The 224,414-nt window shown below is 69.3% G+C and carries 217 protein-coding genes, 1 tRNA gene and 1 riboswitch (1 of these 219 only partly in view); of the genes, 117 read left to right on the top strand and 101 right to left on the bottom strand.

The window, feature by feature from the left end; translation table 11 throughout:
• From ACZ6O0_RS13790 to ACZ6O0_RS13775, 4 genes are all read left to right on the top strand, one after another.
• On the top strand, positions 1 to 401 hold the final stretch of the coding sequence (locus ACZ6O0_RS13790) for a sugar-binding transcriptional regulator (RefSeq protein ID WP_465765199.1). It extends 559 nt beyond the left edge of the window; only the last 401 of its 960 coding nucleotides appear in the window; its start codon lies off the left edge, out of view; it ends in the stop codon at positions 399 to 401.
• Positions 402 to 407: 6 nt separating this feature from the next.
• A complete protein-coding gene (locus ACZ6O0_RS13785) occupies positions 408 to 1,202 on the top strand; it encodes a phosphotransferase (RefSeq protein ID WP_465765198.1) in 795 nt (264 codons plus the stop codon).
• Between the two features lie 47 nt (positions 1,203 to 1,249).
• Entirely contained in the window at positions 1,250 to 1,849 is a 600-nt protein-coding gene (locus tag ACZ6O0_RS13780) for a uridine kinase family protein (protein ID WP_465765197.1), read from the top strand.
• Between the two features lie 87 nt (positions 1,850 to 1,936).
• Entirely contained in the window at positions 1,937 to 2,602 is a 666-nt protein-coding gene (locus ACZ6O0_RS13775) for a hypothetical protein (RefSeq protein ID WP_465765196.1), read from the top strand.
• A 1-nt stretch (position 2,603) separates the two neighbouring features.
• Here the strand turns inward: ACZ6O0_RS13775 and ACZ6O0_RS13770 are convergent, their stop codons facing one another.
• The 6 genes from ACZ6O0_RS13770 to ACZ6O0_RS13745 all read right to left on the bottom strand — a co-directional run bounded on the left by ACZ6O0_RS13770 (position 2,604) and on the right by ACZ6O0_RS13745 (position 9,478).
• On the bottom strand, positions 2,604 to 3,881 hold the full coding sequence (locus tag ACZ6O0_RS13770) for a thymidine phosphorylase (RefSeq protein WP_465765195.1): 1,278 nt from the start codon (positions 3,879 to 3,881) through the stop codon (positions 2,604 to 2,606).
• Positions 3,878 to 4,291, bottom strand: a complete 414-nt coding sequence (locus ACZ6O0_RS13765; protein ID WP_465765194.1) for a cytidine deaminase — start codon at positions 4,289 to 4,291, stop codon at positions 3,878 to 3,880. Before ACZ6O0_RS13765 ends, ACZ6O0_RS13770 begins: the two co-directional genes overlap by 4 nt.
• Positions 4,266 to 5,549: an ABC transporter permease gene (locus tag ACZ6O0_RS13760; protein ID WP_465765193.1), complete on the bottom strand. Its 1,284-nt coding sequence runs from the start codon at positions 5,547 to 5,549 to the stop codon at positions 4,266 to 4,268. Before ACZ6O0_RS13760 ends, ACZ6O0_RS13765 begins: the two co-directional genes overlap by 26 nt.
• Positions 5,546 to 6,751: an ABC transporter permease gene (locus tag ACZ6O0_RS13755; protein WP_465765192.1), complete on the bottom strand. Its 1,206-nt coding sequence runs from the start codon at positions 6,749 to 6,751 to the stop codon at positions 5,546 to 5,548. Before ACZ6O0_RS13755 ends, ACZ6O0_RS13760 begins: the two co-directional genes overlap by 4 nt.
• The gene (locus tag ACZ6O0_RS13750) at positions 6,752 to 8,302 is read right to left on the bottom strand and encodes an ABC transporter ATP-binding protein (RefSeq protein ID WP_465765191.1); all 1,551 of its coding nucleotides are present in this window, start codon (positions 8,300 to 8,302) and stop codon (positions 6,752 to 6,754) included.
• 87 nt (positions 8,303 to 8,389) lie between these two features.
• Entirely contained in the window at positions 8,390 to 9,478 is a 1,089-nt protein-coding gene (locus tag ACZ6O0_RS13745; RefSeq protein ID WP_465765190.1) for a BMP family lipoprotein, read from the bottom strand.
• 299 nt (positions 9,479 to 9,777) lie between these two features.
• On the opposite strand from ACZ6O0_RS13745, the gene ACZ6O0_RS13740 reads away from it, so the two are divergent.
• Positions 9,778 to 10,959 (top strand): amidohydrolase, encoded by a 1,182-nt coding sequence (locus ACZ6O0_RS13740; RefSeq protein WP_465765189.1) that lies wholly within the window; start codon positions 9,778 to 9,780, stop codon positions 10,957 to 10,959.
• Here ACZ6O0_RS13740 and ACZ6O0_RS13735 read toward each other — a convergent pair whose 3' ends face one another.
• The gene (locus ACZ6O0_RS13735; RefSeq protein WP_465765188.1) at positions 10,960 to 12,540 is read right to left on the bottom strand and encodes an acyl-CoA mutase large subunit family protein; all 1,581 of its coding nucleotides are present in this window, start codon (positions 12,538 to 12,540) and stop codon (positions 10,960 to 10,962) included.
• Between the two features lie 166 nt (positions 12,541 to 12,706).
• Between ACZ6O0_RS13735 and ACZ6O0_RS13730 the strand changes: the two genes are divergently transcribed.
• The 4 genes from ACZ6O0_RS13730 to ACZ6O0_RS13715 all read left to right on the top strand — a co-directional run bounded on the left by ACZ6O0_RS13730 (position 12,707) and on the right by ACZ6O0_RS13715 (position 19,591).
• Positions 12,707 to 14,074, top strand: a complete 1,368-nt coding sequence (locus ACZ6O0_RS13730; protein WP_465765187.1) for a hypothetical protein — start codon at positions 12,707 to 12,709, stop codon at positions 14,072 to 14,074.
• Positions 14,075 to 14,201: 127 nt separating this feature from the next.
• Positions 14,202 to 15,344, top strand: coding sequence for a glycosyltransferase family 4 protein (locus tag ACZ6O0_RS13725; protein WP_465765186.1), 1,143 nt, complete (start codon positions 14,202 to 14,204; stop codon positions 15,342 to 15,344).
• Positions 15,341 to 16,447: a glycosyltransferase gene (locus tag ACZ6O0_RS13720; protein WP_465765185.1), complete on the top strand. Its 1,107-nt coding sequence runs from the start codon at positions 15,341 to 15,343 to the stop codon at positions 16,445 to 16,447. Before ACZ6O0_RS13725 ends, ACZ6O0_RS13720 begins: the two co-directional genes overlap by 4 nt.
• 108 nt (positions 16,448 to 16,555) lie before the next feature.
• Complete coding sequence (locus tag ACZ6O0_RS13715) at positions 16,556 to 19,591, top strand: choice-of-anchor D domain-containing protein (RefSeq protein ID WP_465765184.1); 3,036 nt, start codon at positions 16,556 to 16,558, stop codon at positions 19,589 to 19,591.
• 41 nt (positions 19,592 to 19,632) lie between these two features.
• On the opposite strand, the gene ACZ6O0_RS13710 is transcribed toward ACZ6O0_RS13715, so the two are convergent.
• Positions 19,633 to 20,448 (bottom strand): MBL fold metallo-hydrolase, encoded by an 816-nt coding sequence (locus ACZ6O0_RS13710; protein ID WP_465765183.1) that lies wholly within the window; start codon positions 20,446 to 20,448, stop codon positions 19,633 to 19,635.
• A gap of 138 nt (positions 20,449 to 20,586) precedes the next feature.
• Between ACZ6O0_RS13710 and sdhC the strand changes: the two genes are divergently transcribed.
• From sdhC to ACZ6O0_RS13685, 5 genes are all read left to right on the top strand, one after another.
• A complete protein-coding gene (gene sdhC / locus ACZ6O0_RS13705) occupies positions 20,587 to 20,964 on the top strand; it encodes a succinate dehydrogenase, cytochrome b556 subunit (RefSeq protein WP_465765182.1) in 378 nt (125 codons plus the stop codon).
• Position 20,965: 1 nt separating this feature from the next.
• Positions 20,966 to 21,421, top strand: a complete 456-nt coding sequence (locus tag ACZ6O0_RS13700; RefSeq protein ID WP_465765181.1) for a succinate dehydrogenase hydrophobic membrane anchor subunit — start codon at positions 20,966 to 20,968, stop codon at positions 21,419 to 21,421.
• Between the two features lie 7 nt (positions 21,422 to 21,428).
• Entirely contained in the window at positions 21,429 to 23,171 is a 1,743-nt protein-coding gene (gene sdhA / locus ACZ6O0_RS13695; RefSeq protein ID WP_465765180.1) for a succinate dehydrogenase flavoprotein subunit, read from the top strand.
• On the top strand, positions 23,171 to 23,875 hold the full coding sequence (locus tag ACZ6O0_RS13690; RefSeq protein WP_465765179.1) for a succinate dehydrogenase iron-sulfur subunit: 705 nt from the start codon (positions 23,171 to 23,173) through the stop codon (positions 23,873 to 23,875). The genes sdhA and ACZ6O0_RS13690 overlap by 1 nt, the downstream gene beginning before the upstream one ends.
• A gap of 92 nt (positions 23,876 to 23,967) precedes the next feature.
• On the top strand, positions 23,968 to 25,122 hold the full coding sequence (locus ACZ6O0_RS13685) for a sialidase family protein (protein ID WP_465765178.1): 1,155 nt from the start codon (positions 23,968 to 23,970) through the stop codon (positions 25,120 to 25,122).
• A 10-nt stretch (positions 25,123 to 25,132) separates the two neighbouring features.
• Here ACZ6O0_RS13685 and ACZ6O0_RS13680 read toward each other — a convergent pair whose 3' ends face one another.
• Together ACZ6O0_RS13680 and ACZ6O0_RS13675 are read right to left on the bottom strand one after the other, a co-directional pair.
• Entirely contained in the window at positions 25,133 to 25,564 is a 432-nt protein-coding gene (locus tag ACZ6O0_RS13680; RefSeq protein WP_465765177.1) for a DUF2000 family protein, read from the bottom strand.
• Positions 25,565 to 25,619: 55 nt separating this feature from the next.
• Positions 25,620 to 26,450, bottom strand: a complete 831-nt coding sequence (locus ACZ6O0_RS13675) for a M55 family metallopeptidase (RefSeq protein WP_465765176.1) — start codon at positions 26,448 to 26,450, stop codon at positions 25,620 to 25,622.
• 11 nt (positions 26,451 to 26,461) lie between these two features.
• On the opposite strand from ACZ6O0_RS13675, the gene ACZ6O0_RS13670 reads away from it, so the two are divergent.
• Complete coding sequence (locus ACZ6O0_RS13670; protein WP_465765175.1) at positions 26,462 to 27,265, top strand: helix-turn-helix transcriptional regulator; 804 nt, start codon at positions 26,462 to 26,464, stop codon at positions 27,263 to 27,265.
• Here the strand turns inward: ACZ6O0_RS13670 and ACZ6O0_RS13665 are convergent.
• The 8 genes from ACZ6O0_RS13665 to ACZ6O0_RS13630 all read right to left on the bottom strand — a co-directional run bounded on the left by ACZ6O0_RS13665 (position 27,237) and on the right by ACZ6O0_RS13630 (position 37,120).
• Entirely contained in the window at positions 27,237 to 27,473 is a 237-nt protein-coding gene (locus ACZ6O0_RS13665) for an SCO4848 family membrane protein (RefSeq protein ID WP_465765174.1), read from the bottom strand. The two genes, ACZ6O0_RS13670 and ACZ6O0_RS13665, sit on opposite strands and share 29 nt — an antisense overlap.
• 141 nt (positions 27,474 to 27,614) lie before the next feature.
• The gene (locus ACZ6O0_RS13660) at positions 27,615 to 30,371 is read right to left on the bottom strand and encodes an AAA family ATPase (protein WP_465765173.1); all 2,757 of its coding nucleotides are present in this window, start codon (positions 30,369 to 30,371) and stop codon (positions 27,615 to 27,617) included.
• Between the two features lie 238 nt (positions 30,372 to 30,609).
• Positions 30,610 to 32,142: an amino acid permease gene (locus ACZ6O0_RS13655; protein ID WP_465765172.1), complete on the bottom strand. Its 1,533-nt coding sequence runs from the start codon at positions 32,140 to 32,142 to the stop codon at positions 30,610 to 30,612.
• A 73-nt stretch (positions 32,143 to 32,215) separates the two neighbouring features.
• The gene (locus ACZ6O0_RS13650) at positions 32,216 to 32,935 is read right to left on the bottom strand and encodes a FadR/GntR family transcriptional regulator (protein WP_465765171.1); all 720 of its coding nucleotides are present in this window, start codon (positions 32,933 to 32,935) and stop codon (positions 32,216 to 32,218) included.
• 9 nt (positions 32,936 to 32,944) lie between these two features.
• Entirely contained in the window at positions 32,945 to 33,724 is a 780-nt protein-coding gene (locus ACZ6O0_RS13645; protein ID WP_465765170.1) for a 3-oxoacyl-ACP reductase, read from the bottom strand.
• Positions 33,725 to 35,071, bottom strand: coding sequence for an aldehyde dehydrogenase family protein (locus ACZ6O0_RS13640; protein ID WP_465765169.1), 1,347 nt, complete (start codon positions 35,069 to 35,071; stop codon positions 33,725 to 33,727).
• Positions 35,068 to 35,781, bottom strand: a complete 714-nt coding sequence (locus ACZ6O0_RS13635) for a gamma-glutamyl-gamma-aminobutyrate hydrolase family protein (protein ID WP_465765168.1) — start codon at positions 35,779 to 35,781, stop codon at positions 35,068 to 35,070. The genes ACZ6O0_RS13640 and ACZ6O0_RS13635 overlap by 4 nt, the downstream gene beginning before the upstream one ends.
• Positions 35,762 to 37,120, bottom strand: coding sequence for a glutamine synthetase family protein (locus tag ACZ6O0_RS13630; protein WP_465765167.1), 1,359 nt, complete (start codon positions 37,118 to 37,120; stop codon positions 35,762 to 35,764). The genes ACZ6O0_RS13635 and ACZ6O0_RS13630 overlap by 20 nt, the downstream gene beginning before the upstream one ends.
• Positions 37,121 to 37,314: 194 nt before the next feature.
• Between ACZ6O0_RS13630 and ACZ6O0_RS13625 the strand changes: the two genes are divergently transcribed.
• Positions 37,315 to 38,256 (top strand): zinc metalloprotease, encoded by a 942-nt coding sequence (locus ACZ6O0_RS13625; protein WP_465765166.1) that lies wholly within the window; start codon positions 37,315 to 37,317, stop codon positions 38,254 to 38,256.
• 68 nt (positions 38,257 to 38,324) lie between these two features.
• The gene (locus ACZ6O0_RS13620) at positions 38,325 to 39,458 is read left to right on the top strand and encodes a D-alanyl-D-alanine carboxypeptidase family protein (protein ID WP_465765165.1); all 1,134 of its coding nucleotides are present in this window, start codon (positions 38,325 to 38,327) and stop codon (positions 39,456 to 39,458) included.
• Positions 39,459 to 39,480: 22 nt separating this feature from the next.
• Here ACZ6O0_RS13620 and ACZ6O0_RS13615 read toward each other — a convergent pair whose 3' ends face one another.
• Genes ACZ6O0_RS13615 through trpS form a run of 3 tightly spaced genes read right to left on the bottom strand, consistent with a single transcriptional unit; the run spans position 39,481 to position 42,159 of the window.
• Positions 39,481 to 40,548 carry a YihY/virulence factor BrkB family protein gene (locus tag ACZ6O0_RS13615; protein WP_465765164.1) on the bottom strand — a complete coding sequence of 356 codons (1,068 nt, stop codon included), beginning with the start codon at positions 40,546 to 40,548 and terminating at the stop codon, positions 39,481 to 39,483.
• Positions 40,549 to 40,576: 28 nt separating this feature from the next.
• Positions 40,577 to 41,089, bottom strand: a complete 513-nt coding sequence (locus tag ACZ6O0_RS13610) for a 2'-5' RNA ligase family protein (RefSeq protein ID WP_465765163.1) — start codon at positions 41,087 to 41,089, stop codon at positions 40,577 to 40,579.
• An 8-nt stretch (positions 41,090 to 41,097) separates the two neighbouring features.
• Complete coding sequence (gene trpS, locus ACZ6O0_RS13605; protein ID WP_465765162.1) at positions 41,098 to 42,159, bottom strand: tryptophan--tRNA ligase; 1,062 nt, start codon at positions 42,157 to 42,159, stop codon at positions 41,098 to 41,100.
• 72 nt (positions 42,160 to 42,231) lie between these two features.
• Between trpS and ACZ6O0_RS13600 the strand changes: the two genes are divergently transcribed.
• Positions 42,232 to 42,798 (top strand): alpha/beta fold hydrolase, encoded by a 567-nt coding sequence (locus tag ACZ6O0_RS13600; RefSeq protein WP_465765161.1) that lies wholly within the window; start codon positions 42,232 to 42,234, stop codon positions 42,796 to 42,798.
• Here the strand turns inward: ACZ6O0_RS13600 and ACZ6O0_RS13595 are convergent.
• From ACZ6O0_RS13595 to ACZ6O0_RS13570, 6 genes are all read right to left on the bottom strand, one after another.
• Positions 42,772 to 43,173 (bottom strand): hypothetical protein, encoded by a 402-nt coding sequence (locus ACZ6O0_RS13595; RefSeq protein WP_465765160.1) that lies wholly within the window; start codon positions 43,171 to 43,173, stop codon positions 42,772 to 42,774. The genes ACZ6O0_RS13600 and ACZ6O0_RS13595 overlap by 27 nt on opposite strands.
• Before the next feature lie 101 nt (positions 43,174 to 43,274).
• On the bottom strand, positions 43,275 to 44,624 hold the full coding sequence (ngcE, locus tag ACZ6O0_RS13590; RefSeq protein ID WP_465765159.1) for an N-acetylglucosamine/diacetylchitobiose ABC transporter substrate-binding protein: 1,350 nt from the start codon (positions 44,622 to 44,624) through the stop codon (positions 43,275 to 43,277).
• A 23-nt stretch (positions 44,625 to 44,647) separates the two neighbouring features.
• Positions 44,648 to 45,541, bottom strand: a complete 894-nt coding sequence (locus ACZ6O0_RS13585) for a carbohydrate ABC transporter permease (protein WP_465765158.1) — start codon at positions 45,539 to 45,541, stop codon at positions 44,648 to 44,650.
• Entirely contained in the window at positions 45,538 to 46,533 is a 996-nt protein-coding gene (locus ACZ6O0_RS13580) for a carbohydrate ABC transporter permease (protein ID WP_465765157.1), read from the bottom strand. Before ACZ6O0_RS13580 ends, ACZ6O0_RS13585 begins: the two co-directional genes overlap by 4 nt.
• 2 nt (positions 46,534 to 46,535) lie before the next feature.
• Entirely contained in the window at positions 46,536 to 47,954 is a 1,419-nt protein-coding gene (ngcE, locus tag ACZ6O0_RS13575) for an N-acetylglucosamine/diacetylchitobiose ABC transporter substrate-binding protein (RefSeq protein ID WP_465765156.1), read from the bottom strand.
• Positions 47,955 to 47,978: 24 nt separating this feature from the next.
• Positions 47,979 to 48,770, bottom strand: coding sequence for a sugar isomerase domain-containing protein (locus tag ACZ6O0_RS13570; protein WP_465765155.1), 792 nt, complete (start codon positions 48,768 to 48,770; stop codon positions 47,979 to 47,981).
• 257 nt (positions 48,771 to 49,027) lie between these two features.
• Between ACZ6O0_RS13570 and ACZ6O0_RS13565 the strand changes: the two genes are divergently transcribed.
• Positions 49,028 to 50,020: an N-acetylglucosamine kinase gene (locus ACZ6O0_RS13565; RefSeq protein ID WP_465765154.1), complete on the top strand. Its 993-nt coding sequence runs from the start codon at positions 49,028 to 49,030 to the stop codon at positions 50,018 to 50,020.
• On the opposite strand, the gene ACZ6O0_RS13560 is transcribed toward ACZ6O0_RS13565, so the two are convergent.
• Positions 50,006 to 50,389, bottom strand: a complete 384-nt coding sequence (locus ACZ6O0_RS13560; protein WP_465765153.1) for a YciI family protein — start codon at positions 50,387 to 50,389, stop codon at positions 50,006 to 50,008. The two genes, ACZ6O0_RS13565 and ACZ6O0_RS13560, sit on opposite strands and share 15 nt — an antisense overlap.
• 169 nt (positions 50,390 to 50,558) lie before the next feature.
• On the opposite strand from ACZ6O0_RS13560, the gene ACZ6O0_RS13555 reads away from it, so the two are divergent.
• The 3 genes from ACZ6O0_RS13555 to ACZ6O0_RS13545 all read left to right on the top strand — a co-directional run bounded on the left by ACZ6O0_RS13555 (position 50,559) and on the right by ACZ6O0_RS13545 (position 53,424).
• A complete protein-coding gene (locus tag ACZ6O0_RS13555) occupies positions 50,559 to 51,401 on the top strand; it encodes an alpha/beta fold hydrolase (RefSeq protein WP_465765152.1) in 843 nt (280 codons plus the stop codon).
• Between the two features lie 163 nt (positions 51,402 to 51,564).
• Positions 51,565 to 52,158 (top strand): helix-turn-helix domain-containing protein, encoded by a 594-nt coding sequence (locus ACZ6O0_RS13550; protein WP_465765151.1) that lies wholly within the window; start codon positions 51,565 to 51,567, stop codon positions 52,156 to 52,158.
• Positions 52,159 to 52,161: 3 nt separating this feature from the next.
• The gene (locus tag ACZ6O0_RS13545) at positions 52,162 to 53,424 is read left to right on the top strand and encodes an MFS transporter (RefSeq protein WP_465765150.1); all 1,263 of its coding nucleotides are present in this window, start codon (positions 52,162 to 52,164) and stop codon (positions 53,422 to 53,424) included.
• On the opposite strand, the gene ACZ6O0_RS13540 is transcribed toward ACZ6O0_RS13545, so the two are convergent.
• Positions 53,366 to 54,694: a hemolysin family protein gene (locus tag ACZ6O0_RS13540; RefSeq protein ID WP_465765149.1), complete on the bottom strand. Its 1,329-nt coding sequence runs from the start codon at positions 54,692 to 54,694 to the stop codon at positions 53,366 to 53,368. The two genes, ACZ6O0_RS13545 and ACZ6O0_RS13540, sit on opposite strands and share 59 nt — an antisense overlap.
• Before the next feature lie 168 nt (positions 54,695 to 54,862).
• Here ACZ6O0_RS13540 and galT point away from each other — a divergent pair, with 168 nt between their 5' ends.
• On the top strand, positions 54,863 to 55,909 hold the full coding sequence (galT, locus tag ACZ6O0_RS13535) for a galactose-1-phosphate uridylyltransferase (RefSeq protein ID WP_465765148.1): 1,047 nt from the start codon (positions 54,863 to 54,865) through the stop codon (positions 55,907 to 55,909).
• The gene (galK, locus tag ACZ6O0_RS13530; RefSeq protein ID WP_465765147.1) at positions 55,906 to 57,036 is read left to right on the top strand and encodes a galactokinase; all 1,131 of its coding nucleotides are present in this window, start codon (positions 55,906 to 55,908) and stop codon (positions 57,034 to 57,036) included. Before galT ends, galK begins: the two co-directional genes overlap by 4 nt.
• On the opposite strand, the gene ACZ6O0_RS13525 is transcribed toward galK, so the two are convergent.
• The gene (locus ACZ6O0_RS13525) at positions 57,033 to 57,845 is read right to left on the bottom strand and encodes a DeoR/GlpR family DNA-binding transcription regulator (protein ID WP_465765146.1); all 813 of its coding nucleotides are present in this window, start codon (positions 57,843 to 57,845) and stop codon (positions 57,033 to 57,035) included. The two genes, galK and ACZ6O0_RS13525, sit on opposite strands and share 4 nt — an antisense overlap.
• Before the next feature lie 79 nt (positions 57,846 to 57,924).
• Between ACZ6O0_RS13525 and ACZ6O0_RS13520 the strand changes: the two genes are divergently transcribed.
• The 6 genes from ACZ6O0_RS13520 to ACZ6O0_RS13495 all read left to right on the top strand — a co-directional run bounded on the left by ACZ6O0_RS13520 (position 57,925) and on the right by ACZ6O0_RS13495 (position 64,149).
• A complete protein-coding gene (locus tag ACZ6O0_RS13520; RefSeq protein ID WP_465765145.1) occupies positions 57,925 to 59,052 on the top strand; it encodes a GNAT family N-acetyltransferase in 1,128 nt (375 codons plus the stop codon).
• A gap of 136 nt (positions 59,053 to 59,188) precedes the next feature.
• The gene (locus tag ACZ6O0_RS13515; RefSeq protein ID WP_465765144.1) at positions 59,189 to 59,851 is read left to right on the top strand and encodes a GNAT family N-acetyltransferase; all 663 of its coding nucleotides are present in this window, start codon (positions 59,189 to 59,191) and stop codon (positions 59,849 to 59,851) included.
• Positions 59,852 to 59,946: 95 nt separating this feature from the next.
• Positions 59,947 to 60,750, top strand: a complete 804-nt coding sequence (locus ACZ6O0_RS13510; RefSeq protein WP_465765143.1) for a CAP domain-containing protein — start codon at positions 59,947 to 59,949, stop codon at positions 60,748 to 60,750.
• A gap of 182 nt (positions 60,751 to 60,932) precedes the next feature.
• On the top strand, positions 60,933 to 61,889 hold the full coding sequence (locus tag ACZ6O0_RS13505; RefSeq protein ID WP_465765142.1) for a CAP domain-containing protein: 957 nt from the start codon (positions 60,933 to 60,935) through the stop codon (positions 61,887 to 61,889).
• Between the two features lie 197 nt (positions 61,890 to 62,086).
• A complete protein-coding gene (locus ACZ6O0_RS13500; RefSeq protein WP_465765141.1) occupies positions 62,087 to 63,811 on the top strand; it encodes a hypothetical protein in 1,725 nt (574 codons plus the stop codon).
• Between the two features lie 77 nt (positions 63,812 to 63,888).
• Positions 63,889 to 64,149, top strand: coding sequence for a hypothetical protein (locus ACZ6O0_RS13495; protein WP_465765140.1), 261 nt, complete (start codon positions 63,889 to 63,891; stop codon positions 64,147 to 64,149).
• Here ACZ6O0_RS13495 and ACZ6O0_RS13490 read toward each other — a convergent pair.
• Positions 64,144 to 65,085 (bottom strand): GlxA family transcriptional regulator, encoded by a 942-nt coding sequence (locus tag ACZ6O0_RS13490; protein ID WP_465765139.1) that lies wholly within the window; start codon positions 65,083 to 65,085, stop codon positions 64,144 to 64,146. The two genes, ACZ6O0_RS13495 and ACZ6O0_RS13490, sit on opposite strands and share 6 nt — an antisense overlap.
• Between ACZ6O0_RS13490 and ACZ6O0_RS13485 the strand changes: the two genes are divergently transcribed.
• A complete protein-coding gene (locus ACZ6O0_RS13485) occupies positions 65,084 to 65,929 on the top strand; it encodes an MBL fold metallo-hydrolase (RefSeq protein ID WP_465765138.1) in 846 nt (281 codons plus the stop codon). The two genes, ACZ6O0_RS13490 and ACZ6O0_RS13485, sit on opposite strands and share 2 nt — an antisense overlap.
• Positions 65,930 to 66,033: 104 nt before the next feature.
• Here the strand turns inward: ACZ6O0_RS13485 and ACZ6O0_RS13480 are convergent, their stop codons facing one another.
• The gene (locus ACZ6O0_RS13480) at positions 66,034 to 66,891 is read right to left on the bottom strand and encodes an MOSC domain-containing protein (protein ID WP_465765137.1); all 858 of its coding nucleotides are present in this window, start codon (positions 66,889 to 66,891) and stop codon (positions 66,034 to 66,036) included.
• Positions 66,892 to 66,944: 53 nt separating this feature from the next.
• Between ACZ6O0_RS13480 and ACZ6O0_RS13475 the strand changes: the two genes are divergently transcribed.
• Positions 66,945 to 67,475 (top strand): helix-turn-helix transcriptional regulator, encoded by a 531-nt coding sequence (locus tag ACZ6O0_RS13475; RefSeq protein WP_465765136.1) that lies wholly within the window; start codon positions 66,945 to 66,947, stop codon positions 67,473 to 67,475.
• Here ACZ6O0_RS13475 and ACZ6O0_RS13470 read toward each other — a convergent pair.
• Together ACZ6O0_RS13470 and ACZ6O0_RS13465 are read right to left on the bottom strand one after the other, a co-directional pair.
• Entirely contained in the window at positions 67,438 to 68,244 is an 807-nt protein-coding gene (locus ACZ6O0_RS13470; protein WP_465765135.1) for a spermidine synthase, read from the bottom strand. The two genes, ACZ6O0_RS13475 and ACZ6O0_RS13470, sit on opposite strands and share 38 nt — an antisense overlap.
• A 16-nt stretch (positions 68,245 to 68,260) precedes the next feature.
• The gene (locus ACZ6O0_RS13465) at positions 68,261 to 69,367 is read right to left on the bottom strand and encodes a glycerophosphodiester phosphodiesterase (protein ID WP_465765134.1); all 1,107 of its coding nucleotides are present in this window, start codon (positions 69,365 to 69,367) and stop codon (positions 68,261 to 68,263) included.
• A 192-nt stretch (positions 69,368 to 69,559) separates the two neighbouring features.
• Between ACZ6O0_RS13465 and ACZ6O0_RS13460 the strand changes: the two genes are divergently transcribed.
• The gene (locus tag ACZ6O0_RS13460; RefSeq protein ID WP_465765133.1) at positions 69,560 to 70,552 is read left to right on the top strand and encodes a malate dehydrogenase; all 993 of its coding nucleotides are present in this window, start codon (positions 69,560 to 69,562) and stop codon (positions 70,550 to 70,552) included.
• A 77-nt stretch (positions 70,553 to 70,629) separates the two neighbouring features.
• Here the strand turns inward: ACZ6O0_RS13460 and ACZ6O0_RS13455 are convergent, their stop codons facing one another.
• The 3 genes from ACZ6O0_RS13455 to ACZ6O0_RS13445 all read right to left on the bottom strand — a co-directional run bounded on the left by ACZ6O0_RS13455 (position 70,630) and on the right by ACZ6O0_RS13445 (position 75,307).
• A complete protein-coding gene (locus ACZ6O0_RS13455) occupies positions 70,630 to 73,974 on the bottom strand; it encodes a S8 family peptidase (protein WP_465765132.1) in 3,345 nt (1,114 codons plus the stop codon).
• A gap of 162 nt (positions 73,975 to 74,136) precedes the next feature.
• Positions 74,137 to 74,853: a transporter substrate-binding domain-containing protein gene (locus tag ACZ6O0_RS13450; RefSeq protein ID WP_465765131.1), complete on the bottom strand. Its 717-nt coding sequence runs from the start codon at positions 74,851 to 74,853 to the stop codon at positions 74,137 to 74,139.
• A gap of 10 nt (positions 74,854 to 74,863) precedes the next feature.
• A complete protein-coding gene (locus tag ACZ6O0_RS13445; RefSeq protein ID WP_465765130.1) occupies positions 74,864 to 75,307 on the bottom strand; it encodes a GNAT family N-acetyltransferase in 444 nt (147 codons plus the stop codon).
• A gap of 97 nt (positions 75,308 to 75,404) precedes the next feature.
• Between ACZ6O0_RS13445 and ACZ6O0_RS13440 the strand changes: the two genes are divergently transcribed.
• Together ACZ6O0_RS13440 and ACZ6O0_RS13435 are read left to right on the top strand one after the other, a co-directional pair.
• Positions 75,405 to 76,673: a glycoside hydrolase family 18 protein gene (locus ACZ6O0_RS13440; protein WP_465765129.1), complete on the top strand. Its 1,269-nt coding sequence runs from the start codon at positions 75,405 to 75,407 to the stop codon at positions 76,671 to 76,673.
• Positions 76,674 to 77,309, top strand: coding sequence for a phosphotransferase (locus ACZ6O0_RS13435; protein WP_465765128.1), 636 nt, complete (start codon positions 76,674 to 76,676; stop codon positions 77,307 to 77,309). It abuts the gene before it with no gap.
• On the opposite strand, the gene ACZ6O0_RS13430 is transcribed toward ACZ6O0_RS13435, so the two are convergent.
• Positions 77,276 to 78,229, bottom strand: a complete 954-nt coding sequence (locus ACZ6O0_RS13430) for a helix-turn-helix domain-containing protein (RefSeq protein ID WP_465765127.1) — start codon at positions 78,227 to 78,229, stop codon at positions 77,276 to 77,278. The genes ACZ6O0_RS13435 and ACZ6O0_RS13430 overlap by 34 nt on opposite strands.
• Positions 78,230 to 78,300: 71 nt before the next feature.
• Between ACZ6O0_RS13430 and ACZ6O0_RS13425 the strand changes: the two genes are divergently transcribed.
• Positions 78,301 to 78,612 (top strand): cupin domain-containing protein, encoded by a 312-nt coding sequence (locus ACZ6O0_RS13425; RefSeq protein ID WP_465765126.1) that lies wholly within the window; start codon positions 78,301 to 78,303, stop codon positions 78,610 to 78,612.
• Here ACZ6O0_RS13425 and ACZ6O0_RS13420 read toward each other — a convergent pair.
• Positions 78,609 to 79,595: a pirin family protein gene (locus tag ACZ6O0_RS13420; protein ID WP_465765125.1), complete on the bottom strand. Its 987-nt coding sequence runs from the start codon at positions 79,593 to 79,595 to the stop codon at positions 78,609 to 78,611. The two genes, ACZ6O0_RS13425 and ACZ6O0_RS13420, sit on opposite strands and share 4 nt — an antisense overlap.
• Positions 79,596 to 79,715: 120 nt before the next feature.
• On the opposite strand from ACZ6O0_RS13420, the gene ACZ6O0_RS13415 reads away from it, so the two are divergent.
• The 3 genes from ACZ6O0_RS13415 (at position 79,716) to ACZ6O0_RS13405 (ending at position 83,050) form a co-directional block, all read left to right on the top strand.
• Positions 79,716 to 81,743: a glycosyltransferase family 39 protein gene (locus tag ACZ6O0_RS13415; RefSeq protein ID WP_465765124.1), complete on the top strand. Its 2,028-nt coding sequence runs from the start codon at positions 79,716 to 79,718 to the stop codon at positions 81,741 to 81,743.
• 82 nt (positions 81,744 to 81,825) lie between these two features.
• Positions 81,826 to 82,680: a bifunctional methylenetetrahydrofolate dehydrogenase/methenyltetrahydrofolate cyclohydrolase gene (locus ACZ6O0_RS13410; protein ID WP_465765123.1), complete on the top strand. Its 855-nt coding sequence runs from the start codon at positions 81,826 to 81,828 to the stop codon at positions 82,678 to 82,680.
• 100 nt (positions 82,681 to 82,780) lie between these two features.
• Positions 82,781 to 83,050 carry a DUF3017 domain-containing protein gene (locus ACZ6O0_RS13405; protein ID WP_465765122.1) on the top strand — a complete coding sequence of 90 codons (270 nt, stop codon included), beginning with the start codon at positions 82,781 to 82,783 and terminating at the stop codon, positions 83,048 to 83,050.
• Positions 83,051 to 83,645: 595 nt separating this feature from the next.
• On the opposite strand, the gene purH is transcribed toward ACZ6O0_RS13405, so the two are convergent.
• From purH to ACZ6O0_RS13390, 3 genes are read right to left on the bottom strand one after another with little or no spacing between them, the layout of a single operon-like run.
• Positions 83,646 to 85,205 carry a bifunctional phosphoribosylaminoimidazolecarboxamide formyltransferase/IMP cyclohydrolase gene (purH, locus tag ACZ6O0_RS13400; protein ID WP_465765121.1) on the bottom strand — a complete coding sequence of 520 codons (1,560 nt, stop codon included), beginning with the start codon at positions 85,203 to 85,205 and terminating at the stop codon, positions 83,646 to 83,648.
• Positions 85,202 to 85,834: a phosphoribosylglycinamide formyltransferase gene (gene purN, locus ACZ6O0_RS13395; protein WP_465765120.1), complete on the bottom strand. Its 633-nt coding sequence runs from the start codon at positions 85,832 to 85,834 to the stop codon at positions 85,202 to 85,204. Before purN ends, purH begins: the two co-directional genes overlap by 4 nt.
• Before the next feature lie 10 nt (positions 85,835 to 85,844).
• The gene (locus ACZ6O0_RS13390; protein ID WP_465765119.1) at positions 85,845 to 87,104 is read right to left on the bottom strand and encodes a cell division protein PerM; all 1,260 of its coding nucleotides are present in this window, start codon (positions 87,102 to 87,104) and stop codon (positions 85,845 to 85,847) included.
• Positions 87,105 to 87,279: 175 nt separating this feature from the next.
• Here ACZ6O0_RS13390 and ACZ6O0_RS13385 point away from each other — a divergent pair, with 175 nt between their 5' ends.
• Positions 87,280 to 88,614, top strand: coding sequence for a hypothetical protein (locus ACZ6O0_RS13385; protein WP_465765118.1), 1,335 nt, complete (start codon positions 87,280 to 87,282; stop codon positions 88,612 to 88,614).
• 58 nt (positions 88,615 to 88,672) lie between these two features.
• Here the strand turns inward: ACZ6O0_RS13385 and sucD are convergent, their stop codons facing one another.
• Positions 88,673 to 89,563: a succinate--CoA ligase subunit alpha gene (gene sucD, locus ACZ6O0_RS13380; protein WP_465765117.1), complete on the bottom strand. Its 891-nt coding sequence runs from the start codon at positions 89,561 to 89,563 to the stop codon at positions 88,673 to 88,675.
• A gap of 14 nt (positions 89,564 to 89,577) precedes the next feature.
• Entirely contained in the window at positions 89,578 to 90,750 is a 1,173-nt protein-coding gene (sucC, locus tag ACZ6O0_RS13375; protein WP_465765116.1) for an ADP-forming succinate--CoA ligase subunit beta, read from the bottom strand.
• Between the two features lie 128 nt (positions 90,751 to 90,878).
• Here sucC and ACZ6O0_RS13370 point away from each other — a divergent pair, with 128 nt between their 5' ends.
• Entirely contained in the window at positions 90,879 to 92,522 is a 1,644-nt protein-coding gene (locus tag ACZ6O0_RS13370; protein ID WP_465765115.1) for a glycoside hydrolase family 13 protein, read from the top strand.
• A 43-nt stretch (positions 92,523 to 92,565) separates the two neighbouring features.
• On the opposite strand, the gene ACZ6O0_RS13365 is transcribed toward ACZ6O0_RS13370, so the two are convergent.
• The 5 genes from ACZ6O0_RS13365 to ACZ6O0_RS13345 form a co-directional block, all read right to left on the bottom strand.
• On the bottom strand, positions 92,566 to 92,757 hold the full coding sequence (locus ACZ6O0_RS13365) for a hypothetical protein (RefSeq protein WP_465765114.1): 192 nt from the start codon (positions 92,755 to 92,757) through the stop codon (positions 92,566 to 92,568).
• On the bottom strand, positions 92,754 to 93,632 hold the full coding sequence (locus ACZ6O0_RS13360) for a carbohydrate ABC transporter permease (protein ID WP_465765113.1): 879 nt from the start codon (positions 93,630 to 93,632) through the stop codon (positions 92,754 to 92,756). The genes ACZ6O0_RS13365 and ACZ6O0_RS13360 overlap by 4 nt, the downstream gene beginning before the upstream one ends.
• A complete protein-coding gene (locus ACZ6O0_RS13355) occupies positions 93,629 to 94,702 on the bottom strand; it encodes a carbohydrate ABC transporter permease (protein WP_465765112.1) in 1,074 nt (357 codons plus the stop codon). Before ACZ6O0_RS13355 ends, ACZ6O0_RS13360 begins: the two co-directional genes overlap by 4 nt.
• A 94-nt stretch (positions 94,703 to 94,796) precedes the next feature.
• Positions 94,797 to 96,113, bottom strand: coding sequence for an ABC transporter substrate-binding protein (locus tag ACZ6O0_RS13350; protein ID WP_465765111.1), 1,317 nt, complete (start codon positions 96,111 to 96,113; stop codon positions 94,797 to 94,799).
• 360 nt (positions 96,114 to 96,473) lie between these two features.
• Entirely contained in the window at positions 96,474 to 96,893 is a 420-nt protein-coding gene (locus tag ACZ6O0_RS13345) for a cobalamin B12-binding domain-containing protein (protein ID WP_465765110.1), read from the bottom strand.
• Positions 96,894 to 97,025: 132 nt separating this feature from the next.
• On the opposite strand from ACZ6O0_RS13345, the gene ACZ6O0_RS13340 reads away from it, so the two are divergent.
• The 4 genes from ACZ6O0_RS13340 to ACZ6O0_RS13325 all read left to right on the top strand — a co-directional run bounded on the left by ACZ6O0_RS13340 (position 97,026) and on the right by ACZ6O0_RS13325 (position 100,537).
• On the top strand, positions 97,026 to 97,877 hold the full coding sequence (locus ACZ6O0_RS13340) for an esterase/lipase family protein (RefSeq protein ID WP_465765109.1): 852 nt from the start codon (positions 97,026 to 97,028) through the stop codon (positions 97,875 to 97,877).
• Positions 97,878 to 98,104: 227 nt separating this feature from the next.
• On the top strand, positions 98,105 to 99,007 hold the full coding sequence (locus ACZ6O0_RS13335; RefSeq protein ID WP_465765108.1) for a M23 family metallopeptidase: 903 nt from the start codon (positions 98,105 to 98,107) through the stop codon (positions 99,005 to 99,007).
• A 19-nt stretch (positions 99,008 to 99,026) separates the two neighbouring features.
• Complete coding sequence (locus ACZ6O0_RS13330; protein WP_465765107.1) at positions 99,027 to 99,242, top strand: DUF6886 family protein; 216 nt, start codon at positions 99,027 to 99,029, stop codon at positions 99,240 to 99,242.
• The gene (locus ACZ6O0_RS13325) at positions 99,206 to 100,537 is read left to right on the top strand and encodes a lanthionine synthetase LanC family protein (protein WP_465765106.1); all 1,332 of its coding nucleotides are present in this window, start codon (positions 99,206 to 99,208) and stop codon (positions 100,535 to 100,537) included. The genes ACZ6O0_RS13330 and ACZ6O0_RS13325 overlap by 37 nt, the downstream gene beginning before the upstream one ends.
• On the opposite strand, the gene ACZ6O0_RS13320 is transcribed toward ACZ6O0_RS13325, so the two are convergent.
• The 4 genes from ACZ6O0_RS13320 to pcrA all read right to left on the bottom strand — a co-directional run bounded on the left by ACZ6O0_RS13320 (position 100,527) and on the right by pcrA (position 105,292).
• A complete protein-coding gene (locus ACZ6O0_RS13320; RefSeq protein WP_465765105.1) occupies positions 100,527 to 101,507 on the bottom strand; it encodes an NAD(P)-dependent alcohol dehydrogenase in 981 nt (326 codons plus the stop codon). The genes ACZ6O0_RS13325 and ACZ6O0_RS13320 overlap by 11 nt on opposite strands.
• A gap of 67 nt (positions 101,508 to 101,574) precedes the next feature.
• Positions 101,575 to 102,270 (bottom strand): TetR/AcrR family transcriptional regulator, encoded by a 696-nt coding sequence (locus tag ACZ6O0_RS13315; RefSeq protein WP_465765104.1) that lies wholly within the window; start codon positions 102,268 to 102,270, stop codon positions 101,575 to 101,577.
• 44 nt (positions 102,271 to 102,314) lie between these two features.
• A complete protein-coding gene (locus ACZ6O0_RS13310) occupies positions 102,315 to 102,878 on the bottom strand; it encodes a hypothetical protein (protein ID WP_465765103.1) in 564 nt (187 codons plus the stop codon).
• 95 nt (positions 102,879 to 102,973) lie between these two features.
• Positions 102,974 to 105,292 (bottom strand): DNA helicase PcrA, encoded by a 2,319-nt coding sequence (pcrA, locus tag ACZ6O0_RS13305; protein WP_465765102.1) that lies wholly within the window; start codon positions 105,290 to 105,292, stop codon positions 102,974 to 102,976.
• A gap of 81 nt (positions 105,293 to 105,373) precedes the next feature.
• Here pcrA and ACZ6O0_RS13300 point away from each other — a divergent pair, with 81 nt between their 5' ends.
• A complete protein-coding gene (locus tag ACZ6O0_RS13300) occupies positions 105,374 to 106,000 on the top strand; it encodes a class I SAM-dependent methyltransferase (protein ID WP_465765101.1) in 627 nt (208 codons plus the stop codon).
• On the top strand, positions 105,997 to 106,893 hold the full coding sequence (locus tag ACZ6O0_RS13295; protein ID WP_465765100.1) for an alpha/beta hydrolase: 897 nt from the start codon (positions 105,997 to 105,999) through the stop codon (positions 106,891 to 106,893). Before ACZ6O0_RS13300 ends, ACZ6O0_RS13295 begins: the two co-directional genes overlap by 4 nt.
• Here ACZ6O0_RS13295 and ACZ6O0_RS13290 read toward each other — a convergent pair.
• Complete coding sequence (locus ACZ6O0_RS13290) at positions 106,874 to 107,251, bottom strand: hypothetical protein (RefSeq protein WP_465765099.1); 378 nt, start codon at positions 107,249 to 107,251, stop codon at positions 106,874 to 106,876. The two genes, ACZ6O0_RS13295 and ACZ6O0_RS13290, sit on opposite strands and share 20 nt — an antisense overlap.
• Positions 107,252 to 107,349: 98 nt before the next feature.
• Here ACZ6O0_RS13290 and ACZ6O0_RS13285 point away from each other — a divergent pair, with 98 nt between their 5' ends.
• Positions 107,350 to 107,946 carry a ClpP family protease gene (locus tag ACZ6O0_RS13285; RefSeq protein WP_465765098.1) on the top strand — a complete coding sequence of 199 codons (597 nt, stop codon included), beginning with the start codon at positions 107,350 to 107,352 and terminating at the stop codon, positions 107,944 to 107,946.
• Positions 107,947 to 108,022: 76 nt separating this feature from the next.
• A complete protein-coding gene (locus ACZ6O0_RS13280) occupies positions 108,023 to 108,631 on the top strand; it encodes a ClpP family protease (protein ID WP_465765097.1) in 609 nt (202 codons plus the stop codon).
• On the opposite strand, the gene ACZ6O0_RS13275 is transcribed toward ACZ6O0_RS13280, so the two are convergent.
• The gene (locus tag ACZ6O0_RS13275) at positions 108,632 to 109,720 is read right to left on the bottom strand and encodes a serine hydrolase domain-containing protein (protein WP_465765096.1); all 1,089 of its coding nucleotides are present in this window, start codon (positions 109,718 to 109,720) and stop codon (positions 108,632 to 108,634) included.
• A 56-nt stretch (positions 109,721 to 109,776) separates the two neighbouring features.
• On the opposite strand from ACZ6O0_RS13275, the gene ACZ6O0_RS13270 reads away from it, so the two are divergent.
• Both ACZ6O0_RS13270 and ACZ6O0_RS13265 read left to right on the top strand, forming a co-directional pair.
• A complete protein-coding gene (locus ACZ6O0_RS13270; RefSeq protein WP_465765095.1) occupies positions 109,777 to 110,505 on the top strand; it encodes a PIG-L deacetylase family protein in 729 nt (242 codons plus the stop codon).
• A 41-nt stretch (positions 110,506 to 110,546) separates the two neighbouring features.
• Positions 110,547 to 111,281, top strand: coding sequence for an alpha/beta fold hydrolase (locus ACZ6O0_RS13265; protein WP_465765094.1), 735 nt, complete (start codon positions 110,547 to 110,549; stop codon positions 111,279 to 111,281).
• Here the strand turns inward: ACZ6O0_RS13265 and ACZ6O0_RS13260 are convergent.
• A complete protein-coding gene (locus tag ACZ6O0_RS13260; RefSeq protein ID WP_465765093.1) occupies positions 111,278 to 112,600 on the bottom strand; it encodes a C1 family peptidase in 1,323 nt (440 codons plus the stop codon). The genes ACZ6O0_RS13265 and ACZ6O0_RS13260 overlap by 4 nt on opposite strands.
• 139 nt (positions 112,601 to 112,739) lie before the next feature.
• Between ACZ6O0_RS13260 and rpsR the strand changes: the two genes are divergently transcribed.
• Positions 112,740 to 112,982, top strand: coding sequence for a 30S ribosomal protein S18 (gene rpsR / locus ACZ6O0_RS13255; protein ID WP_465765092.1), 243 nt, complete (start codon positions 112,740 to 112,742; stop codon positions 112,980 to 112,982).
• A gap of 79 nt (positions 112,983 to 113,061) precedes the next feature.
• Entirely contained in the window at positions 113,062 to 113,850 is a 789-nt protein-coding gene (locus ACZ6O0_RS13250) for an IclR family transcriptional regulator (RefSeq protein WP_465765091.1), read from the top strand.
• 4 nt (positions 113,851 to 113,854) lie between these two features.
• On the opposite strand, the gene ACZ6O0_RS13245 is transcribed toward ACZ6O0_RS13250, so the two are convergent.
• Both ACZ6O0_RS13245 and ACZ6O0_RS13240 read right to left on the bottom strand, forming a co-directional pair.
• On the bottom strand, positions 113,855 to 114,496 hold the full coding sequence (locus ACZ6O0_RS13245; RefSeq protein WP_465765090.1) for a response regulator: 642 nt from the start codon (positions 114,494 to 114,496) through the stop codon (positions 113,855 to 113,857).
• On the bottom strand, positions 114,493 to 116,112 hold the full coding sequence (locus ACZ6O0_RS13240; protein WP_465765089.1) for an ATP-binding protein: 1,620 nt from the start codon (positions 116,110 to 116,112) through the stop codon (positions 114,493 to 114,495). Before ACZ6O0_RS13240 ends, ACZ6O0_RS13245 begins: the two co-directional genes overlap by 4 nt.
• 195 nt (positions 116,113 to 116,307) lie before the next feature.
• Here ACZ6O0_RS13240 and ACZ6O0_RS13235 point away from each other — a divergent pair, with 195 nt between their 5' ends.
• The 10 genes from ACZ6O0_RS13235 to ACZ6O0_RS13190 all read left to right on the top strand — a co-directional run bounded on the left by ACZ6O0_RS13235 (position 116,308) and on the right by ACZ6O0_RS13190 (position 126,923).
• Positions 116,308 to 117,654 carry a PspC domain-containing protein gene (locus ACZ6O0_RS13235; protein ID WP_465765088.1) on the top strand — a complete coding sequence of 449 codons (1,347 nt, stop codon included), beginning with the start codon at positions 116,308 to 116,310 and terminating at the stop codon, positions 117,652 to 117,654.
• Positions 117,651 to 117,842 carry a hypothetical protein gene (locus tag ACZ6O0_RS13230; RefSeq protein WP_465765087.1) on the top strand — a complete coding sequence of 64 codons (192 nt, stop codon included), beginning with the start codon at positions 117,651 to 117,653 and terminating at the stop codon, positions 117,840 to 117,842. The genes ACZ6O0_RS13235 and ACZ6O0_RS13230 overlap by 4 nt, the downstream gene beginning before the upstream one ends.
• Before the next feature lie 180 nt (positions 117,843 to 118,022).
• Entirely contained in the window at positions 118,023 to 118,223 is a 201-nt protein-coding gene (locus ACZ6O0_RS13225) for a cold-shock protein (protein ID WP_396386221.1), read from the top strand.
• Positions 118,224 to 118,321: 98 nt separating this feature from the next.
• Positions 118,322 to 119,476, top strand: coding sequence for an L-histidine N(alpha)-methyltransferase (locus ACZ6O0_RS13220; protein WP_465765086.1), 1,155 nt, complete (start codon positions 118,322 to 118,324; stop codon positions 119,474 to 119,476).
• A 19-nt stretch (positions 119,477 to 119,495) separates the two neighbouring features.
• Positions 119,496 to 120,209: a hypothetical protein gene (locus tag ACZ6O0_RS13215; RefSeq protein WP_465765085.1), complete on the top strand. Its 714-nt coding sequence runs from the start codon at positions 119,496 to 119,498 to the stop codon at positions 120,207 to 120,209.
• 74 nt (positions 120,210 to 120,283) lie between these two features.
• A complete protein-coding gene (locus tag ACZ6O0_RS13210) occupies positions 120,284 to 122,329 on the top strand; it encodes a ligand-binding sensor domain-containing protein (RefSeq protein WP_465765084.1) in 2,046 nt (681 codons plus the stop codon).
• Positions 122,330 to 122,420: 91 nt separating this feature from the next.
• Positions 122,421 to 123,689 (top strand): extracellular solute-binding protein, encoded by a 1,269-nt coding sequence (locus ACZ6O0_RS13205; protein ID WP_465765083.1) that lies wholly within the window; start codon positions 122,421 to 122,423, stop codon positions 123,687 to 123,689.
• A gap of 155 nt (positions 123,690 to 123,844) precedes the next feature.
• The gene (locus ACZ6O0_RS13200; RefSeq protein ID WP_465765082.1) at positions 123,845 to 124,660 is read left to right on the top strand and encodes a carbohydrate ABC transporter permease; all 816 of its coding nucleotides are present in this window, start codon (positions 123,845 to 123,847) and stop codon (positions 124,658 to 124,660) included.
• Complete coding sequence (locus ACZ6O0_RS13195) at positions 124,660 to 125,532, top strand: carbohydrate ABC transporter permease (protein ID WP_465765081.1); 873 nt, start codon at positions 124,660 to 124,662, stop codon at positions 125,530 to 125,532. Before ACZ6O0_RS13200 ends, ACZ6O0_RS13195 begins: the two co-directional genes overlap by 1 nt.
• 56 nt (positions 125,533 to 125,588) lie before the next feature.
• Positions 125,589 to 126,923, top strand: a complete 1,335-nt coding sequence (locus ACZ6O0_RS13190) for a hypothetical protein (RefSeq protein WP_465765080.1) — start codon at positions 125,589 to 125,591, stop codon at positions 126,921 to 126,923.
• Here ACZ6O0_RS13190 and ACZ6O0_RS13185 read toward each other — a convergent pair.
• Positions 126,886 to 128,346, bottom strand: coding sequence for a DUF2252 domain-containing protein (locus ACZ6O0_RS13185; RefSeq protein ID WP_465765079.1), 1,461 nt, complete (start codon positions 128,344 to 128,346; stop codon positions 126,886 to 126,888). The genes ACZ6O0_RS13190 and ACZ6O0_RS13185 overlap by 38 nt on opposite strands.
• 153 nt (positions 128,347 to 128,499) lie before the next feature.
• On the opposite strand from ACZ6O0_RS13185, the gene ACZ6O0_RS13180 reads away from it, so the two are divergent.
• Positions 128,500 to 129,042 (top strand): potassium channel family protein, encoded by a 543-nt coding sequence (locus ACZ6O0_RS13180; RefSeq protein WP_465765078.1) that lies wholly within the window; start codon positions 128,500 to 128,502, stop codon positions 129,040 to 129,042.
• Here the strand turns inward: ACZ6O0_RS13180 and ACZ6O0_RS13175 are convergent.
• The 7 genes from ACZ6O0_RS13175 to ACZ6O0_RS13145 are packed head-to-tail and all read right to left on the bottom strand — an operon-like array spanning position 129,030 to position 134,838.
• A complete protein-coding gene (locus ACZ6O0_RS13175; RefSeq protein WP_465765077.1) occupies positions 129,030 to 129,518 on the bottom strand; it encodes a DUF7144 family membrane protein in 489 nt (162 codons plus the stop codon). The two genes, ACZ6O0_RS13180 and ACZ6O0_RS13175, sit on opposite strands and share 13 nt — an antisense overlap.
• A gap of 9 nt (positions 129,519 to 129,527) precedes the next feature.
• Positions 129,528 to 130,010: an RDD family protein gene (locus tag ACZ6O0_RS13170; RefSeq protein ID WP_465765076.1), complete on the bottom strand. Its 483-nt coding sequence runs from the start codon at positions 130,008 to 130,010 to the stop codon at positions 129,528 to 129,530.
• On the bottom strand, positions 130,007 to 130,801 hold the full coding sequence (locus ACZ6O0_RS13165) for a hypothetical protein (RefSeq protein ID WP_465765075.1): 795 nt from the start codon (positions 130,799 to 130,801) through the stop codon (positions 130,007 to 130,009). Before ACZ6O0_RS13165 ends, ACZ6O0_RS13170 begins: the two co-directional genes overlap by 4 nt.
• A gap of 24 nt (positions 130,802 to 130,825) precedes the next feature.
• Positions 130,826 to 131,680 carry a YhjD/YihY/BrkB family envelope integrity protein gene (locus ACZ6O0_RS13160; protein ID WP_465765074.1) on the bottom strand — a complete coding sequence of 285 codons (855 nt, stop codon included), beginning with the start codon at positions 131,678 to 131,680 and terminating at the stop codon, positions 130,826 to 130,828.
• The gene (locus ACZ6O0_RS13155; protein WP_465765073.1) at positions 131,677 to 132,765 is read right to left on the bottom strand and encodes a hypothetical protein; all 1,089 of its coding nucleotides are present in this window, start codon (positions 132,763 to 132,765) and stop codon (positions 131,677 to 131,679) included. The genes ACZ6O0_RS13160 and ACZ6O0_RS13155 overlap by 4 nt, the downstream gene beginning before the upstream one ends.
• Before the next feature lie 36 nt (positions 132,766 to 132,801).
• A complete protein-coding gene (locus tag ACZ6O0_RS13150; RefSeq protein WP_465765072.1) occupies positions 132,802 to 134,415 on the bottom strand; it encodes a phospholipase D family protein in 1,614 nt (537 codons plus the stop codon).
• A gap of 12 nt (positions 134,416 to 134,427) precedes the next feature.
• Positions 134,428 to 134,838 (bottom strand): DUF7144 family membrane protein, encoded by a 411-nt coding sequence (locus tag ACZ6O0_RS13145; RefSeq protein ID WP_465765071.1) that lies wholly within the window; start codon positions 134,836 to 134,838, stop codon positions 134,428 to 134,430.
• Positions 134,839 to 135,030: 192 nt separating this feature from the next.
• Here ACZ6O0_RS13145 and ACZ6O0_RS13140 point away from each other — a divergent pair, with 192 nt between their 5' ends.
• Complete coding sequence (locus tag ACZ6O0_RS13140) at positions 135,031 to 136,224, top strand: AI-2E family transporter (protein WP_465765070.1); 1,194 nt, start codon at positions 135,031 to 135,033, stop codon at positions 136,222 to 136,224.
• Here ACZ6O0_RS13140 and ACZ6O0_RS13135 read toward each other — a convergent pair.
• Entirely contained in the window at positions 136,217 to 137,185 is a 969-nt protein-coding gene (locus ACZ6O0_RS13135) for an LLM class flavin-dependent oxidoreductase (protein WP_465765069.1), read from the bottom strand. The genes ACZ6O0_RS13140 and ACZ6O0_RS13135 overlap by 8 nt on opposite strands.
• Positions 137,186 to 137,281: 96 nt before the next feature.
• Between ACZ6O0_RS13135 and ACZ6O0_RS13130 the strand changes: the two genes are divergently transcribed.
• The 3 genes from ACZ6O0_RS13130 to ACZ6O0_RS13120 all read left to right on the top strand — a co-directional run bounded on the left by ACZ6O0_RS13130 (position 137,282) and on the right by ACZ6O0_RS13120 (position 140,818).
• Positions 137,282 to 138,400: a mandelate racemase/muconate lactonizing enzyme family protein gene (locus ACZ6O0_RS13130; RefSeq protein WP_465765068.1), complete on the top strand. Its 1,119-nt coding sequence runs from the start codon at positions 137,282 to 137,284 to the stop codon at positions 138,398 to 138,400.
• Positions 138,401 to 138,412: 12 nt separating this feature from the next.
• Positions 138,413 to 139,363, top strand: a complete 951-nt coding sequence (locus tag ACZ6O0_RS13125; protein ID WP_465765067.1) for a dihydrodipicolinate synthase family protein — start codon at positions 138,413 to 138,415, stop codon at positions 139,361 to 139,363.
• Positions 139,364 to 139,594: 231 nt separating this feature from the next.
• Entirely contained in the window at positions 139,595 to 140,818 is a 1,224-nt protein-coding gene (locus tag ACZ6O0_RS13120; protein WP_465765066.1) for a hypothetical protein, read from the top strand.
• A gap of 644 nt (positions 140,819 to 141,462) precedes the next feature.
• Here ACZ6O0_RS13120 and ACZ6O0_RS13115 read toward each other — a convergent pair.
• The 6 genes from ACZ6O0_RS13115 to ACZ6O0_RS13090 all read right to left on the bottom strand — a co-directional run bounded on the left by ACZ6O0_RS13115 (position 141,463) and on the right by ACZ6O0_RS13090 (position 146,933).
• Positions 141,463 to 142,479, bottom strand: a complete 1,017-nt coding sequence (locus tag ACZ6O0_RS13115; protein ID WP_465765065.1) for a zinc-dependent alcohol dehydrogenase family protein — start codon at positions 142,477 to 142,479, stop codon at positions 141,463 to 141,465.
• A gap of 9 nt (positions 142,480 to 142,488) precedes the next feature.
• Positions 142,489 to 142,869, bottom strand: a complete 381-nt coding sequence (locus tag ACZ6O0_RS13110) for a VOC family protein (RefSeq protein ID WP_465765064.1) — start codon at positions 142,867 to 142,869, stop codon at positions 142,489 to 142,491.
• 72 nt (positions 142,870 to 142,941) lie between these two features.
• The gene (locus ACZ6O0_RS13105) at positions 142,942 to 143,217 is read right to left on the bottom strand and encodes a ubiquitin-like small modifier protein 1 (protein WP_465765063.1); all 276 of its coding nucleotides are present in this window, start codon (positions 143,215 to 143,217) and stop codon (positions 142,942 to 142,944) included.
• A complete protein-coding gene (gene thrC, locus ACZ6O0_RS13100; RefSeq protein WP_465765062.1) occupies positions 143,214 to 144,476 on the bottom strand; it encodes a threonine synthase in 1,263 nt (420 codons plus the stop codon). The genes ACZ6O0_RS13105 and thrC overlap by 4 nt, the downstream gene beginning before the upstream one ends.
• 13 nt (positions 144,477 to 144,489) lie before the next feature.
• A riboswitch (SAM riboswitch) is annotated at positions 144,490 to 144,632 on the bottom strand.
• An 83-nt stretch (positions 144,633 to 144,715) separates the two neighbouring features.
• Positions 144,716 to 145,963, bottom strand: coding sequence for a cation:proton antiporter (locus ACZ6O0_RS13095; RefSeq protein WP_465765061.1), 1,248 nt, complete (start codon positions 145,961 to 145,963; stop codon positions 144,716 to 144,718).
• A 22-nt stretch (positions 145,964 to 145,985) separates the two neighbouring features.
• Entirely contained in the window at positions 145,986 to 146,933 is a 948-nt protein-coding gene (locus ACZ6O0_RS13090) for a DNA-3-methyladenine glycosylase family protein (RefSeq protein WP_465765060.1), read from the bottom strand.
• A 72-nt stretch (positions 146,934 to 147,005) separates the two neighbouring features.
• Between ACZ6O0_RS13090 and ACZ6O0_RS13085 the strand changes: the two genes are divergently transcribed.
• Complete coding sequence (locus ACZ6O0_RS13085; RefSeq protein ID WP_465765059.1) at positions 147,006 to 147,446, top strand: hypothetical protein; 441 nt, start codon at positions 147,006 to 147,008, stop codon at positions 147,444 to 147,446.
• On the opposite strand, the gene otsB is transcribed toward ACZ6O0_RS13085, so the two are convergent.
• The 3 genes from otsB to ACZ6O0_RS13070 all read right to left on the bottom strand — a co-directional run bounded on the left by otsB (position 147,412) and on the right by ACZ6O0_RS13070 (position 149,338).
• On the bottom strand, positions 147,412 to 148,245 hold the full coding sequence (otsB, locus tag ACZ6O0_RS13080; RefSeq protein WP_465765058.1) for a trehalose-phosphatase: 834 nt from the start codon (positions 148,243 to 148,245) through the stop codon (positions 147,412 to 147,414). The genes ACZ6O0_RS13085 and otsB overlap by 35 nt on opposite strands.
• Complete coding sequence (locus tag ACZ6O0_RS13075) at positions 148,242 to 148,904, bottom strand: LytR C-terminal domain-containing protein (RefSeq protein WP_465765057.1); 663 nt, start codon at positions 148,902 to 148,904, stop codon at positions 148,242 to 148,244. The genes otsB and ACZ6O0_RS13075 overlap by 4 nt, the downstream gene beginning before the upstream one ends.
• 125 nt (positions 148,905 to 149,029) lie before the next feature.
• A complete protein-coding gene (locus ACZ6O0_RS13070) occupies positions 149,030 to 149,338 on the bottom strand; it encodes a DUF3263 domain-containing protein (protein ID WP_359938456.1) in 309 nt (102 codons plus the stop codon).
• A 181-nt stretch (positions 149,339 to 149,519) separates the two neighbouring features.
• On the opposite strand from ACZ6O0_RS13070, the gene ACZ6O0_RS13065 reads away from it, so the two are divergent.
• The 9 genes from ACZ6O0_RS13065 (at position 149,520) to ACZ6O0_RS13025 (ending at position 161,111) form a co-directional block, all read left to right on the top strand.
• On the top strand, positions 149,520 to 150,923 hold the full coding sequence (locus tag ACZ6O0_RS13065) for an amidase (protein WP_465765056.1): 1,404 nt from the start codon (positions 149,520 to 149,522) through the stop codon (positions 150,921 to 150,923).
• On the top strand, positions 150,914 to 151,915 hold the full coding sequence (locus ACZ6O0_RS13060; RefSeq protein WP_465765055.1) for a Gfo/Idh/MocA family protein: 1,002 nt from the start codon (positions 150,914 to 150,916) through the stop codon (positions 151,913 to 151,915). Before ACZ6O0_RS13065 ends, ACZ6O0_RS13060 begins: the two co-directional genes overlap by 10 nt.
• Before the next feature lie 6 nt (positions 151,916 to 151,921).
• Complete coding sequence (locus ACZ6O0_RS13055; RefSeq protein WP_465765054.1) at positions 151,922 to 153,319, top strand: alpha,alpha-trehalose-phosphate synthase (UDP-forming); 1,398 nt, start codon at positions 151,922 to 151,924, stop codon at positions 153,317 to 153,319.
• Positions 153,306 to 154,727 carry an FGGY family carbohydrate kinase gene (locus tag ACZ6O0_RS13050; RefSeq protein ID WP_465765053.1) on the top strand — a complete coding sequence of 474 codons (1,422 nt, stop codon included), beginning with the start codon at positions 153,306 to 153,308 and terminating at the stop codon, positions 154,725 to 154,727. Before ACZ6O0_RS13055 ends, ACZ6O0_RS13050 begins: the two co-directional genes overlap by 14 nt.
• Before the next feature lie 76 nt (positions 154,728 to 154,803).
• Positions 154,804 to 156,108, top strand: a complete 1,305-nt coding sequence (locus ACZ6O0_RS13045; protein WP_465765052.1) for a sensor histidine kinase — start codon at positions 154,804 to 154,806, stop codon at positions 156,106 to 156,108.
• Entirely contained in the window at positions 156,011 to 156,709 is a 699-nt protein-coding gene (locus ACZ6O0_RS13040; protein ID WP_465765051.1) for a response regulator transcription factor, read from the top strand. Before ACZ6O0_RS13045 ends, ACZ6O0_RS13040 begins: the two co-directional genes overlap by 98 nt.
• 85 nt (positions 156,710 to 156,794) lie before the next feature.
• Entirely contained in the window at positions 156,795 to 158,993 is a 2,199-nt protein-coding gene (locus ACZ6O0_RS13035) for an MMPL family transporter (protein ID WP_465765050.1), read from the top strand.
• Between the two features lie 106 nt (positions 158,994 to 159,099).
• Positions 159,100 to 159,522: an aspartate 1-decarboxylase gene (panD, locus tag ACZ6O0_RS13030; RefSeq protein ID WP_465765049.1), complete on the top strand. Its 423-nt coding sequence runs from the start codon at positions 159,100 to 159,102 to the stop codon at positions 159,520 to 159,522.
• 41 nt (positions 159,523 to 159,563) lie between these two features.
• Positions 159,564 to 161,111 carry an aminopeptidase P family protein gene (locus tag ACZ6O0_RS13025; RefSeq protein ID WP_465765048.1) on the top strand — a complete coding sequence of 516 codons (1,548 nt, stop codon included), beginning with the start codon at positions 159,564 to 159,566 and terminating at the stop codon, positions 161,109 to 161,111.
• A 265-nt stretch (positions 161,112 to 161,376) separates the two neighbouring features.
• On the opposite strand, the gene ACZ6O0_RS13020 is transcribed toward ACZ6O0_RS13025, so the two are convergent.
• Positions 161,377 to 161,868, bottom strand: coding sequence for a pyridoxamine 5'-phosphate oxidase family protein (locus ACZ6O0_RS13020; protein WP_465765047.1), 492 nt, complete (start codon positions 161,866 to 161,868; stop codon positions 161,377 to 161,379).
• Positions 161,869 to 162,084: 216 nt separating this feature from the next.
• Positions 162,085 to 164,040: a M13 family metallopeptidase gene (locus tag ACZ6O0_RS13015; protein WP_465765046.1), complete on the bottom strand. Its 1,956-nt coding sequence runs from the start codon at positions 164,038 to 164,040 to the stop codon at positions 162,085 to 162,087.
• Between the two features lie 129 nt (positions 164,041 to 164,169).
• Between ACZ6O0_RS13015 and ACZ6O0_RS13010 the strand changes: the two genes are divergently transcribed.
• Complete coding sequence (locus tag ACZ6O0_RS13010) at positions 164,170 to 165,105, top strand: SMP-30/gluconolactonase/LRE family protein (RefSeq protein ID WP_465765045.1); 936 nt, start codon at positions 164,170 to 164,172, stop codon at positions 165,103 to 165,105.
• A 50-nt stretch (positions 165,106 to 165,155) separates the two neighbouring features.
• Entirely contained in the window at positions 165,156 to 166,178 is a 1,023-nt protein-coding gene (locus tag ACZ6O0_RS13005; protein ID WP_465765044.1) for an SMP-30/gluconolactonase/LRE family protein, read from the top strand.
• 3 nt (positions 166,179 to 166,181) lie between these two features.
• Here the strand turns inward: ACZ6O0_RS13005 and ACZ6O0_RS13000 are convergent, their stop codons facing one another.
• Entirely contained in the window at positions 166,182 to 166,475 is a 294-nt protein-coding gene (locus ACZ6O0_RS13000; protein WP_360362924.1) for an HU family DNA-binding protein, read from the bottom strand.
• Positions 166,476 to 166,604: 129 nt separating this feature from the next.
• Positions 166,605 to 167,384, bottom strand: coding sequence for a phytanoyl-CoA dioxygenase family protein (locus tag ACZ6O0_RS12995; protein ID WP_465765043.1), 780 nt, complete (start codon positions 167,382 to 167,384; stop codon positions 166,605 to 166,607).
• Between the two features lie 71 nt (positions 167,385 to 167,455).
• Here ACZ6O0_RS12995 and ACZ6O0_RS12990 point away from each other — a divergent pair, with 71 nt between their 5' ends.
• The 15 genes from ACZ6O0_RS12990 (at position 167,456) to ACZ6O0_RS12920 (ending at position 182,785) form a co-directional block, all read left to right on the top strand.
• Positions 167,456 to 168,259, top strand: coding sequence for a helix-turn-helix domain-containing protein (locus ACZ6O0_RS12990; protein ID WP_465765042.1), 804 nt, complete (start codon positions 167,456 to 167,458; stop codon positions 168,257 to 168,259).
• A gap of 84 nt (positions 168,260 to 168,343) precedes the next feature.
• Positions 168,344 to 169,366: an LCP family protein gene (locus tag ACZ6O0_RS12985; RefSeq protein WP_465765041.1), complete on the top strand. Its 1,023-nt coding sequence runs from the start codon at positions 168,344 to 168,346 to the stop codon at positions 169,364 to 169,366.
• Positions 169,367 to 169,414: 48 nt separating this feature from the next.
• Positions 169,415 to 169,978 (top strand): DUF1990 family protein, encoded by a 564-nt coding sequence (locus tag ACZ6O0_RS12980; RefSeq protein WP_465765040.1) that lies wholly within the window; start codon positions 169,415 to 169,417, stop codon positions 169,976 to 169,978.
• Positions 169,979 to 170,118: 140 nt separating this feature from the next.
• Entirely contained in the window at positions 170,119 to 170,796 is a 678-nt protein-coding gene (locus ACZ6O0_RS12975) for a uracil-DNA glycosylase (RefSeq protein WP_465765039.1), read from the top strand.
• A gap of 191 nt (positions 170,797 to 170,987) precedes the next feature.
• Positions 170,988 to 171,689, top strand: coding sequence for a DUF969 domain-containing protein (locus ACZ6O0_RS12970; protein ID WP_465765038.1), 702 nt, complete (start codon positions 170,988 to 170,990; stop codon positions 171,687 to 171,689).
• On the top strand, positions 171,686 to 172,657 hold the full coding sequence (locus ACZ6O0_RS12965; protein WP_465765037.1) for a DUF979 domain-containing protein: 972 nt from the start codon (positions 171,686 to 171,688) through the stop codon (positions 172,655 to 172,657). Before ACZ6O0_RS12970 ends, ACZ6O0_RS12965 begins: the two co-directional genes overlap by 4 nt.
• Positions 172,658 to 172,667: 10 nt before the next feature.
• The gene (locus ACZ6O0_RS12960; protein ID WP_465765036.1) at positions 172,668 to 173,645 is read left to right on the top strand and encodes a DUF2891 domain-containing protein; all 978 of its coding nucleotides are present in this window, start codon (positions 172,668 to 172,670) and stop codon (positions 173,643 to 173,645) included.
• Positions 173,646 to 173,853: 208 nt separating this feature from the next.
• Positions 173,854 to 175,041, top strand: a complete 1,188-nt coding sequence (locus tag ACZ6O0_RS12955; protein ID WP_465765035.1) for an ROK family transcriptional regulator — start codon at positions 173,854 to 173,856, stop codon at positions 175,039 to 175,041.
• Positions 175,042 to 175,050: 9 nt separating this feature from the next.
• The gene (locus ACZ6O0_RS12950) at positions 175,051 to 176,304 is read left to right on the top strand and encodes a 6-phospho-beta-glucosidase (RefSeq protein WP_465765034.1); all 1,254 of its coding nucleotides are present in this window, start codon (positions 175,051 to 175,053) and stop codon (positions 176,302 to 176,304) included.
• Positions 176,295 to 177,299, top strand: coding sequence for an N-acetylglucosamine kinase (locus ACZ6O0_RS12945; protein WP_465765033.1), 1,005 nt, complete (start codon positions 176,295 to 176,297; stop codon positions 177,297 to 177,299). Before ACZ6O0_RS12950 ends, ACZ6O0_RS12945 begins: the two co-directional genes overlap by 10 nt.
• A 42-nt stretch (positions 177,300 to 177,341) precedes the next feature.
• On the top strand, positions 177,342 to 177,869 hold the full coding sequence (locus ACZ6O0_RS12940; RefSeq protein WP_465765032.1) for a hypothetical protein: 528 nt from the start codon (positions 177,342 to 177,344) through the stop codon (positions 177,867 to 177,869).
• 411 nt (positions 177,870 to 178,280) lie between these two features.
• Positions 178,281 to 179,729, top strand: coding sequence for a GntP family permease (locus tag ACZ6O0_RS12935; protein ID WP_465765031.1), 1,449 nt, complete (start codon positions 178,281 to 178,283; stop codon positions 179,727 to 179,729).
• A 43-nt stretch (positions 179,730 to 179,772) separates the two neighbouring features.
• On the top strand, positions 179,773 to 181,023 hold the full coding sequence (locus ACZ6O0_RS12930) for a CaiB/BaiF CoA transferase family protein (protein WP_465765030.1): 1,251 nt from the start codon (positions 179,773 to 179,775) through the stop codon (positions 181,021 to 181,023).
• Positions 181,020 to 181,925, top strand: coding sequence for a beta/alpha barrel domain-containing protein (locus tag ACZ6O0_RS12925; RefSeq protein WP_465765029.1), 906 nt, complete (start codon positions 181,020 to 181,022; stop codon positions 181,923 to 181,925). The genes ACZ6O0_RS12930 and ACZ6O0_RS12925 overlap by 4 nt, the downstream gene beginning before the upstream one ends.
• A gap of 62 nt (positions 181,926 to 181,987) precedes the next feature.
• Positions 181,988 to 182,785, top strand: a complete 798-nt coding sequence (locus tag ACZ6O0_RS12920) for an IclR family transcriptional regulator (protein WP_465765028.1) — start codon at positions 181,988 to 181,990, stop codon at positions 182,783 to 182,785.
• Between the two features lie 51 nt (positions 182,786 to 182,836).
• Here ACZ6O0_RS12920 and ACZ6O0_RS12915 read toward each other — a convergent pair whose 3' ends face one another.
• Positions 182,837 to 183,655, bottom strand: a complete 819-nt coding sequence (locus ACZ6O0_RS12915; protein WP_465765027.1) for a mechanosensitive ion channel family protein — start codon at positions 183,653 to 183,655, stop codon at positions 182,837 to 182,839.
• Between the two features lie 234 nt (positions 183,656 to 183,889).
• Between ACZ6O0_RS12915 and ACZ6O0_RS12910 the strand changes: the two genes are divergently transcribed.
• Complete coding sequence (locus ACZ6O0_RS12910; protein ID WP_465765026.1) at positions 183,890 to 184,345, top strand: GNAT family N-acetyltransferase; 456 nt, start codon at positions 183,890 to 183,892, stop codon at positions 184,343 to 184,345.
• Here the strand turns inward: ACZ6O0_RS12910 and ACZ6O0_RS12905 are convergent.
• The 3 genes from ACZ6O0_RS12905 to ACZ6O0_RS12895 are packed head-to-tail and all read right to left on the bottom strand — an operon-like array spanning position 184,338 to position 187,864.
• Positions 184,338 to 185,252 carry a neutral zinc metallopeptidase gene (locus tag ACZ6O0_RS12905; protein WP_465765025.1) on the bottom strand — a complete coding sequence of 305 codons (915 nt, stop codon included), beginning with the start codon at positions 185,250 to 185,252 and terminating at the stop codon, positions 184,338 to 184,340. The two genes, ACZ6O0_RS12910 and ACZ6O0_RS12905, sit on opposite strands and share 8 nt — an antisense overlap.
• Entirely contained in the window at positions 185,252 to 186,586 is a 1,335-nt protein-coding gene (locus ACZ6O0_RS12900; RefSeq protein WP_465765024.1) for a neutral zinc metallopeptidase, read from the bottom strand. Before ACZ6O0_RS12900 ends, ACZ6O0_RS12905 begins: the two co-directional genes overlap by 1 nt.
• A gap of 24 nt (positions 186,587 to 186,610) precedes the next feature.
• Positions 186,611 to 187,864 carry a neutral zinc metallopeptidase gene (locus tag ACZ6O0_RS12895; RefSeq protein ID WP_465765023.1) on the bottom strand — a complete coding sequence of 418 codons (1,254 nt, stop codon included), beginning with the start codon at positions 187,862 to 187,864 and terminating at the stop codon, positions 186,611 to 186,613.
• 173 nt (positions 187,865 to 188,037) lie between these two features.
• On the opposite strand from ACZ6O0_RS12895, the gene ACZ6O0_RS12890 reads away from it, so the two are divergent.
• Together ACZ6O0_RS12890 and ACZ6O0_RS12885 are read left to right on the top strand one after the other, a co-directional pair.
• On the top strand, positions 188,038 to 188,775 hold the full coding sequence (locus tag ACZ6O0_RS12890; protein WP_465765022.1) for an SAM-dependent methyltransferase: 738 nt from the start codon (positions 188,038 to 188,040) through the stop codon (positions 188,773 to 188,775).
• Positions 188,776 to 188,818: 43 nt separating this feature from the next.
• A complete protein-coding gene (locus tag ACZ6O0_RS12885) occupies positions 188,819 to 189,241 on the top strand; it encodes a hypothetical protein (RefSeq protein WP_465765021.1) in 423 nt (140 codons plus the stop codon).
• Position 189,242: 1 nt separating this feature from the next.
• Here ACZ6O0_RS12885 and ACZ6O0_RS12880 read toward each other — a convergent pair whose 3' ends face one another.
• Positions 189,243 to 189,737 (bottom strand): class E sortase, encoded by a 495-nt coding sequence (locus ACZ6O0_RS12880; RefSeq protein WP_465765020.1) that lies wholly within the window; start codon positions 189,735 to 189,737, stop codon positions 189,243 to 189,245.
• Here ACZ6O0_RS12880 and ACZ6O0_RS12875 point away from each other — a divergent pair.
• Positions 189,730 to 189,972 carry a hypothetical protein gene (locus ACZ6O0_RS12875; protein WP_465765019.1) on the top strand — a complete coding sequence of 81 codons (243 nt, stop codon included), beginning with the start codon at positions 189,730 to 189,732 and terminating at the stop codon, positions 189,970 to 189,972. The genes ACZ6O0_RS12880 and ACZ6O0_RS12875 overlap by 8 nt on opposite strands.
• A gap of 30 nt (positions 189,973 to 190,002) precedes the next feature.
• Here the strand turns inward: ACZ6O0_RS12875 and ACZ6O0_RS12870 are convergent, their stop codons facing one another.
• The 9 genes from ACZ6O0_RS12870 to ACZ6O0_RS12830 form a co-directional block, all read right to left on the bottom strand.
• On the bottom strand, positions 190,003 to 190,560 hold the full coding sequence (locus tag ACZ6O0_RS12870) for an MOSC domain-containing protein (protein WP_465765018.1): 558 nt from the start codon (positions 190,558 to 190,560) through the stop codon (positions 190,003 to 190,005).
• Positions 190,551 to 191,285, bottom strand: a complete 735-nt coding sequence (locus ACZ6O0_RS12865; RefSeq protein WP_465765017.1) for a phosphotransferase — start codon at positions 191,283 to 191,285, stop codon at positions 190,551 to 190,553. Before ACZ6O0_RS12865 ends, ACZ6O0_RS12870 begins: the two co-directional genes overlap by 10 nt.
• Complete coding sequence (locus ACZ6O0_RS12860) at positions 191,282 to 192,289, bottom strand: LacI family DNA-binding transcriptional regulator (RefSeq protein WP_465765016.1); 1,008 nt, start codon at positions 192,287 to 192,289, stop codon at positions 191,282 to 191,284. Before ACZ6O0_RS12860 ends, ACZ6O0_RS12865 begins: the two co-directional genes overlap by 4 nt.
• A gap of 23 nt (positions 192,290 to 192,312) precedes the next feature.
• Positions 192,313 to 193,188, bottom strand: coding sequence for a carbohydrate ABC transporter permease (locus ACZ6O0_RS12855; protein ID WP_465765015.1), 876 nt, complete (start codon positions 193,186 to 193,188; stop codon positions 192,313 to 192,315).
• Positions 193,185 to 194,147 (bottom strand): ABC transporter permease, encoded by a 963-nt coding sequence (locus ACZ6O0_RS12850; RefSeq protein ID WP_465765014.1) that lies wholly within the window; start codon positions 194,145 to 194,147, stop codon positions 193,185 to 193,187. Before ACZ6O0_RS12850 ends, ACZ6O0_RS12855 begins: the two co-directional genes overlap by 4 nt.
• Before the next feature lie 3 nt (positions 194,148 to 194,150).
• On the bottom strand, positions 194,151 to 195,773 hold the full coding sequence (locus ACZ6O0_RS12845; RefSeq protein ID WP_465765013.1) for a substrate-binding domain-containing protein: 1,623 nt from the start codon (positions 195,771 to 195,773) through the stop codon (positions 194,151 to 194,153).
• A 163-nt stretch (positions 195,774 to 195,936) separates the two neighbouring features.
• Positions 195,937 to 196,776: a COG1361 family protein gene (locus ACZ6O0_RS12840; RefSeq protein WP_465765012.1), complete on the bottom strand. Its 840-nt coding sequence runs from the start codon at positions 196,774 to 196,776 to the stop codon at positions 195,937 to 195,939.
• 143 nt (positions 196,777 to 196,919) lie between these two features.
• Positions 196,920 to 199,478 carry a tetratricopeptide repeat protein gene (locus tag ACZ6O0_RS12835; RefSeq protein WP_465765011.1) on the bottom strand — a complete coding sequence of 853 codons (2,559 nt, stop codon included), beginning with the start codon at positions 199,476 to 199,478 and terminating at the stop codon, positions 196,920 to 196,922.
• A gap of 45 nt (positions 199,479 to 199,523) precedes the next feature.
• A complete protein-coding gene (locus tag ACZ6O0_RS12830) occupies positions 199,524 to 200,075 on the bottom strand; it encodes a UTRA domain-containing protein (RefSeq protein WP_465765010.1) in 552 nt (183 codons plus the stop codon).
• Between the two features lie 52 nt (positions 200,076 to 200,127).
• Between ACZ6O0_RS12830 and ACZ6O0_RS12825 the strand changes: the two genes are divergently transcribed.
• On the top strand, positions 200,128 to 200,451 hold the full coding sequence (locus tag ACZ6O0_RS12825) for a hypothetical protein (RefSeq protein WP_465765009.1): 324 nt from the start codon (positions 200,128 to 200,130) through the stop codon (positions 200,449 to 200,451).
• Here the strand turns inward: ACZ6O0_RS12825 and ACZ6O0_RS12820 are convergent.
• Entirely contained in the window at positions 200,444 to 201,223 is a 780-nt protein-coding gene (locus ACZ6O0_RS12820) for an ANTAR domain-containing protein (RefSeq protein ID WP_465765008.1), read from the bottom strand. The genes ACZ6O0_RS12825 and ACZ6O0_RS12820 overlap by 8 nt on opposite strands.
• Positions 201,224 to 201,359: 136 nt before the next feature.
• Here ACZ6O0_RS12820 and ACZ6O0_RS12815 point away from each other — a divergent pair, with 136 nt between their 5' ends.
• Both ACZ6O0_RS12815 and ACZ6O0_RS12810 read left to right on the top strand, forming a co-directional pair.
• Entirely contained in the window at positions 201,360 to 202,592 is a 1,233-nt protein-coding gene (locus ACZ6O0_RS12815) for an MFS transporter (protein WP_465765007.1), read from the top strand.
• Positions 202,589 to 203,056 carry a winged helix-turn-helix transcriptional regulator gene (locus ACZ6O0_RS12810; RefSeq protein WP_465765006.1) on the top strand — a complete coding sequence of 156 codons (468 nt, stop codon included), beginning with the start codon at positions 202,589 to 202,591 and terminating at the stop codon, positions 203,054 to 203,056. Before ACZ6O0_RS12815 ends, ACZ6O0_RS12810 begins: the two co-directional genes overlap by 4 nt.
• A gap of 31 nt (positions 203,057 to 203,087) precedes the next feature.
• Here ACZ6O0_RS12810 and ACZ6O0_RS12805 read toward each other — a convergent pair whose 3' ends face one another.
• Positions 203,088 to 203,774 carry a GntR family transcriptional regulator gene (locus ACZ6O0_RS12805; protein WP_465765005.1) on the bottom strand — a complete coding sequence of 229 codons (687 nt, stop codon included), beginning with the start codon at positions 203,772 to 203,774 and terminating at the stop codon, positions 203,088 to 203,090.
• A 218-nt stretch (positions 203,775 to 203,992) separates the two neighbouring features.
• On the opposite strand from ACZ6O0_RS12805, the gene ACZ6O0_RS12800 reads away from it, so the two are divergent.
• The 8 genes from ACZ6O0_RS12800 to ACZ6O0_RS12765 all read left to right on the top strand — a co-directional run bounded on the left by ACZ6O0_RS12800 (position 203,993) and on the right by ACZ6O0_RS12765 (position 211,609).
• Positions 203,993 to 205,711, top strand: coding sequence for a GH39 family glycosyl hydrolase (locus tag ACZ6O0_RS12800; RefSeq protein WP_465765004.1), 1,719 nt, complete (start codon positions 203,993 to 203,995; stop codon positions 205,709 to 205,711).
• Between the two features lie 5 nt (positions 205,712 to 205,716).
• The gene (locus tag ACZ6O0_RS12795; protein ID WP_465765003.1) at positions 205,717 to 206,541 is read left to right on the top strand and encodes an aldo/keto reductase; all 825 of its coding nucleotides are present in this window, start codon (positions 205,717 to 205,719) and stop codon (positions 206,539 to 206,541) included.
• Positions 206,542 to 206,548: 7 nt separating this feature from the next.
• Entirely contained in the window at positions 206,549 to 207,532 is a 984-nt protein-coding gene (locus tag ACZ6O0_RS12790; RefSeq protein WP_465765002.1) for a carbohydrate ABC transporter permease, read from the top strand.
• Entirely contained in the window at positions 207,529 to 208,401 is an 873-nt protein-coding gene (locus ACZ6O0_RS12785; RefSeq protein WP_465765001.1) for a carbohydrate ABC transporter permease, read from the top strand. Before ACZ6O0_RS12790 ends, ACZ6O0_RS12785 begins: the two co-directional genes overlap by 4 nt.
• A 25-nt stretch (positions 208,402 to 208,426) precedes the next feature.
• Positions 208,427 to 209,872, top strand: coding sequence for an ABC transporter substrate-binding protein (locus tag ACZ6O0_RS12780; RefSeq protein WP_465765000.1), 1,446 nt, complete (start codon positions 208,427 to 208,429; stop codon positions 209,870 to 209,872).
• Entirely contained in the window at positions 209,869 to 210,621 is a 753-nt protein-coding gene (locus ACZ6O0_RS12775) for an SDR family NAD(P)-dependent oxidoreductase (protein ID WP_465764999.1), read from the top strand. The genes ACZ6O0_RS12780 and ACZ6O0_RS12775 overlap by 4 nt, the downstream gene beginning before the upstream one ends.
• Positions 210,622 to 210,811: 190 nt before the next feature.
• Positions 210,812 to 211,075: a hypothetical protein gene (locus ACZ6O0_RS12770; RefSeq protein WP_465764998.1), complete on the top strand. Its 264-nt coding sequence runs from the start codon at positions 210,812 to 210,814 to the stop codon at positions 211,073 to 211,075.
• A 90-nt stretch (positions 211,076 to 211,165) separates the two neighbouring features.
• The gene (locus tag ACZ6O0_RS12765; protein ID WP_465765596.1) at positions 211,166 to 211,609 is read left to right on the top strand and encodes a GNAT family N-acetyltransferase; all 444 of its coding nucleotides are present in this window, start codon (positions 211,166 to 211,168) and stop codon (positions 211,607 to 211,609) included.
• Between the two features lie 481 nt (positions 211,610 to 212,090).
• On the opposite strand, the gene ACZ6O0_RS12760 is transcribed toward ACZ6O0_RS12765, so the two are convergent.
• Positions 212,091 to 212,163: transfer RNA gene (locus tag ACZ6O0_RS12760), tRNA-Thr, on the bottom strand.
• 30 nt (positions 212,164 to 212,193) lie between these two features.
• Between ACZ6O0_RS12760 and ACZ6O0_RS12755 the strand changes: the two genes are divergently transcribed.
• On the top strand, positions 212,194 to 213,402 hold the full coding sequence (locus tag ACZ6O0_RS12755) for an MFS transporter (protein ID WP_465764997.1): 1,209 nt from the start codon (positions 212,194 to 212,196) through the stop codon (positions 213,400 to 213,402).
• On the opposite strand, the gene ACZ6O0_RS12750 is transcribed toward ACZ6O0_RS12755, so the two are convergent.
• Positions 213,332 to 214,525, bottom strand: a complete 1,194-nt coding sequence (locus tag ACZ6O0_RS12750) for an MFS transporter (RefSeq protein WP_465764996.1) — start codon at positions 214,523 to 214,525, stop codon at positions 213,332 to 213,334. The genes ACZ6O0_RS12755 and ACZ6O0_RS12750 overlap by 71 nt on opposite strands.
• A gap of 58 nt (positions 214,526 to 214,583) precedes the next feature.
• Between ACZ6O0_RS12750 and ACZ6O0_RS12745 the strand changes: the two genes are divergently transcribed.
• Complete coding sequence (locus tag ACZ6O0_RS12745; RefSeq protein ID WP_465764995.1) at positions 214,584 to 215,960, top strand: pyridoxal phosphate-dependent decarboxylase family protein; 1,377 nt, start codon at positions 214,584 to 214,586, stop codon at positions 215,958 to 215,960.
• On the opposite strand, the gene ACZ6O0_RS12740 is transcribed toward ACZ6O0_RS12745, so the two are convergent.
• Positions 215,946 to 216,542, bottom strand: coding sequence for a TetR/AcrR family transcriptional regulator (locus ACZ6O0_RS12740; RefSeq protein ID WP_465764994.1), 597 nt, complete (start codon positions 216,540 to 216,542; stop codon positions 215,946 to 215,948). The two genes, ACZ6O0_RS12745 and ACZ6O0_RS12740, sit on opposite strands and share 15 nt — an antisense overlap.
• 95 nt (positions 216,543 to 216,637) lie before the next feature.
• Between ACZ6O0_RS12740 and ACZ6O0_RS12735 the strand changes: the two genes are divergently transcribed.
• Entirely contained in the window at positions 216,638 to 216,934 is a 297-nt protein-coding gene (locus ACZ6O0_RS12735) for a DUF4287 domain-containing protein (RefSeq protein ID WP_465764993.1), read from the top strand.
• On the opposite strand, the gene ACZ6O0_RS12730 is transcribed toward ACZ6O0_RS12735, so the two are convergent.
• Positions 216,924 to 217,733, bottom strand: coding sequence for an amino acid-binding protein (locus ACZ6O0_RS12730; protein WP_465764992.1), 810 nt, complete (start codon positions 217,731 to 217,733; stop codon positions 216,924 to 216,926). The genes ACZ6O0_RS12735 and ACZ6O0_RS12730 overlap by 11 nt on opposite strands.
• 73 nt (positions 217,734 to 217,806) lie before the next feature.
• On the opposite strand from ACZ6O0_RS12730, the gene ACZ6O0_RS12725 reads away from it, so the two are divergent.
• Together ACZ6O0_RS12725 and ACZ6O0_RS12720 are read left to right on the top strand one after the other, a co-directional pair.
• Positions 217,807 to 218,547, top strand: a complete 741-nt coding sequence (locus tag ACZ6O0_RS12725; protein ID WP_465764991.1) for a TrmH family RNA methyltransferase — start codon at positions 217,807 to 217,809, stop codon at positions 218,545 to 218,547.
• A gap of 59 nt (positions 218,548 to 218,606) precedes the next feature.
• Positions 218,607 to 218,753 carry a hypothetical protein gene (locus tag ACZ6O0_RS12720; protein ID WP_465764990.1) on the top strand — a complete coding sequence of 49 codons (147 nt, stop codon included), beginning with the start codon at positions 218,607 to 218,609 and terminating at the stop codon, positions 218,751 to 218,753.
• A gap of 65 nt (positions 218,754 to 218,818) precedes the next feature.
• Here the strand turns inward: ACZ6O0_RS12720 and ACZ6O0_RS12715 are convergent, their stop codons facing one another.
• The gene (locus ACZ6O0_RS12715) at positions 218,819 to 219,724 is read right to left on the bottom strand and encodes a GIY-YIG nuclease family protein (protein ID WP_465764989.1); all 906 of its coding nucleotides are present in this window, start codon (positions 219,722 to 219,724) and stop codon (positions 218,819 to 218,821) included.
• 195 nt (positions 219,725 to 219,919) lie between these two features.
• On the opposite strand from ACZ6O0_RS12715, the gene ACZ6O0_RS12710 reads away from it, so the two are divergent.
• Together ACZ6O0_RS12710 and ACZ6O0_RS12705 are read left to right on the top strand one after the other, a co-directional pair.
• Positions 219,920 to 222,922 (top strand): ricin-type beta-trefoil lectin domain protein, encoded by a 3,003-nt coding sequence (locus tag ACZ6O0_RS12710; RefSeq protein ID WP_465764988.1) that lies wholly within the window; start codon positions 219,920 to 219,922, stop codon positions 222,920 to 222,922.
• Between the two features lie 65 nt (positions 222,923 to 222,987).
• Positions 222,988 to 224,115, top strand: a complete 1,128-nt coding sequence (locus tag ACZ6O0_RS12705; RefSeq protein WP_465764987.1) for a serine hydrolase domain-containing protein — start codon at positions 222,988 to 222,990, stop codon at positions 224,113 to 224,115.
• Positions 224,116 to 224,414: the final 299 nt, after the last annotated feature.

Genomic DNA, 224,414 nt, shown 5'->3' with positions numbered 1-224,414 from the left:
CCGCCCGCGCGCTGCGGCAGCAGCCGGAGGTGGCGGCGGCGATCGGCCACTTCGACTCGGTCACGAAGGCCGTGGTCGGGCTCGGGTCGTGGGCGGCCGGACAGTCCACGCTGTACGACGCGATGGACGAGAAGGCCTGTGATCAGCTCGAGAAGCGCGGCGTCGTCGCGGATATCTCCGGGGTCTTCGTGGACGCGGCCGGCGAGCCGGTGCAGAGCCGGGTGACCGATCGGGTGATCGCGATCAACGCCGAGCAGATGGACAAGATCGACGAGGTGATCGCGATTCCGTACGGCCTGGCCAAGGTCGGCGCGGTCCGGGCGGCGGTCCGCAGCGGCCTGGTGAACGGGATCGTTACCCACTCACCCCTGGCGAAGGCGCTCCTCGACGAGACACACTGACCGGCGATGCCCTCCGAGGTCGAGACCCTGCTGCTCGGCGGTACCGCGAACCGCGGGTTGGTCGTGCGGGTCGGCGATACCGTCCGCCGGCCGTTGCGCGCCAGCAGCACCGCCACGCACGCGCTGCTCCTGCACCTGGAGCAGGCCGGGTTCGATGGCGCGCCGAGGCTGCTGGGCATCGACTCGCAGGGGCGCGAGGTGCTGTCGTACCTGGCCGGTGAGACGGTCACCGCGCCGTACCCGGCCTGGTCGATGACGGACGAGGCGCTCGACAGCGTCGCCGTACTGCTGCGCTCGTACCACGACGCGGTCGCGGACTTCACGCCGTCCGGGCTGGAGTGGGCCGAGCCCGTGCCATCGGCGTACGTGACCGGGCTGATCAGCCACAACGACCCGAACCTCGACAACGTCGTGTTCCGGGACGGCGTCGCGGTCGCGCTGATCGACTTCGACCTGGCCGGCCCGGGATCGGTGCTGTGGGACATCGCCACCGCCGTCCGGCTCTGGGCTCCGCTGCGCCCGGACCCCGACATCGCCGACGTACGTCGTGGTCGCACACTCAGCCGCCTCCGCCGCTTCGCCGACGCCTACGGCCTGACCGAGCCGGACCGCCTCCGCCTGGTCGACGCCGCCGCCGACAACCACATCTGGTGCATGGACTACGTCCGCCGCGGCGCCGAAACCGGCCACCCGTGGTTCCACCAACGCTGGACCACCGGCGAAGCAGAACTCACCGACCGGACCAACCACTGGTTCACGACCCACGCCGACGCCCTCCGGCAGGCCCTCCTCGCACCCTGACGACCCGGGCTTGGGTGGAAGCGGTGGGGATGACGGAGAATGCTCGGGTGCGTTCACGGGTGGTGTTGCTGGCGGGGCCGTCGGGGGCCGGGAAGTCGCGGCTGGCCGAGCTGGTGGGGCTGCCGGTGGTGCGGCTGGACGACTTCTACCGCGACGGCGACGACGACGCGATGCCGCGATCGCCGCTCGGGATCGTGGACTGGGACGACCCGCGCTCGTGGGACGGCGACCGGGCCGTGGCGGCGCTCGAGCAGTTGTGTACGACGGGTTCCGCCGAACTGCCGATCTACGACATCGCCGCCGACGGCACGGTCGGTCACCGGCCGGTCACCACCGACGACTCCCCGCTGATCGTTGCCGAAGGCATCTTCGCCGACCAGATCACCGGCGCGCTCCGGGACCGGGGCCTGCTCGCCGCCGCGATCTGCGTGCGGCACCACCGCCTGGTCACGTTCGTCCGGCGGTTCCAGCGCGACCTGCGGGAGCGGCGCAAACCCCCGCTGACGCTGCTCCGTCGCGGCTTGCTCCTGCTCCGCGACGATCCGCAGGTGGTTCGCCGCTGCGTCGAGGCCGGCTGCGAACCCCTGCACCCCAAGGCCGCCCGCCGCCGCATAGAGACCCTTCTCACGCAGGCCAGATCTGGTTAGTTAGCTTGGTGTTAACTTTTCTCTGATGGCATCTGGTCCGGAGCCATCTGTGGCTCTCGGGGGCGAGTGGCCGGACGGAGAAGAACCGTGAAGCGGACTGCGCCAGGCGTCGCCGCTGTAATCAGCCTGCTGTTGCTCGGCGCGAGCGCCTGCGGGAACGACACCGGCGCCTCGGCCGGCACCCTGCAGGCCCCCGCCGCGAAGAAGTCCGCGCTGGCGGGCCCCGCCGACAAGACCTTGCCGAAGGGCTCGTTGGCCGGCCTGGCTGTGCTTCCCCGCGGCTACATCGCCGACACGCAGGACTCCACCGGACCGTTCACCGCGACCGCCTTCCTGAACAGCTGGTCCGCCGAGCCCGCGACCGACCGGGCGTTGCTGCTCAACGCGAGCTTCGTCGAGGGCTACCGGGCGACCCGGCTCAGCCCGGACCGGAAGAAGCGCTTCACACTCCAGCTGTTCAAGGCCGGCTCCGTGGCCAAGGCGAAGACCCTGCAGCAGGGCTTCTGGAGCCAGGACACCCACGAGCGGTCGTTCGGCGTGCCGGGCGCCCTCAGCGACGCCCAGGTCCAGTACGACGGCGGCGCGGGTCAGAACGTCGCCATCGCCGAGGTCAGCTTCGTCGTCGGGGCCCTGGTCGCCGAGCTCAGCGTCCGCGAGACCGGTGCCCTCGGCACCAACCTCGAGCCCGACACCGGTCTGCTCACCGGCCTGGCCAAGCAGCAGCGAGCCCGCCTCACCGCCACTTCCAGCTGAGTCAGGCCGTGATGCGGTCGATCACCAGCGGCCCGGGCTCGTAGGACGTCGAGACGCCCACAGCGTCAGTCAGGGCCTCGAGCGCGCGTTCGATCCGCGACGGGTCGTCGGTGTGCAGGGTGAGCAGCGGCGCGCCCTCCTGCACCTGGTCGCCCGGCTTGGCGTGCAGCTCCACACCCGCGACCGCTGACACCGGGTCCTCCTTACGCGCCCGGCCGGCACCCAGCCGCCACGCGGCCACACCCACGGCCAGGGCGTCCAGTTTCGACAGCACCCCGGAGGCCCGAGCCGGTACGACGTGTTGCTCGGGAGCGACCGGGAGCTCGGCGGACGGGTCACCGCCCTGGGCAGCGATCATCGTCCGCCAGACGTCCATCGCCGTACCGTCGCGAAGCTTCTCGGCCGGGTCCACTCCGGTGACGCCCGCCACGGCGAGCATCTCGGTGGCCAGGGCAACGGTCAGCTCGACCACGTCGGCGGGACCACCGCCGGCCAGGACCTCGACGGACTCACGGACCTCCAGCGCGTTCCCGGCGGTCAGGCCGAGCGGGACGGACATGTCGGTGAGCAGGGCCACCGTCTTCACCCCGGCGTCGGTGCCCAGGGCAACCATGGTCTCGGCGAGCTCGCGCGCGTCGGCCAGGTCCTTCATGAACGCGCCCGTACCGACCTTCACGTCGAGCACCAGCGCGCCGGTACCCTCGGCGATCTTCTTGCTCATGATCGAGCTGGCGATCAGCGGGACCGCCTCGACCGTGCCGGTCACATCCCGGAGCGCGTAGAGCTTCTTGTCGGCCGGCGCGAGCCCGTCGCCGGCCGCGCAGATCACCGCTCCGACGTCCTCCAGCTGACGCATCAGCTCGTCGTTCGAGAGCGCCGCGCGCCACCCCGGGATCGACTCCAGCTTGTCCAGCGTGCCGCCGGTGTGACCGAGACCCCGACCCGACAGCTGCGGTACGGCGACCCCGCACGCGGCCACCAAAGGGGCCAACGGCAACGTGATCTTGTCGCCGACACCGCCGGTCGAGTGCTTGTCGGCCGTCGGTCGGGACAGCTTGCCGAAGTTCATCCGCTCGCCGGACGCGATCATCGCCGCGGTCCAGCGGGCGATCTCGCGCCGGTTCATCCCGTTCAGCAGGATCGCCATCGCCAGCGCCGACATCTGCTCGTCGGCGACGTCGCCCTTGGTGTACGCGTCGATGACCCAGTCGATCTGGCCGTCGCTCAACTCGCCCTGGTCCCGCTTGGTACGGATCACGTCGACGGCGTCGAAGCTCACTTGTCCTCCAGAAACTCGGGCCCGAACGCGTCAGGCAACAGCTCGCGCAGCGGCCGGCCGCCGGTCGGGGTCTCGATCAGCAGTCCCGGCCCGCCGTTCTCGTGCAACAGTTGCCGGCACCGCCCGCACGGGGTCAGCAAGTGCTCGTGGTGATCGACGCAGGTGAACGCGACCAGCCGTCCCCCACCGGTCCGGTGCAGGTCCGACACCAGGCCACACTCGGCGCACAGCGTGAGCCCGTAGGACGCGTTCTCCACGTTGCACCCGGCAACGATCCGCCCGTCGTCGACCAGCGCCGCCGCGCCCACGGCGTACCCGGAGTACGGCGCGTAGGCGCGGCGCATCATGTCGACGGCCACCGCGCGCAGCGCCGGCCAGTCGACCTCACTCGGTGACGTAGGGCTCACCATCGGCCTTCGGGGCTCTGACCCGTCCGACGAGGCCGGCGACCGCGATGATCGTGGCCAGGTACGGCGCCATCAGCAGGAGCTCGCCCGGGATCGGGGTCTGGATGATCTGCAGCTGGGACTGCAACTGGGTGGCGAAACCGAAGAACAGCGCGGCGACCATCGCGCCGATCGGGTGCCAGCGGCCCATGATCAGTGCGGCCAGCGCGATGAACCCGTTGCCGGCGGTCATCTCCTTGCTGAAGGACCCGGCGTACCCGACCGTGAAGAAGGCGCCGCCGAGGCCGGCCAGGACGCCGCCCCACAGGACCGCTGAGTACCGGACCCGCTTGACCCTGATACCGACCGTGTCGGCCGCTTTCGGGTGCTCGCCGACCGCGCGGACCCGCAGGCCCCACCGGGTCTGGAACAGGACGAACGTGACGACCGCGACCGCGATATAGGTCAGGTAGACCAGCACCGTCTGGCGGAACAGGATCGGCCCGATGAACGGGATGTCGCCCAGCAGCGGGATCTTCACCGCCGACAGCACGGTCGGCGTGTTCAGCCTCTCCGCGTCGCTCTGCAGGAACTGGTCGAACAGGAAGCCGGTGATGCCGGTCGCGAAGACCACCAGCACGACACCGAGGACGACCTGGTTGACCAGGTACTTGATCGAGAACACCGCGAGCAGCGCCGCCATCAGGACCCCGGTGACCGCGGCCGCGATCAGCGCCGCCGTCGCGCTCCCGGTCGTACTGGCGACCACCGCCGCGGTGAACGCGCCGACCAGGAACTGGCCCTCGATCGCGATGTTGATGACACCGGCGCGCTCGCACAGCACGCCGGAGAGCGCGCCGAGGATCAGCGGGGTGGCGAAGTTCAGCGTGCCCTGGAACTGGTTGGCCAGCGGGAAGGTCTTGCCCGCGGCCGCCCAGCACAGGAACGAGCCGATGAAGCAGATCCCGAGCAGGGCGGCCAGGTAGCCGGAGTACGACTGCGGGACCCGGCGCAGCAGATACGCCCCCGCGGCGATCACGCCGAAGATGCCGAGCACCAGCGCGGTGAACTGCGCGGGGACGCCGAGCAGGTTGTTCTGCAGGTCGCCGGAGACCAGCTGGAACGTCGCCTTGCCGCCGTTGGTGAAGATCGCCAGGCCGAGGCCGATCAGGGCGAACACCAGCATCACACCGCCGACCCGCAACCGGCGGGTCCGGTCGGCCGGAGCCTCGATCGCGGCCGGCGCCGGCACACGAACAGTGTCGGCAGTCGTCTCGCTCATCCGTTCCAGCCTTTCGCGAGGACGGGACCTGTTCCACGTTCCTTCGGCAGGAACCGGAAGATCGAACGCACCAGTGCCGGAGCCGCGACGAACAGCACGATCAGCGCCTGCAGGACGGTGGTCAGCGTCAACGGCGTCTGGGTGATCAGCTGCATCTGCAGACCGCCCGCGTTCAGCGCGCCGAACAGCAGACCGGCCAGCACCGTGCCGAGCGGCGTCCCGCGGCCGAGCAGCGCGACCGTGATCGCGTCGAACCCGACCGAGGCGGCCACGCCGTCGGTCAGTGGAAGGTCGGTTCCGAGCACCTGCTGGGTGCCGGCCAGGCCGGCGAGCGCACCGGCCACGACCATCGCGATGATGTACGCGCGGCCGACCGACATGCCCGCGGTCCGCGAGGCATCGGCGTTCGCACCGACGGCGCGCAGTTCGAAGCCGATCGTGGACCGGTTCAGCAGCCACCAGACGAAGACCGCGGCGAGCAGCGAGAGGATGAACCCCCCGTGCAGCCGGGTGTCGCCGAACTGCGGGTACTGCGCGTTCGCGTCGACGACCGGCGAGATCGGGTCGGTCCGCCCGGGCCGCCGGAAGGCCGTGGTCGTGAGCAACCACGACAGCAGGTAGATGGCGACGTAGTTGAGCATGATCGTGACGATCACCTCGTGCGCGCCGGTCCGGGCCTTGAGCAGTCCGACCACACCGCCCCAGACCGCACCACCGATCAGGCCGGCGAGGATCGCGACCAGCAGGTGGAGCACCGGCGGCAGGTGCCAGGCGAACCCGACGTACGCGGCCAGGATGGCGCCCATGATCAGCTGGCCCTGGGCACCGATGTTGAACAGGCCGGTGCGGAACGCGAGCGATACGGCCAGGCCGCCGCAGATCAGTGGGGTTGCCTGGGTCAACGATTCGGTGATCGCGGTGACCGAGCCGAACGCGCCGAGGGCGAGCGCCTTGTAGGCCTCACCGACGGCACTCGCCGCGGCGGAGATGGTGTCCATCGGCGCGGCGCCGAAGTACCCCATGGCGGCCTTCACCTGCTCGTCGCTGACGATGATCAGGATCGCGCCGACCACCAGGGCCAGCACGATCGCGCTCAGCGAGACCAGGCCCTGGACCGCCCACGACGGCAGGCCGGAGCCCCGCGGTTCCTTGGCCGGGGCGGGCGCGGCCGGCGCCGGCTCGACCGGAGTTTCTGTGCTCATCTAGATGGTTCCCAACGTGGTCGGGTTCTCGATCGCGACATCGTGCGCCTCGGACCTGGAGGCGCCGGCCATCATCAGGCCCAGTTCGTCGCGCGGGGTGTCTGCCGGGACGACGCCGACGACCTTGCCGCGGTACATCACCGCGACCCGGTCGGTCAGGGCCGCGATCTCGTCCAGCTCGGTGGACACGATCAGGACCGCGGTGCCGTTGTCGCGCTCCTCGACGATCCGGCTGTGCAGGAACTCGATCGAGCCGACGTCGACACCGCGGGTCGGCTGCGAGGCGACCAGCAGCTTCAGCGGCCGGGACAGCTCGCGGGCCAGCACCACCTTCTGCTGGTTGCCGCCGGACAGCGACGACACCGGCAGGTCGATGCCCTGGGTGCGGATGTCGAACTCCTCCACCCGGGCGGTCGCGTTCTTGTCGATCTCGTCGGTCCGCAGCGCCAGCCCGGTGCCGAACGGTGCCTTCCGGAACAGGTCGAGGACCAGGTTCTCGGCGACCGTGAACGAGCCGACGAAGCCGTCGTGGGCGCGGTCCTCCGGGACGTACCCGATGCCGGCGTCCAGCCGGTGCCGCGTCGACGTCCCGGTCAGGTCGTTGCCGTCGAGCGAGATCTTGCCGGCCGCGATCGGCGTCAGCCCGAGCAGCGCCTCGGCGAGCTCGGTCTGGCCGTTGCCCTGGACACCGGCCACCGCGAGGATCTCGCCGGCCCGGACCTCGAGGTCGACGTTGTCGACGGCGGTGAACCCACGCTCGTCGATCACGGTCAGGCCTTCGACCCGCAGGACGACGTCCTTCGGCTCGGCCGGCGTCTTGTCGACGACCAGGTCGACCGCGCGGCCGACCATCAGCTCGGCGAGCTCCTCCTCGCTGGCGGTGGGCTCGGCGTCGCCGACCACCTTGCCGCGGCGGATCACGGTGATCTTGTCCGCGATCGCCTTGACCTCTTTGAGCTTGTGGGTGATGAAGACGATCGACGTGCCGTTCTCCTTGAGCTGGCGCATCACGCCGATCAGCTCGTCGATCTCGGCCGGGGTGAGCACCGCGGTCGGCTCGTCCAGGATCAGCACACTGGCGTCGTTGGTGAGCGCCTTGATGATCTCCACCCGCTGCTGCACGCCGACCGGGATGTCCTCCACCAGCGCCTCGGGGTCGACCTCGAAGCCGTACCGGTCGGACAGCTCGGTGACCAGGGCGTGCGCCTTCTTGCGGTCCAGCACGCCGCCGGGGTGGACGTTCTCCCGGCCGAGCATGATGTTCTCGGCGACGGTGAACACCGGGACCAGCATGAAGTGCTGGTGGACCATGCCGATGCCGTGCTTGATCGCGTCGCTCGGCGAGGTGATCTGCACCTTCTCGCCGTCGATCACGATCTCGCCCGAGTCGGGCTGCAGCAGCCCGTAGAGCATGTTCATCAACGTGCTCTTGCCGGCCCCGTTCTCACCGAGCAGGCAGTGGATCTCACCCGGCTCGATCACCAGGTCGATGTGGTCGTTGGCGACCAGCGAGCCGAAGCTCTTGGTCAGGCCGGACAGCTCGAGATGCATGCGGACAGCCTTCCCTCTCAGACGGAGAGCCAGGAAGGCGCGACCTGTAGGTCTGCCTTCCTGGCTCGCACCGTACTACGCGATGTGTCAGGACGCCGTCGGCTGTGCCTTCGACTGGACGGTGATCTTGCCGCTGATGATGTCGGCCTTGATCTGGTCCAGCTCCTTCTTGGTGTCGGCCGAGACCTTGCTGTCGAAGTCGTGGAACGGGGCGAGCGACGTACCGCCGTTCTCCAGCGTGCCGGTGAACTGGGTGTTGTCGAACTTGTTGTCGACGACCGAGATGATCGCGTCCTTGACCGCGACGTCCATGCCCTTCTGCACGCTCGACATCAGCACCGAGCAGTACTCAGCCGCGCTCACGCAGCCGTCGGTGTCGACCCAGATCGCGTTGACCTTGCCGTTGCTGGCCTTCGCCGCCTGCAGGCCGCCCAGACCGGCCGGGCCGGCCACCGGGAAGATGACGTCGGCGCCCTGGGTGATCAGGTTCTGCGCGTTGGTCTGGCCCTTGGCCTTGTCCTCGAAGTCGTTGGTGAACAGACCGGTCTGCTTGGCGTCGTCCCAGCCGAGCACCTGGACGTTCTTGCCCTTCTGCGTGTTGTAGTACTTCACGCCCTCGGCGAAGCCGTCCATGAAGATGGTCACCGTCGGGATCTTGATGCCGCCGAAGGTGCCGACCTTGCCGGTCTGGCTCATCGCCGCGGCCAGGTAACCGGCCTGGAAGCTGGACTGCGCCGTGTTGAAGAGCAGCGGCTTCAGGTTCGGGATCTCGCCGACCTTCTTGGTATCCGGAGCCGAGTCGACGATCGCGAACTTGATGTCCGGGTTGGCCTTGGCCGCCTTCTCGGTGGCGTCCTCGAGTTTGAAGCCGACGGCCACGATGACGTTGCACTTGGCGTTGACCATCGCGGTCATGTTGGTCGGATAGTCGTTGTCGGACTTCGACTCCGCCTTGACCTCGGTCAGGCCCTTCTCCTTGACGGCGTCCTGCAGCCCCTTGTACGAGGTCTGGTTGAACGACTTGTCGTCGAAGCCTCCGGAGTCGGAGACCATGCAGGCCTTGAAGTCCTTGTTGGCGCTGCCGCCTGCGTTGTCCTCGGTCGGCTTGCTGCCACAGGCGGCGACGGCGAGCGTCAGTACGCCCACGATCGCCGTTCCCCGCACGTACTTCTTCACCGGACGTCTCCTTCGTCGACCAGATGTCTTCTGCCCGGCACGCCTACCCCCACGTGCCGCATCCGCAGACTATAGGGCGCGGTCCGTCATTCTTTGAACGTCAAGAGGGCCTCGATACCGGAAAGTGACCGGCACTTTCGTCACATTTCGACAACTCCTCCGGTCTGGTCACACCCTGCACCGCGGGGATCACTGTCAGCACTCTCCGTGGTTTCACTTACCGTCCGTGATCATCACGCTGAGTCACCATCGGGAGTGTGCCGGAACCGGCGGTGGTTGCGGGATGAAACAATCGCGGGATGAGTCATCAGTTGCTGGTCGCGGACGTCCTGGCCCGGGTCGAGGAGGTCCGCGAGGAGACGGTCGAGGTACGGCGCGACCTGCACGCGCACCCGGAGCTCGGCTGGCACGAGGTCCGTACGACGGAAGTCGTCGAGCGGAGACTGGTCGAGGCCGGGCTGTCGCCGCGGGTGCTGCCGACCGGGACCGGGCTCATCTGTGACATCGGCTCCGGCGACACCTGCGTCGCACTGCGGGCCGACATCGACGCGCTGCCGGTGCCGGACGCGGTCGAGGCGCCGTGGCGGTCGACCATCGACGGAGTCGCGCACGCGTGCGGTCACGACGTACACACGTCTGCCCTGCTCGGCGCGGGTCTCGTGCTGGCCGGGATGGCGCGCGACGGGCAGCTGGACCGCCGGGTGCGGCTGATCTTCCAGCCGGCCGAGGAGGTGATGCCGGGCGGAGCCCTCGGCGTCATCGCGGCCGGCGGACTCGACGGGGTCCGCCGTATTTATGGGCTGCACTGCGACCCGCGCCTGCAGGTCGGCCAGATCGGCCTGCGCACCGGCGCCCTGACCGCGGCCGCCGACCGGATCCTGGTCCGGCTGACCGGGCCCGGCGGTCATACGTCCCGCCCGCACCTGACCGGCGACCTGGTCTACGCGCTCGCGACCCTGGTCACCGAGCTCCCGGCCGCACTCTCCCGGCGTGTCGACCCGCGCGCCGGCATGTCCCTCGTCTGGGGCCGCATCACGTCCGGCTCGGCCGCCAACGCGATCCCCGCCCGCGGCGAGGCCGAAGGCACCCTCCGCTGCCTCGACGCCAACGTCTGGCGCTTCGCCGCCGAGCTCATCCCCACCCTGGCGTCCCAGCTCGTCGCGCCGTACGGCCTCGAGGTCGACACCGAGGTCACCCACGGCGTCCCCCCGGTGATGAACGACGCCACGGCGATCGACGTCCTCCACAACGCCGTCCACCAGACCCTCGGCGCCGGCGCCATCGCCCCCACCGACCAGTCCCTCGGTGGCGAGGACTTCGCCTGGTACCTCGAACACGTCCCCGGCGCCATGGCCCGCCTGGGCGTCCGCCCACCCACCCTCGAAACCGCCGCCGACCTCCACACCCCCGGCTTCGACCCCTCCGAAGAATCCATCTCCCTCGGCACCACAGTCCTCACCTCGACCGCCCTCCTGGACTGATCAGAAGGTGTCGGCGGGGACGTAGACGCCCCAGACTTCGCGGAGGGTGTCGCTGACTTCGCCTACGGTGGCTTGGGCTTTGAGGGCCTGTTTCATGGGGTAGAGGCAGTTGTCGGTGCCTTCGGCAGCCTTCTTCAGGGCGGCCAGGGCCTCGTCGACGGCGGACTGGTCCCGGGTGGCTCGGAGGGTGGCCAGGCGGTCCACCTGCTGGGCTTCGATGGCGGGGTCCACGCGGAGGGGTTCGTACGGCTCTTCGGCGGAGATCTTGAACTTGTTCATACCGACGACTACCCGCTCGGCCGAGTCGATCTCTTGGGCGATGCGGTAGGCGGAGCGCTCGATCTCCTGTTTCTGGAAGCCCTTCTCGATGGCGGCGACGGCGCCGCCGTACTCCTCGACCTGGTTCATGAGTTCGACGGTGGCCGACTCGACCTCGTCGGTGAGGGACTCGACCACGTACGAGCCGGCGAAGGGATCGACCGTCGCGGTCACGTCGGTCTCGTAGGCGAGGACCTGTTGGGTGCGGAGGGCGAGGCGGGCGGCCTTCTCGGTGGGGAGCGCGATCGCCTCGTCGTAGGAGTTCGTGTGCAGCGACTGCGTGCCACCCAGGACGGCGGCCAGGCCCTGGATCGCGACCCGGACGAGGTTGACCTCGGGCTGCTGCGCGGTGAGCTGGACGCCGGCCGTCTGGGTGTGGAACCGCAGCATCAGCGACTTCGGATTCTTGGCACCGAACTCATCCCGCATCACCCGCGCCCAGATCCGCCGTGCCGCCCGGAACTTGGCAACCTCCTCGAGCAACGTCGTCCGGGCGACGAAGAAGAACGACAGCCGCGGCGCGAACTCGTCCACGTCCAGCCCGGACGCGACCGCGGCCCGGACGTACTCGATGCCGTTCGCCAGCGTGAACGCGATCTCCTGCGCGGGCGTCGCCCCGGCCTCGGCCATGTGGTAGCCGGAGATCGAGATCGTGTTCCAGCGCGGCAGCTCCGCCTGGCAGTACGCGAAGATGTCGCTGATCAGCCGCAGCGACTCCTTCGGCGGATAGATGTACGTGCCGCGGGCGATGTACTCCTTGAGTACGTCGTTCTGGATCGTGCCGGTGAGCTTGTCACCGGAGACCCCCTGCTCCTCCGCGACCAGTTGGTACAGCAGGAGCAGCACCGAGCCCGGCGCGTTGATCGTCATCGAGGTGGACACCTGGTCCAGCGGGATCTTGTCGAACAGCACCCGCATGTCGTCGATCGAGTCGATCGCCACCCCGACCTTGCCGACCTCGCCGTGCGCGATCGGGGCGTCGGAGTCGTAGCCCATCTGGGTGGGCAGGTCGAACGCGACCGACAGGCCCATGGTGCCGTGGTCGATCAGCTGGTGGTACCGCTGGTTCGACTCCGCGGCCGTCCCGAACCCGGCGTACTGGCGCATGGTCCAGGGCCGCTGGGTGTACATCGTCGGGTACACGCCGCGGGTGAACGGGAACTTCCCCGGCTCACCCAGCTTCTCGTCCGGCGAGAACCCGTCCAGTGCCTCGGCCCCGTACACCGGCGCGAACTCGAACCCCGACTCGCTGCGATGACTCATCCTCCCACCGTAGGCCGAACCACACCCCCACTGGTATGCACCAGCCCACGCGGCGACTGTGTGCTCCAGCACAACCCGGAAACGGCTTTGCGGGCGTGGTGGGATTCCTTCTAGCCTGGGGCCGCTTCGGGGGAAGAGGTTTCCGCCTACGAACTCGGAGTTCTTGATGCGCGCGCGTGGACTGGCCCTCGGGGGCCTGGCTCTGATCATCTCGGCGTCGGTCGGCGTAGTGGTCGCCGCACCGAGCTCGGCCGACGAGCCGGTGCTGGAGAAGAGTGTCGGCACCCAGTTGCCGGTGCAGGACCTCCGCGCCATGGAGCTCGACGAAGCGCGTGGCCGGCTGTACATCGCCCAGGGCGCCGGCAGCACCCTCCCGCTCGTGGTCACCGACCTGGACGGCGTGCTGCAGACGAAGCTGACGGGGGTGACCGGCGCCTCCGATGTGGTTCTCAGCCACGACCACCAGCAGCTCCTGGTGACCCAGGACTACGACCGCGTGACCGCGCTGGACGCCGACACATTGGTGCCTTCGGCAACGTACGACGCTCCCAAGGGCGCCTGCGTCTACAGTGCCGAACCGGCCGGGGACAAGATCGTCGCCGCCTTCCTGGACTGTGGTCTCGGCACGTCCGGCCTGCTGATCTGGTCCGCGCCGGGGACCGCCGCGACGGTGTACACCGACGGCCCGAATTACCACCCGATCATCGCCGGCGCGGCGAACGGGCTGCTCGTCGCCGGCGACACCGGGTACTCACCGGTCACGACGTACGTCATCGACGTCTCGGGCGCCACGCCGACCATCGTCAGCCGGCGCGACAACACCGGCTCGAACCTGATCGACTACGCCATCAGCCCGGACGGCACCGAGGTCGTCGAGACCGTCGGCAACCCGTACGAGCACCACTCGTACAAGCTCCCCGACCTGTCCGACGCCACGGTGTACCCGAGCGGCGTCTACCCGGCCGACGCTTCCTGGTCCGGCGACAGCTCGACGGTCGCCGTCGGCCGCTCCAGCACCGGCTCCAACGACGCTGACGTGCTGTTCTACGCCAAGGGCAACACGACCCCGACGTACGCCGTCGACTTCCGCCGCAGCGACGAACTCTGGCAGGGCACCCTGCTGCTCAACTCCACCGGCACCCGGGCCTGGGCGGTCACGTACGACGACACCTATCAGAACGTCCAGCTCCTGCACTCCTTCGGCCCGGCCCACCCGCCGAAGGCGCCGGTCACCGACCTCCACGTCACGGCACGCGCCGGCTCCGGCAAGGCCAAGTCCACCGCGTACGTCACGGTGACCTGGACCTCGCCGTACTCGCGTCCCGGAAGCTCCACCAACCAGCAGTTCCTGCAGGTCTACGCCACGCCGGCCGGCTCGACCGCCCGCGCCATCGGCAACCCCGAGATGACCTCGGCGGGCACTTTCACGGCCACCTACGCCCTCCCGCGCGGAACCACCACGTTCACCGCGCACTACAAGGACTTCGAGAACTGGTACCCGGAGGCAACCGTCACCACGACGCTCACCCGCTGACCGCGCTGTTCACGGGGCCCTCACCGAACACCTCCGGACGGCTACCTGAAGGACACTTGACGTCCCCGGAGCCGTCGACAGGGCATCGACGCGGCGTCACGAAGGTGTCGCCGAGGGTTCACGCGCGGTGGGGAACCTTCGAGATGTGCGCATCGTGATGGTGGCTGAGACCTTCCTGCCGCAGATCAATGGCGTGGCGAACACGGCTCGCCACGTCGCCGATCGGCTGCGTGCTCGCGGGCACGAGCTGCTGATCATTGCCCCCGGCCCCGGCCCGGACAGTTACGGCGACGTCGCGGTGATCCGCGCCCGCAGCTTCCGGACGCCCGGCTACAAGGAGTTCCCGGTCGGCCTGCCCGATCCCTCGATCGAGCGGGCGATGGCCGACTTCGAGCCGGACCTGGTGCACGTCGCCTCGCCGTTCATCATCGGCGCCTACGGGCTGCGCGCCGCGCGCCGGCTCGGGCTGCCCACGGTGGCGATCTTCCAGACCGACATCGCCGGGTTCGCCCGCCAGTACCCCTGGTTCGCCGCCGCGGACCGCGGGATCTGGCGGTGGGTACGGCGTACGCACTCGCGGGCCGATCGCACGCTCGCACCGTCGACCGCGTCCGTGGAGGCCCTCGTCCAGGGCGGCGTACCCCGGGTTCACCTGTGGGGGCGCGGCGTGAACCTCGATCTGTTCGATCCCCAGCACCGCAACGAGAGCTGGCGCCGGGAGATCTCTCCGGACGGCAAGCCGATCGTCGGGTACGTCGGCCGCCTGGCCGCGGAGAAGAAGGTCCGCCGGCTCGCCGATCTGACCGACCTGGGCTGCCGGATCGTCATCGTCGGTGACGGGCCGGACCGCGCGTCGCTGGAGCACACGTTGCCGGAAGCAACCTTTCTGGGGATGCGCCGGGGCGCCGACCTGGCCTCGATCTTCGCCGGCCTGGATGTCTTCGTTCACACCGGGGAACACGAGACCTTCTGCCAGACGATCCAGGAGGCGCAGGCCTCCGGTGTCGCGACCGTCGGCCCGGCCGCGGGCGGCCCGCTCGACCTGATCCACCCGGGCGAGAACGGTCTGCTGTTCGAGCCGGGGCAACCCGGATCGCTGCGGCAGGCGGTCAAGACCCTGCTCGATCACCCGACGGCCCGGGCCCGGATGGCCGCCGGCGGCCTGGCCCGTGTGCAGTCCCGAACCTGGCCGGCGGTGGTCGACGACCTGGTCGACCGGCACTACGCCGAGGTCCTGCGCGAGGCAGCGGCCGTCCGGCGGGTCGCATGACCCAGCTGCGGATCGCTCAGCTGGCGAACTTCGTCGGGCCCACGTCGGGTGGGATGCGGACCGCGATCGAGCATGTCGGTCAGGGGTACGTCGAAGCCGGCGCGGAGCGGATCGTGATCACGCCGGGCGAACGGGACGTGGTGATCGAGACCGAGTTCGGCACGGTGGTCCGGATGAAGGCCCCGAAGGTCGGCGGCGGGTACCGGCTGATCACCGATCCCTGGAAGGTGATCGAGACCCTCGAGCGCTTCCGGCCCACGACCGTGGAGATCTCGGACAAGTCGACGTTGTTGCCGGTGGCCCGCTGGGCGCGCCGGAACGACATCGGCTCGATCCTCTTCAGCCACGAACGCCTCGACGCGATGCTGTCGCTGCGCACCGGCCGCCAGCTCGGCGTCGCGGCCGGAGTAGGAGCGCTCTACAAACTTCTCAGCCGGACGTACGACGCCGTCGTGGTGACGTCTCGCTACGCGGCGGCCGAGTTCGACGAGGTGACCACGCCGCTGGTCCGGATCCCGCTCGGCGTCGACCTGGACACGTTCCACCCGTCGCTCGCCGAGCCGGTGGACGACGGCGTACTCAAGCTGGTGCACGCCGGCCGCTTGTCGCGCGAGAAGAGCCCGCACCTCGCGGTCGCCACCGCCGCCGAGCTGTACCGCCGGGGTGTGAACCTGCGGATGGACGTGTACGGCACCGGCCCGCACCTCGACGAACTCCTCGAGATCGCCGGCTCCGCGCCGGTGACCTTCCACGGGTACGTCGACGGCCGCCGCACGCTGGCCACCCACCTGGCCGAGGCCGACATCGCCCTGTCCGTGTGTCCAGGCGAGACCTTCGGCCTCGCCGTACTGGAAGCCCTGGCCGCAGGCACTCCGGTCGTCACCGCGAACACCGGCGGCGCCCGCGAACTCGTCGACGAAACCTGCGGCCGCTGGGCCCCGGCCAACCCGGGCGCCCTGGCGAACGCCGTACTCGCCCTCGCCCAGCTCCCCGGCCGCAGAGCCGCGGCCCGTCGCCGGGCCGAGCTCTACGACTGGGACTCCTGCATCCGCCACCTGCTCGCCCTCCACACCCGCCTCGCCGAGGGCCGCCTCGCGGCGTGATTGCACAAAGCTGCAACAGACTTGCGGTCTGGTCCGTTTCCCGATAGTTCTTTGCCTTTCGCCGGTGCGGTCTCGGGGTGCGCCGGAGTCCCCTGCCCTGGAGATTCAATGCGCCGCGCCCGCAAACCCGCCCTGTTCCGTGCTGCCCTGGCCGCCGCCCTCGCGGCCATCACGATCCCCTTCATCGCCCACGCCGCCTTCGGCGAGGAAGCAGTCACGACCCCCACCGCCCAGGTCTTCCCGACCCGTCAGGGCATCGGCGTCACCTGGGACCCGGTCGACGCGTCCGCCTATCGCGTGGAACGCAAACAAGCTGCCGACTGGCAGGACATCAGCGGCACCCTGACCTCGTCGACGACCACCTGGATCGACGAGACGATCCCCGCCGGCACGACGGCCGACTACCGCGTCGTCGCCACCACCGACTCCGACCCGGTCACCAGCCCCGAGGTCGAAGCCACGCGCGTCGCCGAGGCACCGGCGGTCGGCGACATCGACGTACTGGCCCTCGACGCCAACCGCGGCGGATCCACCACCTGGCTGGAGAACGAGATCGGGAGCCCGGTCACGGCCTCCGCGCCCACCGACGGATCCCGGATGCTGACAGCCGGTTCGCTGAAGGTGACGATGCCGGCCTTCGTCGCCGGTCCCGGGTACTACGACCTGCGGTCCCAGACCGCGGTGACGCTCACCCAAGGCGAACGCAGCTGCACTTCCGCCGCCACGCTCCGCGTCACGGCCGTCACCTACACACCGGACCGGCAACTCGAGACCTTCGCCGCCTCACTGGCCGCCGGAACGTGCGAGGGCGCCGTCGCGGTCGCGTGGTACGAGATCCGCTACCACAGCGCGCTCGGGTACCAGGCGCTGTCCGTCACGCCGGAGCGGTACGACTTCGGCAAGGTCAGGTACGGCGAGGCCGCGAGGGCGGCGTTCACCATCAAGAACACAGGCATCGATCCGGTCCAGATCTCCGGTTTCTCGGTCGCCAAGGCAGGGGTGACCTGGCGAATGGATCCAGAAGCCCCGGACGACTGCGCGCAGTCGTTGCCGCCCGCGGCGACGTGCACAGCGACTGTGCGGTACATGCCCGGGGTGACCGGCCCGGACTCGACCACCATGACCGTCTTCGACTCCACCTCCTTGGGCCAGCACAGCGTGACACTGAGTGGTTACGGAATCAATGTCGCCCAGGCGCAGAACGTGACCGTGCGGTCGACGTACAACGGCAACACGGTCGGATGGCGGTCGTTGCAGACCGCAGGTGGTACGGCGGTCCGCGGCTACAACCTGCACCGCTACCTGAACGGCGCCGAGACCGTCGAGTGGTTCCCCGAGAAGACGACGCCGGGTGACTTCGCCGTCGCCGAGCCCAGCACGAAGCCCGGCATCGAGTACGCCGTCTCGGTCGTCAACGAGGTCGGTGAGGGACCGGTCAGTGCGCACCTGACCGTCCCGCGGGCAACCGACCAGATCGCGGTCACGCAGGGCGAGCCCGGCAGCCGGGAGCTCGTCGCCGCGGACCAGTTCGGAAACGTCGTGCCGTTCCCGGCGGATCCGGACTCGGTCACACCGAAGGAAGCCGTCACCAGCTCTCCGGACGGGCGATCGCTCGCCTACGTGACGAACACCACCGAGCGGACCCTGTGGACGCAGAAGGTCGCCCCGGGCGAGCTCGGCGCACCGGTGAAGATCTGGAGCTCCGCCGCAGCGATCTCCCACCTGTCCTGGTCGCCGGACGGCACCCGCATCGCGTTTCAGGCGCCCGAGAACGCCACCCCCTGCGTGTATGTGATCGCGGCCACCGGTGGCACGCCGCTGAAGGTCGACTGCCGGCTGTCCAGCCCGAGCTGGATGCCGGACGCCCGCACGTTGGTGGTGTCCGACCACCGCGTCACGCCGGGCCAGCTCGCGACGATCGAGGCTACGGCCGGTGGCAGCCGGACCGCCACGCTGCCGGGTCAGGCCGACGTGGCGGACGGCCGGCCGGTTCGAGCCTCGGCCAACGGGCGGTACATCGCCTTCGGCGACGGCTCGACGGTACGACTGGCCGGGACGGATCGGGTGAGTCCGTCGCTCGACTCGGAGGTGCGTGCGATCACCTGGTTCGGCAACGCCTGGATCCTGGCGCTGACCGCCGGCGGCCGCGTCTACCAGCTCGGTATGGATCTCGGCGGCGACCTGTACGTGTTCAACGAGTTGGCCAAGGGGACGACCACGAATCGGGCCGACCTCGCCTGGCAGGTGCTCGGGGTGACGATCAAGCCGACACCGGCGGTGATGGGACCGGACATCTCGATCCCGTTCGACGGTTCGGCCTTCCCGGCAGGCACCAGGTTCGTGTGCGAGGTGAAGGGATCGTTCAGGCCGCCCGAGACCTGCACCTCGCCGTTCACGGCGCCCGAACTGCGGTCCGGGAACTACCAGGTCAGCGTCAGGGCGTCCACACCGGATGGATCGGGCCTCACGGCGTACCGGGACATCACCGTCGACGCGGACGGTCCGGTGGCGCGGATGGTGGGGCCGGCGTACCAGTCCTCGGTGGCCGCGACGGCGACCTTGACGGTGTCGGCCACGGATGCCAACGGGGTTGCGTCGTACGACGTGCAGTACCGCCGGGCCACGTCCGCCGGGCCGTACAGCGCCTACGTGCAGCCGTGGACGAAGACGACCGCGACGTCGATGACCCTCGCGGTCGCGGCCGGGTACGAGTACTGCGCTTCGGTCCGGGCGAGGGACAAGCTCGGGAACGTCGGCCAGTGGAGTGCGGAGCGGTGCTTCTCGCGCCCGTTGGACGACCGGTCGTTGACGTTGGCAACGACCGGCTGGGCGCGGGGCACGTCGTCGAAGTTCTACTTCGGGACCGATACGCAGACCACGGCGTCCGGTAAGGCGCTCACGCGGACCGTGCAGGGCAAGCGGTTCTTCCTGATCGCGACGCGCTGCCCGACCTGTGGCTCGGTCGCGGTGTACGCCGGCAACAGGTACCTCACCACCGTCAACCTCGCCTATCCGACGACGCACTACCAGGTCGTCCTCGGGCTGCCGGTGCAGAGCACGCTGTTCAGCGGGACGCTGACCTTCCGGACAGTCTCCAGCGGCAAGATCGTCCAGATCGACGGGCTCGCGGTCGGCCGCACCTGAGACCCGGTGCCGGACGCCCGGTGGGGCGTCCGGCAGCACCCTCAGGTCAGGTGGTCGTAGTCGCCGCGGGTCCAGGCGGCGTGGCGGTCGGCGGAGCGGCGTACGACGGCCTTGGCGTCGACGGGGATCGTGGAGCCGAAGTTGTTGTAGAGGCGGTCGTAGTCGAAGGGGTCGAGGGCGCGGGCGACCCGGTCGACGACCGCGCCGGAGAGGGGGATCCGGTTCGGGTAGCTGCGCATGAAGCTGACCGAGGTGCGGTCCGGGTTGGCGAAGATGGTGTCGCCGGACAGGATCACGCCCTTGCCCTCGGCACCGTTCGCCCAGTGCACCACGGCGCTGCCGGGGAAGTGCCCGCCCGGCTGGATCACGGTCACACCGGGTAGCGGGGTGAGCTTGCCGGACCAGGTCCGGATCACCGGGTCCTGCCGGGCCACCCACTCCGCGTCCGGCTCCGACACGTAGACCGGCACGTCACCGAGCCGGTGGCTCCACTCGACCTGGACGCCGTACATGTGCGGGTGGCTGGCGATGATCGCGACCACGTCGCCGAGCTCGCGGACCCGGCGTACGGCGTCGTCGTCGACGTACCCGATCGGGTCCCAGAGCAGGTTGCCCTCGGCCGTCCGGAGCAGCATCGACTGCTGGCCGATCCCGACCGGCGGCTTCGAGCGGACGCCGTACAGGTCCGGCTCGACCTCGTCGACGGTGACCTCGGTGCCGGCCGCGGCCAGCTCCTCGAGCGTGGTCCAGTGCTGGCCGTCGGCCGGCACCCACTGGCGCTCGTCGGCGCAGATCGCGCAGACCTCCACCTGCTCGGAGTGCTCGACGGCACAGGTCGCACAGATCCAGAAACTCACCGTGTTCTCCCCTCGGTCAGGCACCGACGCGACCGATCTCACACGCATCGCGACCGATGTCACATCTGTCAGGACATTTCACCTCAACGAGCGGGTCTAGCATCGAGACGATTTCGTGTTCTCGACGAGGAGGCTCTGGTGCCCAGCAAACCAGCCGGTACGCTCTACCGCGGCCGGGAGGGCATGTGGTCATGGGTCGCGCACCGGATCACCGGGGTGGGGATCTTCTTCTTCCTGCTGGTGCACGTGCTGGACACCGCGCTGGTCCGGGTCTCCCCGGAGGCCTACAACGAGGTCATCGGCACCTACAAGAACCCGATCGTCGGCCTGCTCGAGGTCGGGCTGGTGGCCGCGATCCTGTTCCACGCGTTCAACGGCATCCGGCTGATCCTGGTCGACTTCTGGGCCAAGGGCCCGCGCTACCAGCGGCAGCTGATGATCGGCGTCGGCGTGGTCTGGGTGGTGCTGTTCGTCCCCTTCGTCATCCGCCATCTGACCCACGTGTTCGGAGGCTGAGATGAGCGAGATCGCCACGCCCCGGTCCAGCTCCCGCGCCCGCTCGCTCAAGGGCGGCGGCCGGAACCGGTCCGGGCAGACGAACTTCGAGCTCTACAGCTGGCTGTTCATGCGGCTGTCCGGGCTCGCCCTCGTCGTCCTCGTGCTCGGTCACCTGTTCGTGAACCTGATGCTCGGCGGCGGGATCACCGCGCTCGACTTCGGCTTCGTGGCCGGCAAGTGGGCCAACCCGCTCTGGCAGGTCTGGGACCTGCTGATGCTGTGGCTGGCGATGCTGCACGGCACCAACGGCCTGCGCACGATCACCAACGACTACGCCGAGAAGGACCAGACCCGCTTCTGGCTCAAGGCCTTGCTGATCACGGCGGCCCTCGTGATCGTGGTTCTCGGGACCCTGGTGATCTTCACGTTCGACCCCTGCCTCGACCCGAACAGCACTCTGTCGGTCTGTAAGTAAGGAAGTCATGCAGCAGCATCAGTACGACGTCGTCATCGTCGGAGCCGGTGGTGCGGGAATGCGCGCCGCCCTCGAATCGAGCAAGCGCACGCGGACCGCGGTACTCACCAAGCTCTACCCGACCCGGTCGCACACCGGCGCGGCCCAGGGCGGCATGTGCGCCGCGCTCGCCAACGTCGAGGAGGACAACTGGGAGTGGCACACCTTCGACACGGTCAAGGGTGGTGACTTCCTGGTCGACCAGGACGCGGCCGAGGTGATGTGCCGGGAGGCCGTCGACGCGGTCCTCGACCTGGAGAAGATGGGCCTGCCGTTCAACCGAACCGCCGAGGGCAAGATCGACCAGCGATTCTTCGGCGGCCACACCCGCAACCACGGCGAGGCCGTCGTCCGCCGTTCCTGCTTCGCCGCGGACCGCACCGGTCACATGATCCTGCAGACGCTGTACCAGCAGTGCATCAAGCAGAACGTCGAGTTCTTCAACGAGTTCTACGTCCTCGACCTGCTGATGACCGACGGCAAGGCGAGCGGCGTGGTCGCCTACGAGCTGGCCACCGGCGAGCTGCACGTGTTCTCGGCCAAGTCGGTGATCTTCGCCTCCGGCGGGTTCGGCAAGGTGTTCCGGACCACGTCGAACGCGCACACGCTGACCGGCGACGGGATGGGCATCGTCTGGCGCAAGGGCCTGCCGCTGGAGGACATGGAGTTCTTCCAGTTCCACCCGACCGGCCTCGCGGGTCTCGGCGTACTGCTGTCCGAAGCGGCCCGTGGTGAGGGCGGCATCCTGCGGAACAAGGACAACGAGCGGTTCATGGAGCGGTACGCCCCGACCGTGAAGGACCTGGCCCCACGGGACATGGTCGCCCGCGCGATGGCCAACGAGGTCCGCGAGGGCCGCGGCTGCGGTCCGGACGGCGCGTACGTGATGCTCGACCTGACCCACCTCGATCCGGCCCACATCGACGCGAAGCTGCCGGACATCACCGAGTTCGCCCGGACCTATCTCGGCGTGGAGCCGTACACCGAGCAGATCCCGGTGTTCCCGACCGCGCACTACGCGATGGGCGGCATCCCGACCAACATCAAGGGCGAGGCGCTGGCCAACAACGACGACGTCATCCCGGGCCTGTACGCCGCGGGCGAGGTCGCCTGCGTGTCCGTGCACGGCGCCAACCGCCTGGGCACGAACTCGCTGCTCGACATCAACGTGTTCGGCCGGCGGGCCGGGATCGCGGCGGCGGAGTACGCCGCGACCGCGCCCTTCGAGGAGCTGCCGGACGACCCGTCGGCGTACGTCGTCGACCTGGTCGAGGGACTGCGCAACTCCACCGGCGAGGAGCGGATCGCGGCGATCCGGGCCGACCTGCAGGCGACGATGGACCTGAACGCGCAGGTCTACCGGACCGAGGGCTCGCTGAAGCAGGCACTGGTCGACATCGAGGCGCTCAAGCGGCGGTTCGCCCAGGTCGGCGTGCAGGACAAGGGCAAGCGGTTCAACACCGACCTGCTCGAGGCGGTCGAGCTCGGCTTCCTGCTCGACCTCGCCGAGGTGCTCGTGGTGTCCGCGCTGGCCCGCAAGGAGTCCCGCGGCGGGCACTTCCGCGAGGACTACGCCACCCGCGACGACGTGAACTTCATGCGGCACACGATGGCCTACCGGGAAATCGATGCCGAGGGCAACGAGAACATCCGGCTCGACTACAAGCCGGTGATCCAGACCCGCTACAAGCCGATGGAGCGGAAGTACTGATGGACGTCAAGGTCAAGATCCTCCGGTACAACCCCGAGGTCGTCGACGAGGCGGAGTGGAAGACGTACGCCGTCACCCTGCAGCCGACCGACCGGGTCCTGGACGCCCTGCACAAGATCAAGTGGGAGCAGGACGGCACGCTGACCTTCCGGCGGTCCTGCGCGCACGGCGTCTGCGGCTCGGACGCGATGCGGATCAACGGCCGCAACCGGCTGGCCTGCAAGACGCTGATCAAGGACCTGAACCCGGACAAGGAGATCACCGTCGAGCCGATCAAGGGCCTGCCGGTGCTCAAGGACCTGGTCGTCGACATGGAGCCGTTCTTCGACGCGTACCGCGCGGTGATGCCGTTCCTGGTCACCAGCGGCCACGAGCCGACCCGGGAGCGGATCCAGTCCCAGGCCGACCGGGACCGCTTCGACGACACCACCAAGTGCATCCTCTGCGCCGCGTGCACGACGTCCTGCCCGGTGTTCTGGTCCGACGGCCAGTACTTCGGCCCGCAGGCGATCGTCGGCGCGCACCGGTTCATCTTCGACAGCCGCGACGAGGGCACCGAGCAGCGGCTGGAGATCCTGAACGACAAGGAGGGCGTCTGGCGCTGCCGGACCACCTTCAACTGCACCGACGCCTGCCCGCGGGGCATCGAGGTCACGAAGGCCATCCAGGAAGTGAAGCGAGCGCTCATTTTCCGCCGCGTGTGACGTGACATAAACTCACCTGCGCAACCAGCCTCTGCCCCGAGGAGTCGAAGGGTCAGAGGCTGCTCGCTACCCCGGGGGTGACTGTGCCGCGCGTGCGCGAGATCGTCGACCGCTCCTACGCTCGTCTGCTCGAGCGGCTGGAGCGTCTCGGCGTACCCCGGCGCTGGCCGCCGCTGCTGATCGTCGGGATCGCCGCCGCCGCGACGTCCGTCGTCCTCGCGACCGTCGCCGGGATCACGGGCGGGACCGGGAGCCGTGACACACCGAGTGCGATCCTGCCGGCGGCGGCCGTGAAGGACGGGAGCACCGTCGTGAACGCGGCGTCGGCCCAGGTGCGGTCGATCACGATGGTGACGCGGGACCGCTGGGCGGCCGGCTGGACCGACTGCGGCACCGGTCCGAGGTGCCGCTACTCGGCGGTGATCGACCGGGACGGCGACAAGGCCGTCGCCCCGGAGTGGCCGGTGCCGTACGTGACGCTGCGGGCCGGCGACGAGGTGATCGCCGTGGGTCCGCCGCGCGAAGGCACGCTGACCGGCGACACGACCGTGCTGTTCCGGCTGACGTACGACGGCCCGGTGACGGCCCGGCTGCGCTACCTGCTGCCGACCAGCACCTTCCAGCGCGGCGAGATCCTCACCGACCGGATCGTGCCGGGGCGGATCGTCGTCGTGAACCCCGAGGACTGGACCGTCCGGATGCTGCAGACCCCGGGCACGAGGTCCCCGGTCTGCGACAGCACCGGGCGCTGCTGGATGCTGGCCGGGATCGGCCGGACCGACATCGTCTGGACCGACAACGGCGGCACGACCTGGGAGTCGACCCCGCTCGACGCGACGAACCAGCGTGGCCGGCTCACGGTCAGCCCCGACGGCCGCACGCTGGTCGCGACGTCGGTCGACATCGACAACCGCAGCGAGACGGTCGCGTCGATCCGGCTGTCGACCGATCGAGGGGCCACCTGGACGATGGTCCGCCAGGCTCCGGAGAACCTGAACGCCGCGCCGGTGGCCTTCGACGACGGGACCGCGGTGATGCTCGGCGCGCGCTCCGGCCACTCGACGCCGCAGCTCTACCGGATCACCCCCGAGGGGGCTGCGTCAGAGCCCGGAGCCCCGGGCACCTTCAGCCACCTGACCGGCGACACGAAGCTCCTGTACGGCCCGAGGATCTCCGACGAACGCGCCACCCAGGTCGCCATCAGCACCGACCGCGGCAAGACCTGGCAGGACTTCGTCCCCCGCTAGCCGCGCCTGCTCACGGGTGTTTCGCGGCGCCCTTGAGGACCTTGTCCACGGCGTTCTTCGGGCCGTAGACGGCGATCCCGACCAGGTCGAGCTCGGTGGTCGGCACCGCCTTCACCGCGGCCCGGTTGTCCCGGTCGTTGCCAGTAGCAAACAACTCCTGGGTGAACACCGAGTGCTCGATCCCCCGCGCGAGCACCCGCTCGTGTGCCACCGCCATGAACTCCTTGGACCCCTCGAACACCATCACCGGCTGCCGGAACATCGGCAGGTACCGGGTCCCGTCGGCGTCCTCGTACGGCTCCCCCACCACCTCGGCGTGCGTCCCCGAGATCCCACTCACCAGGAACGCCGTCACATTCAGCCGCTGCCACACCGCCAGGTCGTCCCGCAACAACACCGCGATCTTCGTATCGAACCGAACCGGCTCACTCTCATCAGTCACCCCACCAGACTCCCCCGGCGGCCGCGGCCCTGGCTTGTACGTTCCAAACCTCTTGTCAGCAGTACGGCGGGTTGGAGGTGACGGCGGTGGCGACCCGGAGGAAGAGGTTGAAGAGGCGGTAGAGGTGGAGCATGTCGCCGGTGACGGTGACCGTGCGGTCGTCGCGGCGGGTGACGCCGGGGATGGCGGTCAGGTGGTTGGTGACGGAGGCGGACTGCCAGCGGACGGTGAGGCGGCGGGTTGCCGTGGCGTCGACGGTGATGCCGGGGAGGCTGCGGAGGGCTTCGGTGGTGGTGGCCTCGATGGCTGCCTGAGCTTCGGCGACGGGAACCAACTGGGCGGCGAAGCGGTCCTTGGCGTACTTGACCGGGACAGTGGCGACCGCGGGATCCCAGGCCTTCATCTCCGCGCAGGCCGTGTCGTCCCCGGTCAGCAGAGCGACGGGTACGCCGTACGCCGAAGACGCGGCGTGGAAGAGGCCGATCTCGCCGGTGGCGTCGTCGTCGAGCCAGATGTCCTCGATCTCGTGGCCCATGAAGCTGTGGCTGAGTACGCCGAGGACGCCGGCGCGGGCGTGGAAGCCGACGCAGAGGACGGCGTCGTACTCGCTGGTCAGGCCCTCCATCATGCCCATCGGCTTCGGGCGGCCCTTGATCAGCGTGGCGCGGGGGTCGAGCAGTTCCGGGAGCAGGTTCCGCATCGGGCCGTGGGCGTCGTTCACCAGGATCGACGTCGCGCCGGCGGCGTACGCGCCGCGGACGGCGGCGTTCACGTCCTCGGTCATCAGCACCCGGCCGCGCTCGTAGTCGCGGCCGGGCGGCTGGACGTCCTCCGCGTCGACGAGTCCGGTGATGCCTTCCATGTCCGCACTCAGGTAAACCTTCACGGAAGGAGCGTATGTTCTTGACCGTGAGCGGTGGCGCCGAGGTCAAGGCGTGGCGGCCCGGGCTGAGCGGAGTCGTCGAGGTCCTGCACGCCCACTTCCCGTCGCACGCCTACCCGAGTCACACCCACGACGCCTGGACCGTCCTGATCGTCGACGAGGGCGCGGTCCGTTATGACCTGGACCACCGCGAGCACGGCCTGGCCCAGGCACAGGTCTCGCTGCTACCGCCGCACGTGCCCCACGACGGGCGGTCGGTGCGGCCGGAGGGCTTCCGCAAACGGGTGCTGTACCTGGAGCCCGATCGCCTCGGCGACAACCTGATCGGTGCGGCCGTCGACCAGCCCGAGTACGTCGATCCGCTGCTGCGGCACCGGCTCCACCAGTTGCACGGGGTGCTGGTGGACGGCCGGGAGGACCTGGAGGCCCAGAGCCGGCTGACGCTGATCGAGGAACGGCTGAAGCAGCATCTGCGTCGCCAGGTGGCTGATCCGGTCGAGCTGCGCGATCCAGGAGTCGCTTCCCGGCTGCGCGACGTACTGGATGCGCATGTGCCGGCCGGGATCACGCTCGACGACGCGGCGAAGCTGGTGCACGCGCATCCGGCGTACCTGGTCCGGGCGTTCAGCCGGGAGTTCGGCATGCCCCCGCATCGGTACCTGACCGGGCGGCGGGTGGATCTGGCCCGGCGGTACCTGCTCGACGGGTATCCGGCGGCCGAGGTGGCGACGCTGGCCGGCTTCTACGACCAGTCGCACCTCAACCGGCACTTCCGGAAGATGCTCGGGGTCACACCGTCGAGTTTTGTGAAGCGCTGACCCGGGAGGCCTTGTAGGCCCGGACACCCCAGGTGCCGAGCAGGGCGGCGATCAGCAGGTTCACGATGATCAGGATCGTGTGGGCGACGTAGTACCCGGTCGGGCGGCCCTCGGTGTCGGCGAGCGCCTTGATGAAGCGCAGGTAGGTGACGACGTTCCAGACGGCGATGCCGATCAGGACGATTGCATGCTTCCGTTCGAGTTTCACCCCTCCAGTGTGGACGGGGCGGCCGCGCCTCACTCGGTCGCCCCGTCCAGGGGGGTCACCTGATCGAGGCTGGTCGATGCACGGACCAGGGGCAACCCGTCAGAAGCTACTCACGGGTCACAACAAGGGTTTCCCTGCGGACTAGGAGTTCGGGCGGTCGACCATGCGGAGCAGCTGGGTGCGGTTCGCGACGCCGAAGCGGCGGTAGAGGCGGGTGAGCTGCGACTCGACCGCCTTCACCGAGAGGTAGAGCGCCGCCGCGATCTCGCGGTTGGTGGAGCCGTCGCGGACCATCGCGACGATCTGCTGCTCGTTGTCGGTCAGCTCGGACGGCTGGCGGCTGCGGCTCGGTACGTCGAGCCGGGCGAGTTCGGTCTCGGCCACCTCGCGCCAGGCGGGAGCGCCGTACGCCTCGAACTGCTCGATCGCGTCCAGGAACGCGGTCCGTGCCACCGACCGGCGCCGGGCCTGCCGGGCGACCCGGCCACGGGTGAGCTCGCAGCGGGCCAGGTCGAGCGGGTAGACCCGGTCTCCCGCCGTCCTGATCGTTTCCTCGAGCAGGTCCAGCGCCGCGGCCGGATCGCCCTGCTTGGCGATCAGCAGGGCCTCGGACCGCGCCAGCCCGACCCGCACCACCGCGCGGTCCAGGTTCTCCGCGCGGGTCCGGATGTCGGCGATCAACGCGGCGGCGTCCTCCAGCCGGCCGGCCGCGACCAGCGCCTCGGCGTAGTCCGCGTGCCACGGGATCACCGCCGGGTCGAACGGCATCGCCGCTTCCCCGGAGTCCGCGATCGCGTCGAACGACTCCACCGCACGCTGCGGATCACCGGTCAGTACGCCGATCAGCCCGAGGCTGGCCAGCGCCGGGCCGGTCCATTCGTCGTTCCCGACCAGGCGGACACCCTCGAGCGCCGCCTCGGCCAGCTGCCGCCCCATCGCCGCCGAACCGCCGGCCCACTCCGCGCGGCTGGCGATGATCATGCCGACCTCGGCCTCTTCGCCGATGTCCTGCATCAGCTGGTAGCACTCGTGGCCGGCCGCCAGCGCGTCCGCGCCACGCCCGCTCCGCTCGTAGATCGCGGTCGCGGAGATCAGGACGGACGCAAGCCACCGCATCGCGCCGTTCTCGCGGACCTCGTCGACCAGCGCGGTGATCGCGGTGATCGCCTCGTCGGTCCGGCCGCGGAAAAGCTCCTGCATGGCGGCCATCTGCCGCGCGTTCACGACGGTCTTGTTGAGCGGCAGGTCGCGGGCCAGCTCGGCCGCCTGCTGCAGCAACGCGTCCGCGGTCTGCTCGGCGTCGCGGGCGATCTGGACCGAGCTGGCCGCGCTCAGCGCGTCCACCAGCGCCTCGGTGTCGCCGGACTCCCGGGCCAGAGCCTCGGCGATCCGCGCGTCCTCCTGCGCCTCGTCGAGCCTGCGGTCGAAGTACTCGCTGCTGCTGCGCAGGATCCGCACCCGCGCCTCGAGCCGCTGATCCCCGACGGCTGCCTCGAACGCCTGGTCCAGCAACTCGACCCGACGATCCCGGTCGGGCCAGGCCGCGTCCGCCAGCAGCAACAGTGCGGGCACCTTGGTCTCGGACGTGGTCGCGGCCTGTACGGCGAGACGCGCCATGTCGGCCGACTCCGCGAGATGCCCGGCGGCCGCCGCGTCGTCGGCGGCCCGGGTCAGTCGCCGGGCCCGCTCGTCCGGCAGGGTGCCCGGCGTACGCTCGGCGGCCAGCCGCCACAGCGTCGCGGCGGCGCCCGGCGCGCCCCGGCCGGCTGCGACCGCCGCGGCCTCCTCGATCGCGACCGCGAGCTCCGGGTCGGCTTCTTGGGTGGCGAGGGCGCGATGGGTCGCGTTCTCCACCGGTTCGTCGACGACGGCCGCCAGTTGGGCGTGCGCCTGACGGCGGGCAGCTGAGGTGGCTTCGGCGTACACGAACTCCCGGAGCAGCGGGTGCGTGAATCGCAGCCGCTCGGAGGAGACGTCGATCAGCCCGAGCGCCTCGGCCTCGGCCAGCTCGGTGTCGATCGGCCGGGCGAGCGCCTGCGTGAGCTGGCTCGTGGTCGGGCGCGGCGACGACGCGGCGAGCAGCAGGAGCTCGTGTGTGCTCGACGTCAGGTCGGACAGGCGGTCGCCGAGCAGGGTCTTCAGCCGGCTCGACACCGGCAGCGGGTCGTTGGGCGAGACCCCTTGCGGATGACGCAGTACGGCGCGGCCGAGCTCGAGGGCCATGAACGGGTTGCCGGCGCTCGCGGTGAAGATGCGCCGGGCCGTGCGGACCGGGAGCGGGCTGGACAGGCGCTGCCGGAGCAGACCGAGAACGTCGGGCTCCGTCAGCGGCGGGACCTCCAGCTGGAGCACCGGCTCCGGGCAGGCCTCGGCCATCACCGGTAGATCGCCGTCAGCCACCTGCTCGGTGGCGAGCATGTGCACGCCCTCGGACAGCCGGCGGGCGCAGAAGGTGAGCACCTCCAGGCTGGACGGGTCCACCCACTGGATGTCGTCCACGACGAGCAGGACCGGACCGCTGGCGGCGAGCCGGCGGAGAACGTGCAGGACGGCGAGGCGCACGGCCAGCTCGTCCCGCACGGTGTCGGGCGCGCTGGCCTTGAGCAGCGCGACCTCGAGCGGCTGGCGGAGGTGGTCGGGCAGCACCTGCCAGGCGAGCTCGAGCTGGTTGGACAGGAGATCGAGGAGCGTGACGTACGGCAGGCCGGCCTCGGACTGGGACGGCGCGGCGCTCAGCACCCGGCAGCCGGCCCGCGCGCGGTCCGCGACGAGGGCACGACCGAGGGCCGACTTGCCGATCCCGGTCGGGCCGTAGAGCAGCACACTGCCGCTGGTCTCGAGCTGCTTGTTCGCACGCTCGACCAGCCCGGCGCGCCCGACCAGCTCGTCGTCAGTCATCGATCACACAGACTCCTCGAAGGATTACCCTCGCCGATTATCACAGTCAACGGCCATCCGACACGGCGAGTGTCATATGAGGAAACCATCCCGTCACCATCCTGTCACCCGTCGCTGCCCAGATCAGAGCAGTCGCGACGGCACGAAAGTGCCGGGGCACCGGTGGGCAGATCCGGTGGTGACAAAGATCAACCGCCTGCCGCGCAAGAGCACGACAAGCGGTTGAAAGTTGTTGCACTCAGATGGATTCGAGATCACGCTCGATCGCGGCCAGCTCCTCCTCGGTGCCCTGGACCTGCGGGCCCTTGAACCAGCGGCGGGCCGAGGTGAACCAGTAGATCGCGGCGAAGCCGAGGACGACCAGGACGGCCACCGGCGTGTAGTTGAAGGTGCTACCACTGACCGGGCTGACCTGGGGCAGCATGAACAGCACCGTGATGAAGGCGACCCAGACGATCGCGATGATGCCGATCGGACGGCTCCAGCGGCCGAGGTTCCACGGGCCGGGCTGGAAGCGGTCGCCTTGCAGCAGCCGCAGAAGCGTCGGCAGTACGTAGGCGATGTACAGGCCGATCACCGCGATCGACGTCACCGCGGCGTACGCCGTCGCGTTCCACAGGTACGGCAGACCGAGGACGAAGGCTCCGCCGGCGGCCAGCCAGATCGCGTTCGTGGGCGTCCGGGTCCGGTGGTTGATCTTGTGCCAGAACGCCGACCCCGGCAGCGCGCCGTCGCGGGAGAACGCGTAGATCATCCGCGAGTTCGCCGTCACCGAGGACATGCCGCAGAACAACTGCGCCCCGATCACCACGAGCAGCAGGACCTTGGCGAGCCCCGCGCCGACGGCGTCGATGAAGATCTGCGCGGGCGGTACGCCGATGTCGCTGTCGAGGGCACCGTCGTAGCTCTGGATCGCGAACGTGAGTCCGATCAGCAGCACCCACCCGGCGGCCAGTGACACCAGGATCGACATCACGATCCCGCGCGGGCCCGACCGGGACGCGTCATGCGTCTCCTCGGTCATGTGCGCGGAGGCGTCGTACCCGGTGAAGGTGTACTGCGCCAGCAGCAGGCCGAGCAGTGCGACGTAGAAGGTGGAGCTCCAGCCGGTGTTGTTGACGAAGTGGCCGAACACGAAGCCGGCGGACTGGTGCTTGTCCGGCACGAACACGAGCGCGCCGACGATGAACAGCACGCCGACGATGTGCCACCACACGCTGATGTCGTTGAGTCGCGCGACCAGCTTCACGCCGAACGAGTTCAGCAGGCCGTGCACCAGCAGGATGATGCCGAACAGCAGGATGGTGTGGCCGGGCGTCGTACTGAAGCCGAACTGCAGGTCGAGGAACGCGTTCAGGAAGAACGCCGCGCCGAAGTCGATCCCGGCCGTCACGGCGACCTGGCCGAGGAAGTTGAACCAGCCGGTGAACCAGGACCAGGCCGCGCCGTTGGACGGTGCGAGTTTCGCGGCCCAGTAGTACAGCCCGCCGGCGGTCGGATAGCTCGAGCACACTTCAGCCATCGCGAGGCCGACGAACAACGTCATCAGCCCGACGATCGGCCAGCCCCAGACGATCATCACCGGGCCGCCGGTGTTCATCCCGAACCCGTACAGGGTCAGGCAGCCGGACAGGATCGAGATGATCGTGAAGGAGACCGCGAAGTTCGAGAAACCGGACATGGTCCGGGACAGCTCCTGCGCGTACCCCAGTTGATGCAGGCGTTTCTCGTCGTCGGTCGTCGGGGCGGACTCGGTTTGGTCCTTGCTCACGGGGGACCTCCTCAATGGTCTTCCACCAGACCTTTGAGCAATTGAGGCATGCGTCACACCCGCTGTCAAGGAATCAGGCGAGAAAGGCGCGCAGCAGAGCAGCAGTTCCGGAGAGGTGTTCTTGCATCGCGCGGCGAGCGGTCTCCGGATCATCCGCGAGGATTGCTTCGACGATGGCTTGGTGCTGGTCGTTGGAGTGCTCGATATTCCTTTCCAGCAAAGGGATCGCGTCGAGCAGCTCGTTCAGGCGCATCCGGACGTCGGCGGTCGCGGACGTCAGCGACGGGGACCCGGTGACCTCCGCGATCGCCAGGTGCAGCCGCGAGTCCAGCCGGCGGTAGTCCGACAGCTTGGCGGCCGAGGTCTCGGCCAGGCAGTGCCGGAGGTGGTCCCGCTCGGCCGCGGTCAGAGTGCGTGCGGCCGCGGCTTCGGCGGCGCCGGCTTCGAGGGCCGCGCGCAGGGTGAGAGCGTCGTCGAGCCCGGTCCCGAGCTCCCGGGCGATCCGCTTGGCCGGCGTACGGCGGGGCTTCGGCAGCCGCTCGTTGACGAACGTACCGCCGTACCGTCCGCGCCGGGACTCGACGTACCCGGCCTCGGCCAGCGCGTGGATCGCCTCCCGGAGCGTGACCCGGCTGACGTTCAGCCGCGCGGCCAGGTCGCGTTCGGACGGCAGCCGGTCGCCCGGCACGACGACGCCGAGCTTGATTGCCTGCAGCAACCGCTCGACCGTCTCCTCGAACGGGTTGCCGGTCCGGACCGGCCGGAACAACGCGTCGTCTGCCTGGCCAACCATGACCTCAGCCTAGATCGGAGTCACATAGGCGCCCGAGATTCCGCCGTCGACGAGGAACGTGTTGGCGGTGATGAAGGACGCGTCGTCGCTGGCCAGGAAGGCGACCGCGGCGGCGATCTCCTCGGGTTCGCCGAAGCGGCCCATCGGGACGTGCACCAGCCGGCGCTGCGCCCGCTCCGGATCCTTCGCGAACAGCTCGGTCAGCAGCGGCGTGTTCACCGGCCCCGGGCAGAGCGCGTTGACCCGGATCCCCTCCCGGGCGAACTCGACCCCGAGCTCGCGGCTCATCGCCAGGACGCCGCCCTTGGACGCGGAGTACGAGATCTGCGACGTGGCCGCGCCCATCACGGCGACGAACGACGCGGTGTTGATGATCGAGCCCTTGCCCTGCCGTCGCATATAGGGGATCGCGGCCTTGCAGCACAGGTACACGGAGGTCAGGTTGACCTCCTGCACCTTCCGCCACGCCTCCAGCCCGGTGTCCAGGATCGACGCGTCGTCCGGCGGTGAGATCCCCGCGTTGTTGAACGCGATGTCCACGCTGCCGTAGGTGTCGAAGGCCTGCTTGAACAGGGTCTCCACCGCGGCCTGGTCGGTGACGTCGGTCGCGACGAACAGCCCGCCGACCTCGTCCGCCGCGGCCTTCCCGGCGGCCGGGTCGAGGTCACCGATCACCACGTGCGCGCCCTCGGCGGCCAGCCGCCGGACCGTGGCCAGGCCGATCCCGCTCGCACCGCCGGTCACCACCGCCACGCGGCCCTCGAGGCGGCTCGCCTTCACGTCAGTCATTCAGTCCTCCGTGCTGATGAAGATGTTCTTGGTCTCGGTGAACGCGGCCAGCGCGTCCGGCCCGAGCTCACGGCCGAGCCCGGATTGCTTGTAGCCACCGAACGGCGTCGAGTAGCGGACCGACGAGTTCGAGTTCACCGACAGGTTGCCGGCCTCGACCCCACGGCCGACCCGCAGCGCGCGGCCGACGTCCCGGGTCCAGATCGAGCCGGACAGCCCGTACTCGCTGTCGTTCGCGATCCGCAGCGCGTCCGCCTCGTCCTCGAACGGGATCACCGCGACCACCGGCCCGAAGATCTCCTCCCGCACCGCCCGCTCGCTCGCCGGCGCGAGCACGGTCGGCGGGAACCAGAACCCCGGCCCGCTCGGAGCGGTCCCCTGGAACGCGGGGTTCTCGACGTACGACGCCACCTGCTCACGCTGCCCGGCCGAGATCAGCGGCCCCATCTCGGTCGCCGGATCACTCGGGTCCCCGATCTTGAAGCTCTTCACCGCCGGCTCGAGCAACTCCATGAACCGGTCGTACGCCGACCGCTCGACCAGGATCCGCGATCGCGCGCAACAGTCCTGCCCGGCGTTGTCGAACACGCCGTACGGCGCCTGGGCCGCGGCCTTCTCCAGATCCGCGTCCGCGAAGACGACGTTCGCCGATTTCCCACCGAGCTCCAGCGTCACCCGCTTCACCTGGTCGGCGCACCCGGCCATGATCTGCTTCCCGACCGTGGTCGACCCGGTGAAGACCACCTTGCGTACGGCGGGATGCGTGACGAACCGCTGCCCGACCACGGTCCCCTTGCCCGGCACCACCTCGAACACCCCCGGCGGCAGGCCGGCCTCCAGCGCGAGCTCACCCAACCGGATCGCGGTCAGCGGTGTGAGCTCGGCCGGCTTCAGCACGACCGTGTTGCCGGCGGCCAACGCCGGCGCGAAACCCCAGCCGGCGATGGGCATCGGGAAGTTCCACGGCACAATCACGCCGACCACGCCGAGCGGTTCCTGGAAGGTGATGTCGATGCCCCCGGCAACGGGAATCTGCTTGCCGAACAGGCGTTCCGGCGCGGCCGAGTAGTAGGTCAGCACGTCCCGGACGTTGCCCGCCTCCCAGCGCGCGTTGCCGATCGTGTGACCGGCGTTCTCCACCTCGAGCGCGGCCAGGTTCTCCAGGTCGGCGTCGACCGCGTCGGCGAACCGGCGGAGCAGCCGGCCGCGATCGGCCGGCGTGACGTCCCGCCAGGTCTCGAAGGCCTTCGCGGCGCGCGCGATCGCCTGGTCGGTCTCGTCCTGGCCGGCCAAGGAGATCGTGCGGACCACCTTCTCGGTGGCCGGGTTGATCACGTCGTACGTCATGAAGCACTCCTGATCAGAGCGGTGAACAGCCGCAGGTCCTCGGGGTTCTCCTCCGGGTGCCACTGGACGCCGAGGGCGAAGACGTGGCCGTCGACCTCGGCCGCCTCGACGGTCCCGTCACCCGCGCGGGCGGTGACCCGCAGGCCCGGTGCGACGACGTCGAGCGCCTGGTGGTGGTAGCAGCTCCCGGTGGCGTGATCACCGAGGATGCGACCGGCCAGCGAGTCCGGCTCGACCTTGACCTCGGTGGTCGCGAAGATCGCCGGCGCCGGGCGGTGCTCGTCGTTGGCGACGACGTCGGGCAGATGCTGGTGGAGCGTGCCGCCGAGCGTGACGTTCAGCATCTGCAGGCCGCGGCAGATCGCGAGCAGCGGCAGGTCCCGGTCCAGTGCGGCCCGGATCAGGACGCGTTCGTGCTCGTCCCGGCCGGGTCTGGTATCGACCGTCTCCGGGTGCGGCTCAGCGGCGTACGAGGACGGGTCCACGTCGCAGCCGCCGGCCACGATCAGACCGTCCAGGAACTCGAGGACGGCCGGATCGGTGCCGACCGGGGGCAGGAGCAGCGGCACCCCTCCGGCCGCGGCAACCGCATCCAGATAGACCCGCGGGAGGATCGCGGCCTCCCGCTGCCAGATCCCCCAGGTGACCGGCTCGAGGTACGTCGTGATGCCGATCCTCGGCCGCCGGTGGTCAGAGGCGTTCGAAGCCACGGATCCGCTCCCAGTCGGTGACGGCGGCGTCGTACGCGTCGAGCTCGACCCGCGCGGTGTTGGTGTAGTGGTCGACCATCTCGTCGCCGAACGCCGTCCGGGCGACCTTCGAGCCGGTGAACAGCGCGGCCGCCTCCCGCAGGGTCGACGGGACGTGCTCCTTGTCGGACTCGTACGCGTTGCCCTCGAGCAGCGGCTCGAGCTCCAGCTCGTTCTCGATGCCGTGCAGGCCGGAGGCGATGATCGCGGCGACCGCGAGGTACGGGTTCACGTCGCCGCCGGGGAGGCGGTTCTCGACCCGGAGCGAGTCGCCGTGGCCGACTACGCGCAGCGAGCAGGTCCGGTTGTCCAGGCCCCACGCCACCGCGGTCGGCGCGAAGCTGCCGCGGACGAACCGCTTGTAGGAGTTGATGTTCGGCGCGAGCAGGTAGGTGAACTCGGGCAGGCAGGCGAGCTGGCCGGCGATGAACCGCTCCATCAGCTCGGAGAACCCGTGGTCCCGGTCGCCGGCGAGAACGGCGTCACCGGCGGTCGAGCGGAAGCTCAGGTGGATGTGACACGAGTTGCCCTCGCGTTCGTCGTACTTCGCCATGAAGGTCAGGCTCTTGCCGTGCTTCGCGGCGATCTCCTTGGCACCGGTCTTGTAGATCGAGTGGTTGTCGCAGGTCACCAGGGCCTCGTCGTACCGGAAGGCGATCTCGTGCTGGCCGAGGTTGCACTCGCCCTTCGCGGACTCGACGTACAGGCCGGCGCCGCTCATCCCGTTGCGGATGTCGCGCAGCAGCGGCTCGATCCGCGCGGTGCCGAGGATCGAGTAGTCGACGTTGTACTGGTTCGCCGGGGTGAGGTCGCGGTAGCGCTTGTCCCAGGCGCCCTCGAACGTGTCGTCGAAGACGATGAACTCCAGCTCGGTCCCGACGTACGCCTGCAGGCCGCGCTCGGCCAGCCGGTCCAGCTGCGCCCGCAGCACCTGCCGCGGCGAGGCCACCACCGGCGTGCCGTCCAGCCACTGCACGTCGCACAGCACCATCGCGGTCGACTCGAGCCACGGGACCAGGCGGAGCGTGGAGAGGTCGGGCGCCATCACCATGTCGCCGTACCCGCGTTCCCAGGACGACATCGCGTATCCGCCGACGGTGTTCATGTCGACGTCGACCGCCAGCAGGTAGTTGCATCCCTCGGTGCCGTGCTTGAGCACCTCCTCGAGGAAGTACCGCCCGCCGCAGCGCTTGCCCTGTAACCGGCCCTGCATGTCCGTGATCGCCACCAGCACCGTGTCGACCCGGCCGGAGGCCACCAGGTCCCGTAACTCCTGCACACCCAACTTGCCAGCGCTCACGGTTCACTCCCGGGCGGATTCTATTGGTCTACCTTCAGTCCATTGACTCAAGGCCTACCGACGACTGTCAATGCGGCGTGGTGGTGCCGTGGCACTGGACGGTCAGTGAACGGCTAGGCACTCCGCGCACCGACGGGCAAAATCGCCGGATTCGGCCGCACCGCCCAAGCGGCCCGATTCCCGGAGGACGCACTATGCGATCTTTCATCACCCGCCCCCGCGCCCTGGCCGTCCTGCTGGCCGGTACGGCGCTCGCCTTCAGCCCACTCGGTGGACAAGCCACCGCGAAGCTGCCCGTCGACCACGTGGGGAACCCGTGTCTCACGCCGGCCGACGGCCCTAGCGCCCGTGGCGGCTTCGGCGCCGACCATCGGGACCTGTCGGCCGGTGAGCAGCAGTCGATCGAGGCCAGGACGGCGCAGATCCTGAAGGCCAAGGCCGCGCGCGGTCTGGCGCCCAAGGCCGGCACGCTGGCCGCGGCGAACGTTCCGGTCTACATCCACGTGATGCGGAGCAGCTCCGGCGCCGGCGACGTGACCGCGACGCAGATCAACCAGCAGATCGCCGAGCTGAACCAGGACTTCGCCGGCGGCGAGTCGTCGCAGGCCGCGAACACCGGCTTCACCTTCTACCTGGCCGGCACCTACCGGTACAACAACAGCACCTGGCACAACGACGGCCAGAGCACGACCTACCGCTCGCAGACCCGCAAGGGCGGCAAGAACGCGCTGAACATCTGGCTGGTCGACTTCTCCTACCTCGGCATCGCGACGTTCCCGTGGGACTACGCGAGCAACCCGTCGATCGACGGCATCCGGGTGCAGTACAGCTCGCTGCCCGGCGGCTCGGCGACCAACTTCAACCTCGGCAAGACCGCGTCCCACGAGGCCGGTCACTGGTTCGGGCTCTACCACACCTTCCAGGGTGGCTGCACGAGCACGAACGACTCGGTGTCCGACACGCCCGCCCAGAGCAGCGCCAGCAGCGGCTGCCCCACCGGCCGGAACTCGTGCTCGCTGCCGGGGCTGGACCCGATCCACAACTACATGGACTACTCCTACGACTCCTGCTACAACCAGTTCACTCCGGGCCAGAGCACCCGGATCAGCAACATGTGGACCGCTTACCGTGCGTGACCGGAAACCTGACCGGGGATGAGACCCGACTGTGACATCTGCCCCGGGTGGCAACTAGAGTTCCCGCGATGCGTTTGCTTCTGACGGCCTGCGCGACCGCCGCACTGGTGGCCACCGGACCTCTGACAGCGACCGCCGCCGGCCAGGGCCCACAAGGCCCGGTCGGCGGCGAGCTGCTGACCGCGAAGCCGACGGTCGTCGCCGACGGGGCGGCACCGCCGGCGGTGCAGGCGTCGGCCTATGTCGTGGCCGACCTCGGCACCGGCGACGTGCTGGCCGCCAAGGCACCGCACGCCAGGCTCCGGCCCGCCAGCACGCTCAAGACCCTGACCGCCCTGGTCCTGCTGCCGCGGCTCAAGAAGACCGACCAGGTGATCGGTTCGGACGCCGACGCCGGCATCATCGGCAGCAAGGTCGGCGTGTACCCGGGACTGCGCTACACCGTCGACCTGCTCTTCCAGGGCATGTTCCTGGCCTCCGGGAACGACGCCGTCCACGCGTTGTGCGCGCACGACGAGGGCGGCATCCCGGCGACCGTCCAGCGGATGAACCAGAAGGCCGCGGAGATCGGTGCGCTCGACACGCACGTCACCGACCCGACCGGCCTGGACGCCGACGGGCAGTACTCCAGCGCCTATGACCTGGCCCTGTTCGCGCAAGCCGGTCTGGCCCGGCAGGACTTCGCGAAGTACGCGTCGACGAAGTACACGGCGTTCCCGAACGCCGGGAACAAGGGCACCTACCAGGTCGCGAACCAGAACAAGCTGCTGTTCAACTACGAGGGCGCGCTGGGCGTCAAGACCGGGTACACCACGCTGGCCCGCAACACGTTCGTCGGCGCCGCCCGCCGCAACGGGCACACGCTGGTGGTGACGATGATGAACGCACCCCACGGCATCACCGAGGACGCCAGCAACCTGCTCACCTGGACCTTCAACAACTACAGCAAGCTCACGCCGGTCGGCACCCTGGTCAAGCCCGAGGCGGCCCAGCCGAAGACCGCGACCGGCCTCACGCAGGGCGAGAAGAAGTCAGAGGCCGGTACGCCGAACCCGCCGCGCAGCCGCACAGTCCTGAGCCCCGGCCAGGCGGTGCAGTCGCTGGCCTTCCGCGTCCCCGCCTGGGCGTATGCCGGACCCCCGGTCCTGCTCCTGGGACTCTTCCTCCGCCGGCCCCGCACCCTACGCCGGCGGCGGCACTAACGGCACTCCGCCGACGGCGTCACTAACGCCGGAGCAAGCGGGCGGCTCTGCCCAGCTGCGACGCCAGCACGGACACGGTGATGCCCAGCAGCGCACCGGCCGCGACCGCGACCGTGTCCGCCTTGCGCTGCGGCACCGGGACGACCTTGTAGCGCTTGCCCGGTGGCCCCGGGAGCAGCGGCTCCGCCGGCGACTGCCCGGGCGGCAGCGGCTCCTCGGCGATCCGGAGCCGGCCCTCGGCGGTGGACTCCCGCGCCGCCGCGTCGAGCGTGGCTTCCTTGGTCCACGCCGCGATGAGCATGATCGCGCGCGTCAGCAGGTAGATCCACACCAGCAACGCCAGCGGCAAGGCCAGCGTGCCGTACGCCGCGTTCGTCCCGATGACATGGGTCACGTACAGGTTGCCGAGCTTCTGCGCGAGGTAGTAGAGGATGCCGCCGGCCAGAGCGGCGATCAGCGCGACCTTCCGCGGCAGGATGATCCGCGGCAGGGCTGTCTGCAGGTAGAGGATCAGGATGGCGCCGGCCCCGAGCCCGAGCACGAGGCTGGTGACGGACAGCAGGCTCGCGTCCAGCTGCGTCCGGTCGACGATGCGCTGCGCCAGCGCGGACAGGACGGACGAGACGCCGGTCGCGATCAGGCCGATCAGGCCCAGACCGACGAGCGCGCCGAGGTCCCAGAGCTTCACCAGCACGAAGTTGCCGGGCTGGTCGTCCAGCTCGTGCATCGACCGGATCGAGGCGCGCAGCGAGTCGACCCAGGCGAGTCCGGTCCACAGCAGCGCGACGCCCGAAATCAGTCCGATGGTGCCGGCGTGGGCGATCAGCGCGTCGATGTCGATCTGGTTACCGATGCCGGGAAGGTTCTTGTCGAGCGAGTCCTTGAGGGCCTGGATCGCCTTGTCGCCGAGCAGCGGCCCGACGATCGCCGCGGCCAGCACGATCAGCGGGAACAGCGACAGGAACGCGTAGAAGGTCGTTGCCCCGGCCAACCGGTTGCCCCGGCGGTTGCCGTACCGCTGCCACGCCCGCCAGATCTGTGTGCGGCTGAACCGCGCCCAGATCGCCTTGCCCCGCTGGATGATGCCCATGTGTCACCTGTACCCCTCGCGCGGAGACTCAGCCTGCCAGCGGGAACGACCGTTGCGGCCGCCACACGCCGTCGGCGCCGTGTTCGTACCGGCTGAAGGCGTCCACGTCGAAAGCGCAGTCGTACTCGGCGAGGGCGTCGTACGCGCGGTCCAGGGCGTCCTTGTCCAGGTCGTGGGCGACCGTCACGTGCGGGTGGTACGGGAACCGCAGGTCGACCTCGAGCGGGCCGGACCGGACCTGGGACTGCAGCACCTCGCAGGACGAGATGCCCTCGGCCAGCGGGACGAACACGACCGGCGAGATCGGCCGGAAGGTCGCCGTACCGCGCAGGCGGATCCGGAAGCTCGGGAACCGGGCCGCCACCTCGAGCAGGTGGTCGTCGATCAGGCCGAGGTCGGCGTCGGCGATCTCGGTCGGCGGCAGCAGGGTGACGTGGGTGGGGATCGACGCGGCCATCGGATCACCGAACTCGGCCCGGTACTTCTGCAGCTCCGAGCCGTAGGGTTCCGCGATCGGGATCGCGACACCGATCGTCGCCATCCGGGGCCCTACCGGCCCGATCCGAGGGCCGGCCCGGGCACGAAGCCCAGCCGGTCGTAGACGCGCTGCAGCGTCGGCTCGGTCACCGCGCGGGCACGCTCGGCGCCGGCGGCCAGGATCGCGTCCAGCTGCGCCGTGTCGTCGAGGTAGCCGAGCGTCTTCTCCCGGAACGGGGTGACGAACTCGACCACGACCTCGGCCAGGTCCTTCTTGAAGTCGCCGTACCCGCGGCCGGCGTACTCGTCCTCGAGCTCGCTGATCTTGCGGCCGGTGAGCGCCGAGTAGATGGTCAGCAGGTTGGCGACGCCGGCCTTGTTCTCCGGGTCGAAGATCACGTCGCGGCCGGAGTCGGTGACGGCGGAGCGGATCTTCTTCGCGCTCACCTTCGGGTCGTCGAGCAGGTCGATGATGCCGGCCGGCGAGGAGCTGGACTTGCTCATCTTCGCGGTCGGGTCCTGCAGGTCGGAGATCTTCGCGGTCTCCTTGACGATGTACGGCTCGGGCAGGCGGAAGGTCTTGCCGAAGCGGTGGTTGAACCGCTGGGCCAGGTCCCGGGTCAGCTCCAGGTGCTGGCGCTGGTCCTCGCCGACCGGGACGCGGTCGGCCTGGTAGATCAGGATGTCCGCGGCCTGCAGAATCGGGTAGGTGAACAGGCCGACGGTGGCGCGGTCGGCGCCGCCCTTGGCGGACTTGTCCTTGAACTGGGTCATCCGGCTGGCCTCGCCGAACCCGGTCAGGCAGCCGAGCACCCAGGCCAGCTGGGCGTGCTCGGGGACGTGCGACTGGACGAACAGCGTGGACCGCTCCGGGTCGATCCCGGCCGCGAGCAGCTGCGCCACCGACCGCCGGGTCCGCTCGCGCAGCGCCTTCGGCTCGTACTCCACCGTGATCGCGTGCAGGTCGACGACGCAGTAGAACGCGTCGTGGTCGTCCTGCAGGGCCACCCACTGCCGCAGCGCGCCGAGGTAGTTGCCGAAGTGGAAGGAGTCCGCCGTCGGCTGGATCCCGGACAGCGCCCGAGGGCGACGCTGGGAACCGGCTGCGGAGGGGTCAGACGCAGCTAGGGACATGCCCCCGATTCTGCCAGCGCCCCCAGTCCACCCCACACCGGGGCGGGTCCCTCCCCTCATACACTCCGCACTATGACTTCGCGCACAGCCGTGGTGCTGCCCGGCGGACAGAACGGGCCGACCGCTCCCCTGCCGATGTTCGCCTCCGACGCCGCCGAGCAGCGCGGTGCGCGGGTCCTGCCGGTGTGGTGGGACGAGCCCGACCGCCCGCTCACCCTCACCGAGGAGGAGCGCGGCCCCTGGGTCCTGCCCCAGGCCACCAAGGCCCTGGATGCCGCCACCGGCGACGTGCTGCTGATCGGCAAGTCACTCGGCAGTTTTGGCTCAGCTTTGGCGGCTGAGCGTGGACTGCCCGCGATCTGGCTCACTCCGGTGCTGACCAGCTCCTGGGTGGTCGACGGCCTGCGCCGCTCGACCGCGCCGTTCCTGCTGGTCGGCGGTACGGCGGACGCCCTGTGGGACCCCGCTCTCGCTCGGGAGCTCACGCCGTACGTGCTGGAGGTGCCGGGGGCCGACCACGGCATGTATGTGCCGGGGCGGCTGGCGGCGTCGGCCGAGGTGCTGGGGCAGGTCGCGACGGCGGTGGAGGACTTTCTCGACCAGGTGGTGTGGCTACCAGGACCAGCCGCGCGAGGCTAGCTCCTGCTCCTCGTGCCAGCGCTTCTCCTCACCGCGCTGCAGGTCCGCTTCGCCCGGCACGCCGGCCAGGCGGCAGGCCTCGTCGAGAAGGTCGTCGTACGCCGCCTCGAGAGCCATCAGGCGGTGGGCTTTGGCGTAGATGCGCGCCGACTCGACGCGGCGGATCTCACCGGCCAGGTGGCCGAGGCGGGTCTGGAGACGCAGCGTGTCGAACGGATCGGGCTCGGGGACCGTCTGCCGGCGGAACCGGCCGGTCAGCCGAGTGGTCGACCGTTGCAGACGCCGGCGCCAGCGGGCCGGCGGAGGCTGCGGCAACAGGAGGTTGAGCAGCACGCATAACCCCAGGAACACGAGCAGCAGCGCCACCCACTCCATCGACCTCACCTACCTGCTTCGAGGGTATGTCGGCTTGCCGCCGACGGCGAGACCTTTTTTCCCTGGTCAGGCGCTGGTTTCCGGATTGTGACTCACCGATTTCAGTCCCGGTGGTACTTGGTGACAGCGTTGTCCTGTTTCAGCTTGTCGGCGGCGGACTGGATCCGGGCGGTCCACTCCGGCAGTTGGAGGCCACCAGAGAGGAACTGACCGGTCGCCTGGGCCGCGGTGCCGGCGAAGGCCGGGTACCAGCTGTCGAAGTACCACGTGATCACCTGGTCACCGGCGACCGAGAGCAGGTCGCGCGCCGAGCGGAGCGCCGTACCGATCTCCAGGCCGTCGGCCGCGCCGCGGACGATCGTCAGCTGGTTGGACTCGGAGGTGACCTGGGCCGCGACGTCCTTCGACAGCGTGGCCCGCAGGTACTCCAGGCCGCCCGCCTTGTTCTTCGCCTTCTCCGGCACCAGGTACGGCGCGGTCGCCGCGACGTGCAGTCCGCGGCTGAGGGCCGACGACCCGTCCAGCGCCGGTACGCCGATCATCGTCAGCCCGAAGCCCGGCGGGATGAACGCCTTCATCTCGTTCTCGAGCCAGTTGCCGCACGGCAGCAGCCCGGCCTTCGAGGCCAGGAACCGCTGCTGCGAGCCGATGTGGTCGTAGCCGGCACTCCCGGTCGCGATCAGGCCGCGTTCGGCCAGCTCGCCGACCGCGGTGATCGCCCGGGTGACGCTCTCGTCCTTCCAGGCCCCGTCGTCGAGGTTGTCGATCCGCTTCACCACGTCGTGGCCGCCGGTCTTGGCCGCGAGGGTGAGCACCAGTTCGAGGATGTAATACGGATGGGCGCCGGCGTAGATGAACGGGCCGAGGCCGGCCGCCTTCATTTCGGTGCCGAGGGCAAGCAATTGCGGCCAGGTGCGCGGCACGTCCCAGTCATGGCGCTGGAACAGGCTGGCCGAGTACCAGATGCCGTACACGGTGGCGACGTAGTTGACGGTCCGCTGGGTCCCGTCGTACCGCCCGGCGTCCAGCAGGCCCGGCAGCAGACCGTCGGTGACCTTCGCGTTCGCGTCGTCCCAGGAAGGTGCGTCGAGCAACGACTGCAGATCCGCCAACTGGTTGTCCTTCACCAGCCGGCCGAGCTCCAGCGCCTGGTCCCCGGTGCTCAGCACCACGTCCGGCGGATCGCCCGCGGCGAACCGCGGCAGCACCGCATCGGAGAGCTTCGCGCTCACCGTCGGCGTGACGGTGGCGCCCGCGAACTTCTTCCGGTACGCCGCCGCCGCGAAGCCGCCGTACTCCTCGCCGATCGCGACGTCGACGGGCGCGGATCCGTCGACCATGAACGGGTTGCCGGGCGACGCGGCCGGGCGGGTGCTCGTCGTCCCCGACGAGCACCCGCTCAGGACCGCTCCGGCCAGCGCGCTCTGCAACAACGTCCGCCGTGTCAGCATCACGGCAGGCTATTACGTCTTGACTACTTCACGCCTCCGGCGGTGACGGAGACCTGCAGCTGACGCTGGAAGATGATGTAGACCACCAGCACCGGCGCCACAGTGATCACCACGGCCGCGAACAGGGCGCCGAAGTCCACCGCATAACCGGCTTGCGATGCGAACGAGGCCATGCCCTGCGAGAGCACGTAGTTCTTCGAGTCGGTGTTCAGGGCGACGGGGAGCAGGAACTGGTTCCACAACCCCAGGAAGTTGAAGATGGCGACCGACGCCATCCCCGGCCGCGCCATCGGCAGCATCACCGAGAAGAACGATCGCCACTCGCCCGCGCCGTCGATCTGCGCCGCCTCGTAGACCTCACCCGGCAGCGCCTTGAAGAAGGCGTGCAGGAAGAAGACGGTGAACGGCAGCGCGAACGCGACGTAGGTGATGATCAGCCCCGGCAGGGTGTTCAGCAGTGCGAGGTTCTTCAGCACGAAGAACAGCGGCACGATCGCCAGGAAGACCGGGAACGTCAGTCCGGCCAGCATCGAGTAGTAGATCAGCCGGTTGCCGGGGAACGTGAACCTGGCCAGCACGTACGCACACATGGCGCCGAGGATCATCACCAGCACCAGTGCGGCGCCGACGACGATCACCGTGTTCAGGAAGTAGCGGCCGATACCGGCTGTCGTCCACGCGTTGGCGTAGTTCTCGAAACGCAGCTTGCTCGGCAGCGACAACGGGTTGCCCAGCACCTCCTGCGTCGTCTTGAACGAGGAGAGCAGCGTCCACAGCAGCGGCAGGATCACCAGCAGCGACCACAGGATCAGCGCGATGTGGGCGGTCGTGGCCACGCCCCTGCCTTCCCGGGCCCGCTGGCCGGGCGCGCGGGGCCCGGAGGCGAGCTCGGCCCGGTCGGCGGTGGTCGTCGTCATCGGCGTACCTTCACTTTCCGCTCACGTCCGCCGGTCAGCGCGTTCACGGTGAACACCAGGAGCGCGAACAGCATCGTCACCGCGGCCAGGACCACGCCCATCGCCGTCGAGTAACCGAACTGCCCCTTGGTGAAGGCCGTGGTGAACAGTTGCTGGGGCATGACCAGGGTCGAGTTCTGCGGCCCGCCGCCGGGGTTCAGCGCCTGCATGTAGACGAAGGCGTCGAGGGCGGCGATGCCGAGATAGATGTACGCCGTCTGCACGTTGTCCCGGATCAGCGGCACGGTCAGGGACACCGCGGTCCGGAACCGGCCGGCGCCGTCGATCCGGGCCGCCTCGAACACCTCGGGGTCGATGCCCCGGATGGCGGCGATGAACAGCACCATGTAGAACCCGACGAAGCCCCAGATCATCACGAACATCGACGCCGGCATGGCCGTCCGGGCATCACCGAGCCAGGCGTAGTTCTCGAACTGGTGCAGCCCGATCTTCGACAGCACCGCGTCCAGGATGCCCGAGCCCGGCGTGAACACCTGGGCCCAGATCAGGCCGATCACGATCGCCGGGATCACGTACGGGAAGAACGAGACGATCCGGTAGAAGCCGGAGTTGCGCAGTCCGCGGACGGTCCCGGTGCCCGAGCCGCCGATCGTCACCAGCGTGGCCAGGGTCAGCGCCAGCACGATCGTCACGATCGGCACCACGATCGCCAGCTCGATGTTGTTGCGTACGGCCTTCAGGAAGATGTCGTCGTGGAACAGCTTGACGTAGTTGTCGAAGCCGACGAAGTTCTGGCCCGCGCTGAACCCGGACCAGTCGGTCAGCGAGTAGTACAGCGCCTGCACGAACGGCGAGACCACGAAGATCACGAACACCGCCAGCGGCAGGCCGAGGAACACGACCATGAAGCTGACCCGGTCGAAGGTCAGCGGCCGGCGGCGCCGGGTGACGGACCGCGTGGGTCCGCCTCCCGGCACAGCTTCTTGCGTCATGGTCACTTCGTGACCGGGATCTTCTTGACGGAGCTGTCGTTCCGCACCTTGTCGGTGATCTCCTGCAGGCCCTTGGTCAGGCCCGCCGCGTCGAGCTGGCCGGACAGGAAGGAGTTCCAGACCACCAGCTGGTCGGTGTTCATGCCGTACAGGCCGAAGACCTGGTAGTCGAAGACGTTGGTGCCGGCCGCGTCCAGCATCGCGGTCTGCGACTGCAGCGCGGTCGAACCGAAGCCGTCGGCGGGCACCAGGCCCTTGACGATCGTCGGCGCCAGCCGGGTCTTGGCGAAGTTGGTCGCCGCCTCCTTGGACAGCATGGCCCGCAGCAGCTCCTTGCCGCCGGCAACGTTCTTGCCCTTGGAGGGGACGATGAACGGCTCACCGGCCGCGCTGCGCAGCGACTCGTACGGCAGCTTCGGGCTGTCGGTGAGCGTCGGCTCCGGGACGCCCTTCATGTCGAAGCCGGACTTGGTGGCCTTCTTCATCTCGTTCTCGATCCACGAGCCCGAGGGGTAGAGGATGGCCTGCTGGTCGTTGCTCCACTTCGCCTGCGCGGCGGTGAACTGGGTGCCGGCGCCACCGGGGACGAAGTACCCGTTCTTGACCATGGTCTCCAGGGCCTTGAAGATGCCCTGGAACTGCGGCATCGACCAGCAGTTCTCCTTCAGGTTCTCCAGCGCCAGCCGGACCTCGTCGCCACCCTCCTTGATCGCGCCGTCGACGGCCATCGTGTGGTAGTAGGTCGCGGCTTCCTTGCCCCAGACGAACAGGTACTTGCCCTTCGCCTTGGCCTTGGCGCCGAGGTCGAGGAGCGCGTCGTACGTCTTCGGCGGCTCCCAGCCGTTCTCCTTGAACAGGCTGTCGGAGTACCAGATGCCGTACAGGGTGAGGACGTAGTTCATCGCGACGAACTTGCCGTCGAACGTGCCGGGGTTCTTGGCGCCCGGGTACAGGGTGTCGGCGATCTTCGTGCCCTCGTAGTTGTTGGCCTCGAAGACGTCGTCCAGCGTCGCCAGCTGGTCCAGGATCGTGTTGAAGCCGATCTGGTTCGCGCCGGAGTTGTCGATCAGGTCCGGCGGGTTGCCGCCGACGAAGCGCGGCTGCAGCTGCTGGGCGATCTGGGTCGACGGAGCAACCTTGAACGTCGAGCCCACGAACTTCTTCTGCGCGATGTCGGCCGCGAACTGCACGTAGTCGTACCCGTAACCGCCGTTGAAGATCACCGCGTCGACAGTCGCCTTGTCCGCCATGCCGAACGGGTTGTCCGCGGTCTTGTCGGCGCTACCACCGCCGGAACCGCTGTCGTCGCTACCGCTGCCGGCGCAGGCGGCCAGCAGCGTGCTGCCACCGGTGGCCAGCAAGGTGCCGACCGCTGCGCGCTGCAGGAACAGGCGCCGCGACAGGTTGTTGGGAGTGGTCATTGGTCCTGCCTTCCAAGGAGTGTTTCAGGCAGTACGCCGGATGCGACCGGCATACCGTGCTTCGAGGGCGTGGTTGTGTTCGTCGCCGCCGGGGATGTTCGCGGACAGGTAGACCGGCGGCGTCTCGCCGGCGTCGGTCATCCGGCGCAGTACCTCGGCGACCAGCAGTTGCGCGATCAGCGCGGCGGTGATGGACGACACCGCGCAGACCTTGCCACCGCCGTCGGGGAGGTCGAGCACCGAGTCGCCGTACGGCGCGTGGTTGTCCAGCACCACGTCCGCGAAGTCGATCAGCTTCTTGCCCGACGGGTGCCGGGACTCCATCCCGCCGGTGTGCTGCAACGAGGTGATCGCGATCAGCGGGTGGCCCTTCTCCTTCACCACGCTCGCGAGCTCGACGATCGAGCCGTTCACGCCGGAGTTGGACGCGATGACGAACAGGTCGCCCGCGCGCGCGGCGGACAGCTCGTACAGCTTCCGGGAGTACTGCGGGTCGCGCTCGAGCTCGGCGCTACCCAGCAGCTCCTTCGGCTCGCCACCGAGCAGCACCAGGTCGCGGAGCGCGATCCGGTTGCTCGCGATCAGCCCGCCGGCGCGGCCGGCGATCTCCATCGCCAGCGCCTCGGAGTGGCCGGAGCCGAAGGCCTGGATGACGCCGTCGGCGCGCAGGGCCTCGGTCATCAGGTCGGCAGCCTTCTGGATCGGGCCGTCGATCTGCTCGGTGACGGCGGCCAGAATCGGTGTGAGGACGTGAACATAGGACTGCGCGCTCACCCCGCTCGTCGGCCCCGATCCCCCGTGCTTACTGCTGGCCATCAGCGGCCCCACCCCTCGACTAATCTGTTCGATGCGACACTCGATGTGCCGACAAGTGCGCAAGTTTGCGGTTTGCTGGACAGAACTTTTCTCACCTGGCAGCTAAAGTCAAGGCTCATCTCGTGGTTCTCCCCAGATCGGGACCGTTGCGTGACCTTGTTCTCTTGTGTTTGTCAAGAGGCTCTTTTGAGCAGTTTGGAGCATTGCGTATGTCGGTCGAACGCCCGCTGCCGGAACCTGCCGACCCAGTGGTCTTGATGCCAGCCACCGCACTGGTCCTGGGCGGCGACCTGGGTGGAACCTCCACCCGGATCGTGATCGCGGACGCTGAGGGCAACGTAGTCGGTCGGGGTGCCGCCGCGGGCGGAAACCCGACCAGTCACCCCGTAAGTGCGGCAGCCAACTTCGGTCAGGCCCTTCACGCGGCGCTGGCCGGGCTGGACCCGACCGCGGTGAAAGCAGCGGTCGTCGGCGCGGCCGGCGGCTCGGCGCTGGCGCGGCCCGACGTCGCCGCCCAGTTCGACGCCGCCTGGTCCGGCGCCGGGCTGACCGTCAAGCCCGACTACATCGGCGACCTCGAGGTCGCTTTCGCCTCCGGTACGGCGGAACCCGACGGCACCGTGCTGATCGCGGGAACCGGGAGCAACGCCGGCCTGGTCCGCGACCATCAGCTGATCCGCACCGCGGGCGGTCACGGCTGGCTGCTCGGCGACGAAGGGTCCGGGTTCTGGCTGGGCCGCGAGGCTGTGCGCAGCGTGTTGCACGCTCTCGACCTCGGCGAACCGATCGGTCTGCTCGGGGAGGCGGTCGTCCGGGCGATCCTGCCGGACCGCGACGAGCAGGCCCCCGTGTCGCGGGCCGGCTACGACATACTGCGCGACGATGTGATCAGAACGGTGAACAGCCGGCCACCCGTCCTGCTCGCCGAACTGGCGCAGCCCGTCGTGTCGGCGTACGAGCAGAACGACGAAACGGCACACGCGCTGGTGAAACGCGCAGCCGAGTTGCTCATTCAAACAGTGGGGCAGCTCAGGACAACGTCGGACAACGGCCCGATGGTCCTCGCGGGCAGTGTCGCAGGCGGATCCTCACCGGTCGGCCGGCTGATCCGGGAAACCATCCACCAGGACTTCGCCGGCGAGGTGCTGACCGCGCGGGACGGGGTCGGGGGCGCCACCTGGCTCGCGCTCGGCGCCCTCGACCCCGCCCTTGCTACCCGGGCGAACCACACCCGGCTAGTCGAAAACTGACACCGGGCGCACCTCTACCGCGACGAACTGGGCCTCCGGAATGGTCGCCGCGACCTCCTCGGCACGTTCCGGGGTGTCCACGTCGATGATGAAGACACCGGCGAGCTGCTCCTTGGCCTCGGAGTAGGGGCCGTCGGTGGTGGCGCGGACGCCTTCGCGGACGCGGACGACCCGAGTCCTGGCCGGCGGTTCGAGTGGTACGGCGGTGACGAGCTCACCGGACTTATCCAGCTCGGTGAGGAGCTGGTCGAGCTGCGCCGCGAGCGCGTCGCGGGCCTTCTTCGGAAGTGCCTTTCCTTCCTCGGTGTGCAGGAAGGAGGGGTGCCCCCAGGTGATCGGGTTGCTGTGAATCAGCAGCAGGTACTTCATGACGGTTCCTTTCGGAGTCTGGCTGGATCTTCGCAGCAGAGGTCGGAGGCACCCGGACGGACTCGACATTTCGCGTTCGGGCACGATCCGCTGCCCCGGAATGTCGAGTCCGCCCGCGGGTGTCCGACGTACCGCTCGGCAAGACCCCGACGAACTTAAGGTGAGCGACATGAACGAGACGGACCTCCGGCTGACGGACGGCCGCACCTTGCACGTGTACGACAGCGCGCCCGGCGACGACGGCCGGCTCGCGGTCGTCTGGCACCACGGCACGCCGAATCTGGGCGTCCCGCCCGAGCCGCTGTTCGAGGCCGGGGAGTGGCTCGGGATCCGGTGGATCTCGTTCGACCGGCCCGGGTACGGCGGCTCGACCGCGGCCCCCGGTCGCACGATGGCCTCGGTCGCGGCCGACCTGACCCAGGTCGTGGACGCGCTCGGGGTCGGCAGCTTCGCGCTGATGGGCTACTCCGGCGGCGGGTCGTACGCGCTCGGAGCGGCCGCGGTCCTCGGCGAGCGGGTCGAGGCCGTCGCCACCTTCGCGGCGATCGCGCCGTACGGCGCCGACGGTCTCGACTGGTACGACGGGATGATCCCGTCCGGACTCGCCTCACTCCGGGCGGCAGCCGCGGGACGAGAGGCCAAACTGCGGCACGAGACCTCGGGAGTCGAGTACGACCCGGAGTTCACCGCGGCGGACCTGTCCATGTTCGACGGCCCGTGGGGCTGGCTCGGCTCGGTCGCCGGAGACAACGCGATGCCGAACGGGCCGGACGGGCTGATCGACGACGACTGTTCTTATGTAGTGCCCTGGGGTTGCGACCCGGCCACCATCTCCGCGCCGGCCCTCCTCACCCACGGCACCGACGACGGCATCATCCCCAGCTCCCACGGCCAATGGCTGGCCGACCACCTCCCGACCGCCAAACTCGCCCTCCACCCCGGCCTCGGCCACATCTCGGTCCTGGCCCACGCCGAGCCCGCCCTCGAGTGGATCCGCGAGCAAACCGGCTGACCTGTACCGACGAACGGGTAGTAGTCGCCCCCGGCCAACCACCCCCGGCGTGAGCGCGCCCCTCCGCGGTGGGTGAGACCGACTACTACCCGTCCGTCGGTACACAAACCACATTCCAAGCAATGCCTTGACATCCGATTCACGAGGGATGCATATTCCAAGCATGTCTTTGGAGAAGGATCCGCGGCGGATGCGGCTGCTGGCCGATCCGCTGGCCATCCGGGCGATGGCGCATCCGGTGCGACTGGATCTGCAGTCGCTGCTCGGGCGGGAAGGGCCGATGACCGCGGCGGACGCGGCGCGGCGGTTGGGGATCAGCCAGGCACTGGCGTCGCATCACCTGCGGCAGCTGGCGAAGTACGACTTCGTCGAGCCGGCTCCGGGCAAGGACAACCGGGAGCGGCCGTGGCGGCTGGTGTCGACCTCGCAGTCGTGGCGCGACGCCGCCGCGACTCCCGAGGGCGCCGCGGCGGCCGACGTGCTCGAGCAACTGCTGGCCGAGCGCGCACTCGAGCGACTCAGCCAATGGCAGCAGCAACGCCCGACCGAGGACGCCGTCTGGCGGGAGAACTCCGGAATCGGGCAGAGCGGCGTCTATCTGACCAGCGACGAACTCGCCGAGCTCGTCACGCAGATCGACGCCCTGCTGCAGCGGTACGTCGACGAGCGGCCGATCGACGACAAGTCCACCCGCCCGCCGGGCAGCCGGCACGTCTCCATCACTCAGATCGTCACGATCACTCCTGAGGAGGAGTAGCGCATGAAGGATCTCTGGGGCGTCCTCGCGCGGCAACGCGACTACCGCTTGATGCTGAGTGCCGGACTGATCTCGCTGATCGGCGACTGGCTGCTGCGGACCGGTCTCGCGTTCCAGGTCTATGTACTGACCGGATCCACGCTGGCCTCCGGTGGGCTGCTGCTGGCCTCGTTCATCCCGCCGGTCGTGCTCGGCTCACTGGCCGGCGTCTTCGTCGATCGCTGGGACCGGCGCAAGACGATGATCGTCACCAACGTCCTGAACGCGGTCGTGCTGCTGCCGTTGCTGGCGGTGCGCGACGAGAGCGCGATCTGGATCGTGTACGGCGTTGTCCTCGCGCAGAGCTGTTTGCAGCAGTTCTTCAGCCCGGCCGAGCAGTCACTCGTCCCCGTGCTGGTCGACTCGAAGCAGCTGGTGACGGCGAACGCATTGAACAGTCAGATCCGCGACCTCGCCCGCCTGGTCGGCGCCGCCCTCGGGGGTGTGCTGGCAGCGATGGGTGGCCTCACTCTGCTCGCCCTCGCGGACGCCGCCACCTTCCTGATCGCGGTGGCGCTGGTCGGCGCGATGCGCCACCGTCACGTGCGGCCTCCGGTCGAGCAGCAGACGGCCGGCGGGGCCATCAAGCGGCTGAAGACGGAGTGGACCGAAGGACTGCAGCTGTGCGTCTCGGGCTCGGCGATGCGGCTCCTCTTTGTGTTCTGCCTCGTCACGGGCGTGGGCGAAGGCGTGATGAGCACGCTGTTCGCGCCCTTTGTCAGTGCCGAGCTCGGCGGCGACGGAACGGCGTACGGCCTGATCGTGTCGTCGCAGGCGATCGGTGGGATCGTCGGCGGGCTGGTCGCCGCCGCCATCGGCTCACGGTTGCCTGCAGCAACAATGTGGGGTGTCGGCGCGTTCTTCTTCGGTCTCGTCGACCTGACCCTGTTCTGCTACCCGCTGATCTCGGACAGTCTGATCCCTGCCTTCGCCTGCATGATCATCGTCGGCCTGCCGGGCGCCTTCACCGTGGCCGGCATGATGACCGTCTTCCAGAACCTCACCGAGGACGGCACCCGCGGCCGCGTCTTCGGCGCCATCACCGCCACCGAGAGCATCGCCGTCCTGATCGGCATCACCTCGGCCGGCTTCCTCGGCGACGCCGTGGGCATCATTCCGGTCCTGGTCTTCCAGGGTCTCGGCTACGTGGTCGGCGGCGTGGTGATCCTCACTCGGCGGCGGGTGCTGGTTCCTCGTCCGGAGCCGGCTCTTCCCCTGCCGGCCTGACCCGGTGCAGGCGGACCCGGGCCACCCGGCGGCCGTCCATCTCCATGACCGTGATGGTGTGGCTGTCGACCCGGGCCTCGTCGCCGGTGCTGGGCACCTTGCCCAGCTGGGCGGCGAGGAACCCGCCGACCGTCTCGTAGGGGCCGTCGGGGAGCTCGACCCCGGTCTCGTCGGCGAAGTCGTCGAGGTTGAGCAGGCCGTCGACCTCGATGTCGCCGCTGCGGAACCGCGTGGTCTCGGCGGACTCCTCGTCGTACTCGTCCCGGATGTCGCCGATGAGTTCCTCGACCAGGTCCTCCAACGTGACGATGCCCGCGGTCCCGCCGTACTCGTCCAGGACGATGGCCAGGTGGGTCGAGCGGCGGCGCATCTCGGTCAGCGTCGGCAGCAGCTTCGCGGTGTCCGGCAGCATCAGCACCTCGCGGGCCAGGTCGCCGACCCGGACCGAGCGGGACGCGACCGCCGGGTCGAACAGGTCCCGGACGTGCACGAAGCCGGCGATGTCGTCGGCCGAGCCGTTCATCACCGGGTAGCGCGAGTGCGGCCGCTCGGCGGCGAACTTGACCGCCTTGTACGCCGGCATCTCCGCGTCGACGAAGTCCACCTCGGTACGCGGCAGCATCAGCTCCCGGAGCTGCCGGCCGCCGGCCTCGAACACGTCGTCGACGATCCGGCGCTCCTCCTCGCCCAGCGACTCGTGCGCCGAGACGAGGTCGCGCAACTCCTCGTCGCTCATCACCTCACGGTTCGCGTTCGGGTCACCACCGAGGGCGCGGACCACGAGGTCAGTGGACTTGGACAGCAGCCAGATGACCGGCCGGGCGCCGGAGGCGATCTTGTCGACCAGCGGCGCCAGGCCGAGCGCGAACGTCTCGGCCCGCTGCAGCGCGAGGCGTTTGGCGGCGAGCTCGCCGAGCACGATCGAGACGTAGGAGATGGCGATGGTGATCAGCACCAGGGCGACCGTGTTCGCGACCGACTCGGGCAGGCCCAGCTTCTGCAGGTGCGGGGAGAGTCCGTCGGCCAGCGTCGCGCCACCGAAGGCGGCGGACAGGAAGCCCATAAGGGTCACGCCGATCTGCACAGCGGACAGGAACCGGTTCGGGTTGGCGGCCACCTTGGCCACGATCGCGCCGCGGCGACCGCGGTGCGACAGTGACTTGAGCTGGCTTTCGCGCAGGGAGACCAGAGCCATCTCGGCCGCGGCGAAGACCCCACCGATGAGCACGAAGACGAGAATCAGGACGATGTTGAGCAGGGTGGCGTTCATGGGTCGGAGTTCCTAGCGCCCTCTCGTCGACCGGCGAGAGGGCGTGCGTTGGGCGTAGTCGTCCATTTCGCAACTGTACCGGTGGCGGGTCTCACGATGCATGTTCGAGTTTGTTGGTTTACGATGATTCCTGGCCGTCCACGTCGGAAGGCCTGGGAGGGTCACACGATGAACACACCGCGCGGTGCCCGCCGGACGGACACCCTGCTGTCCGACGGACGCGAGCTGATCTACTACGACCCGGCCGATGCGCCGGTCCGGACACCGCTCGAGGACACCCGCGGGCTGCCGGCCCCGCAACCCCAGGTCGAACTGCGGACCGACCCGCTGACCGGTGACGTGATCACCTACGCGACCCACCGCAACACCCGGACCTACCTGCCGCCGGCGGACCAGTGCCCGCTCTGCGCGAGCAAGCCGGGCAACCCCACCGAGATCCCGGACCACGACTACAACGTCGCCGTGTTCGAGAACCGGTTCCCCTCCTTCGCCGGTCCGGGCCGGACCGAGGTGGTCTGCTTCACCAGTGACCACAACCAGTCGTTCACGAACCTGTCCCAGGGCCAGGCCCGCCTGGTGGTCGACACCTGGGCCGACCGGACCGCCGAGCTCGGCGCCCGCGACGACGTCGAACTGGTCTTCCCGTTCGAGAACCGCGGCCGCGAGATCGGCGTGACGCTCAGCCACCCGCACGGCCAGATCTACGCCTACCCGTTCCTGCCGCCGCGGATGCGCACCCTGATGGCGCGCGCCCGGCAGCACCAGGAAGTTGCCGGCAGCAACCTGTTCGCCGACGTCCTGGCCGCCGAGCGCAAGGAGGGCACCCGGGTCGTCGGCGAGAACGGCAACTGGACCGCGTTCGTGCCCGAGGCCGCCCGCTGGCCGGTCGAGGTGCACCTCTACCCGCACCGCCAGGTGTTCGGCATCGACGAGCTGTCGGTCGGCGAGCGCGACGACTTCGCCGAGCTCTACCTCGACGTACTCGGCCGTCTCGACGGCCTGTACGGCGATCCGCTGCCCTACATCGCCGCCTGGCACCAGGCCCCGGTCCGGATCGACCGCGAGCTCGGCTACCTGCACCTCGAGGTGTTGTCGATCCGAAGGGCCGCGGACAAGATCAAGTACCTGGCCGGCTCGGAGTCCGGGATGGGCGCGTTCATCAGCGACACCCGGCCCGAGGACGTGGCCGAGACCCTGCGGAAGGTTGGTTCGTGAGCTCCTTCGAAGAAGTCTTCGGTACGGCGCCCGACGGCAGCTGGCGCGCTCCGGGCCGGGTCAACCTGATCGGCGAGCACACCGACTACAACGACGGCCTGGTGCTGCCGATCGCCCTGCCGAACCGGATCGTGGTGACCGCGTCCGCGCGCGACGACGGCCGGATCGCGGTGGCGTCCAGCGGACACAGGGGCATCACCGAGTTCGCCATCGACGAACTGTCCCCGGGATCCGTCGGCGACTGGGCGGCGTACCCGGCCGGTGCGGCCTGGATCCTGCGGGAGTCCGGCTACGCGATCGGCGGCGCCAACCTGCTGGTCGACTCGGACCTGCCGTCGGGCGCCGGCCTCTCCTCGTCGGCCGCACTCCTCTGCGCGACCTCCGTCGCCCTGCTCGGACTTCGTGACATCGACGTCGACCCGGCTGAGGTCGCCCGGCTCGCACAGCGCGCCGAGAACCAGTACGTCGGCGCACCGGTCGGGCTGATGGACCAGATGGCGTCGATGTGCTGCACCGAGGGCCACGCGCTGTACTTCGACATCCGCGCGATGTCGACCGACCAGATCCCGTTCGACCCGGCGGCCGACGACCTCGCGCTGCTGGTCGTCGACGTGAAGGCACCGCACCGGCACGTCGACGGTGAGTACGCCGCCCGCCGGAAGAGCTGCGAGCAGGCCGCGGCCGAGCTCGGCGTACCGGCTCTGCGCTCGATCGAGTACGACGCCCTCGACGACGCACTCGCCCGGTTGAGCGACGACGTCGTACGGCGCCGGGTGCGGCACGTGGTCACCGAGATCCGCCGGGTCGAGGACGCGGTCGCTCTGATGCGCGCCGGCAGACTCCGTGAGGTCGGTCCACTCTTCACCGCGTCGCACGCATCCCTGCGCGACGACTTCGAGATCACCGTCCCCGAGCTCGACGTAGCCGTCGACACCGCCCTCGAGGCCGGTGCCCTCGGAGCCCGGATGACCGGCGGCGGCTTCGGCGGCTGCATCATCGCGCTGGTCGCGGCGGACGCGGCCGAGTCCGTCCTCGCCGCGATCGAGAAAGCCTTTGCGGAGCACGGTTTCACCCCACCCAGCGCCCTCGCGGCAACACCGTCGGCCGGAGCGTCCCGCCTCAGCTAGGAAGCGATGATCAGCTCACACCCGGTGTCCCGCATGGCTTTGCGGGCGGCGGTGGAGAGGCCGTTGTCGGTGACGATGACGTCGAGGTCGGCCCAGGTGGCGAACGTGCTCAGGCCGACGGTGCCCCACTTGGTGTGGTCGGCGACCACGACCACCTCACGGCTCGCGGCGATGAAGGACCGGTTGGTCTCGGCTTCCATCAGGTTCGGCGTACTGAGCCCGTGCTCGGCGTCGACGCCGTGGGCGCCCAGGAAGAGCAGGTCGAGATGCAGCGAGGCCAGCGCTGCCGTGGCGATCGGGCCGACCAGCGCGTCCGACGGGGTCCGGATGCCGCCGATCAGGACGACCGTGCGGTCCGAGCGGCCGTTGCCGTGGAAGACGTCCGCGATCCGCGCCGAGTTCGTGACAACTGTCAAGTTCTCCACCCGCAGCAGCTGACGCGCCAGGGCGTACGTCGTCGTGCCCGCACCGATCCCGATCGCGCTGTCCGGCTGGACCCGGCCGGCCGCCTCGGCCGCGATCGCCTGCTTGGCCGCGGACTCCTGGGTCAGCTTGGCGTCGAACCCGGGCTCGTGCGCACTGCGCAACCCCACCGACGTGGCACCACCATGCACCTTGTGCAGCAGCCCGCTGGAGTCGAGCGCGTCCAGGTCGCGCCGGATCGTCATGTCCGACACCCCGAACCGATCGACCAGCTCGGCGACCGTGATCGCGCCGCGACTGTTGACCTCGGCAACGATCGTGGCCTGCCGCTGGGCGGCCAGCTGCCCACCCCTGCCCCGCGACGGCTCCGTTCCGGCTGCGTTCACGCCCCCAGCCTAATCTCGATTCCCGGCGCTGTCAGGGAAATGACGTTGCCTCGCCGGTGGCACCGCGTCACCCTGAAGCATGCGATTCCCCGAGGACGTCCCGGTTCTGACCGACGGCGTGGTGACGCTTCGTGCGCACACGCCGGACGACATCGAGTGCGTCCACGCCATGTGCCAGGACCCGGAGATGCAGCACTGGACCACCATCCCGGTGCCGTACGACCGCCAGCACGCGGTGAGCTTCGTGACCGAGATCGTCCCGATGGGCTGGCGCGACGGTGGTTCCTGGGCCTGGGCGATCGAGTACGACGGTCGCTTCAGCGGCACCATCGACCTGCACGACGGGCAGGGCGGGGTCGGCGAGGTCGGGTTCTCGGTCGCGCCCTGGGCGCGGGGCCACGGGGTGATGACCCGCGCGGTCAAGCTGGTCCTGCGGTACGCGTTCGACGTCTTCGGCTGGAACCGAGTGATCTGGCGGGCGTTCACCGGCAACTGGGCCTCGCGCCGGGTGGCGTGGAAGTGCGGGTTCCGCGGCGTCGTCGTCGTCCCCGGAGGCGGACTGGCGCGGGACGTCCGGCGGGACGAGTGGATCGCCACGGTCGGGAAGGACGACGAGCTCGAGCCGCAGGGCAACTGGTGGTCCGTGCCGGTGCTCGAGGGTGGTGGGATCCGGTTGCGCGCGTTCCGTCCGTCGGACGCGCCGCGGGTCGCGGAGGCGTGCAACGACGAGCGGACGCAGTACTGGCTGGCCGGCATGCCGTCGCCGTACCAGCTGAGCGACGCCGAGGGATTCATGCGCAGCCGGCAGGACAACCTCGCGAGCGGCGAAGGGGTGTCGTGGGCGATCGCCGACGCGGCCTCCGACCAGTTGCTCGGCTGCGTCAGTGTCTTCGACCTGAACAACCGGCTCGACAAGACCGTCGGCGAGATCGGCTACTGGCTGCACCCCGGCGCCCGCGGCCGCAAGGTGATGTCGACCGCGGTCGGAATGGTGATCGACCACGCCTTCCGGCCGGTCGCCGAGGGCGGTCTGGGTCGGCGCCGGCTGACGATCTTCGCTGCCGAGGGCAACACCGCCTCGGCGCACGTTGCCGAGGTCAACGGCTTCACCCGGGTGAGCACCGAGCGGCAGGCCTCGCCCCGGCGCGACGGGGAGTACCTTGACCTGCTCGGCTACGACTTGCTCGTCACCGATCCGCGCCCGTGACGCGCTTCCGGGGGTTGCGGGCCGGGGTCGGCCCACGGTAGTGGTGACCGCCCGAAAGCGACGGAATACGGCCAGTTGGTGTCAGACGACACAAGTTCCCCTCGCCGTGCGGGGTTCTGACTGCTTGAATCGACGGGTGAGAGATCGTGAGGAACTCGTCCGCCGCTGGCAGGCCGGGTGGTCCGTCTCGCGGGGATGGACCACCGTGGAGGACGACAACGACGGCATCTTGGTCGTCCGTGCGGGTGAGGAGAACCGCGCCACGGAGTACGTCGTACTGGATGCCGATGACAAACCCGAGCGGGTCGAGCGCGCCGCCGAGCTCGCCTCGGCCGGCGGCGGTGGCCGTGGGGCCGGCTGGATCACGCTGGCCACCGACGACAAAGAGGCCCGGATCGAGCAGCTGGAGGATCTTGGGCTCGAGGTCCAGCAGGACCAGGACTGGCTGATGACGATCCAGCTGTCGGAGCAGCCGGCCCTGAAGCTGCACGAGCGATATGCCCTGCACACCGAGCTCGAGTCCGACCTGATCATCACCCGGGCGACACTGCACGGCGGCGTGGTGTCGAGCGGCCGGATGGCCGTCGTCGGCGAGGACGCGGTCGCGGACCGGATCGAGACCGACCCGGCGCACCGGCGGCGCGGTCTCGGCAGTGCGGTGATGGCCTCGCTGGTCGAGACGGCCGCGGCCCAGGGCGCCAAGCGCGGCATCCTGATCGCCTCGATCGACGGCCTGCGGCTGTACCGGAGCCTGGGCTGGAAGGTCGTCGCGGACATCGTCATCGCCCGGTCGCGCTGAAGGGGCCGTTTCAAACGGCTGCGATAGTCAAAGGTTCGTGAAGTGCGGCCTCGCCCGGGAGTCGGCAAGCGCTGACCTGGGCAAGGCTGCTCAGCATGACGAACCACAAACGGTCGCTGGGTAGTGGAGTGGCCGGACCTCTCATCGCTTCGCTGTCCGCCCTGGTCCTGCTGGTGGGCATCAGCTGGTTCGTCCTGCACGACACCGGTGCGGGCAAGCCCACCGGTCAGTCGAACCCGGTCACCTCGGTCACCACCGCAGCCGACGACGCCCCGCTCACGACCCCGGTGACGCCGATCCGGCCGACCAGCCCGTCCGTCACACCTCGTCGTACGACGCCGACCCCGACGCCGACCCTGTCGAAGACGAAGAGCCCGACGCCGACGCCGACCCGGTCGAGCACGGAGCCGAGCCGCGACGGCACCCGGACCCCGAAGCCGTCGCCGCGACCGACCCGCACCACCACGACGTCGAAGCCGCCGACGACCCAGCCGGGCGGCGGGTCCGGGACCGCCGAGGCGCAGGTGCTTGCCCTGACCAACCAAGAGCGGGCCAAGGCCGGCTGCGGGCCGCTGCGGACGAACAGCGCGCTGGTCAAGGCGGCCGAGGCACACGCGGCCGACATGGTCGACAAGCACTACTTCGCGCACGACAGCCTGGACGGCCGCAGCCCGTTCGACCGGATGAAGGCGGCCGGGTTCAAGGGCGGTGCGATGGCCGAGAACATTGCCGTCGGCTACTCCAGTGCCGCGTCCGTCGTGAAGGGCTGGATGAACAGCCCGGGCCACCGGCAGAACATCCTCAACTGCACCTACACGATGATCGGGATCGGGTACGACTCCGGCCAGGTGAAGCCCGAGTGGGGCAACGGAAGCTGGGTGCAGGACTTCGGCGGCTGAGGCCGCTTCGTCAATCGTTGCCGGAGAACCTTCGGGGAATGTTAAGAGCCGTCGCGGATCTGTAACGGTGACCTTACCCATCGGTTAAGGTCGCTGTTCGGTGACCAGGGGGGACCTGGCAACAACCACGGGGAACGACGAAGCACCCGGTACGACGAAAAACGAAGAGGATTCGCCCACCCATGACGGATTCGCCTACCCCCCGGCGACACCGCGGCAGTCGACGTGCTCCCAAGCGGAGCCGTGGCCTGGTCGGCCCGATCGTCAGCGCGCTGTCCGTTCTGCTCGCCATCGGACCGGTGCTCTGGTTGATGTCCCGCGACCACTCGACGGTCGAGGACGCGACCAAGGTGCTCAACGTCTCCGAGGACACCGGCAAGGACTCCGGCCCGTCCGAGGTCGAGGGCACGACTGCCGGCGTACCTGGTGCCACCGTGACCAAGACACTTCCGAACGGCCTGACCACTCCGGTCGTCGGTACGCCGGCGCTCGGATCGGCGGCCACCTCTACTTCCACCTCGCCGGGCACTCCGGCGACCAGTGGCACACCCACCAGCGGCATGACCACGCCGACTGCTCCGACCGTCGGCGTGACAAAGGTGACGGTCACGCCCTCGACGCAACGGACGCCGGACGCGCCGAGGACCAATCCGCGGCCGTCGCGTAGTACTCCGACCAAGACGCGCACGACCGAGCCGACGCCGCGGGACACCACGCAGCCGCCGGCAAGTGGCGGTGGCACCAACGCGCAGGAGCGCCAGGTGCTCGACTACACCAACCAGATCCGTCAGCAGCAGGGCTGTGGCCCGCTCCGGCTGGACAGCGCGCTGGTCGAGGCGGCCGGCAAGCACGCGTCGGACATGGTCCGCAGGCACTACATGGACCACACGAACCCCGACGGACAGGACCCCGGTGACCGGATGGCGGCCGCCGGGTACCGCGGATCGAGCTGGGGCGAGAACATCGCGGCCGGCTACGACAGCGCACAGAAGGTGGTTGCGGCCTGGATGCAGAGCGACGGCCACCGCAAGAACATCCTGAACTGCCGGTTCACTTCGATCGGCATCGGGTACGACCCGGGGCACGTCAGGTCCGACTGGGGACCGGGCAGCTGGGTCCAGGACTTCGGCCGCAGCTGAGGCCGGGTTGTCATTGTGTCGAACACACCGAGTGTGGCGGAGATGTTGTCTCACGGCCACAATGTCCGGCCGGTTCACGGCCGGTCACTGCGGGTAGATCCGTCCTTGTCATGTCGCCGGACCGTCCTGGGGGGCTCCGGTGAGACGAGTGATGAGGCACGTCTTGGGGGCGAGACAGTGAAAGGGATAACGAAATAATGTCCGAGTCCGGCAGCAGCCGGTACAAGCCGCGCAGGAAGGCGACCCGCGCCGCCACGCGCTCGTCGCGGGCCGGCAACCGGTCCACTCCTCCGGCTGACACCACGCCAGCTCCCCCGCCCGAGCCACCGCGGTACGCGCCGCGCGGCAGCGACGAGTCCCCGTTCTGGGCGACCGCGCAGTCCGCGGGTGCGGCCAACGAGTCGCCGTTCTGGGCCGACGCGCAGTCGCGCCCGGCCACGCCGCAGTACGCCCCGCGGCCGGCGATGCCGAGCTACACCTCATCGGACTCCTCCGGCCTGGGCTCCCGCCCGGCCGGCTCACCCTCCTGGGTCGCCCAATCCATCGCCGGCACGGACCCCGAGCCGACCCCCACCGCCCGCCGCGCCGCGGGCCGCCGAAGCCGAGGCACCACCGACGGCCCGGCCACCGACCCCCGCCCCTCAGGCCTCGCCGACACCGCCGGCACCTGGTCCGCGCGCCGCGCAACCGACCCACAGTCCCCGAGCCTCGGCGACACCGCCGGCGCGTGGTCCGCGCGACGCTCGAGTACATCGGAGTCGGGCCTCGGCGACACCGCGGGCTCGTGGTCGGCGCGACGGGCTGCCGCGGCGGATTCGCGGACTGCCAGCGCGGCTGATGACTGGGCTTCGCTGGGCAGTTCGTCTGCTGGTGGCCTGACCGCTGGTGTCGCGGTTGCCGAGTCAGCCGCAGCCGCCAGTACGACGACCTCGACCGCGGCACGCACCACAACCTCTGGATCGGCTCCAAGCCCGTCAGCTGACTCGGTCGGTGCCACCCCGCAGACCGCGCCGGCAAGTGGACGTGGTGGGTCCGGGGCCGGCGGGCGTGGTCCGTCCGGGCCGGGGCGTGGGGGTTCTCGCGCGGCGGCGAGGTCGGCGGCGGCTGGACGAGCCGCGCGGACCCGGCGGACCGTGATCGGGATCGCGTCCGTACTGCTGGTCATCACCCCGATCTCGTGGATCCTGCTGCACCAGCCGCAGAACGACCCGGCCGACGCCTCGGTCCCGATCGTCACGCGGACCGACGACACCTACATCACCCCGACCACGAAGCCGGTGGTCGCTCCCCCGAGCACGCACGCGAGCACCCCACCCACTGCGCACCCGACGGCGACGCCCACCCCGACCCCGACGGACTCGGCCTCTCCGACCACGACCCCGTCGACCAGCACCAGCCCGACGGACGGCCCGACCTCGACGCCGACCGACGGCCGGACGAGCACGAACCCGACCACGGCCCCGACGTCCCCGGACCGCACGGTCTCGACGACTCAGCCGCGCCCGACGACGACGCAGACCACGACCGCCCCGCCGCCGCCTCCGGAGCAGGACGGGAACATGGACGCCAACGAGCTGCAGCTGTTCAACCTCATCGACAACGCTCGCGTCAACAACGGCTGTGCGCGGCTCGAGCAGGACCCGAACCTCACCGACGGTGCGGAGTCGGAGGCCGGCGACCGGGCCGAGTCAGGCTCGGTCAACAGCAGCGGATCGTCGAAGACGAGCGCCGGCGGCGACAGCTGGAGCGCTCAGCAGGCCTTCGACCAGATGATGGCCCAGAGCAAGAGCACGGTCCTCAACTGCGGCCTGACGACGCTGGGTGTGGGCAGGGACACGCACAAGTACTGCACTGCGGACCTGCTCGGCCTGTGCATCGGGTCGAAGCCGACCCGCGTCGCGTGGGTGGCGGACTTCTCGTAGGAGCGGCGGACTTTCGCTGGAGGTTGGTGCGACCATGGGGGGACGGCTCATGGTCGCACCACCCTGCGGGAGGCTGGATGTTCTCCGAACGTGACGATCTGGACCCGGCCCGGCCCGCGCATTTCGGGATCCCGCCGGACGCGCTGGCCGACGAGCGGCCGGATCCGCGCCCGGAGGAGGCCCGGCGGATGGGGCTGAGCCGGCACACCGAGGAAGGCGCCGTGCTCTACTTCGCGTCCTCTCTCGACCGGGACAAGCCCCGGCACCGGATGATCGCGTGGATTCTCCTGATCACGTTCGCCGCCCCGGCCTTCTACATGCTTCTCCTGGTGCTATAGCGCGCCGAACTCCTGCCGATGCCGCTGCGGCGTCGTCCCCAGCACCGCGTGGAAGTGGTGCCGGAGCGCCGCGCTGCTGCCGAAGCCGCTCTGGCCGGCGACCCGCTCGATCGGATGGTCGGTCGTCTCCAGCAACAACCGAGCGCGGTCCAGCCGCTGGCGCAGCAGCCAAGCCTGCCCGGAGCTTCCGGTCCGAGCGCGGAACTGCCGGGTGAACGTACGGCGTGACATCGCCACCGCCGACGCCCATTCGTCCAGTGACAGGGGCTGATCGAGCCGCGCCCGAGCCCACACCATCGCCTTCTCGATCACGTCGTCGGTGGGATCCGGTGGCACCGGCACCGGGATGTACTGCGCCTGCGAACCACTGCGATGCGGAGCGACCACGATGTCCCGGGCCAGCCGCTCGGCCACCTCGACGCCGTGATGCGTACGCACCAGATGCAGGCAGCAGTCGAGCGACGCCGCTGTCCCCGCGGACGTGATGAGATCGCCGAGATCCGACCACAGCACATCCGCCCGCACGGTCAGCTCCGGATGCCGCGCCTGCAACTGCTCCGCCCAGCGCCAGTGCGTCACCACCTCCCGCCCGTCCGCGATCCCGCTCGCCGCGACCAGGAACGCGCCGACGCACAACCCGACCACGGTCGCCCCCCGAGCGTGCGCCCGCCGGATGGCATCGATCAGTACGACGGACGCCTCGCGACCCGGATCCCAGCTCGGCAGCACCACCACGTCGGCCTCGTCCATCACGTCGAGGCCGCGGTCGACGGTGACGCCGAACCCGGTGTTCGTCCGGAGCGGTCCCGGTTGCTCGGCGCACACGAGTACGTCGTACCGGCTGGGCGGGACGTGCCGGTCACCGAGGACCAGGCAGGGCACGGAGAGGTGGAACGGGCTGATCCCGTCGTAGGCCAGGACGGCGACTGTGCGCATGGGAAGAGTATGGCCCGATCTTCAGGAACTGTGGCTCTCGGGCCAATGGTGGATCGACGCGGCGGAGCCGAAGATCGTGGACATGAAGATCACGCACATCGGCGGCCCGACCGCCGTCCTCGACCTCGGTGGCCTGACGTTCCTGATCGACCCGGCCTTCGACGAGCCCCGGGACTACCAGCTGCCCGGCCGGGTGATGACCAAGCTGATCGGCCCGGCGATCCCGGCCGCGGACCTCGGCCCGGTCGACGTCGTGCTGCTCTCGCACGACCAGCACAAGGACAACCTCGACGACGCCGGCCGGGCCTTGCTGCCGTCCGTCCCGACCGTACTGTCGACTCCGGGCGCGGCCACCCGGATTCCCGGCGTACGAGGTCTGGCGAACTGGGAGTCGGTCGAGCTGCCGCGCCCGGACGGCGGCGTCATCACGGTGACCGGCGTACCCGCACTGCACGGTCCCGAGGGCGCGGAAGCGGTCCTGGGTGAGGTCACCGGGTTCGTCCTGAGCGGTGAAGGGCTGCCGACCGTGTACGTCTCGGGCGACAACGCGTCGGTCGATCTGGTCAAGGAGATCGCCGATCGCTTCGGGGCCATCGAGGTGGCGGTGCTCTTCGCGGGAGGCGCGCGGACGGCCCTCCTCGACGGTGCCGCACTCACGCTCACCTCCGACGCCGCGGTCGAGGCCGCTCGCCTGCTCGGGTCCGCGACCATCGTCCCGGTCCACACCGAGGGCTGGGCACACTTCACCGAAGGCCCCGACCAGTTGGTCAAAGCCTTCGCCGAAGCCGGCCTGGCCGACCGCGTCACCCTCCTCGACCACGGAGTCCCCACCACTCTTGGTTGAGCCCTCGACGAGCACGGAGCGTGACGACTAGCGTGCGCGCCCGCCGGGGGGAAATCGGCCCACCCAGGTCGGTCGTGGGAGGACTGGGCGCACGCCTCAGGAAGCTACCGGCGGTCGGGCGCCGGATCGGTCCCGGCCGGGATCCATTCGTGGACCAAGATCTCGTCCCCGACCGCAACGGTGCCCTCGGCAAGCACCGCGGCCTTCATCCCGAAGCTGACTCCGCCGCCGTAGTCGGGCTGCCGCCGGTACGACGCCAGCGTGCGGGTCGGCTCGGGACCACGCTTCTCGCCGGTCGCCTGGTCCACGGTCGGGACCGCGCACCGGATCGAGCGGGCCGAGTACCCGATCTCGACCGGGCCGGCGGCCATCCGCAGGACCTTGTCCTCGGTGTGCGGCTCGGGCCAGCCGGACACGACGATGTTCGGGCGGAAACGGTTCATCGGGATGGCGTCGCCGCCGCGTTCGACGATCCGCTGGTTCAGTCCGTCCAGCGACGACAGTGACGTGATCATCAGCGCGTGCGCATCACCGAACCCGGTCTGACCGCGATGCACACCCCAGCCGGGCCGCTCATGCTCGGGCGTCACCCGGACCAGCGCAGCCGGCTTGCCCAGCCGGTCGGTGAACCACGCGTCGGCGGCCGGGTCCTGGACGACGCCCTGGCCGAACCATTTCCCGAACAGGCTGACGTCGCGCCGCTTGCCGTCGTACTGGATCGGGAGCTCGAGGTCCGGGGCACCGGGACCGGACAACCGGAGAGCGTCGCCGGCGAGCTCGGCCCGCAGCGAGGCCATCGCGGGCAGGCTGCGCTGGCTGAGGAACGTACCGTCCGGCTCGACGAGCATGAAGGCCCGGTCGTTCCGCAGCCCGGCTGGTCCGACCTCGGCGCGGTCGACAGGTACGCCGGACAGCCCCTTCACCGGGTAATAGGTCAGAGCGGCAACCCTCGCGACAGACATGGGCCAATCGTAACTTGACCCCTGTCACTTGATCTGTTCGATCATGTTGAGTTATGTTCGATCACGTGCAGAGCGTGGAAGCCTTCGCCGCCGCGATGCAGCGGGTCCGGCGGCATGCGGGCCTGACGTATCGCGACCTGGCCGACCGGGCGCACTACTCGCACGCGCATCTGGTCCGGGCCGCCGGTGGCAAGCAGCTGCCGACCTGGGAGGTGGCCGCGGCCTTCCTGACCGGCTGCGGGGTGCCGTCCGACCTGATGCCGGTCTGGCGACGGCACTGGGAGGCGGCCGGCCGCGATCCACAGGACATCGTCGAGCTGCTGCGCACCGCCGAGACCTCCGCGGACCTGGGCTCCGCACTGTCCGCACTCGCCCGGCCGCGATCCCTACGGAGCTTGGAGCAGCTCACCGGGATCCCGCGGACGACCCTCCAGGCCTGGTTCCAAGGGACCCGGCTGCCCGGCCGGGACCGGCTCGATCAGCTGGTACGGGCCGTCGGCGCGACATCCGCCGAGCGCGCGGCGGTCGCGCGAGCAGTCGACCGGATCAGCTCCGGAAGGTGCCGGGCGGCGCCTGCGGCGTGACGAAACCCTCCGAGTCGGTGAGCGGCGCCGCTTTGCCGGCCAGCTCGCCCAGCGGCAGCACGTCGTACGGCGGTTGAGCCCGGCGACCGGCCGCGGTCAGGTCGGGCACCGGCTGACGCGACGCGACCAGGATGACGTTGCCGAATCCCTTGCCCCGCAGGACCTTCCGCTCCGCGAGGACGACGCCGTCGCCGATCACGGTCCGCACGGTCGACGCCGTACGCCGGATGAACGGAAGGCCCGCCGATCCGTCGATCAGGTTCGCGACCAGGACCCCGGTCGGCCGGAGGATGCGGGCGCACTCGGTGAAGAACTCGGTGGTCACCAGGTTCGCCGGGACGGCCTCCTGCTGGAACGCGTCCAGGATGACCAGGTCCAGGGAGTCGTCGTACAGCTCGGTGATCCCGGCCCGGCCGGTGACGCCGCGCACCTTGATCCCGGAACGCTTCGGCAGCGGGAGGGCCTCGCGGACGAACTCGGTCAGGTCCTCGTCCGGCTCGAGGACGATCTGCCGGGAGCGGGGGCGCGTCGTGGCGACGTACCTCGGCAGGCTGAGCGCCGCGCCGCCCACGTGCACGACGGCGACCGGCTGACGCCGGGGCGCGAAGGCGTCCACGACGTCACCGATCCGGCGCATGTACTCGAAGGCCAGGTGGGTGGGGTCCGCGAGGTCGACCTGGGACTGCAGGGAACCGTCGACCCGCAGCACGAACGTTCCGTCGGCCGCTGCCTCGACGGTGGCGGTCCCGGACCCGACCTTGCGTTCCACCCACCCATCCTGTCAGCTAGCGCGCCTCCCGCTCCTCCGCCACCGCGATGTCGGTGTTGTCGGTGAAGAGCCCGTCGATCCCGGCCCGGCGGTACGCCGCGATCTCGCCGAACAGGTTGCCCGAGTCGGTCTGCACTGCGGAGCTGTCGAAATCGGCCGGGAGGAAGGAGTTCTCGACCCGGAACGTGTACGGGTGGACGACCAGACCGGCCCGGTGCGCGTCGGCGACCAGGCTGGTCGGCGTACCGAGCTTGCCGGTCGCGTCGAGCGGGATCACCTGGTCCTTCGACGGGCCGAGGCCGTCGGCGTACTTCGCCACCTCGCGGAGCCCGGTCGCGCTCACGATGTCGGCGTACGTGCGCTTGTCACCGGACGCGACGAAGTCGTACGGGGCGCCGGCCGAGCTGGTCAGCTGGACGAGCGGGACCCGGAGCTGTTGGTGCAGGGCCTTCAGGTTGGACACCTCGAAGGACTGCACGAACACCTTGGCGTCCTTGCGGTTCAGGCCGTTGCGGTTCAGGACCTTCACCAGCTCGGGCTCGAGCGCCAGGCCCTGCTGCCGGAAGTACGTCGGGTGCTTGGTCTCCGGGTAGATCCCGATCGGCCGGCCGAGCTCCTTGGACAGCCGCCGGCTGAGGTCGATCACTTCCTGGAACGTCGGGATCTGGTAATGCCCGTCGAACACCGTGTTGTGCTGCCGGATCGCCGGGATCCGCTCCTTGGCCCGCAGCGTCTTCAGCTCGGCCAGCGTGAAGTCCTCCGTGAACCAGCCGGTGACCGCGACACCGTCGAGCAGCTTGGTCTTCTTCCGCCCGGCGAACTCCGGGTGCGCCGCGACATCCGTCGTACCCCCGATCTCCGGCTCGTGCCGCGCGACGAGCACCCGGTCCTTGGTGGTGACCAGGTCGGGTTCGACGTAGTCCGCGCCCATCCGCGCCGCCAGCTCGTACGACGCCAGCGTGTGCTCGGGCCGGTATCCGGAAGCACCCCGATGCCCGACGATGACGAAGTCGTCGTGGCCGGTGGCCTGGGTCGTCGACTGCGGGATCAGGAAGGACGCGGCCACGGCGAGGACCGAGGCGGCAACGGGTACGAATCGGCGGGGCAGCACCGTTCGCTTCATGAGCGTCTCCTTACAGGTCAGGAATTGGGGAAACCCTCGGGCACGGCGACGGACCGCCGACATACGCCGAATGGCCGTCCGGTGAACCTTCCATCGGGATGTGAGCAATTCCGCGTGGCCCCAGCGTTGGGCTGGGGCGCAGGGCTTGCTAGCGTCCGAAGCACACAGTCAAATGAGTTCGAGGAGCGTGTCGTGAGCACTACACCGGTGAAGGTGGCCGTTACCGGGGCCGCTGGTCAGATCGGCTACAGCCTGCTGTTCCGGATCGCGAGCGGCGCACTGCTCGGGCCGGACACGCCGGTCGAGCTGCGGCTGCTGGAGATCGCCCCGGCGCTGAAGGCGCTCGAGGGCGTCGTGATGGAGCTCGACGACTGCGCGTTCCCGACGCTGGCCGGGGTGGAGATCGGCGACGACCCGAACGTGATCTTCGACGGTGCCAACGTCGCGCTGCTGGTGGGCGCGCGGCCGCGGACCAAGGGGATGGAGCGCGGCGACCTGCTGGAGGCCAACGGCGCGATCTTCACCGTCCAGGGCAAGGCGCTGAACGAGCACGCCGCCGACGACATCCGGATCACCGTGACCGGCAACCCGGCCAACACCAACGCGCTGATCGCGAAGAGCAACGCGCCGGACATCCCGGCCGAGCGGTTCGCCGCGCTGACCCGGCTGGACCACAACCGCGCGCTGGCGCAGCTGGCGAAGAAGACCGGTACGCACGTCACCGACCTCAAGAAGATGACGATCTGGGGCAACCACTCCGCGACCCAGTACCCGGACATCTTCCACGCCGAGGTGGCCGGCAAGAACGCGGCCGAGGTCGTCAACGACCAGGCCTGGCTGGAGAACGACTTCATCCCGACCGTGCAGAAGCGCGGCGCCGCGATCATCGAGGCCCGGGGCGCGTCCTCGGCCGCCTCCGCCGCGGCCGCCACCATCGACCACACCCGCGACTGGCTGCGCGGCTCGGCCGACGGCGACTGGCTGTCGATGGCGGTCGTCTCCGACGGTTCGTACGGCGTGCCCGAGGGCCTGATCTCCTCCTTCCCCGTCACCACCAAGGACGGCACCTGGGAGATCGTCCAGGGCCTGGAGATCAACGACTTCTCCCGCACCCGCATCGACGCCTCCACCGCGGAACTGGCCGAAGAACGCGAAGCAGTATCAGCCCTCAACCTCCTCGGCTGACCAAACCGCAACTATTCGGAGGGGCTCCGGTCCCCTCCCACCTCGCGTGCCCCGGGCGGAGCCCGGGGCACGCTTGTTTAGCGGAGTGGGTAGGCGTTGATGACTGTCAGGTCCGTGGTGTTGCCTTGGGCATCTACCAGGTGGGACTTGAGGGAGATGGTGGTGCCCTGGGGGGTGGGGAAGATTGCCTTGTAGGTGGCGTGGCCGGTCGGCACGACGCCGGCTGGGTGCCAGGTCTTGCCGGCGTCGCCGGAGACCTGGATCTCCAGCTTCTTGATCCCCGGCACCGTCGACCCGGGCTGGGCGTCGATCAGCACCGGCAGCACGGTGACGGGCTTGCGCTCGGCCGTGTTGTGGCTGTCCACCGCGGGCTGGTACCGAACCCCGAGCAGCGGCAGCGCCGTCTCCTCCGCCGTCGCACCCGACGAGAACGTCCAGCGCAGATCCATCCTGGTGCTGAACGCCGAGTACGTCTGCCGCGTCTGCGACGACTCCAGCGTGTACGTCGTCCGCCCCGCCGGCAACCCGGTCGCCTCGACGTAACCGAAGTACGGCGACTCCGCAATGACCTGCCCGTCCCGCAGCAGCTTCGTGGACTCCGCGTCCGTCCGGGTCGCCCCCTTGTTGCCATCGGCATCGACCAGCCCGTAGGCGGAGACCACCAGATCGCCCGCGGCCCGGGCGGCGAAGTCGGGCGCGGTGGTGAAGGCCGCCGCGTTGAACCGCTCCCGGTAGGTCTTGCCGGCCCGGTACTCCCGCGCCGGTCCCGACAGGATGCTGACCAGGTCCGGGAACGGATTCTCCGGATCGGTGCTCGGCACGATCTCGTGGAACTCGGTGGACCACGTCGTCGGCTTGGCATCGACCAGCAGCTTCGTGCTCAGCGGAGCCTCGTCATACGTCAGCACGGGGGCCCAGCCCCCACCGGTCCCCGGCGCCGAACCGAAGACGACCCGCTCGAGCTCGTGGTCCGAGGCGGCGTTGACGGTCTCCTGGACGGTGGCCAGATCCTTGGCGCGAACCGCTCGTACGAAGCCCGTCGGCACCTGGCCGGGGAACGCGTTGGCCTGGCCGACCAGGTACGGCGAGTTCGCGAACGAACCGTCCCCATCCTGCTTGGCCCACTGCGAGTTGACGTGGCCGGTGAGCTGCTCGGGCGGCAGCGACGGCCCGATCTGGGCACTGTAGACACCGTCGAAGGTGTCCAGCAGCGTCGAGGCGCCCAACCCGAACCGGCCGTCGGCGGACCGGCGGTCGTAGCCGAGATCGCCGAGCGCGAGCCCTGCATCGGCCTGCGGCACGGTCACCTTGACCGGTTTGGCGAGCCGCGCGTCGAGCACCACCGTGGTGTCCTCGGTCAGCTGGACCGACGGTGCGACGACCGAGTACGTGCTGAATCCCTCACCACCCGGAAGCCCGAAGAACAGCCCGCCGTCGACCAGGTACTCACCCTTCAGCAACCGGAACTTCAGCGTGTCGGTGCCGTCGCCGATGAACGAGAACAGGTTCTGGCTCAGGCCGAAGAGCAGGCCGCTGGGTGCCGTCGGCTTGCCGTCCGGACCGATCGCGGAGACGGTCAGCGTGTAGCTCTCCGGCTCCTTGTTCACACCGATCGCCGAGGTGACCGACGCGTCGCCGGCGGTCGCGGTGACTCGGCCGGAGTACGCGCCGTCTGGACCGCTGTGCTTGGTGTTCGAGGTCGCCAGCACCGAGGCGGTCCCGCCGGCCGGCACGGTGACGGAGTTCGCGCTGAGCTCGAGCGCGCCGGCAGGTGCCGAGTTGCCGTCCGGGCCGACCAGTGACGCCGCCAGGTCCAGCGTGATCGGCTGGTCGCCGAGGTTGCGGTAGGTCAGCGTCTTGGTGACCGGGGTGTCGTCGTCGTGCGGCCAGACCGCCGTACCGAACGACAGGCTGCCCGGCTCCGCGATCACTGTCTGCTTGATGCCCTTGGCCACGTCGATCCGGCCCGCGCCCTGCTCGAACGCGGTCTGGTCGGCGGCCGGCTTGGCCGAACCCATCAGCGCGCCCTTGAGCTCGGATGCCTTCCAGTTCGGGTGTTCCTGGGCCAGGATCGCCGCGGCTCCCGCGGTGTGCGGGGTGGCCATCGACGTTCCGTCGAGCATCAGGTACTGGTCGCCGACCGGCGTACCGATCTTCGAGTCCTTCGCCTTGGCCGCCACGATCGCGACACCGGGCGCGGTGACGTCGGGCTTGACCGCCCCGTCGCCGACGCGCGGGCCACGGCTGGAGAAGTCGGCCAGCTTGTCCTGCTTGTCGACCGCGCCGACGGTCAGCGCGGCGTCCGCGCTGCCCGGCGAACCGACCGTGCTCTCACCGGGACCTTCGTTGCCTGCGGCAATTACGAACAGCGTGCCGGTCTCCGCGGTCAGCCGGTTGACGGCTTCCTCCAGCGGGTCGATCTCCGGGGTGTCGGTGCCGCCGAGGCTGAGGTTGACCACCTTGGCCTTCACCTCGGTCGCGGCCCACTCCATCCCGGCCAGGATCGCCGAGTCGGAGCAGCTGCCGAAGCCGTCGCACACCTTGCCGTCGTACAGCTTCGCGTCCGGTGCGACGCCCTTGTACTTGCCGTTCGAGGCCGCCGCCGTCCCCGCGATCGTGGACGCGACGTGGGTGCCGTGACCGAAGTGGTCGCCGTCCGCTTCGTCGGTGAAGTTCTTCGCGCCGGCCACCTGGGTGGCCAGGTCCGGGTGGGAGGTGTCGATGCCGGTGTCGAGCACGGCGACCGAGATGCCCTTGCCCGTGTAGCCGGCCGCCCAGGCGGTCGGCGCGCCGATCTGCGGCACGGACTGGTCGAGGCTGACCTGACGCTTGCCGTCGAGCCAGATCTTGTCGACGCCCGCGGCCGAGCGGGCCGAGGTGACGCCGGCCAGGAAGGTGTGCGCCTTCGCCTTGTCCACCTTCACCGCGGCGCCGTTGACGACCGGGAGTTGGCGGGTCACCGTCGCTCCGGGTGCGGCCGACCGCTGCTGGGTCTTGCCCGAGTACGTCACGACCAGCGGGATCGCGGTCGACGACTTGTCGTCGTACCCGTCCTTGATCAGGCCGGTCACGTCGAACAACCGGCGGTCCAGTTTGCCCCCGGACAACTGCGACTGGATATCGGACGGCACGACGTACAGGTGGTCCTGGACGCGATAGGTGCTGAACGCGATGTGCTCGCGGCCGGCGCCGGGCCGGACCGAGGCGCGGGTCGAGTCGCCGGCCCGCAGAGTGACCCGGTCACCGGTGATCAGGGTGACGGTCCGGTCCGGGGTCTTCGCCTCGGCTTTCGCTTTGGCGGCGAGCGGATGGGATTGAGGTTGGGTTGACGCGTGGGCCGGGGCGGAGAATGCCAGGCCAAGGGCGGCGATCGAGGCGACGGCGGCAACGCCGAGGCGCCTCGATCGTGGTGTGGCTACCACGATGAGTCCCTCCCGATCGGTTGTCCTCACAGCGGGCCGATCGGGCGCCTCACAGAACGGAGCCGATCAACCACTCACCGTTTGATGTCTGGACCAGACCAAAAGGTTGCACGAACCGGCTGCCACGGCATGAAGTTGCCTGCTTACTGCCTGTGGTTATCGTTACAGCGCCGCGGCTGGGGCGACCGACGCATCCGGCTGCCCGGAATGGATCAGCGCGTCGGCCACGAACCCGTTCGCCTTGAGCTCCTCGACCACACCGTGCAGGTAGGCAACGGTCTCGGCGCTGCGCGTCTTCGTGGTGCCGACGGCCTGCCGGATCTCCATGAAACGCTCGTCGATCAACCGGAACCCGGGGTTCTCGGCCACGAACCGGGCGATCGGCTGCCGGATCCCGGCGGCGGCCTCCAGCCCCTCGGCCAGGAAGACGTCGACGCCTTCGTGACCCCGGACAACCGTTGCCTGCCGCAACTCGCGGGTCAGGTACAGGTCGTACGCCGAGCCTTTCTTCACGCCGATCCGGACACCGGGAGCGTCCACCTCGGCGACCGTGGTCAGCCCGGACTCCGCGGGCACGGCGAAGACGCCTTCGATCACGACGTACGGCGCGGTGAACGCGACCTCACCCGCCCGCGCCGGGTCGATCGCGAGGAAGCAGATGTCGGCCTGCCCGGTCGTCATCGCCTCGAAGGACTTCCGGGCCGCATCGAAGCAGACCAGCTCCACCGGGACCTCGAGCCGCCGCGCCAGCTCCCGCGCAATGTCGACGGTCACCCCGGCCGGCGCGTCGGGAGTCCCCTGCGCCAGCACCGGATTCCCCAGGTTGATGGACGCCCGCAGTACGCCCGACGGCGCCAGATCCGCACGAACACTCGTCATACCCGCGACCCTACGTGAGGCTCTTGGCGAAGAAGATCCGGTGCCGATCGACGACGGTCTCGCGGCCGGCCTCGACGTACCCGTGCCGCGGGTAGTAGGCGAGGTTCTCGGTCATCGCCGCGTTCGTGTAGAGCACGATCCGCCCGTACCCACGAGCCCGGGCCTCGGCTTCGGCGAACTCCAGCAACGCGGCCCCGATCCCGCGCCCCTGGGCCGCCGGCGAAACCGCGAGTACGTCGAGCAGCAACGCGTCCGGCTCGTCCTCGAGCAGCACGAAGCCGGCCACCACCGAGTCCACCACCGCGACCCACACCTTGCCGGACCGGATCGCGGCCGGGTAGTCGAGCGTCATCGGGATCGGCGGGAGCCCGATCCGCGGGATGTAGTGCTCGAAGGCCGCCTGCGCGATGGCACCGACCGCCTCGGCGTCGGCCTCGGTCGCGGGTCTGATCACCCGCCCAGAATAGTTTTTGCAGAGACATTGTGTAAGTCCGCGGCGCAGCCTACTGTGAGCGCAATTCGTCCCTTGGACCGTCCGATGGGGGTTGGCAATGAAACGTCGGAGCGTCGGGTTGCTGGTGGCGTCCGCGGTCGTGCTGGCGGGGGTTTCCGCCGTACCGGCCGAGGCGCACGGCAGCGACAAGCGCGTGGTGGGGTACTACACCAACTGGAGTGGGTACGCCCGGAACTTCCTGGTCAGCGATCTGGTCAAGAACGGCTCGGCCGCCCGGCTGACCCAGATCAACTACGCGTTCGGATTCGTCGACGCGCAGGGCAACTGCGTGAGCAGCGACCCGTGGGCCGACTACCAGCGGCCGTTCACCGCCGAGCAGAGCGTCAACGGCACCGCCGACGCGCCCGGGCAGGTGCTCAACGGCAATCTCAACCAGCTCAAGCAGCTCAAGCAGAAGTACCCGAAGCTGCACATCAGCATCTCGCTCGGCGGCTGGACCGGCTCGGCCACGTTCTCCGACGCCGCCCTCACTCCGGCCTCGCGGGCAGCCCACGTGAAGTCCTGCCTGGACATGTGGCTGAAGGGCAACCTGCCCGGCCTGCCCGCCGGCGCGGCAAAGGGGATCTTCGACGGGATCGACCTCGACTGGGAGTGGCCCGGCAGCGAGGGCAACCCGGGCAACGTGATCCGGCCCGAGGACAAGCAGAACTTCACCGCCCTCGTGCACGAGTACCGCACGCAACTGGACCGCCTGCCCGGGCATGCCCGCTACAACCTGACCGCGTTCCTGCCGGCGAACCCGACGATGATCGACAACGGGTTCGAGGTCCGCAAGCTGTTCAAGGACCTGACGTTCGGTACGACGCAGGGCTACGACTACCACGGCCCGTGGGAGCAGCTGACCAACCAGCAGTCCGCGATCGACGGACCGAAGGCCGACCCGACCACGCCGGAGTTCAGCTCGCAGGTGACGATCGACGCCTACCTGTCCCGCGGTGCGCCGCGGAGCAAGCTGGTGATGGGCGTGCCGTTCTACTCGCACGGCTGGACCGGCGTGACGAACCAGAACAACGGCCTGTTCCAGACCTCGACCGGTCCGGCGCCGTCGACGTTCGACCCCGGCACCGAGGACTACCGCTACCTCAAGGCGAGCCTGGCCAACTACACGGTCTACCGCGACAACAAGGCCGGATTCGCCTGGCTGTTCGACGGTACGACGTTCTGGACCTGGGACGACCCAGTCGAGATGAAGCGCAAGGCGCAGTACATCTCGCACCGTGATCTCGGTGGCGCGATGATCTGGTCGCTCGACGGCGACACCGCAAATGGGGAGCTGATCTCGGCATTGCACCGTAATCTTCGGTGAGTGGATCTCGACGCTCTCGTGGATCGGTTCGGCGCCTCCGGTGCCGAGCCGATCCACCTCGGCAACTCCCCGGCCACCGTCGTCCGGCTGGACCGCGGGCCGGAACGCCTGTTCTACAAGGCCGGACCGCGGACCGACGCCGAGGCGGACCGGCTGGCCTGGCTCGGTTCGACCGGTTTCCACTGTCCGCAGATCGTTGATCGAGGCAACAACTGGCTGCTGACCACCGAGCTGGCCGGCCGCGACGCGTCCCAGCCGTGGCCGGCCCGCGACCGGCCCGCTGTCCTGGCCGCCATCGCCGACGGTCTGCGGGCGCTGGACCAACTGACGGACTGCCCGTTCGCCTCCCCCTTCCCCGGCGACGGCACAGCTGTCACGCACGGCGACTACGCCGCACCCAACGTCTTCATCGACCCGGAGACCTTGCGCTTCACCGGCCTGCTCGACCTCAGCCGCCTCGGCACGGGCGATCGCTACATCGACCTCGCCCTGATGTTCAAGAGCCTCCGCGGCGAGCTCAATCCCCAGTACGGTGGCCCGCCGGCCGCCCGGCGTTTCGTCGAGCTGTACGGCGCCGACCCCGGCGATCCACGCATCGCCTCCTACATCGACCTCGACAACTCCGGCGACTTCTGAGCCCGGAACGCGCGGCGGTAGGCGCTCGGTGTCGTGCGCAGGGCGGCGCGGAAGCGGCGACGGAGGTTGGTTGCCGAGGACAACCCGACGCGGATGGCGATGGTCTCCACCGGGAGGTCGGTCTCCTCCAGCAGGGCACGGGTTCTGGCGATGCGCTGGGCGAGCAGCCATTGTCCGGGCGCCGCACCGAGTTGCTCGTCGAAGCGGCGGGCGAGGGTTCGCGGTGAGATGTTGAGCCGGGCCGCGAGGTCGTCGACGGTGATCGGCTCGGCAAGGTTGCCGGTGGCCCAGTCGAGGACGGCGCCCAGCGACTGGGTGGACTGCGGGATCTCGGTCCGGTACTGCACCTGGCCGCCCTCGCGATGCGGCGGCATCACCATCCGCCTTGCGACATTGGCGGCGTACGCGGCGCCGTGGTCGTTGCGGACGAGTTGGAGGCACAGGTCGATCCCGGTGCCGGAGCCGCCGCTCGTCGCGATGTCACCGTGGTCGATGTAGAGCACGTCGGGATCTACTTGCACAGCTGGGAATCTGCGCTGCAGCTCGTCGGCGTAACGCCAGTGGGTGGTGATCCGGCGGCCGTCGAGCAGCCCGGTCGCGGCGAGCACGTGCGCGCCCGAGCAGATGCTGACCAGGCGCACTCCGCGCCGATGCGCCCGGCCGAGTGCCCGCAGTACGGCGTCCGACGGCTCATGTCCGATCGGGAGCCAGCCGGGGACGACGATCGTGTCGGCCCGGTCGAGGGCACGCAGGCCGGAGGTGACCAGCATGTCGAAACCCTCGGTCGTCCGGATCGGGCCGGGCCGCTCGGTACACACGCTGAAGCGGTAGCGGTCGGCACGGAAGACCGCCGCGGCGCAGCCCAGCTCGAAGCTCGCCTGTGGTGCCGTCACGAGCGCGACCACCCGGTGCTGGTCCATGGCAGAAAAGTACCCGATCGGGACTATCCAGACACTGGGGACAAAGCTGTGGACAACTGCATGATCGAGACATGCAGACCTTCGAGTCGGCGTTCGTCGCCGACGTCCCCGTGCGCGAGCTCTTCCCCGGCATCAGACTGCGGTCGCTGTGGTCAGGTGGGGTCGCCACGGCCCACGTACTCGAGATGGACCCCGGCTCCAGCTGGGAGGGCATCGACGTCCACGAGCCCGGGCCGGAGGAGGTGTACGTCGTCGACGGCGTCTTCAACGACGGAATGCGCGACTACCCGGCCGGATCGTTCATCCATTGCCCGGCCGGGTCGTCACACGTTCCTCAATCGGAGCAGGGCTGCACCCTGTTCCTCTTCTACCCCGAGGGTTAGTCGGTACTGCGCAGCTCCGTCGGGGCCCCGTGGACCGCGGGGATGGTGCCGAGCTTGCCGGCCTGGAAGTCCTCGAAGGCCTGGATGACCTCGGCGCGCGTGTTCATCACGAACGGTCCGGCCATCGCGACGGGCTCGCGGATCGGGCGGCCACCGAGGACGAGGACGTCGAGGTTGGGCTCGGCCTGCGACTGCGACGTACCGGCCGCGGTCCGGATCGTGTCACCCGGGCCGAAGGCGGCCAGCTGACCCTTGCGGATCGGCCGGCGCTCGGCGCCGACGGTGCCCTGACCGGCGAGGACGTAGACGAGCGCGTTGTAGTCCGGCTGCCACGGGAGCACCAGTTCGGCGCCCGGGCTGACGGTCGCGTGCACCAGGGTGATCGGGGTGTGGGTCGAGCCGGGGCCGTCGTGGCCGTCGACCGAGCCCGCGATGACGCGGATCAGCGCGCCGCCGTCGGCGGTGGACAGCAGGGCCGAGTCACCGCCACGGATGTCCTGGTAGCGCGGCGGCGCCCACTTCTGCGCCTTCGGCAGGTTCACCCAGAGCTGGATCCCGTGGAACAGGCCACCGCTCAGCACCAGGTGCTCGGGCGGGGTCTCGATGTGCAGCAGTCCGCTGCCGGCGGTCATCCACTGGGTGTCGCCGTTCGAGATGACACCGCCGCCCCCGTTGGAGTCCTGGTGCTCCATGATCCCGTCGAGCATGTAGGTGACGGTCTCGAACCCACGGTGCGGGTGCCACGGCGTGCCCTTCGGCTCACCCGGCGCGTACTCGACCTCACCCATCTGGTCCATGTGGATGAACGGGTCCAGGTCGCGCAGATCCACACCGGCGAAGGCCCGGCGGACCGGGAAGCCCTCGCCCTCGTAACCGCTCGGGGCCGAGGTCACCGACTTCACCGCCCGCTCCTGCGCGACGGCCGGATCCGGCTGGTGGACGCGGGGCAACACGGTGATGTCACTGACGGTCACGGCGGGCATTGGCTTCTCCTCGCTGGGGTAGTTCAAGAATAAACTATCTCCTCCAACCGGGGCAAGCGGCCCGGCATTCCCGGCTCACAGGAAGCTCCCAGCGGTTGCCCAGGGTGGTGGGAGACCGGCTTGTCATCGTTCGAGTGGAACCCCTCGACCGGACTGGAGACGACGATGACGACCCTGCTCGATCCACCTCGCGCGACCGCCGAGCCGCTCAGTGCCGAGCCACCGGCGCGACCACCGGGCCGGCTCCGGCGGCTCGTGCGTGGACCGGCCGAGCAGGCGGCGTACGTCCGGCCGGCCTCGCTGGCCATGCTCGTCGGCACGGCCTTCCTCTATCTGTGGAACCTGACGGCCTCCGGCTACGGCAACAGCTTCTATGCGGCCGCCGAACTCGCCGGGACGCAGAGCTGGAAGGCCTGGCTGTTCGGCTCGCTGGACGCGGGGAACGCGATCACGGTCGACAAGCCACCGGCCGCGCTCTGGGTCGCCACCGCGTTCGCGCGGGTCTTCGGGTTCAACAGCTTCACCGTGCTGGCGCCGCAAGCGCTGATGGGGATCGCCGCGGTCGGGCTGCTCTATCTGACCGTGAAGCGGGTGTCCGGCCCGGTGGCCGGGCTGATCGCCGGGACCACGCTGGCGTTGACGCCGGTCGCCGTACTGATGTTCCGGTTCAACAATCCGGATGCGCTGCTCGTGCTGCTGATGGTGGCCGCGGCGTACTTCGTCGTACGGTCGCTGGAGAAGGCGTCGGCGCGGTGGCTGGCGCTGGCCGGGGTGGCGATCGGGTTCGCGTTCCTGACGAAGATGGGGCAGGCGTTCCTGGTGCTGCCGGCGTTCGCGCTGGTGTATCTGATCGCGGCACCGACGTCGGTCCGGCGACGGTTGCTGCATCTGCTCGGGGCTTTGGGCGCGGTGATCGTCAGTGCCGGTTGGTATGTCGCGCTGGTGGAGCTGTGGCCGGCGTCGAGCCGCCCGTACATCGGTGGGTCGACCAACAACTCGTTGCTCGAGCTTGCCCTCGGCTACAACGGGCTCGGCCGGCTGCTGGGTGGCTCGGGCAACGGCGGTGGCGGTGGTGGCGGGAACACGGGCTTTGGCGGGAGTACTGGGATCACGCGGATGTTCGGTGACGCGTTCGGCGGCGAGATCTCGTGGTTGTTGCCTGCGGCATTGATCGCGCTGGCCGGTGGGTTGTGGCTGACGCGGCGTACGCCTCGGACGGATCTGGTCCGGGCCGGGCTGGTGCTGTTCGGCGGCTGGCTGGTCGTGACTGCGCTGGTCTTCAGTTTCATGACCGGGACCGTGCATCCGTACTACGCGGTCGCGCTGGCGCCGGCGATCGCCGGGCTGGTGGCTCTCGGGGTTCGGATCGCTTGGCAGCAGCGGGCGTTGCTGGTGGCGCGGTTGACGTTGGCTGGGATGGTGCTGGCGACGGGTGCGTGGGACTACGTGCTTCTCTCGCGGACCGCGGACTTCGTGCCGTGGGCGAAGTACGTCGTACTCGCGGCTGGGGTGGTCGGCGCGGCGCTCGTGGTCGGCGGCTCGCGGGTCCGGCGGTTGGTGCCGGCGGTGGTGCTCGCGTTGGCGGTGTCGCTGGGGCTCGGGAGTACGGCGTACGCGGTGTCTACCGCGTCCCACACGCACAACGGCTCGATCCCGACATCAGGCCCATCCAGCAGCGCGATGGGTGGCGGGATGCGCACCGGCAACCCCGGCTCGGGCGGCACCCCACCGACCCGCTCAGGCTCCACCACGACAGCACAACAGGGTTCGGCCGCCACTACCCAGCAGCAGGATGGTGGTGGGATGGGTGGGGATGCCTCGGCCAGCAGTGAGCTGACTTCTCTGCTCGCGAAGACCACCACGACCTGGGCCGCCGCCACCAGCGGCTCCCAGTCCGCGGCCTCGCTCGAACTCGCCACCGGCAAATCCGTCATCGCCATCGGCGGCTTCAGCGGCACCGACGACGCCCCGACCCTCGCCCAGTTCAAGCAATGGGTCGCCGAAGGCAAGATCGCCTACTACATCTCCGGCGGCCAAACCGGCGGATCCGGCAACTCCTCAGCCGCCGCCGAGATCCAGTCCTGGGTCACCGCCAACTACACAGCCAGCACCGTAGGCACCACAACCATCTACAAACTCACCACCTGACACCACAGGTCCGGCAGGCATCCCGGGGTGTCTGCCGGACCTGCGTCGTACGCGCGCCGGCCGCATGGCAGACTCTGGTGGCGTGACGGCGCAGATTCTGGACGGTAAGGCGACGGCAGCGGCGATCAAGGACGAGTTGAAGGTCCGGGTCGCGAAGCTGGCCGAGCAGGGCGTGGTCCCCGGGCTCGGCACCATCCTGGTCGGGGACGACCCGGGCAGCCGCGCGTACGTGGCGGGCAAGCACCGCGACTGCGCGGCGGTCGGGATCGCTTCGATCCAGGTCGAGCTGCCGGCCACCGCGACCCAGGACGAGATCGCCGCGAAGGTCCGCGAGCTCAACGAGAACCCGGACTGCACCGGCTTCATCGTCCAGCTCCCGCTGCCCAAGCACGTCGACACGAACGAGATCCTCGGCCTGATCGACCCGCTCAAGGACGCCGACGGCCTGCACCCGGTCAGCCTCGGCAAGCTCGTCCTCGGCCAGGACGGTCCGCTCCCGTGTACGCCGAAGGGCTGCGTGGAGATCCTGCGGCGGTACGACGTACCGATCGCCGGAGCCCACGTGGTCGTCGTCGGCCGCGGCGTGACCGCGGGCCGGCCGATGGGGCTGTTGTTCACCCGGCGGAGCGAGAACGCGACCGTGACCCAGTGCCACACCGGTACGACCGACCTCGCCGCCGTGGTCCGTACGGGCGACATCGTGATCGCCGCGGCCGGTTCGGCCGGCCTGATCACCGCCGACATGGTGAAGCCCGGCGCCGTCCTGCTCGACGTCGGCACCAGCCGGAACGCCGAGGGCAAGATCGTCGGCGACATCGAGGACGCCGCCCGCGAACAGGCCGCCTGGATCGCCCCGATGCCCGGCGGCATCGGCCCGATGACCCGCGCCATGCTCCTCACCAACGTCGTAGAAGCCGCCGAATCGAGCCTCACCTGATGCCCGGCACCCCCACGAGCCGCGGCCCAGCGCGCCGCGGCCGGACGAGCGACGACCTGATGAGCGACGGCCGGACGACCGGGGCGAGGGTGACGTGCTGATGGCGGGGGAAGTCCGGCGCCGCAACGAGTGGCCCTTGATCCTGTCGCTCCTGGTCGCGGCGGCCGGCCTCGTCGTCCTCACCTTCTACAACTGGCGCAACGGCGTACTCATCTTCGCCGGCAGCGTCATCCTCGCCGGCCTCCTCCGCGCCACCCTCTCCGACGGCGCGGCCGGCCTCCTCCACGTCCGCGGCCGCATGTTCGACACCGCCTTCCTCCTGGCCACCGGCGCCGCCATCACCACCCTGGGCCTCATCGTCCCGAACTAGGCGTGGGTCGCCCCCCGCGTGCCACGCAGCCGTTCCTCGTCGCTCCGCTCCTCGTCACACCTGCTTCGCGCGCTCCCACCCACCCCCGGCTCATCGCCGGTGCATCCCTGCCGGCTACCGCCGGCGTCTTGCGGGCTCCGCCCGCGGTCGACCGCGCGCCGTGGTGAGGTGAGACGAGCTGTGGTGTGGCCTAGTGGGCTGCCTGCTAGTGCTCGCGGTCTGCGCAAGGCGGTAGCCCGACACACTCACCTATGACGCTGAACGAACTAAGCACCCCCGCAACCACGGTGTGGTTGATGAAGCGCGGCAGCGCGCAGCACGCGGGCGGCAGCCCGCACACCCCGGGCGCAAGCCCGCAACCCGCGGCCGCAGGCCGCACATCGCCGGGCGACGAGCCCGGCACAAACGCGGGCGTTGCCCGCAGCACGCGGGCGCAAGCCCGCAAACCGCGGGCGCTGAGCCCGCACGTCGCCGGCGGTAGCCGGCGAGGGAAGGCCGGCGATGAGCCGGGGGGTGGGTGGGAGCGCGCGTAGCGGGCGCGACGCAGGAGCGACCGCGGGAGCACGCGTGGGCTCGCACGCGTGGGCTGGACCAGTTAGTGGAAGAAGTGGCGGGTGCCGGTGAAGTACATGGTGATGCCGGCCTTGGTGGCGGCTTCGATGGCTGCTTCGTCGCGGATGGAGCCGCCGGGCTGGACGACTGCCTTGACGCCGCCTTCGATGAGGACCTCGAGGCCGTCGGGGAAGGGGAAGAAGGCGTCGGAGGCGGCGACGGAGCCGGTGGCGCGGTCGCCGGCGCGGGAGACGGCCAGGCGGCAGGAGTCGACGCGGTTGACCTGGCCCATGCCGACGCCGACCGAGGCGCCGTCGGAAGCCAGGAGGATCGCGTTGGACTTGACCGCTCGGCAGGCCTTCCAGGCGAACGCGAGGTCGGCGAGGACCTCAGGTGAGGCCGGGTCGCCGGCCGCGAGGGTCCACGCGGACGGGTCGTCGCCGGGGGCCTGGAAGCGGTCGCGGTGCTGCAGCAGCAGGCCGCCGCTGATCGCGCGCATCTCCACGGTGTCGCCCTCGTCCGCCGGCGGCGCGACGAGCAGGCGGATGTTCTTCTTGCCCTGGAGGATCTCGACCGCGCCGTCCTCGAAGGCCGGGGCGACGAGCACCTCGGTGAAGATCTCCGCGACCTGCTTGGCCAGGTCCACCGACACGGGACGGTTGGTCGCGATCACACCGCCGTACGCCGAGACCGGGTCGCACTCGTGGGCCCGGCGGTGCGCTTCGGCGATGTCCTTGCCGACCGCGATGCCGCACGGGTTCGCGTGCTTGATGATCGCCACCGCCGGCTCGCTGAAGTCGTAGGCGGTACGGCGGGCAGCGTCGGCGTCGACGTAGTTGTTGTACGACATCTCCTTGCCGTGCAGCTGCTCAGCGGCCGCCAGCCCACCCTTGCCGTTCACGTACAGCGCCGCCGGCTGGTGCGGGTTCTCGCCGTACCGCAGTACGGCGGACTTGTCCCACGACGAACCCACCCACGCCGGGAAGCCCGACCCCTCGCCGCTGTCGGTGAGCACGTTGCCCATCCAGGACGCGACGGCCAGGTCGTACTCGGCGGTGTGTACGAACGCGTCCGCGGCCAGCCGCTGCCGCTGCTCCAGCGAGAAGCCGCCCTCACCCAGAGCAGCCACCACCTCGGCGTACCGCGAAGGAGACACCACAACAGCCACGCTGGCGTGGTTCTTGGCCGCGCCGCGAACCATCGACGGGCCGCCGATGTCGATCTGCTCGATGCACTCGTCCACCGACGCGCCGGACGCGACGGTCTGGGTGAACGGGTACAGGTTGCTCACCAGCAGGTCGAACGGCTCGACCCGCATCTCGGCCAGCTGCTCGACGTGATCGGGCTTGCGGACGTCGGCGAGCAGGCCGGCGTGCACCATCGGGTGCAGCGTCTTGACCCGCCCGTCCAGGCACTCGGGGAACCCGGTCAGCTCCTCGACCTTGGTCACCGGCACCCCGGCTGCCGCGATCCGCGCCGCGGTGGAGCCGGTCGACACCAGCTGGACGCCGGCGGCGTGCAGCGCGGCAGCGAGCTCCTCCAGACCGGTCTTGTCGTAGACGCTGATCAGCGCCCGGCGGATCGGCCTGCGGTCGGTGCTCACTTCAGTCGAACCTTTCGTCCGGTGATGGTCCAGCCTTCGCGGACCAGGCGGCCGACCCACTCCACCAACTGGCGGCGTTCGACCTCCTTGATCCGTTCGGTCAGGGTTTCTTCGGTGTCGTCGTCCTCGACGGGTACGACGACCTGCGCGATGATCGGCCCGGTGTCGACGCCGCCGTCCACGAAGAACAGGGTCGCGCCGGCCACCTTGACGCCGTACTCGAGCGCGTCCCGGGGACCGTGGATCCCGGGGAACGCGGGCAGCAGCGCGTTGTGGGTGTTGATGTAGCGGTCGCCGAAGGCGCCGAGGAAGTCGTCGCCGACCAGCTTCAGGAACCCGGCCGACACCACCAGGTCGGGCTTGTACTCCGCGACGGACGCGGTCAGCGCGCGATCCCAGTCGGCCCGCTCGGCGTAGTCCTTCACCTTGTGTACGAAGCTCGGCACTCCGGCGGTCGCGGCGCGGTCCAGCCCGGCGATCCCGTCCCGGTCGGCTCCGACGGCGACGACCCGGGCGCCGTACGCCGGATCGGCGCACGCGTCCAGGAGGGCCTGCAGGTTCGACCCCGATCCCGACACGAGCACGACGAGGCGCGCGGGCTCAGGAGTGGGCGCAACGGGGTCTGTCACGCGCCAAACCTTATCGCTCGGCGTCGGACTCGCTGTCAGCCGGTCGACGGGAGGCGGCCACCGCGGCGGTGATCGCGGCCCCGATCGCCATCCCCGCGGCCAGTACGCCGGCCGCCGGCAGAGCCCCCGGGATCCCGACCGCGGACATCCGGCCAGGTCCGGCCGAACCACCGGAGATCGCCATCAGCACGTACAGCAGCACCCCGGCGAGCAGAGCCGCGATCGCGCCCCGCAGGGCGAACGCATCCCACCCGAGCGCCTCAGCGTCCTGATCCGCGAGCCCACGCCGCACCACGACCAGTCCGGCGACCACACCGGCGACCAGCGGCACCACAGCCGTCAGAGCCAGCAAGTACGTCGGTGTCGCGCCGTCCGCCGGTACAGCGGCCAGCAGCGGAAGCGCAGGCAGGTTCCCGACATCCACTCCGGTCGGGGCGATCGTCGTACCCACTCCCAGCTGGAATCCGGGTCCGGCGAGGAAGGAGACGACGTACAGGACCATGTTCGGCACCAGCATCAGGCAGATGGCGAACAGCACCACCGACCCGATCACGCCGGCGTCCAGCAGCTCCAGCATCCCGGTGATCCGGGAGAAGTGGATCGCCAGCAGTACGCCGTACAGGACGGAGGCGATCGCGATCACGGTCAGTACGGCGGCCACCGCGGCCGGCACGGTGTCCCGCAACCCCTTGGGAGTCGCGTCGGCGATGTCCTCACCCGCACCGGACTCGACCAGTACGCCGATGGTCCCGGCGACCAGCGCGAGTGAGGCGGCTCCGAGGAACGCGGACAGCGGGGACACCTTGAGCGCACCGTCCGCCGTGAGCAACGCCACGATGAGCGCACCGAGTCCGTAGACCACGGCGAACACCCCGGACAGCAGGATGAGGTCCTGGGTCCGGTCGGCCCCGCTGCTGCGGGCAGCGGACTTGCCACCGCGATACAGGCACCAGGCGAAGAACAGGGTCAGGCCGAGCGGCGCGACTGTCAGGGAACCACCCCCGAGCGTCACACCGGCCTTGTGGGCGACCAGCCAGGCCGATGCGCCCGCGCGGATCGCTCCGGAGGCGCCACCGAAGGTCGCGGCGAGCCAACCGATCACGGCGACCGCGGCACACGTCAGGAGACCCGTCAGCAGGCAGGCGCCGGAGGAGATCACCGCCGAGACGACCACGGGCTTGGTCGGGGCCGTGACCTCCGACGGGGCGGGCCCGGGAGCCTGGTGTGGTCCGCCGTCACGGGCACCCGGGCGGCTCAGCATGTCGGTCATCTGACACCTATCGTCTCCCCGGCCTTGGACACCACTCGTCCTGACACGCCGGATATGGAAGACTTCAGCCCGCTCGCTCACGCTCGGTTCCCGCTTCTTGACCTGCGGGTAGCTGTTTGTGAGCGGCCAGGGTCCACCGGGTACTGTCGGGTGGAATCAGTCAGGAGGTCGAGCTTTGGCCGGTTCCCACCGCGCACCACGCGGCGGCGGTCGCGCCGCTGCCCGGGAAGCGCGCCGGCAGAAGGCGCGCAAGCGGAACCAGACCATCGCCGCCGGCGCCGCGGTCGTGGTGCTGGTCGGCGGCGGCGGCGTCGCAGCGCTGAACGCGTTCGGCGGCGACAACGCGTCCGGCGCGAGGGCCGGCAGCGGCCCGTCCGACGACAAGCCGAGCAACTCGGACCTGCTGGCCGACAACAAGGTCCTGCTCGACGGGACCACCGCGAAGCCGTTGTCCGCGACCGGCGCCTGGGCGGTCACCAAGACCGACGACGGGGGCACCGCCCCGGACCGGGCGTTCGTCTGCCAGTCCCAGCGGTTCGCCGACCCGGCCGGACTGCGCACCTGGGTCCGCACGCTAACCAACTCGGTCACCAAGGACACCGCGGTGCAGTACGTCGAGGTGTCGAACGACAAGGCCGCCGCGGGCAAGACGTACGCCTCGGTCGTCGGCTGGCTGAGCCAGTGCTCGGCCGCGCAGACGCGGCTGGCCTCCAGTTACGTCACCACCGGCGTCGGCGAGCGCGGCGTGATCGCGATCTTCAGCCAGCCGGCCGGTGCCAAGACGAAGTACAAGACGGTCTCGGTGTCGCTGGCCGGCCAGGCCACCATGGTGCTCGAGCACGACACCCTCTCCGCGACGCAGCCCAAGCCGGACGCGGTCCTGGCCGCGGCGAGTGCCGGGATGAAGCAGATCTGCGCCCAGTCCGGCGGCTGTGGCACCGGAGCACCGCTGGCCCGGGCCGGCCTGCTGCCGAACACCGACTCGCCCGGGTTCATGGCACCGGTCGACCTGCCGGTGCTGGCCGACATCGACAAGCCGTGGGTCAGTAGCCCGGCTGCGAAGAGCAACGCCGACACCGGGTGCGAGAAGATCAACTTCAAGACCGCGAAGCCGCTGAAGTACGGCACGCTCACGTACGTGACGCCGGAGGCGAAGGTGCCGACCGAGTTCGGCCTCGACGACACGGTCGCGAAGTTCGCCACCCCGCTGGCGGCGAGCAACTTCGTCACGCTGATCCGCAAGAACGTCGACGGCTGCGAGAAGTCGGTCTCCAACGCGAAGGTGGAGTCGACCGGCTCGATCGCGACCAGCACGATCAAGGGCGAGAGCTGGCTGGCGACGTACGACACCGGGAACGGGAAGAAGTTCACCTACCGGATCGGGATCGCGGGGTCGGGCGATCGCGCGGTCTACCTGGTGTTCCCGGTGCTGAAGGACCTGGACATCACGGACGCGGCGTTCAACGAGACGCTGACCCGGGCCGCCGAGCGCTCTTCGACGTACAAGTAGGCAAACACAGAAGAACGGGACCTGCAGGCCGCAGGTCCCGTTCTTCGTGTTCGTAGCCTTACTTGGTCAGGCCCTGCATGATCCCGCGCATCAGGTTGGCGGTCTCGCTCGGCGTCTTGCCGACCTTCACGCCGACCGACTCGAGAGCCTCCTGCTTCGCGGCCGCCGTGCCGGAGGAACCGGAGACGATGGCACCCGCGTGGCCCATGGTCTTGCCCTCCGGGGCGGTGAAGCCCGCGACGTAGCCGACGACCGGCTTGGTCACGTTCTCCTTGATGAACGCGGCCGCCCGCTCCTCGGCGTCACCACCGATCTCACCGATCATCACGATCGCGTCGGTGTCAGGGTCGTTCTGGAACGCGGCCAGCGCGTCGATGTGCGTCGTCCCGATGATCGGGTCGCCGCCGATGCCGATGGCCGTGGAGAAGCCGAAGTCCCGCAGCTCGTACATCATCTGGTACGTCAGCGTGCCGGACTTGCTGACCAGGCCGATCCGGCCCTGGCCGGCGATGTCGGCCGGGATGATGCCCGCGTTCGACTCGCCCGGGGTGATGATGCCGGGGCAGTTCGGGCCGATGATCCGGGTGGTGCCGGACGCCTGCGCGGCGGCGAAGAACGCCGCGGTGTCATGCACCGGCACGCCCTCGGTGATCACCACGACCAGCGGTACGGCGGCCTCGATCGCCTCCAGCACCGCGTCCTTGGTGAACTTCGGCGGCACGAAGATGACCGAGACGTTCGCGCCGGTCTCCTTCACGGCGTCCGCGACGGTGCCGAAGACCGGCACCGACTTGCCGTCGAAGTCCTGGCTCTGGCCCGCCTTGCGCGGGTTCACGCCGCCGACGATGTTGGTGCCGGAGGCAAGCATCCGGGTGGTGTGCTTGGTGCCTTCGGAGCCGGTCATGCCCTGGACGATGACCTTGCTGTCCTTGGTCAGGAAGATAGACATTGTTCGGCGATCCCTTACTTCGCAGCCAGCTCGGCGGCGCGCCTGGCGGCGCCGTCCATGGTGTCGACCCGCTCCAGACCGGTGAGGCCCGCCTCGTCGAGGATCCGGCGGCCCTCCTCGGCGTTGTTCCCGTCCAGCCGGACGACCAGCGGCTTGGTGACGTGCTCGTCCCGGCTCGCCAGCAGCTCGAACGCCTGCACGATGCCGTTCGCGACCGCGTCACAGGCGGTGATGCCGCCGAACACGTTCACGAACACGCTCTCCACCTGCGGGTCGGAGATGATGATCTCCAGGCCGTTCGCCATCACCTCGGCGCTCGCGCCACCACCGATGTCCAGGAAGTTCGCCGGCTTCACGCCGCCGAACTCCTCACCGGCGTACGCGACCACGTCGAGTGTCGACATGACCAGGCCGGCGCCGTTGCCGATGATGCCGACCGAGCCGTCCAGCTTCACGTAGTTCAGGCCCTTGGCCTTGGCCGCCGCCTCCAGCGGGTCGGCCGCCGAGACGTCCTCGAACTCCGCGTGGTCCGGGTGCCGGAAGTCCGCGTTCTCGTCCAGGGTGACCTTGCCGTCCAGGGCCTCGACGTTGCCGTCGGCGAGCTTGACCAGTGGGTTCACCTCGACCAGCGAGGCGTCCTCGGCGATGAAGACGCCGTACAGCTTGACGATCTCCGGTACGACGGCGTCGATCACGTCGGCCGGGTACTTCGCGGCCTCGGCGATCTCGCGGGCCTTCGCCTCGTCCACCCCGGTGGCCGGGTCGATCGAGATCTGCGCCACCGCGTCCGGGTTGGTGTGCGCGACCTCCTCGATCTCCATGCCGCCGGCGGCCGACGCGATGCAGAGGTAGTTGCGGTTCGCCCGGTCGACCAGGAAGGAGAAGTAGTACTCCTCCGCGATCGCCGCGGCCGGGACGATGTTCAGGATCTTGACGATGTGACCCTTGATGTCCAGCCCGAGGATCTCGCGGGCCTTCTCCTCGGCCTCGTCCGGGCTGCTCGCCAGCTTGACGCCACCGGCCTTGCCGCGGCCACCGGTCTTCACCTGGGCCTTCACGACCACCCGGCCGCCGATCGTCTCGGCCGCCGCGCGGGCTTCCTCCGCAGTGGTGACGACCTCACCCACGGTCGTCCGCACTCCGTGCTTGGCGAAGACCGTCTTCGCCTGGAATTCCATCAGATCCACGAGTGTGGTCCCTCTCTCGCCTGTACGGGATCCTGACACTAGCCACCCTCGCGCTCGGGGCAACAGTCGGGGTCGTCGCTGAGACGACCGTCACAGCCTCTCCGTGTCCTCGTGTCAGGCTAGGGCACATGAGTGACCCAGGAACCAGACCAGCTGACGACTGGTGGCGTAGCGCCGTCGTCTACCAGGTGTACCCGCGCTCGTTCGCCGACGCCGACGGTGACGGCACCGGGGACGTGAACGGCATCCGGGCCCGGCTGCCCTATCTGGCCGATCTCGGCGTCGACGCGATCTGGATCAGCCCCTGGTATCCGTCCCCGCTGCTCGACGGCGGGTACGACGTGTCCGACTACCGGGACATCAACCCGGAGTTCGGCACGCTCGCCGACGCGGACGCGCTGATCACCGAGGCGCACGCGCTCGGGCTGCGGATCCTGATCGACCTGGTGCCGAACCACTGCTCCTGGGAGCACCCGTGGTTCAAGGCCGCGCTGGCGGCGGAGAAGGGTTCGCCCGAGCGTGACCTGTTCTGGTTCCGCGACGGCAAGGAGGGCGGCCTGCCGCCGACCAACTGGCCGGCCGCGTTCGGTGGCGGTGCGTGGCAGCAGATCGACGACGGGCAGTGGTACCTGCACCTGTTCGACATCTCCCAGCCGGACTGGAACTGGGACAACCCGGCCGTGATCGAGGAGTTCGACGCGATCCTGCGGTTCTGGTTCGACCGGGGCGTCGACGGGTTCCGGATCGACGTGGCCGACTCGATGGCCAAGGATCCGGACATGCCCGACGTGGACCTGCTGCACAACGGCGAGCCGACCCACGAGAAGTACGTCGGCCATCCGTTCTACGACCAGCCGGGTGTGCACACCATCCACCAGCGCTGGCGGGCGATCGCCGACGAGTACGCCGACACGCCGCAGGGGCCCCGCGTGTTCGTCGCGGAGGCGTGGTTGTCGCCGGCCGAGCGGCTGGCGCAGTACGTACGGCCCCACGAACTGCATTCCGCGTTCAACTTCGACGTACTGCAATGTGCGTGGGACGCGAAGGAGTTGCGTGAGGTCATCGACCACACCACGGACAACCTGTGGGCGGTCGGGGCGCCGGCGACCTGGGTGCTGAGCAACCACGACACGATCCGGCACCGCACCCGGTACGGGCGGGACCAGAAGGATGCGCTGCAGGGGGCGGGCGTCGTACCCACCGACCTCGAGCTCGGCCGCCGGCGCGCCCGGGCGGCCGCCCTCCTCGAGCTCGCGCTCCCCGGCGGTGCGTACGTGTACCAAGGTGATGAGCTGGGTCTGCCCGAGGTCGAGGATCTGCCAGAAGAGCTTCTCGACGACCCGACCTGGGAGCGTTCCGGCCATACCGTCCGCGGTCGTGACGGCTGCCGGGTCCCGATCCCGTGGTCCGGTTCGGAGCCGCCGTACGGGTTCGGCCCCGGCACCGGTCAGCCCTGGCTGCCCCAGCCCGCCGACTGGGCTCCGCTGGCCGCGGAGGCGCAGGCACCGGATCCGGACAGCCACCTCAACCTCTACAAGGCGGCCTTGCGCATTCGTCGCGAACACCCGGCGCTGGGCGAAGGCCGCCTCATCTGGGATGCGGAGGCGAGCCCTGGCGTCCTCTCCTTCACCCGCGAACCCGGCTTCCGCTGCGTGGTCAACCTCGGCGACACCCCGATCGAGCTCCCCGCCCACCAGCGGATCCTGCTCAGCAGCGAGCCTCTGACCGGGACCCAGCTCCCCACGGACGCCACCGCCTGGCTCGAGGTCTAAAAGGAAAACGGCCGGAGGAGACTCCGGCCGTTTCCTGTCAGACCTAGCGGTACCGCGCGCGATCCTCACGGTCGCGCCGATCCCGGTCGTCCCGTTCCCACCGCTCCCGGTCCTCCCGGGCGCGACGATCGCGGTCCTCCCGGTCCCGCCGGTCCCGGTCTTCGCGGTCCCGCCGGTCCCGGTCGTCCCGGTCCCGGCGGTCACGCTCTTCCGCCCGGCGGCGGAACCAGCTCACTTCACGCCACCTGCCGTGAGGCCGGCGACGATACGGCGCTGGAACAGCAGTACGGCGATCACCAGCGGGATCGTCACCACCACACCGGCGGCCATCTGGCTGCCGAACGGTTGGTCGCGTCCCGAGGCGCCGGTGAACTGCGAGATCACCACGTTGGCGGTCTGGTACTCCTTCTTGTTCACCATGCTCAGCGCGATCAGGAACTCGTTCCACGCCGCGATGAAGGTGATGATCGCGGTGGTGAACACACCCGGTGCGGCCAGCGGGAGGATCACCTTGCGGAACGCCTGGGCCGGCGTACAGCCGTCCACCATCGCGGCCTGCTCGAGCTCTCGTGGCATCTGCCGGAAGAACGCGGTCAGCAGCCACACCGCCAGTGGCAGCGCGAACGACAGGCTGGGCACGATCATCGCCTGGTAGGTGTTGATCCAGTCGATGTTGACGAACAGCTTCTTCAGCGGGATCACCAGCGAGATGCCCGGGAACATCGAGGTGACGATGATGATCGCCAGCACGAAGTTCTTGCCCCGGAACTCCAGCCGGGCCAGCGTGTAGGCCGCCACCATCCCGATGATCAGCGTCAGGATCGTCACCGTACCGGCCACGATCAGGCTGTTCAGCAGACCACGCTGGAACCCGGTGCCGGGCTTGAACACGTCGGTGAAGTTGGTGAACGAAATGGGCGACGGAATGACCGAGTTGTCGAACTGGTCGGTCGGCCGCCGCAGCGACGACACCACCATCCAGAAGAACGGCACCAGGCAGTAGAGCACGATCACCGCGACACCGATCAGCGGCAGCCAGCGCCGGTACCACGGCGCCTCGGCAGCCTTGATGTCGATAGCCCTCGGGGCCTTCTCAGCAACAGCCATCATTCACCTCCTAAGCCGCCACCGGCGGTCAGTCCGGCCACCGGGGCGCCGGCGGCCGGGTCCGCCTGCTTGGCCTGGCCCCGCCCGTTCCGGCCGTTCTTCTTCTTCGTCTTCCGCTGGATGGCGTCACCGAACACGTCGGCACCCAGCAACTTGACGAACACGTACGCGACCACAGCGACGTAGATGAACAGCAAGGTCGCGTACGCCGCCGCCGGCCCGTACCGGGTCTGGTTGGCTTCGAGGTAGGCCAGGATCGACAGCGTCTCGACCGACTCCTTGTTCGGGCCGACCAGCACGAACGGCAGGTCGAAGATCCGCAGCGTGTCGAGGATGCGGAACAGCACTGCCACCAGCAGCGCCGGCTTCACCAACGGCATCGTGATGTGGATGAACGTCGACCACACCCTGGCGCCGTCGACCTTGGCGGCCTCGTAGACCTCGTCCGGGATCGTCTGCAGGCCCGCGAGCACCAGCAGCCCGATGAACGGCGCGGTCTTCCAGGTGTCCGCGACGATGACCGACACCACCGACTGCCAGCCCTCGGTGGACCACAGGATCTGGGTGCCGAGCACGTCGTTGGCGATACCGTCGGCCTGGAAGATCCACTTCCACAGCAGCGCCGACACGACGGTCGGGATCGCCCACGGGACCAGGATGCTGGCCCGCACGATGCCGCGGCCCCGGAACGCCTTGTGCATCACCAGGGCCATCAAGACACCCAGCACGGTCTCGAGGAGCACGCAGGTGACGGTGAAGAACGTCGTGTTGTAGAAGGCGTTCCAGAATCGGGTGCCGGTCTCGCCGGAGAAGATCGCCGTGTAGTTGTCGAGCCCCACGAACTTGGAGCCCTGGACGATGAAGCCCGACTCGTCGATCTGTTGACCGCTCGTGTACAGCGACTCGCGCAACGCCGCGAGGATCGGCAACCCGACCACCAGGATCAGCACGATCATCGTCGGCGACAGCAGCAGCGCGGCCAGCCGGCCGGTGCCTTCGTTGAACGAGCTCCGCTTGGGCTTCTTGGTGGTCTCCGGTGTCGGTCGCTCAGCGACCGGGACGGATGTACTCACCTCTGCCTCCTTCTCTCTGCCCGCCTCCGGCGGGCAGCGACAGGCCGGGGCCGGCACGTAGCTGTGAAGCTGCGCGCCGGCCCCGCCGCTTCGGTCATTGCGTGATGAGCGAGCTCAACTTGGTCTGCAGCTGGGTCAGTGCGTCCTTCGGCGTCATCGTGCCGGTCAGGGCGCCGTACGCCGCCTCCTGGATCGCGGTCGTGACGTCGCCGTACTTGACCACCTTCGGCCGCGACTTCGCACCCTCGATCGAGGCCTTCAGCGGCGCCAGGTACGGGAACTGCTTGTTCAGTGCCGGGTCGTCGTACAGCGAGGCCCAGGTCGGCGCCTGCGACGTCTTCTCGACGTTCGCCTTCTGCCGGTCCTCGCTGGACATGAACTTGATGAAGTCCGCCGCGGTCGCCTTGTTCTTGGCGAACTCCGAGATCGCGTAGTTGTGACCACCCAGGGTGGACACGCCCGCACCGGTCTGGCCCGGCAGCGGCGCGACCGCGAACTTGCCGGCGATCTTCGACGAGCCGTCGGTCTTGCCGGCCAGCGCGTACACGTACGGCCAGTTGCGGTGGAAGAGCAGGTTGCCCTCCTGGAACGCCCGGCGGCCTTCCTCTTCCTTGTAGGTGATGGCGGCCTTCGGGATGAAGCCCGTCTTGAAGCCCTCGGTCAGTGCGGTCAGACCGGCCAGCGCCTCCGGGGTGTCCACGTTCGGCTTGCCGTCGTCACCGACGACGACGCCACCGGCACTGTTGACGGCCTCGGAGAAGTTGACGGTCAGACCTTCGTACTTCTCGAACTGGCCCGAGTAGCAGCCGATGTTCTTGGCCTCCGGCAGTGCCTTCACCTTGGCACAGTCGGTGACCATCTCCTCCCAGGTCTTCGGCGCCTGCAAACCGGCCTTGTCCAGCAGGTCCTTGCGGTAGTACAGCAGACCGCCGTCGGACGTGACCGGGATGCCGTACAGCTTGTCGCGGTACTTCGCGGTGTCAACCGTTGACGGCAGCAACTTCCCGAGGTCCGGGAACTGGTCCGGCTGCAGCTCGGTGACCCAGCGGTTGGCCGCGAACTCGGCGGTCCAGACCACATCCAGGTTCAGCACGCTGAACGCGTCCGACTTGTTCTGCGCGTTCGAGATCATCTGCGCGCGTTGCTGGTCCGCGGACTCAGGCAGCTCGGACACGGTGACCTTCTCGTCCGGGTGCTGCGAGTTCCACGCGTTGACCTGGTTCGTCAGGTTCCCGGACGTGTCCTTGCCGGTGGCAAACGTAATCGGGCCGCGACCCTCAAGCGCTCCCCCGGTCGAGGTACCTCCGCTGCTCTCATCGTTCCCGCCACCACACGCGGACGCCAACAGCACCAGGCTGCTTGCGACGGCCACGAAAGCCGTCTTGCGTGTGTGTGATCGTTCAAACCTCATCGTTTACCTGCCCTCTCCCGATGGGACATCGCTTGGTCCTGCGTCAGCGGGGCGCAGTCCCCCACCGCACTGCGATCCGCCCTGTCCGGACAGTAACCGAGATCGGGGCCGATGTGTTCTGAGCCACACACACGTCCCCAATTCGACAGTCTCTGAAACGGACAGCCGCATGGCTGTATGCGACCGCGATTCGACAGCCCGCACAACGGGGTATTTCTTAACGATTCGGTATTACCGGCAAGTAACCTAACTGAACGCGCCGTAACCGTTCAGAACGACTCCGGGCAGTCGCCATCACGCTCCGGAGCGGATCCGGGCCCTTCCGGTACGACGGAAGGCCCCTTGTCGCCGTACCGGGGATCAGGCCGTGGAGGCGGAGGCGTCGCCGACGTTGCTGCGGACCCAGTCGACGATCTCGGTCGTGGTGGCGCCGGGGGTGAAGATCTTGTGCACGCCGAGCTCGGCCAGCGGCTGCAGGTCGGCGTCCGGGATGATCCCGCCGCCGAACACCACGATGTCCTCGGCCTCGCGCTCGACCAGCAGCTCGCGGACCCGCTTGAACAGGGTCATGTGCGCGCCGGACAGCACCGACAGCCCGATCGCGTCGGCGTCCTCGGCGATGGCGGTCTCGACGATCTGCTCCGGGGTCTGGTGCAGGCCGGTGTAGATGACCTCCATGCCGGCGTCCCGCAGGGCCCGGGCGACGACCTTCGCGCCCCGGTCGTGGCCGTCCAGGCCAGGCTTGGCGACGACGACGCGCAGAGGACTCGTAGCAGGCATGCTCGCAGGCTAACCGGTCCGTACCTCACGGATAAGACACGAAGGTGTGTGTTCCCCGACACGCGGGACGGGAACCGGTTACCTTGAAAGAGATCGGACCATTCGGGGGGTCTGGTTTGTGAGGAGTCGCCCATGAGCACCTGGCAGGACGACATCCGCGGCGCACTGGACGGACTCGCGTACGGCGCCCGGTCCGCCCTCACGCCCCGCGTACTGCACGGCGCGGCCGTGGAGATCGGCTGGCTCACCACCCACCTGGCGATGTATCCGCTCGGCCTGGTCGGCGGCTCCGGCTCCCGGACCGAACGGCTCACCCTGGCCGGCCTGACGCCGGCCCAGCGCAGCCTGCTGGTCAGCAACGTCCGCGCCGCCGGTACGCCGATCCTGCTGGCGCACGGGATCATCGACAACCACACGATCTTCGCGCTGATGCGCCGGCAGCTCCAGCGGCGCGGGTTCAGCAGCATCCACACGTTCTCCTACTCACCGCTGACGCTGGACGTACGCCGTACCGCGGAACGGATGGGTCAGGAGATCGAGGCGATCTGCGAGGCCTCGGGGTCGGACCAGATCCACGTCGTCGGGCACAGCCTGGGCGGACTGATCGCGCGGTACTACGTCCAGCGGCTCGGCGGTCATGGGCGGGTGCACACCTGCGTGACCCTCGGGACGCCGCACCAAGGGACGGTCGCGGCCCGGCTGCTGCCGTGGCCGCTGGTCAAGCAGGTCCGGCCGGACAGCGACCTGATGTCCGAGCTGGCCGAGCCGGCGCCGGACTGCCGGACCAGGTTCGTCGCGTTCTACAGCGACGTCGACCAGCTGATCGTGCCGCAGCGGCGGGCCCGGATCCGGCACCCCGACCTGCTGGCGAGCAACGTGCGGATCCGCGGCGTCGGCCACCTGTCCCTGCCGTTCCACGGCGAGGTCGTGCATCAGATCACCGGAATGCTGGCGCATCTGGACGAGCAGGACTCGGTCGCCTGAGTTGTCCTGACATGCTCAGTTTTGCCTGATCAGACAGCTTTTTGGGCGGCTTCCGCCAGATGCACGTGCAGCGGCTCATGCAAAAGTTTCGTGAAGGTGGCCGGGAAAAGTGGGGGGCAGGGTTTGTGGGCTCGTGACTGATCCGTTATCGTGCGTGAGTCCCCGGCGGGAATAAACCCCCACCAGGGATGGACAGTGCCCCTCCCCTGTGACCGAAAGGCCACGTTGTGTCCCAGCACCGTGCCGCGGGAGACCGCGTCACGCCCGGCAACGCTGCGCGCAAGCCCGGCGCAGGACGTCACAGTGCCAAGCATCGTGTTGCCAGGCGTAACACCCCCAGCAGTACCCAGATCGTCGGTCTGACCGCAGCGCTCGCTGCGGCGGCGGGAGCTGTCGGTTTCAGCCACAGCTCGCTCGCCTCGCCGACGCAGGCCAACTCGGCGGTGAACCTTGCCGCCCTGAGCCTGGACAACGGGAACCTGTCCGGCATCACCACCGCACGCATCCAGGCGCGTCAGCTCGCCACCCGTGACTCCTCCCGGGTCCAGCTGGCCGACACCGGGACGACCAAGAAGCAGGCCGCGGCCGCCCAGCTGGCCAAGGCCCGGGCCGCCAAGCTCACCGCCAGCCAGGCGCTGACCGCCAAGCGCGCGAGCGCCCTGGCGCTGGCGAAGGCCAAGGCCGCCGAGGCCGAGAAGAAGGCCCGCGAGTCGGCCACCCGCTGCGAGATCATGGTCACCGGCTACCACATCACCGCGACCTTCGGTCAGGGCGGCAGCCGCTGGGCCCACAACCACACCGGCCTGGACTTCGCCGCGCCGATCGGCACGCCGATCCGCAGTGTGATGAAGGGTGTGGTGATCTTCGCCGACTGGGCCGGGGCGTACGGCCGCCAGGTCCAGGTCCGGCACGAGGACGGCACCGTCACCTGGTACAACCACATGTCGAAGTTCAGCGTGTCGGTCGGCGAGACGGTGTACGCCGGTGACCAGGTCGGCGCGATCGGCATGACCGGCAACACCACCGGCCCGCACCTGCACTTCGAGGTGCACCCGGACGGCGGCGAAGCGATCGACCCGGCGCCCTGGCTGCGCAACCACTGCGGCCTGGACCCGTACACCGCCGGCTGACCTGACTAAGCTGCCGCGCATGCGTCCGGCAGCAGGTGAGGTCCTGCACTTCTCCGAAGATCCGACCATCCGGATCTTCCGGCCCCACGTCGCGAAGACGGCGTCGAAGGCCACCCCCTACGTGTGGGCCGTCGGTCCCGACCGAGCCCCCGACTACTGGTTCCCGAGGCAGTGCCCCCGCGCGATGGCGTGGGTCGAGTGGAGTGGCATCCGGATGCGGAACGCCCGGCCATGACGTCGTACGGCGGTGTTGCCGAAGCGGCCTGGGGCTGGGTCCTCGAGCAGGTCCGGTGGGACGACGACGGCCCGTGGATCCCGGAGGCAGCAGGCGGCGAGAAGCAGACCGAGTACCGCGACGGCATGCACAGCGGCCTCGGTGGACTCGCCCACACGCTGGCGGAGATCCGGCTCACCCGTCCCTGGTCCACCAGCGAGCAGAAGTTGGCGAGGGCCATCGCCGACCGCATCCGCACCGCCATCCCGACAGAAACGTCGGCCACCTACTTCGACGGCCTCGTCAGTTCGATCGGCGTCCTGACGGCGCTGGGTGAGCCCGGGTCGGGTGCCGCTGTCGAGCGCACACTGGAGATCGCTACCGGAGACGGCTGGCACGAGACCTTCCTCGAAGCGGCGGACAAGTACCGGCCGGGCGCCGTGGCCAACGACGCCACCCTCGGCACCGCCGCGGTCCTGATGGGCGGCCTCTGGGCCCTCCGCCACGGCGAGCAGGCCCGGCCACTGGCCGATCGGGCCGCCGATCAGCTGCTGGCCGAGCAGGAGGAAACGCCGAACGGCCTGAACTGGCTGTTCGTGCCGCGCCGGTTCGTGCTCGACCCACCGGTCGAGATGCCGAACTTCTCCCACGGCCTGGCCGGCATCGCCGCGGCGCTGGCCATGGCCGGCGTCGAGTTGGGGCGCCCGGAGCTCGTCGACGCGGCTCGGCGGGGTGCGGAGCATCTGGTCACGCTCGGGATCAACGACGGCAAGGGTTTCCGGGTGCCGCGGGTGATCCCGTGGGCCGAGCGCCACGGCGACGAGTACACCTACAACTGGTGCCACGGCGGTCCTGGTACGTCGCTGCTCTTCACGGCCCTCGACTACGCCGGAGTCGAGCAGGTCGCCGGTGAGCCGACGATGACCTGGCACCGGCGCTGCCTCGAGAGCGTGCGGCACTCGGGTGTCCCGGAGCGCGTCTACCCGGGCTTCTGGGACAACGACGGCCGTTGCTGCGGTACGGCGGGGGTCGGCGACGTCTTCCTGGATGCGTGGCACCGCAACGGCGACGAGCACGACCTGGAGTTCGCCGTACTGCTCGCGGATGCCCTGGTAACACGGGCGATCCGCGACGGGCGGTCGGCGTACTGGCGGTTCATCGAGCACCGCAACGAGGAGCCGCTGTTGCCGCCGGGGGTGGGGTGGATGCAGGGGGCGGCGGGGATCGCGGCGTACCTGTTCCGGATCGAGCGGGTGCTCGGCCGCAGTACCGACGCGGTGGCGCGGATGGACAACTGGTGGGCGCTCAGACGGTGATGACCACCTTGCCCCGGGCGTGCCCGGTCTCGAGGTAGGCGATGGCGTCGGCGGCGGCCGAGAGCGGGTAGGTGCGGTCGATGGCCGGGGTGAGCCGGCCGGCTTCAGCGAGTTCGCGGAGGGCGACCAGGTTGGCCTTGCTCGCCGCGGCGGTGAAGAGGACCACGCGATGGTGGACGAACGGAGCCACGGCCATTCCGCGGATCATCAGGCCGAGTGGGCCGAAGAGGCTGCCGCCACTGAAGACGCCGCCTCCGGACAGCACGAGGAGGCCGTTGCGGACCAGCGGTCGCCGGAGGGCGGTCAGGGACCGGTTGCCGACGAGATCGAGGACGACGTCGTACCGGCGGTCGGTGCGGCTGAAGTCGGTGGTGGTGTAGTCGACAACCTCGTCGGCGCCGACGGATCGGACCAGGTCGACGTTCGTGGTGCTGCAGACGCCGGTCACCTCGGCTCCCAGCGCCTTGGCGATCTGTACGGCGAAGGTGCCGACGCCGCCGGCCGCGCCGTTGATCAGGACGTGCTGGCCGGGCTGGAGCTTGGCCACGTCTCGGACGCCGATCAGAGCGGTGTTGGCGGCCAGTGGTATCGCGGCCGCCTGGTCGAAGGAGAGGTTGGCCGGTTTCGCCGCGACCCGGTCCGCGGGGGCGGCGACGTACTCGGCGAAGGCTCCGTTGGCTTCGCCGTACACCTCGTCGCCGACCTGCAGACCGGTGACCGCAGGCCCGACCGCTTCCACGGTGCCGGCGAAGTCCGTGCCGCGGATCGTCACGTTGGGCCGGCGCCAGCCGAGGTCGGCGGACGGGCGGGCCACGTACGGGTCGCCGCGCATCACGTGCCAGTCGCGGGCGTTGACCGAGGCCGCACGGACCTTGACCAGCACGTCGTGATCACCCGGCGCCGGGCGGTCGGTGTCGGTGAACTCCAGCACGTCGGCTGATCCGTAGCGGTACTGAACGATGGCCTTCATGGTCGCCCCCTTACAGCGTAAGTCTTACGTCGTAAGGTTGGCTTACGCTGTAAGAACAGTCAAGGGGTCAGCGCAGCCGATCGAGGCCGTCGAGGATCAGGTCGAGGGAGAACTCGAACTCGGCCTGGTCGTCGCACCAGCCGAGCGTGGAGTCCGGGTCGTCGTGGGCGATCTCGGTCAGCATGCCGACCAGGTTCGGGAGCTGGTCGGCGAGGTCGACGAGCATCCGCTCGGACGCGGCGCCGGCTCCGGCGGACGGGTCGAACAGCTCCTGCGAGAAGCCCAGGGCCCTGCTGCCCAACGCGTGCAGCGCGTGGTGCGCCAGGTCGTAGCTGAAGCCGCCGGAGCGCATCAGGCCGACCAGGCGGTCGTGGTACAGGACTACGGCCGGGCGCATCGTCGTACGGCTCTGCAGGAGCCGTGGCGCCCAGGGGTGCCGCAGCATGAGCTGACGGGCGGTCAGGATCCGCCGCCGCATCGCCGCCTTCCACTGATCGGCCCCGTCACCGCCGGCCGCGCCGGGTTTGTCGTCGTTGTCGACGATGGCGTTGAGCTCGTCCATCAGGACGTCGACGATGCCGTCGAGCAGGTCGTTCTTGTTGGCGACGTGGTAGTACAGCGACATCGCCTCGGCGCCGAGCGCGTCGCCGATCCGGCGCATCGTGACGGACTCGAGCCCGTCCGCGTCCGCGATCGCCACCGCGGCCCGCAGGACCCGGTCCCGGCTCAACGGAGTCCGCGGCTCAGAGGCCTGGGTCGCCACTTGGTCCCCTTCCCACGCTGGATTCGTACAGCGTAAGACAGGAGTCAGCGCTGCCAGACCTCAGCCGTGGTGAGGAAGGCGGAGGAGCCCGGCTTGTCGGGTGAGCCGTCGACCTGGACGAAGCCCGGGACCGACGCCCCGCCGATCGAGACGGTGGCGGACCGGACCGGGGCGATCACCAGGCTCAGGCTGTGGCTGCCCTCGGCGAGCTGGAAGTGGTCGGTCGCGAACAGCCGGCGATCGAGCACCCCGCCCATCTCGATCTGGATGTCGGCTGCCTTGGCGCTGAGGCCGTCGGCGAGATTCATCCGGACCTGGACCAGGTCGCGCTCGATCGCGGGCTCGTGCCACGGCAGGCCCTGCACCTCGAGGAACGAGCGGACGAAGTACCGCTCCAGCCAGGCGGCCAGGTCGACGTCCTCGGAGACCACCCGGACGATCCCGTCGAACCAGAGGATCACCGCCGTACCGGAGCCGCGGATGGACCAGTCGACCATCCAGATCGACGCGTACGCCGTCACCTTGCCGTTCTCGTCGAACAGCCGCAGCCCAGGGTTGGCCCCCGCCAGGATGATCCGGCGGTTGTTGTCAGCCGACTTCTTGGACATGGGGGACGCTTCCGGGAGGGGCCGAAGAGCCTTGATTGTCTCAATCTCCGGCTCGGACACAAGGTAAACGTCCAAAACCTTGACGGAGATATGCCTCAGATCTTCTCGACCGGCGCATAACGCAGCAGCAACCGCTTCACACCTTCGGATCCGAAGTCGATATCCGCCTGCGCCTGCTGACCCTCGCCGCGGACCACGACGACCGTGCCCATCCCGAAACTGTCGTGCACCACGCGGTCGCCCGGATTCAGGCTGATCACCGGCTTGTCGGAGGCGGTCTTGCGCGGCGGCTCGTAGCGGCTGGAGATGCCGCTGCCGCGGGTCGTCCCGGTCCCCGACCAGCGGGTGATCGCGGACTCGTCCCGGCGCCAGTCGAGCAGCTCGGCCGGGATCTCCTCGAGGAACCGGGACGGCGGGTTGTGCTGGGGAGCGCCGTACGCCGAACGCACGGCGGCTCGCGAGATCGCCAGCCGCTGCCGGGCCCGGGTGATCCCGACGTACGCGAGCCGGCGCTCCTCCTCGAGCTCCTTCAGGTCGGTCAGCGACCGCGAGTGCGGGAAGACGCCGTCCTCCATGCCGGTCAGGAAGACCACCGGGAACTCCAGGCCCTTCGCGGTGTGCAGCGTCATCAGCGTGACCACGCCACCGTCCTCGGCCGCGTCCGGGATCTGGTCCGCGTCGGCCACGAGCGCGACCCGCTCGAGGAAGGCCTGCAGGTCGGCGGCCTCGCCGGCCGCGGTCCGCTCCTCGACGAACTCGCGCGCCACCGAGATGAACTCGTCGAGGTTCTCCAGCCGGGTCTCGTCCTGCGGATCCGGTGACTTCTGCAGCTCCTCGTAGTACCCGGAGCGGTGCAGGGCGACGTCCAGGATGTCGTCCGGCGGGGCGCCCGAGTCGACCATCGCGGTCAGCTCGTCGAGGATGTCGACGAAGGCCTGGACGGCGTTCACCGACCGCGAGGCCATCGCGGGTGCGTCCTGGGCCCGGCGCAGCGCCTGGGCGAACGACGTCCGGTCCCGCGCCGCCAGCGCCTCGATCGCGGCCTCGGCCCGGTCGCCGATGCCGCGCTTGGGCACGTTCAGGATCCGGCGCAGCGAGACGGTGTCCTCGGGGTTGACCAGCACGCGCAGGTACGCGAGCGCGTCGCGGACCTCCTTGCGCTCGTAGAACCGGACGCCGCCGACCACCTTGTACGGATGGCCGGTGCGGATGAAGACCTCTTCGAAGACCCGGGACTGTGCGTTGGTCCGGTAGAAGACCGCCACGTCGGACGGCTTCACCGCGTCCGCGTCGGCGAGCCGGTCGATCTCGTCGGCGACGAACTGGGCCTCGTCGTGCTCGTTGTCGGCGACGTACACCGCGATCTGCTCGCCCTGGCCCTGGTCGGACCACAGGTTCTTCGCCTTGCGGCCCTCGTTGCGGCTGATCACCGCGTTGGCCGCGGTCAGGATCGTCTGGGTCGAGCGGTAGTTCTGCTCCAGCAGGATCGTCTCGGCGCCGGCGAAGTCCTCCTCGAAGGCGAGGATGTTGCGGATCGTCGCCCCGCGGAAGGCGTAGATCGACTGGTCGGAGTCGCCGACCACCATCAGCTCGGCCGGCGGCGCGGTCGGGCCGTTGTAGTCCGCCGGGTCCTCGCCACAGAGCTCGCGGATCAGCGTGTACTGCGCGTGGTTGGTGTCCTGGTACTCGTCGACGAGCACGTGCCGGAAGCGGCGGCGATAGTACTCACGGACTTCGGGGAAGGCCTGCAGCAGGTTGACCGTGGTCATCAGCAGGTCGTCGAAGTCCAGCGCGTTCGCCTGGGCCAGCCGCTCCTGGTAGACCCGGTAGCACTCGGCGTACGTCTCCTCGAGATGGTTCTCGGTCTTCGCCGCCGCGGTCTCGTGGTCGATCAGCTCGTTCTTCTGGGTGCTGATCCAGTTCAGCACGGCGCGCGGGTTGTACCGCTTCACGTCCAGGTCGAGCTCGCGGCAGACCAGCGTCATCAGCCGGCGCGAGTCGGTGTCGTCGTAGATCGAGAACGTCGAGCTGATCCCGAACCGCTTGATGTCGCGGCGCAGGATCCGCACACACGACGAGTGGAACGTCGACACCCACATCAGCTTCGCCCGCGGCCCGACCAGGTCCACCACCCGCTCGCGCATCTCGGCGGCGGCCTTGTTGGTGAACGTGATCGCCAGGATCGATCCGGGGTGCGCGTCACGCGCCGCCAGCAGGTACGCGATCCGCCGGGTCAGCACCCGGGTCTTGCCCGACCCCGCACCGGCCACCACCAGCAGCGGTTTGCCCGCGTGCACGACGGCGGCCCGCTGCTGCGGATTGAGCCCCTTCAGCAGCGCATCCGGATCGGTCCGATGCGTCTTCGGCTCTTCCAGCGGCACCGGGAGCTCATCAGGCGAGAACAGCGTAGTCATCACCCAACACCTTAGGCGCTCGCTCCGACAGTTACCGAACGCCGGTTCGAACCGGGTGTCGGGGACTTAGGGTGGGTGGGCATGGGACACCCGATGTTCGCGCGGCTCTATGCGCGGGTGCGGCCGCAGATGGATCACCAGGGCGCGGCCGGGCACCGAAAGCGGCTGCTGGACGGGCTGATCGGTCAGGTGATCGAGGTCGGCGCCGGTGACGGCGGGAACTTCGCGCACTATCCGGCCGGGGTGACGAGTGTGGTGGCCCTCGAGCCGGAGCCGTACCTGCGGGCCAAGGCCGAGCAGCTGGCCGCCGTCGCACCCGTGCGCGTCGAGGTCGTCAACGGTACGGCGGAACGCCTGCCGCTCGCCGACGACTCGGTCGATGCCGTGGTCACGTCGCTCGTGTTGTGCTCGGTCCCGGACCAGGCGGTCGCGCTCGCGGAGGCGTCCCGGGTGCTCCGCCCCGGCGGCGAGCTCAGGTTCTACGAACACGTCGCGGGACCGGCCGGCAGCCGGCTGACCACGGTCCAGCGCGTCGCCGACGCCACCATCTATCCCTGGTTCAGCGGCGGCTGCCACCTGCACCGCGACACCGCCGCGGCCATCACCGCGGCCGGGCTCACCATCACCACCCTGGAACGCTTCAACTTCCCGGCCACCGGCTTCAACCCGGCCGCACCACACATCCTCGGCCGAGCAGTCCGCCCATGACCGAAACCTCCCGGTACGACGCTCTGGTCGACCGCATCGAGATCCTCTACAACAACCACCAGCTTCCCGAGGCACTCAAGCTACTGAACGTCGAGAGCATCGGCCTCGACGCCTGGGCAGCCGAACTGGCTCATCTGAAGGCTTGTCTGCTGAGCACCTCCGGAGACCCGGACGCGGCGCTGCGGACCCTCCAGGACGCGAGTTCTGCCGGCGCCTGGTGGCGGCCGTCGATCCTCACCGACGACGATGATCTGGCGGCTCTTCAGGGACGGCGCGAGTTCCAGCAGCTGGTCGAGGTGTCGCGCGAGCGCGTCACCGATGACCCAGCCTCGCCGCTGATCGACCTCCCCGACGTACCGCCGATCGGTGTGGTGGTGGCATTGCATGGCGCCGGGCTGCGAGCCTCGCACGCGCGACGGGACTGGGCGAGTGTGCTGGAGCTCGGGCACGCACTGGTCTGTGTGGAGTCGTCGCAGCGGATGTCGCCGATGTACCGCACCTGGCCGGATCGCGAGAAGGCGGCCGGGGACATCGCCCGGGCGCTCGGCGAGTTGCCGGCCGGGCTGAACGGCGTACCGCTGGTCGCGGCTGGTTTCTCCGCCGGTGGCCGGGCTGCCCTGGACTGGGCGCTGAGCGCACGTCCGGTGCCCGTCGCCGGTGTGCTGCTGATGGCGCCCGCGCTGCGTGAGCTGCCCGCGGCGGCGACCGGACCATTGTCACCGGCAACGATCTGGATCGGTGCCGAGGACGATCTGCTCGAGGTCGTGACCGGCGCCGAGGAGCGGCTGACCGGCTACGGTTGCACGATCGAGCGGATCCCCGGACTCGGCCACACCTTCCCCGCGGACTTCGCCGATCGGGCGCGGCAGGTCCTCAGGACAGCTGACGGGTGAGCTGGAGCACGACCGGGGTGGGTGCGCCGAGCCAGAGCATCTTGGCGGAGTGGTCGTCGCAGGTGGTGATGCGGAGGCCGGGGACACCTTCGATGGTGCCTTCGTAGTCCTTGGCGGCGAGGTGGGCCACGACGGTCGCGAGCTCGGGGCCGTCCATCCACTCGACCCGGGCCAGGTCGGGACGGGCCTGCCACATGTCGACCCACGCGGCCGGGTCGTCGCCGAACAACGTCGTCCGCAGGATCATCGACACCGCGCCGAGCAGGGTCGCGGCCGGGGTGGCCGTCAGTTCCAGCAGGGTGCGCTCCGGCTCGGAGAGGTCGTCCGCCACCAGGATCGCGTTGTCACTCAGGTTCACCCGCAGGACATTGCCACAGGACCTTGTCCGCTGTGGGCAGACTTGCCGTCAGCAGAAAAGCTGGGGTCGGTGCGGTTCACCCGGTCAGGGTAGAAGACATGGCAGAAGACATGAAACCGCCGCTGTTCAACGAGTCGGCCCGGCAGCGGTTGCTCGGGCAGCGGATCGTCGTACTGGACGGAACCCTCGACGACGACAACGGGACCCTGCTGGCGACCCAGATCCTGACCCTGGCCGCCGAGGACCCGGACGCCGACATCGCGTTGTGGATCCACTCGCTCGGCGGCTCGGTGCCGTCGATGCTCGCGATCCGGGACGTGATGCGGCTGGTGCCGTGCGACGTGTCGACGCTCGCGATCGGACTGGCCTGCAGCGCCGGGCAGTTCCTGCTGTCGGCGGGTACGCCGGGCAAGCGCTACGCACTGCGGCACGCCAGGGTTCTGATGCACCAGGGGTCGGCCGGGATCGGCGGATCCGCGGTGGAGATCGAGATCCAGGCCAACGACCTGCGGCACATCCGCGACACGGTCCTGGCGCTGATCGCCGAGGACACCGGGCAGCCGTTCGACACCGTGCACGAGGACTCCCTGCACGACCACTGGTACACCGCCGAACAGGCCCGTCAGTACGGCTTCATCGACCACATCGTCGAGTCCTTCGACCAAGTGATGCCCGCACGGAAGGCGGCAGCATGAACGAACGAAGTGAGTTCATCATCAAGCGCAGCGCATCTCGTGTCTCATCCGCGCCCGGAGCGAAGCGAGGACGTGGATGAGCAGCTACACGATCCCGAACGTGATCGCGCAGCACCCGCGTGGCGAGCGGATCATGGACGTCTACTCGCACCTGCTCAGTGAGCGCATCATCTACCTCGGTACGGCGATCGACGCCGGCGTCGCGAACGCGTTGATCGCCCAGCTCCTGCACCTCGAGGTCGACAAGCCGGAGCAGGAGATCAACCTCTACATCAACTGCGAGGGCGGCGACATGACCGCGATGCTCGCGATCTACGACACCATGCAGTACATCCAGTCGCCGGTCGCGACGTTCTGCGTCGGCCAGGCGATCGCGGCCGGTGCGGTCCTGCTGGCCGGGGGCGCCGCCGGGCGTCGCGCCGTACTGCCGCATGCCCGCGTCGTCCTGCACCAGCCGGCCGCGCGGGGTCAGGGCACGATCCCGGACCTGATCCTGCAGGCCGACGAGGTGGTCCGGGTCCGCGGGCAGGTGGAGACGATCCTGGCGCGGCACACCGGGCAGTCGATCGAGCAGTTGCGGCACGACACCGACCGGGACCACGTGCTGACCGCGGACGGAGCGAAGGAGTACGGCATCGTCGACGAGGTGATCACCGAGCGGATCCCTCTCGCCGCCTTCGCCTGATCAGTCCGCCGCGGCGAGGACTTCGTCGGCGACGGCGGCGTGGTGGGCGAGGTCGGGCTTCGGGCGGCCGACCCGATTGGTGAGGTAGGCGTAGGCGATCCGCCGGTCCGGGTCGGCCCAGCCGAGGCAGCAGTTGCTGCCGTTGTGACCGAAGCTGCGCGGGCTGCTCGCCGACCCGAGCGAGCTGACCGCTCCCGGCACGGCCCGCGGGCCGCCGAGCTGGAAGCCCTGCGACCACCGGATCGGCGCCCGCGCCACCGGGTCGACCTCGCCCTCGCTGCTCGGCTCGACCGCGAGCGCCAGCGACTCCGGCCGCAACAGCCGGCCGCCCGGACCGACACCGCCCTGCAGCAGGGCCTGGTACAGCGCGACCAGATCCCGCGCGGTGGTGGAGATCCCAGCAGCGGGTACGACGGCCTCCCGGGTACTGCGCCGGTTCACCACGGACTGGATGAACGGGCCGGCCGGTCCGGCGGCACGCAGCGGGACGTGCCGCTCCCACTCGTCGGGCGGCAGCCCGAGATAGGTGTCGGCGACACCGAGTGGGTCGAGGACGAAGCGCCGTACCAGGTCATCGATCGGCCGGCCGCTGCAGCGGTGGGCGACCTCGCCGAGGATGAAGCCGAAGGCGATCGGGCTGTACGCGACCGAGCCGATCGGCCAGCGAGGGCGGGCGTCCTCGATGCGCCGCAGCGACCGGTCCCAGTCGGTCATCGCGCGGACGTCGCCCAGGTACGACCCCGCGGTCGACACACCGGAGCGATGCCGCAGCACCTGACGGACGGTGATCTCCCGCTTGCCGTTGTGCCCGAACTCGGGCCAGTACGCCGCGACCGCGTCGTCCAGGTGGAGCCGCCCGACCTCGACGAGCTGATGGATCACGATGGCGACGTACGGCTTGCTGGCGGAGAAGAGCCAGAACAGCGCGTCCGGCGGGCAGCCGAAGCTCAGGTCGACCACGACCTGTCCGTCGCGGACGACACACAGTTGCGCGATCGCCCCGCGGGCCTCGACCAGCTCGACCGCCGCACCGAGCCGGCCGGCGTCCAGGCCGACGTCCTGTGGTTCGCACGCGCCGCCGAACTCCATCGAACCTCCCTGGAATCCAGCTTGCCGTGCGAGGGCAAACAGCTAGGGTCGTCCGGGTGAGCGTGCCTGAGGCGAATCCGCGGCCGGACAGCGAGATCGAGCGGGTCCTGGCGGTGGTCGCGCACCCGGACGACATCGACTTCGGCGGGGCCGGCACGGTCGCGCTGTGGACCAAGGCCGGGATCGAGGTGCACTACTGCATCGTCACCGACGGTCAGGAGGGCGGCTTCGAACCGGACCGCGACCGGGCCGAGATCCCCGCCGTCCGCCGGGCCGAGCAGACCGCGGCGGCCGCGCACGTCGGGGTCACCGACCTGCACTTCCTCGGGTACGCCGACGGCGCGGTCGAGCCGACACCCGAGCTGGTCCGGGACATCGTGCAGCTGATCCGGCGGATCCGCCCGCAGCGCCTGCTGACCCAGTCACCTGACCGTCATTGGGCCCGGCTCCAGGTCTCGCACCCAGACCACCTCGCCACCGCGGAGGCGACCGTCCGCGCCTTCTACCCCGCGGCCGGCAACCCGTTCGCGTTCGCCGACCTCACCGAACAGGCCTGGGACGTCGGCGAGCTCTGGATGATGGAGCACCCCGAGCTCAACCACTACGTCGACATCACCGACTCCATGGACCAGAAGATCGCCGCCTTGACGGCGCACCCCAGCCAGCACCGCGATCCCGACTCGCTCGCCGACCACATGCGTGCCCTGAGCCGCCGCCGGGCGACCGCCGCCGGCTTCCCGGCCAACCGGTACGCCGAAGCGTTCACGGTCATCCGCCTGCTCTAAACGCGTTTGCGGTTGTCCGCCGGACCAGTCAGGGTGCGGGCATGACGATTTCTCATGCGGTGGTCGGTACCGGACCGGCGGTGTTGCTCGTACACGCGGGCGTGGCGGATGCGCGGATGTGGGCGCGGCAGGTCGAGGAACTGGCGGCGGACCACCGGGTGATCACGGTTGATCTGCGCGGGTACGGCGAGACTCCGCTGGCGGCGGGTGCCAAGTACTCGGACGCGGGCGACCTGCTGGACGTGCTGGACGAGGTCGGCGCGGACAGCGTGGCCGCGGTCGGTGCGTCGTACGGCGGGTACGTCGTACAGCAGGCGGCCAGCCGGCAGCCGGAGCGGTTCAACCGCCTGGTGCTGATCTGCGCACCGACGGACAACGTCCAGCCGACGGACGATCTGCGGGCCGTGTGGGGCGAGGAGAATCAGCTGCTCGAGGCCGGTGACGTCGACGCGGCCACCGACCTGATGGTGCGGAGCTGGATCGGTCCGGACGCGGACGACGCCGCGCGGGAGCTGCTCCGGGACATGCAGAAGCGCGCCTACGAGCTGCAGATCGCCGCGGGTGACGACGTCGACAACGAGGAGTACGCCGTCGAGCCGGAGAAGATCAGCGCGCCCGTGCGATTGATCACGGGCGCGCACGACTTCCAGTTCTTCGCGGACTCGGCGGCGTACCTGCAGGAACGACTGCCGAACGCCGAGCGGATCGACCTCCCGTGGGCCGGCCACCTGCCGACCCTCGAGCGTCCGTCCGAAGCGCTGGGCTTGATCCTCTAGTCGGCCAGGGCGCCCATCGGGTCCCAGGCCGGCAGAACGATCGGCTCGTCGTCGAGCCGTGCCTGGAGCTCGGCCGGCAGGGCGGACCGCCGTACGGCGATCTCGAAGACGTGCTCGCCGAACCACGAGTCGTTCATGGTCCAGAAGCCGTTGTCCGCCTTCTCGTCGCCCCAGCTGTTCTCCACCCGCCAGCGCCGCGGCTGCCCGTCGACCACGTCCACACCGGTGAACAGCATCGCGTGCGTCATCAGCGTCTCGTGGTGCACCAGGCGCTCGGCCTTGTTCAGGCTGAACTCGGTGTCGTAGACGGAGCCGTAGTCGTAGAGCTTGGCGTCCCAGTAGCCGAGGTCGGCGTTCATCTGCTTGCCGACGTCGCAGCCGAACCAGACCGGCTCGCCCCCGACGATCGCGTCCTGGGTCAGCTTCTTCATCAGGTCGATGTCGACGTTCAGGTAGACCACCGGCGGGGCGTCGATGACGTTGCCGAGGTAGTCGACGGTGAAGGTCCGGCCCACCGGGCTGGTCTCGCGCGGGTCGTGCACGAGGCAGACGTACTCGTCGACGGGTAGCTGGACGTACGCCGCGGCGAACTCGGCCGGTGTGGTCCAGCCGTCGCGGTGGAAGCCCTTGTCGTTGTCCTTCCACTGCCACAGGAACTTCTGCGGCGGCGTGCCGAGGTGGATGCTCAGCACCCGGTGCACGGTGGTCAGGATCTCCTGCTTGCGGTCCCGCCGCGCCTCGGTGCCGTCCAGCGCCCGCAGGTCGCGCGCGCCCTGCCGGAGCAGCTTGCGCAGGACGTCGTTCATCTGCGCGGTCGCGGACGAACTCTCGGTCTCCGGCATCGCCGACTTCGGCACCAGGCCGTGCTTGCGGACCACCGCGATGAACATGTTCCACTGGCCGCCGTCGCCGATCGGGTCCGACAGCAGGTGCGCGACGGTCCGGTCGTCGGCGTCGCGGTCGGCGGTCTCGATGATGGCCTCGAGGAAGAAGTTGGACCGCTCGAACTTGTCCCAGAAGAGCACGTAGTTCTGGGAGAACTCGAAGTCCTTCACCCCGAGCTTCCCGGCCGCGCCGACGCGCAGCAGGTTCAGCCCGGCGAACAGCCAGCAGCGGCCGCTCTTCTTCTGATTGGTCACCTTCCAGTCGTCCAGCAGGTTCGACACCGAATGGTCGATCGAAGTGACGACCTGGCGGTCCAGGGCAATGGCGTTGACCGGCGTCTGCGTGACGGCGTTCTGCATCACCCGGTACTGCGGGTTCGACGCGAACTCCTTCTCGAAGAGCGCGAGCTGTTCGGCTGTGAGATTCCGCTCCATAGCAGTCGACGGTATAACAGCGACCAAGCCGGTATCGCCTGTGCCGGGGTGGCGAATGCCTGCCCTGTCCCAAACCCGCCACCGGCAGGCCCTTGCGTTATGCTAAATGAAAACGACATTCAACAAAGGAGGGGTGGCCATGCCTCGACGTCCGGCCCCGACCGGCAAGCGCAAGCCGAAGCAGAATCCGCTCGACCGCGACGGCATCACCTACATCGACTACAAGGACACCGCGCTGCTGCGGAAGTTCATCTCCGACCGCGGCAAGATCCGCTCCCGCCGGGTCACCGGGCTGTCGGTGCAGCAGCAGAAGCAGGTCGCCCGCGCGATCAAGAACGCCCGCGAGATGGCGCTGCTGCCGTACACGTCGGCCAGCCGCTGAGCCTGGTACGAGCGTTTGACCTCAACCTCACCGGAAGCGGTCGGTTTCCGCTCAGCGGAAGCCGAGCCATACTGCCCGGATGACCGCCAGTGTGAGTTCGCGACTCCTGGCGGTGCTGCGCACCTTCAGCCATCGCACGCCGTCACAGACCCTCTCCGAGATCAGCCGCCGCTCCGGACTGCCGCTCACCACCACCCACCGGCTGGTCCGCGAACTGTTGCAGGGCGGCGCGCTCGAACGTGACGCCGACGGCCGCTACCGGATCGGCCTGTGGCTGTGGGAGCTCGCCGCGCTGGCCCCGCGCGGTCTCGGACTGCGCGAGCTCGCGATGCCGTTCCTGGAGGACGTCTTCGAGGCCACCCGCGAGCATGCGCAACTCGCCGTACTCGACGGCGAGGACGCCGTGTTCCTGGAGCGGATCTCCGGACGCGGCGCGGTGCACGTGTTCACCCGGGTCGGCGGCCGGTTGCCCTTGCACGCGACCGGCGTGGGCCTGGTGCTGCTCGCCCACGCCGACCGCGAACTGCAGGAGCGCGTGATCGCCGGGCCGCTGAAGAGGTTCACCCGTCACACCGTCGCCGACGGTGAGCAGTTGCGGCGCCGGCTCGCGGACGTCCGGCGGGACGGGTACGTGATCAGCAGCCGCGCGATCGAGGAGATCAGCCTGTCGGTGGCGGCTCCCGTGTACGGCGCCGACGACCGGGTCGTGGCCGCGGTGTCGACGGTCGTCCCGTACGGGCGCCACGATCCACTGACCCTGGTCCCGTTGATCAGGGCCGCCGCCCGCGGGATCTCCCGCGTGCTCGGCGCGCCGAGTGCCACCGGCCTCCCCAAGTCGGTCCGCCGCACCTCGTGGCAGCCCGACTGACTGTTCAGACGAGGCGGCGGTCCGTGGCCCAGCGGGTGAGCTCGTGGCGGTTGGAGAGCTGGAGCTTGCGCAGCACCGACGACACGTGGGTCTCCACCGTCTTCACCGAGATGAACAGCTCACGAGCGACTTCCTTGTAGGCGTAGCCGCGCGCGATCAGCCGCAGCACCTCACGCTCGCGCTGCGACAGCCTGTCCAGGTCCTCGTCGACCGACGCGATGTCGATCGCACCGGAGAACGCGTCCAGGACGAAGCCGGCCAGCCGCGGCGAGAACACCGCGTCGCCGTCCGCGACCCGGTTGATCGCGTCGATCAGCTCGGTCCCGCTGATGTTCTTGGTGACGTAGCCGCGGGCGCCGGCCCGGATCACGCCGATCACGTCCTCGGCCGCGTCCGAGACCGACAGCGCCAGGAACTTGACCTCCGGGTGCCGCTGGTGGACCTGCTTCATCACCTCGGTGCCGCCGCCACCGGGCAGGTGGACGTCCAGCAGGACGACATCCGGCTCGGTCCCGACGATCGCCTTGACCGCGCTGTCGACGTCGGAACCCTCCCCGACGATGTCGACCGCGGCGCCGATCTCGCTGCGCACCCCGGCCCGGAACATGTCGTGGTCGTCGATGACGACAACGCGCCTGCTGCTCATCTGTCCATCTCCAGTCGCACTTCGGTCCCCGTCTCCGGATCGGACCGCACTGATGCGCGGCCGCCGTGCCGTTCCATTCTGCCCATCACACTGTGCCGCAGGCCGAGCCGGTCGTCCGGCACGCCGTCGACGTCGAACCCCTTGCCGCGGTCCCGGACGAACATCTCCGCCCGGTCCCCGTCCACCTCGACGAACACGTCGATCTTCGCCGCACCGGAGTGCTTGGCCGCGTTCACCATCGACTCGCGCGCGGCCCGGACCATCGCCGACAGCCCCTCGGTCAGGTCGCAGTCCCCGACCGTGACCACCTCGACCGGCACGCCGTGCGAGTCCTCGACCTCGGCGGCGGCCCGCTTGGCGGCACCGGCGAGGGTCTGGTCGGTGTGGTCGTCCTCGTCGTACAACCAGGACCGCAGCTCACGTTCCTGCGACCGCGCCAGCCGGGCCACGGCGCGCGGGTCGTCGGCCTGCTTCTGGATCAGCGCCAGCGTCTGCAGCACCGAGTCGTGCAGATGCGCGGCCATGTCGGCGCGCTCCTGCGACCGGACCCGCTCGGCCCGCTCCGCGTTCAGGTCCCGGGTCAGGCGATGCACCCACGGTCCGGCGATGACACCGAGCCCGACCACGGCGAGCAGGAGCGCGACGAGTACGTCGCCGACCATCGAGAGCCGGCCGTTCTGCACCAGGAACACGGTGACCGCGGTCCCGATCAGGATCAGCCCGACCGCGATCCGGACCAGCGACTTCCAGCCGCCCTTGCCGAGCAGGACGCCGAGGACCGGGACGCGCATGCCCTTGGTCCACTCGGCCTTCTGACCCTCGTCGGCCTGCCGCCAGATCAGCGCCAGACCGGTGCCGGCGAACACCAGCGGCCAGAACATCTTCCCGGCGATGCCGAGCCCGGCGACCTGCAGCAGGAGCAGCAGGCCGATGCCGATGGCCACGAGCGCGGTCACCTGGCCGCGGCTCTTCTCCCGCTTCCGCTCCTTGGCCTCGGCCACCGGCGGTGGCGGCTCGTCCGAGCGCAGCCCGCTCCGCGTGTGCGCCGCCAGTCCCGGCGCGGCCGGCAGGGTCTGCGGCGCCAGCGGCATCAGGAACCACAACGCCGCGTAGATCAGTACGCCGAAGCCGCCGAAGACCGTGGCCGCGATCAGCACCAGCCGGACGACCGTGTCCGACACCCCCAGGTGGTCCGCGATCCCGCCCGCGACACCGGCGACGATCCGTCCCTCGGTACGGCGGTACGCCCGGCGGACCGGCGGCGGCTCGAACGGCGGCCGCGACTGCCCGGGCTGACCCGCCGGACCGGAGTACGTCGGCCCGCCCGGTCCGCCGTACGGCTGCCCGCCGTACGGCTGCCCGCCGTACGTCTGTCCGCTGGATGCCTGACCACCGAACGTCTGGCCGGCGGCGTACCCGTTGCCGGCTGCGGCGGCTTGTGCGGCGGCGGCCTGCCGGGCGGCGTAGGCGGCATACGGGCCTTGGTACTGCCTCGGTCCGTTCGGGCCCCAGCCCTTGTACTGCCACTGGTCCGACGGAGCCTGCGCAGGCGGGGACTCGGGTGGGGCTCCGTTCGCGGAGGACCCGCCCGAGGGCGTGGCTGCTGGCTGGCTCATCACAACGATCGTCACATGTGGACAGGGCCGACACCAGCGGGCTTGTCCCCGGCTGTCTCCTCAGCGCCCGTTCACCCCGGTCAGGGTCCCCTCGGGGACAACCCCGAGAGCCCCGCCCGGCGGAGCCCGACTCCGGGGGTCGTCAGGGGGGATCCCCGATGTGATCAGGGCGCCGGGCGCGCCACTATCGATGACATGGAGCAGAACCAGAGTGGACCCGGTGGGTTCGACCGCGGCGGCCTGCAGAACGTGCAGAGCTGGCAGCGGAGCCGGTCGGACCGGTGGGTGGCCGGCGTCTGCGGCGGAATCGGCCGCGCGCTGAACATCGACCCGGTCCTGATCCGCGTGGTGATGGCCGTCCTGATCATCAGCGGTCCGGGGATCATCTTCTACATCGCCGCCTGGGTGCTGATGCCCGACGAGGGCAGCGAGCGCTCCGCGGCACAGGGTCTGCTCGGCGACCGGATCCGGCCCGACCACCCGTGGCTCTGGCCGGTCGTGATCGGGATCTGCGTGTTCGTCGCGATCGCGATGATGTCGTCGTTCAACTTCGGCCGGTTCGTGCCCGGCCCGCTGATCGTGCTCGCGGTGATCTGGCTGATCGCCAAGCACCGCAAGGGCCAGCGGTCCGGCGATCGCGGCGGGGTCAGCTGGAACGGCCCTGGCATGCAGTGGAACAACCAGCCGCAGGCCGGTGAGCCGCCCCGGCCCCAGGACACGACCGCCGCGAACCAGCAGCCGTTCGCCGGCACCTCGGCGCACATGCCTCCTCAGACCGGCCCGTCAGCTCCCCCGGCGGGCCTGTCGTCCTCGGCCACACAGCGACCCCAGGACCGCACCGTCGAACCGGTCCAGGCTGTGTGGACCGAGGACGACCCTCTCGGCCTGTACGTCGACGAGCCGCCGGCCGGCCCTCCGGCGCAGGCGAAGACCGCCGGACCGCCCGCCAAGGGCGTCCGCGGGATCAAGTCGATCGTCGTGCTGCTGACCGGTGTCGCGATCGGGATCGCCGCCCTCGCGGGCGCCCCGACGGCGACCATGCTGATCATCGGCCTGGCCACGCTCGGCGCCGGCATGCTGATCGGTGGGTTCGTCGGCCGCACGCTGGCCCTGCTGCCGCTCGGCATCCTGCTGGCCGCCGGTGCGGTGGCGAGCACCGTGTTCCCGAACGTGCCCCGCAACTTCGCCGACACCAACTACGTCGCGCCGGTCGGTCAGACGATCACCGCGACCGGCACGAGCTACCAGTTCGACGCGGGCTCGGTGATCCTGGACCTGACCAAGGCGAAGTTCGCGCCGGGCGCCCGGGTCGACGTACACGGCGGGGTCGGCGAGGTGGTGGTCAAGCTGCCGGAGAACGTCGACGTCGACGGGCAGCTGTCGACCGAGATGGGCGACGTGGCCTGGCAGAACGAGCACCAGGGCGGACATAATGCGGAGCTGACGATCAAGGACCTCGGCCCCGACGGCAAGGCCGGCCCGGAGCAGGTCACCCTGGACCTGGACCTCCGGCTGGGCAGCATCAAGGTGGAGCGCGGATGAAGCACCCCGACAAGCGGACCAAGCCGGATGTGCCAGGCGTCGTCGCCGGCACCATCCTGACCGGCGCCGCGACGATCTGGATGCTGAACGACAACGGCATCCTGCAGACCGACGACCTCGGCGTCACCGGCGCCCTCCTGCTGGTCACCGCCGGCCTCCTCGGCCTGGCCGCCTCCCACCGCGGCTGAACCATCCGCTGTTGGTTGCCACCAGCACCCTGTTGCCCGGCTGGGTGCACCTTCTCCTGGCCGGTACGGCGGTCTGGGATGGGATCACCGCTCACGTCGGGGTTGGTCTCCGATAGGCTTGTCGACCGCGAAGTACCCGAGGGGTCCGGGTCAGGCGGGTCCCGTGGTCAAGGAGTTCCGATGGTGCGCGGCACCGTGAAGTGGTTCAACGCCGACAAGGGCTACGGCTTCCTGGCCGTCGACGGCCAGGACGACGTGTTCGTCCATTGGAGCAAGATCGTCTCCGACGGCTACAAGACCCTGGAGGACGGCCAGCAGGTCGAGTTCCAGATCGTCGACGGGCCGAAGGGGCGCGAGGCGGACACCGTCACCCCGGTCTGAGCGGGACCGCAACCCGTTGCCGCCGTACCCGGGTTTCCGGACTGCACCGAACGTCGGCAACCGGTAACCTGTCGTCTCACCGTGTGAGGGGTGGAGACGTGACAGAGCCGGTACCCGTGATCCGCAAGCTCGAGCAGGCGCTGGCCGACGACGACTTCGCCTGGTCGCTGCTGCTGGTCGGCGAGGACCAGACCGACAAGCTCGCCACGCTCACCGGCGACCTGCGCGGACCGTTCTCGAAGACCGGCGACGGCAAGCAGATCACGTCGGGTTTCTCCTACTGGGGCATCGGCCCGACGATCGCCTGGGCGAACGCCACCAACGACCCGTTCTACCTGGTCATGAAGGCCGGCGCGGAGTCCTTCCTGCGGCACTGGCGCAAGGTCCGCCCGCACGTCGACAACGGCGGCTTCCACCTGGTCAGCCTCGGCGTCGGCACCGGCGTGAAGGACCGCACGATCCTCGGCGACATGCGCCGGCAGAACCGCGACATGTACTACATCCCGGTCGACATGAGCTCGGAGATGCTGCGGATGGGCACGCTGGAGCCGGTCCGCGGCGCCCGGTTCCCGATGTCGCAGGTGCTGCCGGTGCAGCTCGACTTCTCCATCGCCGACAACATCGACGAGCTGTCCCAGATGCTGTCCCGGCTGGTCGGCGACGACCCGATCCTGTTCACGCTGACCGGCAACACGCTGGCCAACTTCGAGAGCGACGAGGAGCTGCTCAGCACGCTCACCCGGGTGCTGCGGCCGCAGGACCGGCTGCTGCTCGAGGTCGCCACTACCAGCAGCCTGGACCAGGACGCGGCGAAGGCCGCCGCCGACGAGTACCACCAGACCCGGGCCTTCGCCGAGTTCGTCACCAGCGCGCTGCGCTACAACACCGACCTGACCATCGACAACGACCGGATCGACTTCCGCGGCGAGGTCGAGAACGACGACGCCCTGCGGGTGAAGATCGTCTGGCAGAACAACACCGGTTCGCCGATCGTGATGGGCCTGCCGGACCACACCGAGGTGGTGCTCGAGCCGGAGGACACGATCCTGCTCTACACCACCCGGAAGTTCTCCACCGAGCGGCTGAAGAAGCTGACCGCCGCCTGCGACCTGACCCCGATCGAGCACGCGCACTCCGGCTTCCGTTACACCCGGCGCCCGAGTCCGTTCGGCCTCGACCTGCTCCTGCTCGCGCCGGGCAGCGCCGGCGAGACGATCGCTTCCAGCCTGGCTGACGACATCTGGTCGACATGAGTGGCGAGACCTGGTCGCGATGAGTGGCGAGGCGCCTGACGCGGGAGTACGGCGCGCACGGTCGCGGGTGCTCACCCGGTTGCGGCAGCTCCGGTCCGCGGTGCCGCTGGCGGACAGCCGGTGGGCGGCCCACCGGCGGACGATCGTCACGGCGGTGAGCTACGGGCTGCTCGCGCTGGCGTTCGTCCTCGGCGTGATCTGGTTCTTCTGGCCGGAGAACTCGCGGTGGGAACCGGCCGTCAACTCGCTCACCCTGGTCGCCGGGCTGACCGGCATCTTCGTCGAACGGCTGACTGCCGAGGCAGAACGCCGTACGGAGGTGCTCCGGGCGGTCGCGGACGAACTGCGGGAGAACACCCGGCTGCTCAGCGACGACCGGTTCTCGCCGAACACACCGACGACACGGCAGGTCTACCCGCGGCTGGTGGTGTCCGCGGTCGATCTCGCACTGGTGTCGGGCGCCCTCGGGCTGCGCCGCGACGCCGAGCTGGTCGGTCTGCTGCACCGGTGGCGCGACACCGTGCACCTGTTCAACCGGCGGCTCGACCTGACCGAGATCAGCACGTTCTCGAACACGATCTCGGCGGCCGAGCTGGCCGCCTTCCACCGGGCGCTGCACCGCGAGAACAGCTACTTCGCGGCCACCCGCGAGATGCTCGACAACCTGCTGACGCACTTAACGGCCGAGGCCGTAAACCGGTCGGGCTCTGCCAGTAGCAGCAAATCCGGCTGAGTGGTTGACGCGACGATGCCGCGAGGGCTTCACTTTCGGACAGGACCGTAAATACGGCACCCCGGAGGCATCGCATGCGATCAGTCCGCTCGCTCATCGCGGTGGCACTCGCCGCCGTCCTCGTCACCACCCCGACCACCGCCGTCCAGGCCACTCCCGTCCGGGCCGACCCGGCCCCGGCCAAGCCCGGTCCGCCGACCGGCACGCTCGTCCCACTCGGTACGCCGCTGTCCGACGTACTCCTGATCGGGGGCACCGTCGCGCCCGGCCCGAACGGCAGGACCGCGATCTGGAACGTGTCCACCGGCAGCCCGGCGTACCTGAACGCCATCGACCCGGCCACCGGCGCCAGCCTGCTCTCCACCGCGCTGCCCGGCGCCGACGGCAGCTACGCGGTCGCCGCCACACCCGACGGCACGATCTACGTCGGCACGTACAACAACGGCCACCTCTACCGCCTCCGCCCCGGCGGCACGGTCGAGGACCTCGGCCGGCCGATCGCGACCGAGAGCTTCATCTGGCGGATCACGACCGATGACCAGGGCAACGTGTACGGCGGTACGTTCCCGAACGGCAAGGTCTTCCGGTACGACGACCGGACCGGCGCCGTCCGCGACTACGGCACGGTGAAACCCGGTCAGACGTACGTCAAGAGCATCGACTACGCCGACGGGAAGATCTACACCGGCTCGCTGCCCGACGCGCACATCATGGAGGTCGACGCCACCACCGGCGCGATCACCGAGCTCCCCTCACCGCCCGGACTCGGCGACCCGGCCGACAAGGTCGTGTACGACCTGAACGCCCGCGGCGGCCGCGTCTACGCCCGGATCAGCACGGCCTTCCCCGGCCCGCTCTACGTCTGGGACATCGCCTCCCGGACCTGGGTGGACGAGATCCCGAACGCGCACGGCCTGGACATCTCCCCGGTCGGCGCGAACGGCGAGATCTACCTGATCCAGGCCAGTGAGCTGAAGAAGTACGACCCGGCGACCAAGACGCTGACCGGGACCGGCCTGACATTCACCGGCCGGATCCAGAACGCCCGCTCGATCGGGTACGCCGATCTCGGCCTGCCCGACTACCCGGGCACCAGCGTGGTCGGCACGCTCTGGCGGGGCGAGGAGTTCCGCTACAACCCGCAGACCGGCAAGTCCGAGATCTTCCAGACCCAGGTACGGCGGGAGCCGATCGAGATCCTGTCCGTGGCCGGAGGCAAGGACAAGATCTACGCCGGCGGCTTCCTCAACGGCGGCGTGTCCGTGGTCGACCCGACCACCGGCGCGGCCACCTTCAACCGGTTCTCGCAGGTCGAGGCGCTGCTGGAGGGGGCCGACGGCAAGCTCTGGATCGGCGCGTACCCCGAGGCCCGGCTCTACGCCTACGACCAGAGCGTGCCCTGGAGCAGCCCGGAGTACTCCCCCGGACCGCCCGGCACCCCGGACAACCCCAAGCAACTCCTCAACCTCAAGCCGGACCTCCTCCAGACCCGCGCCCGCGCGCTGGTCGAGGTGAACGGCAAGATCGCCGTCGGCACCGTCCCCGACGGCGACCGGCTCGGCGGCGCACTGGTCATCTACGACCCGAAGACCAGCACCGCGCAGAAGTACCGCAACGTGGTCCAGGACGAGAGCGTCTTCGGCCTGACTGCCCGCCGCGGCATCGTGTACGGCGGTACGTCGATCGCCGGCGGACTCGCGACCACCCCGCCGACCCGGGACGCGGGCACCGTGTTCGCCTGGGACGTGGCGAAGGCCCGCAAGCTGTGGGAAACCGTCCCCGTGCCCGGCGCAGCCACGGTATCCTCCGTGACGATCGGACCGGACGGGCTGCTCTGGGGCGTGGCAGGCAAGACCGTGTTCGCCGCCGACCCGCACAGCGGCAAGGTGCTCAAGTCCTTCACGCTCGGGACCACCACGTCCAGCGGCGACATCGTGGCGACCGGGGAGGCGGTCTACGTCAGCATCGACCTCAACAAGATCTACCGGATCGCGCCGGGGAGCAAGGCAACCCCGACGCTGTTCGTCGAGCATGCGCACCGGCGGCTCGGCGTCCGCGGCGATCACCAGCTGCTGCTGACCAGCGGCTCCACGCTGTTCCGAGTTGATATCAGCCGTTGACAGCAGAAATTCGACCCGGCTACTTTCGGTCCTGACCGTTATTAGGTCTCCTACTTCCGGCCCTGACTTCCGGACACACCCTGGGGGTGCGATGAAACTGTCTGTCCGCCGCATCGCGGCACCACTCACGGCGCTCGTACTGGCCGCCGCGCTCTCCTCGTGCGGCGGCGGCTCGGACGGCGGCTCGTCGGACGCCAAGAAGAGCGTCACGCTCTGGATGTACCCGGTGATCGGCGACCAGGCCGCCAGCGACGCCTACTGGCAGAAGGTCGAGAAGGACTTCGAGGCGGCCAACTCCGGGATCGACCTGAAGCTGGAGATGCAGCCCTGGGCGAACCGGGAGGAGAAGGTCGCGGCCGCGTTCTCCGGCAAGAAGGGCCCGGACGTCCTGCTGATGATCCCCGACCAGATCCCGCAGTACGTCGCGAACGGCTCGCTCGAGCCGGTCGACGACGTGGTCGCCCCGGACAAGGACAAGTTCCTGCCGGCCGCGATCCCGGGCCTGACCGTGGACGGCAAGGTCTACGGGGCGCCGATCTACCACACCGTCACCTCGACGATGTACAACAAGACAATCCTGACCAAGGCCGGGATCAGCAAGCCGCCGGAGACCTGGGACGAGATCAAGGCGGCGGCGCCGAAGATCAAGGCGGCCGGGTTCTCCACGCTGGACTACTCCGCCTCGCCGGAGGCCTCGCTGAACCTGAACTTCTACCCGCTGCTGTGGCAGGCCGGCGGCAAGGTGTTCGCCGACGACGGCAAGTCGGTCGCCTTCAACCAGGCTCCCGGCCTGGACGCGCTGACCTTCCTGAAGTCGCTGTGGGACGAGGGTGCGATCCCGAAGAGCGCACTCAGCAACGGCAACGTGGTCGCCGACCAGCCGCTGGGCAAGGGCCAGGTGGCGATGGCGATGACCAGCACGCCGGCCGACGCGGCCACGGTCGCGAAGACCTGGGGCGCGGCGAACGTCGAGATCGGGACGCCGCTGACCGGCAAGGAGCAGGTCGGGTTCGGTCTGCCCGGTGGCATCGTGCTGAACGCCGCCTCGGAGAACAAGGACGCGGCGAAGAAGTTCCTGTCGTTCATGATCCAGCCGCCGCAACTCGAGGCGCTGAGCAAGGCGTCCGGCTTCTACACCCCGCGGACCGACGTGAAGGCGGCGGTGACGGATCCGACCGCGGCGAAGTTCGCCGACGCCCTGCAGTACGCCGTACCGGGTGAGCCGAACCCGGCCGCCCGCCAGGTGATGTCCCTGCTGAGCGTCGAGATCCAGGCCGTCCTGACCGGCAAGAAGCAACCCCAGCAAGCCCTCGACGACGCCGCCAAGCAGGCCAACGACCTCCTCTCGAGACAACGTTGACCGAGACGGACGCGGCCACGGGCCGGGCGGGGCCCGTGGCCGGCCAACCGGCACCCGGGTCCCGCCTCCGCTCTCTCTTCCCGCGGTCCGCGTCGCCCGCCGGGCGACGCGGGCCACGCCGGCGGCCGTGGGTCGGGTTGCTGTTCGTCGCACCCATGCTGGTGTTGTTCCTGCTGTTCCGGTTCCTGCCGGTGGTCGGCGCGGTGCTGCTGTCGCTGACCGACTACCGGCTCAGCGGCAAGTGGTCTTTTGTTGCTGTTGACAACTACACCCGGCTGCTGTCGGACAGCCTGTTCCACCAGGCTCTGGTGACCACCCTCACCTACACGGTGATCTTCGTCCCGATGACCGTGCTGCTCTCCCTCGGCACCGCCGTCCTGCTGCACCAGGTGGTCTGGAAGCGCGGATTCTTCCGCGGTGTCTTCTTCCTGCCGTACGTGACCAGCATCGTGCTCGCCGCAGTGCTCTGGAAGTGGATCTACGACGCCCAGGACGGCCTGCTGAACGCCGTTCTCGGGCTGGTGAGCGTCGGCCCGATCGACTTCCTCGGCCAGTCCGGCTCGGTGCTGCCGTCGATCGCGGTCACCTCGGCCTGGAAGGGCTTCGGCTACTCGATGCTGATCCTGCTCGCGGGCCTGCAGGCGGTGCCGAAGTCGTACCTGGAGGCCGCGATGATCGACGGCGCCAGTACCTGGCAGCGGTTCCGCTACGTGACGCTGCCGCAACTGCGTCCGGTGCTGTTCTTCGTGCTCGTGATCGAGACCATCGGCGCGTTCCAGGTCTTCGACGCGATGTACGTGATGACCGGCGGCGGCCCGGTCCGCTCCAGCTACTCGCTCGTGTACTTCCTCTACGACAGCGGCTTCAAGTACTTCGACTTCGGCTACGCCAGCGCGATCGGTCTGGTGCTGTTCCTGATCGTGCTCATCGTCTCGCTCGTGCAGCGACGGCTGGTCGGGAGGGACGACTGATGGTGAACGTGCTCGAACGACCACCCGTGCGGGAGACGAACCAGGCACCCGCGGCCGGACGGCGGCCGGTCGCCCGGCTCACGCTGCCGACCCTGCTGACGCTGACCGCGATCGTCACGATCGTGCCGTTCGCGGCGATGGTCCTGGTCGCGTTCGCGCCGCCCAGCGGGCAGACCTTCCCGGACGCGCTGAACCCGGCCCGTTTCACCGTCGAGAACTTCTCCCGGGTGCTGTCGAGCTCGGACATCCCGCGCTGGACGGTCAACTCGCTGCTGTACTCGCTCATCTCGGTCGTCTGCGTGCTGCTGTTCGCCTCGATGGCCGGCTACGCGTTCGCGAAGAAGAAGTTCCCCGGCCGGGAGATCATGTTCTGGGCGTTCCTGGCCACGCTGATGGTGCCGTTCCAGGCGACGCTGATCCCGTCGTACATCCTGGTCTCGCGGCTGGACTGGGTGGACAGCTACTGGGGCCTGATCGTGCCGACGCTGGCCAACTCGCAGGCGGTGTTCCTGATGCGGCAGTTCATCAGCCAGCTCCCGGACGAGCTGTTCGAGGCGGCCGAGATCGACGGCGCCCCGGAGTGGCGGATCTTCACCATGATCGTGCTGCCGCTGATCCGCCCGGTGCTCGCGACGCTGGGGATCTTCGTGTTCCTCTGGCACTGGAACGACTTCCTCTGGCCGCTGGTGATCGGCCAGTCCGGCCAGATGCAGACGCTCACGGTCGGTCTGGCCACGCTGCAGACCCAGGCGGTCCCGATCAACCAGATCATGGCCGGCGCAACCATCACCGTCGTTCCGAGTCTGCTCGTGTTCGGTCTGTTACAGCGCTATCTGACCGACAGCATCGCGATGTCCGGGCTGAAGGCCTGAAGATCATCCGTTGCAGGTGAGGACGCCCGTGCCCCCGAGCCGCCACTGTAGGGGGCATGAGTGACGGCGAGGAGCTGGCACAGCTGCGTCGGCGGGTGGCGGAACTCGAGGTGGAGCTCGAGGCCGCGAAACAGCCGACGCCGGGGGCCCCGGATCGAGCCGCGCGCGCCGGACGCTGGCGGACGATCGTGGCGGCGGTGCTGATCACGCTGTCCTGCGTGCTCGCGCCGCTGTCGGTCACCGCCGTCTGGGCCAGCCGGCAGATCTCCGATACCGACCGGTACGTCGAGACCGTCGCACCGCTGGCGAACGACCCGGCGGTGCAGGCCACGATCTCCGACGCGGTGACCCGCGAGATCTTCAATGCCATCGACATCCAGGGCATCACCACCGAAGCCCTGGACGCGATCGCCGATCAGGGTCTGCCGCCGCGGGTGGCGAGCAACCTGCAGGCACTCAGCGGACCGCTCGCCAACGGCGTGCAGGGGTTCATCAGCGACCAGGTCCGGAACTTCGTCGCGAGTCCGGAGTTCGCCAGCGTCTGGGAGACCGCGAACCGGACCGCGCACGCGAGTCTGGTCAACCTGCTCGAAGGCAACCAGGGTGGTGCCCTGAGCGCCCAGAACGACACGGTCACGCTCAACCTGGCGCCGATCATCGCGCAGGTGAAGGAGCGGCTGGTCGCCCGCGGCTTCGGCCTGGCCGACCGGATCCCGGCGATCGACAAGTCGATCGTGCTGATGCAGTCCGACAGCGTGACGAAGGCCCAGGGCTTCTACCGGCTGCTCAACACCCTCGGTGTCTGGCTGCCGATCATCGCCCTGGTGCTGTTCGCCGCCGGGGTGTACGTCGCCCGGGACCACCGCCGCGCGCTCCTGATCGGCGCGCTGGGATTCGCGGGCTCGATGCTCGCGCTGGGGGTCGGGCTGGCCGTCGGCCGGGCGCTGTACCTGAACGCCCTGCCGCCCGAAGTGCTCTCCCGCGACGCCGGGGGCACCATCTTCGACACGATCGTGCGCTACCTGCGCTACGGCCTGCGAGCGGTCGGCGCCCTCGCGCTCATCGTCGCGATCGGGGCGTTCTTCACCGGCCCGTCGGTCTCCGCCGTCCGGGCGCGGTCCGGGTTCAAGAGGGGGATCGGCGGGCTGCGCGGCTCGGCCGAGTCGGCCGGCCTGAACACGGGACGTTTCGGTGCCTGGACGTACGCCCACAAGCGACTGCTCCTGATCGCCAGCGTCGTGGGCGGCGCGCTCGTCCTCACGTTCTGGTCGCGGCCGACCGTCACCGTCGTCGTGGTCATCGCGCTGGTCGTGCTGTTCGCGGTGGCCCTGATCGAGTTCCTCGGGCGACCGCCTACAGACCAGGCTCCGCTGGCAGGCGCCCGGCCTTGACGGCCTCGAGGAAGGTCGCGTAGTCCCGCTCGTTCACGTCGGCGTAGGCCTCGCCGTACTCGGCCATCGCCTCCGGGAAGGCGTCGTCGCTGTTCAGGTAGGTCGCGAGGGCGATCCGGTCGCCGGAGCGGGAGTGCGCCCGGGCCAAGGTCCAGCAGCAGAGCGCGCCGTACATCGTCATGCCCTGCGGATCCATCCGCTCCACCTCGGCGGAACCCTTCATGTCGCGCAGCTGGCGCACGTAGAAGTCGCGTTCCCGGCCGTCGATGCCCTCGATCCGCTGCCAGCCGAGGAAGATGTCGCTGGCCGCCTGCATCAGCCGCTGGCCGTGCACCACGCGCTCACCCTCGTTGCGCGGCCCGCGCCGCCGGAACGCGGCCGGAACCTGTGCCCGGAGGACCGACGGGCCGGCCTCCTTCACCTGCAGGAAGAGCGGATCGCCGTCGTCGCGGCCGCGCAGCAGCACGATCCAGCAGCGCGTGCCGACGCTGCCCACGCCGACGACCTTGCGGGCCAGGTCGACGAACTCGAACTCGTCGAACAGGGCCCGGCGTTCGCTCGGCAGGGTCCGGCGGTAGCGCACCAACAGGTTCCGCACCTGCTCCTCGAGCTGCTCCCGGCCGGCGTCGGGCAGGAGGTCGGCGATCGGCACCACCAGCGGCGGATCCGACCTGATCCGCACCCCGTCGTCGGTCAGCTCGGTCAACTTGGCGAACGCCTTCAGGCTGTCGCTGCGGCGTGCCTTGAGCAGCGCGCTGTCGACGTTCTTGCGCCGCTTCGAGCTCAGCTTGTCGCGCAGTGTCTGCTCGAGCTCGTCGATGTCCGCCCGCGCGTACCAGACGTCGAGGGCCCGCATGGTGGCGAAGTCGGCGGTGGCGTCGCGGTACCGCCGGACCGCGTCCCGGATGCACTTGCGCCGTTCCTTGCTGGAGAAGCCGTTGCCGCGGCCGGCCACCGCGAGGCTCGCGGCCAGGCGTTTGACGTCCCACTCGAACGGACCGGCGGCGGACTCGTCGAAGTCGTTGACGTCGAACAGCAGCCGCCGCTCGGGCGATCCGAACAGCCCGAAGTTCGACAGGTGGGCGTCACCGCACAGCTGGGCACCCAGACCCGACACGGGCGCCGCGCCGAGGTCGGCCGCCATCCCCGCGGCGTTGCCCCGGAAGAACGCGAACGGGGACTCCATCATCCGGCCGTGCCGCACCGGCACCAGCTCGGGAATGCGGTCGCTCGCCTGCTCCTCCATCAGGGCCACCGGGTCCGGCCGCTTCGGTGACAGCAGCAGCTCGGCCTGGGCGCGCGGAGGCAGGGCCGTGCGCGCAGCGAGCCCGCGGCGGGCCCGCTGCGCCGGGGTCAGCCGGCCGGAGGCTGCCGTCAGGTCGCCGATCATGCTGACCGCCGTCGCCGTGCCACGTGCGTCCATGCCGTCGCGCCCCCTCCGGTCGTGCCCATGCGATACCCGTCCCAGCCAACCGCCGGGCCCCAGGGCGAACATCACCCACCGCGGATGAACCGACCCTGATCTCCTCCGGCGGAGACGATGCCGTACGCAACCGGATGCGCTCTACTCGACGGGGTGACGGATGCCGAGACCATCTACCGACGCCTCCCCAAAAGCGAGCGGCGCCGGCTCGCACGGACGTCGCTGCTGCGCTCCCTGCTGGTGTCCATGGTCATCCTCGCCGGCTACTACTTCCTGCCGATGGACCACGTCGAGGGCGCGGTGGCCGTGTATCTGATCGCCGGGCTCGTCGTGGTGACCGTGCTGCTGTGGTGGCAACTGCGTGGCATCGCCCGGTCGCCGTACCCACGGATCCGGGCGATCGGCACGCTGGCGACCTCCGCACCCCTGTTCCTGGTCGTCTTCTCGACGACCTACTACGTGCTCGAACAGACCCAGGCGGGGAGCTTGTCGGAGCCGTTGACCCGGACGGACGCGCTGTACTTCACCGTGACGGTCTTCGCGACGGTCGGGTTCGGCGACATCGTCCCGGTGACCACGGCGGCCCGCGTGGTCACCACGGTCCAGATGATCGGTGACCTACTGATCGTCGGCCTCGGCGCCAAGGCCCTGCTGACCGCCGTCCAGGCCGGCCTGAGCCGCCGTCACGAGGACTGACCGGACTCCTGCCGCATCACGCGCATCTCGTCGCCGTGCACGGTCAGCGCCCAGATCACCAGGATGTCGACCGCGATCATGATCGTCGACCAGATCGGGTACGCCGCCAGGAAGGCGGCGTTCACCAGCGTGCTCAGGACGGCGAGGATCACGCCGACGATCCGTCCCCACAACCGGCCGTTGAGCAGGCCGATCGCGGCGGCGATCACGATCGCGCCCAGGGCCAGATGGATCCAGCCCCAGGCCGTGTAGTCGATGCGGATGGTGAGCCCGCGCCGGCCGACCAGGTAGAAGTCGTCCTCGAACAGCGCCACGAACCCCTGGAAGGCGTGGAGCATCCCCTCCACGATCATCATCACGCCCGCGAACAGGATCCAGCCGACCCATTTGCTCGGCCACTGCGGCACCTCGGGCTCGCCGGGTGCCGACGGGTGCGCGTGCCTGCCCCTGGGCGCGCCGGCCTCTGTCTCGGACATGGTGAGCTCCTAGTCGAGGTGTCTGGGTTGCCAGTCGTAGATGACCATGGTGCGCAGGACGAGATCCTGCAGCGAGCGGTGGTTGCGGCCGCCGGCACACAGCAGCAGCCCGATCGGGAACAGGGTGTAGAGCAGGGCGCGCAGGAACGCGATGTGCACCGGTGGCCGCCGGCCCCGGCGGCTGATCACGCGCAGCCCCATCAGATGGCAGCCGTAGCTGCGGCCGGTGATCGACCAGGCGGCGAACAGGTAGAGGAACGCCAGCAGTAGTCCCGTGGTCACGATCGGCAGCGGTGACGCCTCGGTGAACTGGAAGCCCCGGGGATCGACCAGGAACAGGAACCCGTTGACGCCGAGATAGCCGATCAGGAACAGGGTGACGACCACGAGCACATCGACGACGGCGGCGATCGCCCGGGTGACGAGTCCGGCCGGCCGGCCCTGGAATCCGCGGGCCTCCCTCGGAACGGCGGAGATCCCCTCCATCGTCATGGTTCCGTCGCCGGCACCTTCCGGCCGAACCGCAGCCGGATCCGGCCGAGGGCCCGGCCGACCGCCTCATCGCCCGCCACGCTCTGCATCCGGACGCCGCGCACGGTCTCGGAGGCCACCGAGCCGGTGGACTGGCGGATGATCTCGGCCAGGTCGACCTCGGCGATCACCCCCTCGGCCAGCCCGGCGACATCGATCCGGGCGAGGAGGTCGTTCAGGTCGACGGATGCGACCACCTCGTTCAGATCCACGTGTTCCCGGACGATCGTGGTGAGATCGAGCGGTTCCAGCAGGACGGTCACGACCCTGGGCACCACCGGTGCCAGAACCGTGGTCACCTGTCCCCCGAGCTCCTGACGCTGTCCGGCGCCGTACTGGGCCAGGCTCGCCAGCAAGGTGTTCGCGTGGTAGCGCTTCGGCACCACCGGCGGCCTCATGGCCACACCGACCGCAGGGCGGAGCACACTCCGCAGCCGGCGCCCGACGACTCCCGCGACGGCGGCCGCCAGCGCCGTGGCGCCGACCACCACGTCGAGTACGACGATCGGCTCGTCGCCCGGTTCCGCCGGAGCTGCCGCTTCCGGCGGTGCTTCCGCAGCCGGCTGTTCCGCTGGAGCCGGCTGTTCGGCCGGAGCTGCCTGTTCCGCCGTAGCTGCCTGTTCCGACGGAGCCGCGTGTTCCGCCGGAGCCGCGTGTTCCGCCGAAGCCGCAGGGTCGGCCGGAGCCGTCGGTGCGGTCTGCTCTGTCAGTGCCTCGCTCGGAGTCACGGACCCGTCTACTGGAGTGCCCACGAGCCCATCATGGGCACCGCTGTCTCACCCGGCATCACCCTTGGTGGGGGAAAGCCAGCCCCGGACCCGGCGGGCGAACCACCCCTGGCTGCGATCGAACTCGGCGGCGACCACGGTCGCGGTGACCAGGATGAGCGCCACGGCCAGCAGCCAGCCGACCAGCGCCAGCGTGACTCCGAAGAGTCCGTACCGCTCGCTGTACCGCTCCAACTGCGCGGGCATGTACACCGTGGAGACCAGGCCGTAGATGCTGCTGCAGACGGTAGCGATCACGCCTGTCGGCACCAACCGCCGCCAGTTCACCCGGCCGTCGAGGAGCAGCCACGGAATCGAGATCCACAGCAGGAGACCGCTCACCAGCGTGACCGGTACGCCGAACAGCCAGTCCGCGGGCAACCGGCGGACGAGCGACCGCGCGAGCGAGAGCAGCGCGATGTCGATCACCAGGGCCGCCAGCCCCAGGAACGTGTTGAACCCGCCGCGAACGCCGGGGGGCGGGTCGAGGTGCCAGGCCTCCAGGTACAACCGCTGCATCCGCCGGGCCAGCGACAACCCGGAGAAGATCAGGATCAGCACGCTCAGACCGCCGATGCTCGCGCCACCGGCCGGCCGCGCGAACACCTCGGTCACCGCGTCGGCGGCGGAGCCGGTGAGATGGAACCGCCGGATGAAGCCTTCGGAGACGACATCGCGGCGGTCCGCCGGCGCCAGCGTGGAGACCAGGATGAGCAGCGGGATCAGCGCCGTCAGCCCCTGCGAGGCGATGACCATGGCGCGGTCGATCCCCTGCAGTGCGATGAAGGCAGCGACACAGCGCCCGGCGAAGGTCGCCTCCAGCCGCCGGGTGATCTCCTTCAGGCTCTGCGGCAGCTCGATCACTGACTGATGTCGTCCTTGGCGGGGTGGGAGGAACGGTACTCGTTGACCGGGCGGTACCGGTCGTAGAGCATCGTCAGGATGCTCACCAGGAAGACGAAGAACAGCGTGTCGGTCAGCCGCAGCGTGCTGTTCTGCCGCGCGAGCAGCAGGTCGGCGACGAACACCAGGACGACGTTGGTCGCGAAGACGACCAGGAACGAGATCGTGGCCGAGTCCCAGCCGTAGCCGCGCCGGGACGACCAGAGGCCGATCGCGGAGTTGATCACCACGAAGACCGCGATGCCGATGAAGAGTTGGAGGTCGTTCGCCTCGACCCCCGGCAGGACCCGCCCGTAGATGACGCTGATCAGGCCGATCAGGAAGATCTTCTCCACCGCGCTCCAGTCGAAGACCTTGTGGTGCGCCGCCCGGTAGGCGGCCCGCTCGCTCGCCTCGTCGATCTCCGCCGGCAGCGGATCCGCACTGAGCCGCAGCGGCCAGTCGGCCGGCCGGAGCCGGGGCCGGATGACGAACCACACCACCGCGAGCAGGATGAGGACGGCGACGATCAGGGCCGGCAGGAACCACGGGACGTCCCGGATGGTGTCGGTCAGGTCCAGCTTGGCGATGTGGATCCAGTACTCCTGCGGGAGCTTGACGAAGATCCAGATCGCGCCGGCCACCAGCACCCAGAACTTGAACGAGTAGCGCAGCGGGTTCCGCCGGCTGCGCACCGCCTCATAGGCGATGAAGTAGTACTCGAAGGTGTTCGGGAAGAGCAGCAGCAGCCACCGGGCGCCGATCAGCTCGAACAGCACCACACCGACCTGCCGGTAGAAGAACAGGAAGCGGCTGATCCGGACGGCCGGCTGGTTCGTCCAGTTGCGCAGGCTGGCCAGGTAGGCGATCGACAGGTAGAAGACGTCCATCGCCTTGTCGTAGCTCTGGTAGTTCGGCGGGTCGTAGCCGAAGGTCTGGAAGATGGTCTGGTCGACACCGTCGAGCAGGAGGCAGCCGATGATGGCCGGCAGCGGGTAGCGCGGAATCAGCAGCGGCAGGCCGAAGCGCGCCAGGACAACGCACCAGAAGACAACCTCGACGCCCATCCGTCCTCCCCTTGCCTGAGAACCATCCCGGCACAGTCAGAACTCGCCCCGGCGACGCAACGGGCGAGGCCTGCCGTCCGGGTCGTAGACGATCCGGTAGAGCGGCTCCGCCCACACAGACTGCCACCAACTGAGCGGCTTCACGTCGTGTCTGCGGATCCGCCCGGCGGGTCGCACGCCCCGCCGCCCGCCGGAGTACCACGCGTCCAGGTGGAACGCCGTACGCCGCCAGAGCTCGAAACCGGCCGCCGGATCGAGCAGCGCCGGGTCGTCCCGCGGCAGCCCGAGGTGCTCCGACCACACGTCCAGCCGCAGCTCACGGGCCAGCCGCCGGGCGTCCCGGCCGTCGGGCAGGCGACGGTCGGGAGTCGTGTCCAGGACGGCACAGGTGAGTTCGCTGTCGGACGTCCACGAGCGCCGGTTGAAGTTGTCCGAGCCGCAGGTGAACCACACGTCGTCGACCACGCAGAGCTTGGCGTGGACGTAGACCGGGACGCCGTCGAGGTTCTCCAGGTTGTAGATCGCCACTCGCTCGGGCGCGGTGCGCTGCAGCATCCGGATCGCGCGGAGCTGACCGAACCGGGCCGGCGGCCCGCTGACGAACCCGTCGGCCGCCGGGTAGCGCGGTACGACGACGATCACGCGCAGTTCGGGGGACCGGTCGAGCGCGTCGTGGATCCCCTGGGCGATCAGCTCGGACCACAGGTACTGGTCCTCCAGGTAGATCAGCCTCCGGGCCTGCCCGAACGCCTTGCTGTACGCACGGGCGACACTGCGCTCCCCGTCGGGCGCGAACGGGTAGCCGGGATGCTTGTAGGCGTAGGTCCGCAACACCTGGACGCTGTGCGGACCGGCCGGCGGCGGATCCGGAAACGACTCCGGCAACGGCTTCGGGTGGCGCGGCATCCGGGCAAGGCGCTGCACGAGCATCCGGTACGGCGTCCGCCGGTCGAGCGGGTGGTGGTCGTCCCAGCGTTCGACGAAGGTCCGGAGCAGGTCTCCGACGATCGGGCCGCGCAACTCGAGCGCGGCGTCGTGCCAGGGCGCGCGATCGCCGTACCGCCGGTCCATCGGGGCCTGCTGCGGGTCCCCGCGGTGGTCCGCGTCGTCGCGGCGCTGGTGCGACAGGTCGATCCCGCCGACGAACGCGACGGCCCGCTCCGGTTGGCCCTTGTGCCGGATCACGAACAGCTTCTGGTGGTGCGACGAGAGCCGCCGGACGCGCTGGTCGAGCAGCACCTCGGCGCCGGCCTCGTTGAGTTTCGTGCCGAACCGCTGGTTCTCCCGCGCGTTGAACTGCAGGTGATCCGAATGCGACCGCCACAACAGCGCGCGGACCTCGACGCCCGACCGGGCCAAGTCGGCCAGCACGGTCCCGATCGTCGGCCCGTCCGGGCGCAGCTTCTCGTCGGCGTCGCCCCGCCAGTCGGTGAAGTAGACCCGGTCACCGGGCCGCAGCGAGCACAGCTCGTCGTACAGGCGATCGAAGTAGGTGACGCCGTGGATCAACGGCCGGACCAGGTTGCCGTCGACCCACGACCCGTCCACATCGCCCATCCGGTCGATGCAGGTCCACGGATTGCCCCGCTCGTGCGGCAGCAGGAACCATGCCGCGACGCTCTGGTCGGTCGGCAGCACCGGCCCGGACACGGGTCCCCGCCGTCAGGTGCGGATCATCCGCGGCCGCGTCAGCGCCCAGATGACCCAGACGTTGAGGGCGATCACCAGCAGCGACCACACCGGTGCGTAGGGGATGAAGAAGAAGTTGTTGACCGCGCTGAGGACGGCGAGGAACAGCGCCGCCACACCGGCCCAGACCGTCCGGTAGAACAGGCCGACACCCGCTGCCAGCATGGCCAGCCCCAGGATCAGGTGGATCCAGCCCCAGGCCGTCGTGTCGAGGTCGAACGCGTAGCCCCGGATGACGGCGAAGTAGTCGTCGTTGATGATCGCGGCGAGCCCTTCGATCGCCTGGAACGCTCCGAGCATGACCAGCATGACCGCGGCGAACACGACACCGCTCGTCGCAAACGGCGACTGGCCCTGCCGCTCGTTGGTTTCTTGTTGCGTCATCAGTTGCCACCCCTCCCTGGTGGGCACCCGGCACGATGCCGAGTGCGCATCGACAGTAGGCGCGCGCCCGCGGCCCCGCTTCACCCTTGGCGGACGACGTCCGGGCACCGTCTCATCCGGCGTGAGTGATGCCGCCGGATGAGATCTGAGCGATGTTCGAAGCCCTATCGCGGCGGGAGGGAGGTCACGCCAGTGCCCGGGCACCGCTCCGCATCCCGAGACAACTCGCAGCCGTCCGCCGACTCGGCAGTCCCGATCCCGCCGCCGGCCCCGGACGCCGCCGCGGCGGCAGCACCGGTGCTGCCGCGCGGCGTCGTCGTCCTGCTCGGGCTGGCCGGTGCGGTGATCACGGCCGCCGGCCTGCGCGCCTTCTCCGGGATCGCGGGACCCGCGTTCCTGGCCCTGGTCCTGACCATCGCGGTCAGCCCGCTGCGCCGCCTGATGATCCGGCGGGGAACCCGCAAGTGGGTGGCCGGGCTGGTCTCACTCGTCGTGGTGAACGCCGTACTGCTCGGGCTGGCGGCTGCGATGCTCCTGTCGATCGCGAAGCTGGCCACCCTGCTGCCGAAGTACCAGGACACCTTCGCCGAACTCGTCGACGACGTGCGGGACTGGCTGGCCGCCCGCGGGATCGGGAACGAGCAGATCCAGGCGGCGGTGCAGAAGTTCGACTTCGGGCAGGTGCTCGACCTCCTGCAGGGCTGGCTGAGCGGGCTGCTCGGCGTGGTCTCCAACCTGACCTTCGTCGTGGTGCTGCTGTTCTTCATGGGGCTGGACGCGACCCAGTTCACCGACCGGCTGATCGAGGCCGCCAAGCTGCGGCCCGGTGTCGCCGGCGCGCTGGTCGGCTTCGCCCGCGGCACGACCCGCTACCTGGTCGTCTCGACCATCTTCGGGCTGATCGTCGCCGTCATCGACGTGGGCGTGCTGTACATCCTCGACATCCCGCTGCCGTGGCTGTGGGGGCTGCTCGCGTTCATCACCAACTACATCCCGAACGTCGGGTTCTTCATCGGCGTCATCCCGCCGGCCCTGCTGGGCCTGCTGGACAGCGGCTGGGAGACCCTGCTCTGGGTGATCGTGGCGTACAGCGTGATCAACTTCATCATCCAGTCGATCATCCAGCCGAAGGTCGTCGGGGACGCGGTCGGCATGTCCACCACGCTGACGTTCTTGTCCCTGGTCTTCTGGGCCTGGATCCTCGGTCCGCTCGGCGCCGTCCTCGCGATCCCGCTGTCGTTGCTGGTCAAGTCGCTGCTGCTGGACGCCGACCCGTCGACGCGCTGGATGAGCGGCCTGATCTCGGGTGGGGCGGTCCAGGAGGACGTTCCCGAACCCGTGCCGGAGCAGGTCCAGCCGGAGGAGGCCCCCGCGCCGGCTAGCTGACGATCTCCCCGTAGGCCTCGATCGAGCGGAGGACGTCGTGCTGCGGCATACCCGGCGGCTGGATGCGGAGAATGATGCCGTCGGCACCCATTTCCTCGTAGTGCGCGAGCCGCTCGGCGCACCCGGCCTTCGACCCGATCACGCTCCGGTCGGCGATCTCGTCCCAGCCCTGGGTGTAGCGGCTCGCGTCCGCCGATGTCCGCTTCCAGCCGGTGTAGGCGTCGTACAGGTCGCGCAGCGGCTCCTCCAGCGCTTGCCGCGCGTCCTGCGACGTCGGCGCGCAGTAGCCCTCCCGGCACAGGATCACCTCGGCGCCGAGGGTGCCTTCGCCGCGCGGGTAGGAGTGGTACTCGGCGATCTTGGCCGGGAGGTCGGAGTCCAGCTCGTTGAACGACGTGGTCCAGCCGTCGCACATCCGCGCGGTCCGCTCGAGCATCGCGGACACGCGGCCGCCGTTCCACAGCTTCGGGCGCGGGCTCTGCACCGGTCGCGGGGACAGGAACGCCTCGCTGATGCTGGTGAACTTGCCGTCGTACGTGACCTCGTCCTCGGTCCACAACCGGGTCAGGATCTCCAGGCCCTCCTCGAACCGCGCGACCCGCTCGGCCTGCGTCACGCCGTACAGCGCGAACTCCTCCGGCCGGTACCCGAGCACGAAGCCCGCGGTCAGCCGTCCACCCGACAGTACGTCGATGTGGGCGAGCGTCTCGGCCAGTACGACGGGGTCGTACAGCGGCGCGACGATCCCGGCCGTGGCCAGGCCGATCCGGTCGGTGTGAGCGGCCAGCCAGGTCAGCGAGGTGAGGATCTCGTGGTACCCGGGCCGGTGCAGGTGCCGCTCGCCGAGCACGATCCACTCGAAGCCGGCCTGCTCGGCCAGCCGCGCCTGCTCGACCGCGTCGGCCAGCCGCGGGCGCTCGTCCGGGGTGCCGTAGAGGTTCAGATAGAGACCCAGCCGCATCGGGGGTGCCACCTTCCGTTGACAGAGAGCGCTCGCGGTATTTACGGTCTTGACCGTAAATGCTTTCCGATCAGATTGCGACCCTAGGAGCCGGAATTGAGTGTTGCATCGCATCCGGTCGGGTTGCCGACCGGGACCGGAGCAGGGCCGATCAGCGCGATCAAGACCCGCGTGGTCAGTGCGCCGTACCGCCGGCCGTTCCAGATCAGCAGCGGGATCAGCACCGAGCTGGTCAGCCTGCTGGTCGAGATCCACACCGCCGACGGCGCGATCGGGATCGGCGAGACCTCACCGATGACGGCGTACACCGGCGAGACCTTGGCCGGCGTCACCGCGGCCATCGAGGAGCACCTGGCGCCGGCGCTGATCGGCCGTGACCCGCTCGACCGGGCCGGTGCGCACGTGCTGATGGACACCGTGCTCCGCGGGCAGCAGGTGGCCAAGTCCGGGCTCGACATCGCGCTCTACGACCTGGCCGGCCGGCTCAGCGGCTGGCCCGTGCACGCGATCCTCGGCGGCAGTGTCCGGGAGCGCGTGCAGACCACCTGGGTGGTCGGGCTCGGCACACTCGACGAGATGGCTCTCGAGGCCGCGGAGTACGCCGGCAAGGGGTTCATGCATCTGAAGGTCAAGGGCGGCCAGGACCCGGCCAAGGACCTCGAGCTGATCCGTGCGGTCCGTGCGGCGATCCCTGCCGACGCAGAGCTCTGCCTGGACGCCAACGAGGGGTACGACGCGACCACCGCGCTGCCGTACCTCGCCAAGATGACCGAGGCCGGTCTGACCCTGCTGGAGCAGCCACTGCCGCGCTGGGACCTGACCGGTCTCGTGCGGCTGCGTGAGCGGCTCGATGTCCGGGTGATGGTCGACGAGAGCATGCACTCACTGCATGACGCTCTGGAGATCGCGCGGCGCGGGGCGGCCGACGTACTGAACATCAAGATCCTGAAGGTCGGAGGACTGCACCGCGCGCTCCAGATCGCCAACGTGGCCGAGGCGGCCGGGCTCGCGGTGAAGGTAGGCTCGATGCCGGAGCTGGGGGTGGCCACACTGGCCGCGGTCCACCTGGCCGCCGCCGTACCGGGCGCCACCGTCGCGGCCGACCTGGTCGGGCCACTCATGGTCGACGAGGACCCCTTGGCTCCGACCGTGTTCGCCGACTGCGACGGCTGGATCGACGTACCGAAGCGCCCCGGTCTCGGGCACGACGTCTGAGAGGTTCTCTCCATGCATGCACTCGTCGAGCGACTCCGCGGCACACTGCTCCCGGCGGTCGTCACTCCGATGGACTCCGAGGGCGTCGTCGCGTACGACGCTCTGACCGCGTACGCCGGCGCTCTCACGACGGAGTCGATCGGCGGGGTCGCGGTGTGGGCCCACACCGGGCGCGGGCTCTACCTGTCCGCGGCTGACCGGTCGAAGGTACTGGAGACGTGGCGGCAGGCAACGGACGTGCCCATCGTCGCGGGAGTCGGCGTACCGCGGTCTGTTGAGGCGCGGACGCTGCAGGACGCTTCGGACGCGACCGTGGCGATGGCGCTGGACGCTGCCGCGGGTGGAGCCGATGCGGTGATGGTCTATCCACTGGCTGCGTTGGGTGAGCTGCCGGACGGGCATGCGCAGGCGGTGGCGTTGCACGAGCGGGTGGCCGCGGAGAGCGGGCTGCCACTGGTCGGCTTCTACCTGCATGGCGAAGCCGGTGGGTATCCGTACCCGCCTGCGCTGATCCGCGACCTGTTGTCGCTGCCGGCCGTGCTCGGGGTGAAGACTGCGACGCTGGATCGGGCGATCGGATGCCAGGACGCGATCTGGGCGGGACGCGGGACCGGGAAGCTGCTGATCACCGGTGAGGACCGGATGTACGGGCCTTCGTTCATGTGGGGCGCGGATACGGCGCTGGTCGGGATCGCCGCGGCACAGGTCCCGTTGTCGGCCGCCGTACTCGACGCTTGGACGTCCGGGGACCACAGTGGCTTCCTGACGGCGTCCGACCGCCTGGACCGGTTCGCCGCGGCGACTTTCTACGCGCCGATCGAGGGCTACGTGCAGCGCATGCTCTGGGCGGCCGAGTGGGAAGGCCTGATCCCTTCGTCGGCCGCCTACGACCCCTACGGACCGTCGCTGCCCGCGGGTGAGCGCGACGTCGTCATCCGCTGCCTCGAGGACCTCGCGGGTTAGGTGGCTCGCTCCCTCCGACGCTCCACCACGCCGGCGACCCCTCGGGGTGGCGGTAATTGTGGTCTTGACCGAAACTAAGAGAGTCGGCCGTGAACGTCAAGCACTCAAGGCCGGCTGCGCTATTCTGCGAGTTGAGGGCCAGACCAGAAGTCGTCACCTGGACGCGATGAGCTGTCCCGAAGTGCAAAGGAGTGCCGTGCAGATCAGCTCAGCCCCGGGCCCGGTGGCCGGATGACACTCACGGTCGGTGTCGTCGGTCCCGAGGATCTGGTGCTGCGGGTGATCGCGGTCGGGCCGCCGAGCGGCGCGACCCTGCTCCCGCTGCCCTACCGGCACGAGACCGAGGCGGTCGAGCTGGTCGAGCAGGCCCACGAGCGGGTCGACGCGCTGCTGTTCACCGGCGTCGTGCCGTACACGATCGCCACCGAGGCCGGCGTGATCGACCGGCCCGCGATGTACGTGTCGTACGACGGCGCCACGCTGCTCCGCGCCCTCGTCGAGCTGCTCCGGCTCGGGCACAACGTCACCCAGTTCTCGATCGACACGTTGCGCCGCAGTGAGGTGCTGGAGACGCTGATCGAGGCCAAGCTTCCGACCGACCAGATCCACGTGCTGCCGTACCGGCCCGGCCTGACCTCCGACGACATCGTCGCGTTCCACCGGACCGCCCGCGACAAGCACGACACCAAGGTCGCGATCAGCTGCCTCGGCTCGGCGTTCCACCTGCTGGAGAACGAGATGCCGTCGGTGCGGCTCGCGCCCTCCCGCTACTCGATCCGCTCCACACTGCAGGCCCTGGTCCTGACGACCACCGGCCAGCACGTCGGCGACGCCCAGGTCGCGCTCGGGGTGATCGCGTTGCCCGAGCCCGACGACGCCTTGGCCGGCGACCTCATCACCCTTGGCGGCAGCCTGGCCGCGCTCCCCGACGGACGCCACCTCGTCGTCACCACCCGCGGCCTGCTGGAGCAGGCGACCGAACAATTCACCCGCATGCCCTTGCTCGACCACCTCGCGGCTCGCCACAGCACGGCGTACGTAGGCTTCGGCGTCGGCCGTACGGCAGCCGAAGCCGAAGCCCTCGCCCGCCGAGCCGTCAGCCGCGCCGAGTCGATCGGCACCGTCGCCGGCGTCGTCTCGATGTCCGACGACGTCGAGATCGTCATCGAACCCGCCGGCGACCAGCCCACCACCCCCCGCGGCCCCGAAAGCCTCCCCCTCCTCGCCCGCCGCGTAGGCCTCAACACCCAAACTCTCGCCCGCATGCGAGAACTCACCGCCACCCTCCCCGACGGCCTCACCACCCAAGACGTCGCCGACCACCTGGCCGTCCAACTCCGCACCGCCCGCCGAGTGCTGAAGCGCCTGGAGCGAGCCGGCCTGGCCGCCCCCACCGGCACCCAACAACACGGCCGCACCGGCCGGCCGCCCACGGTCTATCTCATCCGGTTGTAGCCACGCGTGCTCCGCGACCGCTTCCTTCGTCGCTCCGCTCCTCAGCGCGGCCGCTCCGCGCGCTCCCACCCACCCTCCGGCTCATCGCCGGCACATCCCCGCCGGCTACCGCCGGCGCCTCGCGGGCTGCCGCCCGCGTGGTGCGGGGCTTAGCGCTCGCGTGGTGCGGGGCTCAGCGCCCGCGTGGTGCGGGCTGCCGCCTGCCTGTTGCAGGGCTCAGCGCCCCGCGTCTTGCGCTACCGCGCGAGACACCCACGGACGCCGACCACTCGTCCCTGAACAACCGCGGTCAACTCCGACAGCACCGAGTCGTGGCGAATGGTTTCGGACCCCATCACCGAGTCGTGGAATCAGCACCGGGAATCGCCCCGACGCCGAAGACCGCGATCCACGACTCGCCGACGACGCGGAGCCCTGCGGAGATGGGGTCAGGCCGAGTTGACGATGGCCCCGCCGGCCGGATGCCGAGGGCGGAGTTGACGATCGGCGTGACGGGAGTCGTCTTGCGGACAGCGCCGGCCCATGTCGTCAATGGGCGCGCGACAGCGCGCAGATCGCGGGCGTCGGCCGCAAGGTACGGGGTGGGTGGGAGCGCGCGGAGCGGGCGCGACGAAGGAGTGACGCTGTAGCACGCGTGGGTGTACTTACGGGTTGATGATCGTCACGCCGGCTGGGGTTCCGTCGGACAGGGCCGCGAGGGCGGCGGGGGTTTCGGCGAGGGTGATGGTGCGTGTGATCAGGTCCGAGGGTTTGAGGTTGCCTGAGGCAACCAGGTTCAGCATGTCCGGGTAGGCGTGGGCGGGCATGCCGTGGCTGCCGAGCCATTGGAGTTCCTGGCCGATCAGGCGGCTGACGTCTAGTTGGACGCCGGACGGGAGGAGACCGACCTGGAGGTGGCGGCCGCGCGGGCGGAGGGCTTGCAGGGCCTGTTGGACGATGGCGTTGGAGCCCAACGCGTCCATGGTCACGTGGGCGCCGCCCAGGGCGTGGATGTCGTCGACCGTGCTCGGCGAGGCCTGCAGGGTGTGGGAAGCGCCGTACTCGCGGGCGAGCTTCAAGGCATCCGGGTTCGTGTCGACGGCGATCACCTCGGCGCCCAAGGCGGCGGCGATCATCACCGCGGACAGGCCCACGCCGCCGCAGCCGAAGACGGCCACTCGTTCACCGGAAGCGACGCGGCCGACCTGGTGGACGGCGCGGAAGGAGGTGGCGAAGCGGCAGCCCAGGCCGGCGGCGGTGGCGAAGTCCAAGTCGTCGGGGAGGCGCACGAGGTTCACCGCCGCGTACGGTACGGCGACGTACTCGGCGAAGGAACCCCAGTACGTGAAGCCAGGCTGCTGCTGACGAGGGCAGACTTGCTGGTTGCCCTCGCGGCATTGTTCGCACGTTCCGCACGCACAGATGAACGGCGTCGTGACCCGATCGCCGACGTCCCAACCGGCGACCCCAGCACCGACGGCGGCGATGGTGCCGGCGAGCTCGTGGCCGGGGACGTGCGGGAGAACGATGTCGGAGTCGTGGCCCATCCACCCGTGCCAGTCGCTCCGGCACAGACCGGTGGCCTCGACCTTCAGGACTACCGCTCCCTCGGCGGCCTCGGGCTGCGGGACCTCACGCACCTCAGGCAGTACGCCGTACTGATCGATGACGACAGCGCGCATTCCGGCACCTTAACCGACGCAGAACTCGTTGCCTTCGGGGTCCAGCATCACGATGTGGCCGAGGACGTCGGGGCCGTAGAACTCCTCGCGGACCTCGACGGCGCCCAGCGCCACCAACTCGGCGGCCTTCGACCGCATCCGGCCGGCGGCCGCGGCGTCGCGGGTCTCGCCGGCCACGCGGATGTCGATGTGCAGGCGGTTCTTCGAGGTCTTGGGCTCGGGGACGCGGAGGAAGCCGATCGCCGGCCCCACGTCGTCGGGATCGATGATCCCCGCGCCGTCCGGATCGTCGAATCCGGGCTCGATCACGTACCCGAGGGCCGCGGCCCAGAACCGCGCCAGCTGCTGCGGATCGGCGGCATCCCCGCCGATGGTCCATTTCGTCGCCATGCAGGCGACGGTAGCGGTGGTTCCGGACGAACGACGCCCGGAACCACCGGCAGGAGAACCACTACCGAAAGATCAGCCGCCCGCGACCGCGGGGATGATCGAGACCTGGCCGCCGTCCTTGATCGAGGTCTGCAGGCCGTCGGCGAAGCGTACGTCGTCGTCGTCGACGTACACGTTCACGAACCGGCGCAGCTCGCCCGACTCGTCCAGCACCCGGCCCTTGATCCCGGGGTAGGAGCCGTCCAGCGAGTCCAGCACCTCGATCAGCGTCGCGCCCTCGGCGGAGACCTCGGAGACGCCCTGGGTGTAGGGCCGCAGGATGGTCGGGACCCGTACGCTCACACTCACTGCAGGCCTGCCTTCACGAAGGCGTCGTACGACGCGGGGATGGTCACCTTGGGGCCGACCCGGTCGGCCACGGCGTCGAGCGTCTTCAGCCCGTCGCCGGAGTTGATGATCACCGTCTCGGCCTCGGGGTCGAGCTGGCCGGTCGCGATCAGCTTCTTCAGCGTCGCGACGGTCACCCCGCCCGCGGTCTCGGCGAAGATGCCCTCGGTCCGGGCCAGCAACTGGATGCCCTCGACGACCTCTTCGTCGCTGACGTCCTCGATCGCTCCACCGGTACGGCGGGCGACGTCCAGGACGTAAGGCCCGTCGGCCGGGTTGCCGATCGCGAGCGACTTGGCGATGGTGTCCGGCTTGACCGGCTTGACCACGTCGTGGCCGTCGCGGAACGCCTGGGCGACGGGCGAGCAGCCGGTGGCCTGGGCGCCGTACACCTTGTAGTCGGTGGCGTCGACCAGGCCGAGCTTGCCGAGCTCGGTGAAGCCCTTGTCGATCTTGGTCAGCTGGGATCCGGACGCGACCGGGATGACGATCTGCTGCGGCAGCCGCCAGCCGAGCTGCTCGGCGATCTCGAAGGCCAGGGTCTTGGAGCCTTCGGAGTAGTACGGGCGGACGTTGACGTTGACGAACGCCCAGCCCTCCTCCTCGCCGGCGATCTCGGAGGCCAGTTTGTTCACGTCGTCGTAGTTGCCCTCGACGGCCACCAGGGTGCCGCCGTACACGGCGGTGGTGATCACCTTCGGGCGCTCGAGGTCGTGCGGGATGAACACGACCGAGCGGATGCCGGCCCGGGCGGCGGCCGCGGCGACCGCGTTGGCCAGGTTGCCGGTGGACGGGCAGGCGAAGACCGTCATGCCGAGCTCGCGGGTGGCACTGAGTGCACTTGCGACAACCCGGTCCTTGAAGGAGTGGGTCGGGTTGCCGGAGTCGTCCTTCACCCACAGCTTGCGCAGACCCAGCTCGCGGGCGAGGTTCTGCGCGTCGACGAGCCGGGTGTAGCCGGGCTCGGTGTTCGGGAAGCTGGCCACGTCCACCGGGACGGGCAGCAGTGGCTGGTAGCGCCAGATGTTCTTGGGACCGGCCTCGATCTGCTCGCGGGTGATCGTCGGGTACTCGTACCCGACCTCGAGCGGACCGAAGCACTCCATACAGGCGTAGAACGGACCGAGCGGCGACTTCGCCCCACAGGCGCGACAGCTCAGGTGCGTACCGTTGCCGAAGGCACCTTCACGGATCGTGTGGGTGGCGGCGGTCAGGCTCATGAGTGAGGTTCCCCTCTCATCTTCCCCGGGGGCCGGATCTCGGCGCGGGACGGATTTGGCACCGTTCCGCCGCGAGTCACCCCCAGGACGGGGCCTCGACGGGGAGGGTTGCCGGGACTTCAACGGGCCGTTTCCCTCAGTCCCTCTGGATGAGCTCCCCCGAGACTACCCAATCGGGTCCATATTGTGTCTTCCGTTCCCAGCATCCGAGACGCTAGATCTCAGCTCCGCCGGAGCGCTCAGGCGGCCCGATCGCGGCGTACGTCGAGCATCCGCATCAGCGGTGTCGCCGCGATCCCGTGCACGACGACGCTCAGCACGACAGTGAAGCCGACCGTCGCCCACAGCCACGGCAGGTCCGTGCCGAAGTCGGCTCCGGCGTACGCCAGGTAGAACACCGAACCGACCCCGCGGACGCCGAACACGGCCGTCACCCACCGCTCCGACCGGCGCATCGGCGTTCCGGCCAGCGAGACCCAGGCGGTCAGCGGACGGATCACCAGCACCAGCAGGAGCCCGATCGCGACGCCGGACAGGGTCAGCGGCTTGAGCAACCCGGCCGTGATCGCCACTCCGAGCAGCAGCAGGATCCCCCAGGTGAGGATGTGCTCGAGTTGCTCGACGAAACCGTGCAGTTCCTCATGGAAGTCGTGGCTGCGTTCGGCCGCCCGCAGCGCCAGTGCGGCGACGAAGACCGCGACGAACCCGTAGCCGTGCAGCACCTGGGCGAGGCCGTAGACACCCAGCGTCATCGCGAGCGCCAGAACCGGCTCCCGCGCGTCCGCCAGCCGGAAGGTGCGCGACGGCGCGGAGAAGGCCATCTTGCCGAGCAGCCAGCCCGCCCCGGCTCCGACCGCGACACCGATCAGGGTCCGGCCGACCAGGTCCCAGGCGAACCACTCGAGAGCCCAGTTGCCGACCGCGCCCTTGGTGGCGGCGAAGACGGCGGCGTAGACGAAGGGGAAGGCCAGGCCGTCGTTCAGCCCCGCCTCCGAGGTGAGTGCGAAGCGGACCTCGTCGTCCTCCTCCGGCTCTGCGCCCTCGCCGGTGGTCGGGCCTTGCACCTGAACGTCGGACGCGAGCACCGGGTCGGTCGGTACGAGGATGGCCCCCACCAGGAGCGCGGTCGCGGGAGCCAGGCCGAGTCCCCAGCCGACGCCGGCGACCGCCGCGATGCAGGCGGGCATGGCGACGAAGAGCAGCCGCCAGGTGACGCTCCAGCGCCGCCAGCCGATCGGGCGGTCGATCGCCAGCCCGACGCCCATCAACGCGACGAGGATGGTCAGCTCGGCCAGGTGCTCGGTGATCCCGGGCTCGGCGAGCGGGCTGAGGTGCTGCCGGTCGACCGCGAGACCTAGGAGCAGGCCGGCGCCGAGGAAGGCGATCGGCGCGGAGACGGCGTACCGGCGCAGGAGTCGGGGCAGGACGGCGCCGAGCAGCAAGGCCAGGCCGGCCACCAGGTACAGCCCGTCCCCGTCGATCGTCATCGTGGGGGTCCGGTGCCCATGGCTACCTCAAGCGATGCGTTGCGCCCGGAGTATGGGTGGGCAGGGACTTGCGCGGGCCGAAGCGCGGGTGACCGATGCCGGCCAGTTCGAGGAGGCGCTGGACGCGGAACCGATGGCCGCGATACGGCTCGATCAGCTCGGCGCAGCCGTCGTCGTCCAGCTCCTCGCCGATGAGGGCGTAGGAGACGTTGCGGGACACGTGGTAGTCGGCGAACGAGAACGCGTCCGCGTCGCCGTGTGCCCGCTGGCGGACCTCGGCGGCCGTCCACACCCCGACACCGGGCAGTGATCGCAGCCGGCGTTCGATCTCGGCGGAGTCGGTCAGCTCCAGCGTCCGCTCGAGCGCCTTGGCCCGGGTCGCGGCGGTCACGACCACCCGCGACCGGCGGCCCTCCACACCGGCCCGGAGCCACTGCCAGGACGGGATCACTCGCCACTCCTCCGGCGCGGGCGGCACCATCATCACCCGTCCGTCCGGACCACTCGGGCCCGGCGCGGGTTCGCCGTACTCGCGCAGCAGCAGCCGCCACGCCCGGAACGCCTCCTTGCCCGTGACGACCTGCTCGATCCCCGCGGCCGCCATCGCCTCGAACACCGCCCGCGTCCGCGGCACCCGGACATGCGGGAACCGCCGGGCCGCGTCCACCAGCGCCCGATGCTCCGGCAACGGCTCGAACCCGTCCCAGCTGTCGGCCTCCCCCAGCAACTCCGGCACCCCGTCCAGCGCCCACGAAGCCCCCGGCCCCCATGCCTCGGCCTCCACCTCCCCGGCGTACGGCGTCAACCGCAGCAGCACCGGCCCGTCGGGCGTGCGCGTGGCCCGCCACACCGTCCGCCGCACGGGGTCGAACACGTACGCCGGATCGCCCGGCCCCTTCCGCAGCCCTCCGATCACCGAATGCGGATCCACCACCCGCCCTGCCCGCCAGACCCGCACCACCGAACTCACCCGCCAAGTCTTACTCACGCCACGGACAGAACCGCATACTGAGCCATGACCGGGTGGCAAAGGGTGAAGGTGGTGGGGAACTTCCTCAACCTGACGACCCTGATAGGGCTGGGGGTCGGGGTGATCGGGCGGGCCCGGTTCAGCCGGGGACCGCGGGGGTTGTACTTCGCGAACGGGTACAAGCTGGGGTTCCCGGTGGCGGGCGCGTTCACGATCGGGAACGTCATCCTGAGCAAGCACGAGCCGACGTACTTCGACGACGTGGCGCTGGTGCGGCACGAGGAGCGGCACTCGTGGCAGTACTTCTGCCTGATCGGCTTGCCGATGCTCCCGCTGTACGTCGTCGGCGTGATCGTCTCTTTCCTGCTCACCGGCGATCCGGCCTCGCGGAACCCGTTCGAGCGGATGGCCGGCCTCAAGGACGGTGGCTATGTGGAGCGGCCGATCCAGCCGATCGGCAAGACGGTGACGCAGGCGTTCAGCGTGCTGCGATCGCGTCCGAAAGGGCCGTGAGCACAGTCACCACGCCGGTGGGGTCGTCGACCACGATGTCGGCCGCTTGAATCAGCTCGGTGGCGTCGGACGAGCGCGTGGCCAGGAGTACGGCGCGGAGTCCGGTCTTGCGATGTTCTTCGACCGCACGGAACGCAGCCAGGTCGCCCAGGTCGTCACCGGCATACAGGATCGACCGGGCGCCTGTGGACTCGAGCAGCCGGCGCAGGGCGACGCCCTTGTCGATGCCGGGCGGCCTGAGCTCCAGCACCAGGTTGCCCGGCTCCAGGCGCAGCTCCGTCGACTCGGCCAGCTCGGTCAGCGGCGTACGCAGTCTCTCGAACGCACCGATCGGATCCGGCAGGCGGCGCGTGTGCACCGCGAGCGAGCTCTCTTTGTCCTCCACGAAGGCATCGGGTACGCCGGTCTCCCGCAGCAGCTCCGGCAACCGCGAGCGCGCCTCGGCGACTCCGGCCGGCACCGGGTCGCTGGCCACGTTCCCGGTCGCCGCGTCCCACTGCTCCAGCCCGTAGTGCCCGAGTACGACGAGACTGCCCAGACCGGGATGACCGGTCACTCCGGCGAGCTCCGTGGCCACGAGGGCGGGACGGCCCGTGACGATCGCCACCTGCTTCACCGAGCGGGCCAGCCGGGCCAGTGCGTCCAGAGCGCCCTCCACCGGGCGGGCGCGGGCCGGGTCCTCGACGAGCGGCGACAGTACGCCGTCGAAGTCGGAGGAGATCACCGCCGTGGCCGGGTCGGCGACGATCGCCTCCCAGCCTTCGCGTCCGGCGTCGGTCTGGATGACCGGAGTACTCATCCGGCGTAGTCCGAGGTCAGGATCACCGTGAGGCGGTCCTTCTTCATGTTGTCCAGCGCGCCCTTGGTCCGGCCCACACCCAGGTCGCGGGCGAGCTGGTTGGCGGCGTCGAGCATGCCCGGCGGGTAGTACACGGTGCTCTCGGCGATCTTGCCGTGCCAGTTGTCGGGCGAACCGGCCACGGTCCAGCCCGCCTGCCGCGCCCGGCCGGCGACCGAGTCGGCCAGTCCCTTGCGCGAGGTGTTGTTGTAGACCTCGACCGCGGGCCGCTCGGCCGGCGGGATGGTCGTCGGCACCGTGGCCGGCGGCTGCGTCGGCGCGGAGGTCGGCTCCGAGCTGGGCGCGGTCGTCGGCGTGGACGACGGGGCCTGCGTGGGCGTGGTGGCCGGTTCGGTCGGCTTCGAGGACGGCTTGGGGATACTGGCGGCGATCGTCGACGGCCCCGCGGTCGGCTTCGTGCTCGGCTTCGGGGTGGTCGCACCCGACGTCTCGTCGGCCTTGCTGTCGTGACCGCGCGTACCGAACAGCACGAGCAGACCGGCCACGATCGCGACGACCGCAGCCACAGCGACGAGCGACGAAAGGACCTGGCCCCGATCGCCCTTCGGGCGTGTCTTACCACCCCGCGCCGTAGCGAGCAGGTGCTCGGTGCGGTGCATCGGCGTGCGGGAGCGAAGGTCTCGATGCGGAGCATCGTGGCCTTTGCTCACGTGCGGCGAGGTGCCGTGCCGAGTGCCGCGCAGTAGGCGTGGGGTGGTAAGACACGCCCTAAGGCGGGACATGGTCAGACCTCGATGCCCAGCCGGCGAGCGGAGCGGGCGCGCTGGCGGGCGGCGCGCAACCGGCGCAGCCGCTTGACCAGCAGCGGGTCGTGAGCGAGCGCCTCGGGCCGGTCGATCAGCGCGTTCAGCACCTGGTAGTACCGCGTGGCCGACATCTGGAACTGGTCCCGGATCGCCTGCTCCTTGGCACCGGCGTACTTCCACCAGTGCCGCTCGAACGCGAGGATCTGGCCGTCCCGCTCGGAGAGTCCGGCGACGACCGGCGGCGCAGCTTCGGCGGGGCCGGGAGAGCTGGCGTTGGCGCTGTCCATCTGCTGCTGACTCCTGTGCGGTCGGTGATCGTCCGTCCGCGCTCCACTGTACGTGCTGAACAACAGCGATGTCATTCACCGTCGAACGACACGAAGCGTGTCGTTGAGCGGACAGCCGGACGCGGGTAACTCTGGCAGGATCGTTGGGGTGAGCTCAACTCTTTCCGACCGGGGTGGTGAGGTGGGGAAGGAATTCAGGGCGGCGGCGCTGGTGGAGGAGCTGCAGGCCAAGAGCCGTGAGGTGGACCCGCTGGTCAACGCCATCTGCACGCCCAATCCCGCCGCTCTCACTCAGGCCGCCCGCCTCGACGCGGAACGTGACGAAGGTCGGGTCCGCGGCCCGCTGCACGGCGTACCGGTCCTGGTCAAGGACAACATCGACACCGCCGACCTGCCGACCACGGCCGGCTCCCTGGCGCTGGCCGACCAGCCACCGCCACCGGCCGACGCCCCACTGGTACGGCGGCTCCGCGAGGCGGGCTGCGTCGTCCTGGGCAAGACCAACCTGAGCGAGTGGGCCAACTTCCGCGGCTCGGCGTCCTCCTCCGGCTGGAGCGCGTACGGCGGCCTCACCCGCAACCCGTACGCGCTGAACCGCTCCGCCGGCGGCTCCTCGAGCGGATCCGGCGCAGCCGTCGCCGCAGGGCTGGCCGACTACGCCATCGGCACCGAGACCAACGGATCGATCGTCTGCCCGGCCGCACTGAACGGCATCGTCGGCCTGAAGCCCACTGTGGGCCTGATTCCACAGCAGGGCATCGTCCCGATCTCACACTCCCAGGACACGGCCGGACCGATGACCAGGACCGTCACCCAGGCGGCAGCCCTGCTCACGGTCCTCACCGGTGGCGGGACCGACTACACCGAGCACTGCCGCGGCACGGACCTCAGCAACGTGCGGATCGGCGTACCGCGCGGTCCTCTCTGGGGCTACTCGACCGGCCTCGACGAGGTCAGCGAGCGGGCGCTGGAGATGCTCAGCCGGTGCGGAGCCACCCTGGTCGACCAGCTGTCGCTGCCGACGCCCGGCGGCGACGAGGACCAGCTCCAGGTGCTGGCCCACGAGCTCAAGGTCGACCTGGCGGCCTACCTGGCCACCCGCGTGCCCGGCGGCCCGCGGACGCTGGACGACCTGATCGCGTTCAACCGGGAACACGCGGACGTCGAGCTGCAGTGGTTCGGGCAGGAGCTGTTCGAGCGGGCCGCGGCGACCGAGGGCCTGAGCTCCCCGATCTACGTCGCCTCCCGGCTGACGGCGTTGCGAGCCGGCCGGGACGGTATCGACAACCTGCTCCGGGACAACCAGCTCGACGCCCTGGTCTGCCCGTCGTACTCCCCGGCCTGGACCATCGACCTGGTCAACGGTGACCACGTCCTCGGCAGTTCGTCCTCACATGCCGCACTGGCCGGCTATCCACTGCTCTCGGTGCCGTCCGGAGTGGTTGCCGGATTGCCGGTCGGGATCACGTTCAGTGGCACCGCACGGAGTGACTCGACGCTCATTCGCTTGGCTCACGCCTTCGAAACAGCGAGAATCGCTGCAGACGGACCGTTCCCGACCCCGGAGTCAACCCAGTGGGTGTAGATCGCGTCAGGTGGGGCATCGTTGCTACGGGCAACATCTCTACGTCGTTCACGAGGGATCTGAAGCTGCTCGGCGACGACGCCGTGGTCACCGCCGTGTCGTCGCGGTCCCAGGAGGGCGCCGACCGGTTCGCCGCCGAGTTCGGCATCGAGAACACGTACGACGACTACCGCCGGCTGATCGACTCCGGCACGGTCGACGTGATCTACATCGGTACGCCGCACCCACAGCACTACGCGATCGCGCGGACCGCACTGCAGGCCGGCATCGCCGTGCTCTGCGAGAAGCCGGTCACACTGACCGCCAAGCAGGCCCGGGACCTGATCGCCGTCGCCACCGAGCACAAGACGCTGTTCGCCGAGGCGATGTGGATGCGCACCAACCCGGTCATCCAGGCATTCTTCGCCGACCTGGCCAGTGGTGTGATCGGTGAACCACAGCAGGTGGTCGCGGACTTCGCCTTCCACAAGCCGTCGCTGCCCGCCCGGCTGCTCGACCCGGCACTCGGCGGCGGCTCACTGATGGACGGCGGCATCTACCCGATGACCTTCGCCTACCTGGCGCTGGGCCGCCCGGCCGAGGTGAAGGCCGTCGGCTCGCTCAACGAGGACGGCATCGATCTGAACGTCGCCATGGCCTGGCGCTACGACTCCGGCGCGGTCGCGGCCCTCACCTGCGGTCTCAGGTCGCAGAACCCGTGGGTCGCGTCGGTGAGCGGCCCGGAGGGCAGTCTGCAGCTGCCCCACCGCTTCCACCATCCTGAGTACTACGTGCGCAGTACGGCGGCCGGCACCGAGCGGATCGACGTACCGACGCATGGCCTTGGGTACCACTATGAGGCGGGGGACGTGATGCGCGCGCTGCGCAACGGACTGATCGAGGTCCCGTCGCTGCCGCACGGCGCGACGATCGAGGTGCTCGAACTGCTCGACGAAACCCGTAGCCAGATCGGGGTGCGCTACCCCGGTGACGACGAAGACCTGGGTGGATGACGGCAGATGTCTGACGGACGGAGTTCCTTCGTAGTGGTGGCCAACCGGCTGCCGGTCGACCGGATCGAGATGCCCGACGGCAGCACGGCGTGGCGCCGGAGCCCCGGTGGTCTGGTCACCGCCCTGGCGCCGGTGATGCAGCGCCACCACGGCGCGTGGATCGGCTGGACCGGGAGCGCGGACGAGAAGGTGGATCCGTTCGACAACGACGGCATGCACCTGGTCCCGGTGATGCTGTCGGCCGAGGACGTCCAGCTGTACTACGAGGGCTTCTCGAACGCGACGCTCTGGCCGCTGTACCACGACGTGATCGTCGCACCGGAGTTCCACCGCGAGTGGTGGGAGTCGTACGTGGCGGTGAACCGGCGGTTCGCGGAGGCGGCCGCGGACGCCGCCGCCGACGGCGCGGACGTCTGGGTGCACGACTACCAGCTGCAGCTCGTCCCGGCGATGCTGCGCCGGCTGCGTCCCGACGTACGGATCGGGTTCTTCCTGCACATCCCGTTCCCGCCGACCGAGCTGTTCGCGCAGATGCCATGGCGGCGGCAGATCCTGGACGGCCTGATGGGTGCGGACCTGGTCGGTTTCCAGCGCCCCGGCGCCGCGTCGAACTTCGCCCGCCTGGCCCGCAACCGGATGGGCCTGCGGACCCGCGGCGACCGCATCCACCTGCCCGACGACCGGATCGTGCGGGCCAAGGCGTTCCCGATCTCGATCGACGTCGGCGAGCTCGAGGACCTGGCCCGCAAGCCGGAGACGCTGGCCCGCGCCGCCGAGATGCGCCAGGAGGTCGGCAATCCCGCGCACATCCTGCTCGGCGTGGACCGGCTCGACTACACCAAGGGCATCCGGCAACGACTGCGCGCGTTCGGTGAGCTCCTGGACGAGGGCCGGGTCTCGGTCGACGACGCTGTTTTCATCCAGGTGGCCACGCCGTCCCGCGAACGCGTCGAGCAGTACCGCGTACTCCGGGACGAGATCGAGCTGCTGGTCGGCCGGATCAACGGCGAGCACGGCCGGATCGGTACTCCGGCGATCAACTACCTGCACACGTCGTACTCGCGGACCGAGATGGCCGCGCTGTTCCGGGCCGCCGACGTCGCGGTGGTGACCCCGCTGCGCGACGGGATGAACCTGGTCGCCAAGGAGTACGTCGCCACCCGGTTCGACGACACCGGCGCGCTGGTGCTGAGCGAGTTCGCCGGCGCCGCGGACGAGTTCCGGCAGGCGTTCCTGGTGAACCCGCACGACATCAACGGCATGAAGGACACGATCGTCGACGCGATGAACACCGACGACCGCCAGCTCGGCCGCCGGATGAAGGCGATGCGCAAACACCTGGCCGCGCACGACGTGAACGTCTGGGCGGCGTCGTTCCTGAAAGCCCTGCATGACGAAGACTGACGGACGGGTACTAGCGCTCGACCTAGGTACGTCGTCGGCCCGGGCGCTCGTCCTCTCGGCCGACGACGCCGCACCGGTCCCCGGCGCTCTGGCCCGGCACAAGATCTCGCCCACCTACGGCAGCGACGGCTCGGCGACGCTGGATCTGCACGAGTACGTCGAAGGTTTGCTGGGCTGCCTGGACGAGCTCCAGCAGAACGGCCACCTCGACGGCATCGGCGCGATCGTCCTGTCCTCCCAGTGGCACTCGATCGTTGCCCTCAACAACAAAGGCGACGCGCTCACGCCGGTGATCACCTGGGCCGACACCCGCTCGGTCCACCTCGACCTCGGGCCGTCGTTCGACGAGCACGCGTTCCACGCCCGGACCGGCTCCTGGCTGCACCGGCTGTACTGGCCCCGCCGGATCCCCTGGCTCCTGTCGGACGGCTCCCCTTCAGCGTTCGCCGGACTGCCCGACCTGGTGCTCGAGCGACTGACAGGCGAGCGCGTCACCTCGGTGTCGATCGCCTCCGGGACCGGCACGCTCGACCTGGCCGGCGGTTCGTACGACGACCAGGCCCTGGAGATCGCCGGGGTCAAGGCCGACCAGCTCCCGCCGATCGTCCCAACCGGGTGGACCGCGACGTTGTCCGCGGAGTATTCCCGGCGCTGGCCCGGGCTGGTCGGCGTACCCGTGCATCCGCCGACCGGTGACGGCGCCGCGTCCAACGTCGGGTCCGGCGGGTACGACGAGACCACTACGGCCGTGACCGTGGGCACGTCGGCGGCCGTCCGGGTCGTGCATCCGATCGACGACGCGCCGGAGCTGCCGTGGGAGCTGTGGCGCTACCGGGTCGACGACCAGCGAGCGGTGACCGGGATGGCGTTCTCGGCGGCCGGGAACCTGCATGCCTGGCTGACCGGCGTACTGCAGTTGGAGTCCGACGAGCCCACCGGCGTGGAGATCGGGGCGTCACGGGCGATCGCGATCCCGTTCATGGCCGGGACCAGGCCGCCGGCGACCGTACCGAGTGGATCCGGCGTGTACTTCGGTCTTTCCTTCGACGACGACGCCGCGGACCTGCTGGCCGCTTCGCTGCAAGGCGCGTCGCTGGAGATCGACCGCGGGCTGCGGATGCTCGATTCGCTGTTCGGGCGGCAGCTGGACGTCGTACTGGGCGGTGGCGGCATTGACGCCTCCGAGTGGTGGCGCCGCTGCCTGACCGCGACCTTCGCTCGGCCCACAACAGTCTGTGCGGAGGCCGAGGTAGGCGCTCGCGGCGCCGCGGCCGTGGCTTTGGGCCTGTCCCCGGCCCCAGGCGGCGAGCACCTGACGCCGGTGGACGCGGAGGTGGAGCGGGTCGCCGCACTGCGGACGCGCTACGAGGCTCTGCGCGAGCTCGCGGTCCAAGCTTCCGCCATCTGATACCGCGGTCGCGGTACGCCGGGGATACAGCCTGAGGACGACGCGGATTCTGCCGGGGGGCACGTACTGTGAAGGAATGGGCGCGTTCCTGCGGTACTGCCGCGACCTCAAGTGGCATCCGTTGGCGCTCGACCTCACCCTCGCGCTGGTCGTCCTGGCGATCAACCTCTTCGTGCCGGGAGGCCGGCACGTGGGCGAACGGATCGAGCTGAACCAGACGATCGTGGCACTCGCCGTCGTGGGTGCCGTCGCGCTCACCTTCCGGCGCAGCGCGCCACTGGTGGTGCTCGGAGTCACCACCGCCGTCGCGATCGCGTACGCGATCACCGAACAGGGCAAGAGCCCGATCGTCCTGTTCCTGGCCTGCGCGATCTACACGGTCGTGGTGCGCAACGACCGGAGGACCAGTTCGATCGTGGTTGGCATCACGGCGGCCGCGACGCTGATCTCCTCGGCCGTCTTCATCGGCGGAAACCTTCTCGACAACCTCGGAATGACCTTCATGGTCCTCTTCGCGGCGGCTGTCGGCGGAGCGGTCCGGTACCGGCGGGAGTATCTGGCGGAGCTCGAGGAGCGTGCCGTCCGCGCGGAGCGGTCCCGCGACGAGGAGGCACAGCGCCGGGTGATGGAGGAGCGGCTCCGGATCGCCCACGAACTGCACGACGTGATCGCACACCACATCGCGCTGATGAATGTGCAGGCGGGCGTCGCGGCTCACGTCCTGCGTACTCAACCGGACGAGGCCGAACGAGCGCTGGCCCTGGTCCGCTCCGGCGGCCGTACGGTTCTCCGGGAGCTCACCGTCCTGCTCGGAGTACTACGCCGTCAAGGCACCGCCTTGCCGACCGCACCCGCGCCGTCGCTGCTCGAGCTGGACTCGATGATCGAGTCGTTCGTCGCTGCCGGAGTGAAGGTCGACTGGGAACCTCCGGACTCGATCGGTCCGCTCCCCGACGTCATCGAGCTGACTGCCTACCGGGTGATCCAGGAGTCCCTCACCAACGTCCTGAAGCATGCCCCCGGCGCCACAGTCCGCGTCCGTCTGGCCCGCCACGCAGGGTCCCTGGCCGTCGACGTCACGAACACCTCCCCCAGCACGGCGGCACCTCGCCTCCCCGGCGGTCCCGGCCTCGGTCCGGAGAGCACTCCCTCGACGACCGGACACGGGCTGCTGGGGATGCGGGAGCGGGTCACGGCGGTGGGTGGGGAGTTGACCGCCGGGCCGGAGGCGGGTGGGGGCTTCGGAGTACACGCTGTTCTTCCTCTCGAGACGGGAGTCGTAGGTGACGATCCGGGTGCTGCTGGCCGACGACCAGACGCTGATCCGCAGCGGGTTCCGGGTGCTGGTGAGCTCAGCACCCGATTTGGAGGTCGTTGCTGAGGCATCGAACGGCCGGGAAGCCGTCGAGCTGGCCCGGACCGAGCGCGCCGACGTGATCCTGATGGACATCCGGATGCCGGAGCTGGACGGGCTCGCGGCGACCCGCATCATCACCGCGGACGAAGCGCTGGCCGGGGTGAAGGTGCTGATGCTGACCACCTTCGAAGTGGACGAGTACGTCTTCGAAGCGATCCGCGCCGGAGCCAGCGGCTTCCTCGGCAAGTCGGTCGAGCCGGCCGAACTCATCGACGCGATCCGGGTAGTCGCCCGCGGCGACGCGCTGCTCTCCCCGAAGGCGGTCCGCGGCCTGATGAACCGCTTCCTCGCCGAACCACAGGTCGGCCAGGACCTCGGCCCGTCCGCACTCGACGTCCTCACCGACCGGGAACGCGAGATCGTCGGCCTGGTCGCCCTCGGGCTGACCAACGACGAGATCGCCGTACGCCTGGCGCTGTCGCCGTCGACCGCGAAGACGCATGTCAACCGGGCGATGATGAAACTCGAGTGCCGCGACCGGGCCCAGCTGGTCGTGCTCGCCTACCAGACCGGCCTGGTCCGTCCGGGAACCACCCTGCCGCCGGCCGAGGTACCGCAGCCGTAGTAGGGATCTACGGCATCCGCGGTACGTCGAGGAGCCCACTCCTGGCAGACGCGGATGACAAGGCCTGGCCGGAACGATCGGCAGCATGGCTACCTACCTCTACCGGCTCGGCCGGTTCGCGTTCCGCCGGCGCCGACTCGTCGTGCTCGTGTGGCTAGGGCTCCTGGCCACCGGCATCGCCGGTGCGGCCACCCTGTCCGGCCCGACCGCCAACGGCTTCTCGATCCCGGGCACCGAGTCGCAGCGCGCGGTCGACCTGCTCCAGGACCGCTTCCCGCAGGCCGACGCCGATAGTGCCACCGCCCGCATCGTCTTCCAGGCACCTGCCGGCCAGAAGCTCACCGACGCGGCGAACACTGCACAGGTCCAGCAGACCCTGGGCCGGATCACCGAGGCTCCGCAGGTGGCGAGGGTCCTCGATCCCTTCACCGCCAAGGCGATCTCCGCCGACGGCCGCACCGGCTACGCCCAGGTGACGTACGACGTACCTTCACCGGAGGTCACGCCGGAGGCACAGGAGGCCGTGGCGACCGCGGTCGAGCCCGCTCGCGCGGCCGGCCTCACCGTCGAGTACGGCGGGGATGCCATGCAGCCACAGGACGAACAGAGCCTGACCGAGGTGATCGGCCTCGGAGTCGCCGCGGTGGTCCTGCTCATCACCTTCGGCTCACTCATCGCCGCCGGCCTGCCGTTGCTCTCGGCAATCATCGGGGTCGGCATCGGGGTGACCGCGATCTCCGCCGCGACCGGGTTCATCGACATCGGTTCGGGGACGCCGATCCTGGCGTTGATGATCGGGCTCGCGGTGTCGATCGACTACGCGTTGTTCATCATGTCGCGCTACCGGCACGAGCTGAGTACCGGGCTGGAGCCCGAGGAGGCGGCCGGCCGCGCGGTCGGCACGGCCGGGTCGGCGGTGGTGTTCGCCGGGATGACCGTGGTGATCGCGCTGGCCGGGATGTTCATCGTGAACATCCCGTTCCTCACCCAGATGGGCCTGGCGGCCGCGTTCACTGTCGTCCTCGCGGTCGCGATCGCCCTCACGTTGCTGCCCGCGCTGCTCGGGGTGGCGGGCCGCCGGGTCCTCGGTGGGCGGATCCCCGGGCTGCGGTCCGGCGACCCCGAGGCGACCGGCAAGCTCTCCGTGGGTCGCCGGTGGGCCGGGTTCGTCACCCGCCGGCCGGTTGCCGTGCTGCTCGTGACGGTGATCGGTCTCGGCGCGCTGGCGGTCCCGGCGGCCGACCTCGAGCTCGGGTTGCCCGACGACAGCACCGCCGCGCCGGACTCGACCCAGCGGAAAGCGTACGAACTGCTGTCCGACGGGTTCGGTGCCGGGTTCAACGGTCCGCTGATGGTGGTCGTCGACGCCGGTGTGTCGCCCGACCCGAAGGCGGCGGCCGCTGCCACGGCGACCGCCGTACGCGGGCTGCCGGACGTGACGATGGTGACGCCGCCGACGTTCAATCCGGCCGGCAACACCGCGCTGCTGACCGTGATCCCGGCCAGCGGCCCGAGTACGCCGCAGACGAACGAACTGGTTCAGGCGATCCGGGCTTTGCCGGAGAACGGTGGGGCGGAGGTGTCCGTCACCGGCGCGACCGCGGTCAACATCGACTTCTCGGACAAGCTCGGCGGAGCGCTCATCCCCTATCTGTCGCTGGTGGTCGGGCTCGCGTTCCTGCTGCTGATGCTGGTGTTCCGGTCGCTGCTGGTGCCGCTGAAGGCGACCCTCGGCTTCCTGCTCACGGTCGCGGCGACATTCGGTGCGGTGGTCGCGGTGTTCCAGTGGGGCTGGCTGGCCGGGCTGTTCGGCATCGAGGGGCAGACCGGGCCGGTGATCAGCATGCTGCCGATCTTCCTCATCGGTGTCGTCTTCGGCCTCGCGATGGACTACCAGATCTTCCTGGTCACCCGGATGCGGGAGGAACACGTCCACGGCGCCGAGCCTCGCACCGCAGTCGTCGACGGCTTCGCCCACAGCGCCCGCGTCGTCACTGCCGCCGCGGTCATCATGACCGCTGTCTTCTCCGGCTTCATCCTGTCCAGCCAGACCCTGATCCGCGAGATCGGCTTCGGCCTGGCGCTGGCGGTAGCGATCGACGCCTTCCTGGTCCGCATGACCATCGTCCCCGCCGTCATGGCCCTTCTGGGCCGCTCCGCCTGGTACCTCCCGCGCTGGCTGAACCGCCTCCTCCCCAACGTGGACGTAGAAGGCGATTCCCTCCGCCCCAACCTCCCATCCACCACCTCCGAGCCCCGCGAACCGGAAACGGCGACCCTCTAGCCCTCAGCGCGACGGCACCCCTGACCATCCAGGGGCGCCGTCGCTGAACCGGTTGGGTGACGGTGGCCACTGACAGGGGTGGGGCTGAGCTGGATCATGGGGCCGCATGTGGCGCGAGATGATGAAGTCGAAGGTGCACCGGGCGACGGTCACGCAGGCGGATCTGGACTATGTCGGATCGTGCACGCTGGACGCCGAGTTGATGGACGCGGCCGACCTGCTGCCCGGCGAGAAGGTGGACATCGTCGACATCACCAACGGGAACCGGCTGTCGACGTACCTGATCGAAGGCCCTCGCGGGTCCGGGGTGGTCGGGATCAACGGGGCCGCGGCGCACCTGATCCATCCCGGTGATCTGGTCATCCTGATCGCCTACGGGATGTTCGACACCGCGGAGGCGAAGGTGTTCGAGCCGAGCGTAGTCTTCGTGGACGAGCACAATGCGATCACCCGCATCGGCTCGGACCCCGCCGAGGCGCTGCCCGGCACCGGCACGCTGCGGGGCGACCAACTGCACACCCCGGGCTGAGACACCTCCGGCCCGCTCGCCGAGACGAGGACTGGTCGAGGATGACCGAGACGACCGACAACACCACTGCCGCCGAGACCACCGCCGCCCGGGAGATCCCCACCGGCGAGACCACCACCCCGGAGACCCCCACCGCGGAGACGACCGCCGCGGAGACGGCCGCTGACGGGGACGCCGCGCCGAAGACGGCCTCGCACGACAACGAGCCGAGCCCGAAGCTGCGCGCGTTCATGAACTCCGGCTGGGCCGACTCCGAACGGCAGGACGTGACGCTGAGCGACGTCGGCGTGTGGGCGGCCAAGCGGCGGGACGCGCTGTCGCAGGCGTTCCCCGGCGAGCGGCTCGTCATCCCGGCCGGCACCTACAAGGTCCGCTCGAACGACACCGACTACGTCTTCCGCCCGCACACCGACTACGTCTGGCTGGCCGGCGACCAGACCTCCGACGCCGTCCTGGTGCTGGAGCCGAACGGCACCAGCGGCCACGACTCGGTCCTGTACTTCCGCCCGCGCGCCGACCGCGGCGAGGGCGAGGAGTTCTGGCGCGACCGGATGTACGGCGAGCTCTGGGCCGGCCGGCGTCCGTCGCTGACCGAGACCGCCAAGGAGTTCGGCCTCGAGACCCGGCACGTCGATCAGCTCGCGGACGCGCTGAAGGGCGACGTACCGACCCGGGTACGGCGCGACGAGGACGAGTCGATCGCGTCACTGCTGACCGGCGCGCGCACGGACGACCTGAAGGACAACGAGCTGGCCGCGACCCTGTCCGAGCTGCGGTTGGTCAAGGACCCGTACGAGATCGAGCAGCTCCGGGACGCGGTCGCGATCACGCACCGCGGCTTCTCCGACGTCCTCGCCGAGATGGACAAGGTCCGGCAGTACGGCGAACGCTGGATCGAGGGCACGTTCTGGCGCCGGGCCCGGGCCGAGGGCAACGACGTCGGGTACACCTCGATCGCCGCGGCCGGCCCGCACGCGACCACACTGCACTGGATCGAGAACGACGGCCCGGTCGTCGACGGCACGCTGATGCTGCTCGACATGGGCGTGGAGAACCGCCGGCTCTACACCGCGGACATCACCCGCACGCTGCCGGTGAACGGCGAGTTCACCCCGCGCCAGCGCGACCTGTACCAGCTGGTGCTCGACGCGCAGAACGCGGGCATCGCCGCGGTCAAGCCGGGTGCCGCGTTCCGCGCGGCGCACGAGGCCGCGATGGAGGTGATCGTGCGCGGGCTGGACGACATGGACCTGCTGCCGGTCTCCGCCGACGAGGCCCTCGACCCCGAGAGCCGCCTGTACCAGCGCTACACGCTGCACGGCGTCAGCCACATGCTCGGCCTCGACGTCCACGACTGCGCCTCGGCCCGCGACGAGAACTACCGCAAGGGCACCCTGCAGACCGGCTACGTCCTCACCGTCGAGCCCGGCCTCTACTTCCAGGCCGACGACCTGACCGTCCCCGAGGACCTCCGCGGCATCGGCATCCGCATCGAAGACGACATCCTCGTCACCGACGAGGGCGCCGAAAACCTCTCAGACGCCATGCCCCGCACCATCGAAGGCCTCCAAACCTGGATGGCTTCCTAACCACACCCACTACCGCTGCTCCCCGCCCGCCGCGGGGAGCAGCCGGCTTTGCGTGCGGCACAGGCCCCCGCCCATCGGGCACCGGCCGTCCGCGACCCCCGCCCATCAGGCACCCGCCGTCCGCGACCCCTGCCGATCAGGCACCGGCCATCTCCGACCCCGCCCGTCGGGCACCGGCGGTCGGGCGCCGGCGGTCCGGCGACCCCGCCCATCGCGCACCGGCCGGATGCCGCCGTGGTCGGTGGTTGCGCTCGGAGGGTTCTGCCTACTGCGCTTCGAGGTGCCAGGCGCAGCCGCGGTCCAGGGAGCCGGTGAAGGCGCGGATGGTGTGTGGGCGTAGGCGGAAGATGCCGCTGCTGACGGGCTCTGGCTCGAGGCGTCCGTACTTCGTAGTCCAGGCGTGGACCACGCGGTCGCCGAGCTCGGCGGAGGTCGTCTCCAGGTCCTCCACAACCCCGTCGAGGATCACCACGTCGTCGGCGCTCTCGAGGTGGACGGCCGCCTGTGGGTTCCCGGCGAGGTTGCGACCCCACCGGGTGGTCGGCAGGCCGTCGAAGTACAACCCGCGGTCCACCCAAACTCCCCACAGCGGCGTCACATGCGGCCGCCCATCCGGCCGCACCGTCGCCAGCCAGTAGTTCTTCGCGTCGGTCAACCGCCCCTCGACGTCCGCCCACGCCAGGAACCCGTCCCCCGATCGCGGGAACCGATACGTCGTCGGCGCCCGCAACGCCCGCACACTCGGCTCATCCGTCACACCCCGACCGTACGAGCCACCACCGACAACTCCCCGGCGTCACCCACGCACAGCACAACGGCCGGGCCCTCACCTGCCACCCGGCACCTCACCGTGGCGCCTGCTACCCGGCAGATCACCTCGGGCGCCTTCACCTACTCCCCGGCAGCTCACGGTCGAGCTTTCACCTACCGCCCGCCAGCCCGCCGCGGTGGGCGGCGGGCTGCGGGGGTTGGGTCACCAGATGCGGACGCGGTCCTCCGGGGCCAGCCACATGCCGTCGCCTTCGGTGGTGTTGTACGTCGTGTGGAACTCGTCGATGTTCTTCACCACCGCGTTGCAGCGGAACTCCGGCGGTGAGTGCGGGTCGATCGCGAGCCGGCGCGCCGCCTCCTCCGGGCGGGTCTTGGTCGACCAGGCGTGGGCCCAGGAGACGAAGAAGCGCTGGCTTCCGGTCAGTCCGCCGATCTCCGGTGCCTCGGCGCCGTCGAGCGACAGCTGGTAGGCGACGTACGCGATCGACAGCCCACCCAGGTCGCCGATGTTCTCCCCGAGCGTGAGCTTGCCGTTCACGTTCTGACCGGGGGTCTCGGCCGGCGACAGGGCGTCGTACTGCGCGACGAGGGTGTCGGTGCGCTGCTCGAAGGCGGCGCGGTCCGCGTCGGTCCACCAGTCGTTGAGGTTGCCGTCGCCGTCGTACCGCGAGCCCTGGTCGTCGAAGCCGTGGCCGATCTCGTGCCCGATCACGGCCCCGATCGCGCCGTAGTTGACCGCGTCGTCGGCGTCCAGGTCGAAGAACGGCGGCTGCAGGATGCCGGCCGGGAAGACGATCTCGTTCATCCGCGGGTTGTAGTACGCGTTGACGGTCTGCGGCGTCATCTTCCACTCGGTCCGGTCCACCGGCTGCCCGAGCTTGGCCAGGTCCCGCGCGGTCTCCACGGCGACCGAGCGGCGCACGTTGCCGAACAGGTCGGACGGGTCGATCGCGAGCGCGTCGTAGTCCTTCCACTGGTCCGGGTACCCGATCTTCGGGACGAAGGTGCCGAGCTTGTCGAGCGCCCGCTGCCGGGTGTCCGGCCCCATCCAGTCCAGCGCCTCGATCCGCTGCCGGTACGCCTCGACCAGGTTCTGCACCAGCTCGACCATGCGGGCCTTGGCGGCCGGCGGGAAGTGCTCGGCGACATACAGCTTGCCGAGCGCCTCGCCCAGCGCGGACTCGACCGTCCCCACACCGCGCTTCCACCGCTCGCGCAGCTCGGGCGCACCGGTCAGGGTCTTGCCGTAGAAGGCGAAGTTCTCATCGACGAAGGCCGCGCTCAGCAGCGGCGCCGCGCTGTGCACGACCCGCCAGCTCAGCCACTCCTTCCACCGGTCCAGCTCGACCTCCTGCAAGGCCCCGGCGGCCGCGGTGAAGAAATCGGGCTCGCGAACGACGACCTGCTCGAAGGCACTCTCGGGTACGCCGGCGCCCGCCAGCCAGCCCGACCAGTCGAAGCCGGGGGTCAGCTCGTCCAGCCCGGCCCGGTCGAGCTTGTTGTAGGTCAGCTGGACGTCGCGGTTCTTCACGCGGTCCCAGTGCGCACCGGCGACCTTGGTCTCCAGCTCCATGATCCGCTCGGCGGCACCGGACGGATCCGCCAGCCCGGCCAGCTCGAGCATCCGCGTGACGTGCGCGACGTACGCCGTCCGCACCTCGGCGAAGCTGTCCTCGCGGTAGTACGACTCGTCCGGGAGGCTGAGCCCGCCCTGGGTCAGGTACACGATGTTCTCGTCGGACTTCTTGGCGTCGGCGTCGACCCAGTAGTGGAAGACACCCGGCACACCCTGCAGCTCGAGCTGACCGAGCACCGAGACCAGGCCGGCCAGGTCCTCGATCCCCCGGACCAGGGCGAGCTGCTCGGCGATCGGCTCGGCACCGAGTCGCTCGATCGTCTCGGCGTCCATGAAGCTGCTGTAGAGATCGGCGATCTTCCGCGGCTCGCTGCCCTCGGGGTGCCCGGCCGCGACGGTCTTCTCGACGATCGTGCGGACGTCCTGCTCGGCCGTGTCCCAGAGTGCGTGGAAAGCGCCGTAGATGGCCTTGTCCGCCGGAATCTCGTGCTCGTCCAGCCACGGTCCGTTGGCGTAGCGGTACAGGTCGTCCTGCGCTCGCACCGTCGCGGACAGACTCGAACTGTCGATCCCTGCTGTCATCCCTGACCCCTTGTTCCCGTGTCCAGTTGCTTGCCAGCGAACATACCCGGTTGCAACGACGGCCGTTGTGAACTTTCCACAGGCCGGTGCCGTTCTCCTGGGCAAGACCACGGATCAGGAGGACCCGCCATGTCACACCTCGTCCGCCGGCTCGCCACGCTGGTCAGCGTGCCCGCTTTGATGCTGGGCCTGGTGAGCACCCCGGCTTCCGCCACCCACAGCACGACCAAGTTCCCGACCAGGATCGAGCTACCGAACGGGTTCCAGCCGGAGGGCATCGCGATCGCCCGCGGTACGGCGTACTTCGGCTCCCGCGCGAACGGCGACATCTACGCCGCCGACCTGAGGACCGGCGCCGGCGAAGTGATCAGCCCCGGCCCGGGCACTGGCTCGCTCGGCATGAAGGTGGACCGGTTCGGCCGGCTGTTCGTCGCCGGCGCGGCCGGTGGCAACGGACGGGTGATCGACACCCGGACCGGGACTGTCCTCAAGAGCTACACCTTCACCACCACGGCCCCGACGTTCGTGAACGACGTGATCCTGAGCAACGACGCCGCCTGGTTCACCGACTCGCAACAGCCCGTCCTCTACAAGGTCGCGTTCAGCCGGCACGGCAAGCTGGCCGCAACGGCCCAGACCGTCCCGCTGAGCGGCGACTACCAGCACACTCCCGGCGTCACCAACGCGAACGGCATCTCGCTCACGCCGGACGGCCGCGCCCTGATCATCGTGCAGTCGTCGACCGGCTTCCTGTTCCGCGTCGACCCACGCACCGGGGTGACGAAGCGGATCGACATCGGTGCCGCGGTGATGACCAACGGCGACGGCCTGCTGCTGATCGGCCGCACCCTGTACGTCGTCCAGAACCGGCTGAACAACATCGCGGTCCTCACCCTGAACCGCTCCGGCACCGCGGGCCAGGTGGTCCGGGGCATCACCAGCCCGGACTTCGACGTACCGACAACCGCCGCGGCGTTCGGGAAGCGGCTCTACCTGCCGAACGCCCGCTTCACTACGTCACCGACGCCGACCACTCCGTACTGGGTCACCGCAGTCCCGCGCTGAACCGTTCCCGACCGCGGATCACCGTCCTACGGTCAGGGTGGGGAGGAAACATGAACATCCGTAAAATCACAGCCGTACTCGGGCTGCCGGCCCTCCTGCTGGGCCTTGTGACCACGTCGGCGGCCGCCGCCGTCCCCACACCGGCATCGTCCACCGTCAAGCACTCGGTCGACGACGGCCAGTGCGACCAGATCCGGTTCCTGTCGACCACGTCGGCGAAGTCCTCGAAGCCCACCGCGTTCCCGGCCCGGATCGAGCTGCCGAACGGCTTCCAGCCCGAGGGCATCGCGATCCGCGGCAATACGGCGTACTTCGGCTCGCTGGCGGACGGCGACATCTACGCCGCCAGTCTGCGGACCGGTAGCGGCAAGGTGATCAGCCAAGGTCCTGGTACGCCGTCTGTGGGTCTGAAGGCGGACAACCGCGGCCGGCTGTGGATCGCCGGTGGACCGACCGGGACGGGTCGAGTGGTCGACATCCGGACCGGCAAAATCCTCAAGAGCTACAGCCTGACCAGCGCCACGCCGACCTTCGTGAACGACGTGGTGCTGAGCAAGAACGCCGCCTGGTTCACCGACAGCAGCCAGCCGGTCATCTACCAGGTGCCGATCGGCCGCAGCGGCAAGCTCCTGAACACCACGCGGACCGTCCCGCTCACCGGTGACTACGTACACGACCCGACCGGGTTCAACGGGAACGGCATCACGCTGACCCCGGACGGCCGTGCGCTGATCATCGTCCAGTCGTCGACCGGGTTCCTCTTCCGGGTGGATCCGCGGACCGGGGTCACCAGGCGCGTCGACCTCGGTGCCGCGCTGATGACCAATGGCGACGGGATGCTGCTGATCGGGCGGACCCTGTACGTCGTCCAGAACTTCCTGAACCAGGTCGCGGTGGTGAAGCTCAACCGGACCGGCACCCAGGGCACTCTGGTCCGGACGATCACCGATCCGGGCTTCGACATCCCCACCACGGCGGCGGCGTTCGGACGCCGGCTCTACCTGCCCAACGCCCGGTTCAGCACGCCACCGACCGCCACCACGCCGTACTGGGTCACCGCAGTACGGCGCTGATCGTCAGGAGATCGTGCGGAGGTCGCCCCGGGCCGCTGCCTTGAGGCGGCTTCCGCAGGACAGGCGGACGGAGTAGCCGGCCGGGATGGAGAGCGGCTCGCCGGTCTGCGGGTTGCGGCCGGTGCGGGGCGCGCGCAGCACGCGCTCGATGCTCAGCAGGCCGGTCAGCGAGACCTTGTCGCCCTTGTGCACAGCCTCGGTGACGACGTCGCCCAGCGCGTCGAGGACCTTCTCGGCCTGGTTCCGCGGAATACCCGCCTTCTGCGCCACCCCGGCGACCAGTTCGTTGCGGTTCACGGCTCTCCTCAGCTTCGTGATGAACCCTTTCGTTCGGCACCTTAACCAAAATGATTGTCGTTAGCGAGAAGCGTCCGCAGTTCGGTCAAACCGGGGAGAACGGGAACTTTGCCGAGCCGGTGACCGTCGTTAGAGGCCATCCCGGTCGTGCCAGTGGTTCTGCCAGCGCGCGTCGATGGCATCGGCCGCGCGCTGGTACCGGATGTCCGTCGACAGCCGCATCTCGTCCGACACGTTGTCCAGCGCCGCGTGGATGGTGTGCGCGGTGTGGATGACCACATCGCCGGCCTCGTAATCGGTCACCAGCCAGTTGGCGTCGTACTCCTCGGCGAGGCTCGGCAGGTCCGCGGTCATGGACGCTGCGGGCCGTTTGAGCCGGCCGGCCGCCTCCTCCTCGAGCACTCGGTGGTGGCTGCGCTCGAGGTAGGTCAGACCGCCTCTGCTGACCGGACAGTCGCCGAGCGGGATCCAGGCCGACAGCACCTGGTCACTCCCCTCCCTGAGGTAGAGCAGGTCGTAGTGCGCCTGGGTCGCCGTACCGATGCCGGTCTCGCCCGGCGCGGTCTGCCGGATGATCTTCCGCTTGTGCAGGAACGGCTCCCCACCCAGGAACCACTCGAACCACCCCTTCAGCTGCGTACAGAAGGCGGCGTACTCCTCCCCGGGCACGATCTGCTCGAACAACACCTTCCGGTACGACGCACGGTCGCTGACGGCACCGGTCAGCCCGAAGTAGTACTCGCGGAACTCCCACACCACCTCGGGCTCCAGCAACCCCTTCAAATACAGGTATCCGTCCCGTTCCAGCCGCTCCCGCAACCGCCCGCGATCGCCGCGTTCCCGATCGGGCACCACCTCCAGTTCCCCTAGCCGTCGATCGTCGAGCACATATCCGTTGGAAGTCAGCACGCCACCATTCCAGCCTGGTACGACGACCACCGGAATGGACACCCGTGGCCGACTTCTTGGACTCTTGTTCCGTGACGAACTGGTCGATCTACCTGACTCCCGGTGCGGCCGAACAGCAACTTGGACTCTTCTGTCTCGGTGCCGGCGAGCAGGAGAACCCACCCGGGCCGACTCCGGAGCGAGCCCTCGGCTGTCATGCGCTGGTCTGGCTCAAGGAGGGCCGCGGCCAGCTGCTGCACGGACCCGACCGTCAGCTGCACGAAGTACGCGCGCCGGCGATGCTCTGGCTCTATCCCGGAGTCCTGCACGGCTACCGGCCCACCACTCGCTGGCGTCAGGTGTGGACGCTCTTCAGCGGTCCAGGGACCACAGCGCTCACATCACTCGGCCATCTGGACGCCAGCCAACCAGTGCGGCGGTATGCCGATCCACGTCCGGTCGACCGGGCTTTCGCCCGGCTGTTGCGCGTCAGCACCACGCATAGCGCCGTACAGACTGTTGCCGCGTTGTACGACCTCATCGCTCGCGCCGCACCGGTGTCCGGCGACGAAGTGGCGGCGCGGCTGGCAGAGCTTGCTTGTACGCCGTTGAGCGTTCAGGACTACGCCGCCGAGCTCGGACTCACCGTGAAGGAGTTGCGTGAGGCAGTACGCCGTACGACCGGCTCGACACCGCAGGAACTGGTCTTGACCACCAGACTCAACACTGCAAAGAGTTTGCTGGCCGAAGAGGAGCTGACCGTCGCCGCGGTCGCCCGGGAGGTCGGGTACGACGATCCGGCCTACTTCACCCGCCTCTTCACCGCACGAGTAGGGGTTTCGCCACGCGCGTTCCGGCGGGTTGGTTCGGTTTCGGGCCCGATTTCCTCCTTCTGAAGGAGGCGGCACCGACTTTCCGACGTGTAAAACCATTCACTGGGGTGACGTGCGCGGGCGCCGGACACCGATACGGTCGTGGGTATGAGTCAACCGCAGCCCATCGACCCGCGATACGCGAACCGGCCGCCGCAGGCACGCCCGAAGAAGCGGCGCAACTGGTTCCTCCGCACCGTCGGACTGATCGTCCTGCTGTTCATCCTCATGCTGGTCGCGGTTCCGCTGTACGCGTGGAGCCGGATCGACAAGATCGACGCCATGCCGACCGGCGACCGCCCCGCCGACACCCCGGGTACGACGTACCTGATGGTCGGCTCGGACGCCCGCGAGGACCTCAGCCGGGCCGAGCGGGCGCGCCTGCACACCGGCTCGGACGCCGGACCGCCCCGCACCGACACGATCATGCTGATGCACGTGCCCGAGTCCGGACCAACAGTGCTGATCAGCATTCCGCGGGACAGCGCGGTCGACATTCCGGGCGTGAGCGGCAAGCAGAAGATCAACGCCGCCTTCAACAAGGGGCCCGCGCTGCTGATCGAGACCATCGAGAACGTGACCGGGCTGCGGATCGACCACTACGTCGAGGTCGGCTTCGGCGGCTTCGCCACCGTCATCGACAGCGTCGGCGGCATCAACATGTGCTTGCCCAAGGCAATGAAGGACCCGGACGCGCACATCGACCTGCCGGCCGGCTGCCAGGAGCTGAACGGTGTCAACGCGCTCGGGTACGTCCGGTCCCGGAAGGCCGACGGCCAGAACGACTTCGGCCGGGTCGAGCGGCAGCGCGCGATGGTCGGCGCGGTGGCGAAGAAGGCCAGCTCGCCGTCGACGTTCCTCAACCCGATCCGCTACTACAACGTCGCGACCAAGGGCGTCGACGCGCTGACGGTCGACAAGGACATGAGCCTGTTCGACTTCATCCGCTTCGCCCGCGGGATGCGGGCGGTCTCCGGCAGCGGCGGCGTCACCCTGACCGTCCCGGTCAGCGACGACAACTACCAACTCGGCCACAACCGGGGCGTCGCCGTGAAGTGGGACACCGCGAAGGCGAAGGCCCTGTTCAACGCCATCAAACAGGACAACACCAGCGGCCTGAAGAGCAGCTGACAGTCCTGGTGGTGTGCCGGCCGGGCGGCGACTTGCGGGAGGTGTTCGATGAAGCTCGAGGACCTGGCGGGACTGCGCTTCAGCTACGACGTGGTCGGGTCGACCCGGTACGACGAGACGCCGCCGGGCTACCACCGACTCGAGTACCGGGCTCGCATCGGTGCGAGCAGTGAGGTCTTCGCCCGGGCCGGCCAGGCGCTGCTGAACTGGCGGATGCACCGGGCTGCCGGCGTACCGATGACCGCCACCGACGCACCCCCGGCGATCGGCACCAACGCTCTCGGCCGCCTCGGCGCCGGCATCCTCGTCGGACGCCTCCGCACCCTGTCCCCACTCGGCACCCTCGGCCTACCGGTCCCCTGCCGCGTCGTCTGGACCGTCGACGAACCGGACCGCATCGGCTTCGCCTACGGCACCCTCGAAGGTCACCCGGAATCCGGTGAGGAGTCCTTCGTCGTCACCCGCGAGTCCGACGGCGTCTACTTCACCGTCCGCGCCTACAGCCGCCCCGCCACCTGGTACACCCGCCTGGCCGGCCCCGCCACCCGCAAAGCCCAGCTTTACGCCGCCCGCCGCTACGCCAACGCCCTCCAACGCCTGGCCACCCCATAGCAAAGGCCCCGCAAGCTCATACCTTTGCGGGGCCGGGTCCTTTGTACCTTGCGTGACAAAACGGCGCTCTGACCGACACGCGAACAGCAGGAGACAACCCGGGGTGTGCGTCGGGGCGGGGGGCTGGGATGCTGTGGTGGGTGAGCCCGAAGACGTTGACGGATCTGGTTGCCCCGGACTGGGCGGAAGCGCTGGCACCGGTCGAGGACACGGTGGCGAAGATGGGGGAGTTCCTGCGCGGGGAGATCGCCGCGGGACGTCCGTATCTGCCGGCCGGGGAGAACGTGCTGCGCGCGTTCAAGAGCCCGCTCCAGCAGGTGAAGGTGCTGATCGTCGGCCAGGATCCGTACCCGACGCCGGGGCACCCGGTCGGCCTGAGCTTCTCGGTGGCGCCTGACGTACGGCCGATCCCGCGGAGCCTGGCCAACATCTACCGCGAGCTGATGGCGGACGTCGGCGTACCCGCTCCCTCGAACGGCGACCTGACGCCGTGGGCCGAGCAGGGCGTGCTGATGCTCAACAGAGTGCTGACCGTGCAGCCGGGCAAGTCCGGCGCCCATCGCGGCAAGGGCTGGGAGACCGTCACCGAGCAGGCCATCCACGCGCTCGTGGACCGCGGCGGGCCCCTGGTCGCGATCCTCTGGGGCCGCGACGCCCAGACGCTCAAGCCGATGCTCGGCAGTACGCCGTACGTCGAGAGCGCGCACCCGAGCCCGATGTCCGCCGACCGTGGGTTCTTCGGCTCCCGCCCGTTCAGCCGCGTCAACGCCCTCCTGGTCGAGCAGGGCGCCACCCCGATCGACTGGCGCCTCCCCTAAGCCCTCGCGGTCAGCGCCCGCAGCACCGGGACGACGAGCACCACCGCCGTCGTCCACCTCCGCATGCCATCCCGCAGCCCGGGCAATCGCTCTCCCGAAAATCAGACTTGTTCGAAGGATCCATTGCAGGATCGTTCAACAATCTCTTATGGTGGCCGGACAATCGCGTCCGTCCGTCCCCGGGAGGAACCATGTGGGTTCTGCTCGCCATCGCGGTGGTTGTCGTCGGGTTCGCGCTCAGGCTGAACTCGATGCTGGTCGTCACCGCGGCCGGTATCGTCGCCGGCCTGATCGGCGGCCTGTCACCGATCAAGATCCTGAACGCCTTCGGCGACGGGTTCGCCGGCAGCCGGTCCGTCACCGTCTTCATCGTCACCCTGCCCGTGATCGGGCTGATCGAGCGCTACGGCCTGCAGCACCAGGCCCGCAAGCTGATCGGCAAGCTGAAAGTCATGACCACCGGCCGGCTGCTGGCGGTCTATCTGCTGATCCGGCAGGGCACCGCCGCCCTCGGCCTGACCAGCATCGGCGGTCCCGCGCAGGCGGTCCGGCCGCTGATCCACCCGATGGCCGCCGGCGCCGCTGAGCGCCGTTACGGCAAACTGCCGGACAAGCTCCAGGAGAAGATCAAGGGCTTCGCCGCCAGCGCCGACACGGTCGGGCTGTTCTTCGGCGAGGACATCTTCGTCGCGATCGGCTCGATCCTGCTGATCACCGGCTTCGTGGACACGACGTACGGGCTGCACCTGGAGGCGATCGACATCGCGCTCTGGGCGATCCCGACCGGCATCTGCGCGTTGCTCATCCACGGCGTCCGGCTGCTGCTCCTGGATCGCCAACTGGACAAGCTCGCCGCTGAAGCCAAGGCCGACGCCGAGGAGGTGGCCCGGTGATCAAGGTCGAGTGGTTCTACTGGCTGTGCGGCATCTTCTTCGTCCTGATCGCGCTGCAGGTGGTCAACGACCGCAGCAACCCGAAGCGCCTCGGCAGCGCGGCGTTCTGGGGCATCCTCGGTCTGTCCTTCGGCTACGGCACGTTCGTGGTGAACAAGCAGGCGCCGTCCTGGCTGCTCGGCATCGCGGTGATCGGTCTGGCCGTCCTGGCCGGCTCCGGCTTCCCCGGCCGCGGCCTCGAACAGACCACCACCCCGGCGGAGCGGGCCCGCTTCGCCGACCGCTTCGGCAACAAGCTCTTCCTGCCGGCGTTGGTGATCCCGGTCGTCGCGGCGATCTTCGGTGCCTGGCTGGCCAAGGTGAAGCTGGGCGACGGCAAGCTTCTGCTGCAGTCCGGCTCCGCCACCATCATCGGCCTCGGCGTCGCCTCACTGCTGGCGCTCGCGGTCGGCATGGCCCTGCTGAGGCCGAGGTCCCCGGCGGTCCCGCTGCACGAGGGCCGGCGGTTGCTCGAGCACATCGGCTGGGCGGCGATCCTGCCGCAGATGCTGGCCACACTCGGCCTGCTGTTCAACGCGTCCGGCGTCGGCAAGGCGGTCGGCCGGATCACCGATCACCTCGTGCCGAAGGGCTCGCTGATCGCCGCGGTCGCGCTGTACTGCATCGGCATGGCGGTCTTCACGATCATCATGGGCAACGCGTTCGCAGCGTTCCCGGTGATGACGGCCGCGGTCGGCTGGCCGCTGCTGGTGCAGCAGTTCGACGGTACGCCGGCCGTCGTGTTCGCGATCGGCATGCTGGCCGGCTTCTGCGGCACCCTGTGTACGCCGATGGCCGCCAACTTCAACCTGGTCCCGGCAGCACTCCTGGAGATGAAGGACCAGTACGGGCCGATCAAGGCCCAGGTCCCGACCGCGGTTCCGCTGCTGGCCTGCAACATCGTCCTGATGTACGTCTTCGCCTTCTAGAAGGAGTGCCATGAAGTACGCCGCTGACTGGGCCGCCATCGCCTGCGAGGTGCTCGAAACCCCGTACCCGTACGGATCCGCCCACGCATCGAACGGCCCTGACGACGTCGACGTGACCCCGGATCGCCTGCACCCGGCGTTCCACGGGTCCTACGACTGGCACTCCAGCGCGCACATGCAGTGGTCCCTGGTCCGGTTGCTGACGCTGGCACCGGACCAGGCCGGCCCGCGCCCGGTCGAGGTCCTGGACCGGCGGCTCACCACCGAGGCGATCGCGACCGAGGCGGCGTACCTGCGCGACCGGCCGTCGTACGAACGCCCGTACGGATGGGCCTGGGCGGCGATGCTGGTCGCCGCCGCGCACAAGTTGCCCGAGGCAAAGACCTGGGCGGCCGCACTGACCCCGCTCGGCGACGTGATCGCCGACCTCGTCCTCGGCTGGCTGCCGCGGCAGGCCTACCCGGTCCGCCACGGCGTCCACCTGAACAGCGCCTTCGCCCTGGCGCTGCTGCACGAGGCGTACGACGACCTCGGCCGGGCGGACGTGGTGGACGCGATCCGCCGCCGCGCGATCGAGTGGTTCGGCGACGACACGGCGTACGACACCCGCTTCGAGCCGTCCGGGACCGACTTCCTGTCACCGGCGCTGTCCGAGGCGGAACTGATGCGCCGTGTGCTGCCGGCCGACGAGTTCGCCACCTGGCTGACCGCGTTCCTCCCCGGTCTCGGCGCCGACGCACACCAGCACCTGCTCGAGGTGCCCGTCACCGACGACTCCGGTGACGGACAACTGGCACATCTCTCCGGCCTGGCGCTGTCACGCGCTTGGCAGCTCCGCACGATCGCCCCGGCGCTGCCCGACGTCGCAGCGACGCTGCGTGAAGGTGCGGACCGTCAGATCGAGGCAGTGCTCCCGACCGTGACCGGCGGAGACTTCATGTCGACGCACTGGCTGGTGTCGTTCGCTCTCCTGGCCGATCAGGCGTAGCCACTACCCCGGAGCAGCTCCGCCAGAGCTGCGCATACCGGCCGCGACAGCAGCCAGCGTGGTCTTTCCGGTAACCCTGACTCACCGCAACGATTGACACTCCGAGCAGTCCGCCGTACGGTCTCGCGTTAATAGGAAACTTTCCTAACAGTTCGCGTGATCAGCGAGCCGACCGCACGGATCCGGCGGAGGGAGGCAGGGTTAGCTCATGGCAACGACACCCGGAACGCCGCGCCTGCTCCGCGCGATGAACGACCGCGCCGCCCTGGACCTGCTGCTCAGCCAGGGCCCGCTGTCCCGCACCACTCTCGGCAACCTCACCGGCCTGTCGAAGCCGACCGCATCGCAGCTGCTCGCGCGCCTCGAGGCCGCCGGCCTGGTCCGCGCCAGCGGGACCAGCGGCGGCCGTCCCGGCCCGAACGCGCAGCTGTACGAGATCAACGGCGGGATCGCGTACGTCGCCGGCCTCGACGTCACGCCGGCCCGGATCCGCTCGGCCGTCGCGGACCTCACCGGGAAGGTGGTCGGCAGCTACGAGCTGCCCACCCCCGGCCGCAGCGCCAAGGGCACCGTGGACCGTGTACTCAAGGCACTCGACGGCGCCGCCGGCGAAGCGGGCCTGAACCGCGAGCGGCTGCATCGCGTGGCGATCGGTACCCCGGGGGGCTTCGACCCGACCACCGGGCGGCTGCGGTACGCGACCCACCTGCCTGGCTGGCACGCGCCCCACCTGCTCGAGGAGCTGTCCGCGGCGATCGCCGTACCGCTCGAGGTGGAGAACGACGTCAACCTGGCCGCCATCGCCGAGCAGCAGGTCGGCCATGCCCGGGACAGCGACAACTTCGTGCTGCTCTGGGGCGAGGAGGGCATCGGCGCGGCGGTCGTGATCAACGGCCGGCTGCACCGCGGCGCGACCGGCGGCGCCGGCGAGGTCGCGTTCCTGCCCCTGCCCGGTACGCCGCTGGTCCGCAACGTCAGCCGGAACAACGCCGGCGGTTTCCAGGAGCTCGCCGGAGGCGAACCGGTGCTGCAACTGGCCCGTGAGCACGGCCTGAAGGCCCGGACGCCGGAGGCCGCGATCGAGACCGCACTGCAGACCGAGGGCGCGGGCGACGCGGTACTGGCCGAGTTCGCGCACCGGCTGGCCGTCGGCCTGGCCGCGATCGTCGCGGTCGTCGACCCAGAGCTGATCGTGCTGGCCGGCGGGGTGATCACGGCCGGCGGCGAGCGCCTGCGCGGACTGATCCAGGACGAGCTCGCCGATCTCGCCGTACCCCGGCCGCGGTTGCTGATGACCGCCCTCGGCACCGACCCCGTGCTCTCCGGAGCACTCCAGTGCGCCCTGACCACCACCCGCGACGAAGTCTTCGACACCGCGGGTCCACCCATCACCTAGGAGCCAAGGGTGAAACTCACAGTCGTTGGTGGCGGATCCACCTACACGCCCGAACTCGTCGACGGCTTCGCCCGGATGCGGGACACACTGCCGGTGTCCGAGCTGGTGCTCGTCGATCCAGCGACCGACCGCCTCGACCTGGTCGGCGGTCTGGCCCGTCGCATCTTCGCCAAACAAGGGCATCCGGGCCGGGTGATCACCACATCCGATCTCGACGCGGGCATCGACGGTGCGGACGCCGTACTGCTGCAGTTGCGCGTCGGTGGTCAGGCGGCCCGCAACGAGGACGAGACGTGGCCGCTGGAGTGCGGTTGCGTCGGCCAGGAGACGACGGGGGCCGGTGGTCTGGCGAAGGCGCTCCGGACCGTTCCCGTCGTACTGGATATCGCCGAGCGAGTACGGCGTACCAACCCGGACGCGTGGATCATCGACTTCACCAACCCGGTGGGGATCGTGACCCGGGCGCTGTTGTCGCACGGGCACAAAGCGGTTGGCCTGTGCAACGTGGCCATCGGGTTCCAGCGACGGTTCGCCCAGCTGCTCGGGGTCACGCCAGAGGAGGTGTCGCTGGACCACGTCGGACTCAATCACCTGACCTGGGAGCGCGCTGTCCGCGTGAACGGCGAGGACATGCTGCCGAAGCTGCTGTCCGAACACGTGGACGAGCTGTCCGACGAGCTGTTCCTGCCGGCCGACGTGGTGCGGCAGTTGGGCGTCGTGCCGTCGTACTACCTGCGCTACTACTACGCACACGACCAGGTGGTGCAGGAGCTGCTCACCAAGCCGTCGCGTGCTGCTGAGGTGGCCGCGCTCGAGAAGCAGTTGCTGGACATGTACGCCGACCCGATGCTCGACGAGAAGCCCGCCCTGCTGGAGCAACGCGGTGGGGCGTACTACTCCGAGGCGGCCGTGGCACTCGCGTCGTCGCTGCTGAACAACACCGGCGACGTGCAGGTGGTGAACACCCTCAACAACGGCACGTTCCCCTTCCTGCCCGACGATGCTGTCATCGAGGTGCCGGCGACGGTCGGCGCCGAGGGCGCGACACCCGAGCCGGTGGCCGCACTGGAGACCTTGTACGCCGGTCTGGTCGCGCATGTGACGGCGTACGAGGACCTGGCGCTGGAGGCTGCGGTGAAGGGTGGATCGGACCGGGTGTTCGAGGCCCTGCTGGCACATCCGCTGGTCGGGCAGATCTCCATCGCACGGGAGCTGACGGACAAGCTGCTGGCGCACAATCAGGCCTATCTGCCATGGGCGTGACGGTCCCCGGAGGCGTGCTCGCTTTCGACGCGGGGAACAGCAAGACGGACGTGGCGCTGGTCGCTGCGGACGGGACGGTGCTTGGTACGGCGCGTGGTGGTGGGTTCGAACCGCAGAAGGTCGGGCCCGACGCGGCGGTGGCGGAGTTGGAGCCGTTGGTTCGCGCTGCGGCGGCGGAGGCCGGCTTGCGGGTAGATGAGGTGCCTTTCGTGCAGCAGGTGTCGGCGTGCCTGGCGAACGCCGACCTGCCGATCGAGGAGGAGTGGCTGACCGCGGCGTTCGAGGCTCGGGGCTGGGCGGAGTCGGTGTACGTCACCAACGACACTTTCGCCTTGCTGCGTTCAGGTGTGGACGAGTCGCGGGGCGTGGCGGTGGTGTGCGGTGCGGGGATCAACTGCTCGGGAGTGCTGCCGGACGGGCGGACTGCTCGGTTCCCGGCGCTGGGGAAGCTCACCGGCGATTGGGGCGGTGGGGCGCAGTTGGCCGAGGAGGCGTTCTACTCCGCGTCGCGGGCGGACGATGGTCGTGGTCCCGGGACCGCGTTGCTCACCGCGCTTCCGGCGTACTTCGGTCTGCCGTCGCTCGGCGCGGTGATCGAGGCGTTCCACTTCGGGGAGCTGGCGGTCGAGCGGCAACTGGAGGCGGTGCCGGTGCTGTTCGAGGTCGCGGCTGCTGGGGATGTCGTTGCTCTTGGCATCGTTCAGCAGCAGGCGGAGGAGATCGTCGCGATGGCGGTCAGTGCGCTTCGGCGACTCGAGTTGCTGGGTGAACCGGTGACCGTGGTGCTGGGTGGCGGGGTGCTCACGGGTGGGCATTCGGTGCTGATCGATCGCGTCGTACTACTGCTGGCGGAGGTGGCACCGAGGGCGGTGCCGCGGGTGGTCGACGTACCGCCGGTTGTGGGTGCGGCGTTGCTCGGGCTGGATCGTACGGCGGCCGGCCCGGGGGCTCAGGCCCGGCTGCGAGCGGCGTTCGCTCCCTCGCCCGCTGCGTGAGGGCCTTGAAAAGGGGTTCTGCAGTGGTGTAATCATGATTACATGAGTACAAAGACAGAGCAGGAGAAGGTGCGCGGGTGGCTGACCGGCCGGCTGCCGGGTGAGTGGTTCGACGGCGAGGCGGAGCTGACCATCGACCGGGACGAGATCCTGATCGTCGGCCGGATCCCGGCGCCGGAGCAGGCCGGCGACGTGAGCGCGGCCGAGCGGTCGGCCGCCGAGGACGGCCGGATCAAGCAGTTCCGCGAGGACACCCGGGAGCGGCGGATCGAGATCGCCCGCGAGCTCGAGCACGCCACCCGGCGCAAGGTCGCCTGGGGCGTCCGGTGCGGCGACACCCGGACGATCTTCACGTCCCTGTCCGCCCCCGTGATGACGCGGCTCCGCCAGCCCGAACGCCAGGTCCTCGACACCCTCGTCGACGCCGGCGTGGCCCGCTCCCGCAGCGACGCCCTCGGCTGGTGCGTCAAACTCGTCGCCCAACACAGCGAAACCTGGCTCGCCGACCTCCGCGAGGCAATGACCAAAGTAGAAGACGTCCGCCGCTCCGGCCCCGACACCCAGAGCTAACCGGCCACACACCGCCTGCCACCCACCACGGCAACCCGCCCGCCACCGTCCGCGCAGGCACACACCACCAGGCAAGCGCCGCCTCGCGGCATCCATCACCACCGGGCAGGTGCCGCCGTCGCGGCACCCCCCACTCGCCCACCACGTGACCCCTGCATACCTGCCGGCTCTGCTCTTGCACCCGCCCACCTCCGCGCGCAGCGCGGGGGTGGGCGGGTTTCTTACTGAGATCTTCGTCACCTGTTGTCACAGCCGTCGCACCCTCGGGAGCGGCGGCCGTAGTCGTTGTTTCCGAAGTGTTCTCAGATGTAGCACGCCCGACATCTTGCCTACTTCGTGGGTCTATGTTCACATTGTGAGCGAGCAGTCCCTCCTTCAACTGCCCCGCTCCCCCGATCAAGGACAGCGCCCATGACTTCTGACGTCGGAGTACTGATCAACACCGCGGTGGCGATCCTCGCCATCGTGGTCCTCATCGTCCGGTTCCGGGTCAACCCGGTGATCTCCCTGGTGGTCGGCTCGCTGTACCTCGGTCTGGTCAGCAAGCTCGGCCTGGACAAGACGGTCGAGACCATCACCAAGGGCTTCGGCGACATCATGGCCGAGGTCGGCCTGCTGATCGCCTTCGGTGTGCTGATGGGCTCGATCCTGCAGGAGCTCGGCGCGATCGAGCGCCTGGTCAAGCACCTGCTCACGCTCTTCGGACCGAAGCGGCTGCCGTACTCGATGGCACTGACCATCGCCACCCTGCTGCAGTCCATCTACCTCGACGTCCTGCTGGTGATCTCGGCCCCGCTGGCCCGGTCGGCGGCGAAGCGGATCGGCCCGCTCGGCAACGCCCGGATGGCGACCGCGCTGGCGATCGGCCTCGAGTGCGGCATCGTCCTGATGGTCCCCGGTGTCGGCGCGCTGGCGTTGTCCGCGCTGCTGCACGTCCCGCTCGGGAAGATGCTGCTGTGGGGCCTGCTGCTGATCATCCCGACCGTGCTGATCGCGATCGCGATCATGACGTTCCTGTTCCGCCGCGGCTTCTGGAACGAGTCGGTCGACGAGCAGCAGGCCGTCATCACGGAGACCGTCGAGGTGAAGGAAGCGGAGACCGTCGAGGTCAAGGAAGCCGTCACCGTCGGCGGTGGCAGCACCTCGACCGCGGCCTCCGCGAATGGTGTCCGCACCGGTGGTGCTGGTGACGCCACCGGCGTCGACGAGACCGGACAGCCCCCGCTCCTCGTCCTGTTCGTCCCGCTGCTCCTCGCGCTGACACTGATCGGTTTCGGCGCGATCGCGGAAGCCTCCGACTGGAACAACAAGGTCGTCGCACTGATCTCCGACCCCGTGGTCGCCTTGCTCGTCGGCCTCGTCGGCACCTGCCTGGTCGGCCGGTACGCGATGGGTCAGCCGCGGGTCGAGAAGGCGATCGCCCGTGGATTCAAGGAGAGCGGCCAGATCCTGATCCTCACCGCCGTCGGTGGTTCGCTCGCGGCCGTGGTCGCGGCCGGCGGACTCGGCGACATCCTGCGCGGCTACTTCAGCGCGAACACGGTCGCGCCGCTGCTGCTGGTCTGGGTGATGGCCGCCGCCCTGCACGTCGCGGTCGGCTCGGTCACCATCTCCGCTATCACCGCGGCCGGCATCCTCGCCCCGATCGCCCCGGCGCTCGGCCTCGACCCGGTCCTGATCGCGTTGGCGGCCGGCTCCGGCTCACTGTTCGCCGTCCACGTCACCAGCAACACCTTCTGGCTGCTGCAGGCACTGATGGGCCAGACCACCCGCGGCACGCTGAAGAGCTGCACGGTCGGCGTGTCCGTCGCCTCGGTGGTCGCGATCGTCCTGCTGATGCCGATCAGCCTGCTGTTCTGATCCGCCAACCCCTGATCCACCAAACCTCGGGAGAGCTACCGATATGACCACGAGCGAGTCGCCGGCGCCACTGGCCGGTGTCCGGGTCCTCGAGCTGGGCAACTACATCGCCGCGCCCACCGCCGGCCGTCTGCTGGCCGACTTCGGCGCGGAGGTGATCAAGGTCGAACGCCCCGGCACCGGCGACGAACTGCGCAACTGGCGCTTGTACGCCGGAACGACCTCGCTGCTCTACCGGACGATCAACCGCAACAAGAAGTCGATCGAGCTGGACCTGCGCAGCGAGTTCGGCCGGCAGACCGTGATCGACCTGGCCCGGCACTGCGATGTCGTGCTGGAGAACTTCCGGCCCGGCACGCTCGAGGCCTGGGGCATCGGTCCCGAAGTCCTGAGCGCGGTGAACCCGGAGCTGGTGCTCACGCGGATCTCCGCGTTCGGCCAGACCGGTCCGATGTCCGACCGGCCGGGCTTCGCGGCGGTCGCCGAGGCGCACGGCGGCTTCCGCGAGCTCGTCGGTCACCCGGACCGACCGCCGGCGCGGGTCGGGATCTCGATCGGTGACTCGATCGCGGGCCTCTACGCCGGCTTCGGCTCGGTGATGGCGCTCTACCAGCGCGACGTACGGCGTACCGCCGGACTGCCCCCGGCCTCGCTGGCGGAGCGGATCATCGACGTGGCGCTGAACGAGTCGATGCTGTCGATGATGGAGTCGCTGATCCCGGACTACGAGGCGTACGACGTACTCCGTGAGCGGATCGGTGGCCGGATGGAGGGGATCGCGCCGTCGAACGCGTACCTGTGCCAGGACGGCGACAGCATCATCGTCGCGGGCAACGGCGACCGGATCTTCCAGCGACTGATGACGCTGATCGGTCGCGGCGATCTCGCGAACGATCCCGAGCTGCGGTCGAACGCCGGCCGGTGGGCCCGTCGTGACGAGCTCGACGAGGCGATCGGCGTGTGGACGGCCGGACGGTCGGCTGCTGCGGCGATCGAGGAGCTCGAGCAGGCCGGCGTACCGTGCGGGCCGATCTACACCGCACGGGAGATCAGCCAGGACGAGCAGTACGCGGCGCGGTCGATGATCCAGCGCTTCGACGTGTCGAACGGCGCCGAGGTGCTGAAGGATGTCGGCTTCCCCGGCGTCGTGCCCGTGATCGGCCAGCGGTCGTTGCCGATCCGGACTCTCGGACCGGAGCTCGGCGAGCACACCGAAGAGGTGCTGGGCGAACTGCTCGGGCTGACCGCGGCCGAGATCCGGCGCGGGACGCACGACCTCGAGGAGGCCTCATGAGTATCGCGCTGCGCGATGTGACGTTGCGGGACGGGTTGCAGCTGACCGGGAAACCGTTGCCTACGGCCCGTAAAATCTCGCTGATCCGGTCGTTGCTCGAGCTCGGGGTTCCGGCGCTGGAGATCGGGTCGATGGCACGGCCGGACCTGGTGCCCGCGGTCGCCGACACGATCGACGTGATCCGGGCGCTGACTCCGGCGGAGCTGGAGAAGTGCTGGATCTGGGTCGCGACCCCGCGGCACGTGGCGCGGGCGGCCGAGGCGGGCGCGCGGAACTTCCAGTACTGCTTGTCGGCGTCGGACAAGCACAACCAGGCGAACATTGGGCGCTCGACCGAGGACAGCCTGGCCGCGTTGCCGGCCGCACTGGAGGCCGCGGACGCCGTGTCGGGCGAGCTGCAGTTGTGCATCGCGACCGCGTTCACCTGTCCGTTCGAAGGGGAGGTGCCGGCGGACCGAGTGCTGGACATCGTGCTCGATCACCGGACCGACGGGACCAGTGAGGTCGTGCTGTGCGACACGCTCGGCCAGGCGATCCCGGCGCAGGTCCGGTACCTGGTCGGGCGGACGGCGTCGGTCGACGACCGGCCGATCGTGTACCACGGCCATGACACCTGGGGCCTCGGAGTGGCGAACAGCCTGACCGCCATCGAGGCCGGCGCCACCACCGTCGACGGCTCGCTCGGCGGGCTCGGCGGCTGCCCGTTCGCGCCCGGCGCCGCCGGGAACACGGCCACCGAGGACCTGGTCTTCGCCCTCCGCCCCGACTGGCTGACCCCCGCGAAGTTCAGCGAGCTCGTCCGCCTGGCCGGCGACCTCCTGGCCGGCCTCGGTGAGCCGAACCGCTCCCGGGCCGCCGACGGCGCCCACGCGAGTACGACGTCCTTCCCGTGGGCATCATGACCGGCCGGCCGGGCCTCCTCTCCCCGGTCGGCTCCCCTTCGCGCTTCACCTACGCTGATCACATGGCGACAGCGGATCCGGGTGGTGGGAACGGGCAGCCTCTTCTGGTGCTCGGCAAGATCGGGGAGATTCTCGACGCGTTCTCGCTCGACCGGCCGTCGCTGAGCCTGGGCGAGATCCGCGACGCGACCGGGTTCCCGACGTCGACCGTGCAGCGGCTCGTCACGAACATGGTCGCGCTCGGGTTCCTGGACCGGCAGGGCGACCAGGTGCGGATCGGCGTGAAGATGGCGTACTGGGCCGCGCCCGCGGTGAAGGGGGTCGACGTCCTCGACCTGATCGTGCCGGTCCTGCGGCAGTTGCGCGACGTCACCGGCGAGACGGCGTCGTTCTTCCGGGCCGAGCAGGGTCACCGGGTCTGTGTGGCGCTCGCCGAGACGAACCACGCGCTCCGCCGGGAGATGCACGTCGGCAAGATCATGCCGCTGCACGCGGGCTCGGCCGGTCGCGTCCTGCTGGCCTGGGACGAGTCACTCGCTCAGACGGTACTCGCGCAGCCGCTCGGGCCGATCACCGGCAGCACCATCACCAGCGCGGACGAGTTGGCCGCCGTGATCAAGCAGACCCGGGCCGACGGCTACGCGATCACCATCGGCGAACGTGAGCAGGGCGCGTCCGGCCTGTCCGTCCCCGTCTTCAAGGCCAACGGCGAACTGGCCGGCTGCCTCACCATCAGCGGCCCGACCATCCGCATGCCGCTGGACCGCTGCCTCGACTGGCTCGACCTCCTCGTAGAGTCCGCCGAACAAGCCACCCGCCTCCTAGGCGGCCGCTTCCCCACCACAGGCGTCACCCTCTGAAACGGGCGGCACCCGCGAGGATGCCGCCCGTTCGATGCGTCCTGTGACTGGTTACTGCTGGCCTTCCCAGTTGCTGTTGGGTGGGGTGCCGTTGGACCAGCCGCCTGACTGGGGAGCGGCGTGGGTTGCGTGTGGTTGCGGCGCGGGCGGGTAAGCGGCCGGGGACTGGTTCTGGTAACCAGCCTGTGCCGTCCCGTTCGAGCCGGTGGGCTTGACCATGGTGTCGCGGTCGAAGAGGTTGGTGAGGGCCCGGCCGGCCATCTCGCGGCCCCCGAGGCCGAAAGCGAGACCGAGGGCGAGGGCTGCGCCGGCGAGGACGATCAGCAGGGTGTTGCCGGTCAGCTGGACGGCGATCCCGAGCTGGGTCAGCGCGGCGAAGGCGGCGTACACCAGGATCGCGTACCGGCCGACCTTGGCCAGCGTCTCGTTCCCGGTGGCGCCGCGGATGATCGCGGCCAGGAAGTTCGCGAACAGCGCGGCCAGGCAGACGATCACGATCGCGGCGAAGATCCGCGGGATGTAGCCGAGCATGTCGCTCATGAAGTTCGAGATCTCCGGGACCCCGAGCGCGGAGGCGAACATCGTGAAGCTGATCAGGAACACGAACCAGAACACGACCTTGCCCAGCATCGCCGAAGCGGTCAGCCCCGTGCCGGACCGCTGCAGCACACCGGACACGCCGGCTCGTTCCATCCACTGGTCGAACCCGACCCGGCCGAGCAGCTTGCCGACGAGCTTCCCGAGCACCCTGGCGACGACGTAGCCGACCACCAGGATGACCAGACCGCCGAGCAGGTTCGGGACGAACGACAGCAGCTTGCTGAAGGCATCTTCGAACGGTTGGGTGAAGTCGATCGCTAACGCGAACATCGGATCTTCCTTCCGGACTGGGCCCGCATCCGCTGTCGCGCAGCACCGCACACGACCCCGGCACGGGCGGATGCAGTGGTGTCCAGTATGACTCGTACCCGTCGTTGCGCAGGGCAAACAGTCCTCGCGGCGTGGTGGGCGGGGAAAGATCCTTGCATAAGGCAATCACCGTCCGGGTTCGACGGTCGTTACCCCGCCCGCTGAACCGCTTCAGCGATTTGAGATGCTGCCACCATGAACGATCTGGTGATCCGCCGTGCCACCGCCGCCGACGTCGCCGGGATCGTCGGGATGATCGCCGACGACCAGCTCGGCGCGACGCGGGAGTCGACCGACGACCTGACGCCGTACCTGCGGGCCTTCGAGCGCATCGACACCGACCCGAACCAGGTCCTGGTAGTTGCCGAACGCAACGATGAGCTGGTCGGCACGCTGCAGCTCACGATCATCCCGGGCCTGTCCCGCCGCGGCTCGTCCCGCGGGCTGATCGAAGCTGTCCGCGTCACCGGTCCCGCCCGCGGCTCGGGCCTCGGTACGACGCTCATCCAGTGGGCGATCGAGGAGTCCCGCGCCCGCGACTGCACGCTGGTCCAGCTCACCTCGGACAAGACCCGGACCGCCGCCCACCGCTTCTACGACCGCCTCGGCTTCACCAACTCCCACGAGGGCTTCAAACTCAAGCTCAGCTGACTCGTTTCCCCGGGGCGGTGAAGGTGTTGCAGGCCGCGGGATTCGCGGCGGTGAAGGCTCGCAGGGTCCAGTAGGCGTGGTTCTTGCGGGAGCCGTGATCGCGGATGTGGGCGTCGTTGTACTCGTCGCCGACGTGCCGGACGATGTTCTGCCAGATCGCGAGGCGGCGACCACTCAGTTGGAAGGTGCTCTTGTTCGCGCCCAGGAACGCGGCGCCGAGGCAGCTGGCCTGCAACTCCTTGCGACGCTGGATCTCCAGCTGGCCGGCTTCGGTCTTGCCGCGGTAGAGCTCGTTGTACAGCGTGAGGATGCCGACCGACTTCTGCACGTGGTGCCCGTATTCGTGGGCGAGCAACTGCTCGAAGTCGATCAGGTTCCCGACCGGGTCGTCCGCGCCGAGGAAGGTGTCGTAGTCGAAGCAGATCTGGCCGGTCATGCCGCCCTGACGGTAGAACGCGTCGGCGTTCTTCAGCGGGTCCGCGCACTCGGCCGGCGTGGCGGAGGGATGGCGCAGGCTGTACGCGGAGATCTTCGGCGGCACGAGGTACGCGTCGGAGCGCTCGACCACCGGCGCCCAGGCTTTGTCCATGCAGGTGACGAACACCTGGGCATAGGCGAGCATCCCGGCCTTGGTGGTCAGATTCGGCCGCGGCAACGCGCACCGCACCGCCGGCACCTTCCCCGCCGTGTACAGCTTGCTCTTCAGCACCCCGTCCCGCAGATCAACCGACGGCAGCACCGCAGGTGTCGAAGCAGTCGGCTTGGGCGCCGGAGTAGGTGTCGGAGTAGGAGTGGACACAGGCGTCACCGCAGCCTCCACCTCCACGGGTGTCGCGGACCGCCCACACGCCGCCGTCAACGCCAGTACGGCGACAACCGCAAACCCGGCCTTCGCCGTACGGGACATCAGCTGACCTTCGCAGCCGGCGCGCTGAAGGTGTTGCACGACGCCGGGCTCGCGGACTTGAACGCGGGACCGGCCCACACCCACTGGCTCTTGCGCGAACCGTGGTCGCGGACCTTCTTCGGGTTGTACTCGTCGCCGCTGTGCTGGGTCTCCCACTCCCACAGGTGCAGCTTCTCGCCGCTCAGACCGAGCGCCTTCTTGTTCGCGCCGAGGAAGACCGCGCCGAAGCAGGTCGCCTGCAGCTCGCGCCGGCGGGCCCACTCCAGCTTCATCGACTTGGACTTCGTCCACCCTTCGCGGGAGAACGAGGCGGTGATCATCTCGGTCATCTGCTGCACGTGGTGGCCGTACTCGTGGGCCAGCGTGTCGAGCATCCAGACCCGGGCCGCGAGCGGATCGTCCTTGTAGGCCTCGAGGTCGTTCTTCCAGCTGATGTTGATGCTCTCGTCCTCGCTGCAGTAGTAGGCGGTGTCCGCCTCACCCGTGCAGTCGTTGGACGTTGTCACCTGGCTGGTCTGCAGGACCACCTTCGGAGCCCGGAAGTCGTAGCCGGCCTTGGTCACCACCGGCGCCCACGCCTTGTTCAGGCAGGGCAGCAGCGCCTTGTAGTAGTTGAGGATCGCGGACTGCGAGTTCGGCTTGATCGCGGGTTCTTTGCAGTTGACCGCGGCGACCTTGCCGACGGTGTAGATCTTGTTCTTCTGCAGGCGGACCATGTCGGGGATCGACGGGACCGTGACGGTGACGGTGGGGTCCGGTGGGACGGGGATGGGGATCTCGGACTTCTTGACCTCGGGGCGGGCGAGGGGGTTGTCGACGGGGTTGTCGTAGGAGTCGATGAGTTTGAAACCGGCGATGGTGGCGCCGGTGAGCATGATCAGCACCAGGGCGGAGAGGCCGGCGATGACGGCCTTCGAGTAGTGGCGCGGTGGCTTGACCGGCGGCGGTTCGGCGGAGAACTGGGCGCCGGCGCGGGACGGGTTCGAGTGCCAGCCGACGCGGGATCCACCGTTGCGCCGGGTCCCGGTCAGCGGCGTCAGCGGAGCACCGGCGAGCGGTGCCACGGGAGGACCGCTGTACTCGCTGATCGCGTCGGGGTCGGCCGGGAGCGGACGGGCCTTGCGTCGCAGGGTGTCGTCGCCGGTGGAGAGCGCACGGGCCTTGCCGAGACCGGGCGGCTGCTGGCGGTTCGCGGTGAGCGGGCTCGCCGCGGCCAGGTCGCTGTCGGTCAGCACATCGCCGGAACCGCCGGGCATGAAGTGCCCGGGCCGGGGCGAAGTGGTCCCCGCCCCGGCGGCAGGTGAGGAGCCGGTGTCGGTGTCGTCCTCAGGCATCGGTCGTCCTCATCGTCGTCTGCGTCAGCTGACCTTGGCGGATGCTGCCACGAAAGTGTTGCAGGTCGCCGGATCGGTACTGGCGAAGCCCTGGTTCATCCACAGGGTGAGGCTCTTGGCGGAGCCGTGGTCGCGGACCTTGTCCTTGGTGTGCTCGTCGCCGCCGTGCTGGATCAGCCAGGTCCACTGGTGGAGCAGTTCACCGCGCAGCGGGAAGCTTCCCTTGGCCGCGCCGAAGAAGACGGCCGAGAGACAGTTCGCCTGGAGGGCCGCCCGCCGGTCCTGCTCCAACTGCCCGACCGCGTTCGCCGCGGTGTCGCGCAGGTTGTCGGACGCCTCGAAGATCCCGGTCAGGTTCTGCAGGTGAGCGCCGTACACGAAGCCGAGCGACATGGCCATCTCGGCGCGGGTCGCCGCCTTGTGCTTCGGGTACTCGTCCATCAGACCCTGCCACGGCATGGTGACGCTGCCGCCCTGCTCGTCCTGGCAGTACCGCGAGACCGTCTTCTGTACGCCGCACGCCGTCTCCTGGCCTTCGTCGAAGACGATCAGCCGCGGCGAGCGGAACTCGAACCCGGCCTTCGTGACGATCGGCTCCCACACCTTGTCCATACAGGTGATCAAGGCCTGGTAGTAGGAGACGACGTTCTCCTTCGACGTCGGCCGGTACGCCGGCTCCTGGCACTTCACCACGGGCAGCTTGCCGGCCGAGTAGAGCGGGTTCTTCGCGACCACGTCGGCATCCGGCGTCGGCTTGCCGGCCGGCTTGGTGGTCGAGGGCTCGCCGCTCGGCCGGACGGACGGCGAACCCATCGGGTTGGCCACGAAGTCGTCGTACGACGAGAGCACCTTGGCCGCGAACGCGACTCCGCCACCGACGACCACGAGCGCCACGACGACGATCGCGGCGACCAGCGCCGTCGACCGCTTCTTCGGGACGAACGGGATCGGGTCCGGATGGAACACCCGCCGGTACGCCTCGGCCGCCGGGTCATCGGCCGGCGGCGGACCCAGCCGCGTCCCGGACAGGCCGGGCCGCTTCGGCTCGATGCGCGTGCCCGTCAACTGCGGCGGCGTCGGCGGTGCCTCGCCTCCGAGCCGCGGCGTCGGGGCGGCCAGCGGTGCGGAACCGCCGTCACCCAGCCGCGGCGTCGCCGGGGTCCCGTCCGGGCCCACCCGTGGCGCGGCGATCCCCCGCTGGGTCTCGCCCGTGGCACCCTGCTCACCCTCACCCCCCGGCAGAAAGTGACCAGGCTTCGGCGCCGGCTTGTCCGCCATGCATTCCCCGCTTCTCCCCAGTACCGGACTCAGCCGGTCGACCCACTGACCCTCGGGATGCCCCCCGGTCCCGAACCAACGGGATGCTAAGCCCTCGATCACCCTCCCGGAAACCTTTTTGCAGCTATTGACATCGTTTCGGGTCCGGTTTTACGCCCGGCTAGGCTGAGCCGATGGTGGAGCTGAAGCGGGACGCGTACCCGCGGTCGAACGGGTACGACGCCGACTGGGTGCTGGCCGGCGACATGGGCCCGCATCCGTTGTGGCTCCTGGAGGACCTCGCCCGGGATCTCGATCTGCGACCGGGGATGCGCGTGCTCGACCTCGGCTCCGGGAAGGGCGCGACGTCGGTCTTCCTGGCGAAGGAGTACGGCGTCCAGGTGTGGGCCGCGGATCTGTGGATCGACCCGACCGACGCGGCCGCCGCCATCGCGTCGCAGGGCGTGGACGGGATCGTGACGGTGAAGGCCGAGGCACACACGCTGCCGTTCGCGCGGGAGTTCTTCGACGCGATCGTGTGCATCGACGCCTACGAGTACTTCGGGACCGCGGACAACTACCTCTCCTACATCACCAGTTTCCTGAAGCCGGGCGGCCAGCTCGGTGTCGCCACCCCGGCGCTGCGGCAGGAGGTCCGCGACCTCGGGCACATCCCCGACCACATCAAGAAGCTGGTCGGCTGGGAGGCGCTCGCCTGGCACACCGCGGACTGGTGGCGGTTCCAGTGGGAGATCACCGAGCTCGTCGAGGTCACCGCGGCGCGCCTGCAGGAGTCGGGCTGGGCGGACTGGCTCGCGTGGTCGCAGGCCCTCTCGGAGCACCGGGGTGAGCGCGACAGCGCCCTCGACATGCTCGAGGCCGACCAGGGCGAGTTCCTGACGTTCGCGATGCTCGCCGCCCGCAAACCCTAGGCCGCCTGTCGCTCATCGACCGCGAGTGAGGGATGCTGGGGGCATGAGCTGGGCTGTCTATGCGATGCGAGGGCCAGGAGGCGTACGTCGCCTCGACGACATTCCGGACGGATACGAGCCGCCATCGGTCGGTACGACGGCCGACGTGGTGGCCCTGGTCCGCGAGATCGTCCCGGACGTGGACACGAGCAAGCCGTCCTGGCTGGCGCTGCGAAGTCCGGAGTACGACGTCGAGATGACCATCGGCAAGGGCGTCGAGGTCCGCGACATCACGTTCTACCTGAACGACGGCCCGCGCTCGATCCCGCTCGTGATGGAGATCAGCAGCCGCCTCGGCGTCACGCCGTACGACACCGAGTCCGGCAACTTCCTCACCGAGGAGTCCCGCCCGCCGGTCCCGCCGCCGATGACCGACGACGAGATCAAGATGAACAAGCCGAAGTGGTGGAAGTTCGGCCGCAAGTAGCTCAGGCCCCGCGGGTGGCGACCAGGGTGCCGATCTTGTTGATGCGGTGTTCGGGGTTGCCGAGTTCGTCGTGCCAGAAGTTGCCGGCGGCGTGGTCCTCGGGGGTGGCGCAGGTGGAGATGGTGATCATCGCCCGGGTCGGGGTGACGCCGGGGCGGCCGGGTACGGCGGCGTTCTGCTGAGCCAGCTCGGCCGGTTTGCGGAACGAGATCGTCATCGTCCGGTTCACCACGTAGTCGTAGACGGTCCCGCCCGCGGTCACCAGGATGTGGTCGCCGTTCGCCAGCTCCGGAGCCCGCGCGAGCGGCTTCCCGTGACTGGTCCGGTGCCCGGTGATGATGAAGTTCCCCACCTGCCCCGGTCCGACCCCGCCGGCGCGGCCCCGCGGACTGGCGGCGACCCCACGGTTCTGGATCACGGTCCCGGGCCGGTCGTCCGCCGTACCCGTGTAAGCGACCACGCGCAGACCGCGTACGCCGATCGCGGGAATGGACATGCTCACCGGCCCGGTAGCCGGCGGTTTCGACGCAGGCGACACAGGGGTCGCGGACGAGCTCGGGCTCGGCGGGTCGCTGGGCGTCGGCGCGGACGTGGTCGGCGCGGACGTGGTCGGCGCGGCGGAGCGGGCGGGCGTGGGTGAGGCGCCGGTGGTGGGCGCGACGTCGCTGCACCCGGCCAGCCCGGCCGCCGCCACGAACAACCCCACCACCAGCCTCACCCCCCGACGGTAAGCCGCCGCACCGAAAAGCGCCCGAAAGACCTCAGTCCAGCAGGGTGAGCGTGGCCGGCCCGACCCGGAGAGTGCCGGAGGTCAGCGGCGTCGTACGGATCCCGCCGTGACCGCGGAGCGCCTTGAACGCGCCGGGCGCGAGCGCGACGTCCATCCAGCCGCACGGGTTCGCGGGACGGTTGGCCTGGAACGTGATCGGACCGACGCCGGTCTCGAGGGTGAAACGGCGGCCGGGAACGCGCTGACCGTCCGGAGTCCGGTGAGCGGCGAGGCTGTCGATCGGGTAGCCGCGAACCACGATGTTGCGGCGCATCAGCAGCGGATCGGGCACCGCCGGCAGGTCCAGGTCGCGGGCCAGCTGATCCAGCGACGCCGCGTCCACGAAGGTGACCGCGGCGTTCCGGTGGACCGTCTGCCCGAAGTAGCGGTCGCCCACGATCCCCAGCTCGGCACGGATCTCGATCTCCGCGCGCCCGACCGGCTCCGGATCCGGCCGTGGACCGTCCTCCGGCCTGCCCTCGAACGCATGCACGCGGGACACCATCAGCGCGACGACCTCGACCGGGATGCCCACCGCCGTCAGCCCCACGTGAGCGGGTCGAGAAGCCGGAAGAAGGACAGCCGCCGCGGATCCGGCTCCGGCAGACCGTAGCCCTCGAGGAACGCCGTCGGCCCGGCGGACCACTCGTCGCGCAGCTGAACCACCGTCAGCGCCAGATCCGAGTAGCGATCCGCGATCCCGAGCCGGCCGACGTCGATCAACCCGGTGACCTCGAGCGTGTCCGGGTCGAAGAACACGTTCGGCAGGCACAGATCCCCATGGCAGACGACAGGTTCGAGCACGCTCTCCACATAGGGGCGCTCGGCAACTACTTGGTCCAGCAGCTCCGACGGCTTCAGCTTCCGCCACTCGTCGGTGAGGAACTGCGGGTTGACCGCATCCCGCCGTACGACGTCCTCCGCCTGCGCGATCACCGCCGCCAGCGGCCGCTCGAACGGGCAATCGGTCAGCGAATGCAGGTCACGCAGAACCCGGCCAAGACTCCTGGCGGCGCCGAAGTACGCCGCCGGGGGAAGCGAATCACCAGGCACACCAGGCACCGCCGAAGTCATCAGGCACGCGCCATCCGCCGACTCCACCCAGTCCACCACCGTCGCACCAGGCAGAGCAGTACCAGCGAGCCACTCCACCCGGTCCCGCTCGTCGCGCAACTCGGCCACACCGGCGAGACCGCAGCTCTTCGCGAAGACGTCGCCCCGCCGGTACACCGAGGCATCCGACTCCCCGATCGTCACCGGCTCCCAGCCCTTCACTCGGAGGCCACTCTGGAGGAGTCGCGGACGATGAGCTGCCACGGGAAGTCGAAGCACTCGCCCGGCGCGCCCTCGCGATCGGTCAGCCGCCCGACGATGATCCGGGCCAGCGCGTCGTTGAAGCCGACCGGTCCGACCGTCGACAGGGACGGGTCCAGATTCTCGCCCTCGGGGGTGTTCCCGACGCCGACCACGGCCAGGCCGCGGGGTACGTCGATGTGCAGCCGGTGGGCCGCCCGGACCGCGGCGATCGCGGCGAAGTCCGTCGTACAGTAGAGCGCCGTCGGGCGATCGGGCTTGCTCAGCAGCGCCATCGCGGCCCGGTACGCGCCCTCCGGGTGCTGCTCGAAGATCTCGATGTCCTCGTCCCGGATCGGTTTGCCGGCGGCGCGGAGCGTGTTCAGGTAGGCGTCGTACCGGGCGAAGCCGGTGGTGCGCGAGGTGAGCGCGCCGACCCGGTCGTGGTGCTCGAGCAGGTGCTCCACGGCGAGGTGGCAGCGGGGCTCGGCACCGGACCGGATCACGTCGAAGCCGCGCGGCTCGAGCGTCTCGCTGAAGGCGACGATCTGCACGCCCTGGGCCGCGAAGGCCTCCAGCTCGGCGATCTGCTGCGGGTCCGGACTGACGCTGTCAATGAAGATCACGTCGGGTGTCCGGTTCGACAGCACGGTCCGCCAGTCGCCGTCGGCGACGATCAACGCGGTCTTCCCGAGCGGGCTGACGGCCGCGCTGATCGTCTCCGCGACCGCCTGCGACCACGGGTCGGCCAGCACGCTCAGCGACAGCAGCACCAGGTCGGACTTGCCGGTCCGGATCGCACGCGCCGCGTCGTTGCGGCGGTAGCCGAGCCGGGAGGCTGCCTCGCGGACCCGGTCCGCGGTCGAGTCCTTGATGGTGTGACTGCGATGCCGTCCGGACAGCACGTAGGACACGGTCGCGACCGAGACCCCGGCCTCCTTCGCCACCATCCGCAGCGTCGGCCGATCGGCCGCAGGCGTGGACATAGGTCCGATTCTCGCAGACGGGCCTACCCCTTGACCGCGCCTGTGATGACGCCCTTGGTGAAATGTCGCTGCAGGAACGGGTACACCAGCGCGATCGGTACCAACGCGACCACCACGACGGCCATCTGCAGCGACTGCGGTTGCGGCAGCGGTTCCACCCCGAGTTGGTCCGCCGACAACGATTTGCCCTGCAGGACGTACGTACGCAGGATCACCTGCACCGGCCACTTCGACGTGTCGTTCAGGTAGAGCAACGCGTTGAAGAACGCGTTCCAGAACCCGACCGCGTAGAACAGCCCGACGACCGCGATCACCGCCTTCGACAATGGCAGCACGATCCGCCGCAGGATGGTGAAGTCACTCGCGCCGTCGATCCTTGCGCTCTCCAGCAGCTCACCGGGCACGTTCATGAAGAAGGTGCGCAGGACAACGAAGTTGAAGGCACCCAGCGCCCCCGGCAGGATCAGCGACCACAGGCTGTCGAGCAGCCCGAGCTGCTTCACCATCAGGAACATCGGGATGATCCCGGGTGCGAACAGCAAGGTGAACAACACCATCAGCAGCACCGGCCGCCCGAACAGCACCGGCCGCGAGGTCGCGTACGCCAGTGCGATGGTGACGGCGAGGGCGATCGCCGTACCGACGAGCGTCACGAAGACGCTGACCAGGATCGCCCGGCCCATCAGGCCGCCGCTGAACAACGTCTGGTACGCCTTCAGCGTCGGGTGCGACGGCCACAGCACGTACCCACCAGCGTCGATGATGTCGCGATCGCTGGCCAGCGACGTCGAGAGGACCACCACGATCGGTACGACGATCAGCAGCCCGAACCCGCCGAGAACAAGGGCCTTGATCGCCTGGTAACCCGGCGCCGGGTCCTCCTTCCATACCGGCCTCATGAGCCACCACCTCGCTTCTGGAAGATGCCTGGTTCACCGAGCCGGTGCGCCAGCGAGTTCGCACCCCACAAGAGCAACGCTCCGACCACGCCCTTCGCCAGACCGGCCGCGGCGCCGCTACTCCAGTCGCCGCCGACGACGCCGGCGTAGTACGTGAACGTGTCCAGGACTTCGGCCGCACCCGGGCCGACCGAGTCACGTTGCAGGATGAACTGCTCGAACCCGACGCTCAGGATGTCGCCGATCCGCAGGATCAGCAGCAGTACGATGACGGTTCGCAGCGACGGCAGGGTGATGTGCCACAGCCGCCGCCAGCGCCCGGCGCCGTCCGCCGCGGCCGCCTCGTACAGCGCGACGTCCACGGTGGTCAGCGCGGCCAGGAAGATGATCATCGCCCAGCCGGCGTCCTTCCAGATCAGCTGCGCCACCACGAGCAGCGGGAAGGTGTCCGGGTTGGTCATGAACGGGATCGGGTCCAGCCCCGCCTGCCGGAGCAGGTTGTTCACGAACCCGGCTCCGCCCAGTGACTGCTGGAACAGCGTGACCACCAGCACCCAGGACAGGAAGTGCGGCAGGTACGCGATCGTCTGGAACCACCGCCGGAACCGGTTGCTGACCAGCGAGTCGACGATCAGCGCCAGCCCGATCGGCACCGGGAAGAACAGCAGCAGCTGGACGGCGGCCAGCAGCAGCGTATTCCGCAACGCGTCCCAGAAGTCCGGGTTGCCGTAGAGGTTGACGAAGTTCTGCAGGCCGTTCCACTCGCTGTGCATGATGCCGAGGTACGGCTGGAAGTCCTGGAACGCGACCACGTTGCCCAGCACCGGCAGGTAGAAGAACACCAGCAGGAAGACGACGCCGGGGATCATCAGCAGCACCATCTGCCAGTCTCGGCGCCACTTCGCCGCGAACGGCAGGCCGGCCTTGACCGGCCTGGTCGAGGGAGCTCGTTTCAGCATCGGTCAGGACCCGGTGACCGGCACGCTCGCGGGCAGCACGGCCGCGAACTCGTCGCGCATCTTGTCACCGCCGCCGGACTTCCAGCGCTTGAGCGCGGCGTCGTACGCGTCGATCTTCTGCCGGCCGGTGACGATGTCGACGACGGTGTCCCGGAATGCCGCGGTCAGCTTCGGACCGACCTTGCTGCTGGTGTCGGAGTACGTGCCGGCGGTCGGGTTGCGCATCGCGTGCTCGAGCAGCTTCTGCTCGGTCGCGTAGATCTTCCTGGTGTCCTCGGGGTACGCCGGGTTGAAGATCACGCTCTCCGGGGAGTTCATGATCTGCAGCGCGCTGACCAGCCCGGGCGCCTGCTGGGTTCCGGCCTTGGTCAGCACCGGGTTCTGCTGCGCGTCCAGCTCGTACTGCTTGCCCTCGACACCGAAGTTCTTCTGCAGGTACTCCTTGGTGCCGAACGGCGCGGACAGGTAGTCCATCAGCGCGAGCAGCTCGCGGATCCGGCCCTCGTCGGTCTTCTTGAACGGCGTGAACCCGACCGTGCCGTACCCCATGTCGTAGACCGGCTTCGCCGTGCCGTCGTGGCCGAACGGGATCATCGTGTCCACGAACAGCGTCGGGTCCAGCGCGCGGAAGTCGGCGGTCGCGCGCGGGCCGACGGTGACCTGCGCGGCGATCTGGCCGTTCACGGTCTTCGGGGTGGCGTCGGCCAGGTTGAGGTCGGGGTAGAACACCTTGGCCGCCCAGAGCTTGGCGGCGTACTCGACCGCGGCCCGGTAGTTGTCGGTCTCGTACAGGTGGGTGAGCGAGCGGTCCTGGTTCACCCGCCAGCCGTTCGGGGCGCCGAACCACTCGCCGAACATGTGCAGCATGTTGATGATCGCCGGCTCGAGCGCGTAGTTGGTGCCGTTGGTCAGTTCCTTGCACTTGGCAAAGAACTCGTCGGCGGTCGAGCACTGCAGGCCGCCGACCTTCGCCCAGGTCTTCGGGTTGCCCATCATCACCTGGCCGAACGGCGTGGACGGGATCGGCGCGCCCCAGATCTTCCCGTTCACGACCGCGGTCCGCCACGAGGCCGGCTTCAGCGCGGCCAGGTTCGGATACTCGAGTACGGCGTCACCCGACAGGTACTTCGTCAGGTCCTGGAACTTGGCCTCGAGCATCGGCCCGATGTTCGGGATGCCCTGGTTCGGCGGCAGCCACATCAGGTCCGGCAGCGAGTCACTGGCCAGCAGCGTGGCGAACTTCTCCGGATAGCCCGGGTCGGTGCCGATGGTGAGCCGCAGCTCGGCGCCGAGCGCCTGGTTCAGCGACTGCCACATCGCGTTGCTGCCCATCGGCGGCGGGGGCGTCGCGAACGTCTCGGTCAGCGCGGTCACCGCGTTCTTCAGCGGCGGCGCCTTGACGCTCGAGATCGCGTCCGGCGGGAACTTCAGGAACCCGGGCTCCAGCCCCGACTCCGCGCCCGGCAGGTCCGGCCGCAGCCCTTCGAAGGGCTTGTACGTCGGCAGCGTGAGCTCACCGGACGCCTTCGCACCACCGTTCGCCGTACCGCCGTCACCGCAGGCTGCCAGCGTGGATCCCGCGATCGCCGCGCCCGTCACCTGCAAAAACCGCCGACGACTGATCATAGCTGCTCCAAGTCATGAACAAGTGCTCAGTAACACTCACTTAAACGTTAACCCGGACCGTAAACCCCGGCCACCCCTCGATGCAAGATGCGGGCAGCAAAAGACCGGCGGCCGCAGGTCTGAACCCTGCGGCCGCCGGCCGGTTGCCTACCTCAGTACGACGTCAGCAGCGCACGACCAGGACCGTGAGCGCCGTGCAGTTCCGGATCGCCTTGTCGTTGGTGGCGACCGGGTCCTCCGGCGAGCTCACCGTCCGCTGGACCGTTGCCTGCAGCAACCCGATCGTCAGCAGGCCGGCATCGCCGGCGAACGTCCGGGTCGTACTCGCGCCGCTGTCCAGCGACGCGACATCACAGTTCACCGTCCGCGTCGACCCCACCCGCGTGCAGTTGCCGGCGGAGGCGTACGTGAGCCGGTTCGGGATCGTGCCGACCACGCGCACGTTGCTCGCGGTGGACGGACCGTTGTTCTTGATCGTGGCCGTGTAGGTGACCCGGGCACCGCGCACCGACGCGGCCAGGCTGACCGCGATGTCGGCGTGGGTGATCGGCTCCAGGATCTCGAGCTGCGGCCCGTCGAAGGTCTCGAACGCGTAGTTCTCGCCGATGAACTGGTGCTGGATGGTGATGGTCTGCGCCGGGGCGTCGTCCTTGACCCGGAAGGTGAAGACGACGGTCCGCGACTCGCCCGGCGGGACATCGGCGACGCCCCCGCGGACGCTGCCGCCCAGCGTGTCACAGGCGAACGCACCCGGGCACGACACCAGATCGACCAGAGCGGGCAGCGACGTCTCCTTGGCGTACAGCCCGGCCTTCCCGCCCGTGATCGTGAAATCGCGGTCGTTGTACACAGTCTGGGTGACCGTGAAGGTCTCCCCGGGATGGACCGAGGTCGCGCCGACCTCGATCGCACTCGTCGGCGGCACCGCGGACGCCACCTGGGCGCCGGTCACCAGACCCGCTCCCACCAGCGCCGTCACCAGCGCAGCACGAATCGTCCTCAAAGCATGCACGGTAAAGCCCCCCATTGCTCAGTGATCCCCAGACACAGCTCTGCCCCCACAGACCGCCGATAGCGGTGAAAGCAGTATGGAGGCGGTGATCTCGGGGGTCAACCGCTTGACCGTTGCCAACAACAACTGACAGCTCAGCCGAGCGGAAGCCGGCTGAGGAGGTCCTCCACGCGCTCGGAGCGGCCGGCCCGGCGGTGGTCTTCCCACTCCTCGCGGGACAGCGCGTCGCCGACGAGCGCGAACGCCTCCTCGAGCTCCTCCTCCAGGTAGGGATTGGGCATCCCGAGGCGTTCACCCATCGCCTCCTCGGCTCCGAACAACCGAGCCGCGGTGAGCGGATCTCCCTGCCGGAGCAGGATGTTCATCATCGTGTCCGAGAACGCCATCGTGAGAGTCGGACTGCCCAGTGCCACAATGGTCGGGACCAGCCGGCGGGCCAGTTCACCGGCCTCGTCGACCCGGCCGGCGAGCGTGAGCAGGTAGGCCAGGTTCTGTCCCTGGGCGGCGGCTTCGTGCGTGTCGCCCATCGCCTCGGTGATCGCGAGCGACTCGCGCAGCAGTTCCTCGGCGCGATCGAACCGGCCCAGTTCCTCCTCGATACCGCCGAGATGACTGAGTACGCGCGCCAGCCGCCACTGGTCGTCGACGTGCCGGAGGCGCTCGACGCCCTCCGCGAGCGAGCGTTGCGCCGCCTCGAGATCGCCTTGCCGGCGCTGCACCGTACCGAGAACGGTCAGTCCGAACGCGATGCCGGCCGGGTCGTCCAGCTCCCGCGCCATCTCCAGGCTGCGGATCGCGACCTCGTGGGCGCGAGCCGTTTCGCCCTGTAAAAGAAGGATATTGCTCAGTCCGCGGAGGCAGGCGGCGAGGTCCGCGGAGGAGGTGGATCCGGCCTGCGCAACGACGTACTCGTGCCAGCGGCGGCTCTCCGCGATGGACCCGCCGACGATCCACAACCAGCCCATGGCCGAGCACAGCCGGAGGCTGGTGGGGATGTCCCGCTCGGCGGCCCAGGCGAGCGCGGCGCGGAAGTTGTCGATATCGGTCTCGGCCCGTTCCAGTGCCGGGGCGTACGTGGTCTTCTTCAGGGTCTCGAGATTCTCCGCGAGGTCGGTGAAGTAGGTCGCATGGTGGCCGCGCACCACGTCGGCCTCGTCGGTTGCCCGCAGCTCGTCATCGGCGTACTGACGAATCGTCTCCAGCAGCGAGATCCTGGTGCCGCCGTCGGGGCTCTCGGACAGTGTGATCAGGTTGGTGTCGTGCAGCTCGGCCACGGCGTCGAGCGGATCGGTGCCGGTGGCAACGGCTTCGATCGCGGCCAGGTCCGCGCCACCGGAGAAGACCGCGAGCCGGCGGAACAGCGTGCGGTGGTCCGGCTCGAGCAGGTCGTACGACCACGCGATGGTGTCGCGCAACGTGCGCTGCCGTTCCGGCGTCACACTGCTCGTCGATGTGATGTCGAGAGTCTGGTCGACCCGGGCCAGCAGTTCCTTGACGCTGAGCAGCCGGATCCGCGGTGCGCAGAGCTCGATCGCGAGCGGGAGACCGTCGAGCCGGCGGCAGATGGCGACCACCTCGGCCACGTTGTCCGCGGTCAGGGCGAACGCCGGCCGCACGGCCTGCGCGCGCTGGACGAACAACTGGACGGCGGCGGACTGCTCGGCGTGGGCGTCGTCCTCGGGCAACCCGAGTGGCAGCACCGGATGCTGGTACTCACCGGTCAGCCCGAGCGCGCGCCGCGACGTCGCGACGACCTTCACGTGCGCCGCGCCTTCGATGATCTCGGCAACGACCTTGCCGGCGTCCGGAAGCTGCTCGAGGTTGTCGAGGACGAGCAGCAGCGTGCGCTGGGCCAGGTGGGCCGTGACCCGCCCGCGCTGCTGGGGCGGGACGTCGAGCACCTCGGCGATCGACGACCACATCACCTCCTCCGAGGTCACGGACGCCAGCGGAACGAAGTACACGCCGGCCGGGAACTGACTCGTCATCCCGCCGGCCACTCCCACCGCCAGGCGCGTCTTCCCCGCCCCGCCCGGACCGGTCAGCGTGACCAGGCGGACGTCCGGTTCGCCCAGTAGCTCGGTGACGCGGGCCAGGTCGGGCTCGCGGCCGAGCAGTGGAGTCGCCGTCGCCGGCAGGCTGGTCGGCGTACCGAGGGTGCGCGGTGGCGGGAAGTCGGACGGGAGACCGTCGATGACGATCTGGAGGAGTTGTTCCGGTTCGGGGATGTCCTTCAGGTGATGGGTGCCGAGGTCGCGGAGGGTGACGCCGTCCGGCAGCTGGGTGAGCCGGCCGGTGACCGCGGACACGATCACCTGACCACCGTGCGCGGCGGCCGCGATCCGGGCCGCCAGGTGAACGTCCATTCCCCAGTAGTCGCCGTCGTACACGCCCGGCGTACCGGTGTGGATTCCCATCCGCACCCGCAGCCGCTCCCCACCCGGCCAGCAGTGCTCGTCCAGTCCACGCTGCCCGTCGACGGCCGCGGCGACCGCATCCGCGGCGGTCGGGAACACGACGAAGAAGCTGTCCCCCTCGGTGCCCATCTCGGTCCCGCCGTACGTCGCCCAGACGGCGCGCAGGATCCGCCGATGTCCTTCCAGCGCGTCCAGGTACCTGTCGCCGAGGCGCCGCAGCAGTACGGTCGATCCCTCGATGTCCGAGAACAACATCGACACCATTCCCCCACCCATGCGGTCAGTCTCGACGCCCACACGCCCGCCGTCGAGAGCCGGGCGTCAGGTGCCGGGCCGATAGTGCAGTTGCGTGTCCTCAGCACTACGCCGCGTTTCCTGCATGACCAGCGGATGGCCGTCATGGGTCGCGATCCGCCGCGTCACCAGCATTGGCGTCCCGTCCGGGACCCCCAGCCGGCGGGCGTCCTTCGGCGACGGGTTCCGCGCGCTGATGTAGTCATTGAAGTCGAGCTCCATCCCGGCGTCGCGCGCGGCCTTGTAGACCTGACGGGCGGAGATGTACGGATGCCGGGCCAGCTTGCGGATCTCGCGCGTGACGGACGCCGGCAGGTGAGTACGGACGAAGATCCGGGTCCCGATGCCGTTCTCCAGCAGCCGATCCGACGAGTAGAACGCCGTACCCTGCGCGACCCCGAGGGCGAGCGCGACCGGGGCGTCCGCGGTGGTCTCGTACTTGTACGGCGGCTCGACCTCACGCCAGTCGCCGGCGCCACTCTCGTTGTCCACGAAGTTGCCGTCGGCGTCGACCGTGATCGTGCGCGCGTGCACATGAACCGGCCAGTCCCCCGGCCGCCGCACCACCCATCTTGTCAAGGTTAAGCTCTTACCACTGGACATAACCAGTGGCAGGAAGCAGGTGAGGCCCTTGCGCAGCAGGCAATACACCTACGAGATCGCGACCCGCACTCCGGACGGCCGCTGGTCCCTCGTCGCCGGCCGGTCGGGATTCTTCAGCCGGGCTCCGAAGGCGACCGCCCGCAGCATCGCCGAGCGGTGGATCATCGAGCAGGCCGGCCGGTTGCGTGGCGGGCGGCTGGTGGTCTTCGGCAAGCGCGGTGAGCCGCCGCGGAGATTCCAGCCCGCCGTCCGGATCCTGATCCTCGACCACACCGCGGGTCGCCGGCTGGCCGCGGCCTACGTCGGCTCCGACGTCCGCACAGATTCGGGGCTGACGGCAACTATCAGCTGAGGTGGCTCTCGGTTTGCAGGCCGTACTTGCGGAGGGCCGCGGACAGCTGGCCCGCGTCCTGGGCCTGGACCAGGTCGACCGACACCTCGCGGAGCTTGACGTTGGCGTCCATCGAGCAGCGCTTCAGGACGTCGAACGCCACCTCGGACGTGAGCCCGTACCGATGCATCAGCAATCCCTGCGCCTGACCGATCACCGTCCGGGTCGTGATCGCGGTCCGCAACTGCTCGACCAGAGTCCGACTGTCGTTGAACAACTGCACGTTGTCGAAGGCCACTCCGGCATGGAGCGCGAACAGCAGCACGACGTCGTACGACGTACTCCCGAAGGCGTCCTCCGTGGGTGAGAACAGGCTGAACGCGGCCGCGGACCCACCGGTCAGCGCGGGCAGCGGGAGGAACAGGCAACTGCGGTAGCCGGCGTTGATCGCACTGGCGGCGAACTCCGGCCAGCGATGATCCCCGGCGAGATCGCCGATCCGGTGTGGTTCGCCGTACGTCATCGTCTCGTACAGCGGCCCGTCCGCCTCCACCATCCGCTCGGCGAGCGCGGCCCGAGTGGGCTCCGCGACCGAGTCGGTCGTCTGGTGATACCGGGCGACGATCTCCGCCTTGCCGCCGACCAGCACGCTGATCGACGCCTCCTCGCAGTCCGGCACCGTCCGTACGACGCGACTCACGAACCGCCCCAACGTCGTGGCGACGTCGTCGTCCTCGACCAGCCGGCTGACCTCGACCAACTCCTGGGCCAGCTCCAGAATCCCCTCCGCCATGTCCCCATCATGAGCCCGTCCGCCCCTGCTGAACCCCGCGGCAGGCCGTGTGACCGGGATCACACTCCGAAGCTGGATTGCAAACAGCAACTTAGGTGTTCCAGATGTCATCGCGTCCGTCTCCCGAAGGAACCGCATGACCACCCTGGACCTGCCCGCCACAGCCGCCACCCGGCCCCGCCGTACCCTCAGCCGCCGCGCCAGCTTCTGGACCGCGGCCGCCGTCGCGGGCATCAGCCTGTGGACCAGCGCCGCGCCGACCACGACGTACCCGCTCTACGCGTCGACCTGGCACCTCACCCCGACCGCGACCACCGCGATCTTCGCCGTCTACCCGGTCGTGCTGGTCGCGTTCCTGGTGGTCTTCGGCCAGCTCTCCGACTACATCGGCCGCCGGACGACGATGCTGTACGGCGTCGGCGCGCTGCTGGCCGGCGTACTCCTGTTCGCCATCGCCCCATCGGTCGGCTGGGTGTACGCCGGTCGCGCGTTCATGGGAGCCGGTGTCGGACTGGCGCTCACTCCTGCGACGGCTGCCGCAGTTGAGTTCAGCGCGCGTGGAAAGGCCGCGTGGGCCTCGTCCATCACGACGGCCGCGACCGCGGTCGGTCTGGCCATGGCGACGATCGTCGGCGGCGGCCTGATCGAGTACGCGCCGGCGCCACTGCACCTCGACTTCTGGGTCCTGCTCGCGGTGATCGCGGTGGTGTTCGCCGCCGTCTGGCGGATGCCGCGCCACACCAAGAACGACAACCAGGCTCCCTGGCGGCCGCGCCCGATCACCGTCCCGAAGCGCATCCGCGGTTTGTACGTCGCCTCGGCGCTCGCCGTCACCACGGCCTACGCGTTCGGTTCGGTCTTCCTGGCCCTCGGCGCCGAGATCGTCCGTGACCTGGTCGGCACGAACAACATCTTCGTCATCGGCCTGCTGCTGGCGATCTTCTCCTTCGCGACCGGTGTCACCGCGATCGTCGGCCGCCGCTTCCCCGCGAGCCGGCTGGTCCCGCCGGGCGCCATCCTGACCCTCGTCGACCTCGCCCTGCTCGAGCTGGCCGCGACTGCCCACTCGTTGCCGCTCTTCGTCGCCACGACGATCGTCGGCGGCACGGCGTACGGCCTGCTCTTCTCCGGCGGACTCGGCCTGATCAACACCCACGCCCCCGCCCACCACCGCGGCGGAACCCTGGCGGCCGTCTACCTGGTCGCCTACATCCTCCAAGGCGCCATCGCCCTGACCCTGGGCCTGGTAGCCACGGCCACCGGCCTCAGCACCGCTCTCGTCCTGGGCATCACCTTGATCGCTACCCTGGCGCTGCTGGTCCTCCTGGCCGCCACCATCCGCGCCCACTCAGCCAAGAAGGCGTCATGACCACCACCCACCCCAACTGCTCCATCGCCCGGACGCTGGAACTGGTCAGCGACCGCTGGACCTTCCTGATCCTCCGCGAAGCCCACCTGGGCACCACGCGCTTCGCCGACTTCCGCGACTACCTCCACATCGCGCCCAACATCCTCACCAACCATCTGAACTCGATGATCGAGGCCGGTCTCCTGGAGAAGCGCGACTACCGCCCCGAAGGCGAACGAACCCGCTCCTCCTACCACCTGACCCCCGCCGGCGAAGACCTGAAACTGGTCCTGGCCGCCCTCCAGCAATGGGGCGACATCCACCGCCCCCGCGAAGCCGGCCCCACCGTCCTCCGCCGGAACAACCAATCCGGAGACCTGGTCACCGTCGGATTCGTCGACGAGTCCGGCACCGCCGTACCGCCCGAGGACGTCACCTTCGAACCGGTCCCGGGCGGCCCGGCCGACCGGACCGCCTGGCGCTGACGGACCCTCTTGGAGTTAGTTCCCGCAGTCGTCAGCGGTCCGGCAGGTTGAGGCGCTTCAGCCGTTCGTAGGCGCCCAGGATGTGCTTGTCGATGCCGTCCTGGGCGGCCTGCGGATCGCCCAGGGCCAAGGCGTCGCGGAGCTCCTTGTGCTCGCTGTAACCGACGTCGAGGAAGTCCGGGAAGCTCGCGTTGCGGGCCCGCAGGAAGACCGTCACCTGACCACGGATGGACTCCCAGACCCGCTGCACCCGGGCGTGGTCGCAATAGGCGTAGATGATGTCGTGGAACTGGAGGTCCAGCCGGACGGCGTCCTCCGGATCGATCTTGGTGTCGACGCTCTTCATCTGCTCCAGGACCGCGTCCATCTCGGCGAATCCCTCGCCCTGCATCCGCGTGCACGCCCGGCCGGCGGCCAATCTCTCGATGGCGCCGCGCAGGGTGTGCACTTCCTCGACGTCGGTCTGGGTCAAGGTGCTGACGAACGCCCCGCGGTGCCGCCGGAGCTCGACGTGACCCTCTTCCTCGAGCCGGGCCAGCGCCTGCCGGATCGGCCCGCGGCTGACCTTCAGCCCCTCGGCCAACTCGGTCTCCTTGAGATGCTGGCCCGGCTGGAACCTGCCCCCGGTGATCATCTCCCGGAGCACGTCCGTCACGAGATCACCAAGAGCCCGCTGCGACGGCAGCGCTGCGACGTCGTCCGGGATCACGCCGACCATCTCCTCTAGGCAGTTACCGCCAGGTATCCGAGTAGGACGACTCTAACCTCTGTCCAACCTCTCTGTAGATTGTAAACAGTAAGTCATTGACAGTAAATCAATCACAAGAGCAGACTCGGAGCCTCCACTCAGGCAGAGCGGCACAGCGCCGGCGCCACCAGTCGGCCGGCCCGTGAGGCAGGCAGCCCGATCACCAGGGCAGAGAGGTCACGACGACGATGACCACCGAGACAGCGGTTCACACCGGACGCACGGCACTGGGCCCGTTCCCGCCGGCCGCACCCCACCGTCCCGACGCGCCGCACGTCACCTCGGCGACGATCGAGGTCGACGCCACGGAGACCCAGGGGCCACTGACGCGTATCTGGGAGAGCTTCGGCTACGACGAGTTCAACTGGACGTACACGCCGACCGGCAAGCGACTGCTGCAGACCTTCGCCGACTTCTCCGGCGGCGGCTACTTCGTCCGGCCGCACTACATGTACTGCTCCGGCAGCGGCTTCGGCATCCCGCACTGGAGCTCCGGCAACGTCTACCACGAGGACGCCGACGGCAATCCCTACTACGACTTCACCCTGCTGGACCAGGCGTACGACGCGATCGTCGACGCCGGCCACCACCTGCTGGTGGAGCTCGGCTTCACCCCGCGGGATCTGCTGCCACCCGAGGCGGACGAGCTGACCGTCGTGTCCAGCCCCACGGCGTACACCAGTTACGAAGCGGGCGCCTGGGGATACCCGCCCAAGGACAACGCCAAGTGGGCGGGCCTGATCAGCGCCACGGTCCGGCACTGCATCGACCGCTACGGCGAGGCGGAGGTGAAGACCTGGCTCTGGGAGCTGTGGAACGAGCCGGACATCTTCTACTGGCGGGGCACTCTCGATCAGTACAACGAGCTCTACACCGCGACGGTCCAGGCGATCCGGGCCGTGCTGCCCGAGGCCAAGGTCGGCGGACCCGCGGTCACCAGCGGCGGACTGAACTTCCTGCGCGGCTTCCTGGACTACACCTCGCGCCGGGACGAGCCGCTGGACTTCATCTCGTACCACACCAAGGGCTGCCACTTCCCGACCCGCGACTACCGGCCGTTCTCCGAGCCGGCGGCCGAGCTCCTCAGCCCGTCGTCGACGAAGATGCTGTACGACCTGCGCGAGTTCAACCGGCTGATCGGTTCGTACCCGGGGTACGGCGAGCTGCCGGTGATCGTCGACGAGTGCGACGCGGCGGTGCCGGCGCACTTCGGCCGCTACGACAACCGCAACTACAGCTTCCAGAACACCGAGTACTACCCGGTCTTCCAGGCGAAGCTGATGAAGAAGATCCTGGACCTCAACGCCACCGAGCCGGCCCAGGTCGCCTACGCCACCTCCTGGAGCTTCTACTTCGAGGCCGAGCGCTACTTCGAAGGCACCCGGTCCTACCTCACCGCGGGTGGCGTCGAGAAGCCGTTCCTGAACGCCTATCGGATGCTGTCGCTGCTCGGTCCGGATCGGCTGCGCACGACCTCGGACGCGGCCTGGCAGGTCGGCCAGCTCGAGACCACCGACGGCAGCAGCATGCCCGAGGAGGTCGACGCCCTCGCCTCGCGGTCGGCGGACGGGAGCGTCGCCGTACTGCTCTGGCGGCACACCGACGATCAGTACCAGACCGGCGAGGACCTGACACCAGTGAGCGTGACGATTCGCAACCTGCCGGCCGGGTCGTACCGGCTGCGGCACCTGCGCATCGACGCCGACCACAGCAATTCCTTCACTGTCTGGGAGAAGCTCGGCTCACCCCAGGACCCGACCGCCGAACAGCTGGCCGCGATCAAGGCCCGCCAGGGTCTCGAGGAGTTCGAAGCCGAACGCCGGCTCACGGTGGACGGCGACGTGTCCCTGGACGTCACGCTGCCGTTGCCCTCGGCATCGTTGCTGATCCTCGAACCGAGCAGCTGATCCCGATGATCACGCTGAACAACGGCGTACGGATTCCGCAGTGTGGCTTCGGTGTCTTCCAGGTCCCACCCGACGACACCCAGCGCGCGGTCGAGCAGGCGATCGAGATCGGCTACCGGCACATCGACACGGCGGCGGCGTACAACAACGAGGCCGGTGTGGGTGCGGCCGTGCGGTCGTCCGGGCTGCCCCGCGAGGAGCTGTTCGTCACCACCAAGCTCCGCAACGGCGAGCACGGGTACGAGTCGGCACTGAGGGCGTACGACGAAACGCTGCAGCGACTGGGGCTGGACTACGCCGACCTGTATCTCGTGCACTGGCCCAATCCGACGGCCGATCTCTATGTCGACAGCTGGCTTGCCCTGGAGCGGATCTACGCCGATGGGCGGGTGCGGGCGATCGGTGTGTCCAACTTCCTTGCCGAGCACCTGGACCGATTGGCCAAGGAGACCGAGGTCGTGCCGACGGTCAACCAGATCGAACTGCACCCCACGTATCAACAGCACGAACTGACCGAGTTGTGCCGCGAGCGGTCGATCGCGGTCGAGGCGTACTCGCCGCTCGGCCAGGGCGGTGACCTCGAACATCCTGTACTGGCGTCGATCGCGAGTGAGCACCACGTGACGCCGGCCCAGGTCGTCCTCCGGTGGCATCTGCACCGCGGGCACATCGTCATCCCGAAGTCGGTCAATCCCGAGCGGATCCGCGCCAACTTCGACCTCGGCGGCTTCGAGCTGACCGACGACGAGATTGCCTCGATCACCGCGCTGGAGAACGGCAACCGGCTCGGCAGTGATCCCCGCACGTTCGCCATCAGCCAGATCAGGTAGCCGGACGATGACGAGCAGAGCTGTGCAACTCACCCGGCGGCAGACCCGCCGGTCGAGGACCGGCCTACCAGCCCTCGCCCATCCGGAACGACCACGGCACGGCTGGAAGAAGACCACCTGGATCTGGATCTTCCTGCTCCCGACCGTCGTACTGTACGGCCTCTACACCATCTATCCGATCGTCGCGAGCTACTGGTACTCGCTGGTCGAGTGGAACGGTTTCGACGCCGACCAGCAGTTCGTTGGTCTGAGCAACTATCGGGAAGTCTTCGCGGACCCGCTGTTCTGGAACTCGTTCAAGGTCACGTTGCTCTTCATGCTGCTGGTGGTGCCGGCGCGGGTGCTGCTCACGCTGCTGGTGGCGATGATCCTCAACTCCCCGAAGCTGCCGCTGATCGGCGTCCTGCGGTCGGCGTTCTTCATCCCGGTGGTGACCACGACGGCGATCATCGGCGTGGTGATGCGGTTCATCCTGGATCCGGGCACGGGGCCGATCAACTCGCTGTTGACGAAGCTCGGCGGTGGCGGCGTGGACTTCCTGGGTGATCAGCACCTGGCACTGCCGACGGCGGCCGTGCTGTACATCTGGAAGTTCTTCGGCGTCACGATGATCTACTGGCTCGCGGCGCTGCAGACCATCCCGTACGAGTTGTACGAGGCGGCCCGGATCGACGGCGCCGGCACCTGGCAGCTCTTCCGGTACATCACGCTGCCGATGCTCAAGCCGTTCCTGATCATCATCACCGTGCTGACGATCGAGGAGACCTTCCACAACTTCGATCTGATGTACACGCTGACCGCCGGTGGCCCGTACTTCCACACCGAGATCATCGAGATCTACATCTACCGGTGGGCGTTCGCCGCCGCCATCCCGCAACTCGGGCACGCGTCCGCGGCCGCCGTGGTCTTCGGGCTGCTGGTCGCGATCGTCGGCGCCGTCCAGTTGTGGGGCGTGTACGCGAGCCGACGGCTGAGAGGTGAACAGCGATGACCGCGGACCTGACCGTCGTACGCACGGACCGGCAGCGGCGCCTGCTGCGTCGACTGCCCTGGTGGATCGCCGCGCTCTTCCTGGTGGGAATCGCGGTGCTCTGGATCTTCCCGTTCCTCTGGATGCTGTCGGCATCGCTGAAGGACAACATGGAGATGTTCACCGGCGGACTGCGGCTGTGGCCGGAGAAGTTCGTCTGGGACAACTACGCGCGGGCCTGGAACGACGCGCACTTCGGCCGGTACCTGCTCAACACCGTGCTGGTCACCGTGGTCACCGTCGTGATCGTCACGATCCGCTGCGCCGCCGCCGGCTACGTCCTGGCCCGCTACCGGTTCCGCGGATCCAAGATCTTCCTCGGGGTACTGGTCGCGACGCTCTTCGTACCGACCGGCTACACGATCATCCCGGTGGTCAAGATCTCGATGCAGTTGCACCTGATCGACTCGCTGAGCGGAATGATCCTGGCGCTCAGCGGTGGGGCGTACGTGTCGGCGATCCTGATCTACTACGGGTATTTCCGGCAGATCCCCCGGGAACTGGAGGAAGCCGCGGTCGTCGACGGCGCCGGCTTCGTTCGTACCTTCTTCTCGGTGATGCTGCCGCTGGCGATGCCGGTCACGGCATCCGTCGCAGTCCTCACGTTCATCACCACCTGGAACGCCTTCTTCCTGCCGCTGGTGTTCACCTTCAGCCGGCCGGACCTGCGGACGGTGAGCGTCGGCATGCAGGCGTTCGTCGGCGAGACCGCCACCGACTGGTCCGGAATGGCCGCGGCCGGCGTGATCTCGATCGTCCCGGTGGTGGTGCTCTTCATCTTCCTGCAGCGCTACTTCGTCGAGGGAATCTCCGGCGCAGTCAAGTCTTAGCAACACCCGAAGGAGTGGAACGATCATGACCGGATTGACACGTCGCAGTCTGCTCGGCGCATCGGTGCTCGCCGTCGCCGGCGCCGCGGTGGGATGCAGCAGCTCGACCGACAAGGCCAGCAGCGCGAGTGGTGGTGGTGCCACCGGATCGCTGGACTGGTGGGATCACTTCAGCTCGTTCAAGCGTCTCAACGACGACTGGGCGAAGACGCAGTCGTCAGCGCTGAAGACCAACGTCGCCCACACCTACTACGACGCCTCCAAGGCAACGCAGGCGTTCCAGCTGGCGCATCAGGCCAACAAGATGCCGGACGTCTACTCCAACGTGATCGGGTTGCCGTTGCCCGCCCTGGTGAGTGGCAAATGGGTGCACGAGGTCACGATTCCGGCGGACGTCAAGGCCAAGCTTCCCAAGGACGCCTTCACCGAGGGCATCACCCAGCTGGACGGCAAGCTCTACGGGTTTCCGATGTTCAGCTTCCGGCAGAGCTCGACGCTGGTCTGGGCGAACAAGGACCACTGGTCCAAGGCCGGGCTTGATCCGGACAACGTGCCCACGGACTACGGAGCCTTCAAGGACGCGCTGGGGAAGCTCAAGTCGGCCGGGATCCAGCCGCTCACGTTGGCGATCGGTGCGGATGGCGGACGCATCCGTGACCAGGTCGACGACCTCGCGCAGACGGCCGGCTTCCCCGGGTACCAGGGTCTGCAGTTCACCACCGGCGAGTACGCCTATCACCACGACGCGTACGTCACGGTGATCGAGTACCTGAAGGAACTGAACGACGACAAGCTGATCATGCCCGGCTCGAACAACTTCGGTGTCGTCGACGCCCGGACCCGGTACGCCTCCGGCGCGGTCGGAACGTTCATCGACGGCATCTGGTGTGCCGGTGGATCGAAGGCGCTGGCGCCGACGATCGTCGACAAGCTCGCGTCCGGGCAGGTGCTGGTGCCGACCGCCGGTACGAATCCCTGGTGTTACCGCGGCCGGCCGAGCTCGGGGTACTTCGTGTCCGCGGACAGCAAGAACCCTGAGGCGGCCGGGCAACTGATCGCATCCTTCATGTCCGAGGACTACCAGCAGGGCATGATCGAGGCGATGGATCAGCCCCCGCTGAACCTCGACCTCGTCGCGTCGTCGAAGGCGGTCGACGCCTACAAGAAGGGCGTCGACTTCTGCAAGGCCAACGTGTTCCTGATGCCGCAGGCGATCGTGAAGAACCCGGCCCAGGCGAAGGTGGACGCCCTGCGCAAGCCGGTCACTCCGCATGTCGGCAACATCGTCCAGGGCTACCTGGGTGGATCGATCAAGGACCTGAAGGCCGCGCTGAAGAAGCTGAGCGACGCCACCTCGGCTGATCGGGCCCAGGCGTTCCAGAAGGCGAAAGCGGCCGGAGCCAAGGTCTCGGAGGACGACTACGTCTTCACCGACTGGAGGCCGGGCCAGGACTACGGGGCCGCGAAGTGAACCGGAGCGCGGTTGTCACCGGGGCGGCCTCACCGCGCGGCATCGGACGCGCGACAGCACTGCTGCTCGCCGAACGAGGCTGGCACATCGGCATCCTCGACATCGACGCGGAGGGCGGCCGCGCCCTCGCCGAGGAGATCACCGACAAGCACAACGTGAAGTCCCACGCCGTCGCAGCCGACGTGTCCAACGAGCCCGAAGTCCGCACGGCGATCGACGAACTCGAGGCCGCGCTCCCCCCACTCGCGGCCCTGGCCAACATCGCAGGCGTCAGCTCCCCGGTCCCCTACCTCGAACTGACCTCCGACGAGTGGCACCGCGTCATCAACATCAACCTGAACGGCGTCCACTACGTCACCCGCCGAGTCGCCGAATCCATGGTCCACCACGGCTACGGCCGAATCGTCAGCATCTCCTCGACATCGGCCCAACGAGGCGGCGGCACCTACAGCAAAACCCCGTACTCCGTCGCGAAAGCCGGCGTCATCGGCCTGACCCGAGCCCTGGCCCGAGAACTAGGCCCCCACGGAATCACCGTCAACGCAGTAGCCCCCGGCCCCATAGACACCGACATCATGGGCGGCCCCCTAACCCCCGAACGACGAACCTCCCTGACAGCCGACCTCCTCGTCAACCGAGTAGGCGACCCCTACGACGTAGCCTCCGCCATCGCCTACCTACTCTCCGAAGAATCCACCTACATAACCGGCCAAACCCTCAACATCGACGGCGGCCTCTATATGCACTAACGACCACGAGCGCGCCCGGCCACCCCGCCGCCCTGGCCGGCCGCGCACCCCAAGCCACGACCCCACCGCTCGGCATCTGCGTGGGGCTGGTTGGTTCGACCTCGCTGCCGCCTGCCCCCAGCGGACGATCGAGACCTTCCAAAGGCGTGGTGTCGTTTCGCTTCAACGACCACCGGGAAAGCATTCCGTGATGAGCACCCACAATGCGCCCCGGAACATCGGCGGACAAGGTGTCTGGGATGCCGCGGTGTTCGGCTGGCGCCGCTTGGCGCAACAGCCGTCGGCCGAAGGAGTGTTCACCTGGGAACCGCTCGGCGAGGCCGACTGCTTCTGGTGGACCGGTCGGTCCGGCAAGATCGCGCACCAACTGTTCCTGAGTGCGCCATCAAGGCAGGCATTGACCCGGTCGATGCACCTGGCCCTGGACTCGCCAAACCCCTCAGGCCGGCTGTGACTTCTCCATCCGCATCCTCGATCACCAGGATCTCGCGGCAGCACTCGACGAACTCCAGTCCACCTCCTCGAACACCACGCCCCTGATGCTCTGCGAGCTCGCCAACCGCCCGACGCCACCGCCCTCGAAGTTCACCACCGCCGTCATCGGCGATTCCGAGGAACGGGCCCGACTGCTCCGCATGGTCGGCGGCGTGTACGAGGACCCGGACGGCCTGACCGGCTTCTTCCAGGCACCGGCGCCGCCGACATCATCGGAGCCTTCGACGGCAACACCCTGGTCTCGTCAGCGACCGTCGCCACAGCCGGAGACACGGCAAACCTCTGGTCAGTCGCCACGCCCCAGGAGGAACGCCGCCGCGGCGCAGCGTCAGCAGTCGTCGCAGCGGCGCTGGACCATGCCGTCGCCGCAGGATGTGCCCGGGCAAGCCTCGGAACCTCAGACGAACTAGTCCCCTGGTACACCCGCTTCGGTTTCACCGAGGTTGGCCGCGAGCGCACCGCGACAATCAGCCAGCCCACCGCGGCCACCTGACCGGCCCGACCGTCGCCTCCCAGCAGCCACGAGGAGACGCTCCCGCCCCAGCTCGGCGCAGGCACCGGGCCAGCGGGCGAAGTGATCGCTGCTGCTGGCTGGTAAGTGCATTCCGGGAATCTCCCGCGCGCGGCCGTCCGTCTTGAAGACGTAGAGAAGGTTGTCAGGCTCGCGGATCGTTGGCGGATCGCACGGAGCCAAGGGTCGGTCATGCGAGCGGCAGGCGTGGAGTTGCGAGTGCGGCGTCCCTGATCGGCGTGACGGACGGTTGGCTCATGGACGGGCGCCGACCCGGGGCAGTCGGGGCGCGCGGTAGCGCGCAGGGTGCCGGCGGCAGCCCGCAAGTACGCCGGCTGCGGCCGGCGAGGGATGTGCCGGCGATGAGCCGGAGGGTGGGTGGGAGCGGGCGTAGCAGGCGTGACGAGGAGCGTCGCGACGAGGAACGCCTGCGTAGCACGCGTGGCCGGACCAGTACATGAAGAGCCGGTGAGGGGACTCGAACCCCTAACCACCGCTTTACAAGAGCGGTGCGCTGCCAGTTGCGCCACACCGGCGGGTGTTGTGCCGGTCCATACTAAGGGATCGTGTGGGGGCTGTTGCGGGGGTCGCCGGGGTTTCGGCGGTTGTGGGTGGCTCGGTCGGTGTCGTTTCTGGGCGACGCGCTCGGGCTGGTTGCGCTGCTCTTGTACGTCGAGGCGTCGACGGGGGCCGCGTTGGCGGTGGCGTTGCTGCTGCTGGCGGGGGATTTCACGCCGGGGTTGTTCGGGGCGTTCGCGGGGGCGATCGGGGACCGGTTCGACCTGAAACGGGTCATGGTGACGTGTGACCTGGTGCAGGGGGCGCTGACGGTCGTGATGGCTGCCGTGTTGCCGCCGTTGCCGGTGTTGCTGGTGATGGTGGCTGTGCGGAGTATCACGGCGACGGTGTTCCAGGCGAGTTCGCGGAGTGCGATGCCGGGGCTGGTCAAGGATGAGGAGCTGGAGACGGCCAACTCGGCGCTCGGGGCGGGGACGAACGGGCTGGAGGCGGTCGGGCCGCTGATCGCGGCGGCCCTGTTCCTGATCACCGACGTACGCGGGATCCTGCTGATCGACGCGGTCACGTTCTTCGTCTCGGCGGTGCTGCTGAGCCGGTTGCCCAAGCTGCCGCCGAACGAGCCCACGGGGCACAGCCTGTTCAAGGACGCGCGTGACGGCCTCGGTTACATCTGGCGGACCAGCGAGGTCCGGGTGATCGGGCTCGGGTTCTTCGCCGTGGTCGCGTTCAGCGGGGTCGACGACGTCGCGATGGTCTTCCTCGGCAAGGACGAACTGCACGGGACCGACTCGGCCGCGGCGACCTTGTACGCCGGAGTCGGCATCGGGCTCGTGGTCGGGTTCGCCCTGCTGGCGAGGTACGCGACCCGCTTCAAGATGCCGGTCCTGATGCTGATCGGGTTCGCGGTCGCCAGCGTCGGCAATCTCCTCACGGGTCTCGCCTGGGCGATCTGGGCCGCGCTCGCGCTCCAGGTCATCCGCGGTTTCGGCATCTCCGGTGTCGACGTCGGGATCAACACCCACCTGCAACGCGTCGTACCGGCCCACCTGCGCAGCCGGGTCTTCGGCAACCTGTACGGCGCGATCGGCCTGGCCGCCGGCCTGTCGTACGTGTTCGGCGGGCTGTTGCTCCAGCACACGAACGCCCGCGTCACGTTCGTTGCCGCAGGCATCGGTGGGCTGGTGGTTACGGCTGCGACTGCGATCGGAGTTCGGCGATCGGCCGGCGGAGAGCGCGAGCCCCGGGTACGGCGATAAGCGCGATCGCCGCCATCACCAAGAAGGCGGCCGTCGGGTGGTCGACGAGCAGCCCGACCACGACCGCCACCACCAGGCCGCCGAGGTTGCCCGCCATCCAGATGAGGCCCGCCGCGGTTCCTTCGGCCTCGCCCGTACGCCGTTCCACGAGTTCGAGCACGATCGGGAGCGCCGGGAGGAGGAGCAGGCCGATCAAGGTGATCGCGACGAAGCCGGTAACCACGCCAGGGGCAACGGCGAGCAAGGTGCAAGCGGCTGCGGTGACGGTGAGGCTGACGACAAGGAGGGCTGATTCGGCGTGGCGGCGGGCGACCAGGATCGGGATCACGGCGCAACCCAGTACGCCGGCGACGACGTTGATCAGGAGGATCGTGCTAGCAGTCCCCCCGCTCACCCCCGCCGGCTCCAGGAGAGCCTGGGCGAAGGTGCTCATGGCAACGAAGACCCCGAACGGGAAGATCGCGAGCACACACAGCCGGCGGATCAGTGAATCACCCCAGGCGATCCGAAGGGCACTGCGATCCGGACGCAACAGAGGTACTTCGAACCCACCCTGGTTGCGCAGAACAAAGACCAGGAAGAGAGCCGCGAGGACGCAGAAGACGGCCGTCACGGTGAGCATGGTGGGCAGGTCGTCCGCGGTGGTGAAGACCGCGGACAGCAGGAACGCGATCACCATGCCGGCGAAGATGCTGGCCGTGCCCACGGCGATCCCCGTCGGACGGTCTCGAGGGGACAGGTACCGGCCGGTGATGCCGGTGACCGCATTCAGTACGAGCGGCTGCGCGATCGACGCGATGATCTGCCCGGCCAGCAGCCAGCCGTAGTCGTCCCCGATCAGCCGGACGCCGGCACCCACAGCGGTCAGCAAGGCGCCGACGATCAGCCCGGCCCGGAACCACCGGTCCAGGATCAGGCCGCACGGGATCGCGAGTACGACGTACAGCAGCGGGAAGACCTGGGCGAGCCAGCCGATCGCGCTCTCGGAGACGCCGTACCGGGTGGCCGCGACCGTGGTCACGCCGGCGAAGTTCAGCCAGACCAGCTGGGTCGCCGCGCCGACCAGCGAATAACCGGCGATCGCCGTCCAGCGACTCCCCGTCACCACTCCAGCCCTTCGCATGGCCGAACTGTAGTGCCGTCACACGCTGCATCACACGATCCCGGCGTACAAAAGAGGCATGGTGGATTGGGAGGGACCGCTCACGGAAGCGTTCGAGCGGGCGACGACGTACTTGGCCGGACTGCCCGAGCGCCCGGTCGGACCGCGGGCAACCGCGGCGGAGCTGCACGAGGCACTCGGCGGTGCGCTGCCAACCGGCCCGACCGATCACCGGGAGGTGGTCGCTCACCTCGCGAAAGGCGTCGAGGAAGGGCTGCTGCCGAGCGGCAGCGGGCGGTTCTTCGGCTTCGTGTTCGGTGGCGCGACGCCCGCGGCCCTCGCCGCGGACTGGCTCGCCACGGCCTGGGATCAGAACGCCGGTCTGTACGCCGCCGCGCCCGCCGCGGCCGTGGTCGAGCAAGTCGCGGCCAACTGGCTGGTCGAGCTGTTCGGACTGCCGCCCACCACGTCCGTCGGCTTCGTCACCGGCGCCCAGATGGCGAACTTCACCGGACTGGCGGCCGCCCGTCACGAGGTGCTCCGACGCGCAGGCTGGGACGTCGAGCGCGACGGCCTGATCGGAGCACCGCCGATCCGGGTGCTCGCCGGGGCTGAGCGGCACGACACGATCGACCGGGCACTGCGGTTCCTCGGTCTGGGGACGAGCTGCATCACGCCGATCGCCGTGGACGATCAGGGGCGGATGCGAGCGGACGCACTAGCCGAAGCCCTCGACCGCGAGCAGCAACCGACGATCGTCTGTGCGCAGGCGGGCAACGTGAACACCGGCTCGTTCGACCCGATCGCCGAGATCTGCGACCTCGCCCACGCGGCCGGCGCCTGGGTCCACGTCGACGGCGCCTTCGGCCTCTGGGCCACCGTCAGCCCGGCCCTCCGAAGTCTCGTCGACGGCATCGACCGCGCCGACTCCTGGGCGACCGACGCGCACAAGTGGCTGAACGTCCCGTACGACTCCGGCCTCGTCTTCTGCGCACACCCCGAACCCCACCGCGCCGCCATGTCGATCAGAGCGGCGTACCTGATCCAGGACGAGAACGGGGAGCGCGATTCGCTCGACTTCAACCCCGAGTTCTCCCGGCGGGCCCGCGGGTTCGCCGTGTACGCCGCCATCCGGGCACTCGGGCGGTCCGGGATCGCCGAGATCGTCGACCGCTGTCACGCGCTGGCACGCCGCTTCGCGGACACGCTGGCCGCGAACGGCGTCGCCGTACTGAACGACGTCGTGCTCAACCAGGTCCTCGTCCGCTTCGGCGACGACGACGCCCTGACCCGGCGGGTGGTCGCCGCGGTCCAGCAGGAAGGCACCTGCTGGATGTCAGGCACCACGTGGCAGGGCAAGGCCGCCATGCGCATCTCCGTCACCAACTGGACCACCGACGAGTCCGACATCGACCGCTCAGCCGCGGCCGTTCTCAGTTGCCTATCGAGCAGCTGACAGCTCGAGAGTGGCGAGGGCCGCGGTCAAGGAGTCGCGGAGGGGCTCGGGGCGGCGCAGGGTCTGGGACAGCAGTATGCCGCCCTGCATTGCCGCGAGGATCGTGTTGGCGAGGACGTCGAGGTCGGCGTCTGGACGCAGTACGCCGTTGTCGCGCATGGTCCGTAGTCCGGTGCGGAAGCGGTCGAGCCAGCGCTCGTAGCCCTCGGCCAGGTGGGCGCGGGTCGCCGGGCTCGCTTCGGCGAGCTGACCGGCGAGGGCGCCGAAGTCGCAACCGCCCTGGAACTTCCGGGCGGCCTGGCGGGCGACCACTCGGTCGGCCCACCGATGCCAGGCGTCGAACGAGTCGAGGACCGGCTCGCGGTCCAGCAGGGTGTCGGCCTGCCAGCTGATGACGTCGTCGATCAGCGTCCGCTTGTCGTGGAAGTAGTGCGTCAACTGCGAACCACTCACCCCCGCGGCCCGCCGGATGTCTTCCAGCTGCGTACGCGCGACGCCCTGCCGGTGCACCAACTCCGCCGTGGCCGCAAGGATCCGCGCCCGCGTCGCCCGGCCCTTCACGGTCAGTCGATTGTCACCCATCCAACGACTTTAGCGCTGTGTGTCGATTTCGCCCCCGGCCGTTCGACGCCTGGGTGAAGGGGCGCACCAGGCGCCTGAGCAGAGAGGCGGACACCATGTCCTTCCAGGCGTACCTGGACAAGATCGAGGAGAAGACCGGCCGGACCCCGCGCGAGCTGGTCGAGGTCGCGAAGGGGCGCGGGTACGACGCCGCCGACGTGAAGGCCGGCGTGATCATCGACTGGCTGAAGGAGGACTACGACCTCGGCCGTGGACACGCGATGGCGCTGATCCACGTGATCAAGAACGGTCCGGAGATCAGCGACAAGCACGTCGGCCGGAAGGGCCCGCACGGCGACCCGACCAACGTCCTCTGGCTCGACGGCAAGGCCACCAACCCGCTCACCGCCTGACCCCGAGCTCGGCCAGCTCCGCCAACCGGTGGGCGCGGGCGGATTCGGCCGGGGTGAACGGCTCGCCCGGACGGGTGAAGGCGAACAGACCGGTCCACGGCGACGGGATCTTCAGGACAGTGCCGTCCGCGGGCAGGCGGGAGGACAGCGTGGCGTGGTCGGTGACGAGACGCGCGCCGAGTAGCTCGGCGACGGCGTGCGGGAGCTCGGCCGGGTCGCCGACCACTCGCGCCGACAGGCTGAGCGCCTTCGTCTGGCCGTCGACCAGGGCGAGCGTTGTGGTCGGCCACACGTGAGCGTCCCGGCCGCCGGCGTTCTCGATTGCCGCCAGCAACAATCCGCCGTCGACCGGGTCCGGGGTCGAGACGACTAGTTCGTCGCGAACGCCATCGTCCAGCGGGTGGACGTGCAGGCCGAGGATGTTCGCGTCCAGGTCGGCCAGTTGATGCGTCAGCCGCTCCAGCGCGCCGGCCCGGTCGTCGAGCGTCACCCGGATCCGCCACAGCGCCCCGAGCCCGGAAACCGGTCGGGTTCGTGGAGCGTGCAGCCAGGACCGCAGCAGGCGCATCGTCGACGGCTCGATCACCCAGATGACCAGGGCAGTGGTCACGGTCACCAGCACGCTGACCGCGACGAGGTACGCCGGATGCAGCCACAGCACGACCGCGTGCAGGGCGAACTCGACCGGGAAGATCGCCAGCAGCTTGGCCAGGGTCAACCGCAGTCGCCGTGGATGCGGGAGTCGCCCACATACCTCACAGGCGGTTCCGCCGATGAGCGCCGTACGCAACTGTTCCATGCCACTGAGCGTGACGGACCGACGTTGCCCGGCTGTTGCGGCGGCGTGAAGTTGTCCGGCGTACCGTAGGCGGGTGGAATCGAGGAAGTCGCCGCGGGACAAGTGGATCACGGTCTACGGGCGCAAGCCCGTGCTCGAGGCGCTGCACGACCCGGCGTTGTCGGTGGCGAAGGTCGTGCTGGCCGACAACGCGACCGGGTCGTCGATGCAGGAGATCCTGCGGGCGGCGGAGAAGTACGGGACGCCGGTGGAGCGGGCGACGGCCAGCCGGGTGAAGTGGCTGGCCGGGAACGGCAAGCACGACCAGGGCGTGGTGGCCGATGTCGACGCGCCCCGGATGACGCCGCTGGAGGAGTTCGTCCGTACGCGCGGGAAACGGCCGACGAACGTGTTCCTGCTGGACGGCGTGACGAACCCGGGCAACGTCGGCATGATCCTGCGGACCGCGACCGGCGCCGGGTTCGACGGCGTGATCCTGCCCCGGGCCGGTACGCCGCATGTCGGGCCGCTCGTGATCAAGGCGTCGGCCGGGATCGCGTTCCAGGCGCCGATCGTGAACACGTCGACCGCGAAGGCGGCGGTCGACCTGCTCCGCTCCGCGGGCTACCACGTGTACGGTCTGTCGGCCCGCTCCCCCGAGTCACTCTTCAAGGCCGAGCTCGCACCGCGCGCGGTTTACGTCCTCGGCGGCGAGACGAACGGCATCACCGTCTCCACCGACTCCGACCTGCAGATCCCGCTCCACGCCGGTGTCGAATCCCTGAACGTCGCCGTCGCCGCCGCGGTCGTCGCCTTCGAGGTCACCAACCGCTGACCCGCGTGCAACCTATCCCGCCGCCAATGCGTTAACAGCGCAAGCGTGAGGAGGTCTGCATGAAGAGCGAAGCGGACATGCTCAAGGACCTGATGACCGAGGCGGTCGCCGGGCTGCCGACGTACGTCCCCGACCTGGACGGTCTGTTGCGCACCGCACGTCAGCGGGTTTGCCGGCGCCGGCTCGTGCGCCGGCGCCGCCGCTAGCCGGTGATCATCGAACCGTCGCAGCAGCACGACCGCGCCCGGGGATTGCGTCACGACACCTGATGCTATTCAGCGATCGAGTCACGCAGCCGGACCGCGAGCTCGGCGTTGCGTTGGGCAAACAACTGCCAGAGCTCCGGCGTCGACGCCACCCGATCGCGAGCCGTCCGTTCCGACACCGCGCGCTGCGTCCACGTGCACATCCGCCCGTCGCGGATCTCGAAGTGCACGAGTACGCCGTCCGCCCACCCGTACACGTCCGCGTCCCGGGGTTCGAGCCAGGCGACCTTCTGCTCGGCGACGATCCACTCCAGCGCGGTCAGCTCGTCCTGCACCTTCGCCGCGAACTCGAACCGGAGCTCGCCGGCCGCCCGGTCCCGCCGCCGTACCAACTCGTCGCGCAACGTGGCGACCGCGGCCGGATCGCGTTCCAGGACTGCGATCGCGGTCCGGGTCAGCGCGTCGCGATCCTCCGGCCCGATCCCGAACAGCTGCCCGAACTCACGGGCCGAACCGTCTCCGTCGACCGTGTACTGCAACGGCAGTACGCGATGAACGGCCGAGATCGCCTGCCGGATCCGCAGGCCGCCGAGGTACGGACCGAAGTGTGGCGCGGTTCCACTGACCGTGTGCTCGAACCGCAGCCCCGGCCGGCGCGGCCCGTCGTCGAAGCGGATGTAACCGACCACCTCCGCGCCGCCCTCGACCCGGTTCCACCGCGGCTTGGAGTGCTCGAGCAGGTTGCGTTCCAGGAAGGCGGCCTCGTGCTCGGAGTCGCACCAAACCCCTTCTACCCGGGCGATTCGCCGTACCATCCGGGCCAGTCGTGGGCGGTCGCCGAGATGGTTCCAGTACGACTGCACCCGGCGCCGCAGGTTGCGCGCCCGCCCGATGTACAGCACCTTCCCGGTCTCGTCACGGAACCGGTACACCCCCGGTTCGCCCGGTAACTGCCGCACATCACGCCTCATCACCACAGTGTGCACGCAGAATCTGACTGCGTGTCGACGGTGAGTGGAGTGTTTGAAACGAATACCGGACTGGTATTGCGCGCACGTCAGCGCGGCAGTCATGCTGACCGGCATCTCGAGTGCTCGCAGGGGGTATGTGAGGCCGGGTACCGGGATTGTGGGCCTGGGGGCTTCATGAGGTTTTCCGCCAAAAGGGTGCGTCGCGTCCTGTCCGCGATCTGTGTACTGCTGCTCACACCACTCGTGGTGAGCGAGCCGGCACAGGCCGCGGTGTCGCCGACGGGATTCAGCGAGCAGATCGTGTTCAGCGGCCTGGTCAATCCGACGAACGTCGCGTTCTCGCCGGACGGTCGCGTCTTCGTCGCGGAGAAGAGCGGCCTGATCAAGGTGTTCGACTCGCTCGACGACCCGACGCCGAGTGTGTACGCCGATCTCCGCACGCAGGTCTACAACTACTGGGATCGCGGCCTGCTCGGTCTCGCCCTGCACCCCGATTTCCCTGCGGATCCACGCATTTACGTGCTGTACACACATGACGGCCTGATCGGTGGACCGACGCCGAAGTGGGGTACGCCGGACACCACGGACGATCCGTGCCCGTCACCCCCCGGTCCGACCGGCGACGGCTGCCAGGCCAGTGCACGGCTGTCGGTCATCAACGCGAACGGCGCCGAACAGGTCCTCGTCGAGGACTGGTGCCAGGTCTTCCCGAGCCACTCGATCGGCTCGATCGAGTTCGGCCCGGACGGGATGCTCTACGCGGGCGGTGGTGACGGCGCGAGCTTCAACTACGTCGACTACGGCCAGGACAGCTTCCCCGCCTCCGACGTGACACCCGACAACCCTTGTGGAGACGGGCCCGCGCCCGTCGGTACGACGCTGACCCCGCCGAACGCCGAAGGTGGCGCGCTGCGGGCGCAGGACGTCCGTACCACTGGCGATCCGGCCGGCCTCGACGGTTCGCTGATCCGCATCGACCCCGACACCGGCCAGGCCGCGCCGGGCAACCCCGCGCTGGGGAGCTCCGACCTCAACGCCCGCCGGATCGTCGCCCACGGTCTGCGCAACCCGATGCGGTTCGACTTCCGCCCCGGTACGAACGAGATCTGGATCGGCGACGTCGGCTACCAGAAGTGGGAAGAGATCGACCGGATCGTCAACCCGACCGCCGGCGTCACGAACTTCGGCTGGCCCTGCTACGACGGTCCCGGCCGCCAGCCCGGGTACGACTCCCTCAACGTGAGCATCTGCGAGAACCTGTACGCCGCTGGTCCGTCCGCGGTCAGCACGCCGTACTACACGTACGACCACTCACAGCACATCGTCGCCGGCGAACCTTGCACCACGGGCAGTTCGTCGATCTCCGGCATGTCGTTCTACGAGGGTGGCAACTACCCGCCGGAGTACGACGGCGCCCTGTTCTTCGCCGACTACAGCCGCCGGTGTGTGTGGGCGATGATGCCCGGCAGCAACGGCCTGCCGGACCCGGCGCACATCGTGTCGTTCGCCTCCGGTTACGGATCCACCCGGCTGCAGACCGGACCCGGCGGCGACCTGTTCGCCGTCGACTACGACAACGGCCGGATCCTGCGCTACGTCTACGACGCCACGAACAACCCGCCGACCGCCGTGATCCACGCCGATCCGTCCAGCGGGCCGACCCCGTTGACCGTGACGTTCGACGGGACCGCGTCGAACGACGCCGACGGCGATCCGCTGACCTATGCGTGGGACCTCGACGGCGATGGTCAGTACGACGACTCGACGGCTGCGACCGTACAGAAGACGTACACGACCAGTGGCAGTGTGATCGCACGCCTGAAGGTGTCGGACGGCCATACCACCGGGACGACATCGACACAGATCAACGTCGCGAACACCGCACCGACCGCGCTGATCACCTCACCCGGACCGGCGACGAAGTGGAAGGTCGGCGACCCGATCACCTTCGCCGGCTCGGCCACCGATCCCGAGCAGGGCACGCTCCCGGGTTCGGCGCTGACCTGGACGCTGATCATGCATCACTGCCCGAGCGACTGCCACTCGCACACGATCACCGCCGTGGCCGGGGCGAGCGGCACGTTCACCGCGCCCGATCACGAGTATCCGTCGTACCTGGAACTCCGGTTGACCGCGACCGACGCCGGCGGACTGACCGACGTCAAGAGCGTGCGACTCGACCCGAAGACGGTCGGGCTGAGCTTCGCTTCGCAACCGTCGGGGCTGCAGCTCACCTACCTCGGCAAGACCGCGAAGACTCCTTCGACCGCTACGACGATCGTCGGGTCGAGCGGATCGTTGTCCGCGGAGCCGACCCAGCCGGTCGCGAACCAGCTGTACCGGTTCGCGACCTGGTCCGACGGCGGGGCGCGCAACCACAACTTCGTCGCACCGGAGGCGGCTGCGACCTACACGGCGACGTACGTACCGAAACGCAACGTCGCCCGTGGGCGCGCGACGCTGGCGTCGAGCGTCTACCTCGCCGGGCGGGAGGCGTCGAAGGCGGTCGACGGGTCGATGTCGACGGCGTGGTCGAGTGCTCGCAGCGATCCGCAATGGTTCCGGGTCGATCTCGGATCGGTGCAGTTGGTCAACCGGGTGCTGCTCAACTGGCTGTCGACGTCGTATGCGAAGGCGTATCAGATCCAGGTGTCGGGCAGCGGACGAACGTGGAAGACCGTGTCCTCGACGACGGTCGGCGACGGTGGCACGGACAACATCGCGTTCACGCCCAACTTCGCCAGGTACGTACGGATCAACGCGACGGCTCGTGGGGTCGCGGGGAGCTACTACTCGCTGTGGGAGTTCGGCGTGTTCCAGGACACCGGTCCGATCACCGGGATCGGTGGCAAGTGCGTCGACATCTACCAGGCCGCCACCGCTGACGGGACGCCGACCACGCTGTACACCTGCAAGGGCGCGACGAACCAGCAGTGGACGTCCTCGGCGGACGACGGCACCGTGCGGTCGCTCGGCAAGTGCCTGGACGCTCGGAGTACGGCGCTCAACACGGCCGCGGTGCTGTGGACGTGCAACGGCAGCCCCGGGCAGAAGTGGACACCGCGGGCGGACGGCTCACTGCTCAACGCCGCGTCCGGGCTGTGCCTCGACGCAGCCGGCGGGCTGAGTGCCAACGGGACCAAGCTGATCCTCAACACCTGCACCGGTGCAACGAATCAGAAGTGGGTGCTGCCCTAAATCAGTCGTGGTCGCGGGCTCTCGGACGTAAAGTTGCCCGGCTGATCGATTGAGGGCGGGAGACCATGGACGGCTGGGTGGACGAGGGGTTCGGCGCTGTCGCGGACACCTTCGTGGAGAACTTCGCACTGTTTCCCGAGCTCGGGTCAGCGGTGACCGTGTACTCCGGTGGCCGCAAGGTGGTCGAGCTCTGGGACGGCGAGGCCGCTCCCGGACGGCGGTGGGAGCGGGAGACCGTCGTACCCGTGTTCTCTTGTGCCAAAGGGCTGGTGAGCCTCGTCGTCCACCTGCTGGCGCAGTCCGGGCGGCTCTCTCTGGACGCACCTATCGGTTCCTACTGGCCGGAGTTTGTTGCTGGCGGCAAGGAATCGATCACTTGCCGCATGGTGCTCGGGCATCGAGCCGGGATTCCGGTGCTGGACAAGACGCTGACCTTCGACGAGATCGCGGCCTGGACGCCGGTGATCGAGGCCATCGAGTCGCAGGAGCCGCTGTGGGCGCCGGGGACGTCGTACGAGTACCACGGTCATGTGTTCGGATTCGTCCTCGGCGAGGTGGTGCGGCGGATCACCGGGGAGTTGCCGGGCGCGTACTTCCGTTCTGTGGTTGGGGATCCGCTCGGGTTGCGGGCGTGGATCGGGCTGTCTTCCTCCGAGCTGGGTTCGCTGGCGCGCCTGACCGAGGCCGAGGGACGGCCGCCGATGCCCGGGCCGGAGCACCTGCTCACGCGGATCGTGACGATGAACGGGGCGCTGGTCTTCCCGGGTCTCGACGTACCGCACGGGTGGAACGACCCGGCGCTGCTGGGGATGGAGTTGCCTGGCGCTGGCGCGGTCGCGTCTGCTTCCGGTCTGGCTGGGCTCTACGCGGCCGCTGTCACGGGGATTGACGGTCATCCGCGGTTGCTGTCGGAGGAGACCGTCTCGGATGCCGTGCGCGAGGTCTCGTCCGGGCACGGGTTCCTGGGCTTCGACGCCGGGGCGCGGTGGGGGCCGGGCTTCCTGCTGGACTCCGCCAGCTTCCGGCCGCTCCTCGGTGCCCGCAGCTTCGGCAACGACGGCGCCGGCGGGCAGTTCGGCTTCGGCGACGACGAGTACTGCATCGGCTTCGGCTACGTCACCAACCGCATGATCGGCCACGGCGACGCCCGAGCCACCCGCCTCATCACCGCCCTCCGCACCTGCCTCACCTGACAACACCCATCAGCCGCGCGGCAAACATCGTCGCCGCACGGGCACCGTAGTCCCACAGGCAAAGCAACTGCGGACCACCCTCGGCGGCGGCTAATCCTCCGGCCGCCTCCGGCGGCGTGCGCGGATCCGCGACACGAGCCGGCGTGATCGGCGCCAGGCAACCAGCACCCGGCAACAACGTCGCCGGACTGGCACCGCACTCCACAGACAGGGCAGATTGCGACCACCCGAGGCGGCGACTGCTCTTCTTGCCGCCTTCGGCGGCGGGCGCGGACCGGTGTCAGGAGCCCACGTGATCG

Source organism: Kribbella sp. NPDC048837, from assembly GCF_055586945.1.
Note: the sequence above shows the minus strand (reverse complement) of the source record. Positions and strands in the feature narration are given on the sequence as shown.

Excerpts from the sequence above, each read along its gene's own strand:
- ACZ6O0_RS13245 (WP_465765090.1), bottom strand. The coding sequence starts at position 114,496 with ATGAGCAGCAGGCGCGTTGTCGTCATCGACGACCACGACATGTTCCGG.
- sdhA (WP_465765180.1), top strand. The coding sequence starts at position 21,429 with ATGCAGCAGCATCAGTACGACGTCGTCATCGTCGGAGCCGGTGGTGCG.
- ngcE (WP_465765156.1), bottom strand. The coding sequence starts at position 47,954 with ATGACCACTCCCAACAACCTGTCGCGGCGCCTGTTCCTGCAGCGCGCA.
- ACZ6O0_RS13200 (WP_465765082.1), top strand. The coding sequence starts at position 123,845 with ATGCTGGTGTTGTTCCTGCTGTTCCGGTTCCTGCCGGTGGTCGGCGCG.
- ACZ6O0_RS13560 (WP_465765153.1), bottom strand. The coding sequence starts at position 50,389 with ATGAAGTACCTGCTGCTGATTCACAGCAACCCGATCACCTGGGGGCAC.
- ACZ6O0_RS13175 (WP_465765077.1), bottom strand. The coding sequence starts at position 129,518 with ATGTCCGAGACAGAGGCCGGCGCGCCCAGGGGCAGGCACGCGCACCCG.
- ACZ6O0_RS12820 (WP_465765008.1), bottom strand. The coding sequence starts at position 201,223 with ATGGCGGAGGGGATTCTGGAGCTGGCCCAGGAGTTGGTCGAGGTCAGC.
- ACZ6O0_RS13095 (WP_465765061.1), bottom strand. The coding sequence starts at position 145,963 with ATGACGATCGACGGGGACGGGCTGTACCTGGTGGCCGGCCTGGCCTTG.
- ACZ6O0_RS12750 (WP_465764996.1), bottom strand. The coding sequence starts at position 214,525 with ATGCGAAGGGCTGGAGTGGTGACGGGGAGTCGCTGGACGGCGATCGCC.
- ACZ6O0_RS13480 (WP_465765137.1), bottom strand. The coding sequence starts at position 66,891 with ATGTCTGTCGCGAGGGTTGCCGCTCTGACCTATTACCCGGTGAAGGGG.
- ACZ6O0_RS12705 (WP_465764987.1), top strand. The coding sequence starts at position 222,988 with ATGGACGGCTGGGTGGACGAGGGGTTCGGCGCTGTCGCGGACACCTTC.
- ACZ6O0_RS12800 (WP_465765004.1), top strand. The coding sequence starts at position 203,993 with ATGACCACCGAGACAGCGGTTCACACCGGACGCACGGCACTGGGCCCG.
- ACZ6O0_RS13730 (WP_465765187.1), top strand. The coding sequence starts at position 12,707 with ATGCGCGCGCGTGGACTGGCCCTCGGGGGCCTGGCTCTGATCATCTCG.
- ACZ6O0_RS12860 (WP_465765016.1), bottom strand. The coding sequence starts at position 192,289 with ATGTCCACGCCTGCGGCCGATCGGCCGACGCTGCGGATGGTGGCGAAG.
- ACZ6O0_RS13585 (WP_465765158.1), bottom strand. The coding sequence starts at position 45,541 with ATGACGACGACCACCGCCGACCGGGCCGAGCTCGCCTCCGGGCCCCGC.
- ACZ6O0_RS13275 (WP_465765096.1), bottom strand. The coding sequence starts at position 109,720 with ATGGAGTTCGGCGGCGCGTGCGAACCACAGGACGTCGGCCTGGACGCC.
- ACZ6O0_RS12985 (WP_465765041.1), top strand. The coding sequence starts at position 168,344 with ATGAGTCAACCGCAGCCCATCGACCCGCGATACGCGAACCGGCCGCCG.
- ACZ6O0_RS13545 (WP_465765150.1), top strand. The coding sequence starts at position 52,162 with ATGAAGGATCTCTGGGGCGTCCTCGCGCGGCAACGCGACTACCGCTTG.
- ACZ6O0_RS13645 (WP_465765170.1), bottom strand. The coding sequence starts at position 33,724 with ATGACTGACGTGAAGGCGAGCCGCCTCGAGGGCCGCGTGGCGGTGGTG.
- ACZ6O0_RS12925 (WP_465765029.1), top strand. The coding sequence starts at position 181,020 with ATGAGTATCGCGCTGCGCGATGTGACGTTGCGGGACGGGTTGCAGCTG.
- ACZ6O0_RS12955 (WP_465765035.1), top strand. The coding sequence starts at position 173,854 with ATGGCAACGACACCCGGAACGCCGCGCCTGCTCCGCGCGATGAACGAC.
- ACZ6O0_RS13610 (WP_465765163.1), bottom strand. The coding sequence starts at position 41,089 with ATGGCGACGATCGGTGTCGCGATCCCGATCGCGGAACCCTACGGCTCG.
- ACZ6O0_RS13740 (WP_465765189.1), top strand. The coding sequence starts at position 9,778 with ATGAGTCATCAGTTGCTGGTCGCGGACGTCCTGGCCCGGGTCGAGGAG.
- ACZ6O0_RS12835 (WP_465765011.1), bottom strand. The coding sequence starts at position 199,478 with ATGGGTGGGGGAATGGTGTCGATGTTGTTCTCGGACATCGAGGGATCG.
- ACZ6O0_RS13520 (WP_465765145.1), top strand. The coding sequence starts at position 57,925 with ATGCGATTCCCCGAGGACGTCCCGGTTCTGACCGACGGCGTGGTGACG.
- ACZ6O0_RS12735 (WP_465764993.1), top strand. The coding sequence starts at position 216,638 with ATGTCCTTCCAGGCGTACCTGGACAAGATCGAGGAGAAGACCGGCCGG.
- ACZ6O0_RS13280 (WP_465765097.1), top strand. The coding sequence starts at position 108,023 with ATGAGCAGCTACACGATCCCGAACGTGATCGCGCAGCACCCGCGTGGC.
- ACZ6O0_RS13765 (WP_465765194.1), bottom strand. The coding sequence starts at position 4,291 with ATGGTGAGCCCTACGTCACCGAGTGAGGTCGACTGGCCGGCGCTGCGC.
- ACZ6O0_RS12815 (WP_465765007.1), top strand. The coding sequence starts at position 201,360 with ATGACCACCCTGGACCTGCCCGCCACAGCCGCCACCCGGCCCCGCCGT.
- ACZ6O0_RS13230 (WP_465765087.1), top strand. The coding sequence starts at position 117,651 with ATGAAGCACCCCGACAAGCGGACCAAGCCGGATGTGCCAGGCGTCGTC.
- ACZ6O0_RS13295 (WP_465765100.1), top strand. The coding sequence starts at position 105,997 with ATGACCGAAACCTCCCGGTACGACGCTCTGGTCGACCGCATCGAGATC.
- ACZ6O0_RS12885 (WP_465765021.1), top strand. The coding sequence starts at position 188,819 with ATGAGCTGGGCTGTCTATGCGATGCGAGGGCCAGGAGGCGTACGTCGC.
- ACZ6O0_RS12905 (WP_465765025.1), bottom strand. The coding sequence starts at position 185,252 with ATGTCCCGTACGGCGAAGGCCGGGTTTGCGGTTGTCGCCGTACTGGCG.
- ACZ6O0_RS13450 (WP_465765131.1), bottom strand. The coding sequence starts at position 74,853 with ATGACGAGTGTTCGTGCGGATCTGGCGCCGTCGGGCGTACTGCGGGCG.
- otsB (WP_465765058.1), bottom strand. The coding sequence starts at position 148,245 with ATGAGTACTCCGGTCATCCAGACCGACGCCGGACGCGAAGGCTGGGAG.
- ACZ6O0_RS13265 (WP_465765094.1), top strand. The coding sequence starts at position 110,547 with ATGACGATTTCTCATGCGGTGGTCGGTACCGGACCGGCGGTGTTGCTC.
- ACZ6O0_RS13035 (WP_465765050.1), top strand. The coding sequence starts at position 156,795 with ATGGCTACCTACCTCTACCGGCTCGGCCGGTTCGCGTTCCGCCGGCGC.
- ACZ6O0_RS13155 (WP_465765073.1), bottom strand. The coding sequence starts at position 132,765 with ATGGGCGTCGAGGTTGTCTTCTGGTGCGTTGTCCTGGCGCGCTTCGGC.
- ACZ6O0_RS12715 (WP_465764989.1), bottom strand. The coding sequence starts at position 219,724 with ATGAGGCGTGATGTGCGGCAGTTACCGGGCGAACCGGGGGTGTACCGG.
- ACZ6O0_RS12795 (WP_465765003.1), top strand. The coding sequence starts at position 205,717 with ATGATCACGCTGAACAACGGCGTACGGATTCCGCAGTGTGGCTTCGGT.
- ACZ6O0_RS13715 (WP_465765184.1), top strand. The coding sequence starts at position 16,556 with ATGCGCCGCGCCCGCAAACCCGCCCTGTTCCGTGCTGCCCTGGCCGCC.
- ACZ6O0_RS13025 (WP_465765048.1), top strand. The coding sequence starts at position 159,564 with ATGACCGAGACGACCGACAACACCACTGCCGCCGAGACCACCGCCGCC.
- ACZ6O0_RS13720 (WP_465765185.1), top strand. The coding sequence starts at position 15,341 with ATGACCCAGCTGCGGATCGCTCAGCTGGCGAACTTCGTCGGGCCCACG.
- ACZ6O0_RS13250 (WP_465765091.1), top strand. The coding sequence starts at position 113,062 with ATGACCGCCAGTGTGAGTTCGCGACTCCTGGCGGTGCTGCGCACCTTC.
- ACZ6O0_RS12935 (WP_465765031.1), top strand. The coding sequence starts at position 178,281 with ATGACTTCTGACGTCGGAGTACTGATCAACACCGCGGTGGCGATCCTC.
- ACZ6O0_RS13570 (WP_465765155.1), bottom strand. The coding sequence starts at position 48,770 with ATGGCCAGCAGTAAGCACGGGGGATCGGGGCCGACGAGCGGGGTGAGC.
- ACZ6O0_RS12940 (WP_465765032.1), top strand. The coding sequence starts at position 177,342 with ATGAGTACAAAGACAGAGCAGGAGAAGGTGCGCGGGTGGCTGACCGGC.
- pcrA (WP_465765102.1), bottom strand. The coding sequence starts at position 105,292 with ATGACTACGCTGTTCTCGCCTGATGAGCTCCCGGTGCCGCTGGAAGAG.
- ACZ6O0_RS12740 (WP_465764994.1), bottom strand. The coding sequence starts at position 216,542 with ATGGGTGACAATCGACTGACCGTGAAGGGCCGGGCGACGCGGGCGCGG.
- ACZ6O0_RS12780 (WP_465765000.1), top strand. The coding sequence starts at position 208,427 with ATGACCGGATTGACACGTCGCAGTCTGCTCGGCGCATCGGTGCTCGCC.
- ACZ6O0_RS13015 (WP_465765046.1), bottom strand. The coding sequence starts at position 164,040 with ATGACAGCAGGGATCGACAGTTCGAGTCTGTCCGCGACGGTGCGAGCG.
- ACZ6O0_RS13555 (WP_465765152.1), top strand. The coding sequence starts at position 50,559 with ATGAACGAGACGGACCTCCGGCTGACGGACGGCCGCACCTTGCACGTG.
- rpsR (WP_465765092.1), top strand. The coding sequence starts at position 112,740 with ATGCCTCGACGTCCGGCCCCGACCGGCAAGCGCAAGCCGAAGCAGAAT.
- ACZ6O0_RS13370 (WP_465765115.1), top strand. The coding sequence starts at position 90,879 with ATGAGTGACCCAGGAACCAGACCAGCTGACGACTGGTGGCGTAGCGCC.
- trpS (WP_465765162.1), bottom strand. The coding sequence starts at position 42,159 with ATGTCCCTAGCTGCGTCTGACCCCTCCGCAGCCGGTTCCCAGCGTCGC.
- ACZ6O0_RS12850 (WP_465765014.1), bottom strand. The coding sequence starts at position 194,147 with ATGCTGAAACGAGCTCCCTCGACCAGGCCGGTCAAGGCCGGCCTGCCG.
- ACZ6O0_RS13075 (WP_465765057.1), bottom strand. The coding sequence starts at position 148,904 with ATGCACCGCACCGAGCACCTGCTCGCTACGGCGCGGGGTGGTAAGACA.
- ACZ6O0_RS13670 (WP_465765175.1), top strand. The coding sequence starts at position 26,462 with ATGTTCTTGACCGTGAGCGGTGGCGCCGAGGTCAAGGCGTGGCGGCCC.
- galT (WP_465765148.1), top strand. The coding sequence starts at position 54,863 with ATGAACACACCGCGCGGTGCCCGCCGGACGGACACCCTGCTGTCCGAC.
- ACZ6O0_RS13430 (WP_465765127.1), bottom strand. The coding sequence starts at position 78,229 with ATGGACCAGCACCGGGTGGTCGCGCTCGTGACGGCACCACAGGCGAGC.
- ACZ6O0_RS12790 (WP_465765002.1), top strand. The coding sequence starts at position 206,549 with ATGACGAGCAGAGCTGTGCAACTCACCCGGCGGCAGACCCGCCGGTCG.
- ACZ6O0_RS13485 (WP_465765138.1), top strand. The coding sequence starts at position 65,084 with ATGGGAAGAGTATGGCCCGATCTTCAGGAACTGTGGCTCTCGGGCCAA.
- ACZ6O0_RS13625 (WP_465765166.1), top strand. The coding sequence starts at position 37,315 with ATGCGATCTTTCATCACCCGCCCCCGCGCCCTGGCCGTCCTGCTGGCC.
- ACZ6O0_RS13050 (WP_465765053.1), top strand. The coding sequence starts at position 153,306 with ATGACGAAGACTGACGGACGGGTACTAGCGCTCGACCTAGGTACGTCG.
- ACZ6O0_RS13640 (WP_465765169.1), bottom strand. The coding sequence starts at position 35,071 with ATGACGTACGACGTGATCAACCCGGCCACCGAGAAGGTGGTCCGCACG.
- ACZ6O0_RS12930 (WP_465765030.1), top strand. The coding sequence starts at position 179,773 with ATGACCACGAGCGAGTCGCCGGCGCCACTGGCCGGTGTCCGGGTCCTC.
- ACZ6O0_RS12945 (WP_465765033.1), top strand. The coding sequence starts at position 176,295 with ATGGGCGTGACGGTCCCCGGAGGCGTGCTCGCTTTCGACGCGGGGAAC.
- ACZ6O0_RS12770 (WP_465764998.1), top strand. The coding sequence starts at position 210,812 with ATGAGCACCCACAATGCGCCCCGGAACATCGGCGGACAAGGTGTCTGG.
- ACZ6O0_RS13070 (WP_359938456.1), bottom strand. The coding sequence starts at position 149,338 with ATGGACAGCGCCAACGCCAGCTCTCCCGGCCCCGCCGAAGCTGCGCCG.
- ACZ6O0_RS13110 (WP_465765064.1), bottom strand. The coding sequence starts at position 142,869 with ATGGCGACGAAATGGACCATCGGCGGGGATGCCGCCGATCCGCAGCAG.
- ACZ6O0_RS13340 (WP_465765109.1), top strand. The coding sequence starts at position 97,026 with ATGAGCACCTGGCAGGACGACATCCGCGGCGCACTGGACGGACTCGCG.
- ACZ6O0_RS13540 (WP_465765149.1), bottom strand. The coding sequence starts at position 54,694 with ATGAACGCCACCCTGCTCAACATCGTCCTGATTCTCGTCTTCGTGCTC.
- ACZ6O0_RS13320 (WP_465765105.1), bottom strand. The coding sequence starts at position 101,507 with ATGAAGGCCATCGTTCAGTACCGCTACGGATCAGCCGACGTGCTGGAG.
- ACZ6O0_RS13360 (WP_465765113.1), bottom strand. The coding sequence starts at position 93,632 with ATGATGGCTGTTGCTGAGAAGGCCCCGAGGGCTATCGACATCAAGGCT.
- ACZ6O0_RS13145 (WP_465765071.1), bottom strand. The coding sequence starts at position 134,838 with ATGACGCAACAAGAAACCAACGAGCGGCAGGGCCAGTCGCCGTTTGCG.
- ACZ6O0_RS13495 (WP_465765140.1), top strand. The coding sequence starts at position 63,889 with ATGTTCTCCGAACGTGACGATCTGGACCCGGCCCGGCCCGCGCATTTC.
- ACZ6O0_RS12895 (WP_465765023.1), bottom strand. The coding sequence starts at position 187,864 with ATGGCGGACAAGCCGGCGCCGAAGCCTGGTCACTTTCTGCCGGGGGGT.
- ACZ6O0_RS13465 (WP_465765134.1), bottom strand. The coding sequence starts at position 69,367 with ATGAAGCGAACGGTGCTGCCCCGCCGATTCGTACCCGTTGCCGCCTCG.
- ACZ6O0_RS13345 (WP_465765110.1), bottom strand. The coding sequence starts at position 96,893 with ATGCCTGCTACGAGTCCTCTGCGCGTCGTCGTCGCCAAGCCTGGCCTG.
- ACZ6O0_RS13760 (WP_465765193.1), bottom strand. The coding sequence starts at position 5,549 with ATGAGCGAGACGACTGCCGACACTGTTCGTGTGCCGGCGCCGGCCGCG.
- ACZ6O0_RS13330 (WP_465765107.1), top strand. The coding sequence starts at position 99,027 with ATGCGTCCGGCAGCAGGTGAGGTCCTGCACTTCTCCGAAGATCCGACC.
- ACZ6O0_RS13005 (WP_465765044.1), top strand. The coding sequence starts at position 165,156 with ATGAACATCCGTAAAATCACAGCCGTACTCGGGCTGCCGGCCCTCCTG.
- ACZ6O0_RS13190 (WP_465765080.1), top strand. The coding sequence starts at position 125,589 with ATGAGTGACGGCGAGGAGCTGGCACAGCTGCGTCGGCGGGTGGCGGAA.
- ACZ6O0_RS12920 (WP_465765028.1), top strand. The coding sequence starts at position 181,988 with ATGGCGACAGCGGATCCGGGTGGTGGGAACGGGCAGCCTCTTCTGGTG.
- ngcE (WP_465765159.1), bottom strand. The coding sequence starts at position 44,624 with ATGCTGACACGGCGGACGTTGTTGCAGAGCGCGCTGGCCGGAGCGGTC.
- ACZ6O0_RS13490 (WP_465765139.1), bottom strand. The coding sequence starts at position 65,085 with ATGCGCACAGTCGCCGTCCTGGCCTACGACGGGATCAGCCCGTTCCAC.
- ACZ6O0_RS13690 (WP_465765179.1), top strand. The coding sequence starts at position 23,171 with ATGGACGTCAAGGTCAAGATCCTCCGGTACAACCCCGAGGTCGTCGAC.
- ACZ6O0_RS13125 (WP_465765067.1), top strand. The coding sequence starts at position 138,413 with ATGCATGCACTCGTCGAGCGACTCCGCGGCACACTGCTCCCGGCGGTC.
- ACZ6O0_RS12745 (WP_465764995.1), top strand. The coding sequence starts at position 214,584 with ATGGTGGATTGGGAGGGACCGCTCACGGAAGCGTTCGAGCGGGCGACG.
- ACZ6O0_RS13735 (WP_465765188.1), bottom strand. The coding sequence starts at position 12,540 with ATGAGTCATCGCAGCGAGTCGGGGTTCGAGTTCGCGCCGGTGTACGGG.
- ACZ6O0_RS13660 (WP_465765173.1), bottom strand. The coding sequence starts at position 30,371 with ATGACTGACGACGAGCTGGTCGGGCGCGCCGGGCTGGTCGAGCGTGCG.
- ACZ6O0_RS12970 (WP_465765038.1), top strand. The coding sequence starts at position 170,988 with ATGTGGGTTCTGCTCGCCATCGCGGTGGTTGTCGTCGGGTTCGCGCTC.
- ACZ6O0_RS12720 (WP_465764990.1), top strand. The coding sequence starts at position 218,607 with ATGAAGAGCGAAGCGGACATGCTCAAGGACCTGATGACCGAGGCGGTC.
- ACZ6O0_RS13600 (WP_465765161.1), top strand. The coding sequence starts at position 42,232 with ATGACTTCGCGCACAGCCGTGGTGCTGCCCGGCGGACAGAACGGGCCG.
- ACZ6O0_RS13615 (WP_465765164.1), bottom strand. The coding sequence starts at position 40,548 with ATGGGCATCATCCAGCGGGGCAAGGCGATCTGGGCGCGGTTCAGCCGC.
- ACZ6O0_RS13135 (WP_465765069.1), bottom strand. The coding sequence starts at position 137,185 with ATGCGGCTGGGTCTCTATCTGAACCTCTACGGCACCCCGGACGAGCGC.
- ACZ6O0_RS13785 (WP_465765198.1), top strand. The coding sequence starts at position 408 with ATGCCCTCCGAGGTCGAGACCCTGCTGCTCGGCGGTACCGCGAACCGC.
- ACZ6O0_RS13440 (WP_465765129.1), top strand. The coding sequence starts at position 75,405 with ATGAAACGTCGGAGCGTCGGGTTGCTGGTGGCGTCCGCGGTCGTGCTG.
- ACZ6O0_RS12810 (WP_465765006.1), top strand. The coding sequence starts at position 202,589 with ATGACCACCACCCACCCCAACTGCTCCATCGCCCGGACGCTGGAACTG.
- ACZ6O0_RS13580 (WP_465765157.1), bottom strand. The coding sequence starts at position 46,533 with ATGACGCAAGAAGCTGTGCCGGGAGGCGGACCCACGCGGTCCGTCACC.
- ACZ6O0_RS13120 (WP_465765066.1), top strand. The coding sequence starts at position 139,595 with ATGACACTCACGGTCGGTGTCGTCGGTCCCGAGGATCTGGTGCTGCGG.
- ACZ6O0_RS13700 (WP_465765181.1), top strand. The coding sequence starts at position 20,966 with ATGAGCGAGATCGCCACGCCCCGGTCCAGCTCCCGCGCCCGCTCGCTC.
- ACZ6O0_RS13215 (WP_465765085.1), top strand. The coding sequence starts at position 119,496 with ATGAGTGGCGAGGCGCCTGACGCGGGAGTACGGCGCGCACGGTCGCGG.
- ACZ6O0_RS13505 (WP_465765142.1), top strand. The coding sequence starts at position 60,933 with ATGACGGATTCGCCTACCCCCCGGCGACACCGCGGCAGTCGACGTGCT.
- ACZ6O0_RS13750 (WP_465765191.1), bottom strand. The coding sequence starts at position 8,302 with ATGCATCTCGAGCTGTCCGGCCTGACCAAGAGCTTCGGCTCGCTGGTC.
- ACZ6O0_RS12980 (WP_465765040.1), top strand. The coding sequence starts at position 169,415 with ATGAAGCTCGAGGACCTGGCGGGACTGCGCTTCAGCTACGACGTGGTC.
- ACZ6O0_RS13755 (WP_465765192.1), bottom strand. The coding sequence starts at position 6,751 with ATGAGCACAGAAACTCCGGTCGAGCCGGCGCCGGCCGCGCCCGCCCCG.
- ACZ6O0_RS13425 (WP_465765126.1), top strand. The coding sequence starts at position 78,301 with ATGCAGACCTTCGAGTCGGCGTTCGTCGCCGACGTCCCCGTGCGCGAG.
- ACZ6O0_RS13205 (WP_465765083.1), top strand. The coding sequence starts at position 122,421 with ATGAAACTGTCTGTCCGCCGCATCGCGGCACCACTCACGGCGCTCGTA.
- ACZ6O0_RS12845 (WP_465765013.1), bottom strand. The coding sequence starts at position 195,773 with ATGATCAGTCGTCGGCGGTTTTTGCAGGTGACGGGCGCGGCGATCGCG.
- ACZ6O0_RS12855 (WP_465765015.1), bottom strand. The coding sequence starts at position 193,188 with ATGAGGCCGGTATGGAAGGAGGACCCGGCGCCGGGTTACCAGGCGATC.
- panD (WP_465765049.1), top strand. The coding sequence starts at position 159,100 with ATGTGGCGCGAGATGATGAAGTCGAAGGTGCACCGGGCGACGGTCACG.
- ACZ6O0_RS13260 (WP_465765093.1), bottom strand. The coding sequence starts at position 112,600 with ATGGAGCGGAATCTCACAGCCGAACAGCTCGCGCTCTTCGAGAAGGAG.
- ACZ6O0_RS13620 (WP_465765165.1), top strand. The coding sequence starts at position 38,325 with ATGCGTTTGCTTCTGACGGCCTGCGCGACCGCCGCACTGGTGGCCACC.
- ACZ6O0_RS13210 (WP_465765084.1), top strand. The coding sequence starts at position 120,284 with ATGCGATCAGTCCGCTCGCTCATCGCGGTGGCACTCGCCGCCGTCCTC.
- ACZ6O0_RS13185 (WP_465765079.1), bottom strand. The coding sequence starts at position 128,346 with ATGGACGCACGTGGCACGGCGACGGCGGTCAGCATGATCGGCGACCTG.
- ACZ6O0_RS13350 (WP_465765111.1), bottom strand. The coding sequence starts at position 96,113 with ATGAGGTTTGAACGATCACACACACGCAAGACGGCTTTCGTGGCCGTC.
- ACZ6O0_RS13195 (WP_465765081.1), top strand. The coding sequence starts at position 124,660 with ATGGTGAACGTGCTCGAACGACCACCCGTGCGGGAGACGAACCAGGCA.
- ACZ6O0_RS13235 (WP_465765088.1), top strand. The coding sequence starts at position 116,308 with ATGGAGCAGAACCAGAGTGGACCCGGTGGGTTCGACCGCGGCGGCCTG.
- ACZ6O0_RS13045 (WP_465765052.1), top strand. The coding sequence starts at position 154,804 with ATGGGCGCGTTCCTGCGGTACTGCCGCGACCTCAAGTGGCATCCGTTG.
- thrC (WP_465765062.1), bottom strand. The coding sequence starts at position 144,476 with ATGAGCCTGACCGCCGCCACCCACACGATCCGTGAAGGTGCCTTCGGC.
- ACZ6O0_RS13405 (WP_465765122.1), top strand. The coding sequence starts at position 82,781 with ATGGCGGGGGAAGTCCGGCGCCGCAACGAGTGGCCCTTGATCCTGTCG.
- ACZ6O0_RS13170 (WP_465765076.1), bottom strand. The coding sequence starts at position 130,010 with ATGACGATGGAGGGGATCTCCGCCGTTCCGAGGGAGGCCCGCGGATTC.
- ACZ6O0_RS13565 (WP_465765154.1), top strand. The coding sequence starts at position 49,028 with ATGCCAGCCACCGCACTGGTCCTGGGCGGCGACCTGGGTGGAACCTCC.
- ACZ6O0_RS13500 (WP_465765141.1), top strand. The coding sequence starts at position 62,087 with ATGTCCGAGTCCGGCAGCAGCCGGTACAAGCCGCGCAGGAAGGCGACC.
- ACZ6O0_RS13115 (WP_465765065.1), bottom strand. The coding sequence starts at position 142,479 with ATGCGCGCTGTCGTCATCGATCAGTACGGCGTACTGCCTGAGGTGCGT.
- ACZ6O0_RS12805 (WP_465765005.1), bottom strand. The coding sequence starts at position 203,774 with ATGGTCGGCGTGATCCCGGACGACGTCGCAGCGCTGCCGTCGCAGCGG.
- ACZ6O0_RS13420 (WP_465765125.1), bottom strand. The coding sequence starts at position 79,595 with ATGCCCGCCGTGACCGTCAGTGACATCACCGTGTTGCCCCGCGTCCAC.
- ACZ6O0_RS13510 (WP_465765143.1), top strand. The coding sequence starts at position 59,947 with ATGACGAACCACAAACGGTCGCTGGGTAGTGGAGTGGCCGGACCTCTC.
- ACZ6O0_RS13300 (WP_465765101.1), top strand. The coding sequence starts at position 105,374 with ATGGGACACCCGATGTTCGCGCGGCTCTATGCGCGGGTGCGGCCGCAG.
- ACZ6O0_RS13240 (WP_465765089.1), bottom strand. The coding sequence starts at position 116,112 with ATGAGCCAGCCAGCAGCCACGCCCTCGGGCGGGTCCTCCGCGAACGGA.
- ACZ6O0_RS12900 (WP_465765024.1), bottom strand. The coding sequence starts at position 186,586 with ATGCCTGAGGACGACACCGACACCGGCTCCTCACCTGCCGCCGGGGCG.
- sucD (WP_465765117.1), bottom strand. The coding sequence starts at position 89,563 with ATGTCTATCTTCCTGACCAAGGACAGCAAGGTCATCGTCCAGGGCATG.
- ACZ6O0_RS13055 (WP_465765054.1), top strand. The coding sequence starts at position 151,922 with ATGTCTGACGGACGGAGTTCCTTCGTAGTGGTGGCCAACCGGCTGCCG.
- ACZ6O0_RS13650 (WP_465765171.1), bottom strand. The coding sequence starts at position 32,935 with ATGGTTGGCCAGGCAGACGACGCGTTGTTCCGGCCGGTCCGGACCGGC.
- ACZ6O0_RS13475 (WP_465765136.1), top strand. The coding sequence starts at position 66,945 with ATGTTCGATCACGTGCAGAGCGTGGAAGCCTTCGCCGCCGCGATGCAG.
- ACZ6O0_RS13010 (WP_465765045.1), top strand. The coding sequence starts at position 164,170 with ATGTCACACCTCGTCCGCCGGCTCGCCACGCTGGTCAGCGTGCCCGCT.
- ACZ6O0_RS12880 (WP_465765020.1), bottom strand. The coding sequence starts at position 189,737 with ATGTCCATTCCCGCGATCGGCGTACGCGGTCTGCGCGTGGTCGCTTAC.
- ACZ6O0_RS12890 (WP_465765022.1), top strand. The coding sequence starts at position 188,038 with ATGGTGGAGCTGAAGCGGGACGCGTACCCGCGGTCGAACGGGTACGAC.
- ACZ6O0_RS12915 (WP_465765027.1), bottom strand. The coding sequence starts at position 183,655 with ATGTTCGCGTTAGCGATCGACTTCACCCAACCGTTCGAAGATGCCTTC.
- ACZ6O0_RS12960 (WP_465765036.1), top strand. The coding sequence starts at position 172,668 with ATGAAGTACGCCGCTGACTGGGCCGCCATCGCCTGCGAGGTGCTCGAA.
- ACZ6O0_RS13595 (WP_465765160.1), bottom strand. The coding sequence starts at position 43,173 with ATGGAGTGGGTGGCGCTGCTGCTCGTGTTCCTGGGGTTATGCGTGCTG.
- ACZ6O0_RS13390 (WP_465765119.1), bottom strand. The coding sequence starts at position 87,104 with ATGACCGACATGCTGAGCCGCCCGGGTGCCCGTGACGGCGGACCACAC.
- ACZ6O0_RS12730 (WP_465764992.1), bottom strand. The coding sequence starts at position 217,733 with ATGGAACAGTTGCGTACGGCGCTCATCGGCGGAACCGCCTGTGAGGTA.
- ACZ6O0_RS13310 (WP_465765103.1), bottom strand. The coding sequence starts at position 102,878 with ATGTCCAAGAAGTCGGCTGACAACAACCGCCGGATCATCCTGGCGGGG.
- ACZ6O0_RS13225 (WP_396386221.1), top strand. The coding sequence starts at position 118,023 with ATGGTGCGCGGCACCGTGAAGTGGTTCAACGCCGACAAGGGCTACGGC.
- ACZ6O0_RS12875 (WP_465765019.1), top strand. The coding sequence starts at position 189,730 with ATGGACATGCTCACCGGCCCGGTAGCCGGCGGTTTCGACGCAGGCGAC.
- ACZ6O0_RS12785 (WP_465765001.1), top strand. The coding sequence starts at position 207,529 with ATGACCGCGGACCTGACCGTCGTACGCACGGACCGGCAGCGGCGCCTG.
- ACZ6O0_RS13285 (WP_465765098.1), top strand. The coding sequence starts at position 107,350 with ATGGCAGAAGACATGAAACCGCCGCTGTTCAACGAGTCGGCCCGGCAG.
- ACZ6O0_RS13550 (WP_465765151.1), top strand. The coding sequence starts at position 51,565 with ATGTCTTTGGAGAAGGATCCGCGGCGGATGCGGCTGCTGGCCGATCCG.
- ACZ6O0_RS12910 (WP_465765026.1), top strand. The coding sequence starts at position 183,890 with ATGAACGATCTGGTGATCCGCCGTGCCACCGCCGCCGACGTCGCCGGG.